The 230,686-nt window shown below is 45.9% G+C and carries 129 protein-coding genes (2 of these 129 running past the window's edge); 77 read left to right on the top strand and 52 right to left on the bottom strand.

The annotated features are described in order from the left end of the window. A protein-coding gene (locus BMX95_RS18730) for an aldo/keto reductase (RefSeq protein ID WP_081202509.1) crosses the window boundary here: on the bottom strand, positions 1 to 575 show its 5' portion. Its footprint begins 481 nt before the window's first position; only the first 575 of its 1,056 coding nucleotides appear in the window; it begins with the start codon at positions 573 to 575; its stop codon lies off the left edge, out of view. A gap of 150 nt (positions 576 to 725) precedes the next feature. Here BMX95_RS18730 and BMX95_RS18725 point away from each other — a divergent pair, with 150 nt between their 5' ends. The 13 genes from BMX95_RS18725 (at position 726) to BMX95_RS18665 (ending at position 20,787) form a co-directional block, all read left to right on the top strand. Continuing rightward, positions 726 to 1,922 (top strand): response regulator, encoded by a 1,197-nt coding sequence (locus tag BMX95_RS18725; protein WP_081202510.1) that lies wholly within the window; start codon positions 726 to 728, stop codon positions 1,920 to 1,922. 414 nt (positions 1,923 to 2,336) lie between these two features. Further along, positions 2,337 to 5,654: a SusC/RagA family TonB-linked outer membrane protein gene (locus BMX95_RS18720; RefSeq protein WP_242673191.1), complete on the top strand. Its 3,318-nt coding sequence runs from the start codon at positions 2,337 to 2,339 to the stop codon at positions 5,652 to 5,654. A gap of 12 nt (positions 5,655 to 5,666) precedes the next feature. Next, positions 5,667 to 7,595 (top strand): RagB/SusD family nutrient uptake outer membrane protein, encoded by a 1,929-nt coding sequence (locus BMX95_RS18715; RefSeq protein WP_081202512.1) that lies wholly within the window; start codon positions 5,667 to 5,669, stop codon positions 7,593 to 7,595. Positions 7,596 to 7,752: 157 nt separating this feature from the next. After that, positions 7,753 to 8,322, top strand: coding sequence for an RNA polymerase sigma factor (locus tag BMX95_RS18710; protein WP_081202513.1), 570 nt, complete (start codon positions 7,753 to 7,755; stop codon positions 8,320 to 8,322). A 77-nt stretch (positions 8,323 to 8,399) separates the two neighbouring features. Further along, positions 8,400 to 9,536, top strand: coding sequence for a FecR family protein (locus BMX95_RS18705; protein WP_081202514.1), 1,137 nt, complete (start codon positions 8,400 to 8,402; stop codon positions 9,534 to 9,536). 48 nt (positions 9,537 to 9,584) lie between these two features. After that, on the top strand, positions 9,585 to 12,932 hold the full coding sequence (locus BMX95_RS18700; protein WP_207631656.1) for a SusC/RagA family TonB-linked outer membrane protein: 3,348 nt from the start codon (positions 9,585 to 9,587) through the stop codon (positions 12,930 to 12,932). Between the two features lie 11 nt (positions 12,933 to 12,943). Further along, positions 12,944 to 14,218 carry a RagB/SusD family nutrient uptake outer membrane protein gene (locus BMX95_RS18695; protein ID WP_081202516.1) on the top strand — a complete coding sequence of 425 codons (1,275 nt, stop codon included), beginning with the start codon at positions 12,944 to 12,946 and terminating at the stop codon, positions 14,216 to 14,218. A 23-nt stretch (positions 14,219 to 14,241) separates the two neighbouring features. Next, positions 14,242 to 15,180: a phosphodiester glycosidase family protein gene (locus tag BMX95_RS18690; RefSeq protein ID WP_207631658.1), complete on the top strand. Its 939-nt coding sequence runs from the start codon at positions 14,242 to 14,244 to the stop codon at positions 15,178 to 15,180. A 4-nt stretch (positions 15,181 to 15,184) separates the two neighbouring features. After that, positions 15,185 to 16,498: an IPT/TIG domain-containing protein gene (locus BMX95_RS18685; protein WP_081202517.1), complete on the top strand. Its 1,314-nt coding sequence runs from the start codon at positions 15,185 to 15,187 to the stop codon at positions 16,496 to 16,498. 5 nt (positions 16,499 to 16,503) lie between these two features. Then, positions 16,504 to 17,385 carry a phosphodiester glycosidase family protein gene (locus BMX95_RS18680; protein WP_081202518.1) on the top strand — a complete coding sequence of 294 codons (882 nt, stop codon included), beginning with the start codon at positions 16,504 to 16,506 and terminating at the stop codon, positions 17,383 to 17,385. Between the two features lie 66 nt (positions 17,386 to 17,451). Beyond that, complete coding sequence (locus BMX95_RS18675; protein WP_081202519.1) at positions 17,452 to 18,495, top strand: aldose epimerase family protein; 1,044 nt, start codon at positions 17,452 to 17,454, stop codon at positions 18,493 to 18,495. Positions 18,496 to 18,616: 121 nt separating this feature from the next. Beyond that, positions 18,617 to 19,507 carry an AraC family transcriptional regulator gene (locus BMX95_RS18670; RefSeq protein ID WP_081202520.1) on the top strand — a complete coding sequence of 297 codons (891 nt, stop codon included), beginning with the start codon at positions 18,617 to 18,619 and terminating at the stop codon, positions 19,505 to 19,507. A 32-nt stretch (positions 19,508 to 19,539) separates the two neighbouring features. Then, positions 19,540 to 20,787 (top strand): NAD(P)/FAD-dependent oxidoreductase, encoded by a 1,248-nt coding sequence (locus tag BMX95_RS18665; RefSeq protein ID WP_081202521.1) that lies wholly within the window; start codon positions 19,540 to 19,542, stop codon positions 20,785 to 20,787. An 18-nt stretch (positions 20,788 to 20,805) separates the two neighbouring features. Here the strand turns inward: BMX95_RS18665 and BMX95_RS18660 are convergent, their stop codons facing one another. After that, positions 20,806 to 21,051: a hypothetical protein gene (locus BMX95_RS18660; protein ID WP_081202522.1), complete on the bottom strand. Its 246-nt coding sequence runs from the start codon at positions 21,049 to 21,051 to the stop codon at positions 20,806 to 20,808. 453 nt (positions 21,052 to 21,504) lie between these two features. Between BMX95_RS18660 and BMX95_RS18655 the strand changes: the two genes are divergently transcribed. The 7 genes from BMX95_RS18655 (at position 21,505) to BMX95_RS18625 (ending at position 41,841) form a co-directional block, all read left to right on the top strand. Then, positions 21,505 to 21,963, top strand: coding sequence for a hypothetical protein (locus BMX95_RS18655; RefSeq protein ID WP_081202523.1), 459 nt, complete (start codon positions 21,505 to 21,507; stop codon positions 21,961 to 21,963). 485 nt (positions 21,964 to 22,448) lie between these two features. Next, positions 22,449 to 24,788 (top strand): hypothetical protein, encoded by a 2,340-nt coding sequence (locus BMX95_RS18650; RefSeq protein WP_081202524.1) that lies wholly within the window; start codon positions 22,449 to 22,451, stop codon positions 24,786 to 24,788. A gap of 9 nt (positions 24,789 to 24,797) precedes the next feature. Further along, complete coding sequence (locus BMX95_RS18645) at positions 24,798 to 25,886, top strand: hypothetical protein (RefSeq protein WP_133053985.1); 1,089 nt, start codon at positions 24,798 to 24,800, stop codon at positions 25,884 to 25,886. A 25-nt stretch (positions 25,887 to 25,911) separates the two neighbouring features. After that, positions 25,912 to 32,781: a hypothetical protein gene (locus BMX95_RS18640; protein WP_081202526.1), complete on the top strand. Its 6,870-nt coding sequence runs from the start codon at positions 25,912 to 25,914 to the stop codon at positions 32,779 to 32,781. Further along, positions 32,778 to 33,632, top strand: coding sequence for a hypothetical protein (locus BMX95_RS18635; RefSeq protein WP_081202527.1), 855 nt, complete (start codon positions 32,778 to 32,780; stop codon positions 33,630 to 33,632). The genes BMX95_RS18640 and BMX95_RS18635 overlap by 4 nt, the downstream gene beginning before the upstream one ends. A gap of 74 nt (positions 33,633 to 33,706) precedes the next feature. Then, a complete protein-coding gene (locus BMX95_RS18630; protein ID WP_081202528.1) occupies positions 33,707 to 41,449 on the top strand; it encodes an RHS repeat-associated core domain-containing protein in 7,743 nt (2,580 codons plus the stop codon). A 2-nt stretch (positions 41,450 to 41,451) separates the two neighbouring features. Next, on the top strand, positions 41,452 to 41,841 hold the full coding sequence (locus BMX95_RS18625) for a hypothetical protein (RefSeq protein WP_081202529.1): 390 nt from the start codon (positions 41,452 to 41,454) through the stop codon (positions 41,839 to 41,841). Positions 41,842 to 41,933: 92 nt separating this feature from the next. On the opposite strand, the gene BMX95_RS18620 is transcribed toward BMX95_RS18625, so the two are convergent. The 3 genes from BMX95_RS18620 to BMX95_RS18610 all read right to left on the bottom strand — a co-directional run bounded on the left by BMX95_RS18620 (position 41,934) and on the right by BMX95_RS18610 (position 48,921). Further along, the gene (locus tag BMX95_RS18620; RefSeq protein WP_081202530.1) at positions 41,934 to 44,384 is read right to left on the bottom strand and encodes an ATP-binding protein; all 2,451 of its coding nucleotides are present in this window, start codon (positions 44,382 to 44,384) and stop codon (positions 41,934 to 41,936) included. Between the two features lie 32 nt (positions 44,385 to 44,416). After that, a complete protein-coding gene (locus tag BMX95_RS18615; protein ID WP_081202531.1) occupies positions 44,417 to 46,936 on the bottom strand; it encodes a phosphocholine-specific phospholipase C in 2,520 nt (839 codons plus the stop codon). A gap of 152 nt (positions 46,937 to 47,088) precedes the next feature. Beyond that, a complete protein-coding gene (locus tag BMX95_RS18610; protein ID WP_081202532.1) occupies positions 47,089 to 48,921 on the bottom strand; it encodes a glycoside hydrolase family 15 protein in 1,833 nt (610 codons plus the stop codon). 282 nt (positions 48,922 to 49,203) lie between these two features. Between BMX95_RS18610 and BMX95_RS18605 the strand changes: the two genes are divergently transcribed. The 8 genes from BMX95_RS18605 (at position 49,204) to BMX95_RS18565 (ending at position 62,863) form a co-directional block, all read left to right on the top strand. After that, complete coding sequence (locus BMX95_RS18605) at positions 49,204 to 50,310, top strand: TIGR03118 family protein (RefSeq protein ID WP_081202533.1); 1,107 nt, start codon at positions 49,204 to 49,206, stop codon at positions 50,308 to 50,310. A gap of 239 nt (positions 50,311 to 50,549) precedes the next feature. Continuing rightward, entirely contained in the window at positions 50,550 to 52,454 is a 1,905-nt protein-coding gene (locus tag BMX95_RS18600; RefSeq protein WP_081202534.1) for a T9SS type A sorting domain-containing protein, read from the top strand. A gap of 415 nt (positions 52,455 to 52,869) precedes the next feature. Next, complete coding sequence (locus BMX95_RS18595) at positions 52,870 to 53,868, top strand: T9SS type A sorting domain-containing protein (protein WP_081202535.1); 999 nt, start codon at positions 52,870 to 52,872, stop codon at positions 53,866 to 53,868. A 170-nt stretch (positions 53,869 to 54,038) separates the two neighbouring features. Next, positions 54,039 to 56,273 carry a glycoside hydrolase family 3 N-terminal domain-containing protein gene (locus BMX95_RS18590; protein WP_081202536.1) on the top strand — a complete coding sequence of 745 codons (2,235 nt, stop codon included), beginning with the start codon at positions 54,039 to 54,041 and terminating at the stop codon, positions 56,271 to 56,273. 351 nt (positions 56,274 to 56,624) lie between these two features. Beyond that, positions 56,625 to 57,605, top strand: coding sequence for a PorP/SprF family type IX secretion system membrane protein (locus BMX95_RS18585; protein ID WP_081202537.1), 981 nt, complete (start codon positions 56,625 to 56,627; stop codon positions 57,603 to 57,605). A gap of 580 nt (positions 57,606 to 58,185) precedes the next feature. After that, complete coding sequence (locus tag BMX95_RS18575) at positions 58,186 to 60,897, top strand: hypothetical protein (RefSeq protein ID WP_090519511.1); 2,712 nt, start codon at positions 58,186 to 58,188, stop codon at positions 60,895 to 60,897. A 77-nt stretch (positions 60,898 to 60,974) separates the two neighbouring features. Continuing rightward, positions 60,975 to 62,267: an MFS transporter gene (locus tag BMX95_RS18570; RefSeq protein WP_081202540.1), complete on the top strand. Its 1,293-nt coding sequence runs from the start codon at positions 60,975 to 60,977 to the stop codon at positions 62,265 to 62,267. After that, entirely contained in the window at positions 62,255 to 62,863 is a 609-nt protein-coding gene (locus BMX95_RS18565) for a CDP-alcohol phosphatidyltransferase family protein (RefSeq protein ID WP_081202541.1), read from the top strand. The genes BMX95_RS18570 and BMX95_RS18565 overlap by 13 nt, the downstream gene beginning before the upstream one ends. Here BMX95_RS18565 and BMX95_RS18560 read toward each other — a convergent pair. The 3 genes from BMX95_RS18560 to BMX95_RS18550 form a co-directional block, all read right to left on the bottom strand. Beyond that, the gene (locus BMX95_RS18560) at positions 62,860 to 64,578 is read right to left on the bottom strand and encodes an IlvD/Edd family dehydratase (protein WP_081202542.1); all 1,719 of its coding nucleotides are present in this window, start codon (positions 64,576 to 64,578) and stop codon (positions 62,860 to 62,862) included. The genes BMX95_RS18565 and BMX95_RS18560 overlap by 4 nt on opposite strands. 185 nt (positions 64,579 to 64,763) lie before the next feature. Continuing rightward, the gene (locus tag BMX95_RS18555; protein ID WP_081202543.1) at positions 64,764 to 66,305 is read right to left on the bottom strand and encodes a SusD/RagB family nutrient-binding outer membrane lipoprotein; all 1,542 of its coding nucleotides are present in this window, start codon (positions 66,303 to 66,305) and stop codon (positions 64,764 to 64,766) included. A gap of 12 nt (positions 66,306 to 66,317) precedes the next feature. Next, complete coding sequence (locus tag BMX95_RS18550; RefSeq protein WP_081202544.1) at positions 66,318 to 69,488, bottom strand: SusC/RagA family TonB-linked outer membrane protein; 3,171 nt, start codon at positions 69,486 to 69,488, stop codon at positions 66,318 to 66,320. Positions 69,489 to 69,666: 178 nt separating this feature from the next. Between BMX95_RS18550 and BMX95_RS18545 the strand changes: the two genes are divergently transcribed. The 7 genes from BMX95_RS18545 (at position 69,667) to BMX95_RS18515 (ending at position 78,463) form a co-directional block, all read left to right on the top strand. Next, positions 69,667 to 70,554, top strand: coding sequence for a helix-turn-helix transcriptional regulator (locus BMX95_RS18545; protein WP_081202545.1), 888 nt, complete (start codon positions 69,667 to 69,669; stop codon positions 70,552 to 70,554). An 11-nt stretch (positions 70,555 to 70,565) separates the two neighbouring features. Beyond that, entirely contained in the window at positions 70,566 to 72,164 is a 1,599-nt protein-coding gene (locus BMX95_RS18540) for a gluconokinase (protein WP_081202546.1), read from the top strand. A gap of 95 nt (positions 72,165 to 72,259) precedes the next feature. Next, positions 72,260 to 73,183, top strand: a complete 924-nt coding sequence (locus tag BMX95_RS18535) for an RraA family protein (RefSeq protein ID WP_081202547.1) — start codon at positions 72,260 to 72,262, stop codon at positions 73,181 to 73,183. A 112-nt stretch (positions 73,184 to 73,295) separates the two neighbouring features. Beyond that, complete coding sequence (locus BMX95_RS18530) at positions 73,296 to 74,771, top strand: mandelate racemase/muconate lactonizing enzyme family protein (protein ID WP_081202548.1); 1,476 nt, start codon at positions 73,296 to 73,298, stop codon at positions 74,769 to 74,771. A 29-nt stretch (positions 74,772 to 74,800) separates the two neighbouring features. After that, positions 74,801 to 75,877 carry a bile acid:sodium symporter family protein gene (locus BMX95_RS18525; RefSeq protein ID WP_081202549.1) on the top strand — a complete coding sequence of 359 codons (1,077 nt, stop codon included), beginning with the start codon at positions 74,801 to 74,803 and terminating at the stop codon, positions 75,875 to 75,877. Between the two features lie 175 nt (positions 75,878 to 76,052). Next, entirely contained in the window at positions 76,053 to 76,991 is a 939-nt protein-coding gene (locus BMX95_RS18520) for an RraA family protein (RefSeq protein ID WP_081202550.1), read from the top strand. A 200-nt stretch (positions 76,992 to 77,191) separates the two neighbouring features. Next, positions 77,192 to 78,463, top strand: a complete 1,272-nt coding sequence (locus BMX95_RS18515) for a mandelate racemase/muconate lactonizing enzyme family protein (RefSeq protein WP_081202551.1) — start codon at positions 77,192 to 77,194, stop codon at positions 78,461 to 78,463. A 71-nt stretch (positions 78,464 to 78,534) separates the two neighbouring features. Here BMX95_RS18515 and BMX95_RS18510 read toward each other — a convergent pair whose 3' ends face one another. From BMX95_RS18510 to BMX95_RS18480, 7 genes are all read right to left on the bottom strand, one after another. Beyond that, positions 78,535 to 79,614: a phytase gene (locus BMX95_RS18510; RefSeq protein ID WP_081202552.1), complete on the bottom strand. Its 1,080-nt coding sequence runs from the start codon at positions 79,612 to 79,614 to the stop codon at positions 78,535 to 78,537. A 6-nt stretch (positions 79,615 to 79,620) separates the two neighbouring features. Next, positions 79,621 to 81,240, bottom strand: coding sequence for an Ig-like domain-containing protein (locus tag BMX95_RS18505; protein WP_081202553.1), 1,620 nt, complete (start codon positions 81,238 to 81,240; stop codon positions 79,621 to 79,623). 10 nt (positions 81,241 to 81,250) lie between these two features. After that, entirely contained in the window at positions 81,251 to 84,040 is a 2,790-nt protein-coding gene (locus BMX95_RS18500; RefSeq protein WP_081202554.1) for a TonB-dependent receptor, read from the bottom strand. Positions 84,041 to 84,328: 288 nt separating this feature from the next. Then, entirely contained in the window at positions 84,329 to 87,142 is a 2,814-nt protein-coding gene (locus BMX95_RS18495; RefSeq protein ID WP_081202555.1) for a T9SS type A sorting domain-containing protein, read from the bottom strand. Positions 87,143 to 87,314: 172 nt separating this feature from the next. Continuing rightward, complete coding sequence (locus BMX95_RS18490; protein WP_081202556.1) at positions 87,315 to 87,641, bottom strand: DMT family transporter; 327 nt, start codon at positions 87,639 to 87,641, stop codon at positions 87,315 to 87,317. A gap of 75 nt (positions 87,642 to 87,716) precedes the next feature. Then, positions 87,717 to 88,280 (bottom strand): Crp/Fnr family transcriptional regulator, encoded by a 564-nt coding sequence (locus BMX95_RS18485; RefSeq protein ID WP_081202557.1) that lies wholly within the window; start codon positions 88,278 to 88,280, stop codon positions 87,717 to 87,719. 248 nt (positions 88,281 to 88,528) lie between these two features. Continuing rightward, the gene (locus BMX95_RS18480) at positions 88,529 to 89,203 is read right to left on the bottom strand and encodes a hypothetical protein (protein WP_081202558.1); all 675 of its coding nucleotides are present in this window, start codon (positions 89,201 to 89,203) and stop codon (positions 88,529 to 88,531) included. 175 nt (positions 89,204 to 89,378) lie between these two features. Between BMX95_RS18480 and BMX95_RS18475 the strand changes: the two genes are divergently transcribed. The 10 genes from BMX95_RS18475 (at position 89,379) to BMX95_RS18430 (ending at position 106,995) form a co-directional block, all read left to right on the top strand. Continuing rightward, positions 89,379 to 90,842 carry a calcineurin-like phosphoesterase C-terminal domain-containing protein gene (locus BMX95_RS18475; RefSeq protein WP_081202559.1) on the top strand — a complete coding sequence of 488 codons (1,464 nt, stop codon included), beginning with the start codon at positions 89,379 to 89,381 and terminating at the stop codon, positions 90,840 to 90,842. Between the two features lie 134 nt (positions 90,843 to 90,976). Further along, positions 90,977 to 91,561: an RNA polymerase sigma factor gene (locus BMX95_RS18470; protein WP_081202560.1), complete on the top strand. Its 585-nt coding sequence runs from the start codon at positions 90,977 to 90,979 to the stop codon at positions 91,559 to 91,561. Positions 91,562 to 91,641: 80 nt separating this feature from the next. Beyond that, positions 91,642 to 92,841 carry a FecR family protein gene (locus BMX95_RS18465; protein ID WP_081202561.1) on the top strand — a complete coding sequence of 400 codons (1,200 nt, stop codon included), beginning with the start codon at positions 91,642 to 91,644 and terminating at the stop codon, positions 92,839 to 92,841. A gap of 231 nt (positions 92,842 to 93,072) precedes the next feature. Continuing rightward, a complete protein-coding gene (locus BMX95_RS18460) occupies positions 93,073 to 96,624 on the top strand; it encodes a SusC/RagA family TonB-linked outer membrane protein (protein WP_165759016.1) in 3,552 nt (1,183 codons plus the stop codon). Positions 96,625 to 96,643: 19 nt separating this feature from the next. Continuing rightward, positions 96,644 to 98,113, top strand: coding sequence for a RagB/SusD family nutrient uptake outer membrane protein (locus BMX95_RS18455; protein WP_081202563.1), 1,470 nt, complete (start codon positions 96,644 to 96,646; stop codon positions 98,111 to 98,113). A gap of 31 nt (positions 98,114 to 98,144) precedes the next feature. Next, complete coding sequence (locus tag BMX95_RS18450; protein WP_081202564.1) at positions 98,145 to 99,080, top strand: ABC transporter ATP-binding protein; 936 nt, start codon at positions 98,145 to 98,147, stop codon at positions 99,078 to 99,080. Beyond that, the gene (locus BMX95_RS18445) at positions 99,080 to 101,536 is read left to right on the top strand and encodes a Gldg family protein (RefSeq protein WP_081202565.1); all 2,457 of its coding nucleotides are present in this window, start codon (positions 99,080 to 99,082) and stop codon (positions 101,534 to 101,536) included. Before BMX95_RS18450 ends, BMX95_RS18445 begins: the two co-directional genes overlap by 1 nt. Before the next feature lie 6 nt (positions 101,537 to 101,542). Continuing rightward, on the top strand, positions 101,543 to 102,874 hold the full coding sequence (locus BMX95_RS18440) for a MutS-related protein (RefSeq protein ID WP_081202566.1): 1,332 nt from the start codon (positions 101,543 to 101,545) through the stop codon (positions 102,872 to 102,874). Continuing rightward, positions 102,871 to 104,178: a MutS-related protein gene (locus BMX95_RS18435; protein WP_081202567.1), complete on the top strand. Its 1,308-nt coding sequence runs from the start codon at positions 102,871 to 102,873 to the stop codon at positions 104,176 to 104,178. Before BMX95_RS18440 ends, BMX95_RS18435 begins: the two co-directional genes overlap by 4 nt. A gap of 15 nt (positions 104,179 to 104,193) precedes the next feature. Then, complete coding sequence (locus BMX95_RS18430; RefSeq protein WP_081202568.1) at positions 104,194 to 106,995, top strand: M16 family metallopeptidase; 2,802 nt, start codon at positions 104,194 to 104,196, stop codon at positions 106,993 to 106,995. Between the two features lie 70 nt (positions 106,996 to 107,065). Here the strand turns inward: BMX95_RS18430 and BMX95_RS18425 are convergent, their stop codons facing one another. Continuing rightward, positions 107,066 to 108,049 (bottom strand): GlxA family transcriptional regulator, encoded by a 984-nt coding sequence (locus BMX95_RS18425; protein WP_081202569.1) that lies wholly within the window; start codon positions 108,047 to 108,049, stop codon positions 107,066 to 107,068. Between the two features lie 142 nt (positions 108,050 to 108,191). On the opposite strand from BMX95_RS18425, the gene BMX95_RS18420 reads away from it, so the two are divergent. Continuing rightward, on the top strand, positions 108,192 to 108,680 hold the full coding sequence (locus tag BMX95_RS18420; protein ID WP_081202570.1) for an SRPBCC family protein: 489 nt from the start codon (positions 108,192 to 108,194) through the stop codon (positions 108,678 to 108,680). 49 nt (positions 108,681 to 108,729) lie between these two features. Here BMX95_RS18420 and BMX95_RS18415 read toward each other — a convergent pair whose 3' ends face one another. The 4 genes from BMX95_RS18415 to BMX95_RS18400 all read right to left on the bottom strand — a co-directional run bounded on the left by BMX95_RS18415 (position 108,730) and on the right by BMX95_RS18400 (position 117,523). Beyond that, positions 108,730 to 109,818: a glycoside hydrolase family 43 protein gene (locus BMX95_RS18415; RefSeq protein ID WP_081202571.1), complete on the bottom strand. Its 1,089-nt coding sequence runs from the start codon at positions 109,816 to 109,818 to the stop codon at positions 108,730 to 108,732. Between the two features lie 29 nt (positions 109,819 to 109,847). Continuing rightward, positions 109,848 to 112,571, bottom strand: a complete 2,724-nt coding sequence (gene galB / locus BMX95_RS18410) for a beta-galactosidase GalB (RefSeq protein WP_081202572.1) — start codon at positions 112,569 to 112,571, stop codon at positions 109,848 to 109,850. 101 nt (positions 112,572 to 112,672) lie between these two features. After that, positions 112,673 to 114,400, bottom strand: coding sequence for a RagB/SusD family nutrient uptake outer membrane protein (locus BMX95_RS18405; protein ID WP_081202573.1), 1,728 nt, complete (start codon positions 114,398 to 114,400; stop codon positions 112,673 to 112,675). Between the two features lie 33 nt (positions 114,401 to 114,433). Then, positions 114,434 to 117,523, bottom strand: coding sequence for a SusC/RagA family TonB-linked outer membrane protein (locus BMX95_RS18400; RefSeq protein ID WP_081202939.1), 3,090 nt, complete (start codon positions 117,521 to 117,523; stop codon positions 114,434 to 114,436). A 990-nt stretch (positions 117,524 to 118,513) separates the two neighbouring features. On the opposite strand from BMX95_RS18400, the gene BMX95_RS18395 reads away from it, so the two are divergent. The 4 genes from BMX95_RS18395 (at position 118,514) to BMX95_RS18380 (ending at position 125,876) form a co-directional block, all read left to right on the top strand. Next, complete coding sequence (locus BMX95_RS18395; RefSeq protein ID WP_081202574.1) at positions 118,514 to 119,770, top strand: YdcF family protein; 1,257 nt, start codon at positions 118,514 to 118,516, stop codon at positions 119,768 to 119,770. Positions 119,771 to 119,911: 141 nt separating this feature from the next. Continuing rightward, positions 119,912 to 120,787: a hypothetical protein gene (locus BMX95_RS18390; RefSeq protein WP_081202575.1), complete on the top strand. Its 876-nt coding sequence runs from the start codon at positions 119,912 to 119,914 to the stop codon at positions 120,785 to 120,787. 91 nt (positions 120,788 to 120,878) lie between these two features. Then, the gene (locus BMX95_RS18385; RefSeq protein WP_081202576.1) at positions 120,879 to 124,319 is read left to right on the top strand and encodes a SusC/RagA family TonB-linked outer membrane protein; all 3,441 of its coding nucleotides are present in this window, start codon (positions 120,879 to 120,881) and stop codon (positions 124,317 to 124,319) included. A 24-nt stretch (positions 124,320 to 124,343) separates the two neighbouring features. After that, the gene (locus tag BMX95_RS18380; RefSeq protein ID WP_081202577.1) at positions 124,344 to 125,876 is read left to right on the top strand and encodes a RagB/SusD family nutrient uptake outer membrane protein; all 1,533 of its coding nucleotides are present in this window, start codon (positions 124,344 to 124,346) and stop codon (positions 125,874 to 125,876) included. A gap of 348 nt (positions 125,877 to 126,224) precedes the next feature. Here BMX95_RS18380 and BMX95_RS18375 read toward each other — a convergent pair whose 3' ends face one another. The 7 genes from BMX95_RS18375 to BMX95_RS18345 form a co-directional block, all read right to left on the bottom strand. Beyond that, positions 126,225 to 127,325 carry a hypothetical protein gene (locus BMX95_RS18375; RefSeq protein ID WP_133053986.1) on the bottom strand — a complete coding sequence of 367 codons (1,101 nt, stop codon included), beginning with the start codon at positions 127,323 to 127,325 and terminating at the stop codon, positions 126,225 to 126,227. Positions 127,326 to 127,389: 64 nt separating this feature from the next. Beyond that, entirely contained in the window at positions 127,390 to 128,259 is an 870-nt protein-coding gene (locus tag BMX95_RS18370) for a hypothetical protein (RefSeq protein ID WP_081202579.1), read from the bottom strand. A 406-nt stretch (positions 128,260 to 128,665) separates the two neighbouring features. After that, positions 128,666 to 130,099 carry a TolC family protein gene (locus tag BMX95_RS18365; protein WP_081202580.1) on the bottom strand — a complete coding sequence of 478 codons (1,434 nt, stop codon included), beginning with the start codon at positions 130,097 to 130,099 and terminating at the stop codon, positions 128,666 to 128,668. Next, the gene (locus BMX95_RS18360) at positions 130,092 to 133,259 is read right to left on the bottom strand and encodes an efflux RND transporter permease subunit (RefSeq protein WP_081202581.1); all 3,168 of its coding nucleotides are present in this window, start codon (positions 133,257 to 133,259) and stop codon (positions 130,092 to 130,094) included. The genes BMX95_RS18365 and BMX95_RS18360 overlap by 8 nt, the downstream gene beginning before the upstream one ends. A 25-nt stretch (positions 133,260 to 133,284) precedes the next feature. Beyond that, positions 133,285 to 134,364 carry an efflux RND transporter periplasmic adaptor subunit gene (locus tag BMX95_RS18355; RefSeq protein WP_081202582.1) on the bottom strand — a complete coding sequence of 360 codons (1,080 nt, stop codon included), beginning with the start codon at positions 134,362 to 134,364 and terminating at the stop codon, positions 133,285 to 133,287. 181 nt (positions 134,365 to 134,545) lie between these two features. Next, complete coding sequence (locus tag BMX95_RS18350; protein ID WP_081202583.1) at positions 134,546 to 134,926, bottom strand: hypothetical protein; 381 nt, start codon at positions 134,924 to 134,926, stop codon at positions 134,546 to 134,548. A 162-nt stretch (positions 134,927 to 135,088) separates the two neighbouring features. Continuing rightward, on the bottom strand, positions 135,089 to 137,524 hold the full coding sequence (locus BMX95_RS18345; protein WP_081202584.1) for a TonB-dependent receptor: 2,436 nt from the start codon (positions 137,522 to 137,524) through the stop codon (positions 135,089 to 135,091). 174 nt (positions 137,525 to 137,698) lie between these two features. On the opposite strand from BMX95_RS18345, the gene bla reads away from it, so the two are divergent. Then, on the top strand, positions 137,699 to 138,565 hold the full coding sequence (gene bla, locus BMX95_RS18340) for a subclass B3 metallo-beta-lactamase (RefSeq protein WP_081202585.1): 867 nt from the start codon (positions 137,699 to 137,701) through the stop codon (positions 138,563 to 138,565). A 68-nt stretch (positions 138,566 to 138,633) separates the two neighbouring features. Here the strand turns inward: bla and BMX95_RS18335 are convergent, their stop codons facing one another. The 4 genes from BMX95_RS18335 to BMX95_RS18320 all read right to left on the bottom strand — a co-directional run bounded on the left by BMX95_RS18335 (position 138,634) and on the right by BMX95_RS18320 (position 150,273). Further along, positions 138,634 to 141,045: a glycoside hydrolase family 2 TIM barrel-domain containing protein gene (locus BMX95_RS18335; RefSeq protein ID WP_081202586.1), complete on the bottom strand. Its 2,412-nt coding sequence runs from the start codon at positions 141,043 to 141,045 to the stop codon at positions 138,634 to 138,636. Continuing rightward, positions 141,045 to 142,739 (bottom strand): RagB/SusD family nutrient uptake outer membrane protein, encoded by a 1,695-nt coding sequence (locus BMX95_RS18330; RefSeq protein ID WP_081202587.1) that lies wholly within the window; start codon positions 142,737 to 142,739, stop codon positions 141,045 to 141,047. Before BMX95_RS18330 ends, BMX95_RS18335 begins: the two co-directional genes overlap by 1 nt. An 18-nt stretch (positions 142,740 to 142,757) precedes the next feature. After that, entirely contained in the window at positions 142,758 to 145,865 is a 3,108-nt protein-coding gene (locus BMX95_RS18325; protein ID WP_081202588.1) for a SusC/RagA family TonB-linked outer membrane protein, read from the bottom strand. A gap of 352 nt (positions 145,866 to 146,217) precedes the next feature. Then, positions 146,218 to 150,273 (bottom strand): two-component regulator propeller domain-containing protein, encoded by a 4,056-nt coding sequence (locus tag BMX95_RS18320; RefSeq protein ID WP_081202589.1) that lies wholly within the window; start codon positions 150,271 to 150,273, stop codon positions 146,218 to 146,220. A gap of 741 nt (positions 150,274 to 151,014) precedes the next feature. Between BMX95_RS18320 and BMX95_RS18315 the strand changes: the two genes are divergently transcribed. From BMX95_RS18315 to BMX95_RS18295, 5 genes are all read left to right on the top strand, one after another. Continuing rightward, a complete protein-coding gene (locus tag BMX95_RS18315; RefSeq protein WP_081202590.1) occupies positions 151,015 to 151,728 on the top strand; it encodes a hypothetical protein in 714 nt (237 codons plus the stop codon). Positions 151,729 to 151,972: 244 nt separating this feature from the next. Next, a complete protein-coding gene (locus BMX95_RS18310) occupies positions 151,973 to 152,527 on the top strand; it encodes a hypothetical protein (protein ID WP_133053987.1) in 555 nt (184 codons plus the stop codon). Between the two features lie 656 nt (positions 152,528 to 153,183). Continuing rightward, a complete protein-coding gene (locus BMX95_RS18305; protein ID WP_081202592.1) occupies positions 153,184 to 156,309 on the top strand; it encodes a SusC/RagA family TonB-linked outer membrane protein in 3,126 nt (1,041 codons plus the stop codon). A 160-nt stretch (positions 156,310 to 156,469) separates the two neighbouring features. After that, positions 156,470 to 158,278, top strand: a complete 1,809-nt coding sequence (locus BMX95_RS18300; RefSeq protein WP_081202593.1) for a RagB/SusD family nutrient uptake outer membrane protein — start codon at positions 156,470 to 156,472, stop codon at positions 158,276 to 158,278. Positions 158,279 to 158,386: 108 nt separating this feature from the next. Then, positions 158,387 to 160,009 carry a sialidase family protein gene (locus tag BMX95_RS18295; protein WP_244898115.1) on the top strand — a complete coding sequence of 541 codons (1,623 nt, stop codon included), beginning with the start codon at positions 158,387 to 158,389 and terminating at the stop codon, positions 160,007 to 160,009. Between the two features lie 88 nt (positions 160,010 to 160,097). Here the strand turns inward: BMX95_RS18295 and BMX95_RS18290 are convergent, their stop codons facing one another. Continuing rightward, positions 160,098 to 162,635: a hypothetical protein gene (locus BMX95_RS18290; protein ID WP_081202595.1), complete on the bottom strand. Its 2,538-nt coding sequence runs from the start codon at positions 162,633 to 162,635 to the stop codon at positions 160,098 to 160,100. A gap of 528 nt (positions 162,636 to 163,163) precedes the next feature. On the opposite strand from BMX95_RS18290, the gene BMX95_RS18285 reads away from it, so the two are divergent. Both BMX95_RS18285 and BMX95_RS18280 read left to right on the top strand, forming a co-directional pair. After that, positions 163,164 to 164,873: a tetratricopeptide repeat protein gene (locus tag BMX95_RS18285; protein WP_081202596.1), complete on the top strand. Its 1,710-nt coding sequence runs from the start codon at positions 163,164 to 163,166 to the stop codon at positions 164,871 to 164,873. A 295-nt stretch (positions 164,874 to 165,168) separates the two neighbouring features. Next, entirely contained in the window at positions 165,169 to 173,325 is an 8,157-nt protein-coding gene (locus tag BMX95_RS18280; protein ID WP_081202597.1) for a beta strand repeat-containing protein, read from the top strand. 73 nt (positions 173,326 to 173,398) lie between these two features. Here the strand turns inward: BMX95_RS18280 and BMX95_RS18275 are convergent, their stop codons facing one another. The 4 genes from BMX95_RS18275 to BMX95_RS18260 all read right to left on the bottom strand — a co-directional run bounded on the left by BMX95_RS18275 (position 173,399) and on the right by BMX95_RS18260 (position 181,074). Next, entirely contained in the window at positions 173,399 to 173,770 is a 372-nt protein-coding gene (locus BMX95_RS18275; protein ID WP_081202598.1) for a DUF4870 domain-containing protein, read from the bottom strand. A gap of 96 nt (positions 173,771 to 173,866) precedes the next feature. Further along, on the bottom strand, positions 173,867 to 175,198 hold the full coding sequence (locus BMX95_RS18270; protein WP_081202940.1) for a RagB/SusD family nutrient uptake outer membrane protein: 1,332 nt from the start codon (positions 175,196 to 175,198) through the stop codon (positions 173,867 to 173,869). Positions 175,199 to 175,221: 23 nt separating this feature from the next. Then, positions 175,222 to 178,173 (bottom strand): SusC/RagA family TonB-linked outer membrane protein, encoded by a 2,952-nt coding sequence (locus BMX95_RS18265; RefSeq protein ID WP_081202599.1) that lies wholly within the window; start codon positions 178,171 to 178,173, stop codon positions 175,222 to 175,224. A 474-nt stretch (positions 178,174 to 178,647) separates the two neighbouring features. After that, the gene (locus BMX95_RS18260) at positions 178,648 to 181,074 is read right to left on the bottom strand and encodes a TonB-dependent receptor (RefSeq protein WP_081202600.1); all 2,427 of its coding nucleotides are present in this window, start codon (positions 181,072 to 181,074) and stop codon (positions 178,648 to 178,650) included. 277 nt (positions 181,075 to 181,351) lie between these two features. Here BMX95_RS18260 and BMX95_RS18255 point away from each other — a divergent pair, with 277 nt between their 5' ends. The 3 genes from BMX95_RS18255 to BMX95_RS18245 all read left to right on the top strand — a co-directional run bounded on the left by BMX95_RS18255 (position 181,352) and on the right by BMX95_RS18245 (position 183,520). Next, positions 181,352 to 182,260 (top strand): NAD(P)/FAD-dependent oxidoreductase, encoded by a 909-nt coding sequence (locus BMX95_RS18255; protein ID WP_081202601.1) that lies wholly within the window; start codon positions 181,352 to 181,354, stop codon positions 182,258 to 182,260. A gap of 2 nt (positions 182,261 to 182,262) precedes the next feature. After that, positions 182,263 to 182,628 (top strand): DUF1304 domain-containing protein, encoded by a 366-nt coding sequence (locus tag BMX95_RS18250; RefSeq protein ID WP_081202602.1) that lies wholly within the window; start codon positions 182,263 to 182,265, stop codon positions 182,626 to 182,628. Positions 182,629 to 182,725: 97 nt separating this feature from the next. Then, on the top strand, positions 182,726 to 183,520 hold the full coding sequence (locus BMX95_RS18245; RefSeq protein ID WP_165759017.1) for a polysaccharide deacetylase family protein: 795 nt from the start codon (positions 182,726 to 182,728) through the stop codon (positions 183,518 to 183,520). On the opposite strand, the gene BMX95_RS18240 is transcribed toward BMX95_RS18245, so the two are convergent. The 6 genes from BMX95_RS18240 to BMX95_RS18215 all read right to left on the bottom strand — a co-directional run bounded on the left by BMX95_RS18240 (position 183,513) and on the right by BMX95_RS18215 (position 191,794). Continuing rightward, complete coding sequence (locus BMX95_RS18240) at positions 183,513 to 184,466, bottom strand: hypothetical protein (RefSeq protein WP_081202604.1); 954 nt, start codon at positions 184,464 to 184,466, stop codon at positions 183,513 to 183,515. The two genes, BMX95_RS18245 and BMX95_RS18240, sit on opposite strands and share 8 nt — an antisense overlap. Before the next feature lie 58 nt (positions 184,467 to 184,524). Continuing rightward, positions 184,525 to 185,346, bottom strand: coding sequence for a CheR family methyltransferase (locus BMX95_RS18235; protein WP_081202605.1), 822 nt, complete (start codon positions 185,344 to 185,346; stop codon positions 184,525 to 184,527). 11 nt (positions 185,347 to 185,357) lie between these two features. Beyond that, complete coding sequence (locus BMX95_RS18230; protein WP_081202606.1) at positions 185,358 to 188,942, bottom strand: response regulator; 3,585 nt, start codon at positions 188,940 to 188,942, stop codon at positions 185,358 to 185,360. 29 nt (positions 188,943 to 188,971) lie between these two features. After that, a complete protein-coding gene (locus BMX95_RS18225) occupies positions 188,972 to 190,219 on the bottom strand; it encodes a sensor histidine kinase (protein ID WP_081202607.1) in 1,248 nt (415 codons plus the stop codon). Between the two features lie 27 nt (positions 190,220 to 190,246). Next, complete coding sequence (locus BMX95_RS18220) at positions 190,247 to 190,702, bottom strand: response regulator (protein ID WP_081202608.1); 456 nt, start codon at positions 190,700 to 190,702, stop codon at positions 190,247 to 190,249. Positions 190,703 to 190,987: 285 nt separating this feature from the next. After that, positions 190,988 to 191,794, bottom strand: a complete 807-nt coding sequence (locus tag BMX95_RS18215; protein WP_165759018.1) for a glutaminyl-peptide cyclotransferase — start codon at positions 191,792 to 191,794, stop codon at positions 190,988 to 190,990. A 114-nt stretch (positions 191,795 to 191,908) separates the two neighbouring features. On the opposite strand from BMX95_RS18215, the gene BMX95_RS18210 reads away from it, so the two are divergent. The 10 genes from BMX95_RS18210 (at position 191,909) to BMX95_RS18170 (ending at position 208,950) form a co-directional block, all read left to right on the top strand. Then, entirely contained in the window at positions 191,909 to 196,030 is a 4,122-nt protein-coding gene (locus tag BMX95_RS18210; protein ID WP_081202610.1) for a hybrid sensor histidine kinase/response regulator transcription factor, read from the top strand. Between the two features lie 556 nt (positions 196,031 to 196,586). Beyond that, positions 196,587 to 199,001 carry a glycoside hydrolase family 95 protein gene (locus BMX95_RS18205; protein ID WP_081202611.1) on the top strand — a complete coding sequence of 805 codons (2,415 nt, stop codon included), beginning with the start codon at positions 196,587 to 196,589 and terminating at the stop codon, positions 198,999 to 199,001. 422 nt (positions 199,002 to 199,423) lie between these two features. Continuing rightward, the gene (locus tag BMX95_RS35325; protein ID WP_207631660.1) at positions 199,424 to 201,601 is read left to right on the top strand and encodes a nitrate- and nitrite sensing domain-containing protein; all 2,178 of its coding nucleotides are present in this window, start codon (positions 199,424 to 199,426) and stop codon (positions 201,599 to 201,601) included. A gap of 18 nt (positions 201,602 to 201,619) precedes the next feature. Further along, positions 201,620 to 203,440: a hybrid sensor histidine kinase/response regulator gene (locus tag BMX95_RS35320; RefSeq protein WP_207631662.1), complete on the top strand. Its 1,821-nt coding sequence runs from the start codon at positions 201,620 to 201,622 to the stop codon at positions 203,438 to 203,440. Between the two features lie 118 nt (positions 203,441 to 203,558). Beyond that, a complete protein-coding gene (locus BMX95_RS18195; protein ID WP_081202612.1) occupies positions 203,559 to 204,371 on the top strand; it encodes a CheR family methyltransferase in 813 nt (270 codons plus the stop codon). A 9-nt stretch (positions 204,372 to 204,380) separates the two neighbouring features. After that, entirely contained in the window at positions 204,381 to 204,962 is a 582-nt protein-coding gene (locus BMX95_RS18190; RefSeq protein WP_081202613.1) for a chemotaxis protein CheB, read from the top strand. A 5-nt stretch (positions 204,963 to 204,967) separates the two neighbouring features. Next, the gene (locus BMX95_RS18185; RefSeq protein ID WP_081202614.1) at positions 204,968 to 206,464 is read left to right on the top strand and encodes an ATP-binding protein; all 1,497 of its coding nucleotides are present in this window, start codon (positions 204,968 to 204,970) and stop codon (positions 206,462 to 206,464) included. An 18-nt stretch (positions 206,465 to 206,482) separates the two neighbouring features. Continuing rightward, positions 206,483 to 206,938 (top strand): response regulator, encoded by a 456-nt coding sequence (locus BMX95_RS18180; RefSeq protein ID WP_081202615.1) that lies wholly within the window; start codon positions 206,483 to 206,485, stop codon positions 206,936 to 206,938. Positions 206,939 to 206,941: 3 nt separating this feature from the next. Continuing rightward, positions 206,942 to 208,432 carry a hybrid sensor histidine kinase/response regulator gene (locus BMX95_RS18175; protein WP_081202616.1) on the top strand — a complete coding sequence of 497 codons (1,491 nt, stop codon included), beginning with the start codon at positions 206,942 to 206,944 and terminating at the stop codon, positions 208,430 to 208,432. 176 nt (positions 208,433 to 208,608) lie between these two features. Continuing rightward, positions 208,609 to 208,950 carry a hypothetical protein gene (locus BMX95_RS18170; RefSeq protein ID WP_081202617.1) on the top strand — a complete coding sequence of 114 codons (342 nt, stop codon included), beginning with the start codon at positions 208,609 to 208,611 and terminating at the stop codon, positions 208,948 to 208,950. 46 nt (positions 208,951 to 208,996) lie between these two features. Here BMX95_RS18170 and BMX95_RS18165 read toward each other — a convergent pair whose 3' ends face one another. Further along, the gene (locus BMX95_RS18165; protein WP_081202618.1) at positions 208,997 to 209,683 is read right to left on the bottom strand and encodes an alpha/beta fold hydrolase; all 687 of its coding nucleotides are present in this window, start codon (positions 209,681 to 209,683) and stop codon (positions 208,997 to 208,999) included. Between the two features lie 455 nt (positions 209,684 to 210,138). Between BMX95_RS18165 and BMX95_RS18160 the strand changes: the two genes are divergently transcribed. Further along, the gene (locus BMX95_RS18160; RefSeq protein ID WP_081202619.1) at positions 210,139 to 210,480 is read left to right on the top strand and encodes a hypothetical protein; all 342 of its coding nucleotides are present in this window, start codon (positions 210,139 to 210,141) and stop codon (positions 210,478 to 210,480) included. A 7-nt stretch (positions 210,481 to 210,487) separates the two neighbouring features. On the opposite strand, the gene BMX95_RS18155 is transcribed toward BMX95_RS18160, so the two are convergent. The 7 genes from BMX95_RS18155 to BMX95_RS18125 all read right to left on the bottom strand — a co-directional run bounded on the left by BMX95_RS18155 (position 210,488) and on the right by BMX95_RS18125 (position 221,362). After that, positions 210,488 to 211,915 (bottom strand): RagB/SusD family nutrient uptake outer membrane protein, encoded by a 1,428-nt coding sequence (locus BMX95_RS18155; RefSeq protein ID WP_081202620.1) that lies wholly within the window; start codon positions 211,913 to 211,915, stop codon positions 210,488 to 210,490. A gap of 10 nt (positions 211,916 to 211,925) precedes the next feature. Then, the gene (locus BMX95_RS18150; RefSeq protein ID WP_081202621.1) at positions 211,926 to 215,174 is read right to left on the bottom strand and encodes a SusC/RagA family TonB-linked outer membrane protein; all 3,249 of its coding nucleotides are present in this window, start codon (positions 215,172 to 215,174) and stop codon (positions 211,926 to 211,928) included. A 456-nt stretch (positions 215,175 to 215,630) separates the two neighbouring features. Continuing rightward, positions 215,631 to 216,875 carry a FecR family protein gene (locus BMX95_RS18145; protein WP_081202622.1) on the bottom strand — a complete coding sequence of 415 codons (1,245 nt, stop codon included), beginning with the start codon at positions 216,873 to 216,875 and terminating at the stop codon, positions 215,631 to 215,633. Between the two features lie 145 nt (positions 216,876 to 217,020). After that, on the bottom strand, positions 217,021 to 217,623 hold the full coding sequence (locus BMX95_RS18140) for an RNA polymerase sigma factor (protein ID WP_165759019.1): 603 nt from the start codon (positions 217,621 to 217,623) through the stop codon (positions 217,021 to 217,023). A 590-nt stretch (positions 217,624 to 218,213) separates the two neighbouring features. Next, complete coding sequence (locus tag BMX95_RS18135) at positions 218,214 to 219,794, bottom strand: ArnT family glycosyltransferase (RefSeq protein WP_081202624.1); 1,581 nt, start codon at positions 219,792 to 219,794, stop codon at positions 218,214 to 218,216. Continuing rightward, positions 219,775 to 220,695 carry a lysylphosphatidylglycerol synthase transmembrane domain-containing protein gene (locus tag BMX95_RS18130; protein ID WP_081202625.1) on the bottom strand — a complete coding sequence of 307 codons (921 nt, stop codon included), beginning with the start codon at positions 220,693 to 220,695 and terminating at the stop codon, positions 219,775 to 219,777. The genes BMX95_RS18135 and BMX95_RS18130 overlap by 20 nt, the downstream gene beginning before the upstream one ends. Positions 220,696 to 220,711: 16 nt before the next feature. After that, positions 220,712 to 221,362 (bottom strand): phosphatase PAP2 family protein, encoded by a 651-nt coding sequence (locus BMX95_RS18125; RefSeq protein ID WP_165759020.1) that lies wholly within the window; start codon positions 221,360 to 221,362, stop codon positions 220,712 to 220,714. A 168-nt stretch (positions 221,363 to 221,530) separates the two neighbouring features. Here BMX95_RS18125 and BMX95_RS18120 point away from each other — a divergent pair, with 168 nt between their 5' ends. Further along, positions 221,531 to 222,136: a GDSL-type esterase/lipase family protein gene (locus tag BMX95_RS18120; protein ID WP_081202627.1), complete on the top strand. Its 606-nt coding sequence runs from the start codon at positions 221,531 to 221,533 to the stop codon at positions 222,134 to 222,136. Positions 222,137 to 222,233: 97 nt separating this feature from the next. Then, positions 222,234 to 222,911, top strand: coding sequence for an esterase family protein (locus tag BMX95_RS18115; RefSeq protein ID WP_242673193.1), 678 nt, complete (start codon positions 222,234 to 222,236; stop codon positions 222,909 to 222,911). On the opposite strand, the gene BMX95_RS18110 is transcribed toward BMX95_RS18115, so the two are convergent. Together BMX95_RS18110 and BMX95_RS18105 are read right to left on the bottom strand one after the other, a co-directional pair. Next, on the bottom strand, positions 222,804 to 224,597 hold the full coding sequence (locus BMX95_RS18110; protein WP_081202629.1) for an ArnT family glycosyltransferase: 1,794 nt from the start codon (positions 224,595 to 224,597) through the stop codon (positions 222,804 to 222,806). The genes BMX95_RS18115 and BMX95_RS18110 overlap by 108 nt on opposite strands. A 22-nt stretch (positions 224,598 to 224,619) precedes the next feature. Further along, entirely contained in the window at positions 224,620 to 225,228 is a 609-nt protein-coding gene (locus BMX95_RS18105) for a phosphatase PAP2 family protein (protein WP_081202630.1), read from the bottom strand. Between the two features lie 226 nt (positions 225,229 to 225,454). Between BMX95_RS18105 and BMX95_RS18100 the strand changes: the two genes are divergently transcribed. From BMX95_RS18100 to BMX95_RS18090, 3 genes are all read left to right on the top strand, one after another. Next, positions 225,455 to 226,024 carry a helix-turn-helix domain-containing protein gene (locus BMX95_RS18100; RefSeq protein WP_081202631.1) on the top strand — a complete coding sequence of 190 codons (570 nt, stop codon included), beginning with the start codon at positions 225,455 to 225,457 and terminating at the stop codon, positions 226,022 to 226,024. A gap of 300 nt (positions 226,025 to 226,324) precedes the next feature. Further along, complete coding sequence (locus BMX95_RS18095) at positions 226,325 to 229,648, top strand: SusC/RagA family TonB-linked outer membrane protein (protein WP_081202632.1); 3,324 nt, start codon at positions 226,325 to 226,327, stop codon at positions 229,646 to 229,648. Between the two features lie 101 nt (positions 229,649 to 229,749). Next, a protein-coding gene (locus BMX95_RS18090) for a SusD/RagB family nutrient-binding outer membrane lipoprotein (RefSeq protein WP_081202633.1) crosses the window boundary here: on the top strand, positions 229,750 to 230,686 show its 5' portion. It continues 647 nt past the right edge of the window; the window shows 937 of its 1,584 coding nt (coding positions 1-937); it begins with the start codon at positions 229,750 to 229,752; its stop codon lies beyond the right edge, outside the window.

Below are 230,686 nucleotides of genomic sequence, written 5' to 3'. Positions count from 1 at the left end.
GCTTCCAGGGAATAATGGATCTGTTGGGTAACAAAACGCTGATAGCCGTGGGCTGCACTGGTGCTCAATGCTTTCATCGTATGCCAGCCAGAGAAGTTGGAACTGCCGATGTACCGGATCTTGCCCTGTTTAACCAGCGTATCCAGTGCTTCCAGCATTTCATCAAGTGGAGTAAGGCCATCCCATTGGTGCATATAATAAATATCAATTACGTCGGTGCGTAATCTTTTTAAACTCTTTTCACATTCCTGAATGATGTGGTATCTCGAAAAGCCTTCATCGTTCGGAGCGCCGGTACCAAGCGGCATTCTTGCTTTGGAAGCAAGGAGCACATTACCGGGGCGCTTGCCATTCAGAATTTCCCCAATGATCTCTTCCGATAAACCGGCTGAGTAAATATTGGCAGTGTCAATCAGATTAACACCCTGTTCTATACAATAATCAATGATGGTGCGGCCAAGGGGTACATCCACACTACCTACCGACGCGAATTTACCGGCGCCGCCAAAAGTCATTGTTCCAAGAGTGATTGTCGACACTTTAAGACCTGAACGGCCTAATATTCTGTATTCCATATCGGGACGCTTTAAATTTTATCGCCAAAGATATGGAAGAGCATATTATCGATTTGTTATTGGTTGGTGCATTATTTGATAGCAGAATATGCTTATTTTTGAAATATATCTGAACGAACCAAAGGGCTGATTGCTGCCTCACCATTTCACATGAGAGAACCGAATTACGTAGCTTGTCTGATTGCTCCTTTTATTATCAATCCACTGGTAGCGGCCTGCCTGGCCGGAATATTTTTGTTTTTGTGCATGTGGTATAAAGCGGGAAAAGCCCGTTTAAAATACGAAGTGCAAATACTACGCTTAACCGAAGAGAAAGAAAAAGCCGAACGACAAAGCAGGGAAACAGAGAAAGAAAAACTGGAAGCTTTACAGGAAACCCAGCGTCTTACTCGGCGAATGCTGGCACTGGTAGATCAACTGCAATTATTGGCAGGGCAGGAGGTGCTTAGGGACGATTGGGTGGAAGGATCAGCCGCCATACCGGAACAGGAACGTAAAGTCAATCCGCCTATACTGCATGCAGTGGCTACTGAAGACCAGCGTATTCTGATCGTAGACGACAATACCGCCATCAGGCAGTTTGTTGCGGCGCTGTTCACAGAACAATTTACCGTATATGAAGCGCCGGGTGGGGAAGAAGCGCTGACCCTGGCGCGCCGGTTCCAGCCTGATATCATCATCAGCGATGTGTTTATGCAGGGCATGACGGGTATTGAATTGTGTAAAATAATAAAAGACGATAATGACCTGGGGCATATACCGGTGATCCTGCTTTCGGGCAGCTTCGATGCCGATACCAGGTTACAGGGCGTAGCCGTAGGCGCCGATGATTATATAACCAAACCCTTCGATAAGGACCTGTTGGTTGCCCGGGTAATCGCCCTTTTAAAAAACAAAAACAACCTGCAGAAGTATTTTTATAATGAGATCACGCTGCAACAAAACCCGTTAAAAGTTTCGGCCGAATACAAAGCCTTCCTCGATAATTGTATTGCTATTGTAGAAGACCACCTCGATGATGACCAGTTCACCATTCAAACCCTGGCGATTGAACTGGGCATGAGTTATTCCAAGATGAATAAAAAGATCAAAGCCGTCTGTGGGCAGCCAGCGAACGCATTTGTACGCTTTATACGTTTGCGCAAGGCAGCAGAATTGTTTATTAACTCCAACTACAACATAAATGAAACGGCCTACCAGGTGGGCATAGGAGACATCAAACATTTCAGGGAACACTTTACCCGGTTGTTTGGCATGAAACCTTCGGAATATATTGAGAAATACCGCAAAAATCTGGGTAAACAGTATAACATAAACGAAAAAATCCTTCCGCGTTCCGGGACGTAGTGCACTACGTCAATTTTTTTACCAGGTAGTTAGCAATGAGTTGGTTATAAATTTAAATTAGTTTTATTTGGGCTATTGACGTAGTCACATGCGTTAAAAAAGCCCCCTTTTTATCAAAAAAGCCCCCCTTCCCATCAGCGGCAGGCCGGGTATCTTGCTGTCGACATCCCTATTACATATTAAGGTTGGTTCAAAATGTGGATTTAACCACCAAAACTTTTGCGGTATGAAAAAATTAATGCTACCTGACCGGGCAGTACATCACCCCGGTACATTCGATGTGTATCTCCACTTCCATCCACCCCGGTTTTCAAAGTAACATGTAGAACTTAAGACGATAAAAAGTGCCGGATAGTTACAGGCCATCGTCAATAAAATAACCATAACTGACAAAATTTTTTCTAATCAATTTTCATGATGAAAACTCGACGCTTTATGTGTAACCTGTTTCAAACAAGGCAATGGGGTATTGTCTTGTTTATTGTAACGCTGCTTGCAGCTCCATTTGTTTCACTGGCGCAGGAAAGAACGCTGGAAGGAACAGTGGTGGATGCCGCCGATCAACCCCTTAAGGGAGTATCAGTCACCATCGTTAATACGAAAAGAGGTGTAACTACTGATGAGCATGGCCGCTTTTCATTGAAAGTAAGCACTGATGCCAGTATCAACTTTTCATTTTCCGGCTTTGTTGCCCAAACCATTAAGGCGCCGGCAACAGGCGAAGTATCTATCCGGTTGGAAGTAAGTCAAAAGGCCATGGATGAAGTGGTAGTGATCGGGTATGGCCAGGTGCGCAAGAAAGACCTCACCGGTTCCATTACCCAAATACGGCCTGATAAAATAAGTGATCAAAACCCCAACACCACGCAGGACATTATTCGTGGTACACCCGGGGTAACTATTGGGTTCGATGCTACGGCTAAGGGCGGCGGTTCCATCCAGATCCGCGGTCAACGGTCTGTATATACCGATGCAGGCCACAACGATCCGCTGCTGGTGTTGGATGGAATGATCTTCTATGGTGAATTATCAGAGATCAATCCCGACGATATAGAGCAGATAGACATTTTGAAAGATGCCTCTGCCGCGGCCGTTTATGGCGCCAAATCCGCCAATGGTGTTTTGATCATCACCACCAAAAAAGGAAAAAAAGGCAAACCCCGGTTTAATTTTACTGCCAATCGCGGAATTCAAACCATGGGCACCAACCGGAAGGTGATGAGCCCTGAAGGGTATATGCAATACCGTAAGGACTGGTACAAGACCGGCACTTATGGTGTCAATCCCGCCACCGGTAATTTTGAGGCATATCAAACGGCCATTTCGCCCAGACCTATCCAGCCCGGCTATTTTGAACAGCCCACCGATGAAAACCTTACCAAATGGGGTATTACGCTGGACCAATGGCGTGCCTATAGTACCAATGGTACAGCCAGCGATGACGAGATCTGGGCAAGACGTTTGGCCTTGCAGGGGTCCGTGCTGACTAATTACCTGAACCGTAAATCGTTCGATTGGTATGATAATACTTTCCGCACGGGTACCAACCAGGATTATAACCTCAGCGCTTCCGGTGGTTCTGACAATTATAACTATTATATGTCGATGGGGTATCTCAGCAACGAGGGGTTGGTGCAAGGCAATACTTTCAAAGCCATACGCTCGAACATAAAGCTGGATGCCAAAATGACGAAGTGGTTAGACATAAGCGGCAATATCAATTTTCAGCATCGCAACGAGGGCGATTCGGCCGCAGACTGGAGCCGTGCGATCATTTATAATTCCCCCTATGCGACTTATAAAGATGATACCGGCGCACTGCAGGTGCATCCGATGGGTGAGAACAGTGTAAACAACCTCGGTTACAATTACGATTACATTCGTCAGTTTGTTAGCCGCGACAAAGCCTATACCATATTTAATTCTATTTTCAGCGCCAAGGTGAAACTGCCATTCAATATCACCTATTCATTCAATGCCTCACCGCGTTACCAATTCTATCACGAGCGGTATTTTGAATCTTCTCAAAATCCTGACTGGAAGGCCACGAACGGTCTGGTATACCGCGAACAAACGCAGCGGTTCGACTGGTCGCTGAACAATACCATCAACGTGGACCAAAGTTTTGGCAAACACCGGGTAAACGTTACGCTGGTACAGGAAGCGGAAAAAAAGCAGTCGTGGAAAGACAGGCAGGAAGCCAGGAATATTCTGCCAAGTGACGCACTTGGATACCATGAAACAACTTTTGGCGACAGGGCTAAGATCATTTACGATGCTGATGACGTAAAAGAAACAGCCGATGGTTTGCTGGCGCGTTTAATTTATACGTACAACGACCGGTATATGTTCACCGCCTCCTTCCGCCGGGATGGTTATTCGGCATTTGGTTATTCCAACCCACGCGCGAATTTTATTTCATTGGCAGGCGCCTGGACCTTTACTAATGAACCATTTTTTAAGTGGGAACCGATGAGTTTGGGTAAGTTAAGAGTATCGTGGGGGCAGAATGGTAACCGCTCGCTGAGTGATCCCTACCTCGCTTTGTCTAACCTGACTGCTGCGCCTACAACGCAACCAGGCTCTATGGGCTATCTCGATAACAGCGGTGCCCTGGTACAGTACAAGTATTTGCGGATAGAACGGTTGTCAAATCCCAACCTGCACTGGGAAAAAACCGAGTCATTCAACACGGGTATCGATTTTGGTTTCCTGAACAACCGTTTAACAGGTACCATCGACTATTATGTAACGCCTACGATCGATATGATCATGAACCGGGGATTGCCAAGCTTTACCGGTTTCACCAGTATTACTACCAACCTGGGTAAAGTAGTGAACAAAGGTTTTGAGTTCTCTTTGACTTCCCAGAATATGCATACTAAGGATTTTACCTGGAGCACCACCTTCGGCTTTTCGAAATACAAGAACACCATTAAGCACCTGTATTACGTCTATGATGCCGTAGTGGATGCGCAGGGGAATGTGGTGAGCACCACGGAAAGAGATGATTTGAAGAACTCGTGGTTCATTGGGCAGCCAGTTAGTGCCATCTGGAACTATAATGTAACCGGCATCTGGCAGGGCAGTGAAGCCGCAGAGGCGGCAAGATATGGCCAGCGTCCGGGCGATCCTAAAGTGGCAAATAATTATACCGACGATGATGTGAAGAATGCCAATGGTACTGTTACGCCCACCTATAACGATAAGGACAAGGAATTCCTGGGTCAAACAGCTGCGCCCATCATGTGGTCATTACGCAACGATTTTACCTGGAAGAATTTCAATTTCTCATTCAACATGTATTCTTATTGGGGAAACAAAAGCATTGTTAACCTGTACCTGAACCAGGATAACAATACCTCGTTGATTACCAACATGGCCAACATCTGGCAAAAAGACTATTGGACAGTAGATAACCCTACAAACAATGTGGCCCGTCTCGATTCCAGAGGACCTGCCGGTGTATCGGCGCCCGGTAAAATATACGACAGAAGTTTTATTCGTCTGGATAACATCACGCTGGGGTACATAGTACCTTCCAGACTGATCTCTAAAGCGGGTATTGATAAAGTAAAGGTCTATGCCAACATTCGCAATGCGGCCTTGTGGAAAAAAGACAAGAACTGGAATTATGGCGATGTGGAAACCTTTACCATAACTTCCACCAATGAATACCGGAATAGTTTGGCGCCCAGGATTGTTACATTCGGATTAAACGTAAATTTTTAAAGGAGTAGCGTAATGAAAACGAACTATAATAAAAGGAATACTTTTTCAAAGACCCTGTTACTGTGTGCTGCGTTGATAACAGGTTTGTCGGGTTGTAAGAAAGATTACCTGGCACCCGATCCGCTGTCGATTTACATCCCTGAAACAACATTCAATACAAAGGGGGGGTTGGATGCTGCCATGGCTATGTGCGATAAAACACTCCGTGCTTACTGGACTTATTATGAATATCAGGATCTGGGACTGCCAATCAGTACTGATTATATATTCAGTGATGTAGCGGTAGCCAGTAAAACAGATGACGGAAACATTTTTATCGACATCGCTACCCGGCTTACGCCTACCGATCAGCCTGAGCGTGTCGGTTACTTTTGGTCAGAGGCGTTTAACGGTGTCAAATATGCCAATACCATCCTGAACAACATCGATAATGTGACAGGCATATCAGATACTACTAAAAATGAATACAAGGGCCGGGCTTTGTTCCATCGTGCATTTCACTATATGGGCCTTGTTTTCCGGTTCAAAGATGTTCCGCTAATAACAAGGATCCTGACGGGACCCAAGGTGGATTATAAGAGTACTAAACGCGAAGCCATTCTGCAAATGCTCACCCAGGATTTGGAGAATGCGGTGCAGTGGGTACCCGACCAGGTAAAAATGACTCTGATAGGGCTCGTGAACAAAGCTTCCTGCCGACAACTGTTGCTGAAATGTTACCTGGCTACCGGTCAGTGGGACAAAGCCATCGGCCAGGCGGATACCCTCATCAATAATTCCGGGCTTTCTTTGATGACAAGCAATTTCGGCACCTTCGTTAGCCCTTATGCAACTACGTGGCCGGTAACCCGTAATGTGATCTGGGACCTGCACCGACCCGAGAACAAAGGGATCCTGGCCAATAAAGAGACCATCCTGTTAATGGCCAACCGCAACAATACGGATATGGGCATCAAGATGAACTCCATGCGTAACTGGTGTCCGTTCCTTGATAATATTAGTACTACCTATGATGGACAGAAACAGGCAGTACGGTATTTTGCACAGTCCAGTAGTTCCTTCAGGGCTGCATTGGATTATAAAGACGCGATCGGCCGTGGAATTGCGCACATCAGACCTACCTACTTTCATCAAAATTCACTTTGGTATGTAAACGGGGTGAATGATGCCGGCGATCTGCGTCACAACAGTACCGTTGGTAACTGGGCGCGGATGGATTCGCTTAAATACAACGATCCCGCCGCTACTGGCTTCTATGGTAAAAACCTTCGCCTGTATAATGGGAGCACCTTGTTGTGCACCGATACCATCCGTAATTGGTTCGACTGGCCCCATTACAAGTATTATATTGAAGATGTAAATGAAACAGGTAATGTGAACGAACTCAATCACCGCGGTGGTGCGGGAGATCTGTATTGTTATCGCCTGGCCGAAACTTACCTGCTGCGTGCCGAAGCAAAATTCTATAAAGGCGATATCGCCGGCGCTACAGCTGACGTAAACAGGATCAGACAGCGCGCACAGTGTACGCAACTCTATGCGGCAGTAAGCATAGGCGACATCATGGATGAACGCGCCCGTGAATTGAATATGGAAGAATTTCGCTTTGCAGAGTTGAGCCGCGTATCTTATTCTCTGGCGCTAAGTGGTAAATCTGATGAGTGGGGTAATACTTACCAGGTAGAGGACCTGGCGAAAAACAGTTATTGGTTCCAACGCCTTCAACACGACAACGAATTTTATAACAAAGGAAAAGTAATGGTGAAGAACCGTGCGTACACCATAGCTGCAAAGAACATCAACTGGCCGGTGCCACAGACCGATATCAATGCCAATGGCGGCAACCCCCTTCGCCAGAACGAAGGATACAGCGGTTATGATGCCGGCATCTCTATGTGGACTGACTGGCATGATGCAGTCGCTGACGAATTACCAAAGTAGGTGACAATCAAACCCATAAACAACAAGCCTTCCCAATTTTTCGGGAGGGCTTTTTTATTGCAATCGATTGTTCAAAGTTCACAAATCCGTAATATATGGTTGGTGGATTGAAATTAATTTCGCAAATTATTGCGACATTGCAATAAGGCCTTTCAATATGGTAAAGTATAGCGCACTCACCGATCTTGAATTGGTTGCCCTTTTGAACAAAGGCGATCAATTGGCCTATACTGAAATCTTTGAACGCTATAAGATCTTACTCTACCGCCATGCTTTTCACATCCTCAGCGATCATGAAGCTGTCAACGATTTTATACAGGAATTGTTCCTCGACATCTGGCAAAAGCACGAGTCTCTGCAGATTACTGTCTCCTTAACTGCTTATTTATTTCAATCTGTCCGCAACAGGATCTTCGATTACATTGCCCATAAAAAAGTAGCAAACAAATACCTGCAATTCATTCGGGAGTTTGCCGAAAAGGGAGACTACATTACCGATGAAACCATCCGCGCAAGGGAACTCAGTCAGATCATTGAAAAAGAAATTGCAGCCCTGCCTGAAAAAATGCGTAAAGTGTTTGAGCTGAGCCGCGATACCCGGCTGTCCTATAAGCAAATCGGGGAGCAGCTGAATATCTCCGATAAAACGGTTAAACAACAGGTATACAATGCGGTAAAAATTCTGCGTTTAAAGATCAATTCCTTCCTGTTTTTCATTCACTTATAACAACCCGAAAATTTATTTTATAGTCAGCTATGACCTTTTGAAAGGTTGCCCGTCTCTTAATAAAGGAATAAGCATTCATGATGCACGACGAGGAAATAAGGGCACTTTTACAGAAATACGCAACCGGTAACCTTACCGAAACGGAAAAGGCATTGCTGGAAAGCTGGTACCTGAAACAGGCTGGCGGCTCAGCTAATCCCATTGATGAAAAAAAGATGGAAGCGAACCTGAAGGGGATGGCAGGCCGATTGCCGGTTAAACGGAAAGCCGTGTTGCATACCATATGGCCCAGGATAGCCGCTGCGGCTGCCATTGTACTATTGATCATTGGTGGCTGGTGGTACGCAGATAATCGTACTACACAAAAGCCGGCGCTGGCTAAAACGCAAGCTGTTCAACCTATAATACCCGGTAAAGATGGCGCCATACTTACATTGGCAGATGGTCACCAGATCGTATTGGATACTATGGGAAATGGGATCATTGCTGATCAGTCTGGTGCTCAGGTTGAATTGCAGGAAGGCAGACTGGCATATAAATCATTGCCCATTGCCCATTCACCATTACCTATTGCCTATTTGCCGGCGTTCAACACACTGATAACCCCCCGTGGCCGGCAATTTCAGTTGGTATTACCCGATGGTACAAAAGTATGGTTGAATGCAGCCAGTAGCATCCGGTATCCCACAGCCTTTACCGGTAAAGAACGCAATGTGGAAATAACGGGGGAGGCCTATTTTGAAGTAGCCCATAATAAAGACAAACCTTTTCATGTAAAAAGCAACAAGCAGGTGGTAGAGGTGTTGGGCACCCATTTCAATATCATGGCCTATGACGATGAGCCTGCAGTAAAAACAACCCTGCTCGAAGGAAAAGTAAAAGTAACTGCAGGGACTGCCGCATCTGCCATTTTACAACCGGGTGAGCAGGCAACGCTTACCCGTCAAATAAAAATAGCACCGGTAAAAACGGCGGCAGCCGTTGCCTGGAAGAACGGGGAATTTATGTTCAGGAATGAACCGTTGGAAAACATCATGCGCTCAGTGGCCCGGTGGTATGATGTAGACATAGTATATAAAGCCGATGTAGCCCATAAAGAAGTATGGGGCTCCATTACAAAATATGGCAACGTATCTGATGTACTGGAAATGATCGCGCTTACAGGCGTAGCACATTTCAAAGTAGCAGGCAGGACTATTATTATACAGTCCTAGCTATTCCCAATAATTATAAAACAATATGTGATGTATAAAATTTATACAATGACCTTCTATTGTTCAAACCGCAGCAAACGAAGGCCCGGGATCTTAAAGCTCCTGATGCTGCTGATAACAACCGGGCTGTTACTACAGGCAAGCGCTCATGTGATGGCGCAGGGGATCACTTTCTCACATAAGTCGGCCACTGCAGAAACGGTGTTTGATGAAATTACCCGGCAAACTGGTTTTCGCATCCTGTGCCAGGCAGAGATGATGAGATCGGCAGGCACGCATGATGTTAACTTCAAACAGGCGCCGCTTGAAGACGTGCTGCATACGTTCTTCCCGGAGAAACAATATGCCCTTGTTACGCGCGACAAAACCGTCATCATTCAAAAAAAAGAAACGCCGGTAAATGAAAGCTTTAAGGAAGTTCGTGCTGCTATGCCTGTGCATGGAACCGTTTTGAATGAAGCTGGAAATGTAGTAGCAGGTGCTTCGGCAAGCGTAAAGGGCAGTAAAATAGCGACTACCACCGATGCCAATGGCGAATTTTCATTCAATAACATAGATGAAAAAGCAGTGCTGGTGATCTCGCATGTAAGTTATGCCACTTTGGAGATAGCTGCCAGCGCCCGGCAGATGACCATTGTTTTGAAAGAACAGGTAAAAGGGTTGGGTGAGATTGTGGTAATAGGATATGGTACCCAAAAACGCGGGGATGTTACCAGTGCTATCAGCACATTTAAACCCAATGAAAAGAATACAAGACCGGTGTTGGCCCCTGATCAGCTGATCCAGGGTAAAATGGCCGGGGTGATGGTGGCCTCCGGTTCAGGTAACCTGGGCGGCGCCAACCGGGTGAGTATACGCGGTATAGGTTCCTTAAGTGCCAGTAGCGAACCGCTCTATGTGATCGATGGCGTACCCATCCGGTCACAAAATGCGGCGATTGCTGATTTTGGTGAAAACATGAACCCGCTTGCCGAACTGAACCCGAACGATATTGAATCCATCGATGTGTTGAAGGATGCCGCCTCGGCTGCCATCTATGGGTCAAGGGCTACAAACGGCGTTATTTTAATCACTACCAAGTCGGGCCGGAAAGGAAAATCAAAATTGAACGTGGATGTGTTTTCAGGCATGCAGCAAGTGCCTTATCTGAATAAATTAAAAATGGCCGATTCAAAATTGTATGTGGATGTCATTAACGAGGGCATCGATAACTACAATTTACAATATGGTTATGCACCCGGTGTAGGCAATTTTATTCCCTACATCCAGAACCCATATCCCGGGCTGCCCGATACCGATTGGCTGGGCCTGGTATTGCAGACAGGAAAAACCAACAGCGCCAACGTTTCCCTGAGCGGTGGCAATGAAAAGGGTTCTTATTATTACTCCGGCAGCTATCTGGACCAGGAAGGCGCGGTTAAAACAAACCACCTGAAAAAGTATACCGGTAAAATGAACCTGTCACAACAGTTGTTTCCGTGGCTGCGCGTGGGCGCCAATACCAATATGAGTTTTTCGCACAACAACCGGGTGCCCGGTTCAAACCTTGGTTCAACAGTACTGGCAAGAGGGCTGGAACAACGGCCCTTCGATCACCCTTATAAACCGGATGGAACGTATTACGTAGGTGGTACTTCCGAATTGTTACGAAATAATGCCGTGCAGATCCTGAATGAACAAAAAGTGTACCTCGATAACTATCGGCTATTGGGTAACTTCTTTGCAGAGATCAGTCTGTTGAAAGACCTGACGCTGCGGTCATCACTGGGTACCGATCTTATTTACACCCACGATTACATGTACTACAACGCGAACCATCCCTATGGAACCGGAAATGGAAAACTGGAAGACAATACCCGTTTCGGTAGTAACCTGGTTGTAGAGAACACCCTGAATTATAAAAAACAATTCGGCGATCTGGACATGGGTGTTTTGGCTGGTTACTCATTCCAGAAAACGAGTGTTTCGAATAACCAGGTTGTCGGCAGCGGCTTTCCATCTTCCTCCTTTGATGTGAATTCGGTGGCAGCCACCATCACGCAGGCGGGTACCGGTTTGTCGGAAAATGCGTTGGAGTCGTATTTCAGCCGGGTAAATCTTAATTATGCCGGTAAATACCTGTTGGCAGTTTCCATGCGAACAGATGGTTCCTCCCGTTTCTCCAAACAACAACGCTATGGATATTTCCCTTCTGTTTCTGCAGGTTGGGAAGTATCGAAAGAAGCCTTCTGGCCAATGGCCGCAACCGACCTGAAACTGCGTGCCAGTTATGGTAAAACAGGTAACCAGGAAGGGATCGGCAATTATGCTTACCAGGCACTGGCCGGTGGTGGTTATAATTACGATAACAAAAGCGGACTGGCCATTACAGGGGTTGGCAACGATCAGCTTACCTGGGAAAGCGCCAATCAGTTCAATGCCGGTATAGACATTGGCTTGCTGAAAGGCAAAGTAAATTTCACCGCTGATTATTTTATCAAGAATACGACCAACCTGTTGTACGAAATGCCAACAGCAGCTACCACCGGGTTTACTGCTGTAACCACCAATATCGGGTCTATGCAAAATAAAGGCTTCGAGTTGGGCATCAATACCAGTGTTGATCTGGGAAAAGTATCCTGGACCTCTAATTTCAACATCTCCTTTATCAAAAACAAACTCACTTCTTTGTTGGGTAATGATGACCTGCTGATAGGAGCCAACCGCGTATTGCGGGTAGGCAGTGAAGTGGGCAGCTTTTATGTATATAAACAACTAGGCATCTTTCAATCGAATGATGAAGTACCGCAGCCATTATACAATACCGGCATCCGCGCCGGGGATGTGAAATATGAAGACGTTGACAACAGCGGTACCATCGATGTGAGCGACAGGCAGATCGTTGGTTCCTCCAATCCTGACTTCTTTGGTGGTTGGGATAACTCATTTGCCTATAAGAATTTCGACCTTAATTTCTCTTTCACGTACTCCCATGGTGCAGAAGTATATGCGCCCTGGCGCATCAACGTTACCCGGTTGGGCGGCACCTATTTCCCATTCCTGCAGGAGGAGGCATTAAAAAGATGGACAGGGCCCGGTACCAGCAATTCCGTACCCAGGGCAATCAGCGGTAATACATACAATACGTATAATTCTACCCGCTATCTTGAAAATGGCTCGTACATCCGCATGAGAAATATCAGCCTTGGTTATAACCTGCCACAAAACGTGTTAAAACGCCTGCGGCTGGAACGGCTGCGCATTTATGCACAGACAGATAACCTGTTCCTGCTGACAAAATATTCAGGCATCGATCCTGAAGTGAGCGACAACCTCGATCCCAAGTTCCTGGGTGACGATAACCTGGTGATGCCACAATTAAGAACTTTCAATATTGGATTCAATCTTACTTTTTAAAGCATACAGTCATGAAGAAAAGAATATTATTGGTTTTACTGGTTGCTGTGATCATGGGTGTTTCCTGCTCAAAAAAACTGGATCTCTATCCGCACTCGGCAGCAGCGGCTGGAAATTTGAGTGCCAAAGATGTAGAACTGTTTCTTACCGGGGTATACAACAAAGTGCAGAATGCGCCCGGCCGCGAATCGTATATCTTTTTTGACCTGATCGGGGGCAATTTGATCACGGCAAGAGGCACGGGCGGCCCCACACAATTGATCAATAGCCTGCTGCGGCCCGAACAGGCGATGATCAGCGCCGCCTGGAATGGTTATTACACGGCCTTGTACCAGGTAAATATCCTGTTGGAGTCGGCGGCTTCCATGGAGGCCTCAACCAGAAAGGATGAGATCCTTGGTGTGGCGCACTTTTTCAGAGGCTATATTTATTACAACCTGGTTACGCGCTGGGGCGGTGTACCCGTACTGGAAAAGAACACGATCAGCAATGTTCCCCGGAATACAGAAGTGGAAACCTGGCAGTTTATTGAAAACGAAATGGAACAGGCCATCAACCTGGCGCCGGCATACAGCGATTATTATTATGTGTCAAAGGATGCGGCAACGGCGCTACTGGCCCGGACCAAACTAGCCCAGGGAAAATTAGCGGAAGCAGCAACGCTGGCCGAACAGCTGATCACATCGGGCAATTACAAACTGGATGCCTTTGAAAAAATATTCCGCGGCCAGCAGAACACAGAGGAAATATTTGCTTTCAAAAATTTGACGATTGAATCAGGTATTGCCATCAGCACGTTGTTCTATACCTATGCACAACCGGTAAAAGGAAGTTATGCCTATGCACCTGCGAATGATGTGATGCAGCTGTACGATAATGCTGATAAAAGAAAGGCCATGTCCATCGATGTATTTGGAAGCGACAACATCATCAATAAATATCCCAGTGGACAAACAGGTACCGACCCCCTCATTATAACCCGCCTGGCAGAGATGTACCTGATCAGTGCAGAAGCAAAAGGGTTGAATGGGTTGACGAGATTGAATGAATTACGCGCTGCCAGGGGACTGCCTGCAGTAAATCCTGTTACCGATGCCGACTATATTAATGCGGTGCTGCTGGAAAGAAGACGGGAGCTGCTGGCGGAAGGATTCCGTTGGTACGACCTGGTACGCCTGAATAAAGCAAAAACGGAACTGGATATCAGCGATGCACAAATGAAATTACCCATCCCCGAATCGGAACGAGTGCTTAACGGTTTACTGGAACCCAACCCCGGTTATTGATAAACACTACAAAACAAATTAGTATGCGAACCAGATCCCATTTCTTATATGCCTTGCTGCTGTTTATAGTTCCGGTGTTGCCGGCCTGTAAAAAGGATAAGGAGGAGACAGCAACACCAAAAACCTTTAGTGACCTTACTACGAAAATAACAGGCAACAGCAATGTGATGGCCACTGTTTTTTCAGATACTACATTCCAGGTTCAGCCGGGTATACAGGAAACCGATATCCATTATTTAAGTATGGCCGGTTTGAGCACCCGTCTGTTCGTTTTACAGATCGATCTCAACAATCCGGCAGTAAAAATGGTAGCAGCGACACCCTTTGATGCACCGGGTTATGGTGCACAGGCGGTGACCGATATGGCCCGGTATGTCGATGCGCCTAATAACCGGGTAATGGCCGGCGTTAATGGCGATTTTTTCAATACCACCAGTTACGAGCCTATGGGTATTGTTTATAAAAACGGTGTGGGGGTGAAACCTTCATTTACCAATAATACCGACAAGCCGCAACAGGGACTTAGTTTCCTTGCTATCCTTAAAGATGGCACCCCTTTTATTGGCGATAAAGACAGCGATTATCCGGCGCTGAAGACCCAGATCAAAGAAGCATTGGGCGGTGGTGTGTTCCTGGTAAGAGGCCACAAAAAAGTAACCCAAAACATTACTACTGTTGACCCACGCAGTGGGGTGGGCATTACCGACGACAAACAGGTGTACTTTATAGTAGTGGATGGAAGGAATTTTTATTATTCCAATGGGATCAACTATACAGATATGGCGCAGATTTTTTATGCATTGGGTGTTGCAACCGCCATCAATATTGATGGCGGCGGTTCCTCCACGCTGATGATCAAACACCCGCTGGCGCCTGTATGGCAGGTTAGGAATATGCCATCAGATGGCGGTGCGCGGGCCATTGCCAATTCCTGGCTAATTGTTTCAAAAACCCAACCTTAACAACATGAACAAAATAATAACAGGTTTCCTGATGGGGTTGCTGTTCATCAGCTGTAAGAAAGAAGATGATACCGCTGAGATATCAACACTGCCTTCCATCACTTCCATTTGGCCCGACAGTGGGCCGGAGATGACCATAGTGACCATCAATGGGAAAAACTTCAGCGCCGTGCCCGGTGAGAACCAGGTGAAATTCAATGGCGTTGATGCCGCGGTGATAGAAGCGGGGGACAGGCAATTACAGGTTGTGTCGCCAAAAGGCGCGGGCGATGGTAAAGTCACCATTACCATACAGGAACAGTTGGCAGAAGGGCCGGTGTATACCTATAAAACACCGCCGCCATCGGAATACCTGGTAAGCACGTATGCAGGAAGTGGTACGGCAGGTTTGCTGAACGGACCCGCTACAGACGCCCAGTTCAGAAACCCCGAAGGCGTAGCCATCGATGCACAGGGAAACCTCATTGTGGCCGACCGCCAAAACCACACCATCCGTAAGATCAGTACTACCGGCGACGTAACTACGATAGCCGGGGATGGTACCGCCGGGTTTGCAGATGGCGCCGCCGCCACTGCCAAATTCAGTTCACCCTGGAAAGTAGCGCTCGATAAACAAGGCAACATTTTTGTGGCCGACCGGGATAATTTTAAAATAAGAAAAATTACCCCGGCTGGCGTGGTGAGTACACTGGCCGGCAGTACGGCCGGATTTGCCGATGGCACCGGCGGGGCAGCCAAATTTATGCAGCCGCTCGATGTGGTGGCCGATGACCAGGGCAATGTATATGTGGCCGATAATACTTCGCATAGAATAAGAAAAGTGACTGCGGCAGGAGTAGTAACAACACTGGCCGGTGACGGTACAGCTGGTTACCAGGATGGGAATGGCACCGCAACAAAATTCAGAAACCCCAGTGGTTTAACCCTCGACCCCGATGGCAATATCATTGTGGCCGACCGGCTCAATCACCGGATCCGTAAAATAACCCCTGCGGGTGTAGTGACAACAGTAGCGGGTGCTGGTACCTCGGGTTTGCAGGAAGGCGATGCCCTGACCGCTAAGTTTGCAGATCCCTATGGTGTAGAAGTGGATGCCGCAGGAAATATTCTGGTAGCGGAATTGACGAATGCCCGCATCCGCCAGGTTTCAATCAGCGGACAGGTAACTACCCTGGCCGGCAGTTCAGCCGGGTTTGCAGACGGGTTAAGCAACAGCGCCAAATTCAACCAGCCAACCGATTTGGCAGTGGCGGCAGATGGAAAAATATATGTAGCGGAGGTGACCAACCACCGCATTCGGGCAATCAGAAAAATATAAAGAAGATGTACAAACAGGTAATTGGTGCAGTGGCCCTGCTGATACTGGGCCTGCAGGTGGGGGTGATGGCTCAGTACCGGTCTGCCGTAGGGCAACGGCTGTACAGTACACCCCTGATAAAGGAGCTGATAACGGATACTTCTTTTATGATAACCGCGGGGGTAGAAGAGACCGATCTGCACTACCTCAATAGTAAAGGGCAGCCCATACATGCTTATATCCTGCGGGCCGATCTGCATAATAAAAAACTACAGCTGCAACTATTGACTGCCGGTAGTGACTGCAAAGGCCGGGAAACACTGAGCAACATGGTCAGGAAAAGTAATAATTCCCAACAGATCATTGCCGGGGTAAATGCCGATTTTTTCAACCTCGAAACGGGTATTCCCATGGGCATTCTGTATAAAGCGGGTGTTGCATGGAAAGACAGTTTTTCTACAGGCAAACAACAGCAGGGCCTTTCTTACCTGGGAATAGAAAAAAGAAAAAAGAAACGGCGGGCGGTTATTGGCAGTAAGGACAGTACACGGCCAGCTTTACAGGAGGCGGCCGGTGGAGGTGTATACCTGGTAAAAAATTATTTACCGGTACCCCAGACCATCAAAGCCATTCATCCCCGCACAGCGGCAGGTATTACTGACAAACAGGTGATCTGGTTTGTAGTAGTGGATGGACGCAATGCAGCCTACTCAAACGGTATTGACTATAGGGAGCTGGGTCTGTTCATGCAGGCCCTTGGCGTAAAAGACGCCATCAACCTCGATGGTGGCGGCTCTTCTACTTTTTTGATCCGCAACCCCAACAACCACGAATTAGAAGTGCGAAACAAACCAAGCGATGGCGGTGAAAGACCGCTTTCCAATGGCTGGGTTATAGCAGTCAAATAAAAAAATCCATCCTTTTCATAAGAACTGCTATTCCTTTAGCCAAACGCGATTGCGACATTTGGCTTCATGAAATTAACCACATGGTGCGGTGATTATGAAGGCACCATTAAACAGGCAAAACTTAGCAACGGGATTATCACTGTAGAACTTACTAATATAGGTTGTTCTATTACGGCCTTACATGTGCCCGATAAAAATGGAGTGGCTGCTAATATTGTGGCAGGTTTTGCCGATCTGCATCAGTATAAAGAGAATCCGGATTATTTTGGGTGCGTGGTAGGGCGTTTTACCAACCGCATCACCAATGGCCAATTTCAATTGAATGGAACGCAGTATCAGTTATCAGTGAATGATGGAAATAACCACCTGCATGGCGGCTGGATGGGTTTCAATAAAAAGCTCTGGGAAGTGCAGGAGCTGATCGAGACGGAAAACGAATGCGGCATCGTGTTTGCCACCAGCAGCGCCCACGAAGAAGAAGGTTATCCCGGTAACGTTTCTCTTACAGTAACCTATTTGCTGGATCGCAATAACCAGCTGCAAATTTTATATCAGGCGAAAACTGATAAAAGCACGCCTATCAGTCTTACCAATCACAGCTATTTTAATTTATCGGGATTCACCAACCCTGTTATTTACGATCATGTACTGAGTGTTTCAGCCTGGGAGTATACGGCCAAGTCTGCAAGCAATACCGCCACCGGTGAAATATTGCCGGTAGCAGGTACGGCGCTTGATTTTCGCCTGCCGAAACGCATCGGTAACGACATCGGGGAACTGACGGTGGACAACGGATACGATCACAATTTCATTCTTAAGCGGGCCAATAGCAAATATATCATAAAAGCAGCCACCATGAGTGAACCAGCGAGCGGACGAGTGATCACAGTGTATACCGATAAACCGGCCATGCAGCTATATACAGGCAATTTCTGGAATGGCAAGATAACTGGCCGGCAAAACATTCCCTATGAAAAACACGGTGGGGTGGCCTTGGAAACCCAGGCATTTCCTGATAGTCCCAACCATCCCCATTTTCCCGAGGCGATATTGCATCCCGGGGAAGTGTATCTGTCGACTACGATCTATGAGTTTGGAATATTAGGCTGAAGGGCAGGCCCGGTGAACAGCGGGAGATCAAAATAGAATTTAAAAAGGTAGATTTGGGAAATGATAAGGCTGTATTGAAGGTTGAGCCCTATAATAATACGCATCCTTAAGTATTACACCCATGACTACCACTTTCCGTAAACAGGAGGGGTTTGAAGGTCAGCGTCTGATCGTTCTGCCCAAAAAAGTGATCTCCCATTTTCTGGCCATCGATAAATTGACCAGGAGTTTGTATGTAACGGATATTGGGTACTATCCCAAGGCCCAATTCCATTACCTGGAAAGAAAAAAAGGGGTTGATCAGTGTATCCTCATTTATTGTGTGGAAGGAAAAGGCTGGATAGAGATCAATAAAAAGAAACACGATATAAACCCATCGGGACTTATTACCATTGCCGCCAATGCACCACACCGGTATGGGGCCAATGAAAACGATCCCTGGAGTATTTACTGGATCCATTTTAAGGGCGAGGCGGCCAATGCTTTTGTTGATCACATGCAAAAGCAGTCGAAAAAAGGACAGGCGCATTTGACGTTCAACCAAAACCGCATCAAACTATTCGAGGAGATCTATGCCAACCTGGAGAAAGGGTACAGTGGCGATAACCTGCGTTACGCTAACATGGTATTCTCGCATTTTCTTTCATCCTTTTTGTACGAAGAGAAATTCAATTATTTCGAGAACAAGAAAGATGAAGACATGGTAGACCGGGCCATCACGCTGATGCAGAAAAAACTACACACCAATATCGGGTTGAATGAGCTGGCAGCTTTTTCAAAATTTTCCATAGCGCATTTCTCCGCCCTGTTCCGCAAGAAAACCGGTCATGCCCCTATTCAGTATTTTAATCACCTCAAAATTCAAAAGGCCTGTCAGTATTTGTTGTTCACCGATATGAACGTAAGGCATATTGCCAGTCAGCTGGGCATCGATGACCCCTATTATTTTTCGCGGATGTTCACGCGATTGATGGGGGTATCGCCGCAGCATTACCGCAAGCGGAATAGTTAACAAATGCAATTTATTACCTATCTTTCCCGCCTATGATAGCAACTGATGTTTGCGTTATTGGCGCCGGGCCGGCGGGTGCAGCTGCCGCATTGCAATTGCAACGGCTCAATATTTCCTGTATAGTGGTAGATAAAGCCATTTTTCCGCGCGATAAGATCTGTGGCGACGGCCTGAGCGGAAAAGTGTTGACGGCGCTGAACCGGATCGATAAAAGTATTGGGGAACGCCTGTGTCAGTTGCAGGAGAAAGAAGATAGCTGGGGCGTTACTTTTACGGCACCCAGCCGCGATTCGCTTGATATCGCTTATCAACCCGATTACAATCCCCAGGCGAAGACCGGCATTCCGGCAGGCTTTGTTTGCAAACGTATCAATTTCGATAATTTCCTGGTTACTGAATTGAAACGCTGTCCGGATATTCAATTGTTTGAAGGACAGTCCATAGATAATTTTACCCTGCAGGAAGATGGATATTTACTCACGGATGCAGCCGGTGCCTTTTCCGTAAAGGCAAAACTGGTGATCGTGGCCAATGGTGCCCATTCCGCTTTTACCAAAGAAGTTGCTGGTATTCATATGGAGCCGCAGCATTACTGTGCAGGCATCAGGGCATATTACAAAGGGGTTACCGGTTTACATGCCGATGGATTTATTGAATTGCATTTTCTGCGTTCATTACTACCTGGTTATTTCTGGATCTTTCCTTTGCCAAATGGTGAAGCCAATGTAGGCATCAGTATCTTAAGCAGCGTGGTACGAAAAAGAAAGTTGAACCTGAAAAAGGCCATGCAGGATATTGTGGCCAATGATCCTGTGATGAAAGAACGGTTTAAAAATGCTACGCTGGCCAGTGGGATAGGGGGGTATGGATTGCCGTTGGGCAGTAAAAAGCGAACACTCTCCGGCGAACGATATATGTTAACAGGCGATGCCGCCTATTTGATAGATCCGTTTACCGGTGAAGGAATAGGCAATGCGTTATATTCCGGTCGCATAGCGGCGCAACAGGCAGCCGCCTGTTTACAGGCAAATGATTTCAGGGCAGCGATCATGAAAAAGTATGACGATGAAGTCTATCGCGTATTGGGTGCGGAATTGGGATTGAGCACCAGGATCCAAAAACTGGCCAATCGCACCTGGCTGTTTAATTTCTTAATGAAAACGGCCATGCGCAATAAGCAACTGCGTGAGTTGATGTCGTGCATGTTCTATGAAATAGACTTGCGTAAAAAACTCACCAAACCTTCATTTTATATGAAGATGTTGCTCAACAGATCGTAGAAGAGGGGCAGGGCCGGATTATTTTTTCGGCGGCAGCTTGTCTATTTTTTCAATTTCATCCGCATGGTTTTCCCCTCGCAGCACTGCATCATTCTGTACGGAACCATCAAGGGGCACATCGGTATCGGCATCAGGGCCAATGAATTCATCGGGTGCCGTGTCGGTGTCGCGTTTCTGTAGCTCTTTCTTTAATTCAGGATTGATGTTGTTCTGCCCGGTTTGTGTAGTTTTTTCGGGCTCCACTTTTTGTTTTGCAGTAGTCATTTTATTACGGTTTTAAGCTGTAATATGCCATTGCAGTTCTTGTGCCAGGGCTGAACAACCCGGTGCTTCCCTTCATTGTTCCAACAAGAAGACAGGCTTATAGCTATTTTAGGACAAGACAGACAGTATTAGAATGGTCGGTAGACTGTAGGAAAGTTGTCAGGTAGTTGTCAGGTAGTTGTCAGGTAGTTGTCTGAATATTGTCTGGAAGTGCTCTGCAGAAGGGGGCTACAGAGAGTCTGCAGACAATCCGCAGAGTATCCCTATGGCATTCCGGTGCAATAAAAAGGCTATTTTCCGTGCATTATCCTGCCATTCCGGTACAATAACAGTACACAACTTGACCGCTTCATTTAAAGATAATGGAATTGGGCAGCAGGTATATTTGACTGGTAGTAATAAATCTCTATATTAGCCGCGCGATATAAAATATCCGTAAAACCTACATTTAACATGAACCCTGTTACTTATTTTGCCCTTTTATTATTTTCTTTTTCCTGGCACACTCCAACCCCAAGCGTAAAAATGGGGAATGACCCTCAACCTGCTCAGGAGTGCAAAAGCCATTTCGATGAAACGCTAAAGGAAACAGTCTATACTGGTGTTGAAAAAGAGCCGGAATATCCGGGCGGTGCTCCGGCCTGGGGCCGGTACATCAATAGAAATCTCAATGAGGCTAATCTGGACCCTGCTCAGGACTGCAAAGTTAAAATTAAAATGATCGTAGACGCTGCCGGCCAGATCAAAAAAGCAGTGGCCATACATGGTGATACAGAGGTAAAAGAACCGAATGCTAATGAAAAAGAGGTATTGCGCGTTTACCTTAAATCAGGTTTTTGGACACCCGGCACCTGTGGCGGTAATAAAGTAACTACTGAATTTGTGCAATCGTTCACCCCTTGTATCAAATAAAAATTAGTATTATATTATAATTACGAAGCCGCTGTAATGGCGGCTTCTGTTATTAGTTAGGCTACCACCATTTTTATTGGAAAATCTTTACAAATTCCTTTGTTGTTTTAATGACCTGTTGCCGCTGTATTTTTCCATAAACATGCTGGTATATTAAAATATTAGTATAGGTTGTTCGCAGTGTAATAGTATTGTTATTTATTATATTTAGGGTGGTCGCCGGAGTTATGCATGAATGTCATTTACACACTTATCGGCAAAATCTGCACGTCTATTGCTGAAATTGCACACCTATTAAAAAGAATATCTTTTTTTGTAAATGTTTTATACTTTTCCTGGTCTAATATAAATGATGTGTTTTTGTATTAATGTATGTTTTGTTTTACATGTGTCCGTGACTTAATTATTCCATATGAAAAACTGATATGAGGGGCTAAACCTTATATCTTCGAGTTATAGATATTATAACCTCTAAACCAAAACAGGTGCGAACGCTGCTTGCCGTAACCGTATTCTATTGCTGTGTCCTCTCGTTTGCCAGGGCTTCCGGTGTTTCCGGTTCAAACCGGCCTGATCGTAGTAATACGGTGGCTTTCCGGCTATATGTGAGTGGTACTGATACTATGCCCCGCAAGCAGGCCAGGCCGAATATGATCCTGATGCCGGTGAGCGGCAAACTCCACGATGTTTTTTATTTCGCTATTCCTGCCGCTGAATTTACTGATGAAAAAGGTTCCGTTAAAAAAATAGCCCCTGAGGTTAAACGTCCGCAGCTGCTAAAAGTTACCGGCAATATCTTATATGATGTAAACTACCGTTCGCGGATAGATACGCCTTATAATGAGAATAACGTGTATCAGCATACCGTGCAAACAAGGCTCGATCTGCTGTACAAAGAGAAATATCCCTTCCGGTTGTATGTGACCAGCCGGTTCAGCAATTCTTCCCTGTTCCGAAAGTACACCGATCTTAATTTTCAATTCAGTCAGGCCGATTTTAAACGAAAGCTCAAACAACAGGTTTTCGATGCGGTGCAGCAGCACCTGTTGTCGCAAAATAATTTACGTGATTCGCTCAAACGCGTGCTGAACGAAAAAATGCTGGCCATTTCTGCTGTAAGCATGGACCTGCAAGCCCCGAATCTTAAACAAAAGATCCTGGAAGAAAAGGAAAGGTTGTTGCTGGAAGCCCGAAAACAATTGAAGCAACCGAATGTACCTGGCCGCGATGTTATAACCGACAGCTTAAAATTATTATTTAAAAAGTTGAATAATGACAGCGCCGGTGCTGATAATAAGTACAACAGGTATAAAGATAGCCTGGATGCGAAAAAACAGCAATTAGACAGCCTGATTGCCGAGTACCATGCGCTGGAAGCCGCCTATGAAAAAATCAGATCAGCGGAACAAACCAACCTGGCCGGCCTGAAGAAACAGATAGACAGTGCAAAAGATGCTCAGGGGCTGGAGGACAAGTTGCATGAGTTAAAGGTGCCGGATTCGGTTTTGCCTAAAGGGTATAAAACGCTTTACAGCCTACAGTCGTTTAGTATAGGCCGAAGCGTGGCTGATTATTCGGAGCTTTCGGTAAAGAATGTAAGTATTACCGGTTTGCAGGTTGAATACAACCCACATTATTATTATGCGGTTGCTGTCGGGAAGGTCGATTACCGGTTCAGGGATTATATCGTTCCCAATCATGCCCGTTCCAGTCAATACCTGGCGTTGGCCCGGTTTGGTAAAGGAACAAAGAATGGCAATCATATTATTTTCACCTATTATACAGGTAAAAGGCAGTTTTTTAATGCCTCCATTGCCTCGCAACCCGCTGGTGGTATTCCCGAATACAACCTGGCCGGTATTTCCATCGAAGGCATTTATGCGCTGAATAAAAATATTTCGCTCATTGGCGAAGTGGCCAAGTCAACCATGCCGTATTACAGTCTCGACAGCCTGCAAAGCAAGGGCTGGATGAATGCAGTGACGCGGTTCAGTGAAAGAAGCAATGAGGCGTATTCGGTTAAATTACTTTCCCGGTTCCCTAAAACGGGTACGCGTTTTAGTGGTAACCTGCAGTACACAGGAGCGAACTTTCAATCCTTTAGTACCTATACCACTGGCGCTTCCCAGTTAAAGTGGAAGACACAGCTGGAGCAGCCATTGTTTAAAAAACAACTCACGTTGATTTCTTCCCTGCAGCAGAATGATTACAACAATCCGTTTGTTACTACGGCTTATAAAAGTTCTTCGCTGCTGGCCAGTTTTCAGGCAAACCTCAGAATAAAAAAATGGCCGGTATTGTCCTTTGGCTATTATCCATCATACCAGCTTACCAAGACCGGTGATGATGCCTATTCTGAAAGCAGGTATTACACACTTACCGGCAGCGCTGGTTATAATTATAATTTCAGGGAGGCACAATTGTGTTCCTACGTGGTATACAGCCGGTTTTACAATTCAGCCACCGACTCGGGTTTTGTGTATTATAATTCAAAGAATATTTTGTTTAGCCAGAGCGTAGCCTGGGACCAGTTTTCGGTGATGGGAAATGTTTCACTCAGTACCGGTACCGATTACAATATGTACACGTTCGAGAACACGTGCCAGGTTATGATCAATAAGATCGTTTCCGTTGGCGGCGGTGGTAAAATGATCCGGTACAGTTTGAATCCCCAAACCCAATGGGGTTATAACGCTAACCTTAATTTGAAGATACCGAAGCTCGGGGATATTCAATTAATGACAGATGAAGGATACCTGCCGGCCCTAAATAAACAACTGGTAAAAAACAGAACGGGCAGGTTGACCTATTATAAAACATTTTAAAAAGACCTTATGAACAGGCGATCCTTATATGTAATGTTTCTGGTGTTGCTTACGGTTGCAGGCCATGCACAGATCTCTATCTCTGTGCAGGAGCCACCGGCAGGTATTGTACAAAAAAGACAGTTATGGAACCTGGCATTGATCAATTCGGCTAATGATCCTTTTGATGTGGTGGTTGGCCTTACCCTGATCGATCTGTCAGATAACCAGCCGGCCCTTACGGCGTACACCCGTTTCATTACGCTTAATAAAGGAGTGAAGCAATTGAAAGCTGCCGACATTGAGCCGGTAGATTATGAATATGCTTCACCCGCATTCAGCCGATTGTCTGATGCATTGATGCCAATAGGCAATTACCAGGCCTGTTATACAGTATACATCAGTGGTAAAGAAGAAAAGAGGGTACTGGCTGAGAATTGTATCATGCTGGATGTACAGCCTTTAAGTCCGCCGCAGTTGACTATGCCGTTTGATTCAGCTACCATTCAAAATCCCTGGCCGCAATTCAGCTGGCTGCCGCCGGCGCCGGTCACATTATTCAATGACCTGAATTACGACCTGCTGGTAACAGAAGTGAGACCCGATCAGTCGGCCGGCGCTGCCATTCAGGAGAATTTGCCGGTGTACAATGTGCGTCGCCTTACTACTATGGTCAACAATTATCCTTCCTCTAACAAAACGCTCGATACCGGTAAAGTGTATGCCTGGCGGGTGATTGCAAAGAATGGTGAAACCTTCGCGGCGCAAAGTGAGGTATGGACGTTCAGAATATCGCAGGATGCGCCCAAAAAGTTAACACCTGTTAACGGAATGTACCTGGACTTAAGGAATTCGGGTGCATATACCGGTAAGGCCATTATTCAGGGAGATGTGCTGGGGGTCCGGTATTATTCTTACGACAAGGACCATGAAGCGGTTATAAAATTCCTGAATGAAAAAGGGGAAGTAATAAAGGAAATAAAAAGAACGATCGGGTATGGAAGCAATTTTATGGAGTTTAAACTCGATCATTCCTTCAAAACAGATAACACTTATTCAATAGAGCTTACCGATCTGAAGATGACCCATTACCGGGCTTCTTTCAGTGTATCAAAATAATCTATTAACAAGATTTTGTAGCTATATGATCTTACAGTTAGCCAGTCGTCACTGCAGAAAGATTGCGGGATTCTACCTTTTTGTTTTTTATTTATCCGTTGTGCTGCCGTTAGGGGCGCGCAGTATGCCTGTGAACAGAACAAGTTATTATGGTGGTTCCGGGTTTATGCCTGAAAAAAGCAATATGGCTGCTGCTCCGCATAAAGCGGCTGAAGTCACAAATAAGAAGACAACCAAAGCGGTTAGTAAAAAATTCATTGGGGGCCCAAGTCAGCCGGAGATGTCATCATTCAAATCGGTAAACGCAAACAATCTGGTGAATTTATTCACCGGTGATTTCAGCTATAATATTCCGTTACTGGATGTAGGCGGTTATCCGATAAATATCTATTACAGCGGTGGTATTACGCCCGAGCAGGAAGCAAGCTGGGTGGGGTTGGGCTGGAATATAAATCCGGGCAATGTTAACCGGAATATGCGCGGCATACCCGATGATTTCAATGGCGAGGATAAGTTAACCCAGGAGCAACAGGTGAAACCCAACAAAACCTGGGGCGCCAATATTGGTGCTGATGCAGAATTGATGGGCATTAAAATACCGGTATCTGTTGAATTAGGGGCTGAGTTCAATAACCACCTCGGGCCCGCATTGAATGCGGGGATAAGAGGCAGTGCGAGTTTATTTAGTATAGCCAAGTTCAGTGGAAACGAAAAATTTGGTGCCTCGCTGGCAGCAAGTGCTAATTGGGGCATCGATATAAATAGCAGGGCAGGCGCCTCTTTTTCCGGTGGCGTATCATTAGGGGCAGCTGTTATGTACAAAAACATGACGCTTAATGGGAGCGCAGGTGTTTCAACCTCTTATAATTCCCGGTCGGGTATAAAAGCATTGAACATCCATGAACAGGTTTTTTTTAACCAGATCCAGAGCAAAGAACTGAGCGACCGGCAGAACGAAATGATAAAGGAATCCTTCAAAACAAATGGCCTGGGTGGCGTGAATTATACTGCCATCACTTTTGCAAAGCCGTCTTATCTACCAATTATCCGGATGCCGATTACCAATACGGCATGGTCCGCACGGTTACAAGTAGGAACTGGTGCTTTCGGCGGTGCTGTGGATGTTGAAGCGGAGGTATACGGACAAAAATCAGAAGTGGCGCCATCCGATGTGTCGCAGACAAAACCGATGGTGGGTTATCTGTATTATCAGAACGCAGAGAACCATCCTGAATATGTAATGGATTTTACCCGTTTTAATGACCGGGAAGTTACCCCCAATACGAAAGTTATTTCAGTACCTCAGTATACCTATGATGTTTTTGCTATTCAGGGCGAGGGCACCGGTGGCAATATCAGGGCCTACCGATATGACTTAGGGTATGTGAGGGATAATATAACTACGTCAAAAGATAAGAACACCAGCGGTGGGGGCGATGTAGATTTGCCGGGGCATTTTGGCGCCAATCTGCAAACCATAAATACGCCCTCCACCACTGGTGAGTGGAAAAATGGAAATAAGCTTCGCGGGCTTACCGGGTTTACAAAACCCAAAACGGTTTTTGGTTCTGTTTATTTCCGCAACCCGGGTGAAGCTACGGTTTCACCGCTTGGCCGTTTTGATAATGTGGGTGGCACCAACCTGGTGCGTTATGCATTGGGTGGAACAGGGCAGGCGCCAACCATTGAACCCCGGCTTGATTTTTTTGCATTTGATAGCCGGCCCGTAAGAGGTAATGGTCCCCAATTTGTTTCACTCGCCGGCGCCAATGCCAATTTTGTACCTGGCGCCAGCCGTTCACAGGTGATCAGTTTTTTAACTGCTGAAGAAGCGTCGAACATTGGATTAGACAGGGATATCAAGTGTTATGACAACGTAAACTTTTTAGATAATGTTAAGAATACCTTGCTCTATTACCCAATTAAAAGAGTTGATGCGGATGGTAAGAACCGTAAGAAGCACCACATCTCGCAAATAAATGTAACCGAAAGTGATGGTAAAAGATATGTATACGGTATCCCGGTTTATAATATCAAACAAAAGGATTTTACCTTCTCTGTCAATACACCTTACACCGAAATTCCTGACCAGATCAAAATAGAAAATGGGTGGGCTTCAACCAGCTCCCCGATGCTTGATCAGGAATCTGTAGATGGATACGTACAGATCTCAACAATGCCTGCCTATGCGCATTCGTTTTTATTATCAGGTATTTTGTCGCCGGATTATGTGGATGTGACCAATGACGGGATCACCGAAGATGACCTGGGCAAGGCCGTTAAATTCAATTATTCAAAAATAAAAGAAGGTAACGATTCTGTTTATAAATGGCGCACACCGCATACAACTGAATTGACGGGCAACTTCAATGCAGAAAACCGTTCCGAGAAAAAAGATGATAAGGCCATGATCTCTTATGGGGAACGGGAGTCCTGGTATTTGCATTCCGTTGAATCTAAAAATATGATAGCCCTGTTCTTTGTGAAAAACAGGTACGATGGGAAAGGGACTGTCAATGAATATGGAGGCATTAATAACAGCAACTTTTTAAAGGCCCTGGATAGGATCTCGTTGTACAGCAAAGCTGACCTGTTGAAAAATGGATTGGCTAAAGCCCGACCGATCAAAACAGTACACTTCGACTATACCTGGGAGCTTTGTAAAAATACGCCAGACAATAATTCCGGATTGGCCGACAACGGTAAGCTCACCTTAAAGGGCATCTATTTTACTTTTAATGGAAAGGAAAATAAAAAGGAAAAAAGCCGGTACATGTTTTCGTACGGGAACAATCCCGGTTATGCCGTTGCTGAGGCAGACAGATGGGGTACCTATAAACCGGCAGACCAAAACCCGGGCGGACTGAAAAACCGGGATTACCCTTATACTATCCAGGATAAAACTACATCGGGCAACAATGCCGCCGCCTGGGCACTGAAAACAATAACGTTGCCATCGGGCGGGCAAATAGAAGTGAATTACGAAAGTGATGATTACGCCTGGGTGCAGAATAAACGAGCTGCCATGATGATGAATGTGGCTGGTTTTGGCAACAGTAATGATTTCAGCAAATCCACTAACCGGTTATATCCTTCCGACTATTTTTTGAAGGAGGAAAATAACTATGTATTTATAAGGGTGCCGGAGGCTTGTGTTAACCCCGGCGATAGTAAAATGTATTTGGAGGGCATTAAGCAACTGGCTTTCAAGATCTGGGTGGGGATGCCTAAAGGCGCTGAATATATCCCCTGTTATGCAAATTTTGGAGAAGTGGAAGGGACAGACTATGGCGTAGATGGCACAGATAAAAATATCATTTGGGTTAAAATGAAACCACTTGGTGGAAAAAGCCCCTTGTCAATTACTACGCTTGAATACTTGCGGCAACAGTTGCCCGGCCAGGCATTCAAGGGATATGATATCCAAGGTGAACCCGCACTAAAGCAGGTAGGAGATATGCTGATAGATATGGTACATACCTTACGTGATGCCTTTACTGATCCCGTGCTCGCCTTCCGTAAAGATGCCAAAGCACAAAATACTGACTTATCGAAATGTTTTGTTCGCCTGAATGCGCCGAAAGGTTATAAGTACGGCGGCGGGTACCGGGTTGAATCGGTTGTGCTGCGTGACAACTGGAATACAATGACCAACCAGTACACGGCCTCCTACGGGCAAAAATACAATTATGAAACTACTGAAACTTTCAATGGAAAGGCGCGTACCATCAGCAGTGGGGTAGCATCTTATGAGCCTTCTATTGGCGGCGAAGAAAATCCCTGGCAATCTATTATTAATATAGAAGACGATCTGCCAATGGGACCAACTTCCTATGGCGCCGTGGAAATGCCGGTACTCGATGCATTCTTCCCTTCGTCGGTGGTAGGATACAGCAAAGTTACCGTCACTTCCATTCATGCGGGAACAACAGGGTCCAATAAATCAAGATCAGGTATTGGCCGGCAGGTCACTGAATTTTATACGGCAAAAGACTATCCTGTATCGTATAGTTATACCCCAACTGACGTAAAGGAGTTTCACCAGAACTCCTCAAAAGAATTCCTGAAAAAATACGCGTATGACTATAAAGCGCAGTCGCAGGGCTTCCTGGTAGCTACCAATGATATGCATGGTAAAATGAGGTCACAAACTTCGTATGCTGAAACTGACCCGGAGAGTAAAATAAGTTATACGGAGAATTTTTATCGCAATACAGGGGAAAACGGGCTGAACGAACAATTTGCGTTTGTCGATAGCTATAATAATACTGTTTTCAATGGCAATATGGGCGTTGACATAGAACTGATGACCGATGCGCGGGAATTTAGTGTAAAAGGGACCAGTCGCGATCACCAGGCAAACGTCGATATCTTTTATATCCTGGGGGTACCTATTCCCATTCCCACCTACTGGCAGATCAATGGAACAACCGAAAATATTTACCGGGCAGTAACAGCCACCAAAGTTGTCAACTACCATGCAGTGCTCGACAGGACAGTGGTAATGGATAAGGGAAGCAAAGTAGAGACCCAAAACATGGCCTATGATGCAGAAACCGGCCAGGTGTTAGTAAGCCGCACAAACAATGAATTTAATATGCCGGTTTACAATACCAAATATCCTGCCTACTGGGCATATAGTGGTATGGGGCCGGCTAATAAAAATATAGACGCTACTGCCTATTCACGTGTTGATTTTATTGACGGGAGAATATATAATAATCCGGGTATTCCTATTGAAAGCGGCGATGAACTTTATATACTTGACCCCGGTAACGCTACTTCGTGTCCTTTAGGCTCTTCCGCAGACACGAAATTGATCTGGGCTTATGACAAGAACAGGGATAATAGTGCTATCAACAGTGGTACGCCTGATCTGGTGTTTATGGATAAAGATGGGTTGTTGTATAATCGTACGGGCGTTATATTCCGGATTATCCGCAGTGGCCGCCGCAATATGCTGGAACAGTCGGTCGCTGCTATTACCAGCATGGATAATCCGCTGGCATCAGGAACATTATCTTTTGCAAACGCACAAAAGGTTATCAATGCTTCTGCTGTCGAGTATCGCGAGAAATGGCAAACGGATAATGATCAGTTTAAACGATACAGGGAAGATATGAATCCGGCTACTTGCGCTTATCAGGTGACAGAAGACCCAAATGGTTATCTCCAAAAGAATGTCAACCCATACCAAAAAGGGCTGTTGGGCAATTTCCATAGCTGGCGGTCAATGGTATTTTATGATGGAAGAAAAGCGGCAGATTTCAATAACAAAACCAATATCGCTGATAATGGATTTCTGTTAAACTTCAAACCTTACTGGATAAAGCAGCCAGGATATATGTTACCCGATGTTCAGAATAAACAATGGGTGTGGAACAGTAAGCTGAACATGTTAAATACAAAAGGACTCGAATTAGAGACCATGGACCCGCTGGGTATCTATACATCGGTGCAGTATGGGTATAATAAAACAATACCCGTGGCAATGGCAAATAACGCCAGGTACTATGAAATGTTTGCCGAAGGATTTGAAGATTACAGTTATGGAGAATCACTTAATTCCGTCCAGTTTAATGGTCAGGCAAAAAAGCATATCGATTTCTATGGATTTGCGAATTCGAGGATCGTTGACCGGAATATGGCTCCTGTTACGCCGCACTCCGGAAAATATATGATGGAAGTTTATCACAACAGCACAATGGTAAAACACGTTAATTTGCTACAAACGGCCGTGCCTGAGGATTATTCCCTGCCATTTACCAGAATGGTACCCAATCGCCTTGCAGAAAGAGGTATGAATACTACGATAACCTGGCAGTATCCAGATGATTTATTCACCTATCCCTTTATAGTACAGTATTCGGGTGATGCCGGTATGGATTTAACGTTAAACCTGGAGTCATATACCCCCTGGGCGCATCCGGAAGGATATTTTGAATATGAGTTTGACTTAGATCAGTATATTGAAATTACTGAGGGGGGAACATTTAATTATTATACGGAGGCCCGGAATTATTACCTGGGAAACGTTCCCGCAATTGTGCCGGCTAGTATGAGTGTTAATTTTACTCCGATTGAGGAGCATGGCGGTTATATTAACTTTGAAGAAGTTAAATTAATATCTGAGGCTGGCCTATGGCGCCATGAATACAGGGTTTGCTTGCCAAAAGGGATCTATAAAGTCACTGGTCATATAAGTGTGACTGCAACTGATTATAATATAAATCAACAACTGCTTCCCTGGGGTGGATATAAATTCCACTTTTTCAATAATCCTCCCTCATCGCAGGTAGATGCCAATGGCGATATAGCCGGTTATAAATCGCTCAGTACATTAAATACATGTCAATATGATCAGCCTATTGTCGCCAATGAAAACATGTATCATCCGGGATTTTCTGCTCCGCCAAATAAAAAAATGTTGTTGAGCGCATGGGTGCACGAAACCTGCGGCGATGCTGCCAACGGCATTCCCTGTAAAGAATATACTTACACGCACAGTCAGGTGCAGGTTAAATTTCAGTACAATCCGGCGCAGACTGTAACTATGAATCCTGTTGGTCCTATAATCGATGGCTGGCAGCGGATTGAGGGTGAGTTTACCACACCGGCAGGTATTGATGATATGACACTTAATTTCATCAACAACAGTACTAATTCAATCTATTTCGATGATATCCGCATTCACCCTTATAATGCCAACATGACAAGCTATGTGTATGACCCCGTGAACCTTCGGTTGACAGCGGAACTGGATGCCAACAACTACGCAACTTTTTACGAATACGATGAAGAAGGAACGCTTATCCGAAAGAAAATGGAGACCAAAGAAGGTATTAAAACGATAACAGAAACCAGAAGCGCCATACAAACATCAGTTAAACAATGACGAATTATTCAAGCATGAGGCGGATAACCATGCCGGTAGTGGCTGTGTTGTTGCTGGTAACGGCAACTGCTACTGCACAACGAAATAAACGAAACAGGGATAATACAGCTGTTTTTCAGGAGTTTGCCAGGTTGGGTAAATGGAATACCCAATGGCCTGTGGAAATAAACCTGCATATTACGCACTATGTTACGCCAACCGTGCTGGCAAGTGATAGCGCCGATACAGACATGACCCTGTATTACGACCCCCACGCGTTTTATATGCAGGCCGAGGGCATGGAGCAACTGGCCAATGATTCCGTTTTGGTACTGGTGAATAAAGCGGCCCAAATTATAAAGGTGTTTCCCAATAAGGGGTTACAGTTTTATAGTCAGGGGAACAACCTTGCTTCGTTTATGCCGGATACCTCTATGGAAAAATTGGCACAACGATTTCTGGCCACCATGGAGGAGGAGGGGCATTCCGGCAAACGGATCATTTTGCAAAGCCGGGACAGGATCTCCGGAACTGAGCTTGAAAGGGAAATGATCGATGTGCATTACAATGCCGATAATTATCAGCCGCTTCAGTATAAACAGGTAAAAAGAAGTATGGTGCCGGTTGATTCGGCAACATATGTGGCGTTGGGCAGAGATGCAGCCTGGAAAGGACGGCTGGTTACTACGAATGTGAAAGCTGGGCAATTATTTTTTGTAGTGAAGGAGCAGGTGACAGCGTGCCATTTTACCAGCATTAACCATGCGCAAAAAATGGCACCGGTGCAGGTGCAGGACCGGGTGGTGAAAACAGCCGGTGATGAATACCAGCCTGCAAAGGGGTATGAAACCTACAATGTAAGTCTGGACTAAAGCAGGTACAACCGTTAACGGAATTAAATAAGAATATAGTTTCCCGGAAGAAACAACCAATTAAAAGAATTTCTATGCCATCCTTTTATAAATTCCTATCCATACGAGGACATGCAGCCGTGTGTGCCTTGCTGGTAATAATGTTGTTGTTGAATGTTAAAGTTTATACGCAGACGTTTATTGTCAGCCCTGCATCTCAATCTATCCTGCCAGGTTCTGCCGCAGCTCCGCTGACCATCTTAAATCCGGGAATACCCAAGTTATTTCAATGGCAGGGGTCATCGGATAATGTCAATTGGTCAGATGCTCGTTTTCAATCTTCGAGTTTACCATTTGATCCCGGCGTACTTTATGAAACCCGTTATTTCCGTGCTAAGTTAGGTACTTTGCTTAGCAACTCAGCTGTCGTTTATGTTTGTCAACCACTTGGTGATATTACAGCCAGTAATACTACTTGTGTAAAAGGGTTTTCAGTTCAATTAACAAACAATACGCCGGGCGGAGTATGGAGCAGCAGCAACAATACAACCGCTACGGTAGATCCGGGAGGGATAGTAAAAGGGGAGGCACCAGGAACTGTAAACATAACCTATACTGTTACTGATGGATGTGGTTCAAGGTCGGCGCAAATAGGAATTACCGTGATTTCACAGGAGGAGTGGCTGAGTAAGTATGGTTCGGGAATAGACGATATTCCGAATACAAGCATCATTCCGATGGTAACCGGAGGCGCGCCAATAGAAACAAAGTACAATGCCACCGGCGACCAGTCGTTAGCCCATACCATTAAAAATGTACTGGCCCTACAGGTACTTGAAGAGACTGATAAATATATTCCGGGCGATTTTACTGCCAGTGTGCTGTTGCAGGTAGAGTATGGTCATGATCCGGCCAATCTATGTAATAAGAATGATGTTAGACTTACAGTTAATTACACTAAAGGCACCGGTGCTAAATATGATGCAATAAACTATTTCATGTTTGAAAACGCGGAATATACCCGTGTGACGGTTTTGGATGCGCCGGCGACTATAACGGTGAATGGCGTGTCCTTCAATACTGCTGATGTAGTGAAACTGACCAATACGCAGTTGGCCACCCGGTATTACCAACTGGCAGATAATAAGAAATATGACCTGAAGCATGTTGTTCCGGCCACCAACGCCGATGCCGTGCATGTAACCTGGGAACTTCCGGCCAATACCACCATCAACAACAATGGCGTGCAGCTGGAATGGGCCTGGTTGGGGGATCTGATGGATGATGACTACAGGAACAGCAACAATCAGTTTGACCCGGAGCTGCTTTTTAAAGCCGGGGCAACCCGCCTGGACCTCCCTGAATGCGTTACCTGCAGAAGTTATGACATTCCTTTGTTGTACGATGGGAAAGGCAGTTTGTATGTACGGTTAAGAGCCGTCAATCAAATGCCTTCAGGCAGCCGCAGTGATGGCCCATGGAGTAATATAGAAATAGTTCCATTTGACGGACATGAAGCTAATTTGAACTGGCAGGTAACCACCTCTTATGCTGAAAAAGGAAAACGTAAATCTGTTATTCAGTATTTCGATGGAATATTGCGGTCACGCCAGACAGTAACAAAAGACAACACTACCGGCCAGACCGTTGTGGCAGAAACCATGTATGACATGGAAGGCCGGCCTGCAGTGCAGGTACTGCCTACGCCAGGTATTGATAATATTATAGCTTATACAAAAAATCTGAATAAATTCAATGGCCAGGCAGATAATACGAATCCGGCCGATTTCTTCGATTTTAATTCTGCTTCCACGTCTTACTATGGGACCACGCCCATGGACCCTTCAAAACCAGGCGCGGCCAGGTATTACAGTGATCAGAACCCGGATCACCTGACCGGAGTCGATCAAAACATTCCGGCTGCCAATGGCTACCCGTATTCTGTTACCCGTTATCAGCCTGATGGAACAGGCCGGTTGATGCGGCAAAGTGCGCCCGGCGATGCGCATAAAATGGGCGGTGGGCATGAAACCTTATATTTTTATGGTACGCCTGAGCAGGATGAACTGGATGCTTTGTTTGGAACAGAAGTGGGTGACAAGACCCATTACTTCAAGAATATGGTGCAGGATGCCAATGGCCAGATGAGTGTAAGTTATTTGGATATGCAGGGGCGCACCATTGCCACCGCACTGGCAGGGGAATCAACCCAGCAGGCCTTACCCAGCAATGTTAATTCCCCGTATGAAGACAATACCCGGAACCTGTTGACGAAAGAAACCAATGTGGTGAAGGGAACCAGTATTGAATCGGTGAACAGCATGCTGGTGCCCTATAGTACCGATTACAAATTTGTGTATAAGCTCAATAAGCAAACGATAACGCTGCCTTCCTGTAATAATGGTACCGTTACATACGATTGCAAATTCGACTGGCAGATCGCTGTGGTGGATGAAACCGGCGAACGCCCTTCCTATGGGAAAAGTTATACAGCGGTCACCGATATCGATTGGAACGATACCTATACCCTGGGCGTAGGGTCGTGGAATGTTCGAAAAACATTAACGATCAATCAGGCCTGGTTGCAGGAGCTGATCACCCAATACGGTGCAGACGGGGTAGGGGTGTGCAGTACATTGGTGCAGTTAGTATCCACCATTAAGGATGCGGATATAAGTAGTTCCGGTTGCGAAAATGCTGAAACGCTCACCAGCAGCAAGTGTATGACAACGATAGGCGACTTTAACACCTATGAAAATAATTATGCAACTTCCATTAATGTTGCAGTTGGAAGTCTTACGCCCGAACAGGTAAACGATATCAGGATCCAATATGATGCGGCAGTTGCATTTTGTTCCTCCCTTGATCCCGAAGTATCCAATACGCTAGCAAATATCAGGCAGCAAATGCTGGCCGATATGGTGCCTTTCACCGGGCAATATGGCGATCCGGATAGATCGGGCAACAATACATACAATAAGCACAATATTTTATCGACCGGTGGTGGATCTTCTGCGCAGCCGTATTACAGGTATCCACAAAATGAATCGCCGGCGAGTAATAATTATTTCAATGAGTATGGTAATGTCGATGCATCGGTTCCCGCCAATGTTTTACAGGGAATGACGCAGGAGGAGTTCGGCCAGGAATTCAAAAGTTCATGGGGGAACGCTTTGTTGAAATACCATCCGGAATATAGTAAGCTGATATTCGCAGAGAACAATCTGCGCGACGAATATAAATTTATTGATAATCTGCAGGCAAATACAACTCCGCATGACCCCATTCCCGATGATCCGTTCTTTAACAATGGAGGAAATGCAAATGCCGTCGCCAATTATATGTATGGAGGAACAAACGGTTACCGGATGTGGCAAATGGCCTATGGCAATGCATTGGGTTGTAATACTATTATGGATAATGGCTCAAGGAACGCCTGTTATGGTAGTATGCCCGTTGGGTTTACGAATACAGGCAGTGCGATATGGAACGGTAGTGCTAACATTACTTTGACCGCTGACATGCAGTCACAGGCGTGGACGGTGTACAAAGGGCTGTATACACAGGTGCGCAACGAAATGGTAAACGACTTTATTAATGCAGGGGGCAGGGGCGATGAAAATACCTCGCTGCTTACCGATGGGTACAGACTTAATTTCCCTAAAAATCTGGCCGAAGCTGCGCAGGGCAATGGAAATGCAGCCAGCCCCGGCAGCAACGAGTGGACGGGGGTGATCCCTGATGCCCAGGGAAATTTCCCCAATATCGACTTTGCAGGAACGGCAGCTTCGTATGGACATCCCTGCGATAGTTATATCGATGCCTGGAAGGCGGCGTTGCTCAATTGTCCGCAGCTTGACGCAAGGTCCGATAAAGCAGACATACTTAATACCATTATCAGCCGAATGCAGGAAGTGTGCCGCAACGGTACCGATGCGGCCAACCCAATGGGCGCTGCTTCAGTGGCCCCTGCCTATAGTGGTAATACCTATACGAGTTTTGAGCAGGTGATCCTAGGGGTGTTTCATGATAAGGGTATTGATGTTAGTGAACTTTGCCATCCCTATGGCATTGAATTTCCGAAACCTTATGGCATGAACCCGGTAGTGGCCAAACCAACTGCCGGCTCCGTAGAACCCTGTACCTGTACCCAGTGGAATAAGGTATTGCAGGAAATGACACTGGCCGGGCTTCCGACCTTTACGCTGAATGACATTAATCAGTATGTGTCGGCTACATATCATGAGATCATTACGCCCGAACTGTATGCCGGGTTGAAAAAATGCGGCCAGTCGTACCAGATTTGTCCGCCCAATACGGATCCGGGCGGATGTGAGTCTTGCCGTACGGCGGCTTCTAACCCAGGTCAGGGCTGCCAAACCATTACTTCCATACCATTGGTATCGCCACAACCCCTGCCGGCTTTCCTGGTATGCGGGTTCGATAAGAACATCGCAAAATGTTTTAACTGTACGGCATTCGTTGATCTGCAAACTTCATTCAATACCCTCTTCGGTCAAACCCCTGTTTTCACAGGTACTGTGCCCGATAATATGATTGTATGGAATGACCTGTTTGCGAAATATGTGAACTATAAAACAGGGCTGCAGTTTAACTGGATGTATTATGCTGATAAATTCAATGTGAACGGTTGCCCCATTGGCGGCCTCGGCGGTGTAGCAACTCAAAGCGACCTGTCGATCTGCCGGGATGATAAACCGTTAAATGATGCTACGGCCGGCAATCCGCCGGCGCCATGTGATGGAGTTACCAGCGGTGCTAAATTGAAGGCGTCTATACAATATGAGTACCTGCAGCGGCAGGTAATGGATGATTTTACGGCTGCCTACCAGGCAAAATGTCTGGCGGCTGTAGAGACCTTTACTGTCAATTATCAGCCGAAAGAGTACCATTACACCCTTTATTATTATGACCGGGCGGGTAACCTGGTAAAAACGGTTCCACCCAAAGGCGTACAGCCCAATTACACCAAAAGCTTCCTGGATGCGGTGGTTGCCGAGCGGGAGAAAATGAAGAATGGGCTGCCGTACACCATAACAACACCAGACCATACCCTGGAGACCAGGTACCACTACAACAGCCTCGACAAGGTGGCTGAACAAAAAACACCGGATGCGGGTATTAACAAATTCTGGTACGATCTGGTGGGAAGAGCGGTCGTAAGCCAGAACGCAAAACAGGCTGTTACTCCCGGTAATGTGTATGGTTATACAAAGTACGATGAGCAGGGGCGTGTTGTGCTCACATCACAGTTAACAGGCTCCACTCCAATGAGCGATGCTACTTCGAAAGATAAAGGGACGCTGGATACCTGGTATAACAGTGCATACAATACCCAAAATCATGTAGTAGCAACCATTTATGATAAAGAAATTGGGTTAATTGACGGATATCATTTTGATCAGTTCAATCTGCGGAACCGGGTTTCCTATACGCAGTTATGGAATAACATCACGGATGATTTTGCAGCTTCCTCTACTTATTATACGTATGATGTGCATGGAAATGTAGATGCGATGGTGCAGGATTTTGGCAATCCTACAACTCCGAACTTTATGAACCAGAACGGCAACCGGATCAAAAAGATCGCTTACGATTATGATCTTATTTCCGGAAATGTGAATAAGATAAGTTACCAACCTGGTGAGTACGATGCCTACTATTTCCGGTATGAATACGATGGCGAAAACCGGATTACCGATGTGTACAGCGGCAGGGATGAGGTGATGTTGAATTATTTCCATGAGAAAGAAGCGCACTATGACTATTATAAACATGGAGCGCTGGCAAGTACCACGCTTGGTCAGTTGATGGTGCAGAAACAGGATTACGCCTATACCATTAATGGCTGGCTGAAAGGAGTGAACCCGGCTTTTGGCGGTACACTGGCCAATGGAACCAATACAGGGGAAGCCTTTCCTGTGGCGCAGGATGCATATGGATTTAGTTTGCATTATTTTAATAACGATTATAATCCTATTGGATATGCGCAGCCAACCACTTCTGTATTAGGGCAACTGGGCAGCAGCGCCGTATCATTGTATAATGGAAATATCGCTGCCATGGCGGTGAATATTCCCAAACTGGGCGCCAGCAAAGTATACAACTACCACCATGACCAGTTGAACCGCCTGGTGGCAATGGATACGTATAATGGATTGGATATAGCAGCAGGTACATTTACTCCTGGCAGTCCATTGGATGATTATAAAGAAAGGGTAAGTTATGACCCCAATGGAAATATCCTTTCTTATCTGCGTAATGGGGACGCCACAAGGCTGGCGATGGATGAATTGTATTATCATTATACGCCTGAGACCAACAAATTACACAAAGTAGAAGACCGGGCGCTGGATGCCTCTCCAACGGATTATAGTAAATACAACGACATTAAGCAGAACCAGATAGATGATAACTATAAGTATGATGAAATTGGCAATTTGACAAGAGATGAATCCGAGGGTCTTGACATTACCTGGACTGTTACCGGCAAGATCGCCAGCATTAACAGGAATGGTGTTATGACGAAGTATGTATACGATGCTTTAGACAACCGGATTTTAAAAGAAACACCATCGGGCGCTACAGCTTATGTACGGGATGGTAGTGGAAATGTGCTTAGTGTGTATTCAAAAACGACCAGTGGCGCCCTGACCCAAAGTGAATTGCATTTGTATGGCAGCAGCCGGTTGGGCATGGTGACAACTCATACGGTCCAGGATGCTACAGTTGTGTTATCTTGCGGTATTGCTAATGGAATACAACGTACCTTTACACGTGGAGAAAAGATCTTTGAATTGAATAATCATTTGGGCAATGTACTGGCGACTGTAACGGATAAAAGGATATCAGTTTCTCAAACCGGGGCCAGTACTTTAATCGATCATTATGAAGCGGATTTAGTTTCTGCTCAGGATTACTATCCGTTTGGGATGTTGCAGCCTGGAAGAAATTGGAATGCCGGTGGATATCGATATGGATTTAATGGTAAGGAGAATGATAATGAGGTCAAAGGAGAGGGAAATCAGCAGGACTATGGAATGCGGGTGTATGATACGAGGTTAGGAAGATTTTTGAGTGTGGATCCGGTTTTTCAAAAAAGGGAATGGTTATCGCCATACAACTTTGTTCAGAATAGTCCAGTATTAAGAGTTGACCCTAATGGTGCATTAGATGGTGAATATGAATTGGAGCATGATAAAGATGGAAATGAAATAAAAAGGAAGGTCTCAGATTTAGGTGATGAAGATGGCGTTGATTTTATCCATCATTTAGATGGAAAGGAAAAGGGCCGGACGGAAATTGTAAATACCAAGAATGGTTATAGGAATTGGATATCTGATTCAAGATATATTAGAGGTTATACGCTAAGAGATAAAAATATTGCGAATTGGCAAACTATTTTTGATAACTGGTTTTATGGTGCCGGGCCTGTAAATAGCCTGATGTATGGCAAAGATAATGTTATGATAAAAGAGATAATGAAGAGTAATTTATTTGACGGAGCGAGACTTCAATATATTTTAGAGAAAGGCAAGGATGAGGTTAAAAAATATATACCTATTAAATTTGGTTTAACAGGATTAATATTGTCTGGTACTAATATGACTATGCAAATGTTAGGGTCTGGAGGGGCAAGTTTCTATGAATTAGGTGATGGCCGAAGGTTGGTTATGATTACAGATCAAAAGACAAAGGAGTCTTTTTTCTACCATTTACCGTGGATAAAGAATACTACCAGGGAGTATGCAATGCCATCTGAGATGGCTACTACTAATCAAACTTATATTTGGGTAGAGAAAAATTTTGGAGAATAAATATGAGAAGAGCTTTTATATCATTATTGGTTAGCGCTTGCTTTTTGAGTTGTCAACAAAATGAAAGTGAACTGGCTGGCGTTTATATAAAGATACCAGCAGTAAACACTAAGGATACGCTGTTTTTGTATGGGAATAAGAAATACAAACAAGTTTTGTATGACTCTTCCGGGCACTATCTTATGACTAATGAGAATAAGTGGTTCGTAGGCAAACATGGCAGAATTGAATTATCAGACTTTTATTTGAATCTCGACTTTGATACTAAAGATTATTCATTTTCTAAAGAGGCGATGAAGATAGCAGTAATTTCAAGCAGCTTGCCATTAGAGGGTAATAGGATAATAATAGATGAGGATAGAGATGTGTATTATAAAAAATTGAATGACTAATACAATAACAAGACAGCCACTATTAACGCACGCCACCAGACTTTTTTACATATAACCAATTGAGGAGGTCAATACGACCTCCTTTTTTTATATCATTCTTCCACCGGCAACGTCACCACAAATACCGATCCTTTGCCTGGCTCACTTTCAACAGTAAGCGTACCACCATGCCGCTGAATGATCTGCGAAGAGATGTACAGACCCAGGCCCATGCCGGGCGATGGGGTCTTGTTCTTATCTGTTATGCGGTAAAAACGATCAAAGATCTTGGGTTGTTCTTCCCGGGTAATACCACAACCCTCGTCCCGAACGGTTACCTGTATACCATTGGTAACCGGTTCGGTGGTAATGGTCACCGTTGTATCTTCTGATGAATATTTTACGGCATTGGCAAGCAGGTTGATGATCACCTGGCCCATGCGTTCTTTGTCGGTATCGATGATGGGCAGTTCGTTTAGCTGGAGGTTGAATTGATGTGCAGCAATTTTTTTGATCTCCTCTACTTGTTCCTGTATCACTTCATTCATATCGGTTGGCTCTAAGTAGATCCTTAATTTCCCTTCGGCGATATTAGAGGCATCCAGCAGGTCATTGATTACCCGGGTGAGCCGGTCAATTTGCCTGTTCAGCCGTCGCATGAGTTCGCCTTCTTCCTTTGAACCATGTTCCTCCAGTTTTTCCTGGGCTACTTCTGCAAACACTTTCATTGTAGTAACCGGTGTTTGCAATTCCTGGCTGGCAATGCCAATAAAGTCTTCTCTTAATTGCAGCAATTGTTTTAACTGTTGTTCGCTTTTACGCAGGGCATCTTCCGATTTTGCTCTTTCTATGGCAATCCAGGTGCGCTCCGCGGTTTCCTTAACCAGGTCGATCTCGTTTTGCTTCCAGTCCCTCGGAACAATACTAAGCACGGCCAGCGTGCCCAACCATTCCCCGCTTTTTATCAGGGGCACCGCTACGTAAGCACTTATGTATGCCGATGAAAGCACCTGCCGCTCAGCTTCTGAGATCGTTGGGTCTGTTCGCGTATTGTAGCAAACCTGCATTTCGCCCGCACGATATCCCTGTATCAGTCTTATTCCATAATCCTGATGACGGAACTTTCCGATCATGGGTGGAACTCCAATGGCATAGCTGTGGCTGATGTTTACATAATCGCCAATGGTTTCGGCATAAAGAGATTGATTCACTTTCAAATGAGCACCCAGCAGATCGGCAGCAACGGATTGTATTTCTTCCGGGTCGGCAAGCGGCCTGAGTGCATCGGTCAATTTTAACAGGAACGTTTGTCGTTCTTCTGCCTTTTTGCGGTCGGTAATATCCCTGAAAACGATGGCTACCTGTCGCGAACCGGGACCTCCTACGCGCGATGCATAGCTTTCATACCACCGGCGGGAATCCTCATGGTAATTTTCGAAACGCGTCTGTTCGCCCGTGCGCACTACTGTATCATAAATATTTAACCAGTAGGGCTCTGTATGTGGTACTACCTCGGAGCCGAGTTTTCCGGTTGGGTCCTGAAGCCCCGTCTGTCGCTCAAATTCCTTGTTCACTTCAATAAAAAGGAAATCCATGGCTTCCCCGGCATCGTTATAAATGATCTCGAGCACAGAAAATCCTTCATCCATAGTGTTGAACAAACTGCGATATTTGTCTTCGCTTTTGCGCATCGCTTCCTCTGCCCTTGCTTTTTCGAGCCGGGTCCAGATGCGAACGGTAAGCTCGCGCATCAACTCTATTTCGTCCTCGTGCCACAGCCGTGGTTTAGCATCTAAAATAGAAAGCATAAACCTGAATTTGTCATGCTCGGCCAATGGTATCGAGATAAATGAGCCGATCCCAAGCGCGGCATAAGTTTGGGCAAATAGCCGCGGATCGTTTTGGGTATCGGTTGTTACCATCAATTCCGTGTTGTTTTTTGCCATTTGCTCAGGAGTCCATAGCTGATCCATCCGGTAGCTTCCTTTTAATGAAGGCACATTCGCGTCATGCCAGTCAAAAGGAACTATGCCGGTCTCCAGATCATCGGTGAATTCTGCAAAGCTGGCCCAGGGCACCCTGAAATGTTTGGCGATCTTTTCACCCATCCGTTCCATGGTAGCGGAAATGGTGTCCAGTTCAACCAGGTCTTTCGAGATTTCTGAGAGAAAGGTCTGATTGCGCTCCGTTTTTTTCCGTTCAGTGATATCATTAAAAAATATAGCTACCTGTTTTTTTTCCGGCTTGTCGAAGGGAAAGGCAAATACTTCGTACCACACGCCGCCGGCCAAATAGGCGGCTTCATTTTCAAAGTGAATTGATTCACCGGTTTTTACCACATCCCCATAAATCCGGAACCAATGCGCTTCATGCGCAGGTTGCAGTTCTTTGATCGTTTTGCCTTTGGCATTTTGTAAACCCGTTTGTTTTTCAAATACCGGATTGGTTTCCAGGAATCGGTAGTCAACTGCCTGACCGGCGTCATCAAATATCACTTCTACAATACAGAAACCCTGCTCCATTTTATTGAAGAGGGTGCCGTATTTGTCTGCAGCTATAGTCATATGATTAATGTGTATCTATAAAGATACTACAATCATTTGATTACCTTTCCCATCAAGGGATCGCTAAAACTTTCTTTTCCGGTTTCCACCCGGCCGGCATACCGTTTTTCAAATGTGTTGGCGCCATTTACCTGTACACTGAAATCGTACCAGCCATAGCTGTCTTTTAATGAAAGGGTTACAGCCGCCTTACCGCCTTTTTCGATCTGCTGTACGATGTCTTGCTGTTTATAAGCATTGTCTTTGATAGTTACCTGAATCGATTGGTGTGTATCGGTGTTTGCCAGATATAAAACCACATTGCCCTCTGCATTATAGGCTATGCTCACTTCCGGCTCAGGGTCTTTGGCGTTGCCTTTAAACTCACGATAAAAGCCATTGGGTCCATAGAGCCGCAAGTGGTATTCATTGTTATCAAAAGCATGCAGTGGCCACGTATAAGTCAGACTGTCACCGGCTTTTACGGCAAAGCCCCAGTTGCGGCAAATGGCTGAGGTGCCTTTTTCTTTGTATTCACCTGGTGCGTATACCGTGAATGGGGAACCGGCAGCCTGTTTGCCGAATAATTTGTCGCCGGCGGTCATTTTAATACTTACTTGCTTTTTGTTGGCGCTGCGGGTAGCATCTGCATACAACTCATAAGGCAACGCACTCGAAGGCCGGATGCCTTTTTCCTGTGCTATCAATTGCTCCATAGCAGCCGGCGTTTGTATAAGATGATCGAGCTCCTGTTCGTTCAGTAGCTTATAACTGTTTGGTTCCTGTTTGAATTTTGAATTGTAAATATCTTCTACTACCTGGTCGCGCTTCAGAAAGGGCAATGGTTCCAGTTGGTTACCATTGTACGGACTGAACGCTGCGGTTAAATCGCCACAGATGGTCCTTCGCCATTCACTGATGTTCGCCTGGCGAATGTTTTTGCCCAGTTTTTTATTAAAAAACAGTTCAAGAAACTGCTGTGTAGAGGTGTGGTCAAATACCTGTGAACATACTTTGCCGCCACGGCTCCAGGGGGAGGCAATGATCATGGGCACCCTGAATCCTAAACCAATCGGCGCTTCGCGGGCCTGTTTTTTAGGAACGCCTTGCGCCAGTTCATTTTCCAAACGCACATACTCCACCTCAGTGTCAATACCGTTGGAGACTTTGCCGGTTTCAGGGCGTTTTTCGTCGGGAATATAAAACGGTTGTGCATGATCGAAGTAACCATCGTTTTCATCGTAGGTGACAATGAATATGGTCTTCTTCCATACTTCGGGATTTTTGGTAAGTATGTCCAGTATTTCCGATACGTACCAGGCACCATACCAGGGGGCGCTGGGGTGGTCAGAAAAATTTTGGGGTGCTGCCAGCCAGGATACGGCCGGCAGTTTGCCTTCATTTACATCTTTACGGAACTGGTACAGCAGGTCGCCACCGGGTACTGACAGTTCTCGCTTTTTACCATTGTCGTCATAAGTCAGTTTGCTTAGGTTGCGGTAGTCAGCGTCTCCATTGTTCACTACAAAAGCCTGGTTGTATAGGCGTTTTTCCCGGTCGCTCAGTTTGTCAAAATTCTCAGGTTTCCATTTCTCCAGTTCGGCGTGGGCATTGTCCAGCACCTCCTGTTTTTTTGCTACCTCCTCCTTTATCTTCTTAGCTGCTTCTTCTGAAGAAGGTGTAGCTTCCTGCAAGCTGTTGATCTCACCCGGCAAGGTATCGGCCTGTTTCTGCAGGGCCTGTATATAACGGGCGCTGAATTTTACATTGTAGGCAGCGAAGAACTCCAGGTTGTTACAACCGAAGTTGGCCAGCCACGATCTTTCTTCCCCTTTGAATCCACCGCCGCAACTGATCTCGTTCTGGTAAAATTTCCAGGGGATGTTATTTTGTTCCAACAACTCGGGAAAAGTTGTCCATGGTAGTTTGCCATAGCTAAAGTCATCATTGCGGATGTGCGCTTTAGGCCGGCCGTCTACGTTATGCGTGATCTTGCCATTCCAAAAGAAAGAACGATTGGGCGTAGTGCTGGTCATGGCAGAGCAAAAATGCTGATCGCAGATTGTAAAGGCATCTGCCAGGGCGTAGTTAAAAGGCAGGTCTTCGCGTGTATAGTAACCCATGGTTAAGGGCATGTGCGCATATTGTTTGTTGCCCGATCTTTTTGCAATAAGCCATTTGTCGTATTTGCCATTGTTGTTGGCATCAACCTGGCTGGCGCGGGAGTGGGGGAGTGAACCCATCCAGGTGATCTTCGAGTCTTTCATGTCGAGGCGGAATGGACCATAGGTTTCACCGCGTTCATTGGTTTGCAGCCATACCGGCTTTTTGTCGGGCAACATAAGCGCACGGGGATCATTAAAGCCGCGTACACCTTGCAGTGTACCGAAACAATGATCAAAAGAACGGTTCTCCTGCATCAGGATCACAATATGTTCTGCATCGAGGTACGTGCTGCCCAGGTTAGGGTCAATGGCCAGCGCTCGCTGAATAGAGGCAGGCAGTACCTTTGACAGGCCTGCAGCTCCTGACAACAACAATGATTTTTTGAGGAATTCTCTACGTGTATCCATATTCAATGTCCGGATTTTTTATCTGAAAGCAGGTGTTGACTACTAAAAGTAGCAAGATCCGGCTTACAGGTTGCATTGGGATACCGTATAAGTATTTATCAATCGATTGCGTTGAACTTATTCTTTTAAAATTTTTAATTTATTAGTTTGCCTTAAATTGAATGGTTTACATTTTTATTCCGGCTGTTGTTGAGTTGTTTATTGAGGTTGAAGGCGGCGCTGATCAAACCCAGGTGCGAGAACGCTTGTGGGAAGTTGCCCAGGTGTTCGCCCCGGAAACCCAGTTGCTCGGAAAACAATCCTAAATGGTTGGCATATCCTAACATTTTTTCAAAATACAATCGGGCTTTTTCCAATTGTCCGGACCGGGATAAACATTCCACATACCAGAAGGTACACATCGTGAACGTGCCTTCATGGCTAACAAAACCATCGGGGGCTGCCAGGTCGGGGCGATAGCGGTATACCAATGAATCGGAAACCAGTTCTTTTTCAATACACTTAAGAGTCGACAGCCATTTGGGGTCCTTCGGACTGATGAAACGTATCAATGGCATTAACAGGGCCGATGCATCGACCGTTTTTGAACCGGGGTACTGCATAAAAGCTTTTTTATTTTCGTCCCAGTAATCATTGTAAATGCTTTTGAAGATAAGGTCACGCTGTTCGCGCCAGGCTGGGTTATAAGGGAATGATCTGGATATGGCGACCTTTATGGCCCGGTCAAAAGCCACCCAGCATTGCAGACGGGAATATAAAAATTGTTGTTTGCCGCCTCTTACTTCCCAAATGCCTTCGTCGGGTTCCTGCCAATGTTCAATCAGCCAGTCTATCTGTTGCGCCATGTCCTTCCAGAAATCGTGCGAGATGCGTTCCTCGTACTTATTATAGAGATAAACGGCATCCATCAGTTCGCCATAAATATCCAGCTGTAATTGCCGGTAAGCATCGTTGCCAATACGTACGGGCGCTGATTGTTTATAACCTTCAAAATTGTCGAGGATGCTTTCTGTGATCTGTCGGCCCCCACTTATACAATACATAATACCCAGCCGGGTATTATCTTTTATATCCTGGCAACGTTTCTCTACCCAGTTTATAAAATTACCGGCTTCCTTGCCATAACCCAGCCGTAACAAGGTATACACGGTGAAAGAGGCATCGCGGATCCAGGTATAACGGTAATCCCAATTTCTTTTTTCACCAATGGTTTCGGGTAAGCTGAAAGTAGGGGCGGCAATACAGGACCCATACTGGTGCGACGACAACAATTTCAACACCAGGGCCGACCGGTTCACCACTTCCATCCATCGTCCCTGGTAAGTAGATTGGGCTATCCAGTCTTTCCAGTAGTTAACGGTGGCAAAAAGACATTTGGTTACATATTCTTTCAGGTCTTTTTCGTGATGTTGGTCATGCCCATCCAGATAGACCAGTATGAAATCGGCCGTTTCATTAGGCGCTAAGGTGAATTCGGCTGTAATAGCGTTTTCTTCCGCTTTTAAGGCAACGGAGCTTTGTAACCGAAGGCTGGTTTTGTCATCGCCTTTGCTGGTCAATACGAATTCATGATCAGTAAGTTTATCTACATCATAATCACTTCTTCCATAATTAAAGGCCGGCCGGCAACACATTTTATATTTTACCTGGCCTCTTATATTAGTTACCCGTCTGGTCAATTCTGTGCCGTTGTTTAATTCGTGCACCGGCATAAAATCGGTTATTTCTCCCACGCCTTCTTCCGACAGGAACCGGGTAAGCAGCACATTGGTGTCGGGTAAATACAATTGTTTGGTGCTCATTTCCTGGAATACAGGTTGTATGCTGAATGAACCGCCTTTTTTATCATCGAGCAGGGCGGCAAAAAGGGTGGGAGAGTCAAAGTGGGGAAGACAAAGAAAGTCGATAGAGCCATTGAGACCGATCAATGCAACGGTGTTCAGATCGCCAATTATGCCATAATTTTCAATTGGTTGATATCCCATAGTAAGTGTATTTATTGTAACTACTACTCTGGCCGGTCCCGGGATATATTATTCTAAACAATTTTAATGCCCGGCCTATTCACATGTTTTTGCAAAAAGTATTGATACAATTATACATAAAGGGCAATCAAAATAAAGATTGGGCAGGCAACTCTTGTTGCAATTGTGCGTATAATTAGTGACCGGTCGTTCTTTGCCTTAAAAAAACTGCTTAATCTCCCCTGGCTCATAACCACCTGAAGTAAACCGGCTATAATTTCTTCACAGCTAAAACAATTTGTTATGAAGCTAACACTTCACACAGCTATCGGTGTGCTTTGCATTTCTTTTCTTATCTCCGGTTGTTCAAAATTGGGCGATGTGTTTCACCACATGGAACACAAGGATCCCGTGTTGAAAGATGTTAACCAGGTAAACCTGGTGGGCAATAACGATGAGTATGGCAACCCCCACGTAGATGCCCATTTAGTCAATGCCTGGGGATTAAGTTTCAGCAGCACCGGCATTGCCTGGATAAGCAGTCAGGCGGGACATGTATCAACTGTATACGACAAAGATGGAAATATGATCGCCGCAAGACCAGAAGTGGCTATCCCGTCTGCTAATGCACCCACAGGTGGTTTACCAACCGGCACGGTGCTGAACAGTGATACCAGCAGCGCGGATTTTCATTTGTCGAACGGAACGCCAGCGCGTTTCTTTTTTGTAGGGCTCGACGGCGTTGTTTCTGGTTGGAACCCGGCTGCCGGCAATTTTGCTTTGAGAATTACAGCTACTATGGGGGCCGTGTATACGGGGCTTACCATGGCGCAAAACAATGGTGCGTGGTATTTGTATGCAGCCAATTTTAAATCGGGAAAAATTGAAGTTTGGGATAAGAATTTCAATGCTGTTAATTTACCTTTTTCAGATCCGGCCATTCCTTCGGATTATGCGCCGTTTAATATTGAGCTGGTTGGTGGCAGTTTATATGTGATGTATGCTAAAGTGGGGGCTGATGGAGATGAAGAAAAGGGCGTAGGGTTGGGCTATGTAGATGTTTATAACGCCAGTGGGGTACTGCAAAACAGGTTTGCATCAAACGACAATCTGAATGCACCCTGGGGTGTTGCCTGGGCGCCTGATACGTTCTTTACCGATGCTGATGGCAATCCTACACCTGCCATACTGATTGGTAATTTCGGTGACGGATACATTAATGTTTATAACACGAAAGGGAAATTTATTGGCCAGTTACATGGTTTGCATGGCAAGCCTTTGCAAATAGAAGGACTGTGGGCGCTTATGTTCCCACCTGCAACGGCTACGACTGTTGATCCTAACCGTTTGTATTTTACGGCCGGTCCTGATGATGAAATGGATGGACTGTTCGGATATATATCTAAATAATTGTGCATTTCATCGAAATTGAAGCCGCAGGCCTGCGGCTTTAATTTTCAGTTGATTGACTGAGGATCAGTGGGGTTTGTATCTAATAAAATTTAATAATGTCTGTAGCTACGGCTAATAGGAAATTTTTTCATCATACGTGAATTATATTACTATGATTTACGGGTTTATTTGTATTATTTTGTCCACGTAATTGTTCGTTCGTTTACCCCGGGATACCCTTCCCCTAAATCCGTACCATGAAACAACTTTACCGCACTAACGGTAATTTATCGTGCAAGTATTGCACATTTTTACCCTACACGCTTTCTCTATTATTTTTCCTACTGTTTACTATTATAGGTCATACGCAGACTATAAAGAATGCCTACGCAAAGGTTAACAGCATTGCCACGGTGGGTGGTAAATCACAATTGACCATTTCCAATGAAAGTTTAAACGGTTATACCTGGGCCGTGAATAAAGAAGTGATCGTAATACAAATGCAGGACAATGTGCTCGGTAATACCACTAATTCAAGCCTTTTTGGTGGCCTGTTAACAGGTAATAACATTGGAAATGCGGGTGCGTTTGAAGTGGCTACTGTTACCGCAGTAGGTACCAGTCCCAAAACCATTACCCTTGACAGGGCTTTGACGAGACCATTTAACACGGGCAGCAATGCCAGTGTGCAGGTGGTAAGTTTTACTTCATTAAGTACAGGAAATATTACTACCGACGACGATATCACTGCAATTCCCTGGGATGGTAATTTGGGCCGGGGAGGCATTGTGGCCATTTCAGTAGGCGGTACATTGACCCTGAGACATGAAATTAATGTAGACGGAAAGGGTTTTGCCGGAGGTGCTTCTTCTGCCAATAAAGACCCAAATTGTAACGATGATAACTATTTTTCGAACTCTACTAACTATGGTGCAAAAGGCGAAGGCATTTATTTGAATACTGATAATAACTATACCCGCGGCAGGGCCCGATTACTGAGTGGTGGGGGCGGCGGAAATTCCGATGGCGCAGGAGGCGCTGGCGGTAGTAATTTTTCAGCCGGTGGCAATGGGGCTCTTGATGGATGTAGCGACGGCGGCGGTTTAGGAGGTGTGGCCCTGGGATTCAGTTTGCTAACTGGAAACCGCGCCTTCCTGGGCGGCGGTGGCGGTGGCGGCCAGGGTAGAAGTTCGCAATCCGATGGTGGTAATGGTGGCGGGATTATTTTGATAAGAGCCGGTGGTCTTAAAACCAGTTGCGGTTCACCAGGAATTTCTGCCAACGGCAAAGCTGCTGTTGGTTCGGGTTCTTACGGCGCTGGTGGTGGCGGCGCGGCGGGTACTATTATTTTACAGATCAAATCATATAATGTGCTCAGTGCCTGCCGTCTTGATATCGATGCGAATGGCGGCCGTGGCGGCAGTAGCGGAAACATCTTGTCTTCGGGTGGTGCCGGCGGTGGCGGCGGACAGGGAGCTATCCTGGTAACTGGTTCCGCGCTGATGAGTAATATCTCTCAAAGTACCAAGCCAGGGGCCGGCGGTTCAAAATGTTTGTTCTGTGGCAGCGCTCCCGGCGGTGCCGGAAATGATGGTGATGGGGAACAAGGCGGAATTGGCGTGGTATTACCCGTTCGGTTATTATTTTTCAATGCTGAAAGTAAAAACGACAAAGCCGTATTGAGCTGGAGCAGCGCCGACGAATTGAATGTTACCTATACGGTTGAACGTTCTACAGACGGCATCAACTTTACTTCAATTGGTACGGTAACTGGAACTGGTCAGCCCAACTACACCTTTACCGATCCTAACGCCATAACCGGTACCGTGTACTATCGGCTGGTTATGTCGGGCGATATGAATGCGCAGATAATATACTCGTCTGTAAAACATGTAAGCCGCACCAGTGCTACGCAGGTAGCTGCTGCTTATCCAAACCCGGCACATGATTATTTTTACATTCGGGTAACCGGTGATAACAACAACAAACAGCATAAGGTAACTGTAACTGATCTTGCGGGCCAGGTTGTATATACTACCACCGGCATACCAGCCAATAACATTATTAAAGTAACGCCTGGAAGGGTGTTGAAACCAGGTTTGTATATGTTCCGCGTAACCAGCGATGGGTATGAACAAGCTGGTAAATTGATGATACAATAGGTGAGTGGTGAGTAGTGAGTAGTGAGTGAACTCGCGAATTTTGGGGTTTCCTGATTTTGGGCAACCCACTGATAACTGATAACTAATAAGGCCGTCTCGATGAGGCGGCCTTTTTGTTAACTTTATTTATTGATGCAGAACAAGAATGTATTAGGTAATGCGGAGAAAGTACTTGTAAATCAATATGGGTCTTATATACCAAAAAAGAAAGTTGATGTTGGCGCTTGCAATTACTGATTATGCTTATTACTTTCACTTCAGAAAGCTTTCTACGATCCATTTCCACCATTAACACTGCCTCCTCCAAGTAATCACCTCCAATATCTTTACTGAGTAAGACTAAGTTCGATTCATCCAAGACATCCCTGGAAGACCATTCGTATTTCCTTTTTCGTCACCCTCGAAATTTTACCGTATGAAAACGAATGGTACCCTAACAATGGCTGCTATGCAGCTGGTACTCCTTTTTGGTAGCACAACCCTTTTGGCGCAACCAAAGTATGATTTTAGAAATGCGACCAAGATCTCAGGTCCCACCCGGGGCGTAGGCGCATTGTATCGCTTCTCCAATGTACGAACCGGAACAGATGCCCTTGTAACCATCACTGCCATAACGGGCGGCCTGGTATTAGACGACCTTGATGGCACGTCTTCAGGTTTTCAGGAGGCCTTTCAGCCTGTAATAACCGTGCCGGCCAATTCAAAAGGTTATGTTGAATTCAATATTGTGTTTGTAAATACAGGCACTTCAACCGCTGTTGTGCAAACAGAAGTACCTGTTACCCCTATCGATGTAGATGGAAAAAATGGGAACGTGTTTGAGTTTGATGAAATATCCAGGAATAGCAGCAGTTATGTTGATTATGACATGGTGGGTAATGAATTGAGTGTGACCTATCCTTCTGCCAGCCGGGTACAGGGAATGAATATAGCCGGTATCGACTATGCAGGTGTAGACACGGTGGCCAAACAGGTCATGTTCACGGTGATGAATGCCGGGATCAGTTCCCTGACCGTGCGTACAGGGGGCGATAATAAATCGGGTTCCTCACAACAACGCTTACGCAGTTTGTACTTTCAGAAGTTCATTTATCCCCATTCTGTATTGTCGCAAACAACTTTGCCGGCTTCCAGGATAAATAACAACGCTAACGCAGAAGATCAGCCCTTGAAAGTTTTTCCTGCTGCCATCAGGAGCATGGTCACTGTAAAAGTAAAAGCTGCAAAAAGCGGAACAGCCACATTTAAATTGATCGATTATTCGGGGCGAACCATAAAGCAACAACCGTTGCCTGTACAGCAAGGCGGTAATAGTATTGTTATAAATAATCTTGATAATGTTATACCCGGTAACTATATCATCCTGGTGAGTATAGGTGATGTGCAAACCAATCAAAAGGTTATAAAATTGTAGGCGGTGCTGAAGCTGTAATATACCAACCCCGGGTTCAGTAATGAGCCCGGGCAGTTGGTTTTGATGGTTGAAGTACATTTGACGTAGGTCAGGAAAACGCGTCAGGACTTTGTATTTCGTAATTTGGCAGCCGTAGTATTAGTAAATTCCATCGAATAATGTACACGCCAATGAAGAAGATATTTCTGCCTTTTTGTTTTACCATTTTTGTTTCCGTTATTAGTCTCAATGCTACCGCCCAGAAAAAAACGATCGATCAACGGGTTGATTCGGTTTTAAAACTGATGACGCTCGATGAAAAGGTAGGGCAATTGAACCAGTACTCCAGTAAAGAAGAATTAACAGGTCCCGCCGGGGAGAACAGCAATATTGCCCAGGAAATAAAAGCGGGCAAAGTAGGCTCCATGCTCAATGTGCGTGGGGCGGACCGTACCCGTCGGATGCAGGTGCTGGCCATGCAGGCGCGGTTGAAGATCCCGCTGATCTTTGGCCAGGACGTGATCCATGGCTATAAAGTTACATTTCCCATACCGCTGGCCGAAGTGGCCAGCTGGGACCTCGGCACCATAGAACAGGGCTCGCGTATTGCAGCCATTGAAACTGCAGCCTCCGGTGTACACTGGACCTTTGCCCCCATGGTAGATATTGCCCGTGACCCACGCTGGGGCCGCGTAATGGAAGGCGCCGGTGAAGATCCATACCTCGGCAGCCTGGTGGCCAAAGCCCGGGTAAAAGGTTTTCAGGGTAAAGGCCTGGGTAATTTAGATGCGATCATGGCCTGTGCCAAACATTTTGCCGCTTACGGCGCTGCCATTGGTGGCCGTGATTATAATTCTGTCGACATGAGTGAACGCACCCTTTGGGAAGTATATCTGCCGCCCTTCAGGGCCGCAGCTGAAGCCGGGGCCGCTACTTTCATGAACTCATTCAATGACCTCAATGGCATTCCTGCAACGGGCAATGCTTACCTGCAACGCAATATTTTAAAGGGTAAATGGAAATTCCCGGGTTTCGTTGTGAGCGACTGGGGTTCCATTGGCGAAATGGTACCTCACGGTTTTGTGAAAGATAAAAAAGACGCAGCCGAAAGCGCCATCAAAGCCGGCAGCGATATGGATATGGAAAGCCGCAGCTACACCGCTCACCTGGCACAGCTGGTAAAAGAAGGCAAAGTACCGGTGGCCCTGGTAGATGATGCGGTGAAAAGAATTCTGCGTAAAAAATTTGAGCTGGGCTTGTTCGATGACCCTTACCGCTTCAGCAATGCCCAACGCGAAACCGACCAGGTAGGCATTCCCCAACATCGGGAAGTGGCCAAAGACATGGCGCGAAAAAGCATAGTGTTGCTGAAAAATGAAAAAGGGGTATTGCCGCTTTCAAAAAACACAAAGACCATTGCCGTTATTGGCCCGCTGGCCAAATCGGAAGACGATATGTTGGGGTTCTGGAGTGTAGGCTGGCCCGATAACAGCGATGTGGTGTCGCAATGGGAAGGCATTCAAAACAAGGTAGGCAACACTGCCAAATTGCTGTATGCAAAGGGTTGCGATGTAAGTGATACCAGTCGGGCCGGTTTTGCCGAAGCTATTACTGCCGCGCAAAATGCCGATGTGGTGATCGTAAGTGTAGGGGAGCGGCGCGACATGAGCGGGGAAGCAAAAAGCCGTTCCGATATTCATTTACCGGGTGTTCAGGAGGAACTGTTACAGGCCCTGCAGGCTACCGGCAAACCTGTTGTGGTATTGATCAATGCAGGCCGCCCCCTGGTATTTAACTGGACAGCCGACAACATGCCTGCCATCCTATACACCTGGTGGCTGGGCAGCGAAGCGGGCAATGCCATTGCCGATGTGTTGTTTGGCGATTATAACCCCGCCGGCAAACTGCCAATGACCTTTCCGAGAACCGAAGGACAAATCCCGATCTATTACAATTACTATAATACCGGCCGCCCGGCCCCGGATGACGACAACCCGGCGCGGTACCGAAGCGGTTATATCGATCTGCAAAAAAGCCCGCGTTTTGCTTTCGGTTATGGCTTAAGTTATACCACATTTACTTACTCCGATCTGCAGTTGAACAAGACCGCTATGAATGCCAGCGACTCGATTGTAGTTAGTTTCAAACTAACCAACAGCGGAAAAGTAGCGGGTGAAGAAGTGGTCCAACTGTACCTGCGTGATGAAGTGGCGACGTTGGTTCGTCCGGTAAAAGAATTGAAAGATTTTACCAAACTGTTATTACAACCGGGTGAAACCAAAACAGTGCGTTTTGTTATCAAAAAAGATAAGCTGTCGTTTTACAACAATCAGCTGCAATGGATGGCAGAACCAGGTGCTTTTGATTTGATGATCGGTTCTTCTTCGAGTGATATTCGGTTGAAGAGTAAGTTTGAATTGAAGTAAGGGCAGAGGGCAGAAGGCAGAGGGCAGAGAGGAAAGGCAAAAGGCAGTGGGCAGTAGGCAGTAGGAAAAAGGCAATGGGCAATGGGAAATGAACTGACCTGTAAGGTGGACAGTTGGCTATTGAACAAACGGTAAGCTAAAGTCCACCTGACAGGTCCAAGGTTTCGGCGGGCGAGGCGGACATGAAGTTTACAGTGTCAGTGTCTTAAAGTTCAGCGTTTCGTTTACAGTTTAAAGTTTAAAGTATTTATCTCTGCCCTCTGCCCTCTGCCTTCTGCCCCTCTTAAGTCTTTTTTGTTGCCAGGATGTTAAGACAAAAATAAAAGGCGGCCGTATTCGTTAAGTTGCAGCATGCGACGGTTATCATTATTCATTGTCTTGATAGGATTAGCGGTTGTTACCAATGGCCAGGATCCCCATAGTAAAGGAATTGAGCAAATGAGGATCTGGTATAATCCGGCCCTGAAAACCGATACTAACTCGGAAGCGCATGTATTGCTTCATAAAGTAAATTATCCGGGTATACTTTCCACCAACAACAGGTCGATCACGCTGTCGTTGGTTTTTGAACCGAACATCGAAACCGTTTCCCCCACTGTGCCTTTCATTACGCTTTCAGCAGGTATAAATGTAGATAAAGCCAGCGACAACCTGCTGAGCGCTTCTTCGGCTATGCTGGCCTTGTCGTATGCACTGCCGCTTGATTATAATAATACTTACCTGGCCCTTGGCTTTCAGGGGAACTATTCCTTTAATAGGGTAGGTGTTACAGGGTCCTATTATAATTTCCCCGGTGATTTCGATAAATTCGGTGCCATGTATTGGGCGCTTAGAAGAGACCCTACAGGATCGGGTTACAATAAAGGATATTTTACTTTTAATGCCGGTGCGGCTGTTTTTCACACCGTCGAAGACCAGCAATGGTATGTCGGCTTTTCCACCCGTTACATCAATCGGCCCTATACTGAGTGGGATCACATCAGCGCATTGCCCGTTACCTATGGGGTGCAGGCCGGTTATACAGCGCCTGTCAATGAAAACACACAACTCAGTGGTTATGGAAATATTTCCTGGGTAACCGGTTCCTCCACATCCTTACCCGAACAGTATATTGGTCTTCGTGTTATCAGGAAAATCGCTGTCAATGAAAGTACGGCCTTTCATCTTTCTGTTGGCGCGGGGTTGAATTTTAATGAGGCCCTGCAACCCAATGTACAACTGCAATGGGGCCGGAGTTTGTTTGCAGGTTATCTCGATGTTAACCTGCCCGGTATAGCCTCTTCTGTTTATACCCGAAGGGGATTTACGCTGATGTACCGGTATGATCTGTAAGACAGCTGTAAGCTTTAAGCTAAAAGCTGCAAGCAAATACACTAATGCGCGGCTGTCGGCCCCCTCCCAACCTCCCCCGGAAGGGGGAGGAGTAATACAACCTCGCGATTTTTTTCCTGATCACTTTTTTTGAAACCTTCAATCGCGGGCGTAAAACACAGCATGCAAAGATTAATAGCGAAGTTTCCAACTCTCCCTTCCGCCAGCTGGCGGAGCCGGGAGGCCTGAACTTTCAACTTTCAACTTTAAACTTTCAACTGATTCCCCGGGAACGTTTGCGTAAAAATGCACGGCGGTTTGCTACAGATTTATTAATATGCAATACGTTCATCTCCTACGAACAACCAACGCCTCATGCATCTGAGCCTATGCCGGCTCACTACTCCTGTACGAAGATTTCAACTATTCAAATGCCATTTGGAACGGGCATGCCATTCCATTTAACCTAACGATTAAATCTTGTTTATGACTTACCCAGAAAGCGGTATCGAAAGTTCGGTACGCATTGTTATTGCTTATTGCCGCCTGCTCATTCATTGTTGTACACGCACAAACGCCTGTTTTTAAAATTGATTGTAACATGTCGGGCCGCCAGCTGGCGGAAGTAAATGAGCCGGGGTATACGCCCTGGACTACAGCCCCCACTACCAGGGACACCCTCACCCTGGCGTTAGACAGCGGCGTGCAGATCACCCTTATTCGAAAAGGCCCTTATGGTACCATGTTACGGGCCACCTGGAACAAAGCCAATGTGCAATTGCCCAACCTGGCCCGGCTGGTAGGCGATGGTATTTATGTAGATGGAGCGCAGGCCGGTCAGCAGATTGAAATGCGTATCAGTGGTTTGCCTACGGGGCGACACAGCATTCTAACGTATCACAACCATGTCGACAATCCGGCTACCAATACATTTGCTCCGCTGGATATTTACCTCGATGGCGTACAGAAGTACGACAACCTGCCACAAACAGTACGGGAGCTGGTTCCGTCAAAATCGGCCATCTCTTACGTGTATGCAGATGTAACAGCCGGCCAGGATGTGGTGATGTTGTTTGTTGGCGATAGTACCAGCGGCGCCAGTAACAAAAGTTTTCTTATTAATGGTATCGAGATCAATACCGTTAATCCGCAATACCAGGCCCGGCAGCCGTTTCCTGCCAGTACAGAAGAACATGTGAATGCAGATAGCGGCCGGATAACCCTTACCTGGGTGAATGCGCCCAATGCGGTGGCCAGCCATTTGTATTATGGCAACGATTCCGCATCGGTAGCCAGCGCATTGCCTGGTTCAGCCCTGGACAAGGGCCGGGTAACAACGGCCAGCTTTCTGGCTCAGCACCAGGACAGCAAGCTGACCTACTTCTGGCGCGTTGATGAAGAAGACGCTGATGGCAATATTACACATGGAAACGTTTGGTATTACCGCACGCGGCACCTTGCGTTCAGCGATGCCGAAGGGTATGGCCGTTTTGCCCGGGGTGGCCGTTTTGGTAAGGTGGTACATGTAACCAATTTGAATGACGATGGCCCGGGTAGTTTCCGCGAAGCCATCACCAATGATATTGGCCCGCGTACCATTGTGTTTGATGTATCGGGTTTGATCACCCTCAACAGCCGCCTTACGCTTAGCAGCAGCTATGTTACCGTGGCCGGACAAACAGCCCCTGGTAAAGGTATTTGCCTGAGGGGCGCGCCTTTTGGCACCGGTGGCAATGACCTCATCATCCGGCACATGCGGGTGCGGATAGGCGGTCCGGTTACCAGTGATGGTACCGGGCTGATCGGTAACCATTGTATTATGGATAATTGCTCCGTAAGCTGGACGATGGATGAATCTTTCAGTTCAAGAACGGCGAAGAACATCACCCTGCAACGCACCATGCTGGCAGAAGCGTTGAATGTAGCCGGTCATAAGAACTATCCGCCCGGTACTGCCCATGGCTATGCGGCTACTATTGGCGGCGAAGTAGGCAGTTTCCACCACAACCTGCTGGCGCATTGCGAAGGCCGTAACTGGAGTATGGGTGGTGGATTGGATGGAAACAACGTATATGCGAGCAAGCTCGATATCCGGAACAATGTGGTGTACAACTGGGGTGGGCGTACAACCGATGGCGGCGCGCACCAGGTGAACTTTGTAAATAATTATTATAAACCCGGTGCTGCTTCGCACAAATTTGTAGCGTTGACCATGCAGCACGAAGGTATTGGCATTGGAACACAACAGGCTTATTTTGCCGGCAATGTAATGCCCGGCCGTTGGGATGAGAACACGCAAACGCAAGGTCGCAATACCACCATTTCCGGTGGCGAGATCATCAATTATGAAACCTTTGTAGATACGCCATTTTTTGTACCGTATGTTACTACGCAAACTGCTACAAATGCGTACAAGAACGTACTGTCGAATGTAGGCGCCAACCAGCCCCTCATCGACAGCCACGATATCCGCGTGATCCATGAAACGGTTACCGGCACCTTTACCTATCGCGGCAGTGTGAGTGGTTTGCCCGGATTGCCCGATAATCAAAATGATGTGGGCGGCTGGGAAAACTATCCCGAAGAACACCGCGCACCCGAATGGGATGCCGATAACGATGGCCTGCCCGACTGGTGGGAGCGTTTAAAGCGTTTAAGCACGCATTCAACGCCCGGTGATTTTTCAGATGCCAATACCGACCGCGATAAGGATGGTTTTACCGAAATGGAAGATTTCCTCGAATTCACGGGAGGTCCGCATTATTTCACTCAGCCCTTCCGGTTATTGAAGATCGATCTGGCAGCGCTTACTGCCGGCTATACCAATGCGCCCACGTATACCATCGATAAAGTATCGAAGGGATTTGCGGTGCAGGTGCATTGTGTTCAGGGAAAGCTGTTCTTTATTCCATTGGGCATTGGATTCTCTGCCGTCACCTTTACGGTACGCGATGCCGAAGGCAGCACCCTCACGCAAACTATTCGTATTGCCAGCAGCCTGGATCCTTCACTGGTAAAACGTGAAAAAGACAGCACGGCTGCCCGCATTGCAACAGAAGAAGAAATGAATGCCCATGCCAGACTCTGGCCTGTTCCGTCAAAAGGACAATTCAATGTATTGCTGTCCGATATTAAACAACCGGTGATTGTTCGGGTATACCGCATAGATGGCAGCCTGGTTGGTAAAGAAGAAAGGGTATTGCCCGGTGCTGTAAAAACATTCCATATTGCTGCCCGTGGTAACTATATAGTTAAAGCTGTAGATGTGGTTACCGGTGAGCCGGTATTTGTGAAGACAATGCTGATTGAATAAAGTAAAAGATATGTTAAAATGAAAGAGGGCTATCCACGCGGTTATGGATAGCCCTTTTTCTTGATTATGTTTGTTGCATGCCCCTGCAGCCTAACAATAAAACCGTCAACGCCTGGTGTTGGTATGACTGGGCTAATTCGAGTTATTCACTGGTGATCACCTCGGCTATTTTTCCCAGTTATTTTTTAAGTTTGAACCCGCCGGCAGGCAAAAACGCGTGGTGGCATAACATCAGCAACTCTGTACTGTATGCGTACATGTATTCTTTAGCCTCGTTGCTGTTGCTGTTCCTGAGCCCTTTGTTTGGGTCCATTGCCGATTATACAGGACGCAAGAAGCTTTTCATGCGTTTTTTCTCTTACGCAGGCTCGGTGAGTTGCCTCTTTCTTTTCTTTTCAACGAGCGGTCAAATGGCGCTTATTACCGGTCTCTTTATAGTCTCCAGTGTTTGTTATAGTTTGGGAGTTGTGTTTTACAATGCCTATATTCCTGAAATTACCACACCCGATCAATACGATACCGTGAGTGCAAAAGGTTTTGCCTGGGGTTATCTGGGTGGCATGATCGCCCTGGTTATATGTTTGCTGGTGATCCAGTTTGCGGCACACCTTGGGTTTACGCCGGAGCAGATCGATCAATATATTCCCGTTCGGATATCCTTTGTATTTATCGGCATCTGGTGGCTTGGTTTTGCGTGCTATTCCATCAAAGGATTGCCGGCTGACTGGAAGGAACATAAAATAACCGGACAAACAATAATACAGTCTTATTCCCGCATTTATAAAGCTTTTCAACGTGCACGCGGGCACAAGGCTATTGCTGTTTTTCTGCTGGCCTTTTTCTTCTATGATATGGGGCTTACTACCATTATGGGGATGTCGAGTGTGTTTGCTACCAAAACGTTGAATTTAAAAACAGCCCACCTCATTGGTGTAATCCTGATTTTGCAATTGGTGGCCATCATTGGGTCGTATGTGTTTTTGTTCATTGCCAAAAAGGTCAATAACATTTTTTCGGTAAAAACGGCGGTCCTGATGTGGGTGCTGGTTTGTTTTATCGCCTATTCCATACAAAGTATCGCACAGTTCTATATAATGGCGGTGCTGGTGGGGTTGGTGATGGGTGGAACCCAGGCCCTGTCGCGATCGGCGTTTGCAGCCCTGATACAGGACGAAAAAGATGAGTATGCCACTTACTTCAGTTTGTATGATGTGCTTGATAAAATGGGTGTGGTGATCGGTACTTTCCTGTTTGGCTGGATAGAATATGTAACTGGCTCCATGCGCGCGAGTGTGGCTACATTGAGTGTGTTCTTTATTATCGGTTTTATCTTTTTACAATTAATAAATAAGAACGCTTGGAAAAAATAAAAAAGGCCATTCCCTGGTCGCTGGTCATATTTCGCTTGTTGCTGGCGCCGGTTATGATTACCTGGACACTGCAAACCCATCAAAGCGGCTGGTTCCTGGTTGCCTGTTTATGGGCGGCCATGATTTCTGATATCTTTGACGGCATCATTGCCCGCAACCTCGGTGTGGCCAGTAACAGCCTGCGAAAATGGGATGCCAATGTTGATATTGTATTCTGGCTGGCCGCCGGTGTTAGCATCTGGTTGTTGAATGGCAAGCTGATACAAGACCATCTTTATTTTATCATCGTGTTATTTATACTGGAACCGGTGTCAGACCTCATCAATTTTGTTAAGTTCAGAAAAAGCGGTTGTGCGCATAACTGGTTGTCGAAATTATGGGGGATCAATTTGCTGATCACTTTTACCATTTTGTTGGCTGGTTATGAACCGGTGGTGTTATTCCGCATTTGTCTAATAAACGGATTGATCTCCCAAATAGACAGGATCATCATCAGTTCCCTGTTGCCCAAACCGGAATGCGATATCCCCAGCTGTTACCATGCCTGGTTAAGAAGAAAGGGGAAGCCATTTAAACGGTTTAAGTTGTTGAACTAATGCAAATCCCGTACAACATCAGACCCGCTTCCGCCCCTTAATACATCCAGATCGGCGCCGAGGTGTGCCTGTTGCACATGATCGATATAAAACTTTACATAACCACGGGTTGCCATAGGGGCCGGTGGCTGCCAGCGTGCTTTGCGTGCTGTCAGCTCTTCCTCGGGCACATCCAGGTGCAGTTTTCTGGCTGTAATATCCAGTTCAATCATATCGCCGTTTTGAACCAGTGCCAGTACGCCGCCTATCGATGATTCGGGCGACACATGTAATATCACCGTTCCGCCCGCGGTGCCGCTCATACGCCCGTCGGAAATGCGTACCATGTCTTTGATGCCTTTTTGCAGCAGTTTCATGGGCAGGTCCACATTGCCTACTTCGGGCATACCTGGATACCCTACCGGGCCAACACCTTTTAGTACGATCACGCAATGTTCATCTATATCCAGGTTGGGATCGTCTATACGGGCATGATAATCTTCTATGTTTTCAAATACCACGGCGCGCCCCCGGTGTTTCAATAAATGCGGTGAAGCTGCGGAAGGTTTTATGACGGCGCCATCCTGGCTCAAATTGCCTTTTAACACGGCCATGCCGGCTGCCTGTTGAAGCGGTTGTTGTGCCGTGGCAATTACATCGGTATTATAACAGGGGGAAACGGCGCAATTGTCACTGATACTTTTACCGTTTACCGTAAGGGCATTGTTGTGCAGGTACGATTGCATTTCGCGAATGATCACCGGTAGCCCGCCGGCATAATAAAAGTCTTCCATCAGGTATTTGCCCGATGGTTTCAGGTTCAGTAATAAGGGCACTTTGCTGCCGATGGTATCAAAATCTTCGAGTGTTAAGGGCACGCCCAGCCGACCTGCAATAGCCAGCAGATGAATAATGAAATTGCTTGACCCGCCTATTGCCGAATTAATAACAATGGCATTTTCAAAAGCAGCACGGGTAAGGATGCGGGAGATCTTCAGATCTTCTTTCACCATCTCTACAATACGGCGGCCGCTCAGTTGTGCGAATTGTTTTTTACGGGCATCTACAGCGGGAATCGCAGCCATACCGGGAAGCGTGAGCCCGAGCGCTTCGGCCATGCAGGCCATGGAACTGGCGGTACCCATAGTCATGCAATGACCCTGGCTACGGGCAACGCCGGTTTCCACTTCATGAATATCCTGTTCGGTGTAATTTTCTACCCCTTGTTTTTCTTTGATAAGCCAGTTAAAAGAACCGCTGCCAATACATTCACCACGAAAGCGACCGTTCAGCATAGGACCACCGGGCACTACGATGGTGGGCAGGTCTACACTACATGCACCCATTATAGTAGAAGGAGTGGTTTTATCACAACCGGTGAGCAGTACCACGCCATCGATGGGATTCGCGCGAATGCTTTCTTCCACATCCATACTGGCCAGGTTACGGAACAACATGGTAGTGGGACGCATCACGGTTTCGCCCAGCGAGGTAACGGGAAACTCCAGTGGAAACCCACCTGCTTCTATCACCCCGCGTTTTACTATCTCTGCCAGGTCGCGCAGGTGTTGGTTACAGGGCGTCAACTCGCTCCACGTATTACAAATACCGATCACAGGTTTGTCCACGAAATAATCGTCTGGATATCCCTGTGTATGAAACCATGACCGGTGTACAAAACCCATCTTGTCTGATCGGCCAAACCAATCGCTGCTCCTTAATTTACGGTCGCTCATTGTTGTTATTTATAGTAATTCGTGATATACAGGGCCAGCCATAAGCTATAAGCAAATACACCGCGTTGCGGCAACAAAGAACAAAGAACAAAGAACAAAGAACTCAAAACTCAGAAACCTCATAACCTACGAACCCAAAAACTAAGAACTTTGAACTTAAAACTTTAAACTTTGAACTTAAAACTTTAAGGTTTATCCCACCACACCCGTGTACTCAGCTTATCCGGTCCCTGCCGGCCAATGGCTTCATTTACATTTTCCGTATTCACACTCAGTTCTGAAGTAGGATAGGTGAGGCGCCTGATAAATGTGCCATTGGGTACATCGGGATTATTGGGCTGTCCGTAGGGATTGGGTGTCAATGCCGGGAAGCCGCTGCGTCTAAAGTTAGCAAAAGCTTCGGGTCCGTTCAAAAACGAAGCGATCCAATATTGGGTATTGATCTGTTCCAGTTCTGTACCGGCGGTAAGCGGGTTGGCGGTTATATAGGTGTCGCGGGCTGTAGCAGCAATGGCGGAATTGGCGTCGTAAGATGCCATTTGGTCCATATGTGCTTTTATACCATCGGAAAAATACTGGGCAGCGCTGCCTGAAGTTATCCAGCCCCGGAAGCGGGCTTCCGCCAATAAAAGATTGGTTTGCGCCGCGGTGATAAGGAACACTGGTGACGATACTTTTACTATACGGCGGCGGTCGGCCTGACTGTAATCATAAAAACTGGCGAGGCCGTCGGCCCTGGCCTGCGCTACAATAGTACCATTGTCTTTTCCCATGGGCATGCCCATCTGTTTAGTGGGGTCGGTAGTACCAACTGCTACGGTTTGTGTTGTGCTGCCTGTGGCGCCTACATAACGAATGGCAATGGCTTGCAGCCGCGGATCGTTGTTGTTCTTCAATTGGTCAACAAATGGTTTGGTGAGGTAAAAGTTGGCCGCCTCACTGCCATTGAGTGTATTACCTATCGGTTGGTTGAAATTGGCGTCGTGGCGAATAAAGGCATTGTCGGTATTGGCGGTTATGACGCCGCCGGCCACGGCTGCCTGCACCGTACTTTGTGCTTTGGCCGGATCAATTTTACTCAACCGCATACCGGCACGCAGCAACAGGGAGTAAGCAAATTTTTTCCACCTGGCCACATCGCCAGCGTACAACATATCACCGGTTTCAATCGTGCTGGTAGTGGTTAACGCAGCAGCGGCTTCGGTCAATTCCTGGATGAGTTTTGGATAAATATCCTGCTGGCGATCATATTTAGGGAACATAATATGTTCTGCCAGTCCGGCGCCCCCTTGCAAGTAGGGGACCTCACCAAATTCATCGGTGAGGATCATAAACACATACGACTGGTAGATACGCCCCATGTTGTACATATTGGTGCGGGTGGCAAGGTCTTTTGATTTTGCCAACGCATCGTAGGTGTTTTTTATCACGCTTTGATAATAGGCCGTCCACAAAGGGGCCGTGGTCACATCGCGGCTGTCCTGGTTGAAATTGGCGCCGGCCAACACCCCGCCATTGGGCGATACCATTTGTTGTACAATGCCCAGGTCAAAGACCAGTGATTTCACCGGAAAAGAAGTGTTGACAATTGCCTGGTTCAGCAACAACGCCGGATCTAACGTAGTGCTGTTTGTTTCATTTACATTCAGTTTCGACAGGTTCTTTTCACAGGAAGCTGCGCTATACAGCAGTGCGATGATCAATATATGGTTGACAATCTTTTTCATGACAGTAAGGTGTTAGAATTTAATGTTTAAATTCAGGCCAAGGCTGCGGGTAGTAGGCAAACCGGGTGATTCCAGACCAACCTGGTTATCGGAGCCAAAACCAAATGTTTCGGGATCGATATTATCTACCCATTTCTTGATCAGCAACACATTGTTGGCTACAAAATCGAGCTTAACGCCTTTGATGGGCCATTTAACCGGAACATGTTTGGTGAAATCATATCCTAAAGAGAGCTGACGCACCTTCCAATACCCGCCGTTATAAATAACCGGTTCTATAATTTGTTGCGTACGCAGGTGTTCCCAATAAGTTTGTACCGTCTGTACCGCGGTGTTGGGATTGCCGTTGGCATCCACACCGGAGCCTATTACGCCACCTTCCCGGCCTTGCAATGTCATTTTATGCAGGCCGTGCCGTACGGCATTGAAGTTGGTGCCAGACAGCATCTTGTTGCCCAGTTTGTAATCGATAAACACGGTGAAGTTGATACCTTTATAATTTACCGTATTCAGAAAGCCGCCTACCCATTTAGGCAAACCGCTGCCAAATAACACAAAATCGGATGTGCGCTGCGGTAACCCGTTCGATTGAAAGATCATTTGTCCTTTTGCATCCCGTGCGTAACCATAACCGGCGATCTGGCCCATTTCCTGACCCACTACATGGCGGGTTTCCCCGTTGAACACATGCGTACCGGTAGTAATGCGTTCACCCGGTTTGTCGCTGATAATGCTCAGTACTTTGGTGATGTTGTACGACGTGTTGGCGGTGAATTCCCAGGTTGTATTTAGGGTCCTTACGGGTACCAGGTTCAATTGGGCTTCAAAGCCATAGTTACGGCTTTTGCCACTGTTAATGGGCGTATTGAGATAGCCGGATGCGTCGGAGATCTGTACCAGAACGATCTGGTCTTTGGTGATCTTTCGATAAGCAGCCAGATCAATGTTAATGCGGTTATTGAACATGCGCATTTCGAGGCCCACTTCCGTTTCGGCTACCCGGCTGGGTTTCAGACTGGGATTGGGAAGGGTAGTACCGGTGGCATTGTTACTGATGTTGCTGGTGCCAACCGGTACCTGTTGCCCATTGGGGTTGCTTACGAAATTTGCGTTTGGACTATAGAATAACTGGTCTGAATAGGGGGGCACATCGCCATCACTGCCTACCTCTGCATAGCCTAACCGCAGTTTACCAAAATTCAGCCAGTTTACATTCTGCAGGTGTTCAGAGAAAACATAGCTGCCCGATACGGATGGATACAGGATACTTCTGTTAACCGGAGCCAGGGTGCTGAACCAGTCGTTACGCACGGTTCCGGTTAAATAAAAGGTTTGTTTGAAATTCAATTCAGCGGAGCTATACAAAGAATTCACACCTTGTTCTATGCGCGTGTATACAGGGTCTTTGCCACGGCCATTCTGTACGGTGTAGATGCCACGGGTGATGAAATCGGTAACCACCACGTTGTTGATGTCTGACCGTTTGCGCATGCGGTTGCCACCGGCATTCAGGTTCACTTCCATGATGCCGAATTTCCTGTTGGCATTCACCAGGAAATCGAGGTTGGTTTCGCGGAAGCGCCGGGATTCCTGTGTGTACACGCCATTTACAAAACCGGGAAGAGCGGCTGCACGGGAGTTCTGTCCGGTGGGGAAGTTATTTACATCTTCATCGCGCGACCAGTAATCCTGGCCAAAACGCCCCTGTACACTCAGCCACGACAACAGATTATACTTCAGGGTTACGTTGCCAAAAAGCCGGTCGCGTTTGATATTGTGAAATTGTTCTGCCAACACCCAGTAAGGATTGGTACGGTTGGTGAACCTCGACCAGCCGTACTCGTTGCCCTGTGCATTGTATTTATTTTCATCCAGTATATGCAGAGGCATTGAGGTTGATAAGGCCATTAGGGTAGTGGGTATGGAGTTGTCCTGGTTGGCAATATTTGGCGGGTTTTTATTGATCTCCCGCGAGTAGTTGATGTTGCCTGCCAGGATGAACTTTTCAGTCAGATTATAACTATATCCCAGGTTCATCGATTTGCGGTTGAACGAGTTATTAGGCACAATGCCATTGTTCTGGGTATTGTTGAGAGACAGGCGCATGCCGCCTTTGTCGTTACTGCTTTCGAAAGCCAGGGTGTTTGAAATATTCTGGCCATGGCGGTAGAAATTTTTGATGCGGCTGTCCTGTGGTTCGTAGGGAACAGTAAGGTTATTGAACAGGATTTGCGTCATACCGGGCGCGAACTTCTCGCCAAATGACCATTCACCCGAAGTAGGATCTGGGGTGGTGGGGCGAACCCCGCCCTCGCCCTGGCCATATTCGTTTTGATAATCGGTATAATCGAGCGGGGTATCATTGGTATAATTTAAATTATAGGAGACTCCAATTCCTTTTGTTTTTCCTTTCGTTTTTGTCGTGATCATGATCACCCCGTCTTTGGCGCGGGAACCATACAGGGCCGATGCGGGCGCTCCCTTCAGCACGGTCATGCTTTCGATATCATCGGGGTTGATGCTCGACAACCCATCCCCGCCATCGGCATATACCCCACCGCCTTTTACATTTATGGTGTTGTCGTTAAAGTTGGTATTGTCAACCGGTACGCCATTAATAACGATCAGTGGGTTGTTTTGTCCGGAAATGGAAGACTGGCCGCGGATCCGGATCTTGGAAGTACCGCCCGGGCCGGTTCCCAGGGAAGAGATGTTTACGCCGGCTACTTTTCCCTGTAAGGCATTCATCACATTGCTGGTACGGTTCACGCTCAGCTCTTCTGGTTTTACGCTGGTGGCCGAATAGCCCAGGCTTCGGGCCTGTTTTTTTATGCCCAGGGCTGTTACGATCACCTCGCCCAGGTTCTGGTTGTCGACCGTAAGGGAAATATTAATAACGATGCGGCCATCAATGGCTACTTCCGTATTTTTATAGCCTACCGCACTAAAAACGAGGGAGGCATTGCCCGGCGCGGAAATGCTGTATTTGCCATCGTTATCGGTAGTAGTCCCCAATGAAGAACCCTTTATCATTATGGAGACCCGTGACAACTTCGTACCTTTTTCATCTGACACTGTTCCTGTAATTGTTTGAGCATGGGTAACGGAAAGGAGTAAATGAAAAATGCAGAGCAGCCACAGTCCGGCATAACGGGGTGGCCTGCCGTGGGAGTAATTTTTCATACCGGCAAGTTGTTTTGGTGAGTAATCGTTGAAAGAACAAATTATCCGGTATTACGGGTAAAAACTTCCAAAATAAAACAGTGTTGAATTTTGTACATGCAGGAGCGGGAAATTCCTTTATTTTATATACGCTTCCTAACGGTTAGCGATTGCGCCAAAGCTAAGTACATAAAGCCATATGAATCAATTCGTGCTACAACATGGTAAATCGGCAGAACTGCTTTTGTTCCCGCATATCCAGGAGCTGGGCATAAAGAAGAATGGCTCTATACAGCTCAACGCATTTTTCACCACTTTAACAGAAGGTTTACGCATCTATTATATAATAGAAGGGCGGTTCGAATGGCGCATCAATCACCAGTCATATATATATTATCCTGGCGATGTGGCGCTGATACTGCCCGGTACGCCCTTTGGCAGCGACAATGGCGTGCTGGAGATCGGTTCCTATACCTGGATCCAGCTGGCCCTGCACCGGCTCGATAACGGGCATATACAGCCTGGTAAGTGGAGCGGCCTGTCTGAAAGCGAAGCAGCCGCTATTGGCAAAACCCTGTTGTTGAACAGTTTGCCGGTTTTATCGCGGTTCAGTGAAGTGGGCAAGATCCTTAAATGCATTCATGCCGAATTGTTTGGCAACGAAGTGGGCTACCAGGCAAGCATCAATCACCAGCTGGATGAACTGTTGATACAGGTGGCCCGTAAAATGACCAAACAAAGTCATGCCAACCGCGACTTCCCAAAAACATTTATGCACCTGGAGGAGGTGTTGCGCCAGGACCTGGCGCATCAATGGACTGTGGAAGAAATGGCCGCCCTGGTGGGCATGGGTACTACCTTGTTCACCGAAAAGGTGAAAAGTTATTCGGGTTTTTCACCCATCAATTACCTGATCAATATTCGCATATCCGAGGCCATCAAACTATTAAAACGGCCGGATATAACCGTGACCGACATAGCGCTGGATACGGGGTTCTATTCCTCGCAACATTTTTCCACCACGTTTAAAAAGCTGACCGGCTACCGGCCCAGTGAGTTTAGAAAAAACCATTTGCGTAATAAATAACTATTATAAACATGAAATGCATCATTACAATTGAGTTAGGAACAAATGGGGTGCGGGTATTTGCCTTCAACCTCAGCGGCCGCGTCATCGGTTCGATGAAGGGTTATTTTCCTACATTTCATACAGAACCCGACCACAGCGAGCAGGACCCGGAACAGATATTTATTACCACGCTGTATGTGCTGAAGAATTTATTGAATGAATACATACCTCCGAAAAAATATACGGTAGCCTGCATTTGTTTCAGCGCGTCCATGCACAGCGTGCTGGCAGTTGATAAATACGGCAATCCGCTTGGCAATGCCATTACCTGGGCCGATAACCGGGCCAAAAAAGAAGCGCAGGAATTGCGTTGCTCCCCGCTGGGAAAAAGCCTGTATGCCGCTACGGGCACCCCCATACATCCCATGTCGCCACTGGTTAAAATAGCGTGGATGAAAAACCGTGATAAAGATCGTTTCCGGCTGGCCAGTAAATTCCTGTCCATAAAAAGCTATATCATTCATCAATTGACCGGTGAATACAAAATGGATTACAGCATTGCCTCGGCTACCGGTTTGTTGAATATTCATACCGTTACCTGGGAGGCAGATGCCCTGCAATATGCCGGCATTACAGCTGCACGTCTGCCCGATGTGGCTCCTGTTTTCACTTCTGCCGGCAAACTAAAAAAAGCCTATCAGCAATCGCTGCGATTGCCACCCGAAACAAAGATCTTACTGGGCTCCAGTGACGGTTGTCTGGCAACCCTGGGTGATGGCGTGAAAGGCATTGGTAAAGCCACCATCACCATTGAAGACAGCGGCGCTGTACGCGTAATGGGCCCCACCGTGTTGAAAGATGAACAAATGCGTTTCTTCAACTACCTGCTTACCGATGATTGTTACGTCTCCGGCGGACCAACCAACAATGGCGGAAATATTTTTGAATGGTTCAGCCGCCAGTTTGGAGAGTTCACCAATCCCTTTGATATGGAGAACAGTTTACAACAACTCATTGAAGAAGCTTCCAAGGTGCCCCGGGGATCGGATGGGTTGTTGTTCCTGCCTTATTTATTGGGTGAACGCGCGCCTATCTGGAATGCCAATGCGCGGGGTATGTATTTTGGGCTGAACATCAAACATGAACGCAAACATTTTATCCGCGCAACCATAGAAGGGATCCTGTACGAAATATATAGTATTGGTAAAACGCTGGGTGAACAACGGAATATAAAAAGCCTGTCGGTGAATGGCAGTTTTGGTACCATTCCTTTTTGTACGCAAATGATCGCCGATATGTTCAATAAACCTGTTCGGGTTCGGCAACAATACCACAGCGTAAGTTTTGGCGCCTATTTGTTAAGCGCTACGGAAATGGGTATTTATAAATCACTTGATGAAGCAGCCCAAACCGTTGAATTGCCCGATGTATACAAACCGAATAAACAACACCATGCGGTATATGCGGATTACTTTACTATTTATGAAAAGTTGAGCGTAAAGCTGGCGGAGGAGTTTGAGGCGATTAGTTCTTTACAACAGAAGTACGTTATTACAGAGGCTCCGGCAAAAGAAAGTAAAGTTAGAGGAAATAAGAAGGTGAAGCAGGAGGTAAAAAGTAAGAGGTAAGAATTAAGAGGTAAGAAGTAAGACAGAGATTTCGAAAATAGGGTTCTTCCTACTTCTTACGTCCTACATCGGAAACTAATAAAACGAAATGCTATATGAATAAATGTTGTCTTTTATTATTAAGTCTGATTCTAAGTACAAACCTCCGCGCCCAGCAAATTACATTGACCCCGGAACAGATAAAAGCGCTCACTCCCGAGTGGAAGGGCGAACGTTCTGCCGATGGGCGGCCACATGTGTCTGACAAATTACTGCAGCGCCTGAAAGCGGTGCACCTCGAAGAAGCCTGGGGCATTTTACGCAACAAAGGATTTATGAACCAGTTCGAAGGGGACTGGATGGTATTGGAAGATGATTCCGCCATGACCGGCCGGGCTGTTACGGCTCAATACTGGCCCCTGCGCCCCGATGTAGATAAACTCGTAAAAGACAAAGGAAAAAGCGAAGGCCGTATTGGCGCGCCCAACTCCTGGCCAATCGATGTACTAAAGAATGGCGATATCTATGTAGCCGATAGTTATGGAAAGGTGGTGGATGGTACGCTGATCGGTGATAACCTGGGCAATGCCATTTACGCCAAATCCGGCCGCGGGGTGATCTTCTATGGCTCCGTACGCGATATGGAAGGACTGGGAGATATAAAAGGCTTCAATGCCTGGATCAAAGGCTACGATCCTTCTTATATCCAACAGATGATGCTGGGCGGTATCAATGTGCCGGTCCGGATTGGCCGGGCTACGGTTTTGCCTGGTGATGCCATCTTAGCAAAAAAAGGCGGTGTTGTTTTTATTCCTGCGCACCTGTTGGAAGAAGTGGTGCTGAATGCCGAGTTTATTTCCCTGCGTGACCAGTTTGGCCATCAGCGTTTACGCGAAGGAAAATACACTCCGGGACAAATAGACACGCAATGGACCGATGCCATTAAACAGGATTTTCTGAAATGGCTGGATGCGAATGCTGATAAGTTGCCAATGACCCGGCAGGAGTTGGATCAGTTTATGAAAGATCGTACCTGGTGATTAAGGAAGTAAGAAGTATGAAGACAGAAGTATGAAGATCTCCTATTTCCTACCTCTTACTTCCTATTTCGGCCTCATAGAGGAAACAATACTACAATTAAAAAATAAAACTATGACACCATCTCAGCAGTTTCTAACCAAACTCGGTTTAAAGGACCCGCAACCGGAAGCGGATAATAAAGATAATGGAGAGGCGCACAACAGCCGGCGTTCGTTTTTAAAACGATCCACACTGGGTGGTATTGCGCTTGGCGGCGCCAGCGCTTTGTGGCCCATTGAAGAGATCCTGGCGAAAACCACGCAAAAGGTCAGTCGTTATTCCAATCCAAGTGAATTAAAGATCACCGATATGCGGTATTGTATTATCCAAAACGTGGGCCGTACGCCGATCATTCGCATCGATACCAACCAGGGCATTTATGGGTTGGGTGAAGTTCGTGATGGCGCCGATGAACGGTATGCGTTGATGTTGAAAAGCCGCATCCTGGGCCAGAATCCCTGTAACGTAGAGATGTTGTTCAAAACGGTCCGCCAGTTTGGTGGACATGCCCGGCAGGGTGGTGGTGTTTGTGCGGTGGAGATGGCCCTGTGGGATCTGTGCGGCAAAGCTTACAATGTTCCGGTATGGCAATTGTTAGGCGGCCGGTATCGCGATAAAGTAAGGATGTATGCCGATACGCCGGAAGCACCCACTTTCGATGAATTCAAAGCCAGGATCAAACACCGCCTGGAAGAACAGGGAATGACCTGGCTGAAGATGGATATTTCCATTGGGGAAGTTAAAAATAATGAAGGCGCATTGGTGAACAGCAAATACTGGGGCAGCAACCTGGCGCAGTGGAACGGTGGTTATATGGATTACGCCAATACCAAACATCCCTTCACCGCCATTCAGATCACCGAAAAAGGACTGGACGGTATGGCGCAGATCGTAAGCGATGTGCGTTCGGTAGTCGGTTACGAGATCCCTATTTCGAGTGACCATTACGGACACTTCGATCTGAACAATGCCATTCGCTGGGGTAAGAAAGTAGAGCCCTTCCGCCTGGCCTGGCTGGAAGATATGGTTCCCTGGGAGTTTACCGATCAATACAGAAAAATGGCCGATGCATTGGAAACACCTGTATTGACCGGTGAAGATATTTACCTGCTAAACGGGTTCAAACCATTGATAGATGCCGGTGCGGTTGATATTGTACATCCCGATCTGGCTACAGCCGGCGGTATTCTGGAAACAAAACGGATTGGTGATTATGCAGAGGAAAAAGGCGTGGCCATGGCCATGCATTTTGCCGGCAGTCCGGTTTCGTTTATGGCCAATGTGCATTGCGCTGCTGCCACGCAAAACTTCCTGGCGCTGGAACACCACTCCCTTGACAATGACTGGTGGGCAGGTCTGGTAAAAACTACTGATGGTCGCAAGCTATTCGAAAAAGGGTATGCGAATGTGCCGCTGATGACACCGGGTTTGGGCATTGAGCTGGTGGAAGAAGAGATCAAAAAACACCTGATCCCCACTAATAAAACCTATTTCGCGCCAACTCCTGACTGGAATGATGTGCGTTCGCACGACAGGCTGTGGAGCTGATGCCATTCGCAAACCCATAAAACCGCTACATGAAACGACCTGCTATTTTATATGGATTGTCTGCTGTTTTTTTGATCGTGTATCTCATCATGACGCTGCTGCATCAGGGGCGCTGGTGCGGCTGGTTGTTGCTGTGGTTCTTTATCTTTCTGGCCATGGCATTCCGGTATCATCCATTATTAAAAGGGCTTTCTTTCACCCTGGTGATTATGGCGGTGGTGAGTTTGGCCATGTATTATCCGCAGTATTTTAAAACCATCGGCGACTTTAAACTGTCGACCCTGATCATTCCGCTATTACAACTCATCATGTTTGGTATGGGAACGGAATTGAGTTTGAAAGATTTTGCCAATGTGGTTCGTATGCCTAAAGGCATCATTGTGGGGGTGGTTTGTCATTATATGATTATGCCGTTGGTGGGGTTTACACTCGCCAGCCTGTTCAATTTTCCCAATGAAATTGCCGCCGGTATTATACTGGTGGGTTGTTGCCCCAGCGGATTAGCCTCCAATGTTATGTGTTACCTCGCAAAAGGTAACCTCGCGTTATCGGTATCAGTTACCACCATCTCTACCATGCTCGCCCCCTTTTTAACGCCCTTGTTGATGCGCTTGCTGGGCGGCAGTTTTGTGGTTATCGATTTCTGGAGCATGGCCTGGGATATTACCAAGATCGTGATCATTCCGGTTGCTGCGGGGCTCGCCTTTCATTACCTCGTTCGGGGCAAATTCAAATGGCTCGACAAAGCCATGCCGCTGGTATCGATGGCAGGTATTGCCCTGATCCTGGTTGTAATTACTGCTGCCGGCCGGGATAACCTGTTACAGGTTGGTATTTTATTACTGATAGCCACTATCCTTCATAACGTGCTGGGATATGTTCTGGGGTACTGGTCGGCCCGCCTGTTGCAGTTTCATGAACGCGATTGCCGCACCATTGCCCTGGAAGTAGGTATGCAGAACGCCGGACTTGCTTCGGGTCTTGCATTGGCAATGGGTAAGCTGGCTACTGCCGGTCTGGCCCCTGCTATTTTTGGACCGGTAATGAATATCTCAGGCTCTTCATTGGCCAGTTGGTGGCATAACCATCCGCCTAAATCAAGTTGAAAGTTCAAAGTTTAAAGTTTAAAGTTCCGGGTTTCAAGGTCTTAGTTCTTTGTTCTTTGTTTTCTTCGCCCGCCGAAGCCTTGGCATAGGAGGGCTGCGCAGAAGTGTATTTCTTTCAACTTTAAACTTTCAACATTAAACCTGTATTTGCTTTTAGCAGTATTAAAATTCACATATGAAAAAGAATAGCTTAATAATATTACTAATTCTCCTGTACACCACCTGTTTCTCTCAACAGATCTCCCAGGATCAATTGATTGCACTAACACCCGAATGGAAAGGGGAAAGGTTTGTCGATGGAAGGCCGAAGGTGCCCGACAGCATTCTCGATCGCATGAAGCTGGTAACGTTGGAGGAAGCCTGGGCGGTGTTACGGAATGAGAATTACAAACATCAATATGATGGTGAATGGAAAACGATCAACCCCGACAGTGTGCTGGTAGGCCGTGCCGTCACCGCTATCTTTATGCCGGGTCGTCCCGATATCCATCGCGTAATAGACAAATTCGGGGTGCGTGATAAACGGGTGAAATCGCAAAACTCCTGGCCTATCGATCTGCTGGTAAAGCGGGATGTGTATGTGGTTGATCAGTTCGATGCTTATGAAGATGGTCCTACCATAGGCGATAACCTGGGCAATTCGATATTTGCCAAAACTGGGAATGGAATTGTTTATGATGGCGCCATTCGCGACATAAAAGGATTAAAAGAGATCGGTTCCTTCACTTCGTTTTTTCGCAGTTATCATCCTTCCCATCACCTGAATAATCCGGATGGAGAATTGAATACTACATTGGTTGGCATCAATACACCTACCCGTATAGGTAAGGCAACCGTAATGCCGGGTGATGTGGTGCTGGGCCGTGATGGCGGCGTGGTCTTTATTCCTCCACACCTCGCTGAAAAAGTAGTAAAGACTTCAGAGATCGTTCGATTGCGTGATCTGTTCGGGCATCAGCGATTGCGCGAAGGAAAATATACCCCGGGACAGATCGATACCCGCTGGAGCGACGAAATAGAAAAGGATTTCTCCAAATGGCTCAATGAGCATATCAATGAGTTGCCGGTTTCTAAAAGTCAGATCCAGGAGTTCTTAAAAGGAAGGACGTGGTAAAGATACCGTTGCAGGTTTCAGGATACAGGTTTCAGGTTACAAGATACAAGTTTCAGGTTACCAGTTTCCGGTTACCGGGAAATACAAAAAACAATCAGACTTCTGCAATATGAACCCCGGCAACCGGGACCTGGCAACCGGTAACTGATTCTCGACTTATCGTTCGCCATTCACTTGTACGATTTCATAAAATAAAGAAAATGACCACAAATAATTCAAGACGATCGTTTATAACAAAGGCTGCCATAGCGGCCGCTATGTCGCCATTAGCCACCTTTGGCCGTGGATACGAACAGGCCGTGGACAAAACGCCAAAAGCGTCGCCGCCCGCGAATCTGAAGATCACCGATATAAAGTGCGGATTTATCAGGGGAAGCCTGTTTGTAAAAATATATACCAACCAGGATCTCTGGGGCTGTGGGGAAGGTGTGGATGCCATTCCCGGCACATATCACCTGGTAAAAAATTTCGGGGAACGGATAAAAGGGAAGAGTCCGTTGAATGTGCACCGCCTGTTTGAAGATATTCGCAAGTCAGGTTTTTTTCAGGGTGCACAGGCTGGCATGTATGTGGCGGTTTTATCGGCCATAGAAACTGCCTTGTGGGACCTGGCGGGGAAAGCATTGCAGTTACCGGTGTATCAGTTGCTGGGAGGTAAGTTTCGCGATAAGGTGCGTGTGTATTGCGATACAGCTTTGTATCAGCAGAACCTGCCAACACCGGCAGATTTTGCCGAGGCGGCAAAAAAGGCAAAATCAATGGGGTTTAATGCCATCAAGTTCGATCTTGATCAGGCGAACGATCCTAATAAATACGACCGGTATAACTGGACGGCCAGTCCGGCCGAACTGCAACGCATGTACGATCAATTGTCCGCAGCCAGGGAAGCAGTAGGGCCAACAATCGATATCTGTGCCGATATGCATGGGCGGTACGATGCGGTGACCGGCCATGCCATTGCAAAAAGACTGGAGTCCCTGAACCTGATGTGGCTTGAAGAACCGGTGCCTGCTGAAAATGTGGAAGCTTATAAACTGATCTCCGATTCAACCAGTACGCCCATTTGTGTGGGTGAGAACCAGTACCTGGCTTACGGCTTCAGAAGAATGCTGGAGATTGGTGCGGTTGATATTGTTATGCCCGATCTGCAGAAATGCGGTGGGTTGGGCGAGGGGCAGCGCATTGCCAACCTGGCCAATTTATATTATGTACCCTTTGCGCCGCATATGGTGGCATCGTTCCTGGGTGCTATGGCTTCAGCGCATGTATGCGCATCCGTGCCCAATTTTATGATCCTGGAATGGCAGTCTTATTTTCATACCCAGCCCATGTTTAAGGAAATTGTCACTTATGATGGGGAGTGGGTGAACAACAGTTTTATAACGGTGTCGGAGAAACCGGGTATTGGCGTAGAGATCAATGAAGCAGGCATGAAGAAGTATGCATTACCGGGGATGCCGTTTTTTGAATGAAGTAGAGAAATAAAAAAAGGAACACAAAGCACTGGCCTTGTGTTCCTTTTTTCAATACGAAAGGCTTCTGATCATGGGATTGCTGACAACTCAGTTCCCGCAATATCCTCCCACTTATACAAATGGAACGTTCTGTCAGTGCTCATCGCCACAAATAACCCTTTAGGGAAATTGGTACCCAATGGCAGGGCAACCACTTCCGATCCATCACTTTGTCTTGCACGAACGTTAACCGTTTTCAGCAAGGGATGATCATAAGGAGTTGATTTTCCTTCCCGGCTAAATATCCGGAATCGGTTGGCGCCCTGATCCGATACCAGGATATAACCGGTTGAATCTGTTAGCGGGTAAATGGAAATACCTTCATGATCGGCTGAAAATCCACTGGTACCAAAGATCGACAGTTGCTCGTTTCCTTTATCAGCATCGGCATAGTACTGTTTTACCCCCACGCCTTCATCCGAATAATACACATACCCCAGTGCATCATCTACAGCAATGGCTTCAATTTCTTTTTTACCACTGAAGCTGCCGAATTTCCGAACCAGGCTTGCTTTAACATGCCCTGTTCCATCATCTTCCAGCAGATATTGCCCCAGGTAACCTTCTGGCGGGCCTGTCTTTCTGCCTACAAATGCGAATACCTTTCCCGATTTGTCGCGATACAGAGCGATCCCCATCAGGTCCCGGAATTCCGGCTGATCATCACCAACGAACATGTCGAGCCCGCCGTTATCAACCGCTTTCATGTCTGGCAGCGTAAATACGCGCAGCTTATGGGTAAACCGTTCCGTAACCACGGCGATATCAACCGGTTTGCCATTCAACAGCAGTGAATATTCGATATCAACATTATTGGGGCGCTTCAGACCTTTTACGGTTTTCTCCTTTATGATCTTTCCGGTGAGGTCAAATACATATACCGCTCCGTTGATGTCTTTGTCGGTGCCAATGATCAGGCTTTGGGATGGGGCTTGCCGGTTGACCCATACAGCCGGATCATCCGAATCATACGCCACCTTCTCTGTAATGAACAGCGGTTTTACTTCCCTTTGATCCGGCTTGGCAGCTAATGTTGATGCCGTTTGCTGTGTATGACATGAGAACACTGTAAGTATTAAAACACCTGCAACCCATTTGTCTCTTTTCATCCAATATTATTTTGTACCAAATGCTCCGATATACGCGGCAGGTACAGGTGATTTATAAGTTTTACCATTCACTGAAATACCGGTAGTGCTGAAGTAGGGCGTAAAATCAGTTTTGCCGCCCGTTAGTGCCGGAGATCCCGCTTTCAGGTGAAAATCCCAACTGGTATTATAGGTAAAGTTTAATAAAGGGTCTGTAGCAAACGGATAGTTCTCAAAATTGGGGTTCTTATCGTTTACGGCTGTGCCTGCAATATCGTTAGCAGAATATACAGCGTCGCTCACCCCTGCTTTAAAACCGTCGTAGGCAGTGATGGTTCCATTTGTGATATGCTGCGGAACGGTGCTTTGCTGGGGACCAGACGCATAAAAGTTATTGTTCATCTTACTGTTCAGGTCCGGGCCAGTAGTACCGTTGACACCCCAACCGGGCGCTTTGGCACGGAACATACTATTTACGATCAGGTTATTGTAAACGTTGATCAAACAACCAGCTTCACCCCAGATAGAGCCACCCTTGGGTTTATTGGGATCCCTTCTCCAACCGGCATTGATGATGGTATTGTTGTAAGCATTGATCTGAGCCTGGAAGCGCGCACCACCATCTGCACCTGAATTGGACAATTTGAAACCATTGGTATTGGGGCTATACATCAGGTTGTAAGCTGCGTCTACTTTGCAGCCTGCTTTCACGTTGATGGCTTCTCCACCTGCTTCGCCGACGGCATAAAAAGTGTTATTGATGAAAATACAACTTCCGCCCTGCACATAGATCGCATCTTCACCGGTATTGCGGAATACACTGTTCTTTACTACATATTTTCCCTGCGGGTTGTTAGTATTGAAGGCCACCATACCTTCACCACCGCCTGCTTTAAATAAACCGGCAACAACAGATGGCGAGGTAGCAGTAGTTACTGCACCGGTGTACTCTACGATGGCATTGTCTAATATGATCTCACTGCAGGTACCTGAGCCAATGATGCCGCCCCATAAGCGTTTAAAGGTATTAGCCGCTGTTCTTTCTGCAGCTGATACCGAAATAAGCACCGGAGAAGTGGGCGTGCCCTGAACATACAGATTGCCATTTACGATCATTTCGATCTTGGTATTGTTGGGGTCCTGTCCGGCAGTGTTTACAATCACTTCCACCCCTTCTTCAATGGTGAGGGTTTTCCCGGCCGGAATGCTGATCTGCCCGGTTACATTCACTACGGAATATTTTGACCAGACACCTTCTACTGCACCAGACACGCTTTTGGCATCGTTCTGAACAACGGTCACTGCACAGGTAGCTTTTTCATTCCCGTTTTCCGTAGTAACGGTAATGGTAGCGCTTCCGGGCTTAACGGCCGTTACAACGCCATTTCCATCAACCTTGGCAATAGTACTGTCAGAGGATACCCAACTTACATTTTTGTTACTCGCATCTTCCGGGAAGATGGTGTAAGCGAGGGTCTCTGTGGCGCTGGGTTTAAGGGTCAGCGAAGTTTTGGTAAGGGTGATACCCCGTACTGATTTATCGCCTGATTCCTTTTTACAGGCGGTTGTTACCAATAATAAAAAGGCGGCAAGAACAAGCATGAATCTGGATGACATGTTGTTCACCTTAAAAACGGTTGTTTCCATTGTATATAAATTAAAATTTGAATCGGCATCCGATAATCAGGGTCTGGCCGTACTGATCTTTTCTGGTCATGGTTCCATTCCTGAAGCTTTCATATCCCGCTGCATTGTTGTTTACGGGGTTTGATTTTTTGATGTACAATTTCACCGGAGTGTTCAACAGGTTGGTGGCTTTCAGAAAGAGCACGTACCTTTTTGATAATTTTTTTTCTGCAGAAAGATCGAGTTGTACGAATCCTCCCTGCCACAGATCGTTGTCGAGATATCTTGAAACAGCATAGAGCCTGTCGCCGGTATAGGCCAGCGAGATTTGCCCGTCGAATCCTTGTTTGATACTTTTGTAAAGCAGGGTGAAGTTGGCTACATGTGCTGCCTGGCCCGTCAACCTTCTGGTTTGATCTACATTTTTCAGCAATACCTTATCGGTTGCCTGAGGATCAGGATTGTTGTAATAGTAGAGTTTAGGAGTGGTGATGGACGAATTGGTATAAGTATAGTTCAACTTGATCCCGAATGAATAGATGTATTTGGTGAAATCAAGCTCAGCGCCATAGTTGGTGGCATTCCCATAGTTATTCGGCATGTAAAAAGAGCCTTGTCCCTGCAACACCATCCCATATTCAATAGGATCTTTGATCTTTTTGTAGAATGCTCCTATCATTAGCTGCTCTGTACGGTTAGGGAACATTTCGTAACGCACATCAATATTATCTGCTACGGTGTGCTTCAGCTCAGGATTACCGGCTTCTACAAATTCTTCATTGATGATGCGATACGGTACGATCTCAAAAAATCCCGGACGGTTGATGGCTTTATAATAGGAGGCTCTGATGCTTTTTGCCGGCGTCAGTTTCAGTTTAAAATGCAGAGCGGGAAGTACATCTGTATAGTTTTGTTCGCTTTCATTTTTTACGCCTGCTGTGGGGAATTTGAGCAGGTAACTTTGGTTGGTATGCTCCAGCCTGGCGCCTGCCAGTACTTCGAATTTCCCGGTAGTGATCTTGCCCTGCAGATAACCTGCAGCAACTTTTTCGGCGGCATCGTAGTTCAGGGGATTTCCTACGGAACCATTAGGCGTAAAAACCATGAATTTGATATCACTGAATTTTGTCCAGTCAGTACCTTCTATCAGGTTGTTTTGTTGACCGACAGGTTTGGATTCATCGAGCGGCCGGAAGTCGTACTGGTTAAAAAAGTTTGCCCTTTGTTTATCCCGGTACATACCACCAGCAGCTATAACCGGCGAAAACGGCTTGTTATTTAGGTGATAACTGATATTGAGGTAGCCGGCTTTGTCTTCATCTGTATTGTGTTCCCATCTTCTTTCGGCACCTCCCAGGGTAACTACCGACCGGGGATTTTCAACATTGTTTTTGACTGTTGTAACCAGGTGTACAGATGCATTATCCGGTACTTCGTTCGTGGCTTTCGAATACACAGCCGACCAGTCGGCCACTAGCTTATTTCCCAAAAAATGATGAATTCCTTTTAATGTGCTGTTGACAATTTGCTGATGCGTGAAGCGAAGACGTGTATCGTATGACAGGTTATAACTTCCTTCGGCAGGGTTATAGCCGATGGAGAAATCAGTTTTTCGTTCCTCCCGCACCTGTGCATTAGTGAAGTCGAGCAGGGCATTGTACCATTGGAGCTGGTGGTTGGGAGAAAAGCGGTAATCCAGTCTGGCATGGACACCGGCCCGTACTTGTTCTTCTGAGAATTGCCGGTCGTTCACGGCTGTCAGCACCGGAAGATTGGAGGCATCGCTGGTAGCTGTTGTATAGGGAAAATCTGTACTGTTGCTACCTCTCAGGCTGTTCTGGTAAGTGCCGGCTACCAGCACGCCCAGTTTGTTTTTGAGAAATCGCTGACCAGCAGAAACACCCGCATAGATATTCGGCCTGAACGATGCGTCTTTGGGGTTCAGGTAATCGGGATTAAAATCCCTGGGTTTTGCAGGATAGGCGCTTCCCAGGACCTCATAAGGAGATTTGGATTCCCGGAGTCCTTTATTGTATGTACGAAATGGCCTGTCGAAGAATAGGGTATTGACGCCGGTTGCAATATTGGCCGATAGCTGCAGTTTTTCGGGAGCGTCTTTCATGACCAGGTTCACGGCTCCACCGATGCCATCTCCTTCCATATCGGGGGTAAGGGATTTGGATACTTCCAGCCTTTCCAGCATTTCGGCCGGAAAAATATCAAGCGGCACGAAGCGGTTTTTATTATCCGGACTGGGAATTTTTACTCCATTGATCAATGTGTAATTATAGCGCTTGTCCATTCCCCTTAGCAAAGCATACTGTCCGTCGCCGGTATTGTTCCTTTCTACTGTAATGCCTGAAACCCGTTGGATCACATTAGCAACAGTAAGGTCGGGGGAAATTTCAATGGTTCTGGCAGACACGATATTCATGACATTACTGGCGACCCTTTCCCGGTTCCGGGCATTGCCATCCCCGTTTTTTGAACCGGTTACGGTGACCTCGCCCAGGGCTGTTCTCGCGGTTTTGAGTTCAATATCAACTGTCAGTTGCGCCTTGTCAATCCTGATCAGTTTTGATTCGCTATGAAAACCAACCATGGAAACAATCAGCGTGTATTCCCCCGCAGGAATGTCTTTGATAGCAAAACTTCCGTCGAGACCTGAAACTGCCTGGTATTTAGTTCCTTCAATCCGGATCACAGCGCCGGTTATCAGGTCGCCGGTTTCTTCAGAAAGGATCGTTCCCCTGATCAAATTGGCCATACCGGAAAAAGAAACCAGGAGCAGTGAAACAAGTACTGGGAAGATTTTTTGCATATAATATTTTCTACCCGGCAAAAATGTGCAAACGGGCAGCTGGATCGCAAGAATGGCCGTAAACAAAAAGTGAACAGCTGTTTTTTGAGCGTAAACTACCTGGCAACAACTGTTAACACGCCAGTGTTACAAGGGTGATAATCAACACATTTCCTTGTAACTAAAACGCCATTAAGTAATTATTAAGCCCCGCCTTTTCTAAGAAATATTCAGAATAAACGAAGCGAAAAAAGGCTGCCCCAAATTACCTTTGAGACAGCCCCATGTTGTTTCATGTGTTGAACTTCCTTAATTCGTGATGAGCTTTTCGGTATGCAATACCTGCTTATCGGTAGTCAGCACCTGTACTATATAAGTTCCTTTAGTTGTAACCGATAAAGGTAATTGAACGCCTGGTTGCAAGGTTTTTGTCAGTACTTGTTTCCCATCGAGCGTGAATACTTTTACCAACATGTTTTTATCGGTCCCGGTCCCGGTGGCCAATACATAAAAGCGGCCGTTGTTGGGAACCGGCCATACTTTAAATACCGGGCCTGCCGGTTGTATCGCTGGTGGTGTTTCCTCGCGGCCGGTTACCGAGCCGTTGGCCAGAATGTTCACGGTACGTTGCATACTGCTGCCGGCTGCATCGGTAACAGTGAATTTGAAGGAGGCAAACCCTTGCGCGGTTGGCGTAAAGGTCACTGTTTTGTTTCCGGAACCAGTTGACAGCACGGCAGTCCCATTGGTAATATTGCTCAGCGTAAAGGTTGGACTGCTGTTATATCCTTTAGACAACGCGGTAATGTCGATGTTGAGCGCTGTAGCCGGTGCCCCAAAATAATGCGGGCCACCCATCCATTCCAGGTAGTTGTCTAATTGTGTGTATCCGTCCAGATCGGTGTCGGAATTGGCGTCGGAGAAATCACCGGCGCCTGAGTTGGTATTTAAACCATAGAGCGTTTCCCACCAGTTGGGCAGCCCATCGTTGTCGGAATCCCAATTGGACGCCCTTGTTGTTGTTGGGTAACTTTCATAACCGCCAACATCGTTCTGGCTATCGGGCAAACCCGGTTTACCGCTCACACTGCCTGAATAGGTGTAAGTGCCATTCAGCGTTTCGGTAATAATGCGCTGGTCATGGGTATCGAACTGTGGTTGTGTGGCACCCACGTTCGATAACACCCGTTTGTAGGCATCGGTAGCGCTTTGTGTTTGTACATAAGAAGGAAAGAAGGGTGAGGTTACCCAGGTTTCCCAATTCACTATCGCGCCGTTGCTGATTACGATCCTGCGTCCTGCCTCCTGGTTCGACTCTGTGAATTTTCCGGGCATTACATTTCCTGCGAAATAGTATTGTTGCGTGCCCAGGCCGGTGCCTTCGTGGTTCGCAGTGAGGGCATAGAAGATGGTACTGGCAGCGCCGGTTTTGTAATAATTGTTTACAAAGTTTACCTGGTTGGCGCCGCCATCGGTGGTACGGCCACCCCAGTTGTATACCACATTGTTGGTAATATCCAGTTGGCCGGAATAATACCCGTTGCCATCCAAACCACCACCCATGCTCCAGTTACGGCCTTCACAATGAGCCAGCAGGTTATGGTGGAAGCTGCCTGTGGCGCCGCCAATAGTGGCTGCATAACCATGCGCGGTGCCGGCGGGGTAATTCTGGTGACCGGCCACGTTGAGCGCTTCGGCGATCATGGTTCGTTGTAAAGTGATGTTCTTGGCGCCGCGGGAACTAAAACCTTCATCGATCGTCCAGCTGATGGAACAGTTGTCCATGATGCTGTTGTTGCCGTTAAGCCCCATGCCGTCGTACGTAGTGCCACTGCCTACCCGTACGCGTACATGCCGCACTACCACATCGTTGCCTCCCATACCAAAGGGGGCACTGCGAATGCAGATGCCTTTGCCCGGCGCGGTTTGTCCGGCAATGGTAACGTTGTGGCTGCCGACTGTTAAACGCGATTGCAGGGTGATGATACCGGATACGGCAAATACAATGGTACGCGGACCGATGTCGTTGGTAACGGCCTCGCGTAAGCTACCGGAACCGGAATCGTTCAGGTTGGTGACATAAACGACTTTCCCGCCACGGCCACCCCGCGCAAAACGGCCATAGCCTTCTGCTTCGGCAAATGCCAGGTGGCGGGGTTGATAATACCAGATATCGCCTTTGGTAATATTGCCGGCAGCATCGATCTGGTCAACCCGCCAGAAATAGGTTTGCATGCTGTACTGGCTGTTCTGCACCAGCGTGGTACCGGTTAGCCGCCCTTTGTACAGCGAGGAACTGGTAGTGGCATTGGCCACTGATGTGGAATCGAAGCCATAGTACACATCGCTGTTCGCCGCGTTGGGTGCTTTTACCCAGCTTAGGGTAATACTGCCATTGTCGGCATTGGCGTGCGTGTCGGCATGCTCCGGTTGTGGCGAACGGGCCTGGTTGGCCGCATTGGGCGTGTTGATCTCAAGCCCATTGATAATGATGTTACGGTTGGTGGCGCTGGTGGTTAAATCAGCCGCGTACAGGATCACTACATCCTGGCCTGCCACCGCGGTAGCAGTAACATAGGCAGTTGGTACATTGGCGGTGCTGGTGGCACGCACAGAAGGCACCAGCTTACTGATCGTTTTTACGCCATTTACATATACGTCCATTGGACTGAACGTATTGGTGGCCGGATTGTCGACCTGATTGTGATAGGTAAGAAAGCTGTGCTGACCGGCAGGCAAACCGCTGATGCGCATTTCAATTTGGGCACCGGCGGTTCCGTTTTCAACCACCATGCCATCGCAGACCAACCTGGCGAAGTACGGGGTTTGAACACCTGCCTTGTACCAGTTACTGGTAAGGCGGGTGCCATTGGAACCCATGCGGGTAAAGGTGGCCGTAACATTCTGCCCCAGCGCTACGGTTATTACATCTGTAGCACTGGCAGGAATTTCGAATGCGGTGTACCCGGGTTCGTTTGTTTCCGTTGCTGTTCGCCCGGTTTGGTTGAAGTCGACTTTAAAGACCGGTGATTGAGAAAATGAAAAAAGCGAAGAGAGCAAGAACACCAATACAATAGGTGCATGACGCGTCCGGCGCGCCCTGGAATGAAATAGGACAAGCATAATCGTTAATTTTGGATATGATTAATGGTACTAAATGGTACCTGTAAACTAATTTAACGGAATGCTTATCCTGCTTCAATGTCAATATCTACTGAATTGATGGCATATTTTACTGATGGGTATCCGGTGCTGCTGATAACAACCGGTTATATATGCGCAGTTCTTGTTACATTTAATGCGACATGGATTTCAGGCCGAATATGGAGCCGATCAATGTAGTAAGAAAGAATATACGCCAGAAAGTAGCGGGCTCTTTAAAAAAGAAAATGCCCATGATCACAGTACCCGCTGCGCCAATGCCAGTCCATACGGCATAGGCAGTACCAATGGGAATGGTTTTGGTTGCCTTCATTAACAGGATCATGCTTACAGATAATGCAATTAAAAAACCTGTATACCACCAGGCCGATGTGCTGCCTGTTGTTTCCCTTGCTTTACCCAAACAGGATGCAAACGCTACTTCCAGCAATCCTGCAATGATCAAAATAATAAAGTTCATGCTTTGTTTTTTATGCAGCGCAAAGATCAGTGCCGGGCGCGAAGAAAAATTTTACAAATGATAAATAATAGGGAACTACCTGATCTCGGCCCGGATGCGGCTGAGGCTTACCTGGGTGATGCCTAAGTAGGAAGCAATATGCCCTAAAGCCACCCGTTGTACGAGGTCGGGGTTTTCTTTTAAAAGCTCTTTATAGCGATCCGTAGCTGTTCTGAACTGGCGGGAGATCAGCCTTTCTTCTGTCCTGATCAATTCCTGTTCGGCAAAGCGCCGGCCCCAGTTGGCGATGTGAATGTCTTCCTGAAAAAGCCTTTGCAGATCGGTGGCATTCAGTTCGTACAATTCACAGTCTTCGAGTAGTTCAACGTCTTCATAACCCTTTTGGCTTTCAACATAGCTTTTCATGGAAATAACAGGTTCTCCTTCCTTCCCAAACCAGAACGTTACTTCATGGTCGCCCTGGTGCGCATAGGCCCTTACAAATCCCTTCTTTATAAAATAAACGGTCATTTTGATCCTATCGGCCTGGAACAGGATATGGCCCCTGGGATAGCTGACAGCTGTGATGTATTGTTTTATTGTCTGTTTTGACGCTGCCGGAAGTGGGTGAATGTTATCGAGAATTTCGTCAATGGTCATTGGTTCCTGCTATAAAATGAATGGCAAATGTAAAAACTTTTAGCCTGGGCGGGCAGCTGCTGCACAAATTGGTAGACCAGGTTAAAAGGCCTTGTTGATATCGTAATTCTACTATATTTCTGGATTGTTTCTCCATTCATCTTCCATTGATTCTCCATTGTTCCTCCATTCATCTTCCATTATAGAATGAAAGATGGATGGAGCATGCATGAAGAATTAATGTTATTATGATGAAAAAACAATGAAAGTTATGGGGTTATTTTGGCCACAGGCATGGTAACGATCAGGATGATCAGGGTCAGCAAAAAAATGCTTGCTGCAAAGATCAGGCTGGTATAAGCCACCTTAACGCGGGTCAATTTGGTACAAACCCCGCAAAGGAACATCACGATACTAAAGATGACTGTAAACAAAGTATAGCTGTCGGAGAAGGTGTTATCTTGTTTTGCTTCCTGCCATAATGCTTCCGCAGTGCGCATGGTTGAATCGGTAGACTTTTGAGAAGCCTGCATCACTCGTTGATAAGCGGGCATCTGCAGTGGACTGGCAGGGGCATTGGTATTATGCAAAGGATCTAAATTGAACCAGTCTGTTAATACGGCCGTCAACGGTGTATTGGTGCGGTGGAGATAGTAGCTGATCTTATCACGACGGTTTTCAAAAACGGCATCAACAAAGCTTAATGCGATCGTTACATCCCTTTCCTTTTGCTGGGCAGCAAATACGGTAATTTCCTGTGCCCGCCGGTACATGATGTTAGCTTCCGCCATGCGAAAGTCCTGTTCCCCATTCCAGAGCGTGCTTTGATAGGTGCACCAGGCAACTACCAGTGAGGCAACAGATAACAACACGGTGCCAAAAACTTCAACCCGTGTGCGCCAGTCAATCACCTGGTTGTTGGCTGTATTCGTACTTTCCACCATATATATTCAAGACACGGCAAAAGCGGTCATTCCATACAGGTTATTAACTGTTAAATGCGTTATTCAAGCCTGGTGGGCGGGCTTTTATTCCTGTTAAATTAACGTTTAAAAAAGGTTACATTTTCTTAATACGGGTTTCACTGCGGGTGTTTTTTTCTATAAATATCTTTCCAGCATGCAAAGAAGACACTTTTTAAGAAGCTTAGGATTATTATCAGCCATCCCGGTTGTACCTGCTGCTGCTATGGCCAATGCAGGCGCCGGCGTTAATGCTGCCGGTACAGTAACAGGTAAAGTAACCGCGCAGGGTAAAGGCATCGGTAATGTAGTTATCAGCGATGGATTTAATGTGACAACGACCGATGCCAGCGGTAAATACAGTTTGATCGTACACGATCAGGCGCAATTTGTATTTATCAGCCTGCCTTCTGGTTACGCTATACCCAATGAAAAAGGCATCGCCCGTTTTTATGAGCGAATTAAACGCGGCACTACCGGCCAGGTGGTTGATTTCCCACTTACCAAACTGGGCATGACTGACGACAAACATGCATTTATTGTTTGGGGCGATACGCAGATCCTGGATAAAGAAGATGCCAATAAATTAAAAACAATTGCAGCGCCCGATACCCGCAACCTGGTGAAAGAATTAGGCAATGTACCTATTCACGGTATCGGATGCGGCGACCTGGTGTTCGATCATTTTGAATTATTCCCCGATTATAAAGAAGCCGTAGCTACTACCGGTATTCCATTCTTTCAGGTGATCGGTAACCACGATATTGATTATGGTTCCCGTTCCGATGAACAATCAACAGATACTTTTCATCAGCATTTTGGTCCGGGATATTATAGCTTCAACCGTGGTAAGATCCACTACGTAGTACTGGATAATGTATTTTACATTGGGGCACACCGTTATATTGGCTATTTGCACGAGAATCAACTGGCCTGGCTGGAGAAAGACCTGCAAACAGTACCTGCCGGCAGCACGGTGGTAGTATCGCTGCATATTCCGCTCGACGATTCATTAAAGGGCGCCCGTAAGAATGGCAAGGAAGCAGGTACCAGCAACCGCGACAGCCTGTTCAGTTTGTTGAAATCTTATAAAGTGCACTTCATGACCGGGCACACGCATTTCAATGTGAACTGGGTAGAAGGAAATATGATGGAGCACAACCATGGTACCGTTTGCGGCGCCTGGTGGAGCGGCCCTATCTGCGGGGATGGTACGCCTTGCGGTTATGGCGTGTATGAAGTGAATGGCGAAGAAATAAAATGGTATTATAAATCCACTGGTTATCCCAAAAGCAAACAACACATCATTTTCAAAAAAGGCGAAGTAAGTGCGAAACCTGATGCCGTGGTTGCCAACGTATGGAACTGGGACCCTCAGTGGAAAGTAGAATGGCTGGAAGACGGGAACGACAAAGGCGTCATGGAGCAGATCGTTGGTTTTGACCCCGAAGCTTTTAAATTATACAAGGGTGGTTCATTGCCGGTTCGCCATACCTGGGTGGAACCGATTGAGACCGATCACTTGTTTGCTGCCGTTCCATCGGCCTCAGCCAAAAGTATTACCGTAAAAGTAACTGACCGTTTTGGTAATGTATATACCGAAAAACTGGAGTTAGCTTAATGTATAGATATGGTTTTTATTCAGAGCCCTCCCGACGTGTCGGGAGGGTTTTTTATTGGATCAGATAAAATTAATTGTAAATTGATTATTGCTTTTTTGTTAATTTACAGGCAATATTTTCTGCGTATCCAACATTGTCGCACAGCTACCAACATACCGATCAGGAGTTACTGGGAGAGATGGCTATTGGCTCCGAGCTGGCTTTTAACTCGTTGTACAAAAGATATTGGGAAAAGGCCTATGTAACAGCAGCCAGAAAGCTGGATGATAAAGAACTGGCTAAAGAAATTGTGCATGACATATTTCTTGATCTGTGGAAGCGTCGCCAGGAACTGGTGATCACTCATTTTTCGGCTTATCTCATGAAGGCTGTAAATTTCCGGATCATCAATGCGCTCATCCAAAAAAAGGATACCTTCTTCTTCGATATATTGGAGAATCCGCAACAATCATTTTACGAGGCCGACCTGGCCATCCGGGAGAAAGAATTGATCGATCTGGTTTCCAGTTGGATAGAAGTGTTGCCCGAAAAGCGGCGTGAGATCTTTGTAAAACATTATTTCCTGCACCTTACTACTGAAGAAATTGCCAGCAGCATGGAGATCTCCCGAAAAACGGTTCAAAACCAGTTGAGCCTTTCCATACAATACCTGCGCGCCCACTACGGTCACCTGCTTTCGCTGGTTATTTTGCTCGAACACATATCTCCCAAAAAGTAAGATTATCTTTTTTTTAAAAAAAATGCCTGGAGGTCGGGAAGGCGGCTCCTTTTTCCTGACTATAGTATAAACGCCTTATCATGTCTCCTTCAGAAAAGGACAAGCAATATTTTTTAGAGCTATTAGCAAAGTTTAATAATGGAACGGCTACTACTCAGGAATGTGCCTTTGTAGAGAAATTTCTTGCCATCATGGACCATCGCAAAACCGGCGTGTTGGCTGATTTTGGCGAAGAAAAGCACAGCCTGGAAAAGGAAATGGAAGACCGGCTGCTGCAATCCATTCGTCAGGATACAGAAAACAGGGTGCGTCGCTCCATTGTACACCGGGTGCATTTCCTGCGCAGGGCAGGTTGGTGGGCGGCAGCTGCAGCTATAATTGTATTGATGACAGGTACTGTGTACTGGTTTTTGAATACTACACCGAAACAACAACCGGTTGCAGGAATTGGCCCCGTGAACGATGTGCAGCCAGGCCGTCAGGGCGCTTATCTTACTTTGGCTGATGGGCGAAGGATCTTGCTAGACAGTTTGGGCGATGGTTTGGTGGCCAGCGAGAAAGGAGCACAGGTAGTAATGAAAGCTGGCGAACTGAGCTATAACCCGGCAATGGCGAAAAATGCAGTCACCACCTATAATACAATAAGTACGCCCAAAGGCCGGCAATTTGCCCTGCAATTACCCGACGGTTCAAAAGTATGGCTGAATGCGGCCAGTAGCCTGCGGTACCCGGTTGTTTTTGTGGGGGCGGAAAGAAGGGTGGAGATTACGGGCGAAGCCTATTTTGAAGTATCAAAAATAAAAGCAGCAGGAAAGAGAATGCCATTTATTGTGAGCATCAATAATAAAACTACTGTTGAGGTTTTGGGAACCCACTTTAATGTGAATGCTTATAACGATGAACGCAGCATCAATACCACCTTGCTGGAAGGTGCAGTAAAAGTTAGCCATGAAAAACAAATCCAATTGCTGCAACCCGGCCAACAGGCACAGGTAAACAGTGCCGGAAGTATAAACCTGGTAAAGGATGCAGATGTAACGGCTGCAGTAGCCTGGAAGAACGGATCATTTTCTTTTGCCAATGCCAGCCTGGAAACGGTAATGCGACAACTGGCCCGCTGGTATGATGTAGAAGTGGAGTTTGAGGGCGAAGTGCCCGGTGGCGCCTTTAGTGGTGAAATTGACCGGTCGCTTACGTTAGACCAGGTATTGAAAGGATTGACAAAAACAAGAGTGCATTACACAATTCAAAAAAATAATAAACTATTGATTGAACCTTAAATATCTAAAGAACCTGACAAGTCGACTTAGTTAACTGAAATAAAAAAACCGGGTGCAAAGATTGGCGTCCTACTCCCGGTTTCTGGTTCAGTTAACACAAACAATCATTCTGGTAACTGCTTATTGTTAAACCTAAACTTGAGTAAAGGTATGCAAATTACGCATCTCCACCTTTCCTTTCTTTATCCCTGTTGGCTTAAGGGAAAGGTGTCAACCAAAACTGTGTTAGTGATGAAGTTAACTATCATTCTACTGCTGTCAATGGTGCTCCAGGGAAGTGCCAAAACTGTTGGCCAAACCGTAACTTATAGCGGTAAGGACGTGTCGGTTATAAAAGTGCTCACTGAATTTAAAACGCAAACCGGGTATAAGTTCTTTTACCGGAGCGAAGACCTGAAAGGCGCCCGGCCCGTTACGGTTGATTTCTTTAATACCCCGCTGAAGGTGGCACTGGAAGAAGTGTTCAATGGCCAGTCAATTGATTATGACATGCAGGGTAAAACCATTTTCATTAGCAAAAAGCCGGTTATTATACCATTGCCCCACAAGGTGATTGTAGAAACAATCGCTGCCAATTCCCCAGCCGGTGAAGTACGCGGCATTGTGCGTGATGAGAAGGGGAACCCGGTACCAGGTGTTACGATATTTGCCCGTGTTACTAAAACGGTAACCCTAACTAACCAACAAGGCGAATTTGCTTTTCGCAATCTCAACGATGGCGATACGCTGCAGTTCAGCAGTGTAAACCACGACCCGGTAATAGTACCTGCCTATACCAGGGGATACATGACCGTTATTATGAAAACCAAAGTGGCGAAGCTGGATGCTGTGGTTGTTTATAATACCGGTTTTCAAACCCTTTCCAATGAGCGTGCTACCGGTTCTTTTAGTAAACCTGATATGGAAGTGTTTTCAAAACGTACGGGTACCATGGATATTATTGGCCGTTTGGAAGGCCAGGTACCTGGTATGCTGATTGCTACAGGCGGCAACAGCAGTAATACCAACCTCAATGGCAGTGGCGTAGCTACCCGTAAAAGTGTGATCAGGGGTGTTGGTAGTGTTCAATTACAAGCCGATCCTTTGTATGTGGTGAATGGCATAGTGGTGAACGATTTCAGTGCAATAAACCCAGATGATATCGATGATATAACCGTGTTGAAAGATGCAGCTGCTTCTGCTATCTGGGGCGCGCGGTCAGCCAATGGGGTAGTGGTGATCACTACTAAATCCGGTCTCAGGAATTCGCGCCTGCAGGTGAACTACAATGGCTTTATGAACTACAGTGGTTACCCCGATTGGGATAAAGTAAAACTGTTGAACAGTCAACAATATATTGATGTGGCCAAAGAGCTCTTCGATCCGGTTACATTTCCCATGGCCTCGCAAAACTTTATAGCTCCACACGACCGGATCTTATACGATCAGTACAGTGGTGTTATTACTGCCGATGAAGCCAATCGTAAACTCGATAGCCTGGCAGCCATCAATAACAGGGGGCAAATAAAAGACATCTGGTATAATCCGGCGATGAGCACCAATCATTCGGTGTCGGCTTCCGGCGGCAACAGTATGTATTCCTTTTACGCAGCATTGGGTTATACCAGCACACGAAGCGGCACGCCCGGTTCAACCAACGATGCTTACCGGCTTAATCTTACTCAAAACTTCAATGCCGGCAGCCGGGTAAAGGTAACGTTGAATACCTCGCTGATAAATACGTTGAACACTGCTAAAAATCCCATTCAGGTTACCAGCAGTTACATTCCTTACCAGTTGTTCCGCGATGAAAATGGCAATCCCATAACCATGAACTACATGGGCGCCTATCCCGATTATATGCGGCAGGATTACCAGGCGCGCAGCCGTATCAACCTCGACTATGTACCTATGGATGAAACAAACCGTACCTGGTCAGAAAATAATAACCTGGCCATCAATGTGACGGCAAATGTAGGGGTGAGGCTTTTCAAAGGGTTAAGTTATGCAGGAACTTTTGGCTACCAGCAAAACCCAGGTTCGGCTAATTATTACCAGGACCATACTTCCTATACAATACGGCAACAAATTGTAGGGCTTACTATTGCACCTACGGTCAACGATGTGCCGAAATATTTATATCCGCTTACCGGCGGCGTCTACACCACCGGTAATAACAACCAGCGTAACTGGACGGTGCGCAACCAGCTGGTATATGATGCCTCAGTAAGAAAAGGAAAAGACCATATCACCCTGCAGGCGGGAAGTGATGTACAGGAAGCTTCCGGTTCAAGAAACAATACTACGCTGGTAGGCTACGATGATGCGAGTGGCAGTTATGCTGTGCTCGATGACCAACAACTGCGCAATGGGGTGCCCGGAACGGTTACGGGTTACGGATACCTGTATTATTCTCCTTATTATGTACAAAGAAGCAAGTCGCGTTTTTTATCGTGGTTTGGTTTAGGTAGTTATACTTTCAATGGGAAATACAGCGTAGATGTAAGTTACCGCCAGGATAACAGCAGCATGTTCGGCAGCGATATCTCAAGCCAGGATAAACCGGTATGGAGCTTTGGCGGCAGATGGAATATCACCAAAGAAAAATTTATGCAGGGCGTAAGCTGGCTCAATTACCTGGGCCTGCGGAGCACATATGGTATTACCGGTAACTCGCCTTCAGACGCCGTTTCCCGGTACGACATCCTTCAATATCTTTCTGCATCCAGCAGCACGCAGGCAGTGGTAATCTCAGGTGATGGTTATAATGTAGTTGGTGTTGCCAATAAAACGGCTTCGTGGGAACGTACAGCGAATGTAAATATAGGCATCGATTATGCGGTGTTGAAATCAAGGATCAGCGGAACTGTCAATTTCTACAAACGGACAACCACTGATATGCTTGGTTCTGTGCCGTTGAACCCGCTTAGCGGCAGCACTTCCATAACCGGTAATTTGGGTAAATTGACCAATGCCGGTATTGAAGTGAGCATTAATTCAGTAAATGTGAAGTCGAAAGATTTTTACTGGCGCACCAGTTTCAATATTTCCTGGAACAAAAATAAACTGGTTAGTTATAGCGCGCCCAATCCGTTTTTGGCAACCAACGTTCAGTACAGGATAAGCGGCGGCGCGCCGGTTATTGGTTATCCTTTGCGCTCTGTATGGGCTTACCAGTTTGCCGGGCTCGACAATATGGGCGACCCCCAAATATATACCAACAATAAATCGGTAACCAAACAATACAACGCGGCTACAGTAGCCGACCTGAAATATATGGGTACGGGACAGCCGCCTGTGTTTGGTGGTATAAACAATACGTTCGGCTATAAAGGTTTTTCGCTTAGCCTGAATGGTGTGTATAATTTTGGCGCATTGATGTTCCGTCCGGTGAACGATCTCTATACCGGACGCCTGGCTCCGTACGCCAGTTTCGGCAGTGGAAATGTGCGTACCCTTTTTCTTGACCGGTGGAAGAAGCCGGGGGATGAAGCCTTCACTAACATTCCTTCCTATGTGGCTAATACAAGCACCAGTTACACCCGGAGGAATATTGATTACTATACTTATGGCGACTTAAACGTAGTAAGCGCTTCCTACATAAAACTGCGCGACATTACACTTTCTTATGAATTGAACCCGAAAGTGGTGCAGTTACTGCGATTACAAAGAGCCAGTATTTATACCCAGGCTACCAACTTTTTGGTATGGTCGGCCAACCCCGATCATTTCGATCCTGAGTTCGGCGGTGGTGTACCTCCATATAAACACAGTTACGCCCTGGGCATAAACCTTTCGTTCTAACTCAATTTAATTGCACAACATGAAGAAGCATATTATTCTATCCATAGCAATATTAAGTGCGCTTACAGCCTGTAAAAAATCATGGCTCGAAATTGTGCCCCAGGGGCAACTGGTGTCTGTTACTACCAACGATTACGACAAGCTGATGAACGACCCGAACCTGTACATATATTACTCAACAGGCGGTTTCCAGGAACCACAATTGATGGGCGATGAAGTGGCGGCAGAAGGAACTTACTTTGCCAGTTTAGGTACCACTGATATTTACCGCCAGCGCTTTTTCCAATGGGCCGACAGCATTTACCCTACAGCCGATGCCACGCCATTTGCGCTGCGTAATTATACGCAGCAAATGTATGAGGTTAATAAAATAATCGCCGAAGTAATGGCTTCTCCGGGTGGCTCAGATGAGCAGAAGAAAGCAATAAGGGCGGAAGCCCAGGCTACCCGCGCATTCTTCATTTTCAACCTGGCCAATTATTATTGCAAACCGTACCTGGCATCCACCGCGGGAACTGATCCCGGTTTTCCATTCACCACAGAGCCCAGTGTAACAACAGCCGTTTTTAAAAGAGGTACCCTGCAGGAAACGTATGATTTCATCATTAAAGATCTGCAAGAGGCGTTACAATATGTTCCGGCCAAACAAGCCTATGTGACCCGCATGTCTAAGCCGGCGGTGGAAGGTTTGTTGGGTAAAGTATACCTGTTCATGGGCCGGTATAACGATGCCCTGCCTTTGCTAAAAGCCGCAATGGCCGATGTGGCAGTTAATGGGCAAACTGTACTGTATAACTATAACCAAACCCTGGCGCCGGGTGGCGCCTTCCTGCCCGCTAATGCCACTACAGGCCCCAAAGGGCCGGGGCAGAACCAGACCGATGTAACCGAAGCGGTGATATCGAAAGTATTCAATTGCGGTGCCTGGGGTGGTAACCAAACTGGCAACAACGGGCTGGTGCTTACACCGCAGGCGCAGGCCTTGTATGGCAGCAGCGACTGGCGCCTGTTGTTCTATACCAATAAAAACAAGGATAACTCTATTAATGCAGCTGGCCGCTTACGTAAGTATGGGTACGCTTTTTCAAGATTTGGCTTGCAATTGCCAGAACTGTACCTGTTGACCGCCGAAGCAAAAGCAAGGGCCAACGATCTCACCGGGGCGGTTACCGATGTAGAAACGCTGCGCAGGAATCGGATGCCGGTGGCCGATGCACCCGTACCTGTCGCTATCGCCGGAAACCAAACCAGCCTGATAAAATTCATCATCGATGAACGCATCCGGGAATTTGCCATGGAAGGATACCGTTGGTTCGATATGCGCCGCCTGAGTGTTGACCCCATTTTTGCAGGCATGAACTTTACGCATACCATATACAATGCAGATGGTACCGCTACCGTGTATACATTGAAACAGCCTAACCGGTTGGTGTTGCAATTCCCGCGTAATATTACCGATGCCAATCCCGGTATGGAAAATAATCCGTAAACAACTACCATAAAAAGCTATCAACTCAGTCATGAATAGTATTGTAAAAATTGAACACCTGTCGCACAGGTATACCTCGTCATGGGCTATCCGCGACATTAATATCGAGATCAGCCAGAGTGGTATTGTAGGTTTGCTGGGCTCCAACGGGGCCGGTAAATCAACCACCATGAATATTCTGTGCGGGGCGCTCAACCAAACAGAAGGAAATGTATTCATTAATGGCATCAATATGCGTGAAGAGCCTACCCGGGCAAAAATGGAGATCGGGTTCCTGCCGCAAAACCCTCCCCTGTATATGGACCTTACCGTTGATGAATACCTGAATTATTGCGCCGCGTTACGTTTGATGCCTAAGGACAAAATGAAGCCTGCGATAAAAGAGGCCAAGGAACGATGCGGCATCGATCATTTCAGTAACAGGCTCATTCGTAACCTGTCGGGCGGTTACCGGCAGCGGGTAGGTATTGCCCAGGCCATTGTGCATCGCCCCCGGCTGGTAGTGCTCGATGAACCTACTAATGGGTTAGATCCCAACCAGATCATAGAGGTGCGGTCGCTGATCAAGGAAATCGCTACCGACCGGGCCGTTATCTTTTCATCACACATTCTCACTGAAGTGCAGGTGCTGTGCAAAGAGATCAGGATGATAGAAAGCGGCCGCATCGTCTTTGCCGATACCATGGATGCATTCAATAATTATGTTGAACCCCATAGCATATTGATGCATCTGGAGAATCCGCCTTCGGGAGCGGAGCTGTTGAAAATACAGGGTGTGACCAAAGCCGATTTCATTACCGAACGGCAGGTGCGGGTATATTTCAATGGCGACCAGGATATTTCAGAAAGGATCATCACCGCCAGTGTACAAAATGGCTGGAGATTGCGTGAGATCGGTTTCGATAAAAGCGCCCTCGATGAAATATTCAAACAATTATCCTCGAAATCATCTCAACAAAATAATTAATGAAGACTATAATAAAAGTGGCGAGAACAGAGCTGAAAACCTTGTTTTACTCGCCCATAGCCTGGTTTTTAATGATCGTATTCCTGATACAGTGTGGTGTGGTGTACCTGAGCAACTTACAAAACGTTGCCAGAATGCAGGATATCAACAGCATCTATAGTTTCAAGTCAACGATGTCATTGACATTCCAGGTGTTTTTAAGCCAGCGTGGTTTATTTGGCACCGTTATGCAGAACCTGTACCTGTTTGTACCGCTGCTTACCATGAGCCTCATCAGCCGCGAAACCAGCAGTGGTACCATTAAATTGTTATATTCTTCGCCGGTAAAAGTAAGGGAGATCGTATTTGGTAAATACCTTGCCATGATGGTATACAACCTGGTGCTGGTGGCCATTATAGCATTATTCGTTGTGTCGGGGTTCTATCATATACAAAATCCGGAAGTGGGTATGCTTATGACCTCCTTGTTGGGTTTTTACCTGTTGTTGTGTGCATATGCTTCTATTGGGTTGTTTATGTCGAGCCTTACCACCTACCAGGTAGTAGCTGCCATTTGCACGTTCGTAATGATCGGGATCCTCAGTTACATTGGCACCCTGTGGCAGGATGTGGCATTTGTGCGCGAACTGACGTATTTCCTCTCGATCAACGGCCGAACCGGGAAATTGCTGACGGGGCTTATCACCAGCAAAGACATCATTTACTTCCTGGTGATCGTATACATTTTCCTTGGCCTCAGCATTTATAAATTAAAAGCAGGCATGGAATCGAAACCGGCAGTGGTGAAAGCCGGCCGCTATGCAGCCATTGTAGCCTCGGCATTAGTAATAGGGTACGTAAGTTCGATCCCTTCTTTGATTGGTTATTACGACGCCACTGCATATAAGTACAGGACCATTACACCGCAGGTGCAAAAAATACTGGCCGACCTGGGTGACGAACCGCTGGAGATAACTGCCTATAATAATCTTTTAGACAGATTTTGGTACCTGGGAAATCCTGAATCGTACAATGCGAACCTGGCGCGTTGGGAGCCTTATGTCCGGTTCAAGAATAACATCAAAATAAACACAGTTTGTTATTACGACAGCGCGCTGGACAACCAGTATATGTCGCGTACACAGGCAAAAAATTTAAAGGAACTGGCGGAACAATACTCCAAAACAATGAATGTAAAGCTGGATAAAAGCATTCTTACGCCAGCACAGATCCATAAGATAATAGACCTGCGGCCTGAATTCAACCGCTATGTAATGCAGTTGAAATGGAAAGGCCGTACCACTTTTTTGCGGGTGTTTGATGATGCACAGCAATGGCCCGGCGAAACAGAAATAGCAGCCGCGTTGAAACGCCTGCAGCAGGCAAAAATGCCAAAGGTTGCCTTCCTGACCGGTGAGTTGGAAAGGGATATTGAAAAAATGGGCGACCGCGATTACAAAGCCATTACCACCCTGACCAAATTCCGGTATTCACTCGTGAACCAGGGCTTTGATGCAGTGACCGTTTCGCTGGAAACACAGGACGTGCCTGCCGATATTGCCGCCCTGGTTATAGCTGATCCTAAAATAAAGTTCAGCGCTCCCGCCCTGGCTAAACTGCAGCAATACATCGATAATGGCGGTAACCTGTTGATTGCCGGCGAGCCGGGCAAACAGGAAATCTTAAATCCATTGCTGCAGCCATTGGGCGTGCAATTGATGAATGGTACCATTATACAGGAAAGCAAGGAGATGGCGCCCAACCTCGCCACACCTGAGATAACACCGGCGGCCGCTGCCTTTTACAATTTGTTGAAAAGAAATGCAGAGGATAGCCTGAAGGTCGCTATGCCTGGTGCGGCAGGTTTATCATATACGGCAAATGGCCCATTTGCCATACAGCCGCTGTTGATAACCGATGCCAAACTAACCTGGAACCGGATAAAACCCCTGGACCTGGATCTGGCTACAAGCGCCAGCAGCGGCCCCTCCTCCAATGGGATAGTAATGGGAGCTGCTGTAGCTGCGCCTATGGTAACGCATGCAGTAGTAACCAATGCCGGCAGTCGTTCAGGTACACCATCAAAGAATACTCTGGCGGCACAAACCGGTACCGTTACCTTTTCCGAACAGGATGGTGATGTAAGAGGGCCTGTTACCACGGCTGTAAGCCTTACCCGGAAAATAAACGGGAAAGACCAACGCATAGTTGTTACGGGGGATGCCGATTTTATGAGCAATGTAGAGTTAAACCGTTTCAATATGCGCACCGCCAACTTTGGCTTTAATACGGCGTTGTTCAGCTGGTTGTCCTATGGTGAGTTTCCTATAGATGCATCGCGGCCTGATCCCAAAGATGTAAAAGGAAATGTTTCGGTGGACCAGGTAGACACGCTGCGGATCATATATGTATGGATCTTACCAGCTTTGCTGGCTGCTGCAGGTGCCGTTCTGCTGATAAGACGTAAACGCAAATAAAGCGCTATGTTATTTACAACCGATAAACAAACGCTGGAAGACCTGAATATATTCGGGAAACATGGCGGCAATGCCCTGTTCAATATCTATAATCGTTGCATCACCCGGGGTGGTGCATCGATTATGGAAGAAATGTTCCGTTACCCGTTGTCAGATGAAAGGGCGATCAACCAGCGTATAGGTATTATTAAATATTTTGCTGCATCAGAGAAGGAGTTCCCTTTTAATGCCACCCATTTTGACGCAGCTGAAACTTACCTGAACAATACCGATGAGCGTACCAGGCTTAGCAGCGGTGATCAAACCCTTACCCGCAAGCTGGGCAACATGATTGCAGTGGATGTAGAAACGCAGATAATACATAAAGGCGTACAGGCGGTGACGGAAATACTGAAAACAGTAGGGGGATTTGTCGCGACACTTCATACGCCCTTTTACCAGGCAGAAAAAGAGGCGGTCGTTGACATGGTAAGCGAGCCGGGATTGTTGCCGGTACTGAACAGCAGCATCAGGCTGTCGCAGCCCGACATGGTACAGTTTGATACGTTGTTACGCTTCCGGTACAGGGATAGTATCCGGAAATTACTGCGGCATATTTATTTCCTGGATGTGTACATGGCGGTAGCCAAAGTAGCGGTGGCGCATAATTTTGTATTTCCCGAGGCAATGAGCAACAGCAATTACCTGGTAAAACTGAATGGGGTATACCATCCGCAAGTAAAGAATGCAGTACCCAATACTATTCATATTTCCCCTGAAGGGAATGTGATCTTTCTTACCGGTGCGAATATGGCAGGGAAAAGCACCTTTATGAAATCATTGAGCATTGCCCTGTATACCGCGCACATGGGTTTTCCGGTGGCTGCTAAACAAATGGAGTTTGTAGTGCTGGATGGTATTTACACCACCATCAACCTGCCCGATAACCTGGGTATGGGCGCCAGTCATTTCTATGCGGAAGTGTTGCGGGTAAAAAAGATTGCCCATGAGCTAAGCCAGAACAAAAAATTGTTCATTGTATTCGATGAGCTGTTCAGGGGCACCAATGTGAAAGATGCCTACGAAGCAACTATTGCCATTACCACGGCCTTTGCTTCCAGGAAAAACAGCCTGTTTGTTATTTCCACCCATATTATTGAAGCCGGGGAAGTATTGAAGGAACGGTGTGCCAATGTACGCTTTCTGTACCTGCCTACCCGTATGAATGGCAGCCAGCCAGTTTATACATATACGCTGGAAGAAGGCATTACCAACGATCGCCACGGCATGATCATCATTAGCAATGAAGGCATCCTGAATATCCTGGAAGCTGGTTTAAAACAAAGGAGCGTTGTATGAGCTTTATAGCAGATAAACAAACACTGGATGATTTAAACCTGTTGGGAAAGTTCAGACCCAACTCGGTATATGGCGTTTTTAATAAAATAAAAACGGCAGGAGGAGAACGGTTGCTCGATAATATGTTCCATAACCCTATGATTGATGCCGATGCCATAAATAAACGCAGTAGTGTGTTCAGGTTCTTTCAGGATAAAAAAATAACCTTTCCTTTTAGCCATGAACAGTTTAGCCTGGTTGAAAATTACCTGGAAAGCGATGCCGGCAGCAATGCCTTAAGTATCTACGCCGGTATGGGGCGCAAAAAAATAATGAACGCTTTTTTGCGCGATGAACAATACAATACCTTACAAACCGGGTTGGTTACCACCATCAGGGCCTTGCAGATCATAAAGGAATTATTCAATACGCTTGATATTGAACTGGTGCAACCCGCTAATGCAATTTTAAATGACAACCGCTTGTCGTGGTTGAGCGAAGTGCAGGCGGTACAACCATTGCCATTTGTCAAAGCTGCTAAATACGATCACTTGTTGCGCGGCGTGTTGCGGCATGAAATGGAAAGGGTGCTTGATACCCTCTACCAACTGGACGTTTTTGTCGCAGTGAGCGATGTGGCGCGGGAAAAGGAGTTTAGTTATGCCCGGGCACTGCCTGCTGCCCAAAACTGTTTTCGTGCCACCGCCTTGCGGCATCCGGGTTTAAACAAAGCCGTATCCAACCCCCTGGCCTTTACCGCTGCCAACAACGTGCTGTTTCTTACCGGGGCCAATATGGCGGGCAAATCAACCTTTATGAAATCGTTTGGCATTGCGGTGTATCTCGCTCATATGGGTTTCCCCGTGGCAGCCGGCGACATGGAGTTTTCTGTTCGCGATGGGTTATATTCCTCCATCAATGTGCCCGATAATATTGCATTGGGTTATAGCCATTTTTATGCGGAAGTGTTGCGGGTGAAACAGGTGGCGGAAGCAGTGAGCAGCGGTAAGAACATAGTAGTGGTTTTTGATGAGCTGTTCAAGGGAACGAACGTAAAAGACGCATACGATGCTACCCTGGCAGTAACGGCGGCATTTTCCCAATACCACCGTTGTGTGTTCATTGTAAGTACCCACATTATAGAAGTAGGAGCCGCTTTACACAATCGCCCCAACCTGCAGTTTGCTTATTTGCCTACTATAATGGAAGGTGCTGTGCCCCGCTACACCTATCGACTGACGGAAGGTATTACTAACGACCGGCATGGGATGATCATCATTGAAAACGAGAACATAATCGACATTATACAAGCATCCAATTCTTAATAAACTACACGAGATATGCTGACACTTCATTCCGCAAGGCGGAGCCTGCCGCTGGTGGTATTAATTGCTGCTTCCACATGGCAGGCCAGGGCGCAATCCCTGCCACTTGACCCGGCAGTGCGCACCGGTAAACTACCTAATGGATTTACCTATTTCATTCGTCATAATGCCGAACCGGCAAAACGGGTGGTATTTTACCTGGCCAATAAAGTAGGCTCCATGCAGGAAGAAGATAACCAGCGCGGACTGGCGCATTTTATGGAGCACATGAGTTTTAATGGTACCAAACATTATCCCAAAAACGAACTGGTGAATTACCTGCAAAAATCAGGCGTGCGCTTTGGCGCCGATCTGAATGCCTATACCGGATTTAATGAAACAGTGTACCAGTTGCCTTTACCGGCGGATGATACTTCCATAGTAAGAAACGGGCTGCAGATCATGCGTGACTGGGCCGGAGAAGCCACACTTGAAACGGAAGAGATCAACAAGGAGCGCGGCGTGGTACTGGAAGAAAAACGCTTACGCAACGGCGCCAAACAGCGGCTGCAGGACCAAACCTTTCCTGTATCAGTGAATGGTTCACGTTATGCCAGCCGGTTGCCTATTGGTACCGAAGAAGTGCTGAATAATTTCAAACCCGATGTGGTGAAACGGTTCTATAAAGACTGGTACCGTCCCGATCTGCAAGCCCTGATCGTTGTTGGAGACATAGACGTGAACAGTATGGAACAACAGATTAAAATGTTGTTTGGAGATCTGAAGAACCCGGCAAAGGAACGAAGCAAACTCACGTACAATATTCCGCTTACCGGTAAAAACCAGTTCAGGGCCCTGACTGATCCCGAACAAACTACTACCACGATAGAAATATTGATAAAACAGCCGGAGTCGACATTAAAGACTTCGACCGATTACCGCAATTCCATCATCCGTACCCTATATAATGCAGTGTTGGCAGAAAGATTCAGGGAATTGCTGGTACAACCCGATCCGCCATTTATTTCGGCACAGGCCGGTATACAGGGTTTTATGGGCGGACTGGATGCATACAGCGTGTCAATTTCGCCCAAGCCCGGAAAAATGGCCGAAGCTTTTTCTATTGTATATACAGAATTGCTTCGGATGCAAAAGCATGGGATTACTAATAGTGAGTTAGAGCGGGGCAAACTGGCTTACCTGACCGGGTTTGAAAATGCCTATAAGGAAAGCAGTAAAACACCCTCCCGTTCCTACGTGCAGGAGTACCTGCAATATTTTCTAAATGAAATAGCCGCGCCAGGCATGGAAGTTGAGTACAAGCTGGCCAAAGAGTTTGTTGGCAATATTACCCTGACTGAAATAAACGCTTTTGCTGCAAAAGCTATGCAGGAAACCAACCGTGATATCATTATCACGGCGCCTGAAAAAGATAAAAACAGCCTGCCTGCGGAAACCGTGGTAAACGGCTGGATCACAAAAGTTGAAAGTGACAAATTATCACCCCGGAAAGAAACGGTTAACCCCTCAGGCTTATTAAAAACAATGCCCCTGGCAGGGAAAGTGGTAAAACAGGAACGTGCCGACAGTGTAGGTGCAATCAAATACACCTTGAGCAATGGCATAACGGTATGGGTTAAACCCACTGATTTCAAAAATGATGAAATATTATTTGGCGCTTTTAGTGAAGGCGGCACTTCCATCTATTCCGACAAGGATTTCCTCAATGCATCCAATGCAACCTTAATTGCCGCGAATGGAGTAGGGGATTTTGCACCGGTTGAGTTGGGAAAATTTATGACCGGCAAGGCCGCGCAGGTGCAACCCTGGGTGCAGGAGCGCTACGAAGGTTTTAATGGGGCTGCCGTGTCAAAAGACCTGGAAACCGCCCTGCAATTGTTGTATTTATATTTCACGGCACCTCGTAAAGATTTGCTCATTTTTAAAAATATTATCAGTCGCACCAAAGCAGGTATGGCCAATAGATTGAATAATCCGGAGGCCGTTTTTGCCGACAGTGTAAACCTGGTGTTGGGCAACTATCACTACAGGCGTAAGCCTATTGCTACTGATCAGGTTGATTCTATTGACCCCGATAAAATATATGACATTTACCGGGAGCTGTTTGCCAATGCCGGTGGTTTTACTTTTGTATTCACCGGAAGTATCGATACCGCTGCTTTTATTCCATTGATAGAAAAATACCTGGGTTCACTGCCTGTAACTGGTAAAACAGCAACAACTAAAGACCTGGGGATTCGCATACCTGATGGGGTGATCAATAAAACCTTTTACAAAGGCAAAGACAATAAAGCAACGGTGCGTTTGTATTATAGCGGCGTTTATCAGTTCAGTGCAGTCAATAATATTCAATTATCGGCACTGGGTACCATATTGCAATACCGCATGATTGAAAGGATCCGGGAGTTGGAAGGCGGCGCGTATACCCCACAGGCCGGTGTAAATTATGGTAAATTGCCGCAGAGCCGGTATACGTTTCATATTCAATTTACCTGTGCGCCCGGTAATGTGGAAAAACTGGTGGCGGCGGCCAATGAAGAAATTAAGAAAATAAAAAGCAGCGGAGTGTCGGCTGATGATATTACGAAATTCGCTGCCGAACAAACCCGTGGTAACGAAACCCAGTTGCGCTCTAACCGGTTCTGGCTAAGCTACCTTATCTATGCTTTGCAGAATGAGGAACCGGCCACTGGCGTGTATCGTTTAACTGAACTGTTGAAACAAGTAACAACAGCCACGGTTCAACAAACCGCGAAACAATACATCAACGACAAAAACTACATTAAACTGGTGTTGATGCCGGAAACTACCAATTAACGACAACGATTTTCTCATGTGGTATTGGTATAGAGGCTGTCCTGACTTTTAGTTAGGATGGCCTCTTGCGTTAATTCAGATGGCCCTCTTTGTTGAATTTGGCTTTGTAGTCGAGCGGAGACAGTCCGGTGATCTTTTTAAATACTTCCCGGAAGGCTTTGTCATCCGCGTAGCCAACATCGTTCATGACTTCGAATACTGTTTTCCGGCCGTTTTCCAGCGCCCGTTTGGCTACTTCTACTTTAACCCGTTGTAAATATTCCACGGGTGTATTGCCGGTAGCTTTTATAAAACGCCGGTCGAAATTACGGCGGCTGATGGCCAGTTTTGAAGCCAGTTCTTCGAACGAGATCTTCTCGCCCAGGTTCTCTTCTATGAAATTCTGTGCCTCGCATACCAGGTCATCGCCATGGTTCTTTTGTATTTGGAATATAAGGAAAGGCGATTGCGAAGAACGTTCAATATCTATCTGAAATATTTTTGAACAGTAAATAGCCGTTTGCCGGTTAAAGTATTTTTCAACCAGGAACAAACACAGGTTTAAAAAAGAGAATGCGCCGCCATTGGTATAAATACCCGGTTCAGTGGCAATGAGTTTATCGAGGTGCAGATTGATATTGGGGAACATGCGTTTGAAATCGGTAGCCACATTCCAGTGAGTTGAACAGGTTTTTCCTTCCAGTAAACCGGTGGCTGCCAGCAGGAAGGCGCCGGAACAAATACTGGCAATTTCGGCCCCGTTTTTATATTGGTCTTTGATCCAGTTTACCAATTCCAGGTTCTGTTGAATGATAATATCGAAATCCCGGCAGGCCAGCGATGGGATGATCACCAGGTCGGTTTTTTTAATTTGTTGTATATGTACAGGATGGATGGTAAACAGGCCGGCATCGAGTTGCAATTCTTCCCCATAACCTGCCACCTGGATGGTCATGCCGGATTCATTTCCCAGCCGTTGCCAGTATTCATTGGCCCGCTTTAGAATTTCATACGTGCCGGTAACGCTGCTCAAATTCACATCTTCGTTCGGTACCAGTATGACCACCTGTTTCATGATAAAAAATTTGTATTAAAGATACGGCAATACTTTGTCCAAATCAACCCAGTAAAATGTCTAATTAGTACCCGGCCCATACTGCATTAAGACAGTACCTTTACTATCAGGAACTTATTTTTAATAATCAAATATTATAGCTATGCATTCAAAAAACTATACAACTTCTATTGAAGTTGATCAAACACCGGCAGAAGTGTTCCGGGCTATTACCAATCCCCGTGCGTGGTGGTCGGAAGGGATTGAAGGCAAAACCGAAAAGTTGAATGATGAATTTGTTTATAACTACCGGGATGTGCATCGGGCCCATATGAAATTGACCGAAGTCGTTCCTGACAAAAAAGTTGTTTGGCAGGTACTCGACAACTACTTCAATTTTACGCAGGACGAGCATGAATGGAAAGGCGATACCATTATTTTTGAAATTACCTCAACCGGCAATAAAACGCTCCTGCAATTCACCCAGATTGGACTGACTCCCGAAAATGAATGTTATGAGGTTTGTGAGAAGGGCTGGGGGAATTATATAGATGGCAGTTTGTATAAGTTGATCACTACTGGTAAAGGAATGCCAAATCCGAAGGAAGGTGGTTTTAATGAAGCGTTGTTGAAAGAGATTACCAGGTCGTAAGTTGTGAAGGTGGGCCATCCGCCAGCTGGCGGATGGCCCACCTTACAGTTTATTTCTGCGAATGTATCGTTTGAATGGTCCCATCAGGATTATAGGTCAACTGAGTCACCTTTACGTTGCGTAAATGTGTTTTGCCCGAGAGTTGAACATCGTGGTAGAACAAATACCACCTGCCATCTTTTTCAATAATGGAATGGTGATTCGTCCAGCCCTCTACAGGCGCTAACAGCAAACCTTTATAGGTGAATGGGCCGTATGGACTGTCACCAATGGCGTAAACGATATTATGCGTGTCGCCGGTTGAATACGAGAAATAATATTTGCCATTGTATTTATGCATCCAGGATGCTTCGAAAAAGCGCTGGTCGTTGTTTTTCTCTTTGTACAAGTTCCCGGCGCTGTCCAGTATTTTAACTTCCTTCACTGGTTCTGCAAATGACTTCATATCTGCATTCAACCTGGCTACCCGGGGCAGTATGGCCAGCTCATCGGGCTGACGCAATTTGCGGGTGCTGTCGTATTGGTTGTTTTTCCATTTTTGTAATTGACCGCCCCAGATGCCGCCAAAATACATATAGAACGAACCGTTGTCGTCTTTGAATACACAGGGATCAATACTGTAACTGCCTTTAATAGGTTCTTTTTCGGGAGTAAAAGGCCCTTCCGGTGTTTTTGAAGTAGCTACCCCAATTCTGAATACATCCTGTTTGTCTTTTACCGGAAAGTACAGGTAGTAGGTGTTATTGGCAAAAGCGGCATCGGGCGCCCATAACTGGCGACCGGCCCAGGGAATATCTTTTATATGCAAGGCAACACCGTGGTCAGTTACTTTACCGCCCACGGAATCCATAGAAAGGATGTGATAATCCATCATGTTGAAATGGTCGCCATTGTCGTTTTCAGGAGTACCTGTGGCCGTATCGTGCGACGGATAAATATAAATGCGTCCATTAAAAACATGCGCTGAAGGATCGGCGGTATAAATATGCGTTACCAGCGGTTGCGATAAATACTTGTCGTTTGCTGTAGTGGTTTTCACTCCCGTTGAATCGGGAACCGGTGTTTTGTCAGATGCAGCATCGTTACAACTGCAGACGACAGCGATAGCGGAAGCCAATAAAAAACTGTTTCTTTTCATATGTATTGTTTGTTGTCTTGTATGGTGGTTTAGTTAGTTTTTATAATTGTTTTAGCAGAAGCAAGTCCTTTCCCTGTCGCTGTTACAGTAATAACACCCGGCGCTCCCTTTTTTGCACGAACGATCACCAGTGCCAGTCCTTTGAATGCATTTCTAACTGGGGAAGGAAAAGGGTCCAGGTTGGCGGCATCGCCATTATCGGTCGCTACTATTTCACCGGGACCTGAAACGCTGAATGAAATTAAGTCGCTGGCGTCCGGTGCCAGTATGCCCTGTGCATCCGTTACACGCAGGGTAATAAACGACAGGTCGGTTCCATCTGCTTTTATCAGACTTCGGTCTGGCTGTAGTTTTAGTTTGGCGGCAGCGCCTGCTGTGTGAGCCGTATCATATGCCCAGGGTTTACCGTTCCTGTAAGCAACTACCCGCAGTGTGCCCGGGGTATATTGTACGCTGTCCCAGCGAAGGCGGTATTCGTAGGGGCCTTTCTTTTTTCTGCCCAATGATTTATTGTTTAAAAACAATTCTGCTTCATCACCTGAAGTGAACACATGTACAGGTGTGATCATGCCGGTACGTTCGGGCCAGGTCCAATGGGGCAGTATATGTGCCATTGGTAAATTGGGGCGCCAGCGGGCCTGGTACAGGAAAAAGCGGTCTTTCTTAAAACCTGCCAGGTCTATTATACCGGAATAAGAACTACGGGCCGTATAGTACGGGGTTGGTTCGCCGATATAATCCCATCCGCTCCACACAAATTCTCCGGCCACATACGGGTGTTTGTCCTGTGAGGTAAATACTTTGTCAGGCGAGGCGCCAAAAGCGGCTGTATACAGTTCATAGGCGCTTACAAACCGGTTGTCGGGATCGCCGCCGGTGCTGTCGCTTACCGGCGCACTGATACCATTGTATACCGGGAAAATATAAGTGCCGCGCGAGCTTAATGTCGACGCCGTTTCACTGCTCACGATCATTTTATTGGGAAATTTGCTGTGAAATGCCGGGTATAAGGGCGATGTTCTGATGCCTTTGAGGTGCGCATAGGCCGGTGCATCCCGGATGCCTTCGCCCTGGTAGTTCAAACAAAGGAGGTCGAGTGCTGCGGGAAAAGGCATGTCGGGTTTGGCGTAATTCATGGAAGCGGTCGCCGGCCGGGTGCTGTCTTCATCATGTACTATTTCAGCCAGTTTCCGGGCCACCACAGCTCCGGTGTCGCCGGTATATTGTTCGCCTACTTCATTGCCGAAACTCCAGGCAATAATGGAGGGGTGATTTTTATCGCGCCTGATAAATGAACGGGTATCGGGTTCATACCAATCGGGAAAGATCAGGTGAAAATCATGGGGTGTTTTTTTTCTTTCCCAGCTGTCGAATATTTCATCGATCACCAGGAAGCCCATCTTGTCTGTAAGCTCCAGCAATTCAGGGGCAGGCGGGTTGTGCGATAAGCGAATGGCATTGCAGCCCAGTTCACGCAACAGCTCCAGTTGTCTTTCCGCCGCCCGGGTATTAAAGGCCGCACCCAGCGCGCCGAGGTCATGGTGCTGGTTCACTCCCTGAATACGCACCGGTTTCCCGTTTACCAGCAGGCCTTTTTCTGCATCAAACTGAAGCGTACGGATGCCAAAACGGGTTTCATATTCATCTATAATTTTATTATTAGCATATACTTTGGTAACGGCCAGGTACAGGTTAGGTTTTTGTGCAGGAGCGGGACCCCACAACATTGGATTGTTGAGTACAACCGAATTGTCAGTTTGTATTTTCTTTCCTGCGGGAACCGTATTGGTGGAGCGGGGAAAGGTGGTTGCTTTATTGCCTGCTTTCCCGGTTTTTTCATTGATGGTGAAGATCTCTGTGACCAGGTCAATGCGTTGATTGGTTGTGGAATTGTTTTCCAGTGTAATGGCCAGGTCAACAGTGGCTGCGGTGGCAGATACATTTTTCGTATGTATGAAAGTGCCCCATTGCGCTATATGCACAGGCGCCAGTTTTGTTAACCATACGTTCCGGTACAGACCGCCGCCAGGATACCAGCGGGCGGAATTGGCCGGATTGTCGAGCCGGATTGCCAGTTGGTTGTCGCTACCAGGTTTTATGTAAGGTGTGAGGTTAAGCCGGAAAGAGTTATAGCCATACGGCCAGCCGCCCACCAGGTTTCCATTCAGCCAAACCATGGCATACGACATGGCGCCATCTATATCCAGGTAGATCATTTTATCCTTATCTGTAACGGGAATGGTCAGTTTGCGGCGATACCAGGCTACACCAGGACTGGGTAAGCGCCCCATGCCGCCACCCACTTCTGCAGGATCGCCTTTGAAAAAAGGGCCTTTGATGGCCCAGTCGTGCGGTAGGTTCACCGGCTCCCAACTGGCATCATTGAAATTGCTTTGTACAAAAGGAAAATCACTGCCGGGGTTACCTCCAGGCCGCTGGTGCTGTTTGGCCGGGTCTTTTATAAAATCATTGGCGCTGGGCAGGATCCAGCTTTTTAATACGTTTGTTGCCGCAGTGACCGCTACGGCTTCGGTAGGTTTGGAGTCTGCCACTACATTGTCGTTCCGGTCAGCCACTTCCGGACGGATGTCGTAGATCAGTTTATCGGGTGTGGAAGTGTATTTCATAAACCTCCAGCCTTCGTTTATAGAAATGCGTTCCCGGGCAGGGTTAACCTGACTGATACCGTCTGGCAATAAGAAAATAGTTAATGTGATAAATGAACAAATACACCGGACTGTTTTCAACTGCATGAACAACTATTTTGTCAATATGAATATACTGAATTAAAAAAAACTAAGGAGAGATGAGTTAGTTTCCCTCCTTAGTGCTGGTTTAATCAGAGCCTTCCCGGTTAATAGCCCGGGTTTTGTTCAAGTACTGCCTTATTGTTCTTTTCAATTTCAGTAACGGGTATGGGCCATAAGTTGTAATTGTCTTTCATTTGAGGGCCATAAAATGGATTGCATTTCCGGGTCCTTTCCACCCACTTGCCCAAACGCATCAGGGTTAACATTCTTTTTTCTTCGATGCCCAACTCCCTGAGTCGTTCGTCGAGTATGTAATCAAGATTTACGTTAGCTGATAATACATCCGACGCACCTGCCCTTCTTCTTACTGCATTGATGTCAGCTGCAGCCGCCGTTGTGTTATTTAAGCCAACATAGGCCTCTGCTCTGAGCAGGAAGGTTTCGGCCAGCCGGCTCATATACTGATCGATATAGGTACCACCTGCACCTGCTTTCAGCGCATACTTTTGTACAGGGTCTGTTGATGTTGGGTTGGCATATAAAGAAGTTGGATAATCGTATGGCTGGCTGCACTTTGATTGATAAGGGTAAAATGCCCGGTCCCATTTTCCTTTTTGAATAGGTCCATTGATGCCGGTTAAATCTCCAGGCGGGTTTTGAGTGGAAATTATTTTACCATAATAAGGGCTTTGCGGATTGTTCGACACAAATTCCCTGACAAAATTGTTATTCGCATTGCGAATATCGTTGATGAAATCGCTTTGCCAAACGGTATCGCTGAACCAGTAAGAAGGGGCCAGGAAGCCTACACCCCGCCCACCGGTATAATCACCCATAGGCCAGTTAAACAAAGGGACTTTGGTGGTGCCTACCGGCGATGTTAAATCCCGTACCAGTGGGGCATGTACGCGTTCTGCTGCATATACGCCAAATTGTGATCCACCGGTGGTACTGCCGCCGCCGCCTGGTACATCTGTTTCAATTTGTATTACCCATATGGCTTCTGTGTTGCCGGCTGATTTTCTGTTTTGATTACCACGCTGGAACAGGTCCCAATACACATCGCCGGGCGTAACTGTTCTGCGGGTGCCGAACCGGGTTGTCATCAGTTTCATGGCCGGGTTATTGATGACCTTTGTGGCTGCATCAACCGCTTTCTGATATTGTTTGTCGGCATTATATACTTCGGCAAGCAGGTGATAAGCAGCCGTGCTGCTGATCTCTCCATCCTTCACGGATGTGGAGGCGATATCGGGTAGATTGGCAGCTGCAAAATTCAGGTCTTCTTCTACCTGTGCGTATACTTCTTCCCTGGTAGCGCGGGTGAAGTCTGTTTTGGGTGTTTCTATTTCATTTAAGTTCAGCGGAACGCCGCCATATAAATAACCAAGCGCCCGGTAAGCCAGCCCCCTGAAAAACTTGGCTTTTGCTTCAAATAAAGTTTGTTGTGCTGCCGTAAGGCTGGAAGTAGGAAGCCGGTGAAGAATGGTGTTCGCTTCCTCAATGATCTTGTAATGCGGCGCCCAGGCAAAGTTGGTGATGGCTGTGGCGCTGGCGGCAATCTCTCCGGGCAGGTTAGCCGCAGTGGCCGTAGCATCGTAATAAGCATCTGTGCGGTACATGTACCAGAATGGGTTGAAGTCATTGACCGTATAATAATGACTTCTAACCAGACCGTATAAGTCATTAATTGAGGCATTAAAATCGGCCTCTGTGTTAAAGGCGTTGCTGGTGCTTAAGAAGGAGGAAGGGTTTTCATCGAGGAAGCTTTTCTTGCAGGAAAGGCTTCCGGCTGTAAGCGTCGCCAATAATATATATGCGTATCGTTTCATGTTAATTTTTTTAACCGTAATAGATAAACTAAACTAATAGGTGATGTTCACGCCCACTGAAAATGATTTCATTACTGGTCGTCCGTTAGTTATTAAGCCCATAGGTTGATTATTGAGATCAAGTGCTTCAGGGTCCCAGCCTTCCCAGTTGGTCCAGGTTTTTAAGTTCTTTCCGCTTACAAATACACTCAGCGACTGGAATTTTATGGTCTTGATCAGGCTGGTAAGATTATAGGAAACAGATACATCCTGCAATCTGATAAAGTTTCTTTTCTGCCATATCTGGTGAACCGTTGGATTGCCTGTAGCGGCAGCGGGCTCAACCTTGGCATGTGTGCCTGAAATATTGCGGGGATATTTTCCCGAAGGATTCGCAGGCGACCAGAAATCTGTTTGAACCGGATAATTATTACGGATGGCATTATCGTCACGGAAGTAGAAAGGACTGTTGGGGCCCAGGAAGCCATCTTTGCCACCTTGAATAGAATTGAAGAAAATACTTACCGACAGCGCTTTCCACGAGAACTGGTTATACAGGCTGAGCTGGTAAGCTGGTTCTCTGCGACCCAGGAAAACCCGGTCTTTGTCGGGCGTAATATCATTATCCTTGTTCTGGTCAACCAGGCGTTCTGTGCCTGTAATAAAGCCAGGGATAGGCGTTTCACCAACCTGATAAATACCGTTGGGTTGGTAATCGTATATGGCGTTGCGTGATTTGTTGATGAACAGGCCGCTTGCCGGCAGGTCATCTTCTTTGCCATCATGATCCGCATCGGTTCCTGTAATAGTAACGATCTTGTTCCGGTTAGCCCATACGTTGGCGGTAGCTGTCCAGTGAAAATTTTGCTGGTCCAGAATTTTATAAGAGATGGATGCCTCTATACCATTGTTGCGCAATTCGCCCACATTGGTTTGAATGATGCTGAAGCCGGTAATATCCGGGATGGCAATACTGTATAAAAGATCTTTGGTGCTGTTGAAATAAGCATCGATGTTACCATAAAGCCGGTTATTGATCAGGTTGAAGTCGATGCCGAAGTTTAACCCGCGTGTTTTTTCCCATTTCAGATCGGGGTTACCAAGGGCTACTACCTGCTGGCCAATGGCCGGGTTGCCTCCATCGCCAAATACATAAGAAGGATTAACATTTACCCTGGCTATGGAAGTGTATCTCGGTGTTTGGTTGCCACTTAAACCATAACCTGCTCTTAGCTTCAGGTAGTTCACGAAAGAAATATCTTTCATGAAGTCTTCTGAAGAAATGATCCAACCCAGGGCTGCTGTGGGAAAGTAAGCATACTTATTGTTGGCGGCAAATCCCGAGAAGCCATCGCGGCGAATGGTAGCCGTTAACAGGTATTTATCGTTGAATTTATAATTAAACCTTGCCATTTGGTAGTTCAGCCTTTCTGTCCACTGGCCCGTTGTATCATTAAAAACAGTGCCAAGGGAAAGATTATTATAACTAAGGTTAAGCCGGTCGAACCCGGTTGCTCTTGCGTAGGTAGAGTCTGCTCTTCTTTCTATGGCACCATATAATAAGGTGGCTGAAATATCATGTTTGCCGAATGTTTTACTATAGGTGAGAATATTATCGAATGTGTAGTCATAATATTCTCTATTGTATTTTGAGGCTTCCCCGGTCGAGTTGGCGCCATAAATGCTGCTGAAAAAATGCTGATCAACGGTATAATTATTACCGAAGTTCATGCGGTAATTGAGTCCTTTCAGAAAGGGGAAGTCGATGTCGGTATACACGTTCGCAAACAAATAATTGTGTCTTTCCTTATCATCAACATAATAAGTTGAAAATGGATTAGGTTCCAGTGTTTTGGTAGGGAAGGGAATCAACTTGCCGGCAGAATCGTATGGCTCTTGCAGGGGCGACCAGCGCATAATGCTGTTCAAAGAAGGTTCGGCCCCATCCTGGTTTACAAATGACCCGCTGGAAATGATTCCTACCTTCCACCAGGTGAGCGGTTTTACCTCAATATTGGCCCGGATACTTTTTCTTTTAAAGATATCATTGATGACAAATCCCTTTTGATTGGTCAGGCCGCCTGATAACAGGTAAGTGACCTTGTCGCTGCCACCTGAAATGCTCAGGTTATTTTCAATGATGTTTCCGGTATTGGTAGCCGCATCGTACCAGTTATAATCATAGGGCAATAACTGACCATTGACTTTCATGGTGGCATCTACCCAATCCGCCACATTGAAGCTTGGGTCCGGTGTGGTATAATCGGGAGCCAGGTATGCCTTATTCCAGGTTGCCTCTGTTATATTTTTCAGGTATTCTTCACGGTTCATTGGCCGCAGGTCACTGGTGGGTTTTTGGCTGGCGTAAGAACTGGAAAAACTGATCCTTGTTTTGCCGGCACGGCCTTTTCTGGTAGTGATCAATAATACACCATTGGCGGCCTGCGCTCCATATACCGCGGTAGAGCTGGCGTCTTTTAATACATCTATAGAAGAAATGTCATCAGGATTGATAGATGATAGCGAGCCGGTGTATTGAATACCGTCAACGATAATCAGTACATTCTGGTTACCGCTAAGGGTATTTTGTCCACGAACCGAAATGGGCGGCGTGCCACCGGCGTATGTTGACAACCCAACATTTAGTCCCGGTACCGTTCCCTGCAAATATTGACCAACGTTGGTATTGGGAGAATTGGCCATTGTTTCCAGGTTTACACTGGCAACAGAACCAGTAAGGTCTTTTTTGCGGCGGGTACCATAACCAACCACTACTACTTCGTCAAAACTTTGGGTAACAGCGGTCAGTTGAACGGTCAATTGATCACTGTTTCCTACAGTCACTTCTTTTGCTTTAAATCCAATGTTTGAAATAACGAGCACAGCCCCTTTAGTGGCTGCTATGGTAAATTCACCTTTTTCGTTGGTGGAAGTGCCGGTGTTGGTTCCTTTTATGGAAACAGTAGCACCTGCTATAGCTGAGCCTGAATCACTGGTAACCCGGCCATGAACGGTTGTTCCCTGGGCGAATGCTGAGATAGGCCCGCTCAACAGACAAGCAGTGGAAAATAGAACAAATAATAACCGCCCGGTAGATAACCGGAAAAAGCTGGCTATTATTTTGTGCTTAGTTAACTTTTGCATGAGCATAGTTTGATTTTAATGCGTTACTAATAAATGATTATGGAACGGGAGGGTAACTGGTTAGGGTAGCCGGCTGGTTCTGCAACCCGGGTCAGATTGCAATGAACTATTGTTAATTCAGTATAATAATGAGGTATAACTACAGGGAATGGGGCTATGGAAGAAGGACATAGCCCCGGTTTGGCAATTGAAAGATTTTCCGCAAGCAGCATACAGCAATTAGTTATTCAATTCTCAATCGTTATCAATCGGTGAGATAGCAGCGGTGCTATCAGAGACGAAATTATATAATTTCTAAAGAAAATGTAACCGATTACAAAAATAATTGGCACTTTTTCGGTAAAAGATTTCTAATTGCAGCACATGAACGTTTTAATGGGGACGGGAGCATAAATAAGGGTGACCTGAAATCGATTCCAAAAAAACCAGGCAGGACGCCATGATCTTTGGGAAAACACGGCAGGTGGGGAGTTGAACTGGCAGTCCCCTTTAAAAACCATGACCATAGTAATATGATATATGTCAGTGGTTTAAGGATTTTGGGCAGAAATTGTTTAAAAAGTAATTAATAACAGGTGGAGGTATTGAAACGCATGCTGTTTATGATATGATTTTTGCAAAAACCGGTATTTTATTAACTGCCGGACAGCTTTTTTTAAAATGCCGGTTTTATAAAGCTGTATACCGCTGATTGCATGTAACCGATTACAAAGTATACGGTTATTATCCTTTGAAAATGATGCATTATCCGGGATCCTGTATCACTTCCCCGGGGAAACGATATGTTTCTCAGGGGTTTTATGTTCTGAACCTTTTTGCAACTCATTCAATTATTAAATGCATTAATAGTTGCCATAACCGCATTAACCTGCTTTTTCAACTGTCGTTATTGTCGTTCTTACTTACATTTAATAATTGCATAATGTCTTATTGATAATAGAATAACGCAACTAAACCAATTTTGCATTCGATTATTCCAACTAAGGCAACATGAGAATATTTGTACTGGCTACACTTTTATTTGGTATTGGTATTATAGTAAATGGTCAACAGACTACACCGGATCCCCACTACAAACTGATCAGGGGCAACAACTTTGTGCAATCAAAGAACTACTACTTGCTTACCCTGTTGCAACAGGATAGTGTGGTAGCAAAGATGTTGGAACACGATACCTTACTGGCTTCTATAGCAGCAAACAAACTGGCAGGTCTTTCAAAAGCCGGTAAAGAATGCACTGGTAATTTGGCCTGTTATGCAGAACGCATGGAGTTTAGCGAAAAAGAAATTAGTGACGTAAGCGCCCGTTTAATGGCATTATATAATAATAACAATGCGTTGGGCCGTTTAGTGCAAAAACATTTGATTGCTTCCGGTGCCTATATCTTATATAAGAACAGTGCCCCTGCGGAAATGCTGGTAAAAGCCTGGGAGCAGGATGCACGTGGTATCAACTATGCCATTGGCGTATATGCTGAAGGTAAAAAACCGAATTATCCCCTCATTGATTCCATCAGCTTCAATGTACATGACAGACGCTACGGTTCATTATTATATACTACCACCTATACCGTAGCCAGCGAATGTGCCGATGCCCGTTTGTTTTTTGTACCCTCCCTTACCTGTGCGCTTCGTTACCTGGAAATAAACGAGCGTGAACAGGCAGCCGATTACGAACCTATGACAGAAAAAGCGAACAAAGCGGCGTTTGACAGGATCAAAACTATTAAATGGAATGCGTATCCCTATTCTGTGATCCTGGTACCTGGTGCGGGACCTGAAGAACCCCAGACGCCATTAAGTGCTGAAGGTATGTTGCGTTGCAGACTGGCTGCCGTGCAATATAAAAAAGGCGCTGCGCCTTTTGTGGTGGTATCGGGCGGTAAAGTACATCCGTACAAAACCACCTGGTGCGAAGCCATTGAAATGAAAAAGTTCCTGATCGAAAAATTGAATATACCCGAAAACGCCATCATCATTGAGCCACATGCCAGGCATACAACTACTAATTTACGAAACTGCGTACGGCTCATTTACCGATATGGAATGCCCTTCAACAAAGCCTGTGTCACTACCACTTCAGGTGGGCAAAGTATGATGATCACTAACACACTTGCCGCGAGATGCTTAAAGGAGTTAAATGAAGTACCCTTTCAAAATGGCAAACGCCTTACGGAAACGGAAGCTGAGTTTTTTCCAGCCATTGAAGCATTACAAATTAATCCAACTGAACCATTAGATCCTTAGTCCGGGAAAGAATTTAGAAGTAGGAAATAAGAAATAAGAAACAGCTGAAAATCGTAGCTCGCTACTGGTTTCGGATTCGTATTGCCTGTCTCGTACGGCTTACTTCCTGCCTCATCCGTTTATATCATCAAAACACTGTTTATGAAACTTTTCTCCATTGTGGCAACAAGCTTGTTCTTTCTATTCTCCTCAGACCATCCAGCCAATATCAATATGCAAATTGAGCAGGCCCGCACAGTCGATTCACTAGGAGCCTGTCAGGGTGCCTCTTTTCAAAAAGGACGCCTGTTCTTATATGGTGATCGGGAAGTAGGTATGATCCGCGAATTTAAAATGACCGGCGACTCACCGGTTTACATAAATAAAGAAGTTAAGCTTACTGAGAATGGGGTGGATGTGATCAATCACCCAACGGGTATTGCCTGGAATGGACAGGCACCCACTTTTATTGGAAACAGCATTCGGCTCGATGCGGCCGGTACCAAATGGAAAGCAGTGATATACTGTGTAAACTGGCAGGGTTTGTTAACCACCGGCACACTGGATGGCAACCTGCTCAATACCATCGAAGATGATGCCTGCATACAGGGAACCCGGCCCGAATACGTGCAATACAAAGGCAAGTGGTATGTAGCCACAGCCGATTATGGCGATAAAGGAAATGAAGTGCGGCTATACGATCCTGCCTTATTGCAACATGCAAAAAAGACCAGCGAAAAAGGCGTGCTGGTAAAAAAGTTTACCTGTACACCCTGGGTGCAAAATCTTCACTGGATCGCCGCCAGGAATATACTGGTGCTTATTCAGAACCAGATAGAAGGCAGAAGATGGCGGTTCACCTACCTGGATTTTAATAAATCAATGGAAACCGGCACACAACAGGTAATTAAAGTAGTGGACCTTGACCGCACCGATGAACTGGAAGGATTTACGTTCCTCGATGGTGACTCGAAAGGCATAGCGGTTAGCTCATCGCGAAGAGATAATGTTAATGATATGAAGGTTAGTTGGAAGTAGGGGCGAGGTACTTCTACTTCTATAGATCTCCGAAGTAATTTATAAAGTATAAGCGATCTTATTAAGAATCTACTCACAATAAAAATCAACCATGGGAAAGGTAATTCAACACAAACGTTTCACTCCAGATTACAGTAGCATGTTCCGGCACCTCAGGTGGTGGATAGGTGTTCTCTGTATGGTTATGTCAATACCGGTATTGGCGCAAACCAGTAAAGTTACCGGTACTGTAACCGACGAAAAAGGGCAGCCGCTGGCTGCAGTAAGTGTGCAGGTAAAGAAATCGAATAAAGCGGTTATGACCGGTGACAACGGTAAATTCAGTATTGACGTAAATGCAAATGCAACATTGGTGTTTTCTTCTACTGGTTATGCAACGCAGGAAATTGCAGTTGCCAGCCAGGCAGAGATCGAGGTTAAAATGAAAGAGGATGTGAAAACCCTGGAAGAGGTTTCTATCGGTTACCAAAAACTCAGGAAGAGTGATGTTACTGGTTCTATTTCCAGTGTGAAGGCAAGTGAGCTGAATCTTTCCTCGCCAACACTCAGTCAGGCGATGGTAGGTAAATTAGCCGGTGTGCAGGTATCGCAAACAAGTGGTGCCCCTTATTCCGGTGCAAAAATACGGGTACGTGGTGTTGGGTCTATCAATGCCAGCTCTGAGCCATTGTATGTTATAGATGGTTATCCTGTGGGCGGTAACGTTACCCAGGGTGTAGGTAATGGCGGCGGTGGTACCAATGGTTACAACCCGGCTACATCAGGAAACGATGTTTTTATTAACCCGGATGATATCGAGTCGATTGAAGTATTGAAAGATGCGGCTTCTGCAGCCATTTATGGTTCAAGAGCATCGGGCGGCGTAGTGCTGATCACAACGAAAAGAGGTAAAACAGGTAAAGGGAAATTGACCTATGATTTTCAGCTGAGCAGCCAGTCGCTGGCTAAAAAGGTAAAACTGTTGAATGCTGATCAGTTTACCGATCTGTTTGTAAATGGCCGTAATGCCAACTACAAGGACATCCTGATCTCAAAAGGAGTAGCCTGGGACGATAAGTTTTATTCTGATGACAATGCTACCCGTGTGGCTAAATCAGGCCAGCAGGCAAACAACTGTAGCGTATGTATCATCAAGGACCTGTATGATTTCCCTACCCAAAAGATCATTGCGCCCAAGTACAATACCGACTGGCAGGATGTGTTGTATAACAATGCTTTGGTAACAAGACACAATCTTACCTTCTCTGGTGGTAATAATGGCGTTCGTTACCTGGTAAGCGGCGGTTATCTCGATCAGCCAGGTATTTTAGCCAGTACTTTCCAACAACGGGTTAACCTTAGAACAAATATCGATGCGGATGTTTCTCCCAAATTGAAAATTTCATCGAGCGTATTTATAACCAATAACAGCAACCGGGAAGTACAGGAAGGCCGTTTTAACCAGGGCCCGATTTTGGGTGCATTGGTGTACATGCCTATTTTCCCGGCTTATAATCCCGACGGCAGCCTGGCTTTGTCGTATGACAATGCCGGCAAGCAGTTCGATGGATTTACCTATGCATTTCAGGGTATTGAAAACCCGCTGGCCTTGGCCCAACGCGTGAATATTACCCGCAAAGGTCTTCGTACTACCGCAACTGCCAGTGCTACTTATGAGATCCTGAAAGGGCTTACTTTTAAATTAAACCTGGGTGGTCAGTCGTACAAGGAGAAATATGAATATTATTATCCTACTAATTTGAGTAGTGGTGTTTCTGGTCCGGGTTCAAGCGCGGCTACAACCGCAGCCAATTCTGCTGCACAAACTACCGATATTCAGGACAGGCTGGCAGAATACACATTGGCTTACAACAAACAGATTGGGAAACACAGTTTTAATGTGCTGGGTGGTTATACTGCACAGCAATCTACTACCGATATCTTAGGGGTGGCGGCAAAAAACTATAGCAATGACCTGGTGCAACAGGTAACAGCTGGTGGTCCTGCAGCAGGTGATTCTTATATCATTTTAAACACGCCAGGTAATACGGCGGGTGTTCCTGTTACAAATACCGGCAAATCGAATGTTACGCTGCTGTCATATTTAGGCCGTGTGGTATATAGTTATAACAGCCGTTATTCATTGACCGGTTCATTCCGTACCGATGCATCCTCACGTTTTGGCCCGGAGAACCGTTGGGGTAAATTTGGATCAGTATCTGCCGGCTGGGCTGTTTCTAATGAAGAGTTTTATCATGATTGGTTGGGCGCCGGTTCTTCTTTGAAATTACGCGGCAGCTGGGGTTTAACAGGTAACAACAACATTCCTAACTATGGTTATGAGCAAAGCGTAACCGGTTCTGGCGGTTATGTAATTGGCAATACAGTAAATAGTGCCAACTGGGCCTATGGTATTGCAGATAATACCCTTGGTTGGGAATCTACCAAGCAATTTAACTTTGGTACTGACATCACTACGCTGCATAATCGGGTGTCGATCATTGCTAACTATTATATCAGTAATTCTTACGATCTGTTGTTCTATAAAAACGTATCTGCCATTACTGGTAGCTCACAGGTGCTTACCAATCTGAAAAATTCAAAGATCCGTAATGCCGGTTTTGATTTACAATTGGATGTGAAGGCGGTTCAAACGAAAGATTTCCAATTGAACGTGAGTGGTAACATCATGACCAATAAAAATAAAGTGATGAGCCTGGGTGATGCAAGTGAAATACAGATTGCGGGTGGTGAAAGAAGCTATGTTACCCATATAACCCGTGTAGGCGATCCTGTGGGTTCTTTCTATGGAGTAAAAGTGGCTGGCATGGTACGTCAGGCCGATATGGATAATGTAAATGCTGACTGGGCGGTGTACAAAGCCAATGGCAATAAGATTCCTGCCGGCTATAAAATGAAAGCATTCCCTATTTCAACTTTCTCAACCACGCCTTTGAATCCCGGCGATCTGTATTTCCAGGATAAAAACGGTGATGGTCTGATCACCGATGCAGATAAGGATGTTATTGGATCACCATATCCGAAATTTAACTATGGTTTCAATCTTAGCATGAGCTATAAGATGTTCAGCTTTAGTGCATCTTTCAACGGATCACAAGGCAACAAGATCATGGATGCGCAGGATTACTATATCAGAAATATGGAAGGTTCAGGTAATCAGTATGCTGTGATCGATCAACGGTACCGTAGCGAAGCACAACCCGGAAATGGTCACGAATACAGAAGCTCACGCGGTGGTTCACAAAGTAACAGTACCCGTTTGAGTGATTATTATTTACAGGATGGTTCTTACTTCCGTTGTACCAATATGACCCTTGGTGTTAATCTGAATTCATTTGCAGTAACTAAAAAGCTGGGTCTTGCCGGTCTGCGCTGGTATGCTTCTGTTGACAATGCATTTACTGTTACCAAATACCTGGGTTACAATCCAGAGGTTGATTATAACAATGGCGATAACAGAACACCGGGTGTTGACTATGGTAAATATCCTTTGGTTCGTTCATTTAACACAGGTGTAACAGTAACATTCTAAAACAAAAATTATTAAAAGATATTTATGCGTAATAAGGTTTTAATATTTGCAGGTATGCTGTCAATAGCGGGTATTACCAGCTGCAGCAAATCCTTCGTGGAGCAAACAAATCCGAATGCGGCATCGGTTGACAATGCCTATAAAACGGAATCAGATGTGGCACAGGGTGTAATGGGGGTTTACCAGGCATTGAGAAGCAGCAACTGTGTAGGGGAAGGCGCCCAGTTATGGACAGATGACCGCGCAGATGATGTGAATACAACCGATAACCAGTCGAATAATGGCGAGCCGTTTCAGTTTTCTGCCTTTGCTATTGTTCCCAGTAATACCTATCTGTACAGTCATTGGTCGGCTTTGTATACGCCTATTTCAAGGGCTAATATTATTTTATCTATGATAGATAAAATAACTTTCGCCGACAACGGTACAAAAACACAATACATTGCCGAGTTGAAATTTATCCGGGCGTTCATGTATTTCAACCTGGTTCGTGAATTTGGCGATGTGCCTGTAGTAACCGAGCGGTTAACGACAAGCGATCAGGCTACTGCTTTAACCTTCCGGGTTAAAAGGGAAGATGTGTATGCCCAGATTGTAGCTGATTTGAAGGATGCAGTAGGCAGTAATTTGCCGGTGGTACAACCCACTGCCAATAAAGGCCGGGTATCGTTACAGGCGGTGAATGCATTGTTGGGACAGGTATATTTAACCATGGGTGCATCATTGCCCAACGACAAAACCGCCAATTTTAACAATGCCAGGACTTATCTGATGGCTTGTTACAATCAAAAAACGTTCAATAACCTGAGCGACATCCCTTTTGCAGATGTTTTTGATGTAGCTAAGAAATCAACAGTGCCCGAGATCATTTTCCAGATCGTTTACAAACAGGGAGATCCAAACCTGTCTTCTTCATTGGCTAAGAACAATCAGCCGAATAAAGAAGCCGGTTTATCTCCGTTCGATTCAAAGGCTACTGGTGGTTTGTTTACAAAGGACCTGTTGAATGAATTTGAAACAGGCGATATTCGTACAGATTCGTCTATCAAGTATTCGACTATCAATAAATACTATTACATCTCTAAATTCAAAGATGCCAGCTCAGGAGCCACCACATTAGGTTATGGCGGCAACGACTGGATTCTGATCCGTTATGCAGATGTAATTTTAAACCTGGCAGAAGTGAATATGTACCTGGGTGATGAGCCCACTGCTATCACTTACCTGAATATGGTGCGCGCACGGGCGCTGCGGCCTGATTATGCCACCATGAAGGCAACTGATGCAAATTATAGCACCAGATACCCAACGCTGAAACTGGCTATTTTACATGAAAGAAGGGTAGAGCTGGCATTTGAGCACCATCGCTGGCACGATTTGATCCGCTTCTTTTCACCAACCGAACTGGTTGATTACTTCCATGCAAAAAAGCAGGCAGATTACGACAATTCACCGTTGACCAACTGTACAACCAAGGACTACTATTTCCCTATTCCGCTGAAGGAATATCAGTTGGATCCTGTGAAAATGTATCAGAACGATGGTTATAATAATTAGAAAATAGCTAATAACTGATATAGTTGCACAATGCCGGTAAATCATTACCGGCATTGTTGTTGTATAACGAGTTTGGGGAGCGATTTTTCAAAAAATCTATATTGACTTATTTTTTGACAACATCGGCTCATTGAATGACAGCTTTAGCAAATTGATTGACACAATCAGCTTATAATTTCACGTCTTTGCCTTATCCGATGTGACAATTGGCTTATTAAGTCGCGTAATGGGCTATGTAATAATCCCAATAGTGTATTGGATAATCGTAATGGGTCATGTTAACCTAAAATTTATTTAGGGGAATTGATCTTTCTACTTACTTATGAGGCAGCTTTTATTTATTTCCAGCTATTTGATCATTTTTCCCTTCGTCTTATAATAATCTTCGTGCTGTTGTATTCTTCTGCTTAATTCAGTTGCCATTACCGAGCCTTCTTCAAAACCGTAGTCTTTCAAAAGGATCTGGTAATACTTCCAGGCCTCCTCAAAATGCTGGGTCAACAGGTTTAAATGACTCAGGTCGTAATACAGGATCTGCTGTACATTCTTGTCAACCCGTGGCGCTGCGCTGTTCAAAATCTGCTCCAGTACCAAACGGGCATCCGAAGCTATTGTTTTGCAGGCCTCGCTATTGCCTCTATCCATTGAGTCGAGGGCTATTTTATATTTCATCACCGCAGTATCTATGTCATTGTAATCATAGGGCCGTTTTTTTTGTTTCACCACCCCATACCCATACGTTTCACGCATGGTCTTTACACCATAGAAGGAATAGTTGATGACATCTATCATTTTTTGGAAGACCTGTCTGGCTATCTTTTCCTCCATTTTTCTGTTAATTTCAGATTTGTTATTTGATTCAAAATCCGACAGCGTCAAGTCTGAAAAGAAAGGATAAATATGTCTTACCGTGTCTACCAAAAAGTCTTTGTGCAGCGGCAGCGTAAATACTTCGTTTTCGCCGGCAATTTCAAATACACTTATTACCTGGCCCGCCTTGTTTTTTATGATAAGCTTACAGGGGAAATTGCAGGTGTAATCGCGAACCAATCCATCCACAGCTTTCAACGTATGGGTTTGGTCGTATAGTTTAGTTGAGAAATTTCGTGTCTTTTGTGGCGTGAGATTTAACATGCCCGGTGCAAAAACCTCACAGGAGTAATCTGCAGGCATACTGGAAGGTTTTTGCCAGTTCGCTGTTGCTTTCAGATTCCTGTAGGCGTACATTTCTTCCATGATGTTTGTTTCAATCATGTAGGAGCCCGAGTGGTACGTTAAAGCCTTGGGTAATTTGAGTTCCATTTTTTCCGCAGGGGTCACCGGCGTCAGTAAGGGAGGTAATATTAGTTTTCGGGTTACATAATCGTAGTCGATCTTTACTGCTTGTTGTGCAGATGCTTTAATGCACGGCAACAGTATAGCCATGGCTATTACCAACAATTTTTGCATAACTAATGTAAGTAAACGTTTATTATTACTAAAGGGTTGAACTTTTTCAAAGACTGATTTCCTATTACCATACATTGGTTGTTATCAGCCAGTTTACCAGTTGCCATTCGGCTTTGGCGTAATCGGGAATTTTAATCTTGTGCCTGCTTTTATCAGCCATCAATACGAGTTCGGGATCAAAGCTGCCACCGGTTACTTTCATAAAAGCCAACATCGCGTCATCCATTTTTTGACCTTCAAAAGTGTAGGGCGTAAGCACTCTTTTCCAGAATACATAATATGTTGCCTGGCCGCCCCCCCGAATGGTACCCACTATTTTTTCTACCCTTCCCAGCAAAATGCCATCCTGGTAAACTTCATGCGTATAAATGGTTTCCGTGTCCTCCTCGCGTTTATAATCAAACCGCAATTCAAAAGGGGTTGTTTTATCCCGGCTCAGTTGGGCTACAATACGTTCTTTGTTCTCTTTCTCATATTGCCTGATGTAGATCGAGTCGGCTGTGAAATCATACGTATTAGCTTTCATATAATCGCTCACGGCCTGTTGGTTAAATGCTTCTCCCTGTATCAACGCTGGTTTATTATTAGGAAATAACAAAGCTAACAGCTCCCTTTCCAGGTAACGGTATTCGGTAGGAAACCGATAGGCTGCCTTTTTTTCAGGATTATCGAAAAACTTTACTTCGATCCAACGGGAAACATTCCTTCTCAGGGGATTTTCCAGGTCAAAGTATCTTTCTTTTACATTTATCAATGGCTTATTGGCGGGTGAGCTGATGGTAACATTAAACAGCGATAACAGGCCCCCTTTTCCTTCATAAGTGGCGATAAGCGAATTGTCTGCAGTGATCTTCCCTTTTTTGATATTGTATTGCTGGGCAGAAAGAAGCAATGGACACGATGCAATGGCAAAGAGTAAACATTTAGGGTTCATAGGGTCGTACGGTTTATTGAAATATATAATGCGAAATAGCCGGTTGGTGATTTAGGCCGGACCAGAACGGCGCTGTTCTTTACTTATTGTTTTTTAGGGATTTAGTTTGGGTAAATTTCATATACACCTGAGTGTTAGGGGTGGGTCATGATAAGGACAGGAGGTGTGATGAGGAAATATATTAATACGAAATGCTCCCTTTACCCGGGAAAGGTTAATGAATATTGAATAAGGGCAGAGGGTAAAGGGCAGAAGGCAGAGAGAAGAAGACAGAAATCCGGGTACCGTAGGTCACCTGGCTATAGGTAAAATATTTTCACGAAAAAGCCTCGCGCAATTTTACGCGAGGCTTTTTATTTTTAGGTTTTCATCTCTGCCCTCTGCCCTTTACCCTCTGCCCTTTGTCTTATTTCCATCCTCCTCCCAGGTTCCTGTAAATATTTACTACGGCACTTAACTGGTCTTTTCTTGTTTCTACCAATTCCAGTTTCGCTTCCAATGCATCACGTTGGGTTAACAGAACTTCCAGGTAATCGGCCCGGGCATTTTTGAACAGGTCGCTCGAAATGCCGATCGATGTGGTCAATGCATCTACCTGTTTTGATTTCAGGTCGTAGCTTTTTTCCAGGTTGCTGATGTTCGATACCTGGTTAGATACTTCTGTATAGGCATTCACAATGCTTCGCTGATAATTGTACAATGCCTGCAGTTGACGGGCATTGGCATTGTTGAATTCAGCTTTGATCGCATTCCGGTTGATCAATGGTCCCATCATTTCACCCGCCAGGTTATATAAGATAGACTCGGGTAAGCGGAACAGATAGGTTGGGCTAAATGCCTGTAAACCTACTGCAGCCGAAAGACCCAGTGACGGGAAAAATTCTGCACGGGCAATTTTTACATCCAGTTTCGCAGCGGCCAGGTCAAGTTCCGCCTGTTTTATATCCGGGCGGTTGATAAGCAGTTGCGAAGGAATGCCTGAATTAACAACGGCTGGCACTACGTTTACCAGGTTGCTGGTATCTCTGGTAATTGCCTGCGGAAAGCGGCCTATCAAAAAGTTGATCCGGTTTTCGGTCACTTGTATGTTCTGCAGCAGATCAAACTCCAGGCTTTGTGTTTTCAGCACTTCTGCTTCAAATTTCCGAACGGCCAGCTCCGTTACACGGGCTGCTTCTTTTTGAATTTTTACGATCTCCAGCGCATCTTTTTGCAGCGCGATGTTTTGCCGAACAATGTTCAGCTGATTATCGAACGCCAGCAATTCATAATAAGAATTAGCTATTTCAGCAACCAGGTTGGTCACTACAAAGTTCCGGCCTTCTACCGATGATAAATACCGGGTAACAGCGGCTTTTTTCGAATTATGCAATTTATGCCAGATGTCTACTTCCCAGTTGGCAAATGCGGCTACGGTAAAGTCACCCAGTGGATCGGGCATTTCTTTACCGGGTTTGATCTCGGTAGTAGCGTCACCGGCACCCTGACTGGTATAACGGCCTACTTTCTCAACACCAACACCGCCTCTTATACCTACCTGTGGCAGCAATGGCTGCTGTCTGAATTTTATATCATTCCTGGCTATCTCCAGTTCCTGTAACGTGATCTGGAGCTCCTGGTTGCGTTGCAGCGCTGAATCTATCAGGCTCACCAGGTTCTGGTCGGTAAAGAATGACCGATAGGGGAGCGCTGCAATATTGGTAGTGTCCTGTTTGTTGTCGTAGGACCCGGGTACCGACTTGCTTTCGTGCACCTCCACATAGGCCGGTACTTTACAACCTGCTATAGCCAAACATAGATACGCCAGACTTACGGTTCTCTTTATACTGATTTTAAACATTATGATCGATTTCTTCGGTTAACGGATTTTCATCTTCATTTTTAACCAGTTGTCTTTTCTCTGCGATTTTACCGAATATGTAATACAGTCCGGGGATTATCAGCACGCCAAATACGGTACCGAAAAGCATACCGCCGGCGGCTGCTGTACCGATGGTTCTGTTACCTACTGCACCAGGACCATGCGCTATACACAACGGTATCAAACCGGCAATGAACGCAAACGAGGTCATAAGAATGGGGCGGAACCGGATGCGGGCGCCTTCCATCGCTGCTTTCAGTACAGTAGAGCCACCACGGTGCCGTTGTACCGCAAATTCCACGATCAATACAGCGTTCTTACCCAACAAACCGATCAACATTACCATGGCCACCTGTGCATAGATGTTATTCTCCAGGCCTGTACATTTCAGCAACAGGTATGAGCCAAAAATACCAGGAGGAAGTGAAAGGAGTACCGCCAATGGCAGAATGAAACTTTCATACTGTGCCGAAAGAACCAGGTATACGAAGCCCAAACAGATGAGGAAGATCACAATGGCGCCATTACCCTGGGCCACCTCGTCTTTAGAGATACCGGCCCAATCGATCCCAAAACCTCTGGGCAGCCTTTTTTGCGCCTCTTCAGTAATAACCTTAATGGCGGTACCGCTACTATAGCCCGGTGCTGCTGAACCGCTTATCTGCGAACAGTTGTACATGTTATGCCTGTTGTTCTCAGACAGGCCATATACCTTTTCCATTTTCATAAAGGCCGAGAAGGGGACCATCTCATCCCTGTTATTCTTCACATACAACTTTAGAATATCTTCCGGCAATGCCCGGTATTGCGGCGCTGCCTGTACAATCACCTTGTACTGACGGCCAAATTCAATAAAGCTGATCTCATAGTTACTTCCTATCAAAGTAGAAAGCGTATTCATGGCATTGTCTATAGTAATGCCTTTTTGCTGGGCAATGTCATTGTCAACGCTCAACATATATTGAGGAAAGCTGGCGCTGTAAAAGCTGAATACAGAGGTTAGCTCCTTTCGTTTACTTAACTCTTTTACAAAGTCATTACTTACCTCTTCCATTTTCTTATTGCCATTTGTTCCTGACCTGTCCAGCAGGCGTAATTCAAAACCGCCCGCAGCCCCATAGCCGGGAACGGCTGGTGGCATAAAGAACTCAATATTAGCGCCCGTAATATCTTTTGATTTTTCTTCCAGTTCCTTAATGACCTCCTGTACCGAGTGTTTGCGCTCGTCCCAGGTTTTCAGGTTAATAAGGCACGACCCTGAGTTGGAACCGGTACCTTCTGTAAGGATCTCGTAACCCGCCATGGATGAAACGGACGATACGCCTTCAATGCCTTCCGCAATTTTTTGCAGCCTTTCTGCAATTTCATTTGTTCTTTCCAGTGACGATCCCGGCGGGGTTTGAATTACCGCATAGAACATACCCTGGTCTTCATTGGGTATAAAACCAGACGGAACACTTTTATTCAGGAACCAGGTTCCGGCACAAAAAGCGCCCAGTATCAGAAAGGTAACCAGTCTTCTGTTAACAATACCGCCCAGTATTTGCACGTATTTGCCCTGCATGCGGTTAAAACCGTTATTGAATCCGTTGAGGAAAAGGTTGACCGGATTTTTGCTTTTCGGTTTCCCATGATTGTTTTTTAATATCATGGCGCACAGGGCGGGCGTAAGTGTAAGCGCTACCACACCCGATAAAATAATGGCGGTAGCCATAGTGATGGAGAACTGCCGGTAAAAGATACCCACTGGTCCGCTCATAAACGCCACCGGAATGAATACCGATGCCATCAGGAAGGTGATGGCTATGATGGCGCCACTGATCTCATGCATCGCTTTTTGGGTCGCTTTCAGCACCGACAAATGTTCTTCTTCCATTTTGGCATGCACCGCTTCAATAACCACAATGGCATCATCCACCACCACACCAATCGCCATAACAAGGGCAAACAGCGTGATCAGGTTCAGTGTAATGCCAAAGAATTGCATGAATGCGAATGTTCCGATCAATGAAACCGGTACGGCCATTGCCGGAATAAGGGTAGAGCGCCAGTCGCCAAGGAACAGGAACACCACAATACCTACGAGGATGAACGCTTCTACAAGCGTATGAACTACTTTTTCAATAGAGGCATCCAGGAATTTCGAAACGTCATAACTGATCTCATAATCCATACCCTTGGGAAAAGAAGCGGCTTTGATCTCTTTCATTTTCGCCTTCACGTTCTCGATCACCTGGCTTGCATTACTACCATACGATTGTTTCAACACAATGGCGGCAGAAGATTTGCCATTCAGCGTAGAATAAATATCGTACATCGAGCTGCCAAACTCTACCTCGGCCACATCTTTCAATCGAAGGATCTCGCCATTGGGGTTGGATTTTAATATAACATTTTCGTATTGCTCTTTGGTTTTGAACCTTCCGGTATATTTCAGTACATATTCAAACGACTGTGACCTTTTACCTGAACTTTCCCCGGTTTTACCAGGGGAGGCTTCCAGGCTTTGTGAGCTCAGCGCTTCCATTACTTCATCAGCCGAGATCTTGTAAGCCAGCATGCGATCGGGTTTTAACCAGATGCGCATGGCGTATTCACGGTTACCCAGAATGTCGGCAAAACCAACACCGTCTATCCTTTTTAGTTCGGGCAGCAGGTTGATATCGGCAAAGTTGAACAGGAACCTTTGGTCTGCGTTCTTGTCTGTGCTGTACAGGTTGATGTACATAAGCATGCTAGACTCCTGACGGGAGATCTTTACCCCTTCACGCACCACCAGTGGCGGCAGTTTATTTACCACCGACGCGACCCTGTTTTGAACGTTTAACGATGCCTGGTTAGGGTCGGTTCCCAGATTAAATACTACGTTTATTTCAGCCTCACCATCGTTACCGGCATTGGAGGCAATATATTTCATGCCCGGAACGCCGTTGATGGCCCGCTCCAGGGGAATGATCACCGATTTAACCATCAGATCACCGTTCGCACCCGGATAGGATGCAATTACATTCACTTTTGGCGGTGAAATAGATGGGAATTGTGTTACCGGCAAACCCATAATAGCCAGCACCCCCAGGAAAACGATGACAAGGGAGATAACTATAGAAAGGACCGGTCTTTGTATAAACTTATTAAACATTGACTACACTTTAGATTTTGAATAACTATTCTGCCTTCAACCGCAGGTTATGAATTACTTCTTCTGGTTTCTCAAAATCAAAGGTGATCTTATCGTCATCCTTTACTTTCTGAACACCTTCCAGCAGAATTTTATCGCCTTCTTCCAAGCCACTGGCCACTACATACAGGTCGACCAGTTCGCCGGTTATGGCGATGTTCTTTGATTTCACTACATTGTTTTTGTCGATCACAAAAACGAACTTTTTGTCCTGTATTTCATAAGTGGCTTTTTGTGGAATGATCAATGCCTGGTGTACGGGAATAGTCATTAATACCTTTCCTGTTTCACCATGTTTCAACAGGCGGTCGGGATTGGGGAATTTTGCGCGGAATGCAATATTGCCGGTCTCGTTGTCGAACTCGCTTTCAATAGTTTCTACCACGCCGGAATATTTGAGCGGTTTGTTGTTGGCCAGCAACAAACCTACCTTGTAGCCGGTGCCTTTGCCATTGGCTTTGTACTCGAGGTATTCGGGTTCCGAAACGTTGAAGTAAGCAAACATGTCGCTATTGTCCGACAGGCTGGTAAGCAGTTCGCCTTCATCGATAAGGCTTCCCAGTTTTTTGGGTAAGCGGTCAATGGTACCATCGAAAGGCGCTCTGATCTCAGTGAACTGCAAATGGAGCTTTGCTAACGCCATTTCCGCCTTTGCCTGGTCCAGTTTTGCCTGGGCTAAAGCCTGTTCATTTTTAGACACTATATTTTTATCTGCAAGGCTGGTGGAGTTCGCCAGTTCAATTTCTGCAGATTTGGTTTCTGCCTGTGCTTTCAGTACTTCTGCTTCATAAAATTTAGGCATGATACGGAACAGCAACTGTCCGGCTTTTACAAACTGGCCTTCATCTACATAAATGTTTTGCAGAAATCCCTTTTCCTGGGCTCTGATCTCGATGTTACGTACAGACCTGATCTGCGAAACATACTCTTTGATAAAGGACGTGTCCATTTTAACAGGACTTGTAGCAATGTACTTGCTTACCTCTTCCTTTTCTTCTTTGGTAGATTTGCAACTTGCGGCAAATAACAATGCCAGCAGGCTGGTAGAAAAAACAATTCTCTTCATGACAATAAATGGGTGTTATGCGATTACACGCTTTTTAAAAGCAAGGGTTTACTTGGGGGAATGCTATAGAATTATCAGTCGCCAGGGTAGGATCTAAATTGTAAAGCAGGAGGTATGTACTATTAACAAACGTTCAGCAAAAAAAATCATGATCGATCCCAGGGTTTCTGAAAAAAGTTCATCAGATCCTTAAAACACGTTGGGTTATGTATTTAAAAGTAAAAAGACTGTAATATGGTTTCGAAGATCTGAAACGGCTAAAGAGATAGGTTAAAACAAATGAATAGGCGAAGGCATATAAATACCTGGCCAGTAACTTATATTTTCTTGCAGCAGAGTCGTTGGAGTCGTCATCCTCTATATCAGGAATGATGTTGTCGCCAGGTTTGCCAGGGGGAACAGCCTTAACGACAGACAGCCCTTGTTTATTGTCTGTAAACTTCACATTACTTTTTACCAGACGAAGGGATGAGTAGCTGAAGCTGTGCGTACCCGTAAACAGGTAGTTATATCCCCCAAAAAGGATATAGAACAAACACACAATAAAAATGGCTACTCTCATTTGGGTTCAAAACTAATAAGTAGTTGGTGGGAGAAAAACTTATTAACGGCCCTTAACAAGTCGTTTGCAAAAATATCACGCACTAATAATGAGATGCATCGCATCTTTGCAGGCTCACTGCAGTCTTTGTTATTTAGATGTTAATCGAGCTATTGGTGACTGCTAATTTCCTGCAGGCGCTGCTGGTTTGCTCAACACATCATCGTTGTTAACACCTTTCTTTTTCGATACGCTTTCAGCGAGTTTCCCAAAATTCCAGGTTAATGCCAGCACCATGCCGCGTCTGATCAGGGTGGTTGTATTGGTGTTGTAAAAATTGGGGTCTTTGGTTATGTTTTTAAAGGCCCTGTTCTTTTCATAATAGTTGATACCCCTTACTGAAATAAGGAACTTGTCTTTAAAAACTTTATAATTGAATGCCAGGTTGTGCCAGGTATTGAATGGGTAAGTAGTTTGAATGGTGCGGGGTTCCTGCCATAAACCCAGGTAAGTGCTTACCGAAAATTGCTCCGTGAATTTATAGGTAGTATTAAAGTTGAAGTTACAGCCCAAACCGCTGTTCGATTGGCTGGCATTGGCATTATTGGTGACCTTGCTGTAGCGAAGCGCCCCATTAACATACAAATTCCATTTGGGGGTGATCTTCGTACTGAAATTCAAACTAACACTCGTTTGGTATTCTTTGCCGATGTTTAAACTGGTTGTTTTGGTAATGCCGGTTTGGGGATCGAAAAAGGCATATTGCAGGATCTTATTGCCGCTGTAACTGCCTTCAATATTAATACCGCTGAATGTATTTCCCTTACCATACCGCAACTGGCCGCTCACGGCATGCATGGTTTGCGGGCCCAGGTCAGGATTACCGGTTGTAATATTCAGGGAATCGTTGTTTACAACAAAAGGGTTCAGGTCCCAGATGTTTGGTCGTTGCAATCTTTTGTTATAGGTAAATACCAGGGTAGTGGTGGTGTTCACCTTGTTGGTGAATTGAATGTTCGGCAACAGCGTTGTATAGTTGCTCTTTACCAGAGTTTTCGATTCTATAAAATCGCCGTTTATGCGGGTGTGCTCAATCCGGGCGCCAATGCGAAAGCTTGATTTCTTCAGTTTTATAGTATACATGCTGTATACGCTGATCACATCCTGGTTGTATTTGAAATAATCCGTATTGGTGGGATTTACTTTATAGTCTTCTGTTTCGTCATACTTGATCTGGCTTTTAAAATCGGAGCTGGCCCGGCGCAAAATAGCTTTTACTCCTCCTTCAAACCGGCTTGTTTTATTGACGGGAATGATGTTATCCAGCTGAAACGTATACTGATTGTTGATGGCGTAACTGTTATTGATCAAATAGCGGTCGGTACCCGGGTTGTCCTGTACGCTGTTCAGCTGGTTGTCATTTTTGCCGAACTCGCCCAGAAAGCGCAGGCTGAATTCCCGGTCTTTATTCCCTTTAAAATGTTTTATATAATCGCTGCCCACATTTACCCCGGGATTACTGGTTTTATTATTCTGGTTGAAATAGCTCAACGTAGATGGATCAGTCAAAAAATCTGTAGTGATGGTTTGGTTGGTCACCTGTTTGTTCGACCAGCTATCGATGTTCGTATACAGGCTGATGGTGTTCAGACTGTCTGCTTCAAAACTCAGTTCTGCATTGCCAAAACTCCAGGTTTCGCTATTGTACCGGCCGCCGTCGAGCGTTCTTTTGGCATATGCTGTTTGGGAAGCGGGTATGGTGGTATTCGTATTGTGTTGTAAAACCGGATCGGCAAAACCTTTGTTCATAAAAATGCTGAAGCCGAATTTGCCCACTTTGGCATTGCCATTAACTGAAAAGTTATTGATCTTATCACTTGTTCGTGAAAAAGAAGACAGGGTACCATTGTAACCGACCACTTTTTTCTTCGTAATGATATTGATGAGGCCGCCAATTCCTTCTCCATCGTATTTGGCGGAAGGGGTGGTGATCACTTCAATTTTTGAAATGAGCGCGCCGGGAAATCCGCGCAGGGCTTCCTTTACATTCCGCGCAAACATGGAAGTTTCGCGGCCATTGAGCAGAACCTTGAAGTTTGATTTGCCATTGATCTTTATATTATCTTCTCCATCTATGGTTATAAACGGTGTTTTGCGCAGAATATCAATTGCTGTCTCCGTTTTGTTGGCCGGGTCATCTTCTACATTCAGCACAGTTTTCTCATCCGACTGTTCAACCAGTGGCCGCTGGGCAGTTACTACCACTTCCTTTAACACGCCGGTTGTTTTTGATAAGGAAACCGGCTCTATGTCTATATTCCCATTTTGTAGGGAAACAGAAAGTGGTATCCTTTTTTCAACATAGCCGGTATGAGTAAATGAAAGCACATAGTTACCGGTATCGGGTTTATTGAATTGATAACGTCCCTGCTCATTGGTTAAAACAGTTTGCAAGGGTTTCACATTGTTTAGTTTTAAAAGCCGAACCGTTACAAACGCAAGCGGTTTACTGCTGTCTGAAACTGTGCCTGACAAGGTAGTGATGGTTTGTGAAAATAGTGGTACGAACAGGATGAGCAGAATAGCGGTTAAACTGCAAAGCAGTAGTGGTTGTTTCATAAAAGCTCAGTTACGGGAATCATTCGATCATTGCGGTGTAAGATTAACGAAAACGTTCGTAGATGGGGCGTTAATTGTGATGAGCGGCACTAGTTGGACAATTTTAATTCACCTTTTATCATTTAATTTTACTGGATCATTTTCCTTTTTACCTACTGATTAAACTTTATTTAGATGTTCAGAAAAATTGTAATGTCTGTACTCGTTTTGTTTGCTGTGCATGCTGCTGTTCATGCGCAAAAGCTGGCGCCCTTACCTATGAATAATAAGGAGTGGTCAGCATCTACCGAGCCCTTCCGGATTGCCGGTAACTTGTATTATGTGGGCACCTATGACCTCGGTTGTTTTTTAATTGCCACCCCAAAAGGTCATATCCTTATCAATACCGGTTTGGCTGAATCGGTACCCATGATCAAAAAGAACATAGAGCAACTGGGTTTTAAATATTCCGATATAAAGATCCTGTTGACCACCCAGGCGCATTTTGATCATGTGGCTGGTATGGCCGAGATAAAAAAGCAAACCGGCGCCAAAATGATGGTTGACGCAAAAGACGCAAAAGTGCTGGGCGACGGTGGAAATTCCGATTACTATATGGGCGGGAAAGGTCCTTTATACATGCCCGTAAAAGCTGATAAATTATTACATGACCAGGATTCCATCAGTTTCGGTGGAACAAAACTCGTGTTGTTGCATCACCCGGGCCATACGATGGGTTCCTGCAGTTACCTGGTAACTGTAAAGGATGAAAAAAGAAGTTACACCGTGCTTATTGCCAATATGCCAACCATCTTACCTGATACCAAGATGAGTGGCATGCCGGGTTATGCCGACATCAGCAAGGATTTTGCCTATACGCTGAGCGCTATGAAGCAGCTGAAATTTGATCTGTGGGTAGCTTCGCATGCCAGCCAGTTCGATATGCATGAGAAAAGAAAAGATGGCGCCGCCTATAACCCTGAAGCCTTTGCTGACCGCACCTTATATGATAAGACGTTGGAAGAACGCGAGGCTGATTATAAGAAATTGATAACCCCCTAGCCCCCTAAAGGGGGAATAATGATCCTAAAAAGAGAGCCCTCTGCTTGTTACAGAAGGCTCTTTTTTTATTAATTAAACTTCAATACCACCGGTTTCAAACCTGGTGATTCCAGTTTCACTTCATACTTATCCTGGGCTAATTTTCTTTGTACATATACGATCAATGCGCCGTTTTTTGCTTTGCGCGTGGCTGCATGGTAATCGCCTACATCGTTGGCATCGCTGTTCTCTATTCCTTTCAGCGAGGCTTTGCCGGTAACACTTACTGTAATTGCATTATCAGCTCCATATACTTTTTGCCCTTTTTCATCGGTGATAGCTACTTCAATTTGTTGTATTCTGCCATATAGGTCTATCTGCGAGTCGTTGTAAATGGTTGTTTTAATGGTTGCAGGTTTACCGGTTGTGTTCAGTTTGTATTGTGTTACTTCCTTTCCTTCCCGGTATCCTTTTACAATCAATTCACCCGGGTGGTAGATCGTATTCCAGAACAATATTCTGTTGCGGGCATCGGCCATGGTCTTTTTACCAAGTGATTGTCCATTTAAAAACAACTCAGCTTCTGCGCAATTGGTAAAACAATTTACTCTTATAGAATCGCCATCGGTACCATTCCAAACTGGCGCTGCCTGTTTGTGGCTCCAGATGCCATTATCTTCTGATTTGGGAATGGCAGAAGTGCCGATATAAACCATCGGTTCTTTTGTCCAGATACTCTGGCGGAAATAGTATTCCGGCTTGGGGAAACCACCCAGGTCTAACAGTCCGGCCTGGTTGCTGCGGTTTGGCCAAACACCGGCTTCGCCGAGATAATCGATGCCCGTCCACAGGAATTGACCGGCTACATAAGGATTGTTTTCAACCGCATCCCAGGCGCTCAGGCGCATCCCATTTTCGCTGTCGTAAATGACGCGACCCGGATATTGCTGATGATCGGCTGCATAGCGGTATTCCTGGTAATTGTAGCCTACAATGTCCAGGTTGCCGGGATAACTGGTGGTGTTCGACATCACTACACCTGCCAGTGCAGCGGTTACGGGCCGGGTAGTATCGTATTGTTTGGCTACCTGTACCAGGTGTTTTGAAATTTCACCAAGACGGGCTGCCGGCGGATGATCGGCAAGTTGTCCCCGACCATAGATCTGCGGATTGTTACCGGTATTCAGGATCTCGTGCGTATAGGGATCATTGGGATAATCTATTTCATTCCCAATACTCCACATAATAACAGAAGGATGGTTGCGGTTGCGTAAGATCATATCGCGCAGATCACGGTCGGCCCATTCCTTAAAATAAGTATGGTACCCATCTTTGCCCGGCGTCCCTTTGTTCCAGCCCTGGATCCATTTATTCTTGCCCACTTCCCATTCGTCAAAGGCCTCATCCATTACCACAAAACCCATTTCGTCGCAAAGGCGATATAAATAATCGGCATGTGGATTATGGCTCAATCGCAAGGCATTACAGCCGCCTTCTTTTAAGGTTTGCAATCGCCTTTCCCACACTTCCTCCGGCACGGCAACGCCAAAAACACCGGCATCATCGTGTATACAAACGCCCTGTAATTTGGTGGCCTGGCCATTCAGGAAAAATCCTTTATTGGCATCGAACCGGATGGTGCGGAAGCCTATTATGTCCGATGTTGCATCTAGCAGTTTGCCGGCTGACGAAAGTTCCACCCATAAGTTATAAATGTTTGGATTTTCAATAGACCATATTCTGGGGTTGGCAATGGTAAATGAACAATCAACGACGGTTGTCGTATTGGGTGCAACGATTATTGTTTTTTGCACATTGGGTATGTCGTTATCCCTGGTGATGAGTCTGCAGGATACGGTGATCGGCTTTTTTATTTTCGAGCTGTTGACCACGGTTACTTTTACATTTGCGGTAGCGCTGGATCTTGACACCACCGGTGTACTGAATGCCAAACCCCACTGATCTATGTGTACCGGGTCGGTGACTATAAGGTGTACATCGCGATAAATACCGGAGCCGGTATACCACCTCGAGTCGGCAAAGTCGCTATGATCAACTTTTACCGCAATGGTGTTACTGTCGAATTTCAGGTACTTCGTTAGCTCATATTGAAAAGGGATGAAACCGTTCGGCCGTTTACCGAGATAATGGCCATTGATCCATACCTCGCAGTTCTTATACACACCATCGAAATAAATGAAAACCTGTTTCCCTTTCCATTCGGCTGCATATGAAATTGTTTTGCGATACCAGCCGATGCCACCGGGCGAATAGCCGGTACCGCTGGCCCATTCCTTACTGAACGGGCCTTCAATGCTCCAGTCGTGCGGTAGAGTGACCGTACGCCAGGCGGCATCATTAAATTCAGGTTTTTCTGCACCTGGCGCATCGCCTTTGTAAAAGCGCCAGCCATAGTTGAAGAGGCTGGTGTACCTGATGGGGTGGGCATGGAGCATAGCAGGTAACCACAAAAGCAAAAACAAAAGATTATTCCGTATCATTAGTATCCGCTGTTTTGTTGAATTTTATTATTGCTGGCCTGTATTTCAGTTCTTGGTATGGGTAACCAGTAATGTTTGCTCTCAAAGTGGCGGCCGTCGAGCGCCACTTTTGTGGCATAAGTAAATGTACTGCCTGTTTTGGTAACGATAATGCCGCCTGCTGGTTTGTTTTCCGTTACATCAGCGATCTTCCATCTTCTTACATCATAAAAACGATGTTCTTCAAATGCCAGTTCAACCCGCCGTTCATAACGGATGGCATCCCGCATTTGTGATTGTGACAAACCGGCCGGCAGGTCAGGCATACCCACGCCGGGCCTTTGTCTGATCTGGTTAAGCGCTGTACGGGCCGACAGGGTTGATCCGGAAGGTACTGCATCGGCGCCATAGGCTTCATTGGCCGCTTCGGCAAAATTAAGCAGTATCTCGGCATAGCGAATGTAGAACCAGGGTTGAAACCCGGCATTGCCCCAGGGATTCAGTAATGGATAAGCATCGTTCATATACTTTTTCAGGTAATAACCGGTTTTGGAAGTATTCCAGTTATCGGTTCCATCCTTGCTGTCTTTACCGCCGGGTGTAAAAGTCTCAACGGTATTGCCACGATAGCTGGCGCCATTGTACAGGATCGTTGCATAAAAACGTTTGTCGCGCCCAACGTATGGATTGTTGACATCATAACCTGAAGCAGGGTCGGTGATGGGTTTGCCATTGTCCATTTCGTAATCATCAACCAGGTTCTGCAAAGGCAGGTTACCGCCCCAGCCTCCATAACCATTAGGGCCATTGGCTATTTCAAGATGCGTGTGATTGGCGTTTTTTGTATACAACCGTTCAAAGATGGCTTCGTTGTTGTCGTTTGTAAGGAACAAATTGGCGTAGCCGCCTGTATAAATACTGTATTTGTTTAAGCCAATAACTGCCTGAGCGGCGGTTACGGCTTCCTGCCAGGTACCGGTTGCATACAGCGGACTGGCCGCATACAGTAGTAGTCTTGATTTCAAAGCGAGCGCAGCGCCTTTGGTGGCCCTACCCGGTAACCAGCCATCGCCATTGTTCAGGGGCAATCCATTGGCTGCATCATCCAGTTCTGCCACTGCATAATCGATCGATTCTTTCAGCGATGCTCTTTTAAAAAAAGCGTCGTCTTGTAAATTGTCGGTAAGGTTATGAGCGGAATCGCCCATCAGAATAATGCCGCCATAGTTCCTGATGAGATCGTGGTAACGAAAAGCCCTGATGAATTTTAATTCGGCTATTAACCGGGCTCTGTGCGCTGCAGTCATTTTCACATTGGCAATATTGCTGATTGCAAAATTACAATCCCTGATGCCGCGATAACTGCGTCCCCAAATGGTACCGGCAATGCCGGTGTTCTCAGGCGCCAGCAATCCTTTTTGTACCAGCCAGGTATTGTCATCGTTATTGTAAATAGATTCATCGGTGAGCGAGCTCCAGAGCGCATAATCAAAACCACGGCCAAAACCAGGATTGGTACCATCACCTTCCTTATCCTGTAACTTAATACCCACGTACCGGGCAACTATATAATCTTCAAACAACGACGAGTCTGATAAGATATATTCCTCTGGCAGCCTGTCCGTAGGTTGAACAGATAAAAAGTCTTTTTTGCACGAGGTAATGACCGTTGCAATAAAAGCCGTATAAATTATATTTCGAATTATTGTTTTCATTGTCTTGCGGTTTGCTGTTTAAAATTGTAAGGCTACACCCAGGTTTACGATCCGTTGCTGGGGATAGAACTGCCCGCTGTAATTGCTTCCTTCGGGATCGTAATCTTTTACCTTGGTAATGGTGAACAGGTTAAATGCGCTCAGGTATACCCGCAATGATTGCATTTTCATTTTCGATAAGGCGGTGGTAGTTACATTATAACCCAGTTCTATATTTTTCAACCGCAGGAATGATGCGTTGTTCAACCAGAAGGTGTTTGGGTATAAGCCGCCATTAACGGACGCAGAAGTGCGGGTCTCCACCCGGGGATAGGTGCCATTGGGATTTGTAGGGCTCCACCGGTTATCGGCCCAGCTGCTGTAAAAGTTACCAACGGTACCCGACTCCGGCAGCACAAACTGGCTTACATGTGTTTGTCCGGCAAAGACCACTGAAATATCAAATGATTTGTAATCGGCATTTAACAGAATGCCATAAGTGATCTCCGGTACATTTCCATATTTTGTTCTTATCTGGTCATTAGCGTCGATCTTGTCATCGTTGTTGTAATCCTGCAATATCAAATCGCCCGGTTGTGCTTTGTCTAAGTGCGTGAATTTGGCAACTTCATCGGTTGAGTGAAAAATGCCGGTTGCATTATATAATAAGTAAGTATTTAACGGTCGGCCCGTTTGTTTTTGATACGACAAAACCGCCGGTGCTTCATCTATGAATATGATCTTACTTTTGGCATAGGTGAAGTTGCCACTGGCGCCGTAATGAAGTTTCCCTTTGCGGTTATTGTAACCCAGGGTGGCTTCAAATCCATTGCTGTTCACCTTGCCGATGTTTTCAGAAGGGATCAGCGGACTGGAGCCAAATGGATTTACAATACCGGTAACGTTGGGTACAGAAGCATTACGGACTGCCAGTATATTGGTACGATGTTGACTGAAGTATATAAACTCAAAATTGATATCGTTAAATAGTGTTCCCTCCACCGCGATGTCGGTTTTGCGCGCTTCTTCCCAATGAATTTGTTTATTACCCAGTTTGGTAAGATCAATAGCCGGCGTTATCCCTGACCCCAATACCACCTGGCTGTTAAAAGAATAGTTGTTGAGGTACTGGAACATGGCTACGCTGTCATTCCCCAGCATACCGTAGGAAGCGCGGATCTTCAAATCGTTTATAAAAGAAACATTGTGCAGAAACGATTCGTTGGAGATGCGCCAGCCGGCAGAAAAAGAAGGGAAATAACCATACCGGTTATTTGATGGAAAGGTAGAGGAACCGTCTATCCGCATCTGCGCATCGAACAGGTATTTTTCTGCATAATTGTAAGAGAGTTTACCCAGGTAACTTTTACGGGTATAGTTAAAGCTGTTACCTCCGTTGTCGCGATCGGTAGCGGCTGTTCCGCCTTGTGATAGTTCCGGCGTTTGCGATGTTGGAAAGTTTATGCGGGAAGCACCCACGGAATCACGTTTAAGCTCCGATTGCTCATAGCCTACAAATGCACTGATATTATGCAGACCAAAACTGTTGGCATAATTCAACCGGATGTTGGTGGTGAGCTGCGTTTGGTTCTTCTGCCCTTCGTTCAGGGAAGGCGCATTGTTGTTACCACCCACCATTCTTGGATTATAGGTATCGCTGGTTTTATCATACAGGTATAATAAGTAAGGCGTAGCAAATGTTTTGTAGAAATACCACGATCTGTCCACTGCAGCAAATGCGTCAACCGACAACCCTTTTATGGCAGCAATGTTATAACTGCTTTTCAAAATACCATTGAATACCTGACCCGGATTTTTATTCAGGCCACCCACACTGGTGGCCATCATGGCCGGGTTATTTCCTTCAATACCGTAGGAGGGCAAACCATTGGGGTAGAAGGCCGGAATGGTGGAGTAAGCGCGGTAGATGGAACGAAAGATATCACTTGCCGATGCGGCCGGGAATTGCCGGTCTTCTTCGCGGCCCGACAAGTACAGGCTTACTTTGAAGTCTTTTGTAATGCTGGCGTCGATGTTTGACCGAAAGCTGTATTGGTTGTATTTGGTAGCGCCGTTTTTATACAAGCCATCCTGGGCCAGCAAGCCGGCGCTCAGGTAATAACGAATGTTATCAGAGCCACCGGCAATGGATACATTGGCCTGGTCCTGCCCCGTGGAGTTTTTCAACGTGGTTTTAGCCCAATCGGTATTGGGATAATTCAAGGGGTCGGAACCATCGGCAAATTTTTGGATCTCGGCAGCGGAATATTGCTGGTTCATACCGCCGGCCTGGCTATTATAATAGGCAATTTCATTGCTGATCTGCGCGTAGGTTTTTGCATCGGCCATTTTCGGCAAACGGGTGGGGGAAGAGATCCCATGGTTGTAATTAACCGAGATCGAAGGTTTACCGGTTCGGCCCCGCTTGGTGGTAACGAGAATTACGCCATTGGCGGCACGGCTGCCATAAATAGCGGCAGAAGCGTCTTTTAAAACAGAGATACTTTCTATATCATTTGGGTTCAGTCGCTCCATGCCACCAATTTGACCGGGTACGCCATCTACTACCACCAGCACATCATTATTGCCGGTAGTCGCCAGCCCGCGCACTGTAATGCCCGAACCATCATAACCTGGTTCGCCACTGCGGTTATTCAATATAACTCCTGAGAAACGACCGGCAAGGGAGTTCGATACATTCGCCTGTGGGCTCTTCACCAGGTCGGCGCCTTTTACTGCCGACACCGAACCGGTGAGGGTGGCTTTCTTCTGGGTGTTATAACCGATCACGATCACTTCCGACATGCTGTTGTTAGCCGGGGATAAAGTGATCTCCATATTGCCGCCGGTTACGGCTGCTTCCCGGGCTTTATAATTTACATGGGTAAAAACCAGGATGGCTTTTTCGGGCGCCTGAATAGAGAATTTACCCTCCGCATCGGTGACTGTGGTTGTTTGCGTGCCTTTAATTGTCACGGAAACACCGGAAAGGGGGCCGTCGCCGGTTAATACCCGGCCCTGTACCGGCATTTGCGCCAAAAGCGTCAACTGGGTAAACAGCAAACAGGTGAGGAGAATTAGTGGTGGGGCGGTCCTGTAAAATGGGGAACAGGCTGCCCTGATTGTCAGTTGCAGAAATTGTCTCATACAAACAAGCTCGTTTGGTTAATAAAATCGTTAGGTAATTGCAAAGTAGACTTACCTCAAGGGGCAAGGAGGGGGGTAATTCTTAAAAGAGAGGGGGTAAATTAAAGGGGACACAGGTTTTTATAAAGAGGCTTTCTTGATCAGTGTTGCTGCAGGTTGAAAGGGTTGACAGAGTTAACAGGTTGATAAGTTAACAAGTTAACCCGTTGCCGCGACGCGGCTTTCTGCCTTCTGCCCTCTGCTTTCTATCCGGAGAACCGGATGGAGTTTAAAGGTGTAATGAATGCATTAACTACGGGCAAAAGGCAGAGATGAAAACCTGAAAGTCGGGGACCCACTCACTACTCACTACTCACAAAAAGGAACTCTTTATCACATTATACTCTCTGTTAAACGAATGCCTGTATTTCTTGATGTACTCCGACGGCATCATATGAAAGACTTTCACAAACTGCTCACGGAAATACCGTACGTCATTGATGCCTACCTGGAAGGCCGCCTGTCTGATGTTCATATTCTCCGTTAACATCAGTACAGCAGCTCTTCTTAAACGAATAGACCGGATAAACGCATTCAGCGATTGTCCCGAAATGGATTTTACTTTATTGTACAAAGCGGGGTGACTCATACCCATAGCCTTCGAGAATTTCTTGATGGTAAAATCTTCCGTGTCTATGTTCTGTTCAATAACCGCTATACATTTCCGCAGAAACTCCTGGTATTCGGCCGGCACCTTTGTATTGGTTTCCTTCAGTGTGATGCTGTCGAAGAAGAATCGTTGTAACAGGTTGCGGTTCCGCAATATGGTCTCCACTTTGGCTTGCAGCAGCGTTTTATCAAAGGGTTTGGTTATGTAATCATCGGCGCCGCCTTCAATGCCTTTTAGTTTTATTTCGTTGGTGGTAGAAGCGGTTAGCAGGATCACCGGGATATGTCCCAGCAGTTCACTCTTTTTTAGTTTGGAACAGAGTTCAATCCCATCCATGCCCTGCATATGAATGTCGCTGATGATCAAATCGGGAACCTGTTGCAGGGCCAGCTCATATCCATCGTCTCCATTATTGGTGGCAAAAACGAGGTAGTTGGTTTCAAAGATCTGCTGCAGGTATTGAGTTATTTCGGGATTGTCGTCAATCAACAGGATCGATCTTTTGTTTGTTATTACTTCTTCGGCCAGTTTGCCTTGCTGTTGTACAGGCTTAACTATTGACTCTTCTTCGGGTTGCTGTACTACGCCGGCGGCTAGTTCCTGCAGCAGGTTGTTTTTGTCGACCGGTACAGTGGCAATAAATTCACATCCGGCAGAAAGATGCGCTGTCCCTTTTAATAAAATGATCGTAAAGGTGGTGCCATGGCCTAATACGCTGTTGCAGGTAACTGTTCCCTGATGGCTTTCGATAAATTGTTTCACTAAAAAGAGCCCGATACCAAAACCCGATTGCCGGCTGCCGGGATGGGCCTGTTGAAATTTTTCGAAGATGCGTTCCCGGTCTGTGGCGTCAATGCCACAGCCGGTATCCCGGATAGATAGTTCCACCGAGTTAGTTGTCTCTGTTACCTTGAATAAGATCGTTCCATTTTCGGGCGTGAACTTGAACGCATTGGACAGCAGGTTGAACAACGCGATCTCTACTTTTTCATAATCGGCGTATAGGGTAAGTGCAGGTATAGCGGGTACAAACTGGTACGTGATGTTTTTTGTGCGGGCCTGGTGAACAAAACACTGGTATACTTCATCGCATAATTGAATGATGTCGAGGGCGGCGATCTTACAGGTGTCGGACCCGTTGTCGGCTTTTCTGAAAAGCAACAGTTGATCAACCAGGCTCAACAAACGGCGTGCATTGCGATAAGCGATCTTCAGGTCGTTGCGTGGCTCATTGTTTAGTGCTTCCTTTACCGGGTTTATAATGAGGGATAAGGGCGTTCTGAATTCGTGCGAAATGTTGGTAAAGAAGGTTAGCTTTTTTTCCATCAGTTCTTTTTCCTTTTCATTTTCCACATGCGCCAGCCTGATCTCAAAACGTAACCGTTCCTGTGATCGGGTATAGCGAATGTACAGGCAAATGGCGCCGGCAAAGCATAACCCATACAATGAATAAGCCCACCAGGTGCGGTACCAGGGTGGCAGTACAATGATCTGAAGCAGTTTTGTTTCATGGCCCCAGGTACCATCGGGGTCCATGATCTTTACCTTAAAAAAGTATGTCCCTTCCTGTAAGCGGGAGTAGTTGGCGGTCCTGATGTGGTTTACATAATTCCAGTCTTTATCCCAGCCCTGTAAAAAATAAGCATAATTGATCTTGTCGGCACCGGCGTATTCCAGCGCCAGAAAATCGAGCGACAAAACCGCCCGCTCAAAAGGAATGGTGATCTCGTCGATCCTGTCGAAGGTTCTGGCGGTAACATAGGGATCACTGCCTTCAGCAATTGTGTTGTTTATTTTAAGCCCGGTTAAATAAATGGCCGGTTGTTCTGCCACATCTTTTATACTGTCGGGGTAGAAGAGATTAAAGCCTTTAATGCCACCAAACAGAAACTCACCCGATGACAGTGCCACACCGGCGTTAAAACTGAACTGGTTGCTTTGCAGCCCGTCTGACTGTGAAAAATTACGGACTGCTTTTGTTTGCGGATTAAAACGGCACAATCCATTGTAGGTGCTTAACCACAAATTACCTGCCTCATCTTCAAGCAAACGAAGGATGGTATTGCCGGGTAATCCGTCGGCGGTTGTAAATCGCTTGTAGTTCCCTGTTTTACGATCGAACAGCAACAGGCCGCCATCCTGCGTGCCGATCCAGAAATTATGTGTGCGGTCCTCATGAATACAACGAAGGGTGTGGCCAATGTTATAACGAATGTGCTGCTTGCGGTCCCGGTCAATACGCAGCAGGGTGGAGTAGTTGCCGCCCCATAAAACACCCTGGCGGTCTTCGCACAGGCATTGCAGGTTGTTGATGGTATTGTCAAACAACTCGAAGCGATCGTTTGGCCGGTTCAGTACATACAGACTGCCTTCATTGGTAGCGCTGGCCCATAACCTGTTTTGCGCATCCTGGTACAAAAGCCATACGTTGTTCTCTTTTTCGTGTGTAATGGGATTGTAACAGTCATAACGGGTAAAGGCGCCGGTTTTACGGTTAAAACGATTGATAGCGCCCAGCCAGGTAGATACCCAGATTTCGTTGTTATAATCCCTTACAATACTGGTGATGAAATTGCTGCTGATGGCGCTTTTGCCATTGTTGCTCATGTATTGGGTGAACCCGTTTTGTTGCCGGTCCCAATAACGCAGGCCGGCGCCATCCGTGCCGATCCATACATTGTGTTTTTCATCTTCACAAAACGACATGATGAAATTGTTGACAAGATTGTCGTTTCCCGGCGGATGATACGTAATATGCGCAAATGAACATGTTCTGGATTCTACTACATTGATGCCGCCCCTTAGGGTGCCGATCCATTTGCGGCCATCGGTATCTTCATAAACGGCATACACGGCATTGCTGTTTACAACAGATTTACCCGTTGATGACCAGTAAGGCATAGCCTGGGCGGCGCCGGGTGGCAGCACCAACAGCCCATTTCCGTCAGAACCGATCCAGGCGGTATGTTGTTTGTCGAAATATAGGTTAACGATCTTACTGCGATAGGGCAGATAACTTTGGGAATACTGATGGGTGGCCGTATTGAACTGGTATAAGCCGTTCTCATTTCCCAGCCATACATTACCCTGCTTATCGAGTTGCAGACAACTTCCCTGTTTAATGGAAGTACTGATTATCTGTAATTGCTTTTTAAACAGATCGTATTGACACAACCCCACCTGTTGAATAAAAAGCCAAACGGTATGGCGGGCATTGTCGGGTTCAATAGCGGTTACATCATAATTCGTGTTGTGTTGCAAGGGTATTTGTACACCGGGTTTTGATTTATTTTCAAAAACCAGTAAACCTTGCTGGGAACCGATGAACATATAACCGGCCGCCGCCTGAATAGTATGCACATTATCCTGTACATAATGCAGGGTGGCGTTCTGCCAGCTTTGGTATTGCAGCCGGGAGAAGGTGGAACGCACCGGATCGAATACGCAGGCGCCTTTTGGCCCACCCACCCAAATATTATTGGCTGCATCGCCTTCGATGGTATAAATGGTATTATTATTTAATGAGGTGCTGTCGCCTATAACGTTCCGGAAAATGCGGAAGCCATAACCATCGTAGCGGTTGAGCCCGTCGTACGTGCCAAACCACATAAATCCCTTATAGTCCTGGTAAATGGTAGTAACAGCGTTATTAGATAAACCCTGGTCTATACCCAAATATCTGACCGGGTAATTATCTGCATGCAGGCGTATGGCAAGCGTGAGCAATAAAGAAACTGCTGAAATGGCTTTATAACTCATGTGGTCCCCCTTTCAGTGATCGTTAGACCTTAAATGTAGGGAAAAATTAGTTCGGTTCTTTATGTAATCCGGGGGCGGACAGTTATAATATTTTTTAAAACAGGTACTACACGCGGTACATTGACATTCACAGCGGAACGATTATCGCTGTACGAAATAAAATGCAACTATTATCTCTGGCTCCTGTATTTCAATACAGGAGTTTTTTATTATTATAAGAAAGTTAACAAATAGAGTGGCACGTAATTGGTTTTATTATTCAAAATCTATTAGATTACGCCCGGCCGTATATTATTATGTAATGCATTATCGGTGCCGGAATTTCCTACCTATTATAAAATATTTCCACCCAACTATTGTTTAATTAAACTGATTAGTGTAATTTTGACAATTATAAATACTTGCCATCCCTGATAATCATACTCCCCCCGATTGCAGGAAATAAGATCCAGATTGCCACCGAAAGTTTTACTTGCCGACGAAATATTTGCTAACATCTGCATGCCGCTTGTCACTTCTATTTAACAAACGAATAGTTGCCCATTTTTATAACAACTTAAACAGTTGTTTGCCCCCAGCTGCCTGAAAAAATGGGAGAAATTCCCCTAATAACGTAACAATTAGCGAAGCTTTAGCCCAAACGAAAAGTTGAATGGACGCATATATGCGGCTGTAATGGCCTGTGTGTGCGCACCAAACGGAAAACCCTTGTATTCTATAAAAACTATAATAAAAAACGCAATGAAACTTAGAATCCTCCTTCCTTTAGTAGCATTAACAGCTGGTATTGTACTTTTTTCTTGTTCTAAAGATGATAACAATGGTGCTAAAGAAGATCAGGTCCTTGACAAATATCTCCCTGGCACCACTATGGAAATAAAAGATGTTGCCATTTATACAAAAGATGGTGTTATCCGTGATGCAGCTGCTATTCAGGGTTACATGGACCGCAACCTGAACAGCGATATGAAAGCCCGTTTTTATGTTGGTGTTAGCAATGTACCGGTGCCCCAGGATAATACAAATCTGTCTTTCCTTGACAACAACCGCGTAAACATTAACGGTATCAATAAAGAGATCACTGCTTATAAAGACTCTGTGATGCTGATCAGTGATTATGTTTCTTCTCCTACACCTTCTTATGGCATTTCAAGCTGCAGTGACCTGTTTGCTAAAATCCCAGCCTATACGCCGTTTTATGGTTGTCCAGACAGCTCTTGCGCTACTTATCGCGAAACCAACCCAATCATTACCGATGGAAACAAAAGCTATTTTATTCCTCTGATCACTTATGCGGTAACTACAAGCGAGTGCACTTTCTATAGCGCAAGCTGGCCAATGGTGAATACTTTAAGCAATAATTTCCAATCAGCTTTGAAGACTGGCGACACTGTACTTGTGCAATATGCAAAATTGCCTTTAGTACATAAAACAGGTTCAGGCTCAGGTAACTAAAAGATAGATTAAGAACCCCAGATAAAAGACTGCCGCAATAAACTGTTGCCGGCAGTTTTTTATTATTGCAACTATATATAAAATAAATCGAGACTTCCAAGTAATGACTGGAAATAATTTTCCAGCACAATAAACGTTCGTTGGCATACAAAAAATCAACATTCACACCTATTGATATTTTAACATGTATACGAAAAAGTTATATTTGCGCGTTTTAACACCAAATTTAACCCAAATCAGTATCATGAAAATTATGTACAGATCTCTTGGTTTAGTTGCTGTATTAGCTTTAAGTACCCTTTTACATTCTTGCGACAAGGTTAAAGATGCGATCTCTATTAACATCCCTACTCAAACTGTAAATGCAGAGTTCACCATTCAGCCACAGGCAAATGGTACACAAAGTGTAACTACTTTCCAGTACGGGGTCAATCTCGATTCGCTTATCAAAATCCAGAACACCAGCCTGGGTATTGGTAATATCAAGTCAGCAAAAATTAAAAGCGTAACCCTGACTTTAACAAGCTCTACTGCATCTGACAACTTAGGTGCTTTCTCAGCTGCTGAAGTGGGTTTGTCTTCAAGCGCAAAGCCTGACTTTACCGCTATTGCCGGCCTTACTTCTATCCCTGATGCAAACCAGACTACACTGGAGATCCCGGTAAATAGTGTAGAATTGAAAGACTATTTCAGCTCTACTTCATTTACATATAAGCTTACAGCTACTACACGTCGTGCTACGTCTACTACCATGACAGGTAAAGCTACCATCAAATTTGATGTAACAGCTGGTCTGTAATTCAGGTTAATTGTAGTTGAAAATACATTGGGCCCTATTGTTTCCTGTTAAACAATAGGGCCTTTTTATGGCTATAAATAAGTCATAAAAAAGCCGTTTTTTATTCATTTCAGAGCCATTTGTGATTCATGTAATTATAAGGGATATTCCACAGATATTCCATAGATATCCCGCAGATGATTTATAGATGTCCCGGCTCTATTAAGGGGTGGGATATCTATGAGTCATTATTACCGTAAATCAGGCTAATAGTGGGATAAACCAGGTATGAAGGAGGAATGCAAAAGGTATCTACCCGCTGTTACACAAGGTATTTACCTAAATCTCCCGGCGTTTATACAGGATAATTCTTTCCGGGGCAGGCATCATAATAAGACCTACATAATAAGTTGCTTCTGATTGATACCACTGACAGTTTAACCTTATAATGAACAGTTTAGAGTAGAATTCCGATTGATAACATGAATTTTTTTGGAATATCGAATATTCTTTTCATTTTTGTTATGTAGAACATATCTACAACAACTAACGCTTAAACTTGCTTGTCATGAATCGAACGCTAACCAAAGGTGGCCTTTTCTTTCATTTCCCCGCGCCCATCCCGGTCATTTTCCCAACAACTAGATAAATAGCTGCTTTTTTTAAAACTAACGCTTATGAACCTGAAAAAATCACCCTTGCGCATGGGGAGGTGGCGTGTACTGCTGCCGCTTACCGCGCTTGTGTTCCTCACCGCGACTGCAACCGCCCAGGACCGCATTTTAACCGTAACCGGAAAGGTTACCGATGAACTGGATAAACCTTTGTCGGGGGTAACCGTCCGCATCACCCGTACTTCTTTGGCAACCGCCACCAACAAGGATGGGCTGTATACCATCAATGTAAGTCCCAGCGATTCACTCGAATTTTCTTACACCGGTTATCGCATGGATAAACAGCCGGTAAAAAACCGGGTTGACCTGAACGTTAAATTATCGCCCATTGCCGGAAGTATGGATGAAGTAACAGTGATCGGTTATGGGCAACAGAAAAAAGTGAGCGTGGTAGGGGCACAGGCCACTGTAAATCCGGAAGACCTGAAACTACCCGCCCGGGATATTGCCGGTATGCTGGCGGGGCGCATATCCGGTATTATTACTACGTCGCGCGGCGGCGGACCGGGCAGTGATAATGCCAGTGTGCTGGTGCGGGGTGTTTCTACATTTGGCACCAGTACCCGAACACCCCTCATCATCATTGACGGGGTGCCCGACAGAAGTTTTAATGATATTGATCCCGAAGACATTCAAAGCCTTACAGTGTTGAAAGATGCTACCTCTACCGCAGTTTATGGTACACGTGGAGCCAATGGCGTTATTCTGATCAATACCAAACGCGGCGTGGCCGGTAAACCTTCCATCAATGTGGAAGTGAACTCAGGTATCACCCAGTTTGTTCAGCTGCCTGAAATGCTCGATGCGCCTGCCTGGATGGAATTGTATAATGAATCGCTTACAACCCGCGGCCGTGATCCCTTCTATACTGCTGACAGAGTTGAACTGCACAGAAGTGGTGTGGATCCGGATCTGTATCCAAATACCGATTGGCAAAAAGAACTATACCGGGATCATGGCTTAACACAACGCGCCAACTTCAATGTAAGCGGTGGGGCAGAAAGAGCCACCTACTATATCTCAGGCGGCTATTATAACGAAACCGGCATGGTAAAACCATATAAAGATGAAAACTATGATACAAAGTCTTTTTTTCATCGTTACAATTTTACTGCCAACATTGGGGTGAATATAACGGGGACCACTAAACTTGATCTGGGCATCTCGTCCATTATTGACAGGCGGAACGGTCCTTACAATTCAGCTGTGGACAATGAGTTGAACACCCTGTTTGAATATTCTTTGCGGGTACCCCCGCATCTTATTCCTGCCCGGTATTCAGATGGTTCCTGGCCGGGAACACCGGGTGGCACAAGTAGTCCGGCCCGTTTTGCCTTTGGTTTTGGATCTGGCTATGATGATTCGGCCAGCATTCGTCCGAACATCCGGATAAAACAGGACCTCAGCATGTTTATAAAGGGATTGTCTGTTTCGGGTTTGTTCTCCTATGATGTGTATACCGGTGCTACGGTAGCTACCGCACGTGCCGCCCCTATGGTATATGCAGAAGGACGCGATTCCGCCGGCAATCTCATAACCAGGTTTATCAACACGCCTAACGATCTGCTTTCGTATTCTTCTGCCCGGTCAACCAATCACCGGATGTATACCGAAGCTTCGTTGAATTACTCAGCCAATTTTGGCGGAAAGCACGAGGTGGGTGCCTTGTTGTTGTTGAACCAGTCGGAGTATGCAGATGCCAATGCTACTACATTTACAAATGCCATCCCTTTCCGCAACCGGGGTTTAACGGGGCGCGCTACCTATGGCTTCAGCAACAGGTATTTTGTAGAAGGAAATTTTGGCTATACCGGTTCTGAAAACTTCGCGCCTTCGAAACGCTATGGTTTCTTTCCTTCCTTTGGTGTAGGCTGGATACTATCTGGTGAGAAATTCTTTGAGCCGCTCACCGATGTGTTATCCTATTTCAAGCTGCGGTATAGTTATGGTCTAACCGGTAATGGTGGTTATAATGGGAACCGCTTTTTATACCTGGATATGCTGACCAAGGCTGCAGCCGGCGTTTATCAGTTTGGTACGCCTGCGTCGCTGTCGACCAACTATGCCGGTTATTCTCAATCTCAAATTGCTACCGATGCCAGCTGGGAAACCTCTTACCGGCATAACCTGGGTGTTGAAATGAATTTCCTGCATAATGATCTGAAGTTGATCGCGGAATTGTTTAGGGAAAGAAGGGAAGACATCCTGCGTGCCGATGCTACCATTCCCGGCATTTCTGGTTTCGGCAGCATCAACCCGGTTCGTAATATCGGCGTGGTCCTGAATAAGGGTATCGATATAAGTCTTTCTTATAACAGATCATTTGCCAAAACAACCTGGCTTACTTTCACCGGTACTTTTACCTATAATAAAAATAAAAACCTGCAGGACGGACTGGCGCCCCAGCCATATCCCTGGATGGAATGGAAAGGGCATGAAGTGGATGCCAAAGAATTGTATACCGCCGTTGGTTTGTTTGAAAGCCAGGAGGAGATCGATAAATGGGCCAAACAAACCGGGAACGTTCAGGTGGGTGACATCAAATATTTAGATAAGAACGGCGATGGCGTAATCAACAACTTTGACGTTTCCCGTGTGGATGCCAATGGTACACCCAAAATGATGTACGGGATGAATATTGCTTTTGGTTATAAAGGTTTTGATATCGGCGCTTTTATACAAGGTACTGGTAAGGTCTGGTTATTGTATGGCGCTGGCGATGGTACCCTGCCATTTAATAACGGGGCAAACAGTTCGAACCTGTATGCGATCGTAAAAGACCGCTGGACGGAAGAGAACCCCAATCCGCATGCCTTCTATCCGCGCCTGAATAGTAACCTTGATCCCACGTCGAATTTCCTGGTGAGCGACTGGTGGTTGCATCCGGCTGATTTTATCCGGTTAAAAAGTGCCGAGTTGGGCTATACGTTACCAGCCAAAATTTTGAACAGGAACCGGATCAAAAACCTGCGCATCTTTCTCAATGGTACCAATCTGTTCACCGTTTCGAAGTGGAAGTACTGGGACCCTGAGTTGAATGAAATAAGTAATAGTTCTACTTCCGTAACGAGAGGTGGCTATTATCCTAATATCAAGGCGTACAATTTTGGGGTGCGGGTTAGTTTTTAGGGCAGAGGGCAGAAGGCAAAGGGCAGAGATGAAAACTTAAAAGGCAAAAAAATGGCAGGATACAAGATAGAAAAGTATTCCCGAAATTCGGGACCCGCTGTATTGATCTCTGCCCTCTGCCCTTTGCCTTCTGCCCAATTCACGATAAACAACTTAAAAAATGAAACACAACTTTATAATAACGATATTCTTCCTGACAACAATAGCCGGTTGTAAGAAGGGTTACTTCGACGGAGTACCCAAGGATCTTGTTTCCACCGATGGTATTTTTAAAAACAAAGCTGAAACGGAAAACTGGCTGGCGTCTGTGTACAATACCCTGGTTGATCCGTGGGCAAATACCGGCGGTTCTGCCCGTTATTGGGCCGGTTATACCGAAGAACTGGAGCCGGCCAGCGCCACTGTACAGGCAAGTGGTTTGTTGAACCCGGTAAACGCTATCAATCTCTGGACGAGCCAATACCAGGGGATCCGCATGGCTAACATTTTTATGAAAAACATAGAAAATAGTGAAACCAACCTGTTGAAAGAACCCAATGGGCAAGAGCTGATGGTGCAATATAAAGGCGAAGCCCGTTTTTTGCGTGCTTATTATTACTGGAATTTAATGAAGCTGTATGGCCCGGTTATATTGGTAGGCGATGATCCGGGTAAGTATAACGACAACTACCAACTGCCACGTAACAGCTGGCAGGAGTGTATAGACTATGTACTGTCGGAAATGGATTCGGCTTATGCCATGGTGCCTGATAAATTCCTGGCAGCTGGCGGAACCGAAGATGCTACCCAGGCTGGCCGCATCAACAGGTTGGTGATCGATGCGGTTAAATCGCAGGTGTTGTTATTTGATGCAAGTCCTTTGTACAACGGCAATCCGGATTATGCCGACTATAAAAATAAAGATGGTAAACAATTGATGAATGCCAGTTATGATGCCGGCAAATGGGACAAAGCTGTTGAGGCTGCTAAATTGGCCATTGATCATGCCAAGGCCAACGGCAAGGGGATCTTTAAAGCACCCAATAATGATCCATTCACTTCTTTTCGTGAGCTGTTCCTTACCGGCTGGAGCACCGAGGGTATTTGGACACGCGCGGTCACTGCTTATCAGGCCTGGGAAAATGATGCGGCACCAAGGGCTGTCAATGGCACGTCGTTTAATGCGACTTTAGCAGTGCCCCAGGAAATGGTTGATAAATTCAGAATGAGCAATGGCAAAGCTATCAACGAAGCCGGCAGTAATTATAATGCAACTGGTTTTACGACTACTGCCAAAACCGGCTATTATGTGGCCGGCACCTCCAACATGTATATAAACCGCGAGCCGCGCTTTTATAATACGATCACTTTTAATGGGGCTGTCGTTCCATTTGTTGCCAAGACCGGACAAACATATGTGCAGTTCTGGCCAACGGGTAATTCGGGGAATGCCAATGGCAGTGAAACAAAATTTCCCAGAACCGGTTACCTGGTGCGTAAGAATACCAACCCGGCAAGAAATTTATCGAACAATTCCGGTAATGTGGTGCGTCCTGCCATGTACATTCGTTTGGCGGAATTGTATTTGAATTATGTTGAAGCCCTGAATGAAACCAAACCCGGAAGTCAGGATATTCTTGATTTTTTAAATGTCATTCGAACCCGTGGTGGCATTCCGGCATTGGCGCCGGGGTTGTCACAGGCCGAGATGCGTAAGCAGATCCAGCTGGAAAGAGGTATCGAGATGGCATATGAAGGTTGCCGGTTTTTTGATCTTCGCCGGTGGAAAATTGCCAATACACCGGAAGGCAAACAGAGCGGTGATTTTACCGGGATGAATGTGCTGGAAGGAAGTAGTTTAACAGATCCGGCCTTCTATGTAAAAACAAGGACGTCTACCCGTGTATGGGATAATAAATATTATATCTACCCCATACCGCAAAGTGAGTTGAATAAAAATTTTGTAATGGTGCAGGCACCGGGGTATTAGTTCAGCGTTTAAAGTTAAAAGTTTTTGCTGCGTGATTTCAGTTTCACAATTTTTAAGTTGACAGACATGTATATATTCAGAATAATGGTTTTTTGTTTAGTGGTTTGTATGTTACCTGCCGTAATGGTAGCTAACATAGCTGAAGGGATTGTAATTACCCAACAACATTACCAGGTGCCCATCTTGTTACAGAAGAAAGATAACCCGGTTTTGCGTATTCATTTGCATAATGGAAGCGCCGGTAATTTGCAGTTAAGCGAAATGTTATTCAATGCGGCTGGTACAACCGACTGGAAGGACATTAAACAGGTGAGTTTGTATTATGCCGGCGCCGATTCGGGCATGCGCAATTTGGGCAGCGTAGAAAAATTACAATTGACAGGCAGTATAACAGAGGTAGGAAAGAAGCTATTGATAAAAGGAGCCCAGACTTTAACCCCGGGTGAGCATTATTTCTGGCTGTCTGTTGATTTGAATAAAAGCGTTCCCTTAACGCATGTTGTTGCCATAAATGCAACCAATGCCGTGTTAAATGGTAAGACAACTAAAATTGAAGGAGCCGCAACATGTCAACAACGAATTGGTATTGCCTTGCGGCAGCACAACCAGGATGGTGTGCATACTTATCGTATTCCGGGTTTGTCAACAGCTAAAGACGGTTCTCTGGTAGCCATTTACGAAGCGCGCCGCGAAAGCGCGCGTGACCTGCAGGGGGATATCGATGTGGCGGTAAGCCGCAGTACCGATGGCGGTAATACCTGGCTGCCGATGCAGATTGCCCTCGATATGGGAAAATGGGGCGGACTACCTGAGAAATTCAATGGCGTTTCTGACGCAAATGTCCTCGTTGATAAAAATACCGGAACTATTTTTATCGCCGGTTTATGGATGTATGGCGTGTTAAATGAAGAAGGCAAATGGATAACAGGACTTTCTGATACCAGTACCAACTGGAACCACCAATGGCGTAGCAAAGGATCGCAGCCGGGTTTTGATGAAAAACACACCGCCCAGTTTATGATCGTACAAAGCGCGGATAATGGTAAAACCTGGAGCAAACCGGTGAACATAACACAACAATGCAAACAGGAGGCCTGGTGGTTGTGGGCTCCCGCACCCGGCGCCGGCATTACTTTGCAGGATGGTACCCTGGTTTTTCCTACCCAGGGTCGCGATAAAAACGGCAAAGCTTTTTCCAATATCACCTATAGTAAGGATGGCGGCGCCACCTGGTTTACCAGCAACCCCGCATCAAGGGAATCTACCACCGAAAATATGGCGGTGGAATTGAGCGATGGTGCCATTATGCTGAACATGCGATGCAATAAGAATAAAACAGATACTGGTGACACCAACGGCCGGCTAATTGCCATAACCCATAACCTGGGTAAGGATTGGACTGAACATCCAACCAGCCGTGGTGCTTTGCACGAACCAGTTTGCATGGCCAGTATTCTGCGGCATGAGTATGTGGTGAACGGTAAAAAGAGATCGATCCTGTTGTTTGCCAATCCTGATTCAAAAACTTTACGGCACCACATGACCATTAAAGTTAGTTATGATGATGGCGCTAGCTGGCAAACCAACAAAAAAGTACAACTCGATGAATGGAAAAGCCGGGGTTATTCCTGTATGACCAGCATCGATGCGGAGACCATTGGCATTGTTTATGAAAGCAGCCAGTGCGACCTGGTGTTTCAACAAATAAAGATAAAAGAACTGTTGCCGTAGTTATAAAAAAGACCTGTCAGGTTCGCCATCGGGTTCTGAAAGTTTAGAGTGATGATGCGATCCTGACAGGTCTATTGTTTTAAATTAATTACAACTTCACCACATGCACAGCTGTTCGGGTGCCATTTCCACTATACACCACCAGGTAATTGCCCTTTGACAAACCATTCGTATTGATAGCGGTTTGCAGGCTGCCTTTGGCAACAGGCTGGGTTAACCAGACCCTGCCGTCGAGGCTTGTTATTTGAATTACGGCACCTTGTGTACTTGCTGTATGGGTAACTTTTAACTCGCTGTTGTCATTGATCAGCCGCGGCGTTACTGTAATAATGTTGTTATCATTATTTATAGAAAGAGTAGCACTGTAGGTGCCCTTGCCGTCTCTGTCCACCATTTCCAGGCGATAGAATAATAAACCTGGCAGGGGCTGATAATCAGTCGCCGTATAATTGCCGGTACTTTCCCCGGATACCATTACTTTTTGAATGGCAGTGAAATGCACGCCATCTGTACTTCTTTCCACCATAAAATGGCTGGTGTTAATTTCATCAGCGGTTCGCCATTGCAGCACCACGGTATTGCCCCGGCGGTTGCCATTGAATTGTAACAGGGTCATGGGCAGTACGGCTATAGAGCAATTCTTCACCACCAACTGGTGCGTTTTGGTATTGGCACAACCGTTGATGTTGCTGGTTGCTGAAACTATATAGGTGCCGAGATCGTTTGTGGTAAGCGGATTCAGCGTAAGCGTATTACTGTTTTCAATGCTTCCATTGGGTCGCTGCCAGCTGTACGTATAATAAGGGCTCGATGGCAATGAAAGAATGGTATTGCTGCCTGTACAAACAGTACCTGCTACGTTTACCGGCGGTACGCTGAGCGTATCGATGGCCACCACTTTTGAGGAGCTGTTGTTACATGCATCTGCTAACTGAAGGGTATAGGATCCTGCCGTTAAACCGGTAAAGACATTGCTGCTTTGAAAAGGCGTAGTGGCAGCCCCTGCCGAAATGCGATACGTATAGGGCGATACACCTGTGTTGCTATCGGGTAACAGGGCAATATTGCGCAGGTTACTGCAAACGGCAATTGCCGGCGGTACCGCTGCAAACGTGGGTTGTGTATAAGCCGGTATTACAATGGTTGATTGCAGGATGTCACAGCTATAAGAACTCATACCTTTAAAATAATAGAAGGGTGATCCCTGTTTACTAAAAGTATAAGAAGCGTTATAAGTGCCGGGTGGCAAGTTTACCACTGAATCTGTTAGTGGAAACCCAAACGCATTCCAGAACTGGTCGGCTATGCGGATGTTACCATCAGAACCGCTTGAGTTGGATTGGGCTGTAAAGATGATCTTGTTATCATTGACACATCCTTTTTTCAAAGTGGTAGTTAAGGTAGAATGCCGTAATGCTGACGATGGCATGGTAATGACTACGGTATCCCGGTTGCCGCAGGTGTCTACCGCTACCAGGGTATAGGTGCCGGCGGTAAAATAGTTGAGCGTTAAATTATTGTTGACGCTAAAGGCTACCTTCTTTAACGTGTCGGGATATGTATAATTATGCACCGTGCCGTCGCCAAAGGTAATGGATGGCGGGCCCGATGCCAGGATCAGATCAACCTGGGTCATAGGAGAGAGGAGGGATACCGATATGCCGGCTGCTCCTTCTTTGCAGGATTTTCCGTTAGCCGTAAAGGTAGTGGCATACAGGTCCAGCGCAGGCCTTGGTTCCCACCTGAAGTAAATGCTATCTTTTCCACAGCAATCTTCCCGCACTATTCTATAGTTGTTGCCTGGCGGAAAACCAGAGAAGGTGGAATTGTTGACCTGGGTAGCTAATAATACATTCGCCGGACTGATCAGTTTATAAGTAATAGTATTACAATGGACCTGGTAAGTGGATCCCGGACTATTGTCTACATTTTGATCAAAGGTATACGTGAGTGAATTGCTACAACCCTGTATAGAAGTGACGGCGCGCATATTCAGATAGAATGCCAGGCCGGCAGTAAAGTTTATTGCGTAGTTACAGCCATTCGTCATGTCGAAGATGATGTCTTCAAACGTATTTGGCGCGTGGTGGTATTTAAAACGGAATGTATCGAGCAATGCATATCCGCTACCGGGTGGCAGCAGATCACTGCTGTTGAATACATGGGTTTGCTTAACGCCATTGGGTAACGTGATGGTACTGGTGTAGGGCGGCCGTAATATACCAGCGGCTACTTTATAAGGGATGGAGAACGAATCACATCCTTCATATTGCAGGTTCCCCATATTTACTCCAAACGAGCCGTTATTCCCATCTGCTAAAGTAACGGTTCTGGTTTGAAAGTTACCACAGGCATCAGTCACCTGGTAGGTATAGGAACCGGCTATCAATCCGGTGAACTCATTGCCAGATTGGGGTGGTACCGTAATGGGTGATGGACTTATCAATGCATAGGTAAATGGAGCCTTTCCGTTAGTAACAGTTACTAAGATTTTACCATCATTGCCACCGGGACAGGTAGGCGGGGTTAGTGTTTGACTGGGATTTGCTGTGGGACATTGTGAATAAATAACATGGCTAAACAGTAATGACAGGCATAAGCATATGCCGGGTACGGAATATCGCATAGGATCAAATGGTTTAGATGCCAAATTACGAATATGCTTCCTGTTTATTAAATCCACAACAATGAAATTTGTCACAGTGGGAAATAAGGAAATAGATATATAATGCTAATATGAAATAAGGGCTGACGCTATGGTCAGCCCTTTGTCAATAATCGAAGAGCGGGAGTAGAGCTATTTTAATAAAGGCATTATTTTCTTGTAATGAGCCGCGAATTTAAAGGAGCTGCCGGCTGTGTAAAATGAAGTTAATGTTATGATTTTGTATTTGGTAATAGTCTATGAAATGGTTGCATGGTACAGATAAAAAAATTGTTTTTTATATTGCAAATATTTATTTATTATCGCAGTACTGACTGTTTTTTCAATTCCTGTTATTCTCCGCCACTATCAAGATCGATGTTGAATTAGATTCTTGCCTGCATTAACCATTGAAATAATGATTGCTGCTTGCAATCTCCCTGCCATTGGGCATAGGGAGCAGGTTGTTACGTGTAACCAGAACCTCTGAATTAACTGAATTAAACGAACATGAGAACTATTATTGTGCTATTGTGCCTGCTATTACCTGCTATGGTGGTAGCCTGGCCCGGGCAAACGGATTTCCTGACCGTATTAAAAAATGCCGGCAAAGAAGAACGGCTTCCTATTGCCCGAAAGATCTACAACGATCAGCTCATTCACCTCGATTCTACACAAGCATTTGTTGCATTGAACCGTATTAATCAATGGGCCACAAATATGCATGATATTCCGCTGAAAATATTTTCGGTGATGGCCATGGGCGATTACCATAAGGAGTATTACAGCAACCAGCGCGGTGGCAAAGCATTGGAATTCTTCACTACTGCCTTGAATATGGCTACGCAGCTTGACCTGAAAGAATCTGAAGCGGAGATCTACAACAACATGGGCTGGCTGTATTACAAACAGGATAAATTTCCCCAGGCTTTTGAATATATGATCAGGGCTAATAATATTATCCAGAAAATAGGATATGTCCATTATCCCTATGCAAGCCGTTATTTATATGACCTGGGTTATATCTATTGCGACTTTGGAAATTACGAAAAAGCAAAACTATATTTAACCGAAGCTATCAGGTACCCTTTCAATAATTCATTGTATGCCGTTCGAACGCTGAATACACTGGGCCTGGCTTACCGGGAATTGAAACAGTATGACAGCGCCATCCTGTATTTCAACTGGGGCCTCGATACGGCACGCGCTATCCATAATATTGCCTGGATGGGTATACTTTCGGGGAACCTGGGAACAGTGTATTACTTTTTAAAACAAAACGATGAAGCGCTTCCGTTATTAAAAACCGATTATGAGTTAAGCATGGCCAGTAAGGAGTGGACCAGCGCCGCCAATACCATCATTATGCTGGCCGATCTGGACCTGGATAAGCACCTGTTACCGGCAGCCGCATTAAAATTATCGGAAGCGCAGGAGTTGATCGGCCGGCAAACCGATCGCCGCCCCTTTGTATATTATGCTTTACAAAAGGCGCGTTTGTTCAAATACCTGAAACGATACGACAGCGCATTTATTTATCTCGACACTGCCCGGCGGGTAGTTAACCAGTTGAACCAGCGGCGAGATGCCCTGGTATTCAGTCAGGCGGAACAGAAAGTAGCGGTTGAATTGCACCTGTCGGAGATAAAATTACTGGAGAGTGAGAACAGCAAAATGGTGCTGGTGCGCAATTTTATAATTGTAGTGATTTTGCTGGTGTTGATCATTGCGGCCCAGCTCATCTTCCGTCAGCAGTTAAAACAAAAGAAAAATAAAGAATTGCTGACGAATGCCGTTACGCAGTTGCATTATTACATCGACAGTGTGCGGGAAAAGAACCAGTTGATTAACCAGTTTAAACAGGAGATTGAACAGTTACAAACGCAGCCCGAACAGTATATTGTGCTACAGGAAAAAGAGGAGATTGCCGCAAAGCTGAAACAGTATTCTATTTTAACGGAAAGCGACTGGAATGAATTCAGGAACTTATTCGAAAAAGTTCAAATAGGATTTTTTTCTACACTAAAACAACGGTTCCCCGATTTAACACCTTCGGAACAACGTTTACTCGCTTTAATGAAGTTAAAGCTGTCGAAACGGGAAATGGCCGGTATGCTGGGCATTGCTCCCGACTCCATTAAAAAAACGCGGCAGCGTATTCGTAAAAAGATCAATGTACAGGATGATATGGCACTGGAGGACCTGGTAGCTTCTATTTAGCTGTAAGCTATAAGCCTTAAGCTGTAAGCCAATTCAAAGGCAGCCAAAAGCTCTAATCGCCTGGGAGGATTGCCGCATACTTTGCCGTGAAGGTGTGTATTAGTTTATGGCTTACAACTTACAGCTGAATCTTGCGCCCTCGCATGCCTGTTATGCATTACGGATTAAGTGAATACCCGTATGCAGCAGGTTAAAAATGCATTTGTCCCGCTGTTGTCCCGGTATTGCCGTCACCTTGTCTCCCCCTTTTTTTACGCTATTAACGTAATAATAATATATAGGCCAACCGTACTATTTGAAAAACGTTCATGATCTGTTGTTTTCATACAAAGGGCTGGAACCTTTCTCCGGTTATCCCACATTTATCAATGAAGAAGGTAAGACCAGTTCCACCATGGCCGTGAACGGTTCTAATTATACCAAAAAGATCAATTCCATCACCATCAGCCGGCCTGCTACCGGTGGCTTTTTGCATGTAATGGGAGTGAGCATCATGAATGCCTGTGTGGCGCCCGTTAACCAGCCAACCGCCCTGGTGTTAACCGCTTCTTCTACCAGTCAGGTCAATGGCTCTTTTACCGCATCGCCTGCCGCAGATGCATACATCGTAGTACGTTATCCGGCCGGCGCTACACCCCTTGCTCCGGTAAATGGCACTACGTATCCGGTGGGCAGTACACTGGGAACGGGTTTGGTGGTACAGGCCAATTCGTCCACCGCTTTCAGTGCCGGTGGCCTTACCGGTGGCACTGGTTACGATTTTTATGTATACGCCTATAACAATACCAATTGCATTGGCCCGGTATACAATATAACAACGCCATTAACAGGTACGCAGGCAACCAATACCTGCAGTGGTCCCAGCGGTGTAATTCCTGTTGGGCCCAATGAAACCTATAAAACATTAACAGCGGCCCTCGCAGCTTTAACAAGCGGCGTGAGCGGTGCCGTGACGCTTGAGTTGCAAAGCAACTATACCAGCACTGCAGAAACTTTCCCAATCGTCATTGCTTCCAATGCCTGTTTCAATGCAGCCAATACGTTGACCATAAGACCGGCTGCCGGCGCCAACGGACTGGTGATTGCCAGTTTGGGTTTGGGCGCAGCCATCGATCTCAACGGCGCTAATTATGTAACCATCGATGGTCGCCCTGGAGGAACCGGTTCAGCCATGTCGGTTACTGCAGCGGGTGTTTTGAACGCCACTAATTTGAATATCATCAACACCAACAATTCGGGCGCAGCGATTGTACTCGAGAATGGTGCTACAAATAATATCATAAAATATTGTGACCTGCAGGGGCAGAATGCCAACAATGCCAGTCAGCCCAATACGTTGTCGGGCGTAGTGTATTTCGGTAATACCGGGGCAAATGGAAATGATAACAATACCCTCGATCATTGTAATATCCATTCAACCGGTACCAATATCACCAAACCATCTATCGGTATTTATTCGCTGGGGTATGATAATTCCAGTTCGGTGGCAGCTTATGCTGCACCATTCAACGACAACAACGCGGTGCTGGGTTGCAATATTTACGATTATTTTTCAACCGGTAATTCTGTTGGACTGGAATTGAACATGGGTAACAGCGGCTGGACGATCAGCGCCAATCACTTTTTCGAAACAGAAGGCATTACGGTGTCAGCAGCTGCCGCTGCCTTTAACCGGGCTATCTGGATTGCGCCATTCCGCGCCGCTTCGGCAGGAGAGATAGGTAATGGGTTTATTATTACGGGCAACTTTATCGGCGGCAGTGCGCCCAATTGCGGTGGCACGCCCTATACATTTGCCAATGGTACAGCCGGTTTCTTTGAAGGCATCCGGTTGGAAATCGCTGATGCAGCAACTCCACTGGCTGCTTCTTCTGTACAAGGCAATACCATTACTAATATCAATATAACTACTTCCACTACCAATGATGCCCTGCATGCCATTGCGGTGCTGGCTGGCAGGGGAAATGTAGAGATCGGCAACAACACCGGCAATATCATTGGTTCGGCAACCGGCAGCAATGGAGCCGCTGACGGCGGCATCACCATCAATGCAACAGGATTGGTGGCGAGCCATATGCTCTTCTTTGGTGGTACGTACAATACTATTGTAAAGAACAATACCATTGGCAACGTTTTGCTGACGGCTGCGGGGAACTCTTTTTCCGGTATTTTCGCCAACAGCGCCATTACCGGAAACTTCAGTAATAATACCATTACCAATATTACGGCTTCCAATACCGGCACTACCACAGGCAGATTTGTGAATGGCATACATATCCCATCCGGTAGCCCGGTGCTTACCATTGCCAATAATCTTATTCAAAATCTCACGTGTAACTATGCCACCACGGGTACGGCAGCATCACAGGTGATTGGGATCAATATCGCAGCTACCACCGCAGGTATGAGTGGCGGCATAACCGGTAATGCCATTCGCAACCTGGTGAATGCTACGCAAAGCACGGCTACTACTATCAACAGCGCTATCATAGGTATTAATATGAACAGTTCCAATGCGGCTGGTTGTACGGTGACCGGGAATACCATTCACTCACTGGTATTATCGGGTACGGCTACTACCGCTGCTGTAAATGTGATCGGTTTGTATTACAGTGGTACCACTACCGTGACCAATACGGTTTCAAAGAATTTCATTCACAGCTTTGATGCGACGGCCGTAAACACCAGTGCATCGTTCACAGGCATTCAGCTGAATGGTGGGGCTGCTGTTTACAGCAATAATATGATCAGGCTGGGGATCAAACCCGATGGCACTTCTGTTACTACTGCATTAACCATAAATGGGATAGTGTGCAACACCGCTTCTGCCAATAGTTTTTATCACAACAGTATCTATATCGGGGGAACCGGAGTAGGAACGGGTACCGGCAATACCTCTGCATTTAGCAGGCTCGCCACTTCGGGTACATACGATATTCGTAATAACATCTTTGTCAATGCCCGGGCCAATGCCAACGGTGGCGGCAAACATTTCAGCATCAGTTTTGGTGGCGCCACTACAGGCGCAACCGTTAATTACAATGTATACCAGTATAATGGTTCGGGCGGTCGCTTTGCAAACAGCGGTGCCGTGGAAATACCCACCTATATGAATAGTGGTACGCCTACAACCGGCTGGCTGGCGGGTGACCTGAAAAGCGTAACGGGTGATCCTAACTTTATCAATCCAACCGGGAATTTGTCAGCCCTGAATCTGCATATCAATACTACCGGCGTGTCTGTGGCTGAAGGCACGGGTACGGCCATAACGTCAATAACCGACGATTACGACAATGATACCCGCAGCGGCTTAACCCCGGTTGATATTGGGGCCGATGCCGGTAATTTTGTGGCAGCGGCTGCTACCTGTACCACGCCCAATACACCCACCGGTTTGGTGTTAACGACCGTGTCAGCAACCGAAATAGACGGCAGCTTTACGGCTTCTGCTGGCGGTGCCAACGGTTATCTGATCGTGCGGTATCTGGCTGGTGCAACCCCGGCAGCGCCGGTAGATGGCGTGATCTATGCCGCAGGCAGTTCACTGGGGACCGGTACGGTAGTGGCCATTGGTGCAACGCCCAACTTTGCCAATTCGAATCTGCTGGCCAGCACCGCTTACGATTATTATGTATATGCTTATAACAATGCCTGTCTCAGTGCCATCAAATACAGTACGGCTGTTTTCGGTTCAAAAAACACGGCAGGTTGTACGGGACCTAGCGGGTTAATCACTGTTGGACAAACCGGCACCTTCCAAACGCTTACGGCTGCATTAGCTTCCTTAAGCGGCGGTATCAGTGGTGCGGTGACCGTGGAGCTGCAAAGTGATTATACAAGCGCTAATGAAACGTTCCCGATCGTTATAGGCTCCAATGCCTGTTTTAGTCCGGTCAATACAGTATTGATCCGTCCGGCAGCCAATGCAAACGGACTGGTAATCACCAGCTCCCTGCCCGGACCTACCATCGATCTTACTGGTGGAACGTATGTCACCATCGATGGAAGACCGGGGGGAACAGGAACTGCCCTGACTGTAACGACAGCAGGTAATTTGAATGCCACTAATTTGAATATTATAAATACCAGTGCATTGGGTACTGCCATCCGTTTCGATAATGGTGCCTTTCGCAATGTGGTAAAGTATTGTGATCTGCAGGGGATGAATGCGGTGACTGCTGCCACTACTACGCTGTCTGCGGGTGTGGTGTTCTTTGGCAGCAATGGTGCCAATGGGAACGATAACAATACCATCGATCATTGTAACATTCACTCCAGCGGAACCGGGGTTTCTATACCGTCAATAGGCGTGTATGCCCTGGGCGCTAATAATACCGGTGTCAATACCAACTTCAACGATAACGATACCATTTCCAATTGTAACATTTACGATTACTTCCTGCCGAATGGTAATTCTGCCGGCGTATTGTTGAACAATGGGGTAAGCAGTTGGGTGGTATCCGGAAATCATTTCTTCCAAACCAGCGCCCGGGTTTATTCGGCTGCTGCGTTCAACAGAGGCATCTGGATCGTCTCTAACCGAAATACCGGCAGCGTGGGCAATGGCTTTGTGGTAACCGACAACTATATCGGTGGTTCGGCGCCCGATTGTACCGGCACGCCTTATACGTTATCAGGACTGGGTAACTCCTTCGATGGTATCAGGCTGGAAATTGCTGATGGCACGAGTGTAAACCCGAGTTCCGTACAGGGAAACACTATCACCAATATAGCGATTACCAGTACCATTACCACCGATGTGTTCCATGGGATTGCCGTAACCGGTTCAAACGGCAGCGTGAATGTGGGTACGGTAACAGGTAATACAGTAGGTTCGGTTGCCGGTACCAATGCCATCACTATTGCCGGTGGTAATGGTGCGCATACGATCCCGTATTACATTTCCGGTAACACAAATGCTGCCGCGGTGATCAACCTGAAACAAAATAGTACCGGTGGTATCACGCTTTCCAATGCAGGTAACAACTTCTCCGGCATATATGATAACACCGCAGGGATAGTGACTATCGATGGTAATCTGGTGGGTAGTTTAACCACCGCCAACAGCATCAAAGCCATCAACGCCGGCACTACCAGCCTGTATGTACGGGGTATCAATATTCCCAGCGGAAATGGTGTGTTTGCGATTACGAATAATACCATCGCCAATCTTACTAATAACTCAACATCGGCAGGTACCGGGGCACAGGTGGCCGGGATCAATATTGGTTCGGCTGCTTCCACCGTGTCTGCTGTCGCTGGTAATACTGTACGTGATTTATATTCAGCCACGGCGTATACGCTGGGCAGCGGCAACTCAGCCGTATTGGGCATCTACATGGGCGCTTCAACCAGCAACCCGGTTTCGGTTACCGGCAATACGGTGCATAGCCTGGTTTCCGGTGCTGCTACGGCGGGTGTGTATATAGAAGGGATCTTTTTCTGGGGCGCCAATTCCGCCACCATTACCAATACGATCTCGAAAAATACGGTGCATAGTTTTGATGTCACCACGGCCAATACCAATGTTAATATGCGGGGTATCGAGCTCAATCAGGGCAAGGCAGATGTATACAACAATATGGTTCGACTGGGTATTAAACCGGATGGTACTTCCTTAACCAATGCCATTCGCATAGATGGTATTATGAAGGGCTCCGGTTTGAACAGTAGTATTTTCTATAACAGTATTTATATCGGTGGAGCCGGAGTGGGTACCACTGCAAGGCCCTCAAACGCTTTCCGCAAGGAAACCAATAGCGGTACCGATAATGTTCAAAACAACATCTTTGTGAACAACCGTTCCAACGCAACAACCGGTGGTATGCACAATGCCATTTGGGTGGATGCATTGGCAGGAATGACTTTCGACCATAATATTTATGGCTATGGTGGAACCGGTGGCAATTTTGCTGCGGCTACACCGGGCGGCACTTCATTTGCGGCTATTTATACCAGTGGCTGGATCTTAGGAAACGACCTGGCCAGCCAGGCAGCAGATCCGTTGTTTGTGGATGCTTCCGGCGCTGCTGCTACGGTTGATCTGCATATAAGTACTGCAGCGGTTTCTCCGGCCAATGGTGCTGCCTTGCCGGTAACCCTGGTCACCGATGACATAGATGGCGAGGCCAGAAATGCGACTACGCCTGATGTGGGCGCTGATGAATTTGCTCAACTGACCGGTATAGATCTGCAGGCTGTTTCTCTGGAAACACCCGCATCAGGTAAAGGCTGTTATGGCAAAGAGGCAGCGATTATCAAAGTGAGAAATAATAGTGCTACCCCATTAGATCTCGCTGTGAACCCGGTAACGATTACGGTGAATGTTACAGGTGCTGCAACGGCCACGGTTACCAAAACGATCAACACGGGTACACTGGGGGCCGGCGCTACTATGGATGTGCTGCTGAACGGCATTACCGATTCTATCGATATGCGTACCCCGGGTACCTATGTTTTCAACGCCAAAACAACCGTTAGCGGCGATGCGAAGCCTTCGAACGATGCCATGTCGATGGTAACCCGCACACGGGTGCCATTGGTATCAGGTGTCATCAGCGCTTCACAAACCAGTTACTGTTTCAATGGGGCGCCGGTATTAACAGTAATCGGTGGTGACGGTTTTGCCGGTATTCAATGGCAGCAAAGTACTGACTCGGCCACTTATAGTAATATGGTGAATGGTATTTCTTCTCCTTATACAACAACTGCAGCTACGCAAACGCTTTATTACCGGCTGGCCTCCGTTTGTATTACCGATACGGTGTTTACCCCGGCGATAAAAGTGGAAGTGAACAGTCCCGCCGTAACAACCACCGCACCCGCTGCCCGTTGTAATGCCGGCGTGGTGAACTTGCAGGCTACGGGTTCTGCCGGTTCAACCCTGTACTGGTATCCTGATGCAACCGCTACAAATCCGATTGGTATTGGTTCAACCTATACAACTCCTGCCATAACTACTACCACTACTTATTATGTATCGGCTATGGCCGGTAGTTGTGAAACCCCGCGTACGGCTGTGGTGGCTACGGTAAATGATCGCATTGCGATCACGGCCCAACCTGCGGGTTCCAGTGTATGTATGGGAAGTGCGGTTAACCTGAGTATAACAGCCAGTGGTTCCGGCCTGAACTATCAATGGCGGAAAGATGGCGTGAATATTTCCAATGCCATTGCCGATACGTATTCCATTGCCAATATAGTGAGCGCTGATAATGGTGATTATGATGTAGTGATCAGCAACGCCTGCGGACTGGTAATTTCCAGTGTAGCCACCCTTACTGTGAAATCGTCCAACAACTGGGTGGGCGTCGTAAGTGGTGACTGGAATACGGCAGCCAACTGGTGCGGCGGCATTCCGGTGGCCACCACCGATGTAAGTATTACGTCTGGCACGCCGTTTAGTCCGGTGATCAGTGGAACTGCCAACGCGCATACAGTTACCATTGGTACGGGCGCCTCGCTCACGATAAATGGAACCGGTACCTTAAACCTCTATGGCAATTTTGTCAATACCGGCACGCTGAATGCAAACGCAGGCACGATCGCTTTCCGTGGTACCGCCAGTCAAACCATCAACAGTTTGTCGGTTGGCAATGTGATGATGAATGGCGCAGGTGTTACCCTCAACGGTAATTTAAACATTGGCAATACCCTTACCATGACCAATGGGAATATAACTGCCGGTTCGTTTAACATCTATCTGCAAAATGCAACGCCAGGAAATACGGCCAGTCATATCATTACCAATGGAACCGGTTCGGCTATTGTTACAAACAATACCAGTTCAATCACTGTGCCGGTTGGACCTACTGTCAACAGCTATAATCCGGTAACGCTTAATAATGGACAGGGTATGACGTACACCGTGCGGGTAATGGAAGGGTTGATCGCTTCAGTGATCGATGACAGCAAGGCCATCAACCGTACGTGGACGGTTACCACCACCACCACACCTGCAGCCCCGGTGAATATTACTTTACAATATGCGGATGGTGATGCCAATGCTGCTTGTAATCCAACCGCCAGTATGGATGCGGGCGCTTACAATGGCGTAACCTGGGCGCTTGTTTCACCTACGGGTGGTGTGCTGCCAACAGGAACATCAACGGCACGACTGGTAACTTTGTCTACAACTCAGTTGGGTTCAATCGTGATCACCAATCAGGGCATGTTAAAAGCACCGGTATATGAATTCAGCGTACAACTATTGCCCACCCTGGTTACCAACGGCCATGCCATACTGCGGATCAGCAGCCGGCGTACCATGACGATGACCTGGTCTGTGATAAATGCAACCGGCGCACTGGCCAGAAAATTCAGCACTTCGTTAACGGCTGGGGTAAATGATATCAATGTATCGCTGGCTGGTTTGGCAAGTGGCGTATATGCGTTGCGTGGGGTAGGGGATGATGGCAGATTACAAACAATACGATTCGTAATAAGAAATTAAAATGGGATCATGTGATAAGTCCCGATTCATCGGGGAGTAAGTGAGAGTCCTGCTTTCTAGCAGGACTTTTTATTTATTTGATCAATCTAAGCGCAAAAGGATAGCGGTACAATTTGTTTTCGCTGGCTTTTACGGTGGCTACAATTACCAGTACCAGCACTGCAATGCCCAGTACCCATAACAGCAGGATGCCTATAATGGTAATGAAAAGAATAATAGCGATGATGCTTACTGTAAGCTGGAAGTTCATTGATTCCTTTGCATGTTCAGCCACAAAACTGGAATCATCTTTTTTTATCAGATAAATGATCAGTGGCGGAAAGATCCAGAAAAAGATGGTCAGCACATGGCAAAGGATGGCCAGTGTTCTTTCATCACTGGTGGGGGTGTAAGCAGGCGACTGGTCGGTGCCTAAGAAAGAATTAGACGGGTTGCTACTTGTCATTTTAAGGTGTTTTTATGAAATTATCGAAATAATTCCATATAATAAATTAGAAGGTGTGCCACGCAAACAAGCCGTGGCACACCTCCTGCTATCTCTTTATTGAGTTACTTCTGTAGCCGGTCTTGGGAACTGAACCCATACATCATCTCCGGGCCGGTCGATAGGCAGCGTACTTAACAGGTTATAACGACGCATATCGATCCAGCGATGGCCTTCACCAAAGAGGGAGTACCGCCGTTGGTATAAGATTTCCGTAATAAGCGCATCGTGCGTAACTGCCCCGGAATAAGGGGTGAGGCCAGCCGCCGTACGAATTCTATTGATGGCAATAATAGCATCGGGTAAACTATTTTGCTGCGTTTTCACTTCTGCATATAATAGTATCAATTCCTCATTGCGGATAATTGGGATCGGAGCTACGTTTGTTTTATATACGAAAAAATCATAATCGCTGTTCAGTCCATCCTGTGTAGCTGTAGCATCCCTTTTGGGGGCTTTGCTCAACCTGGTATCACCGGGTATGGCTTCGGTTATCCAGTTAGGTTGTGTAACCCGTACTTCGGCGGGAGGGGTGTTTCGTGGATTAAATACCGGGTTTAACAGGTCGCCACCTCCTGTAGAGAATAAATAATACGAACCATCTGTAAGACTGCCATTCAAATCCAGGAAAGATTCATTGAGGGCGTTGCTGGCGGTGGTCCAGTCTTTACGGTAAACAGCCACCCTCGCTGCCAGTGCCCGGTTGAACTTGGAGAACTCACTGGCCTTCTTATCATATAGGGTAGTATTGAACGGGAGGTCAACGCTACTGCCTTTCAAATCATTGTTGGCTTCATTCAGTAAGTTCTGAATGGCATTCAACGATTCGTCTTTTGAAAGGAAGGGGCCTAGTTTATCCGGGTTACTCACATCTACCCGAATGCCGTTTTCCCACTGTGAGTTTAATACCATCAGCAATTCATGCGCCTGTATTGTTTTGGCATAAGCGATGCCGGCTTTTCGCTGTGCATCGGGAAGGCCGTCTGCCTTTGTGTTTTGCAATGCCTCAATAAGCACATTGGTATTCTTTACCACCCGGTACCGGCCATCGAACGGGTTGGTAGTGTAAAAAGTATTGTTATCGAGCGTAGCACTGCCTTTGCCCAGCAGGTCACCGGTTACCCGGGGGTCGCTGGCGGCATAGCGATAATATTCCCGGCCTATCATACTTACATTGTCCAGGTAGGTGCCTAAATAAATTCTCATGCCGGATTCGCATCCCACCGCAAGGTTTTGTATTTCCCCTAAGGTGGCGTTTTGGGTAATGATATTGGTGCCTGGATTATTGGGATCAAGAATGGGTTCTACTTTGCACGACGACCAGCCCATGGTGATAACAAACAAACCGGTGAAAGTAATAAGCTGGTTTAATTTATGTTGATATTTCATAATTGATCTTTTGGGGTTCATGATTAAAAAGTAACTGATACGTTGAAGTGGAAACTCTTGGCCGATGGGAACGGTGTTACATCCACATTGCTGGAAATAGCATCGATACCAAAGTTGGAAACTTCCGGATCATAGCTGTTGTAGTCGAATACATTGATCAGGTTCCTGCCTGAAAAGCCTACTTTTACCCGGGCGATATTTTTAAACCATGCTGCGGGTAAAACGTAGCTCAGCCCGATTTCCCGCACCCTGAAGTAAGAAGCATCTTCTACAAATGGGCGGGCAGTATTACCATAAGAAGCCTTACGGTAATCGCCATTTGTCAATTGTCCTTTGGGGTCAAGGTCCCTGTCATCATAGTCGTGTGAAGTGCCGCCGAAATCACTCAATAAAGGCGTGAGGTTGATGTTATCGCCGCCTTTTTTCCAATGCATCAGTACATTTAATTCAAAACTCTTCCAGGTAACGTTGTTGTTGAAGGAGAGGTTGAAGTCTGGTTCTGCATTTCCATATAATGCAAGGTTGGTTACCGGATCCACTTTATCGTCTGCATTTCCAATACCTACGATCTGGGTAGCGCTTTTGCCTTTTTCAATGCGATAAGTTCCCAGGGAGGCGCCAAAAGCGCCTACGTTAAAGGCAGGTACATCTAACCTGGTTACCTTGGAGGTGTTCTTCCACCAGTTTACCTGTGCGTTCCAGCGCCATTCTTTGGTGAGCACCGGAACAGCGCTTAACCCAATTTCCACCCCTTTATTCTGAATGGCCGCCACATTCTTCCAGCCGGTTGAGAAACCGGTTGACCCTGGCGTTTGCACTTTCAGGATCAGGTCTTCCACGTCTTTTTTATACCAGGTAAATTCTACGCCAACGCGATTGTTCAGAATGCCTGCATCCACACCCAGTTCCAGTTCCTTTTGTCTTTCCGGTTCCAGGTTGGCAGCGCCCCGCGTAACATCTACCAAAGAACCAGTGGTACCATTGAAATTAGCCGGTACCAGCGGGGAGTAGATAGCCCCAAAAGGAGCAAAGTTGCCCGCTTCGCCATAGGCCCCGCGCACCTTTAAGAGGCTTAACATTTTTACATCCATCAATGGCAGGATATTAAAAGCCAGCGAAAATTTAGGATAGTAGTACAGTTTATCCGCATTGCCATTCCGGCTCGATTTATCACCCCTGATACCTACCGTACCAATCAGCATGTCTTTATAATTCACCTCTTCCTGCGCAAAAAAGCCGCGGTCTTTTGAGATGATCTTGTTTTGTTCTACCTGTATAGCGCCGGCCTGGTCAAGGTTGGTTTGGGTACCTATCAGTTGGGTGGCCGTGTTCACGACCGTGTTGAGGTTGTTGTTGATGGCATTTAACCCCGCCTGGGTGGTAAAGATGAACCCGTTATTGGGATTTAATTCATACACTGCCAGGGCTGAATAATTATCATTATGTGTAACGGTTGTACCATATAGCAGGGCGCCATTGGTACCATTGCCATTTTTTTCAAACTGCAATACAGCCGGGAAGATGCCTTTTGTATTGAGGGTGTAATAGTCAATACCACCAAAGGCAATGATCTTCAGGTCGTGCACACTGTTTTTTAACACTTTCCAGGTAGCCCTGCCACCCAGCAACATGCGGTTCACGGTTTCATTATTGGTTGTCAGGTCGCGCGTTTGCAGCCAGTTGGAGGGGACCAATGGATTATTGGGGTAGTTGCCATTGGCATCGGGATATAAATTCACCCAGGAAGGCGTTGATACATAGGCTACACCCATAGAAGTGCTGGTATTGTCGTTATTGAAGTAACCGCGGTTAGCGTTCGATTCAATATAGTTGGCGTTTACCGAAAGGTCAAGGAATTTAGTAAGGGCCTGATCGAGATTGAGGCGGAAAGAAGTTTTGCGGTACCCGGTATTTTTTACAATACCATCATTATCCTGGTAGGTCATGCCCGCATAATAGGAAGTTTTATCATTCCCACCGCTCACGGCAACCCGGGTATTGTTCATGAAGCCATGTTCGCCAAACAATTCATCTTCATAATTATAGGTCTTGCCGCCATTGGCATTGTAAATGGCCAAACCGTTGGCACCGGCAGCAGCCCGTACTTTGGCCGTATCCCATGACCGCATTCCCAGTTTTTTCAACTGCATTTGCCATCCTATAGACTGACCTATTTCTATCTTGGGTTTTCCCGATTTTCCTTTTTTAGTGGTTACGATCACCACACCGGTTGAAGCGCGTGCTCCATAAATGGCAGCTGTGGAAGCGCCTTTCAGGATTTCAATCCGCTCTATATCTTCCGGGTCAAGGTCGGCCACGCGGTTACTGGGGTTCTCCTGAAAATTGGTACTACCCTGATTGGCTGCCTTTGAAATAAAATTCTGCCCGCTATTGATAGAGGAGTTGTCATAATAAACGCCATCTACAATGAACAGCGGTTGGGAATTACCCACCAGGGAAGTGATCCCCCGCAATTTGATGGAGATCCCGCCACCAGGAGCGCCTGAATTGGAGGAAACGACTGCTCCGGGGAATTTACCATAGAGCGCGGCATCAACCGTAGCCTGGGGCGTAGTTCCCACCAGCTGTTTGGCCGACACCGTACCTACCGCGTGGGCCAGGTTGGCACGTTTGGTGGAAGAAGCCAAACCGGTCACCACCACTTCTTCGAGGTGGCCCACATCTTCCTGCATACTGATAACAAGATCAGTTGTAGGGGCCGTTACGTTAACGGAGGTGCCTTTGAAGCCTATAAAAGTAACATCCAGCAAACCGCCCTTGCCCGGCACGGTTAAGCTGAATTTTCCATTGGCATCTGTTGAAGTGCCCTGATTCGAATTCTTGATCTTTACAGAAGCGAACTGTATGGGCGTATTCTTGCTGTCGACCACAGTTCCCGACACACGGATTTGCGCAAATAGCCATACAGGAGCAGATAAACAGATTAAAAGAAGCAATCGTTTGTAGTTTTGCATGCTTGGTTGTCTTTTTTTGTGAACAAATACGGGTACCGATCAGCAGCTATCGCATACCAAATACCTGAAGTCCCTTACAGCGGGAATGGATTAATGACACAAGGATATTCCGGATGTTTCAGGACGGATTTGCCCAAACTTGTCAAAATCAGAAGGTTACAGTGGAAATAGCGGGAGAACAATAGGGAGACAACCGGTTCCCACTAATTGCTGCATAAGGAGTTAGAATACGTTTGATTCCTTTTCCCGGGGGTGTGACAGGAAATTTACGAAAACACCGGGGGAAATGCGAGGCGCCAGGCGGCGTTATGCATGTGAACATATAGCGTTTTGCCTTACCCGTTAAATCGTTGACATCAATAATGGATAACCGATATTTTTAATTTGGGATGAGCTGCATCGTGGGTAGAAAAGTAAGATGCCGTTCTGATGTAATCAGAACGGCATCTTAAAAGTTAACAAGGCTTCTTATTGTTAAAGCTTAATAGTCACATTCGCTGTGATGGTGCGCGGCATTTGCGGCATCAGGGTACCCTGGCCTGCGAAATACAATTCATCGGTTGCATTGTCTATTTTAACCCCCAGGCGATACCAGCGGGCGTCGTAGAAAATGGTCCCATTCAATAACGTGTATGCAGGCAATGTAAACTCCCCGGTTGCTGCAGAGTTGGCGGTTTGGTAGTCGCCTATATAGTTGCCGCCAAAACCAACACCCAATCCTTTTAATTTACCGGTTGGCACGGTATAAGTGATCCAGGCATTGGCCAGGTGGGCGGGACCGGCATAAGCAGGGCGCCTGCCATCAACGGCGGCAGTTGCTTTGGTGAGTTTGCTGTCGTTATAACCATAGCCGGCCAGGATGTTTAAACCATTGATGGGGTTGGCCTGAACTTCCAGTTCAAACCCTTTGCTGTATTGCGTACCATCCTGTACGTTCACGTTCCAGCTTTTGTTGTCGATGATAGTGGGTTCAATACGCACCATGTTGGTAGCGCTTATGTCGTAATAGCTTGCTGTAACATTCAATTTGTTGTTCAGTAATTCCAGTTTTACACCGCCTTCAAACTGGTTGGCATGCTGTGGTTTCAAAATACCCGAAAAGGTTACACCCGGTACAGCCGGCTGGGTCACGGGCGCCAGATAAATAAAGCCATTCATATAGTTGGCAAACAACGATACTTTATTTTTCACCAGTTGATATACCAGCCCGTAATTATGCGAGAAAGAGGTTTGCGAATATTGGGTCTCTTTCAGAATGGTATCGGCATAGTGGTTACGGGTCCCTTTACTGTCGAACGCATCCACGCGTAAACTCACCATGGCAATTAAGTTGTCCGTCAGGTTTACTACGTCCGATACGTATGCGCTGTACATATCAGTAGGCGTGTGGTTTCGGGTGGCACCGTCTGTGGCAGCAGCTATTTTTTGATCTACTGCATATTTAGAGATCTTTGCATAATTTCTATCCTGGATATCTGTGCCGTTTACAAAGTCAAAGACAATCTGGGTAGAATTATCGTTGTTTATTCTGGTATGTACATAGTCGAGGCCAACCAGCAGCCGGTGTTTAACGGAACCGCTGTTGAAACTGCCGGTAAAGTTCTGCTGCAGGTCCAGCGCAGTATTGATGGTGTTATAAATACTGATGTTACGCTCAAGGGAATCATCGGTGTTCTTACGGATGAATTCATACTGGTAGTACCCATCAGATTTGCGCGTGTTGCTGCTGATAATGGTTTGTGACGTCCAGTTATTGTTTATTTTATAGGTGGCCATCGCCCGCATATTGGTGGTGGGCATTTTTATGGTGAGGTCATTGGTGGTGTAGGAACGCTTCCAGTTAAAACCTAATTCGTCTGGCGTATGTGCTACGAACTGACGGACACGGTTCAGGTAAATGGAGGAAGGGCTTGTCATTTCCGCATTATAAAATTCTGCGTTCAGGTTTATTTTAAATTGCTCATTGGCACGGATCTCAAAAGCCGGCGCAATCAGCAGGGATTTTTTAAACCCGGCATCCTGCCAGCTTTGCTGGTTCTGATAAGCGGCGTTCAAACGGAATAATACATTGCCTTCTTTATTGGCGGGACCATACACATCGGTCGTAAAACGGTTCAGGTTATAACTGCCGGTGCTATAGGAAATTTCACCACCCGGCGTATCGACCGGTTTTTTGGAAATAACATTGATGAGACCGCCCAATGAGGTAACAGCGCCACCATACAGGGTAGTGGAGGGGCCTTTCAACACTTCGATCCTTTCTACATTCACCGGGTCAAATTCTCCGTTTGTTTGGGTGGGAACCCCATCTATCATGGATACCTCTGTTCTGAAACCACGCACCGTATAAGAAGTGGCGCCATCGGTATTGATACCGCGGTTACCGGAAATTTTATATAAGCCCGGGGTATTCTTCAACGCATTACTGAGGTCGGTAGTGATCTGTTCTTTTATCAGGTTGTTGGAAAGGGAAGTATAGACCTGTGGGTTTTCCAGACGGCTCAAAGGTATTTTGCCTACAGTTTCGCTTACATCGCTCAGGGAACGCTTTTTAGCAGCGATCACCACTTCCTGCAAGGTGGCGTGGTTTTCGGTCAATATAAAATCTGTAACTACTATTTCGCCATCGGTAAGGGTAATTGTTTTGTCAACGGGTTTCAAACCAACTGCGGTTACCCGAATGGTGTAGCTGCCGGGTTTAATGCCGGTCAGTTTGTAGTCACCCCGTGAATTGGTGGCGGTTGCCCATCTTTTGCCGGCAATGCCCACCGTAATGCCTTCGGCCGGGCTGCCATCGGCGGTGGTCACTTTTCCCTGCAAGCTGCCTTGCTGTGCCAGCAGAACAGTTTGCAAACCGGTAACAAAAAATAATAACAGGGTAATACGTAAAGTGATCTTCATTGTTTTTCATTTAATAAATACGAATGCTATAGGGGCTTTAGCAGCGCAAAGAAAAGCGGGGAAGGCGGAAACCTTTTACGCGATCAGGAAAATGATTTACGAGAAGGGTAACATAACGGAGAGGCAAAACCTATTATTGGAAATTTGTATGTATTCAGGCCAGTTGATACCCTTCGGGAAACTTTTGCACCGCTATTTGGCTATTTGGTATGCAACATTGTTGCAAAATATAAAACTTTCCCTACTTTTGTGTCTCACACAGCTAAAACTCAATACTATGGCAGGAAATAACAGGTACGATGTAGTCATCGTTGGGGGAAGTTATGCCGGTTTATCAGCCGCTATGTCCCTGGGCAGGTCGTTACGCAACGTGCTGATCATCGATAGCGGTTTGCCCTGTAACCGGCAAACCCCGCACTCGCATAACTTCATCACCCATGATGGCGAAACGCCAAAAGCGATAGCCGAAAAAGCGCGGGAACAGGTGCTGAAATATAAAACCGTAAGCATTCAGCCGGGCCTTGCTGTATCTGCTGTTAAAAAAGAAGATGGATTTGAGTTAACTACTGCCGATGGAACCAGGTTTTTCGCCCGTAAATTGTTATTTGCCACCGGCGTAAAAGACCTGATGCCAGCCATACCCGGTTTTGCCGAGTGCTGGGGAATTACGGTTATCCATTGTCCTTACTGTCATGGGTATGAGGTAAAACAAGAGAAAACCGGCATCATGAGCAATGGCGATATAGGTTTTGAGTTTTCTAAACTGATCGCAAACCTCACCCCGGACCTTACCCTTTTTACAAATGGGAAATCAACCCTATCTTTAGAGCAGCTGGAGAAACTGCAAAAGCACAAGATAACAGTGGTGGAAACAGAAATTGCCGGGTTTGAACACAGCAATGGCCAGTTGAAACAGGTGTTGTTGAAAGATGGTTCCACCATGCCATTAAAAGCGATGTATGCGAAGATCCCGTTTATACAACATTGTGATATCCCCGTGCAATTGGGTTGTACGTTAACCGAGCAGGGCTATCTGGCTGTTGACATGCTGGGCCGCACGTCTGTTCCCGGCGTATATGCTGCTGGTGATAATACAGCCATGATGCGCGCGGTTTCGCTCGCAGTTGCGGGTGGGGGAATGGCAGGCGCGGGGATCAATAAAGAACTCGTTGAAGAATCATTTTAAATATGGAAATAGTAGCGAACATTTTGGTGGGCCTGGTAGCCCTGGAGCATTTGTATATTTTATACCTGGAAATGTTTGCCTGGGAAACCAAGGGCAAAAAAGCATTTAAGGGCTCCCTGAAGCCGGAGTTGTTTGCGCCTACCAAAGTGTTGGCTGCTAACCAGGGTTTGTATAATGGCTTTCTGGCCGCGGGACTCATCTGGTCGTTCTTTATAACAGACATATCGTGGAGTACCAACGTGGCGGTTTTCTTTCTTACCTGCGTAATTGTCGCCGGTGTATATGGCGCGGTTACCGCCACCAAAAAGATTTTCTTTATCCAGGCATTGCCGGCCCTGCTAGCCGTGGGTGCCATGTTGTTGAAATAAGATGATGTGCCGCCATTGTTCGTCCCTTTGTTGACTAAGTGACTGGGCATAACTTATGCTATATATGATCATCAATAATCATTTAATCAACAACCAAGTGGGAAAAATCTATTTTACCTGTTCGTTCGACGATGGGCATATTGCCGATCTGCGGCTGGCAGAACTGCTTGCCAAATTTAATGTGAAAGCTACGTTTTATATTCCCCGATCATGTGAGTGTTGCACTGCGAGTTTGTCTGAAAGTGAGATCCGTACGCTTTCCCGTTTAATTGAAGTGGGCGGACATACCATGACCCATCCCATTTTAACCCGGGTATCGTATAAGCAGGCCCGTGCTGAGATCTTCGATTGTAAACAATGGCTGGAAGATGTAACGGGCAAAGCTATTCACTCTTTTTGTCCACCCACAGGGCGCTTTAGTGCAGCGCATGTTTCCTTGCAACGCGAAGCTGGTTTTACCGCCATGCGAACTGTGGAAATGCTTACTCATTCAATGTCTGGTGTAAAGAACGTCCTGGACTTTGTAATTCTGCCTACCACCTGCCAGGTGTATAACCACAGCAATATTTCTTACCTGAAGAATAATGTGAAGCGACTGAAATTCGTAAGTTATATCTCAGCGTGGAAGTTGTTTGATTCCAACTGGGAAGCTATGAGCAGAAACTTTCTCAATTACCTGTATGACATTTCCCACACCCAAAATGAAGATCACTATTTTCACTTATGGGGACATAGCTGGGAACTCAGCCAGTTTTCATTATGGCGATCGTTGGAACGCTTTTTAAAAAGCCTGCACGATATTGGTGGCTTTGTGTTCCTTGACAATTCCATGCTGGCTGACCTGGTGAGGCGGAAGAAACAGCCTGTCACGTCTGTTGCTGAACTTATTTGATCTTGATCGTATGTGCTAATGCTTTAAAGGCGGCTATATTTTCATCGAAGTTGTCTTTGGCTATACCCTGCATGCTGATGACATTGTCACCATTGGCTATTACACACTGGTACATAATGCTGGGTTTGTTGTGCATTTGTCCATGCACTTCTGCTTCGTAGGCATCATACCCATTGATCTTTTCAGCCGAGGCATTTTTTATTTCTGTATGGGTGAGCCCATAACCTTCCAGTTTGCTCAGCATCATGTCGCCCACATTTTTGGCTTTCATTCCTTTTTCTATTGGCATTTGTGTGAGTACTAAAAACGGGGCATCGGGTTCATTCTTGTTATCCTTACCGCCCACAGTATACACATACATATTGGTAGAGAACTGGAAGAATTTGAATTTCGACTGGCTATCATCCAGGGAAAAGGCTGCTGCGGCAAATGGGTCTATCTTTTCGTTTTTATCGTAATAGATCGTGTTCAGTGCACCCAGGATCGCTTTTCCGGAGGTTAGGTCACCGGCCGGATAAACGCCCATAACCATGGTTGAAAAACTGCTGTCGCCAAATACCAGCCAGTACATCCTGGCTTTTTCATCGCCCTGCAGGGAAACGTATTTGGCCGGATACCCGTTCACTTTTATTTCCTGGAAATCGTATGTTTTTATTCCACGTTGTACAAACCCGGCTTTATTAAAACTGGCTGCGTTGGTGTAGTAATTCCCGTTTACCAGATCGGTGACAGTTATTCCTGCCAGGTCTCCATTGCGCAAACCGGCTGGCGTTTGGGAAACCGTAAAGTTCGCCGGCGGAACTATATACAAGCGGGTTCCGGGGATATGAACGTGTTTGTTTGTTTTACTATTCTGTATGTTGGAATTGATCTTGTCTGCTACTGATGACTGCTGTTTACAGGCTATCACACTGATCAAAAGAAAAGAGAGCACTATTTTATACATACTATTGGAAATTGGCCCCAATGTTACGCCATTTCTCCGCAGGAAACAAGGGGCAGATTTATCCCTGGGCAGCTGTTTTGCGCCATATTTTTTCTTTGGGCGACCATTGGGTGTATTTGGGCGCCACTGTAGAGAATCGCAGGTTTTCTTTGGAACCTAATATAATAAAACCCAGTTTCTCCAGGCTGCTGTCGAACAGGTTAAATACTTTATTCTGCAGCGTTCTGTCAAAATAAATCAATACGTTCCGGCAAAGGATGAGCTGGAACTCATTGAATGATCTGTCAGATACCAGGTTGTGCGTGGCTACCACCATTTTTTCCTTTAACCGGTCGTGAAATTTAGCCCATTCATATTTGGCGGTATAGTAATCTGAAAAGTCTTTTTTGCCGCCACTGGCAATGTAATTTTCGGAATATTGTTTCATTTGGGCCAGCGGAAAAATACCCCGTTTTATATTGTCAATGACAGTGGGGTTTAAGTCGGTTGCGTATAGCCGCGATTTGTGCAGCAGATTGGCTTCTTCCAGCAGAATGGCCATCGAATACACTTCTTCGCCGGTTGAACAGCCGGCATGCCAGATGCGAATGAACGGATGGGTAGCCACCACCGGTAATATTTGTTCCCTGATCATTTTAAACAACGACGGGTCCCTGAACATTTCCGTTACATTCACGGTGAGCTCCTGCACTATGTGATTACAATAGGCGGCATCGTTCCTTACCCTGTACAGCAGTTCTGCAAAGCTGGGAAAACGGTCTATGACCATTACCCGGTTTACCCTTCTTTTAAAAGAGGCCCGGGCATAATTGGTAAAATCGTACCCGTATTTTTCAAACAGTTCTGTTATCAGCAGGTCCAGCTCTTCCTCCTTGATCATAGTCTTTTTGTTTATTGATACAACCACACCCGCAGCAGGGAGATCAACTGATCAACATCAACGGGTTTGGTAATATAATCGGAAGCGCCGGCTGCAATACATTTTTCCCTGTCGCCCGTCATGGCTTTGGCGGTAACGGCAATTACCGGCAGGTTGCGGTATTGCGGCATTTTTCGCAGTATCCTGGTTGTTTCATAACCATCCAGTTCAGGCATCATCATATCCATTAACACCATATCGATTTTTACATCGCCTTCCAGTTGTTTTAGTGCTTCCTTGCCATCGATGGCTGAAACTACCTGCATGCCATAACTTTCCAGCGATTTCGAAAGCGAGAATATATTGCGCACGTCATCATCTACTACCAGCACCGTTTTCCCTTTCAACACTTCACCGGTCTCTACTTTACGATTGCGTCTGAAGGTGCGGGTATCCTGTTGGTTTTCTTCTACCAGGTGCAGGAACAACGATACTTCATCGAGAATGCGTTGATAGGAGTGCGCCGTTTTTACAACAATGGAATCGGCATATTGCTTGATCTTTATCTCTTCGCTTTGCGACAGGTTTTTGCCGGTGAACACGATAATGGGAACATCTTCGAGGCCCCTTGTTTTTTTCACTTCATCCAGCGTGTCGTACGAGCGTTGGGCGGGTATGCCCATATCGAGGATCACACAATCTATTTCTTTCTGGGTGAGTGATTTTATACCATCTTCAACCGTGTTCTCAATTTCAGAGGCCACATTGTAATTGCTGAGGAAGTAGGCCAGTGCTTTGGCGTGTTGTGTGTTTTCTTCAACGATCAGTACTTTTTTGGGATGGCGGTTCAACGCCTGTTCAATCTTCGAGAACATTTCACCCAGCTTTTCAAAAGCTACGGGTTTGTTGATGAAATCAACCGCGCCCTTCGACAGACTTTGGGTTTTCATCTGGTAGGCCGACATAATGTGTACGGGTATATGGCGGGTACTATTATCTGCTTTCAGTTCATCCATTACCTGCCAGCCACTCATAACAGGCAGCTGCAGATCGAGTAAGATCCCCGATGGCATATATTGTTTGGCCAGGGCAATGCCTTCGTCGCCACGTACGGCCACAATACCTTTATACCCTTTGGCGCGCGTATATTCGAGCAGGGAGCGCGCAAAGGCGGTATCGTCTTCAATGATCAGGATCAACTTCTCGCCAGAGGTCATGGCATCGCGGTCATCTTCAACCGGTGAAGGAATGACCGGTGAAATGTACTGGTTCTCTCCAGCACTAACAGGCGTGGCAGTTTTGTCGGTTTGCTCCCTGTGTATGACAACTGCAACGGAATGCATTTTTGTTGCAGCAGCGCTTTTTGTCATCGGCAGTTCCAGTATAAATTCACTGCCTTCGCCTTCTGCACTGGTCAATGAAATGTCACCGTTCAATAGTTGGGCTAATTTCTGACTGATGCTTAATCCCAGCCCGGTGCCGCCAAATTGCCGGCGGGTGCTTCCATCTGCCTGTTGAAAGGCTTCAAAGATGATGGCTTGTTTTTCTTTTGAAATACCGATACCGGTGTCTTTTACGGAGAACCTGCATTCGGTTCCCTGTTGCGTTATACTTAAAACAACCGATCCTTTTTTGGTGAACTTGATGGCGTTGGAGATCAGGTTGCGTAAGATCTGGTTTAGCCGCAACCGGTCGGTTTCAATGGTAAGGGGTAATTCACTTTCCTGTTCCACTTTAAAGGCAACGCCTTTTTCTTCGGCCAGTGGTGTAAACAAAGCCTGCAGTTCATTCACCAGGTCAGTGATACGAACGTCGGTATATTCCAGTTCCATTTTACCGGCCTCTATCTTTGACAGGTCAAGGATCTCATCGATCAGTGTCAGCAATCCTTTACCGGAGGTTTGGATCACATTGGCGTATTCTATCTGGTCGTTTGTTAAATTATTGGTGTGGTTCTCGTTGAGCAAACGCGACAGCAACAGGATAGAGTTCAACGGCGTGCGCAGCTCGTGCGACATATTGGCCAAAAACTCTGATTTGTACCTGGTGCTCATGGCCAGTTCTTCGGCCCGGGCCTGTATTTCCAGGTTCCGTTCTACGATCAATTCATTTTTTTCTTCCAGCAACTGGCTTCGTTCTTCCAATTCGTGATTGGCATGTTGCAGTTCTTCCTGTTGTACCCGCAATTCTTCTTCACTGGTTTGCAGGCGTTCGGCCTGGGCTTCCAGTTCGGCATTGATGTTTTCGAGTTCGGTATGCTGGGCCTGTAGTTCTTCCGACTGTGCCTGGGTTTCGGTTAGCAATTCCTGTAAGCGCTGGTGATCACGGGCGCTGTGTACTGCCAGACCAATATTGTAACCGGCTTCCCGCATAAAATCTAACATAATGGGGCGATACGATTGCAGGGTGGTAATTTCAAGCACACCCTTTAACCGGTTTTCGTAGAAAATGGGAATGGCCAGGATGGATGCCGGCTTAATAGATCCGCCCGTATAGTCGATGGTGACCTGTGTTTCGGGGATATTTTCAAGGTGAACGGCTTGTCCTGATTGCGCGCACCGGCCTGCTATGCCTTCGCCAAACTTAATATTGGCTTTGGCGGCTTTATTGCTGATGGCTACACCGGCTACCAGTTGTATGAGGTTTTCATCTGTTCGCAGGTAAAAGGCGCCCTGGGCAGAACCGGTATAGTTGGTTACAAATTCTATTACATCGAACGTAAGCAGCTCCATTTCTTTTTTACCGATCATGATCTCGTTCAATTGCGCAATACCGGTTTGCAGCCATTGCTGGTCTTTCAGCTGGGTGAAAGAAATGTGCAGGGCATCTGTCATTTTATTTAATGAAATAGCAATGCTGGCGAGTGCATCGCTGCCTTTGTCTTCTACTTTTACGCCGTAATTACCTTCGGAGATTGTGGTAGCCACCTCATCTATCAATTCCAGTCTTCTCGAGATCTGTTCATCTTTTTCCTGTAACTCCAGTTGCAGGGCCGTTCGTTTTTGGAAATCATTCAATACGCGCAAAAATGAAATGATAGTAACCAGAATGCCCAGCACACAGGCTACTAAAATAAGGGTAGGGGTGCTGGCGGCGAACCGGTTCATGGATTGCGTTCTTATTTTCAGCAGCGATTCTTCCCGGTTGCGCATGCGATCAACGATCTCCCTTGCGTAATCCATTTGTTCTTTACCCGCCAACAGCATACTGTCGGGTATCAGTTCGCCTTTGCGCTTCTTTAGTATCAGTTCATTTAAATAGCTTAACCGGGCATTGGCCTGGATGCGCAACAACTCGCCATCCTGTTGCTGGGGATAATTATCTGCAGTAAGGGTTTTTAATTCACTCAACAGGTTGTTGGCCCTTTCTCGGGAACCATTAAACGGTTGAAGGAATTCTTCCTGGTTGGTGAGCAGGTAGCCGCGTTGGGCGGTTTCGGCATCTACCAGCACGGAGATCACGCCTTCCACTTTTTTGCCTACTGCATTTGTATGATTCACCCATTGGGCGCTGTTCAGTAAATTATTGATGCTGAGGTACGACGCTACGGCGCTTATGATCAGCAGTAATAATGAAATGCCATAACCAATGATGAGGTTGCGTTTGAATGCATTCATCTTAAAAAGCTGTTTTATAAATTAAAACGTTAATTCGTATTGTTGCTTTGCTTTAGCGGAAGTACAATGGTAAAGGTGGCACCTTCGCCCTCATGGCTTTTTACCCCTATTAATCCATTGTGTTTTTCAACGATCTTTTTTACAATGGCAAGTCCTATCCCTGTTCCTTCATATTGTGTTCTGCCATGTAAGCGTTGAAAGATCACAAATATTTTATCTATATACGATTCGTCGAGCCCAATGCCATTGTCACTGCAATGGATACGGACGTACCTGCCTGTTTTAACCGGTGCGGCTTCCAGCGATAGTTCGTCAACCGGTTCACAGTATATTTTTATTTGTGGTTGTATGGTTGTTTTCGAAAACTTCAGGGCATTGCTCAACAGGTTCATAAATAACTGCCGCATTTGTGCAGCTATGCCCTCTACTTCAGGCAGGGTGGTAACCTGAATGATGGCCTGTTTATCCTTTACAGCCAGTTCCAGGTCGGCCAGTGCATCTTTAATGATGTCGTTCAGGTTCACCGGGGTAAAATAGGAAACGGCCGAAAGCTTTGAGTAGCTGAGGAGTGCATTGATGAGGTTCCGCATTCTTTCAGCGGAGGTAATCACTTTCGTGATCTCCTGTTTGGCTTCAGGAATGCCAGCCAGGTATTTGTCGTCGATGATCTTTATAAACGTGATGATCTTACGAAGCGGTTCCTGCAGGTCGTGCGAGGCTAAATACGCATATTGCGCCAGTTCCGCATTGCGGTTCTCCAGGTCTTTGTTCAGTTGCGTCAGGTCCCTGGTCCTTTCTTCTACCTTAAACTCAAGCAGGGAGTTGATCTCTTCCACTTCCGCCTGCGATTTTTTACGCATATCAATTTCACGCCGCAGGGCCTCTTCTACCATTTTCAATTCTTTCCGCTGTTGAGAGAGCCGGTAAAATGTTCTTACTTTCAATAACAGCAAATCGTTATCGAAGGGTTTGGTGATGTAATCAACCCCGCCGGAATCATATCCTTTGGCAATAAAACGTTTGTCGATATTGACCGCAGAAAGGAATATGATGGGAATGTCCCTGGTTTTGTTAAGACCCGAAATGGCTTCTGCCACTTCATAACCGTCCATATCGGGCATTTGTACATCGAGTATAATAACCGAGTATTCGTTCTTCAGGATCTTCTTCAGGGCTTCTTCGCCAGAAGCGGCGGTATCGGTTTCATAAGCGTATAATTGCAGTAATGTTTTTAATGAGAACAGGTTTTCATATTTATCATCTACAATAAGGATCATACTATACCAATACTAGTCAAAAATGTACTAACAAACTATAAAGCAGCTTATTTCTTTTTCCAAGGATTGCAACGCAGTAGGCAGTTTTGCCACCGGGGTATGTGCAATTACTGATAATAGTTTCTTAAGTTCATTAACTCCCCAGGGTTTGGTGATGAAAGCCATGGCGCCATGCATCATGGTCTCTTCAATATCGGCTGATTGCGAGGAGGTAGTGTACATGAGCACCGGGATGTGTTTAAGCCTGGCGTCCTGTTTCAGGATCTGCAAACATTCCTTCCCATCCATGCGGGGCATATTGATGTCTAAAAATATAAGACTTGGTAAATTAGGTACATTGTCTGTGAGCAGATCAATGGCATCTTTTCCATTGTTGACATAGAAAAACCCAATTTTATCATCCACCTTTTTTAAGGTGTCCTGAAAAATAATGATGTCGTCAATGTCGTCGTCAACGAGCAAGAAACTACGGGGTTGAGTCATATCCGAGCTATTCCTATGTTAAAAAATGTTTTATTAATCGTTCCTTTAATTCCCTTGCATGTAAACAACTTAGAGTAAGTTTTTTTTACATGTGATCTCATAGCTGAGCATAGTATGCATATGTGCAATCCGCAGACCAATGGGAGTCGGGTAAAAAAGTCCACAAAAGAACAGGAAAAGCCTCAGAAAGCGTTCAGTGTCAGATTCTTTATAATATGATTTTAATGCCAGTTACCCATATCTATAAATCCTGGTTTTAATATAACAACCCTTATTGCAGCCCGGCTATTGCGACATTTTTAGCTGATGTATGTGTGGCCACAGTTTTCCGGTAACATAGATATAACTGGTGGTGGAATCATACGCAATGCCATTCAGTGCATCACCACCTGTGGTGAGTGCTGCCTTGAACGCCAGGGTGCTCAGATCAAGTTTGCCAACCACTTTCCCATTGGCCGGATCTATTTTTACGATGTTGTTGGTAAGCCAGATGTTAGCGTAGATATAACCTTTAATATACTCCAGTTCATTTAAGCTGTCGCGTTTGGCGCCATTTTCCGTTACCGGTAATTTCTTATGAATGGTATAGCCATCGGCATCTACATAGTTTAAGGTGTCGGTGCCATCGCTCATAATGATGCTGGCGCCATCTGTAGTGAGTCCCCAGCCTTCTTTTGCAATGGGGAATTGTCCCGTTTTTCTATAAGAGTGTGCGTCGTAAATAAACCCGATGTGGTTTTTATAGGTAAGTTGGTATAGCTTGTCCTTAAAAAATACAATGCCTTCACCGAAGAGAGAATCATGTGGCAGTTCTACCTTTTTAATAAAGGCTCCTGTTTTCAGGTCGTTGTAGCCAATCAATGATTTTCTGCCTTTGTCGGGTGAACCGGTGCTTTCAAATAACAGCCCATCGTGAATCAACAATCCTTCGGTGAACAGGGAGGTGTCGTGCAGGAAATAGTCGACTTCTTCATACTTGATAGCAGGGGTAACCGGGCCGGCATTTTCCACGTTTTCGTTTTCTTCCGTTGAACCTGACTGGCAGGCAGAAAAAATAACTAAGGTCAAAAGAACAAATAATATTGGTTTCATGGCATTAATGTGACGACAATAATAATGCATTTTTTTTGCAGCACCACGTGTCATAAAATATAACTATGTAATTACTTTTAATGCCGCGTTACTTTTAGTATACTTGCTTTTGGTATGCTGCCTGATTTGAAATGGTTGACCAAAACCCTGGTTTTATTGCCTGCTTGTATGTGTTTGGTATTGCTGCTTGTAGCGCAGCAACCAACATCGCGGCATTTTGCCCATCTCGATTTCAACCAGGGCCTCTCCAATAACCAGGTCAACTGTATTTATAAAGGTAAAAAAGGGTTTATGTGGTTTGGCACCATGAGCGGGTTGAACCGTTTTGATGGATACAGTTTTAAAACCTTCCGCCACAGCATAAAAGATACTACCTCCCTTACGGATGATTACATTGCAAAAATTGCAACTGGCCCCGATAATAAATTATGGATAGCCACCCGTATTGGCTTTAATATCTATGATCCCGCCACGGAGCGTTTTGATCGTCAGGTTGACAGGTATTTACAAAAACGGAAACTGCCGGCTTATGGGCTAACCGATGTAATACCGGCAGGCAAGGGCTTTTTGTTTGTGTACCGCGACCAGGGTGTTTACTATTATGAAAACGATAAACCGGTCTTGTCATTAACTCCGCAAACCACCACCCGGATCAATATCATTGCCGATGTAAAAACCGATTCAAAAAATAATATCTGGGTAGTCTATTGCAATGGTTTGATTGAACAGTTTGATGCCACTACCAAAAAGAAAAGCAGCAGCACCAACATGCTGCAACAAAAACAAGGCGTTGCTAATTTATTATACCGGGTGTACATCGATTCGCAGGATGAACTGTGGGTATTTGGCAGCGGCGTAATCAATGGCCTGTACCAGATAAATCCACAAAAAAATACCCTGCGCCAAATTGCCAATACGGAAGGTACCGCCATCCTTAGCAGTAATATTGTGATGAGTGTGGTACAAGACAACAAGGGTTTGTTATGGATAGCGACAGATCACGGGGGGCTTAATATCCTGAATAAAAAAGGGTATACTGTACAAGTGTTACAAAATAACCCAAACGACAATAACAGCCTGGCCCAGAACAGCCTCACGGAGCTGTATAAAGATGACCAGGGCGTTATTTGGATAGGCACCTTTAAACAGGGGATCAATTATTACCACGAAGGCATCATACAGTTTCCTGTATACAGGCACGAGGAAGCCAATAAAAACAGTTTGCCCTTTAATGATGTGAACGAATTTGTAGAAGACGACAAAGGCAATTGCTGGATCGGTACCAACGGAGGCGGCCTGTTATACTTCGACCGCGACGCTAATTCATATAAACAATTCCGGCATAACGCCCTTAATGACAACAGTCTTTGCAACGATGTTATTGTAAGTTTGTTTATTGAACATGCCCGTGTATTATGGATCGGTACTTATTTCGGCGGGCTCGATAGCTACGACGGCAAAACTTTTACGCATCACCGCCATGCTGCAAAAGACAGCACAAGTTTAAGTGATAACCGGGTTTGGGAAATTTATGAAGACAGTAATAACGAGCTGTGGATCGGTACCCTGGAAGCGGGGTTGGAAAAATACGACCGCGCCAGCAACCGGTTCATTCATTACAAACCCCTGGCACCAAACTCTGTGCATACCGGTTATATTGCTGCTATTACGGAAGATAAAAAAGGGAATCTATGGGTAGGGACTTCCTATGGCATCGATGTACGCAATAAACAAACCGGGGCCTTTACACAATTACTGGGCAGAGAAACAAAACTCAGTAACGATAACATCATCTCTATTTACAATGACAGCCGCGGTTACACCTGGGTGGGTACCCGCGATGGATTGAATGTATACAACCCGGAAAACAACAGCTTCCAGGTTTTTAGAACGGAAGAGGGGTTGCCCGATAATACTATTTTAAATATCCTGGAAGACAATGCGCATGACTTGTGGGTGAGTACCCTCAATGGCATCAGCCGCATCAGTTGTTTCGGATCATTAAATACCGGTATTTGTATAGGCTGTATCAATTACGACCGCATCGATGGCTTACAGGGCATAGCCTTCAATGAAAATGCCGCCCTGAAAACGAGGCGTGGTGAACTTATTTTTGGCGGGCCCAATGGGTTCAACCTGTTCGATCCGGCGCGGATCACCATCAACACCACTGCGCCGCAGGTACTGTTAACCGGTTTTCAGGTATTTAATCAACCCATTGAAACAGGCGATACCATAAACAGGCATGTGATTTTGCAGAAAGCCATTTCTGAAACAGATGCCATTACCCTGCGGTACGATGAAAATATCTTTTCCATTGAATTTTCCGGTCTGGGTTATATCAATAGCCATAAAACGAGGTATGCCTACCGGTTGAAAGGGTTTAACGATAACTGGTTGTTTACCGATGGCAACACCCGCCGTGCTACCTATACCAACCTGGATCCGGGCAAATACACTTTTTATGTAAAAGCGTCTGATGAACGGGGCCACTGGAAAGAGCAGGCAGTAGCCGTTTCTATTATTGTATTGCCGCCATTCTGGTTATCACCACTGGCTTATGTATTATATGTATTGATTGCCTTGGCCGTGTTGTATTTTGCCCGTCGCGCCGTAATTCAACAAACAAAAATGCGGATGGCATTGGAGCAGGAGCGAAAGGAAGCCAGCCGCATGCGTGAGCTGGACCTGATGAAGACCCGCTTTTTTACCAATGTGAGCCATGAATTCCGAACGCCGTTATCGCTGATCCTTACCCCCTTGGAAGGAATGATAAAAACAGCCGCAGAACCGGCGCAGCGAACCCAATACCAGCTGATACATCGCAACGCCCGCCGGCTGTTGAACCTGGTAAATCAGTTACTCGATTTTCGTAAAATGGAAGTGCATGAATTAAAACTGCATGCTACCGAAGGCGACATCATCCAATTTATTGAAGATTCGGCCGGTTCATTTACCGATATCGCAGAGAAAAAACACATTCGCTTTTCTTATACCAGCGCACTAAAAAGCCTGTACACACAATTCGATCACGACAAACTGGAACGCATCATTTTCAACCTGCTTTCCAATGCGTTTAAATTTACTGCCGAGCATGGAGTCGTGTCTGTGGAAATTAACAGCGTACCGCAGCAGGAAACAACCCTGCTTGAAATAAATGTAAAAGACACGGGTATTGGTATTCCTCGCAACCGCCAGGAAAGGATCTTTGAACGGTTCTTTCAGTACGAAATACCAGCAACTATGATGAACCAGGGCAGTGGGATTGGACTGGCCATCACCAAAGAGTTCGTAAACCTGCTGGGCGGGTCTATCCATGTGGAAAGCGAAGAAGGTAAAGGCTCTGTGTTTACCGTAATATTACCGGTAAAAGAGATCATTCCTTCCGAAGTATCTGAGGCTATCCCAGTCAGCTCAACAATCCCGGAAATCGAAATTTCAGTCATCCCAAAAATTCCATCCAACCCGGTTCAGACAGTTTTATTGGTAGAAGACAATGATGACTTTTTGTTTTACCTGAAAGACAACCTGCGCGAATGCTTCAATATTGTCGTAGCAGTGAATGGCCGCGATGGCTGGCAGAAAACGCTGTCGGTTCATCCTGACATTGTAGTGAGCGATATCAATATGCCCGAAATGAATGGGCTGGACCTGTGTAAAAAGATCAGGCAGGACCCGCGCACCAAACACATCCCCGTTGTATTATTAACGGCACAAAACAGCGAAGAACAACAATTGCGGGGTATTGAAACCGGCGCCGCCGATTATATGACGAAGCCTTTCAATTTTGAATTGCTGGTAAGCCGTATCAGGAACCTGTTGCAACAGCAACAATCCATGAAGCAAAGCTTTGCCAGTCAGATAGCCGTAAAAACAACAGATGTAAACCTCGAATGCCCGAATCAACGATTTGTACAGGACGCACTGACCATTGTTGAGAAGAACATCTCCAATGCCGATTTCTCGGTAGAGGAATTAAGCCGTGCCCTGTTGCTGAGCCGGGCGGCTGTATATAAACGACTGTTTGTATTGACTGGTAAAACTCCCATAGAATTTATCCGGAGCGTACGGTTGCAACGGGCAGCGCAATTGCTTGCTAAATCGAAAATGACTGTTGCGGAAGTAGCCTATGAAACCGGGTTTAACAATCCCAAGTATTTCTCCAAATACTTCAAGGTGGAGTTTGGAAAACTGCCTTCCGCCTGGCAGGCAGATGCCAGAAAGGGTGAGAATTGACAAAATATACCATTCCAATAGACTTTTTTCAGTCCCCGGCAACATTTTGATACCCTCATTTAGACAAACCGATACCATACGTATTAAAAACTGCTGCTATTTTCACACTCTCAGGAATTGACACCGATAATTTTAAACTAATATAAACTTTGTAACGGGTAGCCATCTTTTACCTGGAGGGACTGAAAGACTAAGGATCATTGCTTCGAAAACAAACCGCCTGGTTGCAACCGTTGGGTACATTACGGGGGCGGTTTTGTTTTCAAGCAGTTTAAAAGGGCAGAAGGCAGAGGGCAGAGGGCAGAGAGAAAAGGCAAAAGGCAGAGGGCAGAAGGCAGAGATAGGGTTGGGAGGTTGATGGGTTGACAAGTTGATATGAGATTACAAAGAGACTTTTTCGATAAAGGAAGTAAGACGTAAGAGGTAAGAAGAGGTTGACCGATTTAAAGGTTGAAAAATAATTGCGAGGTTATATTTCTCCCCTCCACCGGAGGGGCCGGGGGAGGCTCTCTCTGCCTTCTGCCCTTTTGTTGCTATCTTCCGAAAAATTTACTAAATGCCACGATGCCTGTCGTTACTACTACTCCTGTTCCTGGTAATAAAAACAAACGCTCAACAACATCCGCTACGGCTTTGGTACGATGCGCCGGCTGCTTATTGGGAAGCCAGCGTGCCCTTAGGCAATGGCCGGTTGGGTGCCATGCCCGATGGGGGTATTGTAAATGAGAACATCGTTTTAAATGATATTACGCTTTGGTCGGGTGCGCCGCAAAACGCTGACCTGCCCGGTGCTTATGAATACCTGGATACCATTCAGCATTTATTGTTTGCAGAAAAGAACGTAGAAGCGCAGGAGGTAATGGCCAGTCATTTTATTTGCAAAGGAGTTGGTTCGGCACGCGCAAAAAGCGCCGACGAGCCCTACGGTTCTTTTCAGCTGTTGGGTAACCTGGGTATTCAGTATGCATATGGTACCGATACAGCCATTCTGAAACCGGTGAATTACAAACGTGAGCTGTCGCTCGACAATGCCCTGGCTACAACCACTTTTACCATTAATAACATCACCTATAACCGGGAATACTTTACCAGTTTTGATGATGATGTAATTGCCATAAAACTATCGGCCAGCCAGCTGCAAAAAATAAACTGTACGCTTACCCTTAACCGGCCTGAACGGTTTGAAACCAGCGCTACCGGTACTACACTTCTAATGACCGGACAACTGAACAATGGCACAGATGGCAAAGGCATGTTGTATAAAGTGAAGTTACAGGTACAGGCCAATGGCGGCCACGTTACAGCCGTTAACAACAGTCTGCAAATAAAAAACGCCAATTCAGCCATCATTTATATCTCAGCGGGCACTAATTACAAAGCGCCTGCTTATGCAGCCAAGGTAGATAAACTATTGGCGAATGCTTTGCAGAAAAACTATACACAGCAAAAGGCAACGCATATTAAAAAGTACCAGCAGTTGTTTCAACGTGCTTCAGTAACACTTGCCGGTAATAACAAAGACAATCTGCCTACCGATAAACGTTTGGAAGCCTTTGTGAGCGATTCAACCGATAATGGATTGCCAGCCTTGTATTTTCAGTATGGCCGGTACTTGTTGATTGGCAGTGCCCGGGCAGGTTTGTTACCACCTAATCTGCAGGGTTTATGGTCCAATACAGTACAAACGGTTTGGAATGGTGATTATCACCTGAACATAAATATTCAAATGAACCACTGGCCGTTGGAAGTAACGAATCTGCCGATGTTGAACGATCCGTTTTTTGGCCTGGTGAATGGCATGATAGCGAATGGCGAAAAAACTGCTCAGGCTTATTATAAAGCAAAGGGCTGGGTGGCATTTGTGCTCACCAATCTGTGGCAGTTTACCTCACCGGGTGAGAATTATACCTGGGGTTCTTTCAATACCGGTTCGGCCTGGTTGTGCCAGATGCTTTGGAGCCATTATGAGTATACGCAGGATACGGCATATTTACGCAAATTGTATCCGATCCTGAAAGGAAGCGCGGATTTTTACCTGAGTACGCTGGTAAAAGAACCTACGCATGGCTGGCTGGTGACAGCCCCTTCCAATTCGCCTGAAAATGCTTTTATATTACCTGATGGCCGAAAGGCCAATGTGTGCGAAGGGCCAACAATGGACAACCAGATCATTCGCTATTTATTTTCGGCTACTGCAGCGGCCTGTGACCGTTTGCAAGTGGATGATGAATTTAAACAAGCCTTGCAAAAAACGATTGTACAATTACCGCCCAATCAAATTGGTAAGGACGGTCGTTTGATGGAATGGCTGAAAGAATACCAGGAAGCCGAGCCGCATCACCGGCACGTGTCTCATTTGTGGGGTTTGTATCCCGCGAGTGAGATCAATATGAATACGCCGGAGCTGGCCGCAGCAGCCAGAAAAACACTGGAGGGCAGGGGCGATGAAGGCACCGGCTGGTCATTGGCGTGGAAAATGAATTTGTGGGCGCGGTTACACGATGGCGATCATGCCTTCCTGATTTTGCAAAGGCTGTTGAAACCGGTACGCCCAACAGGAAAATTGAACTTTACCAATGGTGGTGGCAGTTATGCCAACCTGTTTTGCGCACATCCGCCCTACCAGATAGATGGTAATTTCGGCGGTACGGCAGGCATAGCAGAAATGCTGCTGCAAAGTGTGGATAGCACGATTGAATTATTGCCGGCTTTACCACGCGGATGGAACGCAGGGCAGTTTGCCGGTTTGTGCGTGCGAGGTGGGGCGGAAGTAAGCGCTGCGTGGAGTGACCGGCAGGTACGCGAAATGACAATTAAAGCTACAAACGCCCGCACATTCGTGATCAGGAAACCGAAAACAGCTAAAAATGTACAGATCAAAAAAAATAATAAAGTTTCAAATACGAGTAACGCTACCATTCGCGTTAATATGCGCCCTGGCGAAACCATAAAACTTGTATTTGAAGTTTAGGTTTATGTAGAAAAAGAGAGGCCTCCCGATCAGTCGGGAGGCCTTTTTTATACCCCCCAAGCCACCTGAAGGGGAGTTTAAAGGCAGACGACAAACAAGAACAAGAACAGCCGAAAGCCATCGAAGCAAATGTGTATTAATCTCTGCCTTCTGCCCAATTCAAATTGATACCAATCAACTAATTAATAATTGATATAGGTTAGTATTTTTTTCGTAATTTCAACCAGTCCAACAGGTTACGGACAAATGTCCCCTGTAAGATTCCGACAGTACTTAAGATTCCTGATACGATAATGGCTCAACGCCGGTATATTGAAGCAATAACCGGCGTAAAAAATTAACCGGGTTAGGTCTGTTCTGGTAGCAATTTCTATATCCCGCAGCAATTACAAGCGTAATGCTGCTGATTAATCACTATTGCTATGAAGTTAATCCAGAACCTGTCTATCAGGAACAAACTATTACTCGTTTCCCTCATTCCCCTGGCGGCCCTGCTGTATTTTCTCGCCACCGATATCTCCGATAAGATCGAAAAACGGAACAACCTCCGCCGGGTTCATGACTATGTAACGGAAATTGAAAAGATAGCCGACATCGTTTACAGCGTACAGGAAGAACGCGGTTATGCCATTGGGTATGTGAGCAGCGGCGGTAAAGAAGAAAAATCTGAAATGATGAACCAGCGTACGCAAACTGATAAAGCCGTTGCAGCGCTCACCCAATTGTTGAAAGAACAGAATAAGGATAAACAATTTGCCATTCTGAATAACATCGGCAACATCCGCGGCGGGGTAAATCAGTTTAAGATCGATGTGGATACCATGGCCAATGCCTATACCAATGTCACTATCCATCTTTTAGATGAGGTCAATAATAATTATCGAAGTGCCCGCGACCCGGAGATCAGGAATTTGACCGAAGCGCATTTTTATTTATTGAACGGCATTGGTTTCTTAGCCCAGTTGCGCATGCGCATGCACATTGCCATTGTGAAAAAAGGATTTCAGGGACAGGAGTTTGCAGAGTTTGCCAGTTTGAAAGGCAGATATGAATTAAAGCTTGACCGGTACTATAGAAACACTACCACGGATCAGGAAAATGCATTTACTACCCGCATGAACAATCCGGCTATTGTAATAGCAAAAGCATTGATAGATTCTGTATTTGCCAATCCATCAGCTGCGGCTGCCATTTCCGTGAATACATGGCGCATCAACATCTCTACTTTTTTGAATGAACTAAAAGGACAGGAAGACCTGTCTGCCCTGGAAACGCGGCAACTGGCTGAAGAAAAACTGGCCGATGTTTCGGGTGCAGTACTTAGGAGTGTGACCGTGGTAGTGGTGGTGATCGTACTTATTATAATACTGCTGATATTGGTGATCCGTTCTATCGTAAATTCATTGATGGTGATCAAAACGGCGGCCGATCGCATTGTGTTGGGCGAAACAGACATCACGCTACCTGTCACTTCGAAAGATGAAATAGGTAAACTGGCCGCTTCGTTTAACCGCCTGGTGGAAGTGTCGAAGGAATACACCCTGGTGGCAGACACCATAGCGCATGGAGATTATACGCCGGTTATAAAAGTGCGCAGCGAATCTGATCTGTTAAGCAAGGCATTGAAGAACATGAAACAAAACCTGCAAAAGCTGTCGCAGGAAAATGCAGCGCGTACCTGGATGCTTACAGGCGCTGCCGAATTGAACAATATATTAAGAGGAGATAAGACAGTGGATGAACTTGCCCGGGAAGTGATCAATATGCTGACGCCTTATTTTAAAGCTCAGGTAGGCGCTATTTATGTAGCGGAGCATGATCAGTTGAAACTGACGGGCAGTTATGCCTGGTCGCTCCGGAAGGGAAATGCCAATGTTATTCAAATGGGCGAAGGGCTGGTAGGGCAGGCCGCCAAAGAAAAGAAGCCCATTATATTTGCCGATATTCCCGCGGATTATATAAAAGTAAATTCCGGACTGGGTCAGGTAACTCCTAAAAACATCCTGGTTTATCCCTTCCTTTTTGATACGGATGTCAAGGGTGTAATTGAGATTGGCACCGTGCATGAGATCACCGATCCCGATCTTCAGTTGTTAAAGTTCGTTTCAGAAAGCATAGGCGTTGCCATCAACTCGTCACAGGCAAGGGCCTTGCAAAAAGAATTGCTGGAAGAAACCCAGCGCCAGTCGGAAGAACTGGAGGCCCAGCAGGAAGAACTGAAACAGACCAATGAACAATTGAATGTGCAAACCAGCATGCTGGAACGTTCTGAAGCTGAACTAAGGGCGCAGCAGGAAGAGTTACAGCAAACCAATGAGGAGCTGGAAGAAAAAGCCAACCTGCTGGAAGAACAAAAAGAAAAAATGGAAGTGGCCAAAATGGATGTAGAGAACAAGGCCCGCGAACTGGAATCTACCAGTAAATACAAATCTGAGTTCCTGGCAAATATGTCGCACGAGTTGCGTACGCCGCTCAACAGCATTCTGATCTTGTCACAGCTATTGACAGAAAATAAAAGCAAATCATTATCTGCCCGAGATATCGAGTTTGCCACGAATATTTTCAACTCCGGTACCGACCTGTTAACGCTGATCAATTAAATACTTGACCTGTCGAAAGTGGAAGCCGGCAAAATTGAGATCGAGATCGATGAGGTGCCGGTAAGCGAACTCATCAACAACCTTAAACAACTGTTCACCGAGGTGGCGAAAAGCAAGCATATCGAATTCAAGATCTCTTGTGATGAAGAGCAATTCCGCTCACCATTGAAAACCGATAAACAACGGCTGGAACAGATCCTGCGTAACCTGCTTTCCAATGCTTTTAAGTTTACCGAACGGGATGGACAGATAGCGCTGCGCATTGATATTGAACGGCCCGGGGCACTGTTGCGCAACGAAAAATTGAGACGGCTGCCGGAAATTGTGGCATTCTCGGTGAGCGACACGGGTATTGGAATCCCCGAAACCAAGCAGGGTATTATTTTTGAAGCGTTCCAGCAAGCCGACGGTTCCACCAAAAGAAAGTTTGGCGGAACCGGATTGGGATTGTCTATCAGCCGGGAACTGGCCGGCGCCCTGGGTGGGGAAATACACCTGGAAAGTGAGGAGGGAAAAGGCAGCATTTTTACGCTTTACCTGCCGTTGAAATTTGATGCGGCAAACGTGACCAAAGGAGAAAAGAACATAGAAATACGCAAGCCGGTGCCGCGTGAACCGTTGCCCCCGCAGGAAGCGGAAGACGATCGTTACCGGCTCAGTGATAATGATAAAACTATCCTGATCATTGAAGATGATGTGGTGTTTGCGAAAGTGTTGCTGAATATTGCACGCGATAAAGGCTATAAAGGTATTTTAGCACATGCCGGTAATACGGGGTTAAGTCTGGCGCGGTATTATAGACCAGACGCGATAATACTGGATATGAAGCTGCCGGTACTGGACGGCTCCGAAGTGCTGAAGCTTTTGAAAAACGATCCGGAACTACGGCACATCCCTGTACAGATCATGTCGGGGTACGACCGGCGTAAAGAGGGGCTGGAACTGGGCGCGTTTGATTTTATCAGCAAACCGCTCACGCACGACGCTGTTCACGGCGCCTTTGACCGTATTCAGGATTTTATAAACCGCAAGCTGAAAAAACTGCTGGTGGTGGAAGACGATCCGGCCCAGAACAAAGCGATCCGTGAACTCATTGGCAACGGCGATATCAGGTCCATTGCTGCCCATACCGGGCAGGAGGCGTATAACATCCTGCAGGACGAACGGTTCGATTGTATCATCATAGACCTGGGATTGCCTGATATGACCGGTTTTGAACTGATGGAAAAAATAAAGGAAAGCGAACAGCTGAACCGCATCCCCATCATTGTATATACCGGCCGGGATATGAGCAGGGAGGAAGCACGGCAGCTGGAGAAACTGGCCAATACCGTTGTATTGAAAACCACCGACTCGCAGGAACGACTGTTAGATGAAACGGCCTTGTTCCTGCATCGGGTGGAAGCGAAACTGCCAAAGGAAAAACAGCAGATCATTCGCAAACTGCACCGGACGGAAGAAGTGCTGAAAAATAAAAAAGTGCTGATCGTGGATGACGATATGCGCAATATCTATTCCCTCACCAATGTGATGGAAGAAGAAGGGATGAAATGTTTTGTGGCGGAAAATGGCAGGGTGGCCATCGACATGCTGGAAAAACAACCCGGCATCGACATCGTGCTAATGGACATCATGATGCCGGAAATGGACGGGTACGAAGCAACCATGGCCATTCGTAAAATGAACCAGTTCAATAAACTGCCCATCATTGCATTAACGGCAAAAGCCATGAAAGGCGACCGGGAGAAATGCCTGGAAGCCGGCATGAGCGATTATGTTTCCAAACCGGTGAACATAGAACAGCTGCTGTCGCTGATGCGTGTGTGGCTTTATAAATAATGGGCAGAGGGCAGCAGGCAAACGGCAGACAAAAACAGCCGAAAGCCGTCGAAGCAAGCGTGTATTTAATTTCTGCCCTATGCCCTCTGCCTTTTGCCCATACTTAAAAATAGTATGAATGATCGCTAATGAGGAATACAGACAGTTCCTGGAATCAGTCAGGTTTGTGTATGGGTACGATTTTACCGAATACGCAGAAGCCTCCGTTATTCGCCGCATAAGCGCATTCATGGATAGTAATAAGATCGCCAGTTTGCAGGACCTGGGTAAAATGATATTGAAAGATGAAACCGAATTTGAGCATTTTATCCAGGAGATCACTGTGAATGTAACTGAGATGTACCGCGATCCGCTTTTTTACAAAAGCCTGCGTAAAAATGTGGTCAGCCGGCTGGCTACTTACCCGTTCATAAAAGTATGGATAGCGGGTTGCAGCACCGGGGAAGAAGTGTACTCGATGGCCATCCTGTTCAGGGAGGAAGGATTACTGGAACGGACCGTGATCTATGCCACCGACATAAACCAGGATGCGCTGCAGAAAGCACGCGATGGCATTTCTTCCATCAGTAATATGAAAACTTATACGGAAAATTATTTGAAAGCCGGAGGTAAAAATTCCTTTTCCGATTATTATAAAGCAAAGTATAACTCGGTGATGTGGGATAAGTCGCTGCGTCAGAACATTGTCTTTTCGGTGCATAACCTGGCGATGGACAGATCGTTCAATGAGTTTCAACTGATCCTATGTCGCAATGTGCTCATTTATTTCAATCAGAGCCTGCAAAACAAAGTGATCAACCTGTTTTATGAAAGCCTTTGTCCGTTCGGTTTTATAGGATTGGGCAATAAAGAATCGTTGCTGTTTTCAGAAAAACAAAAGTATTTTGAAGAAGTAGACAGGAAAGAAAAAATATTCATGCGAACGAAATAACCTTATCAATTGAACCATGACCTTAAAAAGTACGATGCTATTGTGATTGGTGCTTCGGCCGGCGGATTGTATATTATGATCCGCATATTAAAGTTATTGCCTGCCAATTTCGGCATTCCAATAATAGTGGTGCAGCACCGGTCGAAGGACGAGCGCACTTTACTGGAAGAAGTGTTGCAGCAGAAATGCAAGGTGACGATCAAACAGGCAGACGAAAAGGAAATGATCCAGCCGGGCACGGTGTATTTTGCACCGCCCGATTACCATTTATTAATAGAGAACGATGGTTCCTTTTCACTAAGTTGCGATGCGCCGGTAAATTATAGCCGTCCCTCGATAGATGTGTTGTTCGAAACAGCGGCTGAAGTATATAAGGAAAGGTTACTGGCTATCATCCTTACCGGGGCCAATAAAGACGGATCAAACGGTATAAAAAAGATTGCGACCATGGGCGGCACCACCATTGCCCAGTCACTGGAAACTGCCGATTATCGGGAAATGCCGCAGGCTGCTATCAACACCGGTTTTGTGCAGCTGGTGTTAACTCCTGAAGCGATCGGACAATTTTTATTGGACACTATGAAAAATTAAGAAGTATGGTAAAACAGCCTGAAGACCAGATTTTGATCGTAGATGATAAGGTTAACAATATCTATGCATTGGAACAGATCCTGGGCCAGCCCGGGCGTAACCTCATCAGTGCTACCAATGGTAATGAGGCGCTGAAGGTGGCCCTGAGCCAGGAGATCGATCTGATCATCCTCGATGTGCAAATGCCCGGTATGGATGGCTTTGAGGTGGCGCAGATCCTGAAATCGAACAAACGCACCAGCGAAACGCCTATCATTTTTGTAACCGCCGAGTTAAAAGAGCACCGGTTTGTGATGAAGGGATTTGAAGAAGGGGCCATCGACTACCTGTATAAACCGCTCAATCCGGATATTACCGAAGCCAAGGTATCGGTGCTGTTACAACTGCACCGCCAGCAACGCGAGCTGATAGAGAAGAACCAGGCACTGGAAAATTATGCCCTGCTCATCAATAACTCCGCTGATCTTATTTGTATCATCAATGCCGAAACATACCGGTTTGAAGAAGTAAATGACGCAGCATTCCCGCTGTTGGGTTATTCTGCCCAGGAAATGAAAAACGCTTCGCTGTTGGATTATTTATCGGAAGAAGGCCAGGCGAAAGTTAAAGAGCTGGCCTGCGTTTACCAGCCGTCGTTCTCATTTGAAGTATTGATGTTCACCAAGAATGGCGAGCACCGGTATGTTAGCTGGAACATTGTACATAAGCACAGTTTGTGGTTTGCCAACGGCCGTGATATTACCCGTCAAAAGAAAGCCGACTTTGAAATAAAACAACTGAACTTAAACCTGGAGAGAAATATTTCGCAGTTACAACTGACCAATAAAGAGCTGGAATCATTTTCCTATTCGGTGTCGCACGATCTGCGGGCGCCGTTGCGCAGCATCAATGGTTATGCGCAAATGATCCAGGACGATCATGCGCAGTCGTTTAACGAAGAGGCCACCCGTATGTTCAACGTGATCAGGAAGAACGCTACAAAAATGGGGAACCTTATCGATGACCTGCTGGCGTTTAGCCGAATGGGCCGGAAGGAAATAAGCCGCGTGCCCGTCAATTTCAATAAACTGGTAGAACCCATCATCGCTGATCTCAGGCAGGCTGCGCCGGTCAACACCACTATAACGGTGCATCCATTGCCAGGCACCCAGGGCGACCCGTCGTTGCTGTCGCAGGTGTATATCAACCTTATATCCAATGCCATCAAATATTCATCTAAAAAGGAAAGGCCCGTTATTGAGCTGGGTGCGGCAGAAAAGGATGATGAACTGGTGTATTATGTAAAAGACAATGGGGCTGGTTTCGACATGCAGTATGCGCATAAATTATTTGGCGTATTTCAACGGTTGCATGGCAGTGATGAGTTTGAAGGTACCGGGGTAGGGTTGGCCATAGTACAGCGGATCATTGTTAAACATGGCGGAAAAGTGTGGGCGGAAGGAAAACCCGATGAAGGCGCCACTTTTTATTTTTCATTACCCAGAACCTATAATGACCTGTAAACTATAACCCCTGTTTCTATGATTGAAAATGCGAACCTTGGTAAAGTTGATATCGTGCTTTGTGAAGATAATGCCGACGATGCCGAGCTAACCATCCGGGCCCTCACCAAAAATGGATTGTCCAGCTCACTTATCCATTTAAGGGATGGTGAAGAATTGTTGCACTATGTTTTCTGTTCTGGTCCGTACCTCAGCCGTAATGCCGGCAACCAGCCCCGGTTGATCATCCTGGACCTGAAAATGCCCAAGGTAGACGGACTGGAAGTGATCCGGAAGTTGAAATCCGACAACCGTACAAATATGATCCCGGTAGTTTTGTTAAGCTCGTCGAAAGAGGAAAAAGACATCATGGCAAGTTATGCGCTTGGTGTAAACAGTTATATCGTTAAACCCGTAGAATTTGAAGGATATGTAAAGGCTGTAAGCACCCTGGGTCTTTACTGGTTAATATTAAATCAACCCTATCAACTGTAAGTTATGGCTACTGTGAAACCAATTAATTTGCTGATCCTCGAACACGACGAGAATGATCTGGAATTGTTGATGTATGAATTAAGAAAAGGCGATCTGGCTTTTACCCCCAAAACTGTTGGCAACAAAGAACAGTACACCACTGCTTTGGCTGAATTTTGCCCCGATGTTATTCTGTCCGACTATTCATTGCCGGGATTTGATGGCATTTCTGCATTTCACATCAAACAGCAGATCTGTCCCGATGTGCCTTTTATTATCGTATCGGGTACTATCGGGGAAGAAAATGCGGTGGAGTTGATCAAGAATGGTGTGACTGATTATTCTATAAAAGACAAGCTGTTTACGGTAATACCGAAAATAAGGCGGGCCATCCAGGAAGCCAGTGAGCGGCGGGAGAAACGGGAAACTGAGCAGAATCTGCGCAACAGCCAGCGACAGCTGGCCGAAGCCCAGCGGATCTCAAAAATGGGCAGCTGGGAATTAGGCGAAGATGGGGAGATGATCTCCTGTTCCGATGAATTGTACCGCATCCTCGATCTGGATCCTAATACCAAATTGTCGTTTGAGGTTTTTATGCAGTTTGTACACCCGGAAGATAAACCCCTTGTATATACCGCCCGGGATAAGACAGTTGCGACCAGCGCTACGGAGGTGGTCCAGTTCCGTATCATCAGCCAGGCAGGTACGGAGAAATACATAGAAGCCAGGGGGACGCATCGCCAGGATGTTAATGGAAACCGTTTTATTGGAACCTGTCAGGATATAACAGAGAAGGTAATAGCCGAACAACAGCTGACCAATTATTCAGAGCAGATTGCCCGTGAGCGACTGGAGCACCAGCGCAAACTGGTAAGGGCCTCTATTGAGAGCCAGGAGCGCGAACGGGCCGAGATTGGCCGCGAACTGCACGATAACATCAACCAGATATTGGCGGTAACCAAAGCCTATATAGAGGCCTCTATGACGGAATTAGATCTGCGGGAAGAACTAACCGAACGCAGCATCAACAACCTGCAGCTGGCCATTAATGAGATCAGGAAGATCTCCAAATCGCTGGTGCCACCGGTAATGGATAAAAACGGCCTGGTCGATTCTGTACAGGACCTGATAGAAAACATCCAGCTGGTAAATCCATTTGCTATCAGCTTTCTGTATGAAAAAGAACAGCTGCGTAATATTACGCCGCAGCAGCAGCTGGCGCTGTACCGCATTGTACAGGAGCAGTTCAATAACATTATAAAACATGCCCAGGCGCATAATGTAAGCATCGAGCTGTTTGAGAAGAATGACTTTATCGATCTCAATATCCAGGACGATGGCCAGGGTTTTGACCCCGCGGAAAGAAGGAAAGGAGTGGGGCTCAGCAACATCCTCAGCCGCATTGAGCTGTTCGATGGCAAACTGGAAGTGATCTCCTCCAAAGGGCATGGCTGTACGTTAAAGGTACATGTGCCTAAAGTCAGAACCGGGATGGTGGGAGTAGCGGAAATGTAGGATAAAAGGGGATTTGAAAATATGGAAGCTGGTTATTCGCAGGAATAACCGGCTTTTTTATTTTTAGTATTATTTTGTAGATTTACGACTCTTCATCGCAGTTATTCCTCACTGTTAAGCCTCCCATAATTAGTGTAAAGCAAGGTTATTTTTTTACACAAAAACCTAGTCGAATTATGAAAAAAATGATCGCAGTGTTCGTTTTAGCCTGCGCTTTTAATGCCGCCAGTGCTAAAATTATGCCTGGCATTCGCGTCGCTGCAAAAACCAACGCGTTCGTTCAACCTTTTAGTGCGGCCTATGCCCTTGATACACCCTTTCTGTGGTTCACTGATCCTGATTATACCAATCCAACCGGAACGTATTGTGACGTGTTTTATGAGATCAATAGGTTGAGCGCCATGTTTAGCGGATTTGCATTTTCCCATTTACCTTATGGGAATCTGATTGAGTTTGAATATGGTATTGGCATTCCCTGGTTATACCAGAATATTTACAGCGACTTACCACGATTCTAGTAAAAACTTGAGTATGGCCTGATTCCCGACCGGGAATCGGGCTTTTTTATTTCATAAACCCTTTTATCAGATACGCCAAAAGCGACACATTTACCTGTTCGAAAATATGGGGTGTGCCGGGTAGTACACCAAATAGGGCGTTTGGTAATTGTTTATAAACTGCCAGCGTTTCTTCCAGGGTAACCATTTTATCGCGATCACCCAGTAGCACCAGTGAAGGGGTAGTAATACTATTGTAATCTTCCAGTTGTAGTGTGTTGTTTTTACCTAAGTTGAGCAGCAATTCAGTGGTTTTATCGAGGATTGCTACCCAGTCAGCGGGTGCATGGCGTTGTTGTAACTGGGTGGCGAAAGCAGGTAGTTTTTCCTGTATGATTTTACTATCCAGCAGCTTCACTTCTTTCGACGCAGTTTTCTCATCCCAATAAAATTTTGTTGCGAGAGTTACGATTTTATTGATCTTATCGGGCATTTGCTTAGCCAAATACATAGCAATATATCCACCCATACTATAACCAAAGATATTTGCCTTTTCAATATTCATATCTTGAATGTATCTTGCAACCTGTTCACTGAATAATTCAATTGAGAAAGTGTGACTGGGAAGCGGTAGACCACCATGACCATGTAAGTTAAATGTGTGTAGTTGGAATGTACCATCCAATTCTTGCACGAGTGATTGAAACTGTTTGTCGCTGCCAAGGGCGCCATGTAATAAAATGAGGTGTTGCATGGTTAAACTATTGTAGGTGTCAAATATAAAAAATCAATTACACGTGTAAGCACATAACAGTAACCTATGATAAAGCAGGATCAGGCTGGCCATGAAAAACTTATTAACAACTGTTAGCCAAGGGGTTTTATGTTGTGAGTTCTTTTCATGTGGGGCACGAATTTGACGTGTTTTTTTGTCAAATTAATTAGTGCGTTGTTTAATATTAATGGGGTTCTGTTATCTGTTTGGGGGATTCGGTTTTCTGTACGATGTACCAATTGAGTTGTAGCTGATACATACTTCCCACCAGGTTACTTCCCTTTAAGCTAAAAAAATGACCGGTATTGCCATATGTAACTTTGCCGAATGCTTAACGCAACGCAGTAGCGTTTCGCGTTGGGCGTTTTGTGTTATAGCCTGTCGTTCAGAAAGAGTTGTCTTTTATTGTTAACACCATAAAAACCTGATCAGTTATGAAAAAAATGATCGCAGTGTTCGTTTTAGCCTGTGTGTTCAATGCCGCCAGCGCTAATAATAGCCCCGGCCTTAGAGTGGCTGTAAAAACCAACGCGTTCGTTCAACCTTTTAGTGCGGCTTATGCGTTAGATGCACCCTTTCTGTGGTTTACAGACATCGATCTCACCAATCCAACCGGAACGTATTGTGATGTGTTTTATGAGATCACCAGATTGAGCAGCATGTTTGGCGGATTTCAATTTTCTCATCTTCCTTATGCGGGGCTGAATGAATTTGAATACGGTATTGGAGTACCCTGGTTATACCAGACTATTTACAGTGACCTGCCCCGTTTTTAATCAGCTTTTACTCATATCCTGGGTTTGGGGTCAATGCGGGATTGCGTATTCGCTCTACTCCAGGTATGGGCCAAAGGGCAGCTGTAGGTTTCCAGGTATCGGGCCGTAGTGAGCTCATGACCTCATCTATTCGTTTTTTGCCGTCTATTGCCCGTGCCGGCCAGCGTTTGAGATCGAACCAGCGATGGCCCCATTCGGCAAAAAACTCTATACGACACTCCTGTTCTACAGCAGCCAAAACCTGGTCTTGTGTTGATATAGTGGGTAGATCTTGTAACCCCGCTCTTTTCCTGATCGTATTTAAATCGTTTACCGCTTCCGGCAGTCGATTTAACCGGGCACGGGCTTCCGCACGAATACAATATTGTTCTGCCAAACGCAGGACCATATTGTATTCTTCCCGCGGAGAAGTGGCAGTGTTTTGTTTGAATTTATAAGGCGACCGGTATTGCTTCCCACTTACCGTCACGGTTCTTATCCATGCCTGGCGCAGATCATCTGGTTCCAGATATTTTAAAAGCGAATCACTCAATGTAATAGAGGGCTTTCCATTAGGAACGATCGGAACAAAATACCCTCCTTCGGCTGTGTTAAAGCCAGCAGTAACGGGCATAAACTGCAGGATCGCTTCTTTGCTGTTATACAGGAATGCCTGCTGAAGGCTTTCTAATTGATAAACACCAGACTCGATCACTTCCGAGGCGGCAGCATCTGCCTCTGCCCATTGTTCCCTGTACAAATATATTCTTGCCTGCAACGCTTTTGCCGCCAGCCGGTTCACCCGTACCCGGGCTGTGGGAAAATCGGGTGTAACTGCATAAGTATTGGTCAGGAGATGCTGTGCTTCAACAAGGTCTGCGATCATTTGGTCGTATACCTCATTCACAGGTGTTCTGGGCGTGTTTGTGTTTTTAGTATAATCGGTAGTTGCAATGAGCGGGACATCTCCATATAAATTTACCAGATAAAAATAGGAGAAGGCTCTCAGGAAATATGCTTCACCCAGCAGTTGATCGCGGAGGGCCGGGGTTATAGAATGATTTCCTGTCAATCCTATTATTGCATCATTACATTGGTAAATATAAAAATAGGAGCTGGCCCATGTTGTTCCCACTGTATTATTGTCTATTGTCAATGTGTTGATCAAAAAAGGATTGTCATCGACCAATACACTGGTCTTGCTTAATTCATCGCATGAAAGTCCCGGATAACGGCTCATAAAACCATTAAATACATTAAAGCCTTCCATTATTTTATAATAGATCCCGATCAGGGCCGCCTGAGCCAGGGAATCACTGGTATATACCTGAGGCGTGGTCACCTTATTGGTGGGTGAGCCTGCATCCAACAATTTGTTGCAACCTGTAAGCAGGAGTGTTCCTGCAACAGATAGCACTACTAAACTCCATTTAAAAAATAACCTGAGCCGATGCATGTTATACAATTTATAAGGTTATTTGTAAACCCAGGGTAAACGTTTTTTGTAAGGGCAAACTGAAGGGATTTTGTAATTCCGGATCAGCGCCTTTATACGATGTAATGGTTAATAAATTCTCAGCACTTGTATATATACTGGCTGCTTTTATATGTTTTGGCCTGCAGAATTTTTCCGGTAAGGTATAAGTCAGTTGCGCCACCTTCATCCGGATATATGACGCGTCTACAAATTGGGCGTCTGAGTTTAGCCAGTTGGTAATCCCGTTTTTAACCGCACCTGTGGTTTGTGTACTTACCTTTTGCCAAACTGCTTCATCGCCTTTTTGCTGCCAGCGGTCCAGCAAATCGGTGGGCTGGTTACTAAAAAATTCGGCACCGGCCTGCCCGGGTGGCAAATAGCGATATACATTGGTTATATAATTAGGTGCTTTCTGCCGGCGGAATTCAAAATAGGCGCTCAGTTCAAATTGTTTAAACTGGAATGAATTCCGGAGACCCCCGAAAAAATCGGGGTCTAACCTGCTAACTGTTTTGCCGTTTGGGTCTTCCATCCTGTACAGCCCGCTATCTGGATCAACACCTGTATAATGTGGACCAATCAGAATATTTAATGGCTTCCCGATCATCAAAATCTTCGAATAGCTAGAGTTGTCCAGATTATCAAACTTTACCAGCTTGTTTCGGGGCACCGCCAGGGTTAGTTTGCCGGACCATGTAAAAGCACCCCAGGTCTTTCTTACGGAAGCATCAGCTTCTACACCGGTATTCTGGACAATGGCTGGAAAATTCAACACCAATGTTGAAAACCCTGTTTGAATCGGTAACACAGAAGTGATGACCTGGTTCCGGCTTCGGTTATAGTACCCGGCAATAGTAGTGGTAAAGATATCGTTTACCCGCAACTCAAGGCCGCCTTCCAGTTTTCGTGTCACCTCCCATTGATAATAGGGGTTGGCCAGGCCTGTAGGGAATATCCCATATAAACCCTGATAGGCAGGTGTTGCCTTATTCCAGGTATTCAAATAGGCATAGTCCCCGATTTGGTCATTACCAGTAGAGCCATAACTGGCCCTGAGTTTGGCATAACTGTTGGCTCCTTCTTTATTGTTTCTTTCCCAGAAGATCCAGCCGGCACCAACAGCCCCAAAACTGGCAAACCGGTGTGCGGGGCCAAATCGGGAGGAACCGTCGCGTCGGGCGGTTAAACTAAGGAAATATTTATCCTTGAAGTTGAGTTTCAGCCGGCCAAAAGTGGAAAGGAATAAATACCTTGACTTGTCTGACGTATTGGTCACTGTTTTTGCAGCTGAGGGTATGCCCAGCAACCCGTCATCGGTATACCCGTCATATACATTTGTCCACAGGTTGTTTGTCTGGGACGACCAGAATGCCCCTAATACCGCCTGCACCTGTATTTGATGCCAAAGTGAATCGGTATAGTGTAAACCCGGTTCCACCATCCAGGTAGTAAACTTGTTGGCTGCTTCTGTATAAGAGCGGATGGTAACCTGTTCCGGATTCTGTGCTAACGCTGGTAACTTACTTTTTTCTCTTACCTTGATCTCCTGATAACCCACCGAGGTTTCAAAACGCAGCTTTCTGAACAATTTATATTGCAGATAGGTATGTAGAGAAGTATTGGTCGTTTGAATATTATCAGTCTTTTGAAAATAACTTAAGGGGTTTTTGAACGACGCGCCTTTTTCTTTCCATACCAGGTTCCCTACACTATCTGTAAAGGCAGGTGCATTGGGCGCCAGTAACGTGGCGTTCATAATGTTTTCGGTCAGCCACTTGTTTTCGGTTGTGGAGCGATAGGCCGAGATCCCCGTTTTTAATTTCTTGTTTTTTGACCGGTAATAAAAATCCGGCATTAGTGACCAGCGTCTCCCAAAAATATTGGAAGGCAGGGTAGCGGTCTGGCTGCTGTACCCACCATTTAATAAGAACTGGAACAATGAATCGCCTTGTGAGAAGGAGAAATGTTCATTCATGCTATTGGAAGTACCGCCCAATAGAAATTTATTCATATCTATGTACCTGGTGGTGTCCCACGATAACAGATCCGGCGCTTTCGCAGCCGTAGGTATTATATTATCATTGGCAAATGCCTCGCGGCGCATGGCCAGGTATTCGGAGGTATTCATCAATGACATACCCGGGAGAGAACGGCCTATGCCATATGACAGCGATACTGTTAACTGCGGTGCTTTGGAAGTGCCTTTTTTAGTGGTGATCAATATAACGCCATTGCCACCCCGCGCACCATAAATAGCCGTTGCTTCCGCATCTTTCAATACCGTAATGCTTTCAATATCCAAAGGGTTCATGGTGGTAAACGGATCAAAACCTATTGCCGAAGCACCCGGTGCTGAAGGCGTACCAACCATAGTAGGTAACTGGTTTACCGGGCGTAGGGACGGGGCCCAGGGAATACCATTTACTACAAACAATGGACTGTTTGAGGGGCGGTAACTTGTTAATGATTGTGGCCCGATAGAAGTAGGACCGCGGAATTGAAATTTATGCGTGGTACCAAATAAACCACTGCTGGGCGGTGCTAAAACGCCCGATACATTTTCCTGAATGATCTTTAACACATCGCCATTATTCGTAACACTGGGCCGCACATACGATACGCCCGCTGTATTGCTTTTTTCACTGTTTGAATAACCCTTTACGATCGCTACTTCCAGGTTGGGGTCCTGCAATTCCATGTGAATAATAAGCGGGCGAAAACTATTTCTCCAGGGAATGACAACCGTTTTGTAATTTACATAGGAGACTTCCAACGTATCATCCAGGGTCCAGGTCAGGTTAAAATCCCCGTCCTCTTTAGTAGCATCAGCGTACTTGCCAGATCGTAATTGTACGGTAGCGCCAGGAAGTGGATTAGACGAATCGCCCATCACAATGCCATATACGCGGGATTGGAAATGCTCCCGGCTGCTTACGATTTCTTCTTTTTCTTTTTGGAGAATGGCCAGCCGGTTAGCGATAATGCTATATTTTAAGAAAGGCTGCTCTGAAAAAATACGTGGTAATATACTGTCATTTATGGGTGACAGTCGTACATATACGGGTTTGGCCCATTTCATGATCCGGGGATCATAAACAGCCTCTTTAAACACACCTTTTGATTTTAATACTTTTAATGCTTTTTCAAGGGAATGCACCGATCCGACAGGATTGTTATCCTGCCCCCTTGCCGCACTAATACAACATACCATAACCAAATAACCAAGGATCTTTTTCATACGGTATTATTTCCGATAAAAACACGTTCAATTTATAATCCAGGGTTACTGCATTACAATCAGGCGGATACGAATTAAAATAAATGTTATGCCTGTTTGTGCCTGCGTAACTGATAACTGGTTTGGTTAGATATCAGTCATGAAGTTATAAAAATGATGGTTTTTTAAAAGTTCTTTTTTTTGTAAACGTATGTACATACAAGTAGTTATTCCCGATGTAAAGTAAATACACAACGCCCGCAGTTGCCAGAAATAATTTTTTCAGGCCTGCAGGCGGGAATTTCGTTGGTTATGATATGGTGTAAAAATAGGAATGCTGAGTAGCTTTCACAAACTACTCAGCTTATTGATGCTTAATCTCAAAGGTGGTTTAATGGGACCTAATGGTATTCTCTGCGAAGTACAGCCTAACTATAAGAATTTTAAATATTTTTTTTATTGTGTATTAATGGGTAATTATTTTTTTGCTTTTGCTACCACCGTATAACCCTGAAGCGTAAACCGAACACTCAGGTTGGTATTTAACAGTTCCAGCACTTTGGGTAACGGTTGCGATCTTTCAACGGTACCAGTTAAAATGGAGGTGGTTTCAGGGGTACCAGCTTCTATTTGCGTGTCAACATTGTACCAGCGTTTTATTTGTTGGAGAATGGTTGTCACCGATTCGCCTTCCAGGTTGATCAGGCCGTTTTTCCAGGCCAGCACCTGCGCCATTTCATTTTTGCTTCTATTACTGATCGCGATATTATCCCCTGTAACGATCGCCTGTTGGTTTGGTTTTATGTTTGATGCCAGGGTTCCATGTTGGATGGCTACTGAACCAGACACCAGAGTAGTGGTTACCTGTTTGTCGGCTTCATATGCCTTTACGTTGAAATGGGTCCCCAATACTTTTACCTCTGTTCCATTGGCCATTACGTGGAATGGCTTTGTTTTATCTTCGGCCACTTCAAAATAACCTTCGCCGGTAATTTCAACCACCCGGTCTGTACCGGTGAATGCGGCTGGGTACTTCAGTGACGAACCGGCATTTAACCATACCATTGATCCGTCGGCCAGGGTAACCTTGTATTCACCGCCATATGGGGTGGTTAAGCTGTTGTTCCCTTCTCTGGTACCTGTTTTATGATTGTCAGCTACTTTGTATACCAGCTGATTATCCTGCTGTTTGGTGATCTCCATTTGATCCTGGTAGGCTACTATACCGGTTGGCAGGGTGTCCAGATCAATTTGACTGTTATCTGCCAGCGTTAATACGGCGCGTATTCTGCCGGGTTCAATGGATCTTTGGGCAACAGGCATACTCTGTGCCGGTATAACGCTGTTCTTATCGTTATTGATAAATTGGTAAAGGGCGTACACTCCCACAATACTGCCTGTTAAAACGGCTGCAGCGAGCATCCAGGTGCGTTTGCCGATCCTGGCTGTTGGCAGCTGCATAACTGGGATTTCCTGTTGGGCAGACTGGGTCAGCGAATGCGTTGCCTCGATGCTTTCCCACACTTCCTGTTTTTTGTTTTCCAGTTTATCATAGAGTCCAACGAATTCTAAAAGGCGGGGATCGGCGGCATCTACCTTCATGAGTTCCGATGCTTTGCCCGACGTCCACTCCTCACAAATTTTCTGTTCTTCGCTGGTCAAAGGCACATCATCGCTTTTCCCAAATGCTAGTTGGGTTATGTTTTCAGATAGTGCTTTCATTGTAATCGATTTGTAAGGTTGTTTGAAATAAGGTTTAATTTGGTATTCTTCGCTGTCCCCTAAAAATCAGCGTGTTCTCTTCTCTACATAATGAAACAACGAACACTAGCTGAACATTAAGAAATTGCGCAACATTTTTTTATTTCTAACTAAAATAGAGTTTACACAGTATCATTAATAGGATAATTACTACGGGAATCCCGTACTTACCACCATTTTGCTCAATGAATTCCCGTAACCGGGAGATCCCTTTCGACTTTTGCGTATATACCTGATTGGGACTAATATTCAGTGTTTTAGCTATTTCGTCGGGTTGCATATTCTGCATGGTTAATCGAATCACGGCCGCACATTGCTTTTCCAGCTTGCCCAAACCTGCTTCTATCAGTTTGCGCAAATGGTCCATTTCATATTTCTTATTGATACCCGGATCTTCGGCAATGGGCAGATCGTCCTGTAACTGTCTTCTGAAGGGATCTTCTTTTTGCGCCGCTCGTAAATAATTCAGGGCGCCGTTCCTGGCAGAAATATAGAGGTAGGCTTTTAATTGCTCAATCGCATTGAAAGTGAGCTTTTTACCTAATAGTCTTGTAATAGCTGAGATGGCTATATCTTCCGATTCGTCTTCATTATCGATCATCCGGTAAACGAAAACCGTTAGGTCGGCGAATACAGCTTTGAACAGATCGGCATGTGCCGCCGGTTCATTGTTATTTAACCTGTGAAGAAGATCACTCGTGATATGCATTGGCATTATTTTAAAATTACACCTGTATAGGGGGAAAAGAACAGTTCCTGAAAGAATGTGCCTATGTAAAAGCCTATTCATTTTCAGCGGGAAGAATTACACGAACCTTAGGGGAGAAAAAGGTTTTTGCGATGCAAGTATAAAAAAATTTTTAATTAGATGCAAACAGGTGTTTGTATAATTTTATTTTTAAAGCGTATCACCCGGCTGAATGCCCGTAAGACTGTAGGGGATTCTCTAAGTATTGCCTAAACATTGCCTAAGTATTGCCTGGGTATTGCCTTGCGTACATAGGGATTCCAGGCAATCCCCGGCCTATCCAGGTGCAATACCCAGGCAATAAGACTACCATTCTGACGCCATTACGTTGCCATCTGAATACTTATTCCAATGTGTCAGGCGTACAAAATGCCCCGGACCAAACACAGACATTGTCCGGACCAAACAGGGAAAAATTCCTTTTCAGGTCCCTGTCTGGTCCCTGTTATGTCCTTGTTAGGTCCTTGTCAGGTCATTTACAGACCAGGCCAAAAAGCAAAGCCCCCGATACGAACACCAGGGGCCTTTTTATAGGTACATACACTTATTGCTTATTTTCCGCTGATCAGAACCGTGGTGGCTGTTTCAAACAGGTCACGTTCTTTTGCCAGCAGCTTGTAGGAAACCGTTTCCAGTTCGGGTAAAAGACCTTCGCGGGAAATGATAATGGCTTGCGGATGGGCGCTTAAAACGCGGCTTACCGCTGCCGGATCTTCCAGTACCTGAATGGATTTATTCAAATAAAAGTTAAAGGCCGGATTGTAAATTTTATACGAATACACCTGCTCATTGGCATGCAGCAGAGGCACCGTTTTCGTTACCGGGTTATGTTTGTAAACAGCCGGGTAACCAATGGCCAGGAACAGCAGGTTAAATACCGAATAACCGGCAATGATCACATGCATGGCTTTTTTCAGGCCTTCTTTTTTAAAGTACCAACAGCTGCCGGCTGCAGTAGCCACCGGTATTATAAACAACAGGGCCCAGCCACGAAATGCCTGTGTGGCAGTTTCAAGCCCCAGGCCTATCCAGCCTGCCGCTAATAACAGCACATTCAGCGTAAGCAATATCCATAAAGGATATTGTTTTACCTGGTTTTGCCCGGTAATTACTTTATTGATGAAATAACCCAGCAGGATGGCCACAAACGGGTAACAGGGCATGGGATAGTTTGGCAGTTTGGTTCCCGACAAACTGAAAAAAACAATGAATACAACGGTTACATACATACTCATTCTGATGAACGGGTTGGTATGGAACGATTTTGTTTTTTTAACCAGTTCGCCTATGAATACCGAAACCGGTAAAAGACCCAGCAGCACAAACAGGGGCACCATGATAAACAAACCGCCATGGCCTTCCATTGGTTCGCCAAAACGGTTAATGTTATGCTCAAAGAAAAATATGCGGGTAAACTCGCCCTTCGTGGCCTGGTGAACAAGCAGATACCAGGGTAAGGCAACAATAGCGATAACGGCGAAATACAGGATCATTTTCCACGAGAACAACAGGTCGTATTTCTTTTGCGAAAGGGCCCACCATACCAGCACGGCGCCGGGCAATGCCAGCGCTACCGGTCCCTTGGCCAGGGTAGCCAGCGCGGCAGCTACTGCCGAGCAGATCAGCCATTTTAGCTTTCGCTCCTGTGCATAGGCATAAAAGCAGAGAATACCGGCCGTTATAAAAAAGATCAGGTAGGGGTCTGGAACCGACATGCGGAATTCGAACAGAAAATGGGTGCTTACCAATAAGGCGGCTACAGCCCAGATGGCGGTGCCATAACTTACAAAGCGCCGGGTAAAGTACCAGGTAATCCATATAGTTAACCAGCCAAACAAGGCGGAAAAAAAACGGGCGGCAAAAGCGTTCATCCCAAATACATGGTAGGCCAGCTGCATAAAATAATAATGCAGCGGCGGTTTATGTGCGCGCAGTTCGCCATTGAAGGTGGGTACTATCCAGTCGTGGCGGTCCATCATTTCCCGGGCAGCCTGGGCATTACGGGCTTCATCCAGAATATACATGGGGGTGGAACCGATACCGGTAAATAACAAAACAGCAGCAATGATAAATAGCCAGGTTATTTTGTTGTTGCGTAATTGCAGGAGCGCATTATTCCATTGTTGTAGCATACAGTTGCGGTGCAGGTTTTGGCGTGGTTTTTAAAGGATCTATAAAAATAAAGGGTAATCCGGGTAGGGAAGAAGCTACAGTAGCGCCATAGAACAGCAGGCTGGCCATTACGGATACGGTATGATCCAGGCCAAAAATATGCGCGCCCCACAAAAATACAACTTCCCGGGCGCCTAATCCGCCAATGGTGAAAGGTAATACCGCCACTACCGAGGAAATTAAAAATATGAGCATGTACTGTTCGGTATGGGCATGGATATGTAACGCCTGTAAAATGCAATACATACAAACCACCTGAAAGATCTGTACCGCAAGTCCCCAGGCAAAAGTGGGGAGGAAGCCCGGCAGGAAATAGGGAAAGAATATTTTAATCAGGAAATAGAAAACCGGCATGCTTAACAGGATCCCTGCCATCAACCAGTAACTATAGTAACCACCTTTAAAAGAAATGAACCAGAAAATACCCAGCAACAGACCCAGGGCCAGTAAACCGCTGAAGCGGTCGAGCAATACAGCAGCAGTTGTTTTTTTATACGCTACATTATACTCTTTGGTAAGCCGCACTACTTTATACGCATCGCCGCTGATAGAACCCGGCAGGAACAGGTTGTAGAACATGCCCAGCCAGTACAACCGGATATTCGTCCATTCTGGCAGGTGTATATCGATATTACGGAAATAAACATTCAACCTGATAGACGACAACAGTTTGGAGAACATAAAAGCGCCGATCGACAATAGGATCCATAATGGATTGGCCAATACAAGGACTCCCGACAATTTCTTGAGATCGATCTTATGAGAAATGTACCAAATGCACAGTGCCGTGATAACGATCTTGATTAACAGTTTCAACCATTTTCGAACCTTTTCAGACGGCATACGGAATGTAAGGATCATGAAACTTTATTTAATTTTAAATCGAATAGGACTCTTTTCTCACGCTTACCCATTCCACTTTCACCTGGCGCAAATACCAGTATACCAGCAACCCCGACAGGGTTCCAATTAAAGCACCGGCAGTTACATCGGCCAGGAAGTGTTGTCCCAGGTAAATGCGGGAATACCCGGTAATGATGGCTGTGACCAGGTAAATAAGTGAAAACCGCTTATCGGTAGTGTTCAGGGCAAGGATGGTGGCCAGGGCAAAAACAGAAGTGGTATGGCCCGATGGAAAACTGGTCATACCGGTATTGGTGATGCCTTCAACAAACCAGGGGTACTCGGCATTTGAAATAATAGCATGCGGCCGGGGTGCATGAAATGCCCGTTTCAGTATTTGGGAAACAATGCCTGAAAACAGGTAGGCCGTGATCACCTGCATAGCCAGGGCAGATCTTTCGGCCAGCAGCAGAATTAAAAAAATGGCGATGGAGAAAACGCCATCACCCAATAAAGTGTAATTCTGAAAAAAAGTATCCAGGTATAGCGTATGGATTGAATTAAGACCAAAAAAAATTGCTCTGGAAGAAAAGATGGAAAGACTGATTCCGCTTATGGTAAGTACGATAAGCAAAACACTCCAGAATACAGGATCGGCTTTACATATACGAATAAATCCCTTCACGGTTTTTGACAAATTTATCCCGGGCGTACTACCAGAATGTTACAGCAACGTTATCAGTATGTTACGCACATTGTGGAGAACAGGTGCCATAACATTAGTAATTACTGTAATTTCGACGCTAAATTTACGGTACCCCAAGGGGTAAATTGTTATAAGTAATTCAATCACATGACCTGGTACGAAAACGACGTCAAAAAACTGGAAGCATTAAAAGGAACTTTACCATACACACCCGAAACCATTTTTTATGGCAGTTCCTCTATTAGATTATGGGTAGATATGTACGAGGACCTGAAACCGCTTCACCCTGTTAATTTGGGTTTTGGCGGTTCCACCCTGGCTGCCTGCGTTTGGTTCTTTGATCGCATCATGGAACCTTATACGCCCCATCACATTGTTTGTTATGCCGGCGAAAACGATTTGGGTGATGGCCGCACTGCCGAAGAAGTATATATTTTCTTCTGCCAGTTCCTGGCTTGTTTGCAAAGACGGTTCCCCAATGTGCCTATGACCTACATTTCCATAAAACCCAGCATTACCCGCTGGAACCTGGAGAAAACAGTACGGTATGCCAATCAGCTGATCAGGGCTGAGATCGAAAAATACAATGGTAAATATTATTACCTCGACGTGTTCGATCACATGCTGGATACCAATGGAATGCCGGTAAAAGATCTGTATGAGGCAGATGGCCTGCATTTGACCAGAAAGGGGTATCTTATCTGGAAAGATGTATTGCTGCAGCATTTTGCAACAATCTTCAAAATTTCATAACAGGCATGTAACAGCTTTTTGCTGAAATTACCTGTCATTTGAGTAAGTAATGACGCGAAAGTATTATAAGTGGTTTAGCCCCTCCTTATACAGGCACATGGAACTGCTTGTTTTCGGTCATGCCGGTGAATCAGTGCTTTTTTTTCCCACCCGCACGGCTCGCTTTTATGATTATGAGAACTGGAAAATTGTAGAAGCCTTACGCGATAAAATAGAGCAGGGGGAACTGCAATTGTTTTGTGTAGACAGTGTTGACATAGAAAGCTTTTATGCTCCCATTCAACCCAGGGAAAAAATTGCCCGGCACCTGCAGTACGAGCATTATATTTTGCAGGAAGTATTGCCTCTCATCATGTTCAGGCCTAAATTCACTTCACTCACGGCGGCCGGCTGTAGTTTAGGTGGGTATCATGCTATGAACATTGCCTTCAGGTACCCCGAATATTTTAATAAGGTAGTGTCCATGAGTGCCCGGTACGATCTTACCTTGTCTGCACAAACATTTCCCGACCTGTTCAATGGGTATATCGATGAGCATATCTATTACAACATGCCCAGTATGTATATGCCCAATTTAACCGATGTGACGTTGCTGGAAAAGATCCGCAAACTAGCTATCAGCATGGTAGTGGGCAAGGAAGATCCCTTTTATGAAAACAACCTGCATTTAAGCGCGGTGCTTACCAGCAAAGCTATTCAGCACACCCTGTATGTGTGGGACGATGAAGCCCACCGGCCCTACCACTGGCGAAAAATGGTGCGCTTGTATTTGTGAACCGTGCCACGGTTGTATAGAGGCAATTACATAATGCTCCAATACCTGGTCGCGCTTTTTGTAATTCAGGAATTTGCCCGTCATCTGGCTGATGTGGAAATGCGAAAATTGCTCCACTACGCGCACCTGGTATCCCATCTTTTTTAAAGCATCTACTTTTTCCTGTGAAGTATAGGCCACAATATTGTTTTTGAGGGTATCCAGCTGCTGCGGATCTATGGTATGTATGGTGCCTTTGTAATAAAACTGGAAGGCATATTCCGATGATACATTATTGAACATATACACATGTTGCTGCCGCTGTGCATTCAGCGAAGCCGCCACTGCATTGCCACATTGGTATTGAAACAGGGTAGGATAAAACAACCCGTTCAAAAACAGGTTTACCACCATTATTACACCAAATGACCTGGTCAATATATGCTGCAGGGAATTGCCTGAGAAAAACCGCACCATGGCAAACGCCAAAAGCGCCAGCATAACAATTGCCGGGATCTTGTAAGGCAGGTTCACTAAAAATGTCAACCCGATACAAGCTGCAAAAAGCAGGTAATACAAGGTGTTCTGGCTATAGGTGATCGCTTTCAATAATCCCTTGTGCTTCAGGTTCAACAGCCAGTTGGCTACTACAATGGCAAAAAACGGGTACAGGATATTGGTATAATGTGGTAACTGAAAACGGGATATCGAGAATACCAGGAAGCCGGCCAGGGAAATGCCACTACAAATATAATTCCCATCCTTTGAGAAGATGGTTTTATAATTTTTCAGGGCTGAACCCACCAACAGGTATAGGATGATAGACCAGGGCAGGAAAGCCCATAGTAGCGTATGAAAAAAGAAAAATTTATCACCGGAACCTTTAATTGGGCCGTTGTTAAAAAAGCGGCCGAACTGGCTATCCCAGAAAAAGAAGCGGACGCCCGATACATTATGTTGCCCAAAGACCAGCTTTTCGGGATGTTGGTCAAACTGAAGATACAGCGTGATCAACTCGGGCAGTATAAACACCAGCACCATTAGCAGGCTTACATACCAGCGATAATTGAGGAATTGTTTCCAGTCTTTTTTAATGATCCATTCAATTACAAAACCCGCCAGCACCATGCAGCCGATAAAGATGCCCTTGGTCATTATGGCGAATGCCAGTAATAAAGAACCCGCTATATAATTTTTGAATTTGTTATCGCGATAAGCCAGGTAATAATAATAGGCGGCGCCGATCATTAATCCGGTTAAAAATGGTTCAGCCCGAACATCGTTATTGGAAAGGATCAAATGCTCAACGGAAATATAAATAAGCACGGCCCATTGTGCCGTTTGCTTATTGTATAATTTATTGGCGAACGCATAGGTATAATAAATACCCGCCATCCAGAACAACAAGCCGGGTAATTTATACGCAAATGAATTAATGCCAAACAGCTTGAAACTTATGGCCGTTATCCAGAAGGGGAAATGGGGTTTGTCGAGCCAGTCATTGCCTTCCATCATCAACTTTACAAAGTCGCCGCTTTGCGCCATGTTTTTGGCAATGGTGGCATATAAAGCGCCATCCGGTTCAAGAATAGGTAATAATAAGCCACTGGCATTAACAAGAATGCCAATAATGGTTAACCAGGTAAACCAGGTATCTAAAGGATATGCGGACTTTTTTTGCTGCTCCGGAGAGGGTGACAAACTCATACTATTTACAAATTATTAAAACCTAGGGCAAACTTAAGGAAGGATTTTTTAAATACTTATCATAGTCCCGTTTAACCCAGGCCTCAAATAATTTAAAGACACATAAACCGGCCACCATGCCCAATACCGCGCCGCCTACTATGTCTAATGGAAAATGTTTGCCCACGTATACTTGTGCGAAGCAGATGGCAAATGCCCAAAACCACAGCCAGTGCCATTTTTGCTGCTTAACATGCAGCACAGTAAGATACCAGAATGTTGCCAGTCCAAAATGATTGGAAGCATGTGAAGAAGGGAAAGAGTATTTTCCACCACAACCAATGATACCACGGATAACGGTAGTCATGTCCTCATCGTAACAGGGACGTAACCGTTCAAAATGATATTTAAGAATAGTGCCGCTGGTAAAATCAGTAATGGCAAAAGTTAACAATGTTAAACAGACAAATTTTAACCCGGTAGGCCTGTCGAGCCGGAAGGCCCAGTAAAGCATGAATATATACAGGGGAATCCAGGTGTATTGATTGCGCAGCAACAACATGAAGAAGTCGAGCCAGCGGGCGCTCATGTCCCGGTGAATGAAGGTGAAAGCAATCTTGTCTATATGGTCGAGCCAGTCAAAAAAATACATTCCTGGTAAAATTTAATTGTGAAAGTAATCGACCCATATGATGTAACTTTTACCCTTATATTAAATGTGTATGATCATATACGTGGAAGATTGGATGGTATAATTGTTCATTCAACATTGTTCTTAACAATGGCTTAACATGGTACCGTCTGTGCCAGTAAAAGGATAAATTGAATTGCACGTCTTATTTTCGTATATCATAAATTGTTTTTCATTAAGTATAGCTATGCACGAAGATTTAATTCTATTGATCGGTCAGCACATAAAATCAAAACGCACCGATAAAAACATTACGCTCGAAGAATTGGCCAACAGGGCAGGCGTTACCAAAGGTTTGATTTCCCAGATCGAAAACAACCGTACCGTTCCTTCCTTACCGGTTTTGTTTAATTTAATACATGGGTTGAATGAAGATATAAAAACCTTCTTCGACGATATGCATGAGCATTTTACCAACGGACATGTATTAATAATACGCAAAGGCGAAGAAAAGGCCTTTGAGAAAGAACCGGTAAAAGGATTTTCCTACAAACGCATATTAACAAAAAGCCTTATAACCCAGGCGGTAGATTTTGTATTACTGGAATTAAAAAAGGGAGCCGGAAGAAAACAAATGATCCGTACCGATGCCTTTGAATGCAAACATGTATTAAAAGGAAAGATCGAGTATGAGATCGAAAAAGAAAAATTCACCCTGGAAGCCGGCGATACCTTGTTCTTCGATGGCCGCGCCCGGCATCGGTTACGTAATATAGGTAACTCAGACGCGTCCTTGTTGGTAGTTTATCTTTTTTGATTTTTACATTATATACCCACCCCTGCCCCTCCCAGGAGGGGATTCCTTAAAACAAACACTAACTAACTCCATTAAAAAGTGTCACTGTAACAGACAGTGGCACTTTTTTTATGTAAAAGCCACACTCGATCAACCCATCAACTAATGTCTATATGTAGTATTTATGTATACTATACATATGTTTAGTATATGTATACAATTAATGTTTTATTAAAATAGCTTTAACACTTCCTTTATAGTACCCTTCTACTTTCGTTGTCGAAGAAATTCTGCACACTAGTCAATACAAAAAACTGTTTTATGGGGCTACAAACCTTTAAAAGAGCCACGATATTCCTTTGGCTACTAGTCATTCCTTTTTTAGTACAGGCACAGCGATCTATAACCGGAAAGGTGGTATCCGCAAAGGATAACGCACCTATTTCCGGTGCATCTGTGCTTATAAAAGGGTCCAATACCGGAACCTCCAGCAATGAAGAAGGCGTCTTTACCTTACAGGTAAAAGAAGGCGACCTGCTTGTGATCAGCGGCGTTGGTTTTGATGCCAAACAAATCAAAATTACCGGTGAAAGCAACCTAACGATCACACTCAACGAAACTACCAGGGGTTTGGATGAAGTGGTAGTAACTGCCCTGGGGGTAAAAAAAGAGATCAAAAAACTCGGCTATGCCGTACAGGAAGTGAAAGGCGATATCCTGGTGAAGGCCCGTGATCAGAACCCGATCACAGGTTTAACCGGTAAAGTAGCCGGCTTGTCGGTAGGTCCTTCTGCCGAGTTATTACGCAAGCCAACCGTATTGTTACGGGGTAATGAAATTAATTTGTATGTGGTAGATGGTATTCCTATCAGTACCGATACCTGGAATATCAGTCCCGATGATATTGAATCCTATACCGTTTTGAAAGGACCAGCTGCCGCTGCGTTGTATGGCAGCCGGGCCCAGTATGGTGCCATTCTCATTACCATGAAGAAAGGCACTAAAGCAAAGAAAGGATTTACAGTAGAAGTTAATTCAACCAATTCTATCGATAAAGGTTTTCTTGCCTTTCCACGTGTACAGGATGAATATGGGCCTGGTGAGAATGCCTTGTATGCCTTTGGCAACGGTAAAGGCGGTGGTAAAAACGACAACGACTATGATGTATGGGGCCCTCGCTTTGAAGGCCAGCTGATACCGCAGTATGATGGCGAATACGATCCTAATCAAACCTATACGACTACTTATCCTGGGGGTCATGACCAGGATTATAAGGGCCATATAAAACCAACGCCCTGGATCGCCCGTGGTGTAAACAACCTTGGCCGTTTTTTGCGTACCGGTTTTCAATCTACCAACAACGTGTCTTTGAGCACTTCCGGCGACAATTACAACGCACGGTTTTCGATGTCGCATTCTTACCAGCAAAGTATTATCCCTAACATGGGTTTGAATATTACGAATTTCAATGTGTATGCCGGTGTAAATGTGAATCCCCGATTGAAAATTGAAGCCAATGTAAATTATAACAGGCAATACACCCCTAATTTCCCTGACGTGGATTACGGCCCAAACAGTTTGATCTATAACGTTGGGATCTGGACAGGGGCTGACTGGGATGTAGAATCGCCCGATATTAAAGCCATCTGGAACCCATCGAAGCTGGGGCTGCAGTCGGTATTTGCTGAATACCAGCGTTACCACAATCCCTGGTTCATGGTGAAAGAATGGTTACGTGGCCATTATAAGAATGACCTGTTCGGGTATGTGTCGGCCAATTTCAAGATCAATAACAACCTGAATGTAACAGCCCGTACCCAGGCTACTACCTATGGTTTGCTGAGAACAGAAAGCATGCCATTCTCTGCCCACCCATACGGCCGGGAAGGGGCACTGGGTGATTATCGCGAAGACCATCGCAACCTGTTTGAAAATAATACGGAATTGTTGTTGCACTATAATTACAATGTAAACAAATTCCTGAACCTGTCGGGATTGGTAGGTAGCAATGTAAGATCGTTTACATATAACTCCACCTTTACCTCTACCGATTACATGACGGTGCCAGGTGTATATACTTTCAGCAACACATTGAATCCCGTACAGGCCAGCAGTTTCTCTTCAGATATGCGGGTGTACAGTGCTTATTATTCGCTGGATGTGGCGTTCGATAAATATGCCACGCTTTCTATCAACGGCCGTTTAGATAAATCATCGGCATTGCCAAAAGAACACAATAGCTATTTTTATCCGGCCATTTCTGCAGCATCCGTTCTCTCCGATTATATGAACCTGCCAGCAGCGATCTCCTACCTGAAAGTAAGAGGTTCGTTTGCTACCGTGCATGGCGATGCTACTTCGCCTACAATTGGAATGACACCGTTTTCTACCATCTCGGCCCTGGGTGCTACCCCTTCTGGTAATTCCCTGAACGATTATGTGCTGGGTTATGGTAGTAATTACCAGTCTCCCTACGGCGGACCCGATTATTCACTGGCCGCTGTATATTCTACCAACAAGCCTTACAACAACCAGTCAGCCGCAGCTTATACCAATAACCTGTACGACCCGAACATTAAAACTTTCAACCGGAAGAATTTTGAAGAAGGCTTTGACATTAAACTGTTGCAAAACAGGTTAGGGGCAAGCGCTACCGCTTTTCAGTATATAGACGGTCCGCGTATTCTGGCCAACCCGATCTCAACAGCCAGTGGTTACAATTATTATTACCTGAATGCCCTTACAACCCAGAAAAGCGGGTATGAATTGTCACTGAATGGGACGCCGCTCAAAATGACCAATGGCCTGTTCTGGGATGTAACAGTGAACTGGTCAACCTTCCAGGACAAATACAAAGAGCTGCCACCCGGACAATCAACCTATCAAACCTATTTTAAAACCGGCGATCGCGTAGATAAACTGTACACAACCGCCTTCGCAAAAACAGCGGATGGAAAAATTATAAATGATGATGCCGGTAAACCACTGCAAAACCCCGTGAATCAATTCCTCGGTTACCTGAATGCGGATTATGCGTGGAGCATTTACAACAAGGTTGGTTATAAAGGGTTTACCCTGGGCTTTCAGTTCGATGGAAGTGTAGGCGGTGTTACTACCGATTATTTACACAACAAGACCATGCGCGGCGGCCGTAATATTGAAACCGTACAGGGCGCTTTAGGTGTTGCCCGTAAAGCAGACAATGATCATTCCGGTGATAAAAACTTCCCGGGTGTATATGTAGGGGAAGGAGTGGTGGTTTCGAATGGGGTGCCTATCAACTTCGATAACAATGGCGCCATCCTCAACTACAAAGACCTGCAGTTTAGCGACAATAAAACGGTAACTCATGTGCAGGATTATGTAAGTAAGTACTATGGCATCGATGAAGCCAACCTGATGAGCAAAACATTTGCCAAGCTGCGCGAAGTAACACTTACCTACGATCTGCCAACAAGCCTGTTAAAGAAATCATTCATTGACCGGGCCAGCATTTCGCTCATTGGCCGTAACCTTATTTATTTCTATAAAGACAAACGGTTCAAAGACGTAGACCTGGACCAATTCAATTATGCAACAGGGGCTTCCGGTTTGCAGTCGCCCACTACCCGTCGTTATGGAGTAAACCTGAACCTGGCATTTTAGTAGTTACAAGTTTCAAGTTGCAGGTTACAGGTTTTAGAGAGCCCAGGAACCTGAACCGTGGAACCTGAAACATACCCTTGCTTGATAAAAACATAACTATAATGAAATATACGCTATATATCCCTTTGTTACTTGCAACTGTACTGGCTGCTACTGCTTGCAAGAAGTCGTTTAACGACATGAACAAAAACGATAACAAGCCGGCTACTGTACAGGCGTCGCTGTTGTTGAACGGTATTTTGTACAATATGTACGACGCCCCTTCCACCATGAAAGAACGCTGGTGCCAGTATTATTGCTGTAATTATGATTATTATGGCAACAATCGCTACGACTTCGGAGCGGGTGATGACTATTACGCAACACTGAAGAATGTGGTAAAGATGGAAGAGGAAGTCATGAAAGGAGGTGCCGCAGCTTTGAACCCATACACAACGCTGGCTAAATTCTTCAAAGCTTATTTCTTTACAAAAATGAGCCTGGCCATGGGTGATCTGCCTATGACAAATGCGTTACAGGGCAGGGCAAATTTTACCCCTGACTATGAGTCGCAAAAAAAGATCTTCCAGCAATCATTGCTGTGGCTTGACAGTTGTAATAATGAACTGGCCCAGTTAATAGCAGTGAATGATAATACACTGGAAAGGGATTTCTATTATGGTAATGATCTATCAAAATGGCAAAAACTGGTAAATACGTACCGGATCCGACTGTTGCTGCATTTAAGCAAAAGAACCGACGATGCAGACCTTAACGTAAAACAGCAGTTTGCCACCATTCTTTCGGATAATGCGAAGTATCCTGTAATGACAGACGCTTCGGATAACCTGCAGTTTGTTTATGTGGCCCCCGGCAATTATTACCCAATGAACCCCGGGACCTTCGGGTTCGATGGATCACGTTATAACACCTCTGGTACTTACATAGGATTGTTGACCCAGTTACAGGACCCACGGGTATTTGTAACCGCAGAGCCGGCTGCAGACCTGGTGAAGTCTGGTAATAGTCCAACCAGCTACAGTGCGTTTTTGGGAGCCA

It is taken from the genome of Niastella yeongjuensis (assembly GCF_900110245.1).
Taxonomy (GTDB): Bacteria; Bacteroidota; Bacteroidia; order Chitinophagales; family Chitinophagaceae; genus Niastella; species Niastella yeongjuensis.
The sequence above is the reverse complement of the archived record's forward strand: the minus strand, read 5'-3'. Positions and strand labels throughout refer to the sequence as shown.

Bases quoted from the DNA above. Each gene is read 5' to 3' on its own strand.
- BMX95_RS18225 (WP_081202607.1), bottom strand. From the start codon at position 190,219: ATGATCCTTATTGTAGATGATAAATATGAAAACCTGTTCTCATTAAAA.
- BMX95_RS18430 (WP_081202568.1), top strand. From the start codon at position 104,194: ATGCTGACACTTCATTCCGCAAGGCGGAGCCTGCCGCTGGTGGTATTA.
- BMX95_RS18710 (WP_081202513.1), top strand. From the start codon at position 7,753: ATGGTAAAGTATAGCGCACTCACCGATCTTGAATTGGTTGCCCTTTTG.
- BMX95_RS18560 (WP_081202542.1), bottom strand. From the start codon at position 64,578: ATGAGCGACCGTAAATTAAGGAGCAGCGATTGGTTTGGCCGATCAGAC.
- BMX95_RS18265 (WP_081202599.1), bottom strand. From the start codon at position 178,173: ATGCAAAACTACAAACGATTGCTTCTTTTAATCTGTTTATCTGCTCCT.
- BMX95_RS18095 (WP_081202632.1), top strand. From the start codon at position 226,325: ATGGGGCTACAAACCTTTAAAAGAGCCACGATATTCCTTTGGCTACTA.
- BMX95_RS18235 (WP_081202605.1), bottom strand. From the start codon at position 185,346: ATGATCAAGGAGGAAGAGCTGGACCTGCTGATAACAGAACTGTTTGAA.
- BMX95_RS18595 (WP_081202535.1), top strand. From the start codon at position 52,870: ATGAAAACGAATGGTACCCTAACAATGGCTGCTATGCAGCTGGTACTC.
- BMX95_RS18110 (WP_081202629.1), bottom strand. From the start codon at position 224,597: ATGAGTTTGTCACCCTCTCCGGAGCAGCAAAAAAAGTCCGCATATCCT.
- BMX95_RS18505 (WP_081202553.1), bottom strand. From the start codon at position 81,240: ATGGAAACAACCGTTTTTAAGGTGAACAACATGTCATCCAGATTCATG.
- BMX95_RS18305 (WP_081202592.1), top strand. From the start codon at position 153,184: ATGAACCTGAAAAAATCACCCTTGCGCATGGGGAGGTGGCGTGTACTG.
- BMX95_RS18640 (WP_081202526.1), top strand. From the start codon at position 25,912: ATGATCTTACAGTTAGCCAGTCGTCACTGCAGAAAGATTGCGGGATTC.
- BMX95_RS18460 (WP_165759016.1), top strand. From the start codon at position 93,073: ATGAAGTTAACTATCATTCTACTGCTGTCAATGGTGCTCCAGGGAAGT.
- BMX95_RS18435 (WP_081202567.1), top strand. From the start codon at position 102,871: ATGAGCTTTATAGCAGATAAACAAACACTGGATGATTTAAACCTGTTG.
- BMX95_RS18605 (WP_081202533.1), top strand. From the start codon at position 49,204: ATGAAGCTAACACTTCACACAGCTATCGGTGTGCTTTGCATTTCTTTT.
- BMX95_RS18515 (WP_081202551.1), top strand. From the start codon at position 77,192: ATGACCACAAATAATTCAAGACGATCGTTTATAACAAAGGCTGCCATA.
- BMX95_RS18185 (WP_081202614.1), top strand. From the start codon at position 204,968: ATGGTAAAACAGCCTGAAGACCAGATTTTGATCGTAGATGATAAGGTT.
- BMX95_RS18555 (WP_081202543.1), bottom strand. From the start codon at position 66,305: ATGAAAAAGATTGTCAACCATATATTGATCATCGCACTGCTGTATAGC.
- BMX95_RS18705 (WP_081202514.1), top strand. From the start codon at position 8,400: ATGATGCACGACGAGGAAATAAGGGCACTTTTACAGAAATACGCAACC.
- BMX95_RS18620 (WP_081202530.1), bottom strand. From the start codon at position 44,384: ATGACTATAGCTGCAGACAAATACGGCACCCTCTTCAATAAAATGGAG.
- BMX95_RS18205 (WP_081202611.1), top strand. From the start codon at position 196,587: ATGCCACGATGCCTGTCGTTACTACTACTCCTGTTCCTGGTAATAAAA.
- galB (WP_081202572.1), bottom strand. From the start codon at position 112,571: ATGCAGTTGAAAACAGTCCGGTGTATTTGTTCATTTATCACATTAACT.
- BMX95_RS18625 (WP_081202529.1), top strand. From the start codon at position 41,452: ATGAGAAGAGCTTTTATATCATTATTGGTTAGCGCTTGCTTTTTGAGT.
- BMX95_RS18315 (WP_081202590.1), top strand. From the start codon at position 151,015: ATGAAACTTAGAATCCTCCTTCCTTTAGTAGCATTAACAGCTGGTATT.
- BMX95_RS18230 (WP_081202606.1), bottom strand. From the start codon at position 188,942: ATGAATGCATTCAAACGCAACCTCATCATTGGTTATGGCATTTCATTA.
- BMX95_RS18165 (WP_081202618.1), bottom strand. From the start codon at position 209,683: ATGCAACACCTCATTTTATTACATGGCGCCCTTGGCAGCGACAAACAG.
- BMX95_RS18570 (WP_081202540.1), top strand. From the start codon at position 60,975: ATGCCCCTGCAGCCTAACAATAAAACCGTCAACGCCTGGTGTTGGTAT.
- BMX95_RS18535 (WP_081202547.1), top strand. From the start codon at position 72,260: ATGAATAAATGTTGTCTTTTATTATTAAGTCTGATTCTAAGTACAAAC.
- BMX95_RS18575 (WP_090519511.1), top strand. From the start codon at position 58,186: ATGTCGGGCCGCCAGCTGGCGGAAGTAAATGAGCCGGGGTATACGCCC.
- BMX95_RS18105 (WP_081202630.1), bottom strand. From the start codon at position 225,228: ATGTATTTTTTTGACTGGCTCGACCATATAGACAAGATTGCTTTCACC.
- BMX95_RS18345 (WP_081202584.1), bottom strand. From the start codon at position 137,524: ATGAAACAACCACTACTGCTTTGCAGTTTAACCGCTATTCTGCTCATC.
- BMX95_RS18390 (WP_081202575.1), top strand. From the start codon at position 119,912: ATGAAACTTTTCTCCATTGTGGCAACAAGCTTGTTCTTTCTATTCTCC.
- BMX95_RS18135 (WP_081202624.1), bottom strand. From the start codon at position 219,794: ATGCTACAACAATGGAATAATGCGCTCCTGCAATTACGCAACAACAAA.
- BMX95_RS18685 (WP_081202517.1), top strand. From the start codon at position 15,185: ATGAACAAAATAATAACAGGTTTCCTGATGGGGTTGCTGTTCATCAGC.
- BMX95_RS18375 (WP_133053986.1), bottom strand. From the start codon at position 127,325: ATGCAAAAATTGTTGGTAATAGCCATGGCTATACTGTTGCCGTGCATT.
- BMX95_RS18115 (WP_242673193.1), top strand. From the start codon at position 222,234: ATGGAACTGCTTGTTTTCGGTCATGCCGGTGAATCAGTGCTTTTTTTT.
- BMX95_RS18485 (WP_081202557.1), bottom strand. From the start codon at position 88,280: ATGACCATTGACGAAATTCTCGATAACATTCACCCACTTCCGGCAGCG.
- BMX95_RS18645 (WP_133053985.1), top strand. From the start codon at position 24,798: ATGAACAGGCGATCCTTATATGTAATGTTTCTGGTGTTGCTTACGGTT.
- BMX95_RS18630 (WP_081202528.1), top strand. From the start codon at position 33,707: ATGCCATCCTTTTATAAATTCCTATCCATACGAGGACATGCAGCCGTG.
- bla (WP_081202585.1), top strand. From the start codon at position 137,699: ATGTTCAGAAAAATTGTAATGTCTGTACTCGTTTTGTTTGCTGTGCAT.
- BMX95_RS18475 (WP_081202559.1), top strand. From the start codon at position 89,379: ATGCAAAGAAGACACTTTTTAAGAAGCTTAGGATTATTATCAGCCATC.
- BMX95_RS18130 (WP_081202625.1), bottom strand. From the start codon at position 220,695: ATGATCCTTACATTCCGTATGCCGTCTGAAAAGGTTCGAAAATGGTTG.
- BMX95_RS18120 (WP_081202627.1), top strand. From the start codon at position 221,531: ATGACCTGGTACGAAAACGACGTCAAAAAACTGGAAGCATTAAAAGGA.
- BMX95_RS18695 (WP_081202516.1), top strand. From the start codon at position 12,944: ATGAAGAAAAGAATATTATTGGTTTTACTGGTTGCTGTGATCATGGGT.
- BMX95_RS18480 (WP_081202558.1), bottom strand. From the start codon at position 89,203: ATGGTGGAAAGTACGAATACAGCCAACAACCAGGTGATTGACTGGCGC.
- BMX95_RS18720 (WP_242673191.1), top strand. From the start codon at position 2,337: ATGATGAAAACTCGACGCTTTATGTGTAACCTGTTTCAAACAAGGCAA.
- BMX95_RS18380 (WP_081202577.1), top strand. From the start codon at position 124,344: ATGCGTAATAAGGTTTTAATATTTGCAGGTATGCTGTCAATAGCGGGT.
- BMX95_RS18140 (WP_165759019.1), bottom strand. From the start codon at position 217,623: ATGCATATCACGAGTGATCTTCTTCACAGGTTAAATAACAATGAACCG.
- BMX95_RS18635 (WP_081202527.1), top strand. From the start codon at position 32,778: ATGACGAATTATTCAAGCATGAGGCGGATAACCATGCCGGTAGTGGCT.
- BMX95_RS18240 (WP_081202604.1), bottom strand. From the start codon at position 184,466: ATGTATAAAATAGTGCTCTCTTTTCTTTTGATCAGTGTGATAGCCTGT.
- BMX95_RS18360 (WP_081202581.1), bottom strand. From the start codon at position 133,259: ATGTTTAATAAGTTTATACAAAGACCGGTCCTTTCTATAGTTATCTCC.
- BMX95_RS18155 (WP_081202620.1), bottom strand. From the start codon at position 211,915: ATGCATCGGCTCAGGTTATTTTTTAAATGGAGTTTAGTAGTGCTATCT.
- BMX95_RS18285 (WP_081202596.1), top strand. From the start codon at position 163,164: ATGAGAACTATTATTGTGCTATTGTGCCTGCTATTACCTGCTATGGTG.
- BMX95_RS18270 (WP_081202940.1), bottom strand. From the start codon at position 175,198: ATGAAATATCAACATAAATTAAACCAGCTTATTACTTTCACCGGTTTG.
- BMX95_RS35325 (WP_207631660.1), top strand. From the start codon at position 199,424: ATGAAGTTAATCCAGAACCTGTCTATCAGGAACAAACTATTACTCGTT.
- BMX95_RS18355 (WP_081202582.1), bottom strand. From the start codon at position 134,364: ATGAAGAGAATTGTTTTTTCTACCAGCCTGCTGGCATTGTTATTTGCC.
- BMX95_RS18210 (WP_081202610.1), top strand. From the start codon at position 191,909: ATGCTGCCTGATTTGAAATGGTTGACCAAAACCCTGGTTTTATTGCCT.
- BMX95_RS18495 (WP_081202555.1), bottom strand. From the start codon at position 87,142: ATGCTTGTCCTATTTCATTCCAGGGCGCGCCGGACGCGTCATGCACCT.
- BMX95_RS18260 (WP_081202600.1), bottom strand. From the start codon at position 181,074: ATGAAGATCACTTTACGTATTACCCTGTTATTATTTTTTGTTACCGGT.
- BMX95_RS18585 (WP_081202537.1), top strand. From the start codon at position 56,625: ATGCGACGGTTATCATTATTCATTGTCTTGATAGGATTAGCGGTTGTT.
- BMX95_RS18100 (WP_081202631.1), top strand. From the start codon at position 225,455: ATGCACGAAGATTTAATTCTATTGATCGGTCAGCACATAAAATCAAAA.
- BMX95_RS18615 (WP_081202531.1), bottom strand. From the start codon at position 46,936: ATGGATACACGTAGAGAATTCCTCAAAAAATCATTGTTGTTGTCAGGA.
- BMX95_RS18300 (WP_081202593.1), top strand. From the start codon at position 156,470: ATGAAACACAACTTTATAATAACGATATTCTTCCTGACAACAATAGCC.
- BMX95_RS18145 (WP_081202622.1), bottom strand. From the start codon at position 216,875: ATGAAAGCACTATCTGAAAACATAACCCAACTAGCATTTGGGAAAAGC.
- BMX95_RS18545 (WP_081202545.1), top strand. From the start codon at position 69,667: ATGAATCAATTCGTGCTACAACATGGTAAATCGGCAGAACTGCTTTTG.
- BMX95_RS18395 (WP_081202574.1), top strand. From the start codon at position 118,514: ATGAGAATATTTGTACTGGCTACACTTTTATTTGGTATTGGTATTATA.
- BMX95_RS18610 (WP_081202532.1), bottom strand. From the start codon at position 48,921: ATGGGATATCAACCAATTGAAAATTATGGCATAATTGGCGATCTGAAC.
- BMX95_RS18540 (WP_081202546.1), top strand. From the start codon at position 70,566: ATGAAATGCATCATTACAATTGAGTTAGGAACAAATGGGGTGCGGGTA.
- BMX95_RS18665 (WP_081202521.1), top strand. From the start codon at position 19,540: ATGATAGCAACTGATGTTTGCGTTATTGGCGCCGGGCCGGCGGGTGCA.
- BMX95_RS18680 (WP_081202518.1), top strand. From the start codon at position 16,504: ATGTACAAACAGGTAATTGGTGCAGTGGCCCTGCTGATACTGGGCCTG.
- BMX95_RS18690 (WP_207631658.1), top strand. From the start codon at position 14,242: ATGCGAACCAGATCCCATTTCTTATATGCCTTGCTGCTGTTTATAGTT.
- BMX95_RS18290 (WP_081202595.1), bottom strand. From the start codon at position 162,635: ATGCGATATTCCGTACCCGGCATATGCTTATGCCTGTCATTACTGTTT.
- BMX95_RS18500 (WP_081202554.1), bottom strand. From the start codon at position 84,040: ATGCAAAAAATCTTCCCAGTACTTGTTTCACTGCTCCTGGTTTCTTTT.
- BMX95_RS18170 (WP_081202617.1), top strand. From the start codon at position 208,609: ATGAAAAAAATGATCGCAGTGTTCGTTTTAGCCTGCGCTTTTAATGCC.
- BMX95_RS18180 (WP_081202615.1), top strand. From the start codon at position 206,483: ATGATTGAAAATGCGAACCTTGGTAAAGTTGATATCGTGCTTTGTGAA.
- BMX95_RS18275 (WP_081202598.1), bottom strand. From the start codon at position 173,770: ATGACAAGTAGCAACCCGTCTAATTCTTTCTTAGGCACCGACCAGTCG.
- BMX95_RS18220 (WP_081202608.1), bottom strand. From the start codon at position 190,702: ATGACTCAACCCCGTAGTTTCTTGCTCGTTGACGACGACATTGACGAC.
- BMX95_RS18400 (WP_081202939.1), bottom strand. From the start codon at position 117,523: ATGCAAAAGTTAACTAAGCACAAAATAATAGCCAGCTTTTTCCGGTTA.
- BMX95_RS18325 (WP_081202588.1), bottom strand. From the start codon at position 145,865: ATGAGACAATTTCTGCAACTGACAATCAGGGCAGCCTGTTCCCCATTT.
- BMX95_RS18510 (WP_081202552.1), bottom strand. From the start codon at position 79,614: ATGAAAAGAGACAAATGGGTTGCAGGTGTTTTAATACTTACAGTGTTC.
- BMX95_RS18405 (WP_081202573.1), bottom strand. From the start codon at position 114,400: ATGAAACGATACGCATATATATTATTGGCGACGCTTACAGCCGGAAGC.
- BMX95_RS18550 (WP_081202544.1), bottom strand. From the start codon at position 69,488: ATGAAAAATTACTCCCACGGCAGGCCACCCCGTTATGCCGGACTGTGG.
- BMX95_RS18425 (WP_081202569.1), bottom strand. From the start codon at position 108,049: ATGAAACAGGTGGTCATACTGGTACCGAACGAAGATGTGAATTTGAGC.
- BMX95_RS18525 (WP_081202549.1), top strand. From the start codon at position 74,801: ATGAAACGACCTGCTATTTTATATGGATTGTCTGCTGTTTTTTTGATC.
- BMX95_RS18450 (WP_081202564.1), top strand. From the start codon at position 98,145: ATGAATAGTATTGTAAAAATTGAACACCTGTCGCACAGGTATACCTCG.
- BMX95_RS18310 (WP_133053987.1), top strand. From the start codon at position 151,973: ATGAAAATTATGTACAGATCTCTTGGTTTAGTTGCTGTATTAGCTTTA.
- BMX95_RS18250 (WP_081202602.1), top strand. From the start codon at position 182,263: ATGGAAATAGTAGCGAACATTTTGGTGGGCCTGGTAGCCCTGGAGCAT.
- BMX95_RS18295 (WP_244898115.1), top strand. From the start codon at position 158,387: ATGTTACCTGCCGTAATGGTAGCTAACATAGCTGAAGGGATTGTAATT.
- BMX95_RS18675 (WP_081202519.1), top strand. From the start codon at position 17,452: ATGAAATTAACCACATGGTGCGGTGATTATGAAGGCACCATTAAACAG.
- BMX95_RS18150 (WP_081202621.1), bottom strand. From the start codon at position 215,174: ATGAAAAAGATCCTTGGTTATTTGGTTATGGTATGTTGTATTAGTGCG.
- BMX95_RS18660 (WP_081202522.1), bottom strand. From the start codon at position 21,051: ATGACTACTGCAAAACAAAAAGTGGAGCCCGAAAAAACTACACAAACC.
- BMX95_RS18725 (WP_081202510.1), top strand. From the start codon at position 726: ATGAGAGAACCGAATTACGTAGCTTGTCTGATTGCTCCTTTTATTATC.
- BMX95_RS18415 (WP_081202571.1), bottom strand. From the start codon at position 109,818: ATGAAAAGAAACAGTTTTTTATTGGCTTCCGCTATCGCTGTCGTCTGC.
- BMX95_RS18215 (WP_165759018.1), bottom strand. From the start codon at position 191,794: ATGAAACCAATATTATTTGTTCTTTTGACCTTAGTTATTTTTTCTGCC.
- BMX95_RS18655 (WP_081202523.1), top strand. From the start codon at position 21,505: ATGAACCCTGTTACTTATTTTGCCCTTTTATTATTTTCTTTTTCCTGG.
- BMX95_RS18365 (WP_081202580.1), bottom strand. From the start codon at position 130,099: ATGTTTAAAATCAGTATAAAGAGAACCGTAAGTCTGGCGTATCTATGT.
- BMX95_RS18330 (WP_081202587.1), bottom strand. From the start codon at position 142,739: ATGAAAACAATAATTCGAAATATAATTTATACGGCTTTTATTGCAACG.
- BMX95_RS18700 (WP_207631656.1), top strand. From the start codon at position 9,585: ATGACCTTCTATTGTTCAAACCGCAGCAAACGAAGGCCCGGGATCTTA.
- BMX95_RS18320 (WP_081202589.1), bottom strand. From the start codon at position 150,273: ATGAGTTATAAAGCCATTTCAGCAGTTTCTTTATTGCTCACGCTTGCC.
- BMX95_RS18195 (WP_081202612.1), top strand. From the start codon at position 203,559: ATGATCGCTAATGAGGAATACAGACAGTTCCTGGAATCAGTCAGGTTT.
- BMX95_RS18600 (WP_081202534.1), top strand. From the start codon at position 50,550: ATGAAACAACTTTACCGCACTAACGGTAATTTATCGTGCAAGTATTGC.
- BMX95_RS18440 (WP_081202566.1), top strand. From the start codon at position 101,543: ATGTTATTTACAACCGATAAACAAACGCTGGAAGACCTGAATATATTC.
- BMX95_RS18530 (WP_081202548.1), top strand. From the start codon at position 73,296: ATGACACCATCTCAGCAGTTTCTAACCAAACTCGGTTTAAAGGACCCG.
- BMX95_RS18160 (WP_081202619.1), top strand. From the start codon at position 210,139: ATGAAAAAAATGATCGCAGTGTTCGTTTTAGCCTGTGTGTTCAATGCC.
- BMX95_RS18670 (WP_081202520.1), top strand. From the start codon at position 18,617: ATGACTACCACTTTCCGTAAACAGGAGGGGTTTGAAGGTCAGCGTCTG.
- BMX95_RS18420 (WP_081202570.1), top strand. From the start codon at position 108,192: ATGCATTCAAAAAACTATACAACTTCTATTGAAGTTGATCAAACACCG.
- BMX95_RS18175 (WP_081202616.1), top strand. From the start codon at position 206,942: ATGGCTACTGTGAAACCAATTAATTTGCTGATCCTCGAACACGACGAG.
- BMX95_RS18520 (WP_081202550.1), top strand. From the start codon at position 76,053: ATGAAAAAGAATAGCTTAATAATATTACTAATTCTCCTGTACACCACC.
- BMX95_RS18715 (WP_081202512.1), top strand. From the start codon at position 5,667: ATGAAAACGAACTATAATAAAAGGAATACTTTTTCAAAGACCCTGTTA.
- BMX95_RS18590 (WP_081202536.1), top strand. From the start codon at position 54,039: ATGAAGAAGATATTTCTGCCTTTTTGTTTTACCATTTTTGTTTCCGTT.
- BMX95_RS18350 (WP_081202583.1), bottom strand. From the start codon at position 134,926: ATGAGAGTAGCCATTTTTATTGTGTGTTTGTTCTATATCCTTTTTGGG.
- BMX95_RS18335 (WP_081202586.1), bottom strand. From the start codon at position 141,045: ATGATACGGAATAATCTTTTGTTTTTGCTTTTGTGGTTACCTGCTATG.
- BMX95_RS18370 (WP_081202579.1), bottom strand. From the start codon at position 128,259: ATGAACCCTAAATGTTTACTCTTTGCCATTGCATCGTGTCCATTGCTT.
- BMX95_RS18490 (WP_081202556.1), bottom strand. From the start codon at position 87,641: ATGAACTTTATTATTTTGATCATTGCAGGATTGCTGGAAGTAGCGTTT.
- BMX95_RS18455 (WP_081202563.1), top strand. From the start codon at position 96,644: ATGAAGAAGCATATTATTCTATCCATAGCAATATTAAGTGCGCTTACA.
- BMX95_RS18385 (WP_081202576.1), top strand. From the start codon at position 120,879: ATGGGAAAGGTAATTCAACACAAACGTTTCACTCCAGATTACAGTAGC.
- BMX95_RS18445 (WP_081202565.1), top strand. From the start codon at position 99,080: ATGAAGACTATAATAAAAGTGGCGAGAACAGAGCTGAAAACCTTGTTT.
- BMX95_RS18255 (WP_081202601.1), top strand. From the start codon at position 181,352: ATGGCAGGAAATAACAGGTACGATGTAGTCATCGTTGGGGGAAGTTAT.
- BMX95_RS18465 (WP_081202561.1), top strand. From the start codon at position 91,642: ATGTCTCCTTCAGAAAAGGACAAGCAATATTTTTTAGAGCTATTAGCA.